This window comes from Rhodovulum sulfidophilum DSM 1374, assembly GCF_001633165.1.
Classification (GTDB): Bacteria; Pseudomonadota; Alphaproteobacteria; order Rhodobacterales; family Rhodobacteraceae; genus Rhodovulum; species Rhodovulum sulfidophilum.
The window spans coordinates 2,226,181-2,452,710 of record NZ_CP015418.1 but is presented as its reverse complement, the minus strand read 5'-3'; the positions used below and the strand labels follow the sequence as shown (position 1 = coordinate 2,452,710).

The following is a 226,530-nucleotide window of genomic DNA, read 5'->3' as shown; positions in this document are numbered from 1 at the left end:
AATCGGTCTCGGGCGGGGTCACCGAGGCGACCCTGCCGCTCAAATCCGGCACCTATCTCGCGCGCCCCTATGATGCGATGGGCACGCCCGGCCCGGTCTCGGGGATCGCGGTCCGCGCCGCCTCGATCATCCCGACCACCACCGTCGCCACCCTGGCCGAGGCCCCGGGCTTTGCCGGAACCGCCACCGGCTGCAGCGCGGCGGGCGGCGTGCTGGCGATGGCGCCGGGCGAGACCCGCGCGCGCTATGCCTTCGCGGGCCGGATCGATCTGGGCGCGGTCCAGCCGGTGCGGCTGATCTCGGATATCGAGCTCCTGATCTCGGAGGCCCGGGACCTGTTCTGGGAGCCCTCCGGCACGGCGATGTGGACGCCGCCCGATGCGCGGCTCTGGCTCGGCTCGACGGATGCCTATGGCGATGTCGATCTGCAGGTCTCGGTTACCGATGACGCCCCCGACGCCGCCCGCTGGGGGCCCTGGCAGAGCTTCGATGCCGCCGACTACTCGGGCCGGGCCTTCCGCTTCCGCGCGGTCCTGGGCGTCGAGAGCCCCGATTACACCATCGGCATCACGGGCCTGACCGTGACCGCCCTCCAGGCCGCATGAGGATGACATGACCCAAGCCACCTATCTGCTCGACACCGGCCATACCAAGGCCCAGGCCTTCGCCATGCTGCAGGGCGTGCTTTCCGCGATCCAGAGCGGCAATGCCGGGGCCACCCCGCCCGCCGAGACGGCGGCCGGCATGCTCTGGGTCGATACCGACGCCCGCGCCCTGAAGATGCGCAATGTCCCGAACAATGGCTGGATCACGCTGGGCTCCTTCGCCTCCGGCAGCTTCGTTCCGGCCGGGGTGAACCAGCTGACCGAGGCCCAGGCGAAGGATGCGTTTTCCGACATCTACGGCGCGGTGACCGGGGCGATCCTGCGCGCCGCGATCCTGGCCCACGCCCCCGACGCTGTGATCCCGGGCTGGCACCCTTTCGACATGGTCCGGCCCGGCGACGGCGCCACCGGCCTGATCTGGAGCTACGACAAGGCAGGCAGCATCCAGAACGTGGAGACGCCCGAGTTCGAGGACGGATACGAATATGCGCTGGTCTTCGAGGCCGTCGCCACCAACAAGACCACCTCCACACTGCAGATCTCGGTGCGGCCCGAGGTCACCGGCACCTGGTCGCCCTTCACGTCCTTCCCCGGGGCGGGCTTCCGCAGGGATGACGTCTGTTCCGGCATGCTGCGGCTGCCCATGCCGCGCCAGCCCCGGCTGGTCCATGGCTGCATCTGGGACGCGCCGCTGAAGGCCGGGATGGAGGATCTTGCCGTCCCGACCGGCGCCCCCGAGGCCTCGGCGCTGAGTGCCGTCCGGGTCCGCTGGGCCGAGGGCGGACGCATCAACGAGGTCTTCCGCACCGGCCGCGTCCGCCTGTTCAGGCGCCGCGAACACCTCACCGGCTGATCTGCCCTCCCATGACGAGGCCCGCCATGACCGTCACCAACACCGCGCGCGCCCATCCGCCGGAGGCCCCATGCAGGAACTGACCACGCAGATCCGGGACTGGTGGGCGGTGATGCTCTCGCTGCTCGGGCTGGCCGTCTGGTCGGTACGGCTCGAGGCCCGGGCGCGGACCAATACCGCCGCGCTCGACCGCGAGACCGCCCGGCTCGCCGAGGAGATCCGCGCCCTCGAGGCCCGCTGGCAGCGGCAGCGCGCCGAAGATCTCGCCGCCCGCCAGCGCGACCGCGAGGAGACCAACGCGCTGCTGCGCGAGCTTCGCGCCGACATCAAGACCGTCCTGCAGCGCGTCCCGCGCTGAGCTATTCCCCCGAAAGGAGCCCCAAATGCACCTCGTGCCCCACTGGCGCGCGCTGATCCGGCGCGCCTGGTCGATCCGTCTCATCCTGATCGCGGGCCTGCTCTCGGGCTGTGAGGCCGGGCTCTCGCTCGCCTCGCCCGATCTGCTGGGCATCCCGCGCGGCCTCTTTGCCGGGCTGTCGGCGCTGGTGACCGCGGCCGCCTTCGCCGCCCGGCTGATCGCCCAGAGGATGGAGTGAACCGATGCGCAGGATCCTGAAACGCGGCGCCGCCGCCACCGCCCTCGCGCTCAGCTTCGTCGGTGGCAATGAGGGCCTGAAGACAGAGGCCTATCTCGACATCGTCGGCATGCCGACCGTCTGCTTCGGCGAGACCCGGGGCGTCGCGCTCGGCGACAGCTACACGCCCGCCGAGTGCCGGGCGATGTTCGCCGGGAGGCTCGCGGAGTTCGAGGCCGGGCTCGACCGGCTGATCGCGGATCCCGTCGAGGACCTGATCCCGGCCCGGAGCTATGTGGGCATTTTGGACTGGGCCTATAATGTCGGGCTCGGCGCGGCTGCGCGCTCGACCCTGATCCGCAAGCTCAATGCGGGCGATCTGCGCGGCGCCTGCGACGAGCTTCCGCGCTGGCGCTTCGCGGGCGGCAAGGGCATTCGCGGCCTCCTGATCCGCCGCAACAAGGCCCGGCAGCTCTGTCATGAGGGGCTCGACGGCGTTCCGGCCGACGTGCCGTTTCGCTGGGACGGCGCATGAGGGCGCTCCTCGCGGCGCTGCTGCTGGCCGGATGCGGCGGGCTGCCCGTGCCGCTCGGGCCAAACGTCGCCGCCAACGTCCAGGCCGGGGCCGAAAACGTCCAGGGCCAGAAGGTCGAAAACGCGCCTTCCATCCTTCGGCCCCGCGCCCGCGAGATCCGCCAGGAGCAATCCGAGAACCGCCTCCGCGCCGACCGCGTCGAGACCGTCATCGTCAATGTCATTCCGCCCTGGATCGTGCTGGTCGCCCTGATCGGATGGATCGCCCCCTCGCCCGGCGAGATCGGGCGGCGGATCGGCGAAGCGGTCAGGGGAAGGCGATCATGAGAAATACAACCATAAGGCGAGTTATCTATAATACAGACAACCTTTGGTTAGGGTATCCGCTATAACAACGGAACTGGCCAGGCAAGGGCCCACTAAACTTATCAAAGAACTGAAACTAAATTAGACCCTCGCAGGCCCAACGCCCGCGGGGGTCGCCCCGTTCTCGCGTGCCCGCTTGGGGGTGCCACCCTTTCCTTCTCTCACGCAACTGAATTCCCCCCGCTTACGGGCGGGGGCAAGGCGGTGTTGTAGCACCGCCTCACCACGCAGCCTGCGTCAACAGATGCTGCGCCGACACCCGAGAGGGAATCTGTCGCCCGGCTCTCGCGAGAGCGGGCGGACCTAGAACAGGTTCCTGACATGAACGAAATGCGAAAAACCGTCCCCGCAACCCCCGTCGCCCCGTGGATGGGCGGCAAGAAGGCCCTCAACCGGCGGATCATCGAGCGGATCGAGGCGATCCCGCACCGCACCTATGTCGAGCCCTTCCTCGGCATGGGCGGGGTCTTCCTGCGCCGAAGCTGGCGCCCGCGTCTGGAGGTGGCGAACGACCTGAACGGCGAGATCACCAATCTCTTCCGCGTGTTGCAGCGCCATTATCCCCAGCTGATGGAGGTGATGCGCTTCCAGATCACCTCGCGCCGCGAGTTCGAGCGGCTCCGCGCCTGCGATCCGGCCACGCTGACCGATCTGGAACGTGCCGCGCGCTTCCTCTATCTGCAGCGGCTGGCCTTCGGCGGGCAGCTCCGCGGGGTTTTCGGCATATCGCCGAACAGTGGGCCTCTGTTCAGCCTGGCCAAGATCGGCCCGCTGCTCGACGCCGCTCATACCCGGCTCGACGGCGTGGTCTTCGAGAACCTGCCCTGGCAGGACGTGCTGGCCCGCTATGATGGCCCGCAGGCGCTGTTCTATCTCGATCCGCCCTATTGGGGTGGCGAGGACGATTACGGCAAGGGGCTCTTCGACCGCGACCAGTTCGCCGAGCTGGCCGAGCGCCTGGGCCGGATCAAGGGCGCCTTCCTGCTGTCGATCAACGACCGGCCCGAAATCCGCGATCTGTTCGGCGCCTTCCTGATCGAGGAGGTGCGGCTGACTTACTCGGTCTCGAAGGGCGGCGCGACCCCCGCGCGGGAGTTGATCATCGCCAATCGCGAGGTCAGGGTGGGGCTCGTATGAGTTCCCCCGGCCCGGTCGGCGTTTAACCGGATCTTGGGGGCGCCCGCGATCCGGTCAACCTGCTGCCCGTCAGCGCGTCGGCGGACCGCTCGAAAGGCGCGCGCGGGGCGCTCGACTGGTTGCCGCCGGATCCGGGGCTCCGTTGCCAGTATGTCCTGCGGTTCCGGCGGATCGCCGCGAGCTACGGCCTGGTGCAGTCCGCAGCCGAGGAGCGGGAACTGGTTGCGCTGACCGGGCGGCTGTGTGGGGCATAAGGGCGGTTTTCGGAAGTTCGCTGCAGCGGGCCGGAACGGCAGCAATGCGCAGCAAGCAGACCAACAGCATGGACTGCCAGCGTCGGTAGCGGCCCATCACACGAAGTAGAAGCTACCTGCCGCTCACTTTCGCAAGCGAGAAGAATCCGCTGCAGTGTCATGTTTCTATGGCATTGATACGAGAATGACCCTCTTGGTTGGCCCAACAGCAAAGCTCGCAGATGAACGCCGGAGACACGAGTTCGCAGAGAACCGCGCCCCACAAGCGGGCTCTGGCGAAAAAAATCCATCTCTGTATGGTGATAGATCACAAGCCGAGCAGGAGGCCCGAGTGTATATTCGATCTGTGAGCCTGAGAAACATCAAAGGGTTTCGGTCTTTAAAATTTGACTTCTCCAGAGGTTCTGATGCCAGTCTAGCTGGCTGGACCGTTCTAACGGGTGACAACGGTTCCGGAAAAAGTGCGCTTCTAAAATCAATTGCCCTTGCACTTTCCGGAGCAGAAGCAGCAAGGTCGCTTCAATTCAGCTATTCAGGCTGGCGAACTCACGGCATCGGTGAAAAAGATATTTCGGAAATTTCTTTGGAGATAGTGCGATCCGAGGCGTCCGACTTTCTGGGAGCGGGCGGACCTCCTGGACGCGGACAATTCCCAGCGACAATTAGGTTTACCGGCACAGGAAGAGAAACTGTACTCGAGTACCATGACTTTCGGGGGAAGCAAAAGCACTTACTGCCCCATCGGACGATTTGGGCACCCTCTGCGCGTGGTTGGTTCTGCTGTGGATACGGCCCATTTAGACGGGTATTTGGCGCATCTCCGGAGGCAATGCGGCAAATGGTTGCCCCGGTAACGGAGAGATTTGTCACGATGTTTCAGGAGGCGGCGTCTCTTGCAGAAGTCGATCAATGGCTAAAAGCACTAAAACATAAGGAACTCGAGAAAAGAACTGAAGAAGCTGCTGTGCTGGAGTTGGTTAGGAGGATATTGAATGATGGATTTCTCCCCAACGGCATGACCATTGATCACGTCGACTCTGAAGGTCTTTGGTTGCGCGATAAGAGCGGCGCAGTCCTATCTTGGGACGAAATGAGTGATGGCTATCGCGCTGCGCTAGCTTTAGTCGCAGACATCCTTCGTCACCTTCTAAATACTTACGGCGCCGCCAGATTTGAATTTGAGGACGAAAATTCGCCATTGCGCATTATGCTGCCTGGCGTAGTGCTTATTGATGAGATTGACGCCCACCTACACCCTGAATGGCAGCGGAAGATTGGGTTTTGGCTCAAAGAGCGGTTCCCGCTCATACAGTTCATTGTCACAAGCCACAGTCCTTTGGTGTGCCAAGCGGCCGACGAAGGTGGGCTGTTTGTACTTCCGGCGCCGGGCGGAGATGGAGAACCCAGAAAACTGACCGTTGAAGAGTATCGAAAAATTATTGCATCCCGCCCTGACACTATCTTGCTTACGCCTGCTTTTGGGCTGAAGAACACTCGATCTGACGTTGCGGTCGACAGTAGATCTAGACTCGCCGCTATTAGATCCAAGAAACGAGCGGGCGCCAAGCTGAGCGATAAAGAACAACTAGAGATCGCCCAGTTGGAATTGTTTGACGTGGCGAATGAGGATCCATAATTGAAACGCTACCACAGGGAGAGCATTGAAGGCCGGGAAAGCGCATACCTAAAAAAAAGAGCAGATGATCTAGGGAGAAAGTTCGCAGCACCAGGCGATAAATCGAATTTGATCGACAAGCATTGGGCTAGCTCTCGGAAAACAAAAACTGTCGGACAAATATTTGAGAAGCTTACAGCTATAACAGGCTAGTTTGAGCGCTGTATGTATTGCATGGATTCGCACGGTTGCGATATCGAACACTTCATCCCGAAGTCAGACTACTACGGCGTGACATATCTTTGGGATAATATGCTGCTGTGCTGTACAGAATGCGGTCGCCTGAAGGGTAGCGATTTACCGGTTGACGAAAGTGGCATCTTGCTAGTCAATCCTATGGAGGAGGATCCTTGGATCTTTCTTGATTTTGATCCTGATCTTGGAATAATCACAGCCGCTTACAGCGTCGCATTGGGTGGCTTCGATCCGAAAGGTGTGGAGACAGTCAAAACTATTAGGCTGGACAAAAGAGAGGCGCTTCAGTCAATCTATAAAAGGGCATATCGGCGCCTTACTAGAGCTATTAGGAACCTACTTGACGCAGAAATCGAAGCTGAGCATGCCGCCACTTTGTTGGAGGGCGAAGATGATTGTGGCCTCGCAGGCTGGTGTTTTTCGGACGCAGCGCAAAACATTTCGCCGATGTCGGATCTTAAGGCTGTCAGACAAGATATATGGGACGCGTGTGTCGCCAAGTTTCACTAGTTAGGCAACATGCTAAGTGATGTTTCTCAGTCGCGCTGATCTTCCTCTTCGGGTTGGGAGCAGACATGGCCCTCGCCAGGTTCGAATATTTGCTCTGGGCCGTTCACGTCGGCCGACGCAAGGGGCGGACTGCAGCCATTCGCTACGGTTGCCACCAAGGTCGGCTAAGCGGGCGAAGCCGACCTTGGATAAAACGCTACCAATGACCGTTGTCAGCCCAACGCGGCCATGTAATATTTCAGGTGACGCAAGATACGAGGTTTATACACCTTCCCAATCGCAATGGCCTTTCGTCTTTCGCCAAGGTAGCTCTATTGGCAGGGACATGACCAACACCACAAAAACCAGGATGCGGCACCTTTGATCACGGACTCTGGCCTCGAGCAAAGCCGCGAACTGGCGGAAAACATGGATCACTGGCTCGATTTTATTGATCGCGGCCTTAACGATCAGGAGGTTCCTCTTTCTCAGCGGCCACTCCAAGCTCTCATGATGCTGTTTCGGGAGGGCGCGATTGAGGTTAATGCGGGTGATGAGCGTATTGATGATCCCAAAAACCTTGGTAAGAGCGTCGAGAAGCTCTGGTTCCGCGTGCTGTTTGATGCCGTAGAGTATTGGTACGTTGAGCGTTACGGAGCGCCCGCGATGAAATCCGGAGGGAATGCCTCGCTCAAAGGCGCTCAGATGATCCGCGAGGTGCCTTTTGCCATCTCCGTCCCTGCGAACAGGAACGTCTTGGAAGAGGAAGGCGAACTTGCCTGGATGTATTTCGAAGATGGTCTCGGCGAAGGTGAAGACGCGACGGCCTGGATTGTCGATGGCCCCGATCTTTCGAAGCTGGAAAGCGAGGCAAGAGAAACGGTTGATGCCGAGGCAAAGCGCACTGCCGAAATCCTTCGTGCCATTGAATTCCGGCGCGTTACCTTCCCTTCAGACGGCGATCATGAAGTTCACAAGCTAATTCAATCGACGCTGACATATCTCTCCCAAGCCGCGCACCGGATGGTGTCAGGTCAAAGACCGGAGATTGGTCCCGCTTGGTTCGACTTGCAGGTGGCGAACGAAGCAGCATTAAAGGCGGTCATTCGTAATGACACTGGTAAGCAGCCGCATATTCACCCACTCGATGATTTACTCCGGCGTGCCCAGCAACACGGGGTGCTCTTTGAAAGCTCCCGGATTTCGGGCTGGCCACGGTTCTCCGACATTAGCTGCTGGCGGTATGGACAGGGCAGCCCGCCGGGTGTCGCAAGGCTCTACTCTGCCTATCAGATGTCTCTTGAACTTGTAAGCGCGTGTATGTCCCAGATCAAGCCGGGGATGGGAAGCGGGTTTGGCGTCCTAATCAGGTATACGCCGTGGGGAACAAAGAACGCTCTTGGCGAATATAGAGAATAAAAGATAAAATGAGACAGCGAACGCATTCCACTCTTGTGTAAATCAAATGCTTTCGAAGCCCAAGCTGGCGTAATTAAATAAACAAATTATTTATTTTGAGCGAGGTATGAATTTGTTGCGAGTTTCGTCTTAATTGCGCGTCACTTAACGACTGTGCAAAGATGAGCATCGCGCTCATAGGTACCATTCATGACGAAAGCAGCATCGGTCAAGCCGGTCTCTTTTCTGCCTTTCGCTGCGCGTCGGTCGAAAGTCCGCTCAGGGCCGTTCTTAGCTTTTCTGGGGCCGTGGCCACTTCGGCAACGTGCTGAGCTCGAGAAGGCCGATAGTGCTACCCATTAGGGTGAAAGTGAAGGCAACCCTTCCCAATTAGGGATAGTCTAGTCGAATAGGAGATTGTTCTATGAATATAGAAAAGCAAGAGATTGTCGTCGGTTCTAAAGTCCGGGTGCGCCCTGGAGGAGCGATGGAACTAGCCCGATACCAAGCACGCCACTTGATCGGCACTGTTGTCGCCGCTCGAGACATCCCTGGCTATGGATATGGCATTAAGATCCAATGGCCAGACGAGGAACCCCCGTGGTCTTTCGAGAATGCCGCCCAATACGAGCTTGCATGATTGTGCCCGTGTGCAGTAGTCCCTCCCCCAACGAAAACACTGAGGCCGGAAAGGGCCGTAAGCGTTGGCTGGATCTCCTCGGCGGCCATCTCTGAGCGCCGCGCTGCCGCAAGGCGGCTTCGAGCCCATCCTTGACGAATGCTGCGTCGTGGACCAACGTCTGCTTGGCTAATAGAGGCATAACGTCTGGCGCAACGCTTTTTGATTGTCAGCTGAGATGGTTAATACCGAGCTGCGTTTCATCAGCCGCATAAGGAAAAACTAGGTGTTGGTATTTCTCACCCATGCGATTGAACAACTTGACCTTGCTGCTGAGCATATTTCAAAGGGTGATCCGAACAACGCACGATTTGGGCTCATGTTGACAGACAATGTTCTGGAGCTTGTGTTACATCAAATGGCAAAGGACGAACAGCGTGAGCGAACTAACTTCTGGAACCGCGAGAAGACCTACGCCGACGAGTCGGACTTGAGAGCCGCACTTGGCAGGCATTTTGATGCCAAAGTCTCATTTTTCAGATCACACAACAAACTGAGTGCCGAAGAAGCAGAAAGTATCACAATCTGCCATAGCTATCGTAACGAGGTCTACCATATCGGCTTGCACCATCAGGACATCCTGCCTGCTCTTGCACGTTTCTACTTCTATTTGGTTTCCGGTGCTCTTGGCCGCTATAAAGCCAATACGATGAGCTATAGCCCTTCTATGGTGTTGCCAGAGCGAGCCCAGAAATACCTAGGATCAAAACCAATAGGTTTTCATGTATTTGACGAGTACCAAAGTGGTTGCCTGACGCTCCAAGAAGGCATCTCATTCGAAGCATGCAATCTGGTTTCGTCACTGGCGGATCATATGACCGAAATCATAGAACAGCAGGACATTGGTGTTGGGATGATCGCCACGGCTGGACCGAGACAGATGACACGTGATGAAGCTATCGTTGAGAGCCAAGCTTGGCGGTTGGCGTTCAAGGAAGAAGGTAAGAAGTTTGCGACGGGAAAATGGTCCGGTGGCAGCGTGCTTGATTTTGTCAACTGGATTGGCGAGAACTACCCCTTCGAAAACAGGCGTGATCCTATTCCATCATGGCAAAAGCGCGAGCAATCTTTGCGCTTGGAAAAGAACCCGCACAAGGCGCTCAAGAAATACAAAGACTTCATGACGCAAACTGAAAATATCCGGGATGTCATCGAAGAAAGCCACTTGCAGGTCGAGATGTACATTGATGAACAGATCGACAGAATGCGCGGCAAGTAATTCGGAGCAGCGACAGCCCAAAACCCGTTTAACATCAGCGGCCAGCTTTGGCGGCAAAAAAATAAAGAGCTGACATCAAGATCGAATTGTCTAAGGTCAGCTTCGTCCCGCTCTCCGGACCTTGGCGACTACAGGGCAGACTGCAACCGCGATGAACGGCCGCTTCCGTGATCCGTTGACGGATCGGGCTTGAGGCGTCGAACGGCGGCTATCGGCAGCAAGCGGGCGCCGAGGCGCTCCGGCGCCCGCTTGCGCCGCCGCAGGTCCGCTCCGAGCCCTTTGCGGACCATAGACCTGCCGTCATAAGGATGGTGCAAATCTCGAAAGGTGTGCCATGAAATACCGAATTTCACTTCTCGTTATGGCGGTGGTGTGTGGCGGCTCCGAGGGTTCCGCAACTGAAATGGCATGGCTCGAGGTGGACACGCTTGAAAGCCGCCTGGCAGGGTCAGACCATACTGAGGTTCCGGTCAGCGAGCTGCTTCCCGAAGGCCGTATTCTCTGCGCCGTGGGGTCGTATGCCTCCGATCTTCCCGAGGGTTACGACACCGCTAAGGAGGATCTCGAGAATGCGGGTCTCCTGCCTGTAGCAGAGGGTAATGGCCTCCTGTTCTCCGTCGATGAAGAGCGCCATCTTCATTCCGCCTATGCTCTGTCCGTCTGGCCAGACCCAGTAATACTTGATGTCGCCGAACCGCTATGCATTCCAGCGGCATTAGCTCAAATTGACCTTCGCAAGGATACAAGGTCTCTGATCATCAAGCTGGAACGCCGCGAGTGACCGGCAGAAAAGTCCCGCTCTCCGGACCTTGGCAGCTCCAGGGCATGCCGCAGCGGGGATGAACGGCCGCTTCTGTGATCCGCGGGCGGCGCGCCCTTGGGGCATCGAACGTCTGCTATCGGCAGCGAGCGGCCGAGCGGGCGGCCCGAGGGGCTCCAGCTCCATGCTGCGCCGCCGCAGGTCCGCTCCGAGTCCATCCGTACACATGCTGCACAGCGAACTTACGGCCGCTTTGTGTGCTGCTGAGTGGTCAGATCTTCATCGAGGAGCCGATTGGCTTTTGCCGCAGCACGCCTGCAGCAATTTCCAGGCCACGTTTCAGCCGTTCTTCATTGGCTTCGTGGCTGACGCAGAGGCGGATGGCTTCGGGCGCATCACTTGCGTTCATGGCGAAGCTGCGACCTTCACTGACGTGAACGCCAAGACGAGCGCATTCAGAACTGAACACGTCGGCGCGCCACCCTTCGGGCAGGGGCAACCAAACGTGGAAGCCATCGGACAGGTTTGGGACTGCTTCGATTCCCAAGATGCTTTGAACAAGGTTCTGGCGGTGCTTCGCGATGCGCTGTTGCTGCGCGGTCAGCTCACCTGCGGTACCATCCTCGATCAATCGACGTGCAACTTCGAGAGTCAGGGGCGGCGTCATCCAGACGCTTAGATTGACCGACTGATGTAGGGCGGATGCCAGCTTCGTGGGAGCCTTCAAAAAACCCACACGCAATCCGGGTGCAACTGCTTTTGACAGGCTTGCCACGTAGATGGTCGTCTCTGGTGCAATCTGTGCCAACGGCGCAGGTTTGTTGGATTTCAGCGGTCCGAACACGTCATCCTCAATCAGGATAACGCCGTTTTGCGCGGCGATTTCTGCAATGCGCGCTCGTCTTTCTTTGGACAAAGTGACCGTCGTCGGGGCCTGCAGGGTCGGTGTCAGGTAGAAGGCCTTGGGGTTTGCCTCTCGGCACCACGCCTCAAACGCCTCCGGAACAACGCCGTCATCGTCCATTGCAACAGCTCCGGTTTGCAGGTCGAGACGCGCCGCCATTGTAAGGATCGGCGTGTAGGTCAGTGCTTCGGCCAGCAACAGATCACCTGGCTGCAAGAGCGCCATGAGCACACTCATGATACCATGCTGCCCTCCAACCACCGGGACGATGCACTCAAGTTCTGAGGAAACGCCGCAATGCGCGAGCCATGTCTGACCGGCTGCAAGGTGATGCACGAGGTCGGCGTCTGTCTGGTAGTCCAGAAGCGACGGAAGGCTGGTTTCGTTTGCGATTTCTGACAGAACGCGGCGAACGTGCTGTTCTGACAATCCCGGCATCGGCAAATTGCGAGACAAATCAATTGGGCCGCTTTCTCGCCTACGCAGGGTTTCCGGTTCTGCCTGCCCTGAAGCGGCATCAGTCGAGCGCACGAAGGTTCCCCGCCCGACCTCACCCTTCAATAGCGCCCGCTTCACCGCCTCGGCATAGGCGCGACTGGTTGTGTTCGGAGAAACATCAAGCTGATAGGCCAACTCACGATGGGGCGGCAGACGTGTCCCTGCGGGCAAGCAACCCGTTGCAATATCCTCTGCCATTGCCTCGACAATCCGTAGGTACTTGGGGCCATCGCGGTTTGACAGATCGGGAATCCAAATTGCCATCAGATCAATCTTTTTATTGCACTGACATATATGTGAGTGCAATTTCTTGGAGCGTCAACTCAATTTTGGACTTCTGATATGGCTCTTTTTGCTCCGTCGGTCGGGAAGGGCATCGCCCTGTCTCTCGTCAGCCTCACTTTGCTTGGCGTCATGCCGATCATTTCAAACTTGCGGCCTTCGGATATTGGAGCACTTAGCTTTGCCGCATAGCGGCGGCACATCGCGCCGGTGACCGAAGACACGGGCAGATCGCGCCAGAATTCATCCAGCGCCTCGATGGCGTAGCCGATACGTTCGGGCGCGGCGACGAAGGCCGCGTGCTCTTCGGCGTAGATGGAGACCCGCGCGGCCCATGCCCATGAGCGCTGGCGCCGGGAAACCGGCAAGGCGTGAGCGCCATGAGGCCGCGCTGTACTTGCCGAGACACAATAATGTCGGCGCATTCGTCTGGGTCCGCGTGAGGCAAAAGCAAAACCGAATGCCCATTCTTCACTGCGAACCTATTTTTCTGGACGGTTTCGATTTCAACCTCAGCAATCAGAAAACCTGAAGAGAGAGCCGCGACAAGCGGCTCTGCGCTTTGATTGATGTGCTCAAAGAACAAATTTGAGTTTTCGCGAACATACTTGGCGTAACCATGCTCGCTTATGTACTGACCAATGTGACCTGGTCCTGACATGAACTTCTCATCCAAGTCGATGAACTCGCGGCCAAGAAGCTCGGCCAAGTTGCGGCCGGATGACGTTTTTCCAATTCCACCCGGTCCGATGAGAAATATATTCCGATCCATGCGAACAGCTTACTTGCCGCTACTGCGATTGCATCGCCGCGAGCTACGGGCTTGTGCAGTCCGCCGCCGAGGACCGCGAACTGGTGGCGCTGACCGGGCGGCTGTGTGGGGCATAAGGGCGGAGACCGGACGTTCGGCCCCTTCCGAGGCATCGACCGAGCTTCTCCAAAGCGGACCTCCACCGCCCCTCGAGGCCGAGTCGGCCGGATCTCGGAAGTCTGGTCGGAAACCGGAAGTTCGCTGCGAACCGCATGAATGACCGCAAAGCGCAGGAAGCGAACGATTACTGCGCTTTGCGGTCTGTGCAGCTCAGAACCGGGCGGAAAGGCGCAGGGTCAATGCATGTTCTCGGACATTATCCCCGATCTGCCCCTTATAGCCGACGATCAGCTGCGTCATATCGCTCAACGACAGCGAGGCCCCGGCCTCCAGAAGCGCGACATCGCGGATGACCGGTGCCCCTTCGACCGTGAACGCCGCCCCGCCGTCAAAGCTTGCGGTGGACAAGGGCGTCACATCGCCATAAGCATGACGCCAGCCAAGCGCACCGGTGAGTTCGAGCGGCAATGTGCCGATCTCGATCTGGGCCGATCCGCGCGTGCCCAGGGTGGTGAAGAGCGTCGACATGTCCTGCGACTGGCCAGCCAGCGCCGCAGCGCCGCCATCCTCCGTGAAACTGTCCGTGTTGAGCCCGACCCAGGCCAGGCCCGCGAAAGGTTCGATCTCGGCCAGTCCAAGATCGACGCTCCAGCCCGCCTCGCCGAAGACCTGCGCCGTTCCAGCATGGTAATTCGCCGTCTGTGCGCCGGTGAGCGCGCCCACGGCGACGGTCCGGTCGCTGTCGACATCGCTCAGGCTGTAGGAGGCCCCGCCGCGCAGCGACAGCAGACCGGACCCGGCGGCAAAGGAGCGCGAACCATAGGCGCCGATGTGGAAACTGTCGGCCGTGGCGCTGGAGGCGCGCTCGGACACATGAAGCTCGGTGCGGCCATAGCCCGCGAACACCCCAAGATGGGTCGCTTCGTACACTGTCATATCCGCGCCAACCAGGAAGCCGCCGGTGTTTTCGCGCAGGGCTGCGGCATTGTCATTGCCATCCTTGCGATTCCAGGCCCCGAAGCCTTCTACCCAAATCTCCGGTGCATCTGCGGCCCGTACCATATCCGCGCCGGTTGCGGCTCTGGACGTATATCCCTCGCCCTCCGGAGCACCGTTCGCGCCGATCGACCGCAGACGCTGGCCAAGCGTGGTGCGCAACAGATCAGTATTCTCCACGAGGCTGGATTGCAGGCTGGCATGCAGCTCGCCGGAGAGGCTGTCAAAGGCCGCGCCAAGCACCGCCGTATCGTCCGGCAGGAAAGCCGCCGCGTCGAACACCGCATTGCCATGCCCGGCCGCTTCACTGACGGCAGAGACGGCACGCTGGTTGGTCGTGCCCACCTTGTCGGAGAAGCTGATGTCGTTGCGCAAAAGCTTCAGATCGACCGTGTAATTGCCCCGATCATAGACCAACGAAGGATCAAGATAGGCATAGTCGGAGGTGACGCTGTCGAAGGCCCCGGTCAAACCGGTGCCGCCTTCCAGGATCCGATAGGTTGCGGAGGGATCATAGGTTCCGTCGAAGCCGATATGTTGCACGGCGCCGCCGTTGATGACGATGTCCCCGGAGGCAATGGTCTTGTCACTGGAGGTTCCCGTCGGATCGGTCTCGATCTCATAGACAGACCCGGCATCGAAGATCACATCGCCGGTGACATTGAGCGTGCCAATGGAATTGCCCGGGCTGAGAATGCCACCTGACTGCACGGTGATTTCCCCGAACGTACCGGAGCCGCCAAGCCGCGAGCCGCTGGCCACGGTCATCTCACCCGACGAGTTGAAGTTGCCATTGACAATGAGCGTCGACGCACCGGCGAGATCGACACTGCCAAAGGAAAGATCCGTGCCCGTCAGCGTCAGGGTCCCCGATGACACTGTGAGCGCATCCGCCTGCACGCTGCCGGAGAGTGTCCAGGCGTTGCCCGCCATGGTGAGCGAGCCGAAGCCTTTGAGGTCTTCATCCTCGGTGCCCGTGCCCTTGAGCGTCAGCGTATCGCCGCTGTCGGCCTGGACCTGACCAATAAGGTTCGAGCCGGTATCCAGCGTCAGGTCGTAACTGATGCCGCTGGTTTTCTCGAGCGCGTAAGTGCCGGTTCCCTTGATCGTGCCGGAGTTGGTGATGCTCGCATGGCCCGTCGGAGCAAAACTGGAGTTCATGAAATATAGCCCACGGTTCCCCGTGATGGTGCCGGAGTTTGTGATTTCGCCATTCGTCATGCCGGAGAAAGTCGCCCCATCAGTGGCGCCCTGCAGCGTCCCCGTATTGGTCAGGTTGGCATCCATCAGATTGTAAAACAGCGCGCCATAATGGCCTTTGCCGGTGATCGTGCCGTCGTTGGTCAGGGTGCCCTTGGTGCTCGACAGCTCGTCCCCATTACCAATCCACGCGCCGATGTCGGCCGACATGGTCCCGGTCGCAGAGTTGGCAACGGTTCCGGACTTATAGAATGCAGCTGCGGCAGTCCCGTTATACGTGGTGTTGGTCGATGTGAGCGACCCATCGTTTTCCAGATACCCGACACCGGACACGGCGGTAATCACGTTGTATTCAGAGGTCATCTTCGCCCCGGCGCGGTTGTAGATGGTCGTGCCCCCTTCAAGATGGAGAGCCGCCCGGCCATCCCGACCAGAAATATCGCCCGAGTTGTCGATGGTGCTGCTCGTTCCCCCGGTTGCCATCTGTACCGTGCCTTCGATCGTGGCTCCGGCATTGTTGGTCAGCGACAGAGTGTCATTGGCGATCATGATGCTGAACTTGTCGCTCGTAATGCGCCCGGAGTTTTCAACGGTCATTCCTGACCAACCGTTGTAAATCGCCGCGCCACCATTAAGCGACTCGAGGATACCGGTTGATCCGACTTTGACCGTGTCATCCGTATGCGAGGCGATGCCGCTCGCTGTCCCGTCTGCGCGGAGCGTGCCGTCAATCTGGAACTCCCAGGCGTTGCTGGTGCTCGTATTGATAGCGTTTTGGGTGTTGCTGGTCACGGAAAGGGAACCGCCCTGCTCCAGATGCAGGATGCCGCCACCGGAATGGCGGGTGTCCATATCGATCGGCGCGGTTTCTGTGCCGCTGATCACGACGTCATAGGCCGATTGCGCCAGAGCCGCGCCGCCCCATCCGAAGGTGGCGAGCACTCCGGTCAGGGCCGTGCCTGCGATGATTTGTCTGCGCGCCAAACACCGCCCCGCCAGATCACTCAAACCTATCGTCGCGTCAGCCATCAACGTTCTCTCTCTTGTCTTCACTCGTGAAAATGCCTTGCTAGAGGCTCTGGGCAGTCAATTTGACGCACTAGAGACAGATTGTTGCCAATCGGACAAGGGGGGGGGATATCGTTGTCTTCTGACATGCGCAGATTTGACAATTTATGCGGTTCAGGCCGCTATGGGCCGAGGTGTATCGTCGGTGCGAGGCGTAACGGCCTGATCGCAGCGTCCAATCCCTACGCTTAGCCGTCGAACGCAGGCGCACACGATGCACCCGCAGCGAACGGCGGGTAAGGTCCCGCTCTCCGAACCTTTGCGGCTCCAGGGCACGCTGCAACAGCAGTGAACGACCGCTTTCGTGACTCACAGGCAGCAGAGGCCGGGGCGCTCAACGTCGGCTCTCGGCAGATTGTGTTGAAAACTCCGGCCGAGGCCGAGAGGCCGTCTGAGTTTGGAACGTTATTCTCCAAAGCGGAAGAAAAGGTCTGCTTTCCAAGCGAGGTCGCAAAAAGGCGGAACTATGTTCTATAGGTTGGCGCTCTGCGGCCCCGCAACCGAGTTTTTCAACAGTATCGGCAGCAAGCGGACGATCGGCGTTGCTCGCGTGCTACTCTACACCTGCGCCTCGCTTACCGGTATCACCGAGGCCCGCCTCCAGCATTTCTCGGAGGGTGACTTGAACGAGGTCTATGGGCTGTTTGTGGTGGGCCTCGATGTTCGCAAGGCATTCGACCGTTTCCGTAAGGCGGATCCGATGTTCGCCGCCGCCGAGGATGACTGGGCTGCCGCCGTTGCGAATATGACCGGTCAGTCACCGAACTGGGGCCATGCGAGATGGGCATCGCTTCAGATGGCCGAGAAGTTCATGAAGGGCCTGATCACGCTGGTTGGAGATGCCCCCGTCCCAAGGGTTCACGACCTAATGAAGTTGCATGACGCGCTCACCGTCTCCGCGCCCGGCCTGAACCTCAAGCATCTACTTGCTGACATCCAGTGCGGCGCTGGTGTCCGCTACAACGCCCCGAAGACACCATCCACGCGACAGCAGGCCTATGCGCACACATCCCGCCCCTTCAAACGCCGGGGACGCCGCCTGATGCTGTACGCCCTCCCCATCGTCGGTCGCTTATCGCGCCGCTTCTGTTCCGATCACTCATTTTCCGTTCCGGAGGGCGTTGTTGCATAATCGAAGAAATCAGAGGCTGCAGTGGCTTGTAAGAAGGACTTCTTGCTTGCCAAGTAGCGCAATATCTTACCTCGAAAACCGTTCAGCTACGCAAGATCCTTCGATTATGCAACAAAGCCAGAGAGCTCCAACGTTGATCTTTCGTTCGTTTATTTCGATTGTTTCAACAAGACTAATCGGTTTTTATATTCATTCACCACTGCCTAATGACCCCTCAGACGGATTTGCGAGGACCTTCAGGTGGCACATTTCGACACTCTGCGTGGCATGACCCAAGTCGCCTCCCGGCAATGGGTGAATTCGGGACCTGGCAGCGTCCTGCCGGGCCTTCTGCTGGCGACCCTGATAGCGGCGCTGGCGTTCGGGCTGCGCCACATTCCCGGTATTGGCGTGCTCAGCCCTCTCATCCTTGCCATCCTGATCGGCATGGCGTTTCACAACCTGATCGGCACGCCCGCCATTGCCAGACCCGGCACGTCCTTCAGCGTCAAGCGGGTCCTGCGCGCAGGGATCATCCTGTTGGGACTGCAACTGACCGCGCAGCAGGTCATCGCTGTGGGCGGCGTCGGCGTCGCGCTCATCGTTGCCACGCTGCTGGCCACCTTTGCCTTCACCACCTGGCTTGGACGTATGCTTCGGGTGGAGGCGCGCCTGACGCAGCTGATCGCGGCGGGCAGTTCGATCTGCGGCGCCTCGGCCGTGATCGCCACCAATACCGTGACCCGCGCCCGGGACGAGGACGTCGCCTATGCGGTGGCCTGTGTCACGATCTTCGGTTCGCTGTCGATGGTTCTGATGCCGCTGGTCGGCGGCCTGCTGGACATGGGGCCGCATACCTTCGGCCTCTGGACCGGGGCCTCGATCCATGAGATCGCGCAGGTCGTCGCCGCCGCCTATGCCCGCGGGCAGGAGGCCGGAGAGTTCGGCACGATCGCCAAGCTGACCCGCGTGATGATGCTGGCGCCGATGGTGCTGGGCCTCGGCGTTCTCGCATCGCGTAGGCTGCGCCGCGACGGTGGCGAGGCCGATCGTGCCGTTCCGCCCGTGCCGTGGTTCGTATTGGGCTTCGTTGCCATGGTCGGTCTGGCCAGCACCGGATGGGTGCCCGACGCGACGGTCCACGTCACCACCGACATCACGCAATTCCTGCTGGCCACCGCCTTGGCCGCGATGGGGCTGGAGACCGATATGCGAAAGCTGGCGGCGGAAGGATTGCGTCCCGCGCTGCTGGGAGCCGGCGCATGGGTCTTCATCTCGCTTTTCAGTCTCGCCTTGATCCTGTTCCTCGCATGACACTCGACCAACTTCGCATTTTCATCGCCGTCGCCGAGCGTGAGCATGTCACGCAGGCGGCGGCATTTCTCAATCTGACCCAAAGCGCGACCAGCGCCGCGATCGCCGCGCTCGAGGAGCGCCACGCCGTGCAGCTGTTCGATCGGGTCGGGCGGCGCATCGTGCTGACCGACGCCGGAAGGCTGTTTCTGGACGAGGCCCGCGCCGTGCTGGCCCGCGCCGAGCAGGCGACGCGGCTGCTCGGCGATCTCGCCGGGATGAAACGCGGCAGGCTGCGCCTCGCCGCCAGCCAGACGATCGCGAATTACTGGCTGCCGCCGCGCATGCAGAGGTTCCGCCGCGAGCACCCCGGCATCGTGCTGGAACTCGCCGTCGGCAACACCAGCGACGTGGCACAGATGGTCCATGCCGCCACCGTCGATCTGGGCATTGTCGAGGGCGAGATTGACGATACGGCGCTCGCCATCCAAAGCCTGTCCGGAGACCGGCTGGCTTTGGTGGTGGCCCCCGGGCATGACTGGGCGGACCGGCCTCCCTCGGGCCCCGATGATCTGAAAGCCGGCCCATGGGTGATGCGCGAGGCGGGATCGGGCACCCGCGCGGTCTGCGAAACCGCGCTCGCGCGCCGCGGTCTGCACATCGAGGATGTCGAGGTGGCCTTCGAGCTGCCGTCGAACGAGGCCGTGCGCGTCGCGGTCGAATCCGGCGCGGGCGCTGCGATCCTGTCGACCCTGGTGGTCGCGCCGGCGATCGACGCAGGCCGGCTCGTCCCGGTGGCGTTCGACCTTCCCCCACGCCGGTTCCACATGCTGCGCCACAAGGAACGGCACCTGTCATTGGCCGAGCAGAGGTTTCTGGAGCTGGCCTGAGGCGGCGCGGGGCAACTTACGATCCTAGCCACGCAATCCGAAAGACGACCTTGGCATCGATCTTCCCGGCGGCAGAAAAGTCCCGCTCACACCGCTTTCCCTGATGGGATCCGCAGATCAGGTTCCTATCTGCTTTGCGGGCAATTGCGCCCGGGTCATTCGGCGGAGCGTCCTGATCGTTGCGGCTGAAGGGGACACCATCACATCGTCGGTCTTGCTATCTCGCTGTTTCGGTATGTCTCAGGCTGTGTGAGGGCGGTAGGGTTCGTTCCTGCTCAGCACCGCCCACATGATCCGTGCCGTCTTGTTCGCCATGGCGACGGTAGCGAGCCGGGCCGGTTTTCTCTGCAACAGCTTCGTCAGCCAGGGATCGGCACGCTCGGGATGATTGGTGACCTGCCGCACACGCGATGTCATGCCGACAACGATAAGCTGGCGCAGGTACCGATCGCCCATCTTGGTGATCTTCTCCCAAGGGCTGCCGGGCTCGATGAATGCGGTCTTCGCTCCCACGGCATTGATCCGGTCCCGAACGGCCCTGGCGATGACCTCCGGCCCATTATCCGAGCGAACATGACCGGGCACAGCCCTCAGGACGAACAGTTCGGTCAGGACGTCGATCACGGCAGTCGAGTTCAGCTTGCGGTCGATCCGGATGGCCAGGCCCTCCCGGGTGAACGCGTCGATGACATTGAGCATGCGGAACCTCCTCCCATCCTGCGTCCGGCTCTCGACGACGTCATGGGACCAAACGTGGTTCGGCCGCTCCGGCCGCAGGCGGATGCACGATCCGTCATTCAGCCGGAGCCGGCCCTTTTCGGGGTGTTTCCGTGGCACCTTCAGCCCCTCCCGTCGCCAGATCCGCTCCACCCGCTTCACGGTCACGGCCCGGCCTGCATCCCGAAGAAGAGCCGCAATCCGGCGGGAGCCGTAGCGCCCATACTGGCTGGCGAGCGCGATAATGTCCGGGCTCAGCGCGTCTTTGTCGGTGCGGCCCCGCGGCACCTTCCGCCGTGTCGAGCGATGCTGCCCAAGCACACGACAGGCGACGCGCTCCGGGACGGAGAACGTCTGCCGGACGTGATCGATACAGGCTCGGCGGCGGCCGGGTCCTGGTCGTTTACCGAGGCCGCCTCTCGCAGGATCAGATTCTCGAGCGTCAGCTCCGATACAGCCTTCCGCAGCCGCTCGTTCTCCTTCTCGAGGTCCTTCAAACGCTTCACCGGGTAAGTCTTCAGGCCGCACTTGCCATTGTCCTTGGACCGATGGCGGAAAATGGCTCGTTCCTTGCACCACCGGTAACAGGTGAACTGCGTCACCCCGATCAAACCGCCTCCGCTACCGATCGGCCCCGCGATACCAGCACGTCGACCTGCCGAAGCTTCGCGACGATCTCCTCCGGCTTATGCCTCTTCTGTCCCATTCCGTCGTCCTCCATCTGGCTCGAAGGCCTAATTCAGGGAGGACCACTCTTCAGGGGCAGGCCAGGTCATCGGCACAGCGTCGAGTAGTCCGGCACGGGCCAGTCAAAACCGGCCATCTTGATGATGGCTCGCGACCAGACCGACGGCTTGGCGAAGCGGCAGCCCGATCCCACCGCCTCGCGCTTGAACGCGCCAAGGAAATGACGCGGCGTCTTGCTCTCCATGCAACACTCATCTCTTGGCTCGAAAGCCTATCAGGGTTGCCCACTCAAGCGAAGCAAGATCAACTGTCGACGGCCCCCTTCTCGCAGACGCCACCCCCGCAACGGGCGGACAGGTGCGTTTCGACAGCATGACCCGAACCGGCAAAGGAAAAGGCGGCGCCTCCGGAGAGACACCGCCTTTCAATTCCAGCAGGATGGCCGTCGCTCAGACCGCTTCCTGAATGAACTTCACCGCGTCGCCGAAGGTCTGGATGGTCTCGGCGGCATCGTCGGGGATCTCGATCCCGAATTCCTCTTCGAAGGCCATGACCAGCTCGACGGTATCAAGGCTATCCGCGCCCAGATCGTCAATGAACGAGGCGTTCTCGGTCACCTTGTCTTCCTCGACGCCCAGATGCTCGACGACGATTTTTTTCACGCGATCCGCGATGTCGCTCATTTCCATTCCTCACAGTTGCTCAGGCAGCGAGCCCGTCTTCATGCTGTTGGCCAGGAGAGGCCACTTTCCCCGCATCGGCGCGGGATATGCAAAGCGCGGGGTTCCCCCCGGGCAAAAACTGCGCCGCCTATAACACATCGTTTAAACGACGCAAACGCTTTCGCGTCGCAGGCGGCGGCGGGGTCAGACCATCGCCATCCCGCCATTGACATGGACCGTCGCCCCGGTGACATAGCCCGCCTCGGGACTGGCCAGATAGACCACGGCGGCGGCAATCTCTTCGGGGGTGCCCATGCGTCCCATCGGCACGGCGCCGAGGATACCGCCCTTCTGGTCGTCGGTCAGCTTGTCGGTCATCGCGGTGGCGATGAAGCCGGGCGCCACGCAGTTCACCGTGACCCCGCGCGAGGCCAGCTCATGGGCCAGCGACTTCGACAGGCCCACGAGGCCGGCCTTGGCCGCGCAGTAATTCGCCTGGCCCGGATTGCCGGTAGTGCCGACGACCGAGGTAATGTTGACGATCCGGCCCCAGCGCGCCTTCATCATGCCGCGCATCGCGCCGCGGCAAAGCCGCATCGCCGCCGTCAGGTTGACGTCCAGAACCGATTGCCAGTCCTCGTCCTTGAGCCGCATGAACAGCATGTCGCGGGTGATCCCGGCATTGTTCACCAGGATGTCGAGCCCGCCCATGGCCTCGGTCGCGGCCTTCGGCAGCGCCTCGACCGCCTCCGGGTCCGACAGGTTGCAGGGCAGCACATGGGCGCGCTCGCCCAGCTCTGCCGCCAGCTCGGCCAGCGGCGCCTCGCGGGTGCCAGACAGGCCGACGGTCGCGCCCTGCGCATGCAGCCCGCGCGCGATGGCGCCGCCGATGCCGCCCGAGGCGCCGGTCACCAGCGCGGTCTTTCCGCTCAGATCGAACATATGCTCATTCCTCCGTTCATGCCGCCGCATTCATGCCGTCGACGGCCGCGGTCACCTCGTCGGGCGTGCCGACCTGCCGGGTCGCGACCTCGCGCGCGATGCGCTTGACCATGCCCGACAGCGCCTTGCCCGCGCCGATCTCCCAGATCTCGGAGACGCCCTGCCCCGCCATCCAGGCGACCGACTCGCGCCAGCGGACGGCGCCGGTCACCTGATCGACCAACAGCGTCCGGATCGTCGCCGGGTCGGTCTCGCCACAGGCCCGCACATTGGCCACGACCGGCACCAGCGGCACCTCGATCTCGACCTCTTCCAGTGCCGCGGCCATCGCCCGGGCGGCCGGCGCCATCAGCGCGCAATGGAAGGGGGCCGAGACCGGCAGCATCACCGCGCGCCGGGCGCCCCGCGTCTTGGCCAGCTCGACCGCGCGTTCGACAGCCGCCGCATGGCCCGAAATCACCACCTGCGCCGGGTCGTTGTCATTGGCGGCCTGCACCACCTGACCCGCCGCCGCCTCGGCCGCGACCTCGCGCACCGCCGCCAGATCGAGCCCCAGAAGCGCCGCCATCGCGCCCTCGCCGACCGGCACCGCCGCCTGCATCGCCTCGCCGCGCAGCCGCAACAGCCGCGCGGTATCGGCCAGGCTGATCGCGCCCGCGGCGCAGAGCGCGGAATATTCGCCCAGCGAATGGCCGGCCACGAAAGACGCGGCCGTCACCGATACGCCCTCGGCCCCCAGCGCCGCCATCGCCGCCATCGAGGTCGCCATCAGCGCCGGTTGCGCATTGCGGGTCAGCGTCAGCTCGGCCTGGTCGCCCTGCCAGATCAGCTCCGACAGGCTTTCGCCAAGCGCGTCGTCGACCTCTTCGAAAACCGCGCGGGCTTGCGGATAGGCCTCGGCCAGCGCCTTGCCCATGCCGATGGTCTGGGCCCCCTGGCCCGGAAATACGAATGCACGCATCGAGTGCCCCTTGCCCTGTCTCGTCTGGCCGTCGATCTAACGGCTTGGCCCCCACTTCACAAGCGCACCGGATCAAAGCGCCGCCCGCGCGCCGATCGGCCGCGCCGATCACCCCTTCCGGGCAAGGAAGTCGGGCGCCGAGCAGTCCTCGGCCTCGCTGGCCTCGATATTGGCCACGTTGCGCCGGATGCGGTCGGCATGGCGGCGGGCCTCGACCGACTGGTTCGAGCCGCGCGCGATCTTGGCGGCCAGCTCCTGTTCCGAGCGGGTGTAATAGTGGTTCAGCTGCAGGTGATCGGCCGAATAGAAGGCCGGATCGGCGCGGCCCTTGTGGTCGGTCCGCTCGCCCCGGTCGTTCCAGGTCACGGCCTGCCCGTCGACCCAGACGCTGTGGACCTTGAGCGCGGTGACCCGGGTCGCGTCGACCAGGGTCTTGAAATTGGTCACCCCGCGCGCGCCGCTCAGCGGGTCGGCGGCGCGGCGGGTGTAATTGGCGACGATCCCGCCCGCGGGCGGCGCGTCATGGCCGTTGCGGCCGAAATTGTGCCAGGGCAGCGTGACCGAAGGGATATCGCCGAGATGGGCCAGCGCCGCCTCGAGGCTCTCGGCCTGTTTCGGCACCAGGAATTCATCGGCATCGATGCAGGCCATCCAGCGATGGGCGCCGCCGAAATTCCGAAGGGCATGGGCATAGGCCAGCACCTGGTTGTGGATCTCGCGCCCCGAGCGGCCGTCGAAAAGCTTCTGATCCCAGGGCAGCAGCGTCAGCCTGTCGCCGAGCGCCGCCGCCAGTTCGGCCGCGGTGCCGTCGGTCGAGCCATTGTCATAGGCATAGACATGGGCGGCCCCGGCGGCCCGGTGGAACCGCGCCCATTCGCCGATATGGCGCGCCTCGTTCTTCACGATCAGAACGATGGCAAGCCCGCTTCGGCCCGGACGGGGCGCGGGGGGCACGAAGGACAGCTTGGTGATCGGCCGGTTAAAAAGCCCGCGCATGGTCGCTCCGTCTGGCTGGACGGCGCGACACTAGCGCCCGGGCGGCCGGGATGCCAGCCGCCCGCCTTCTCTTCGGCTCAGTCTGCGACCTTGCCCGCCTCGATCGAGATCTGAACCTCGACCTCGTCGCTGACGGCGGGCACGTATTCGCCCATGTCGAACTCGGACCGGCTCAGCGTGGTCGTGGCGTAAAAGCCCAGCCAGTCGCGCTTTTCCATCGGATGCTCGCCATGCTGGGTCAGCCGCGCGTCCAGAACCACCGGTTTGGTGATGCCGTTCAGGGTCAGCTCGCCGGTGATCTTGGCGGTTTCCTCGCCGGTCAGCTCGATATCGGTCGAGGTGAAGGTCACCAGATCGTTCTCGGCCGCGTCGAAGAAGGCGTCGGACATGAAATGCTGGAACCGGTCTTCCCAGCCGGTGAACAGCGCCTCGGTCGGGATCGAGACCGACACCCGCGAGGCCGCCGGATCCTCGGCATCGAAGGAGACCGTGCCTTCCCAGCCCGAGAACAGGTTCCAGGTGGTCGAGAAGCCGAGATGCTCGTAGGAGAAAAGCACCTGGCTATGGCTGGGATCGAGGCTGTAATCGACCGGCTCGGCAAGGGCGGGCAACGCGGTTGCGGCCATGAGGGCGGCGGTGGCAGCGGCTGGGATCAGGTTCATCGGATACTCCGTTATATCTTGGTCTGCGATGGGTCGGACAACGCAAGAGGTCGGCCGCGCCGGACCTGTGCGCAATTGCGAAGGGGATCACAGGTCCTGTTCGGCACCGAACAGAGCCTCGGCGGAGACCCGCCCGCCCCGTCCCGGTGCGCGCGCCTTGCATCGCATCGCAATCCCTGTATAAGGCGCTGATCCTTCCGACCGAATGGTATCCGGTGCGGCCTCTCGTGGGCGGGCGGAAGGTGTCGCAAGACCTCGCCCTTTGAAGCGCACCCGCAACAGAACTGGAGTATGCATGCCGCTTTACGAGCATGTCTTCATCGCGCGCCAGGACCTGTCCAACGCGCAGGCCGAGGGCCTTGTCGAACACTTCTCCACCGTCCTCGCGGATAATGGCGGCAAGGTCGTCGACAGCGAGTACTGGGGCGTCAAGACGATGTCCTACAAGATCAACAAGAACCGCAAGGGCCATTACGCCTACCTGCGCACCGACGCGCCCGCGCCGGCCGTTCAGGAAATGGAACGCCTGATGCGGCTGCACGAGGACGTGATGCGCGTTCTGACCATCAAGGTCGATGCGCATGAAGAAGGCCCTTCGGTGCAGATGCAAAAGCGCGAAGAACGCGACCACCGTCGCGATCGCCGTTGACCCATCGCCTGAGCAAAGGAGCCTAACACATGGCCGCAAAACCGTTTTTCCGCCGCCGCAAGGTCTGCCCCTTCTCCGGCGACAATTCGCCGAAGATCGACTACAAGGACACCCGTCTGCTGCAGCGCTATATCTCCGAGCGCGGCAAGATCGTGCCCTCGCGGATCACCGCCGTCTCGTCCAAGAAGCAGCGTGAACTGGCCCGTGCGATCAAGCGCGCCCGCTTCCTCGCCCTGCTGCCCTACGCCGTGAAGTAAGGAGCGACCCCATGCAAGTGATCCTTCTGGAACGCGTGGCCAAGCTCGGCCAGATGGGCGAAGTCGTCAATGTCAAGGACGGCTACGCCCGCAACTTCCTGTTGCCGCAGAGCAAGGCGCTGCGCGCCAACGAGGCCAACATCGCCCGCTTCGAGGCCGACAAGGCCCAGCTCGAGGCGCGCAACCTCGAAACCAAGAAAGAAGCCGAAGCGCTCGCCGAGAAACTCGACGGCCAGCAATTCGTCGTGATTCGTTCCGCCTCGGATGGCGGCGCGCTCTATGGCTCGGTCTCGCCCCGCGACATCGGCGATGCCGCGACCGAAGCCGGCTTCTCGGTCGACCGCAAGCAGGTCGTCCTCGCCGGTCCGATCAAGGAGCTGGGCCTGCACACCGTGCATGTGCTGCTGCACCCCGAGGTCGACGTGACCGTGTCGGTCAATGTTGCCCGCTCGACCGAAGAGGCCGAACTTCAGGCCTCGGGCAAGTCGATCCAGGATCTCGCCGCCGAGGAAGAAGCCGCGGCCGAATTCGAGATCCAGGAACTGTTCGACGATATCGGATCGGCAGCCTCCGACGACGAGGACGACGAGCAGGCCTGATCGCCCGTTCGACGCCATTCGGCACAGATATCGCGCCGTCCCCATCCCCGGGGGCGGCGCTTTCCGTTTCGGGGGCTGTCCGGCCCTGATGGCACCCCTGACGCATCGGCGGACAGGTCGATCTCCTTTTCCGAAGCCTCCTCCCTCCGAAAGCGCCACCAGGAACATTCGAAACCGGGGCCGCGTGATCCTCCTTTGGTCGACCGCGACGAACCCGGCCAACAGAGCAACGATACCCTGCCCTCCCGGGGCCTGACCATCATCGGCTTATCCCGCCACCTGCGGGCCGTTCCACGGCCTGTTTCCGATACCCCTCCTGTCCAGCCTGCCCGATCCCGACACCACCGGCGCGAATGGCACCTTCAGAGGATTATGTTGGAAAACTGCTGTTGCGACGGGGTGATCGCCCGAGGACGAAACGTTGTTCTGCACACGGCATGAAAGGGCCTGTTAGAAAGGCGGGATCGCGCTGAAACAGAACCGCCCACAAAGACACGTCGCAGACTATCAAGCGCGTTTTCAACAGGATCAGAGCAGTCCGGTTGCCCTCAAAGAGGTCGATGCGGTCGCTTTTCTGAATCGACAGGCCGAAGAGAGCCCAACACGGGGCGCTACAGCAATAGTGGCCTTCGACGCCTTCCAGCAGGCCATGCCCCCTCACGCAAAAGGCCGCCCCTCGGGGCGGCCTTTCATCAGGGGACCTCTATCCGGCAGCGGCGCCGGACGGTGGTCGCCTTATTCTTCCTCGAGCTTCTCGACCGCCGCCTGCAGCTCGTCCTTGCTGACCGGCTTCTCGGTCACCTCGGCCAGCTCGAAGACGTAATCGACGACCTTGTCCTCGAACAGCGGCGCGCGGATCTGCTGCTGCAGCGCCTGGTTCTGGCGGACATATTCGAAGAACTGACGTTCCTGACCGGGGAACTGGCGCGCCTGGGCCATCACCGCCTGGGTCATCTCGTTATCCGAGACCGTCACCTCGGCCTTGCGGCCGATCTCGGCCAGCAGCAGGCCCAGCCGCACGCGGCGTTCGGCCAGTTTCAGATGCTCTTCGCTCGGCTCGATCTCGCCATGGTCATGGCCGTGATCGTCGGGATGCTCTTCATGGTACAGCTGGTGGGCGATCTGCCCGGCCTCGGCGTCGAGCAGGCTCGGGGGCACCTCGAAACTCACCGCGGTATCGAGCTCGTCCAGAAGGGCGCGCTTCATCACCGCGCGGGCAGCACCGCCGAATTCGGTCTTCAGACGCTCGGCGACCTGGGTTTTCAGCCCGTCGAGATCCTCGGCACCGAACTGCTTGGCCAGCTCGTCGTCGATTTCGGCGGGTTTGGGCGCCTTCACGGCCTTCACCTTGACGTCGAAAGTGGCTTCCTGGCCCTTGAGGTTCTCGGCGCCGTAATTCTCGGGGAAGGTGACGGTGACGGTGATGTCATCCTCGGCCTTGGCACCGACCAGCTGCGCCTCGAAACCGGGAATGAAGCTCTCCGAGCCCAGCACAAGCGGGTAATCCTCGGCCGAGCCGCCCTCGAAGGGTTCGTCGCCCAGCTTGCCGACGAAATCGATGATGACCTGATCGCCGTCCTTGGCCTTCGAGCCCTTGCGGCGGTCGGCATAGGTCTGGGCGGTGCCGGCCAGTTTCTCCAGCGCCTCGGTGATCTCGGCCTCGGCCGGTTCCACCACCAGCTTCTCGAGCTTGATCGCCTTGAGATCGGTCTCGGGGATCTCGGGCAGCGCCTCGTAGCTCATCTCGACGATGACGTCCTCGCCGGGCTTCCAGTCCTCGTTGGTCATCTTGACCTCGGGCTGCATCGCCGGGCGGTCGCCGGTTTCCTCGAAATGGCTGCTCATGGCGCCGTCGATGGTTTCCTGCATTGCCTCGCCCATCAGGCGCTCGCCGAACTGCTTTTTCAGCAGCGGCATCGGCACCTTGCCCTTGCGGAAGCCCTTCATCTCGATCTGGGGCTGGGCCTCGGCGAGCTTCTCGTTGACCTTCGCCTCCAGTTCGGCGGCGGTCACGGTGATCGTGTAGCCCCGCTTCAGGCCGTCTTTCAGGGTCTCGGTGACCTGCATCTGCGTATCGTCCTTCTCATCCATTTCAGCTGGAACCGGCGGGGCATGCCCCTCGGGCCTTGCGGCGCCAGCCCCCAAAATTCGACGCCGGTCGTTCGGAAACAACCACTTGCTTGCTCCGCGTCCACGAGCCTCGGCACGGCAGGCTTCGCCCCCCGGAAACGCTTCCGGCGCCTTCTACGCGAGCATCTCCCGTGGGGCAAGGGGCTCGACGGCGCGAAGCGGCCTTGCGCAGGCGTGCGCGCAAGGCCGGTCCGGCCGGTCTCAGAGCCCGTAGAGATCGGGAAAGCTGACCTTGCCGGTCCAGGAGGGATACAGAAAGCTGCCCTCGTCGGTCGTGATCGGGACGCAGCGCGACAGAAGCCAGTTCCGCGCCGCCGGGCCATCGGCGCAATCGTCGATCTCGCCCAGCGACCGGCCGAGCGAGACGAAGCCCGCAACGATGGCCGAGGCCGCCGAACTGCCGCCGAAACGGCAGAAATAGGATCCGAACTCGCGCAGGCCCTCGGCCGGTTCGTCGCTGGCATAGGGGCTGTAGGAATAGCCATGGCGCCCCGGCACGTCGGTCGTGACGATCTCGAAATGCGAGAACTTGCGGTTGTCGTTACGGGGCGGGCACAGCCGGTCGGCAAAGCGGGCCTGCTGCTCGTCGAGCCGGACCGAGACCCGGTCGAAGGTCTCGACATCGTTGCCGGGCGCCAGCACGGTCGCGCCCGCGGCCTGCGAATAGCCCGCGACCATGCCCTTGGCATTGGCCGCGCCGACCGCGATCACGCCATTATGCTCGCTGGCCAGATTGGCCGGATAGATGCCGCCGCTTTCCTGCGAATTGCCCGCCGCACAGACCACCGGCCGGCGCATCGAGACCGCCACGATCAGCCGCGCCAGCTCGTCCCACAGCGCGCGCTCGCGCGGCGGGATCTCGACCTGGGTCGCAAGCGTGCCCAGATCCTCGCCCTCGAGATCGACACCGCCCAGCTCGGGCACGAGCCGCCCCGGATCGGGGATCGAGCGCGGCAGCAACACCACATCGGCCCCGATGATCTCGGCATAAAGGAAGGCCAGGATCAGCATCTCGGGATCGGTGTCGAAACTGGTCGAGATCGGCACCAACTCGCAGAACGGATCGACGCCGGCATAGGGCAGCGGCACCGACAGCGCCTGCGCGCCCGCGCCGCGATACTCGGCCGCGATCTCGACCAGCGCCGGACGCGCCCCCACGAGCCCCGCGATGGCGGTGCCATGGTTCGAGAAATCGGGCGAGGTGGCGGGCGCGACGCCGTTCACATGGGCCACCGCCCCGGGCGACAGCCGGTCGACCAGTTCGCCAAGCAGCGCCCGCGTCTCGGGCAGATCGTCGGCCACGGAGGTTGCGAGATTGGGCGGATCGAGCCGCAGCCGGTGATCGCCCGGATGGCAGGGAAAGGCGCCCAGCCGATTCGAGAAGAAATCGATCGCAAGATCCCGGTCGATGGCCGTGGCAAGGCAGGGATGATCGACCGCGACCGAGGTATCGATCACGGCAACGCGGCTTTTGCGGCCCTTGCAGGGCCTCGGCCCGTCGCGCAGAAGCCCCAGCACGCCGATGCTTTCCAGATGCCAGAGCGCGGCATAGTCGTCATAGATCTCGCGGCCCTGCGGCCGGCCGGTCTCGTCTCCGAACATGTCAGATCCACTCCTTCTGGGCGGCAAGCATCTGGTCCCGGCAGACGATTTCCAGGACCGGCAGGATCATGCGGGCAAGGTCATGCCCCGCCCGGGTGTCGCTGGGATAGTGCAGCCCCGCCCATTCGCGGTTCTCGGCCACCCGGCGCGCGGCGACGAAGACCTCGGAACTGGCCGGGTGCTCGGGCACGATCCGCGACAGCACGAAGGCGACCGAGAAGGACTGGAAGGAATGGTTCGAGGGATAGGAGGCATGGGCCGGGATCGGCAGGAACGGCCGCAGCCGGGGCTCGACCGTATTGGGGCGCAGGACGTCGAAGCGCTCCTTGTAGCGCAGCCCGATCTCGTCGCACAGAAGCAGCACCAGCAGCACCAGCCCGATGGTGGCCGAATAGCCCGAGCGGCCCTCGATGCCATAGGGACGCAGATAGGCCGACAGCTCCAGCCGGCTTTCGCGCAGGATCTCCTCGCGCCGCATGGCCTGATCGACACGGGCAAGGCGAACCTGCTTTTTCAACAGCTCGATCGCCTCGGCGCGCAGCTGGTCGAGTGCGGGCGGCAGCGCCACCGGCAGATCAATCCATTGCGCCTCCATCCCGTAAAGCGCCGCCCGTTCGCGCCAGGGCTCGAGCGTCAGCCGCGCGCCGTCGGTATCGGCGCCGCTTTCGCGGTTCTCGCGGGTGGTGCGGTTGCGGTTCCTGTTCCGATTACGATTGCGGTTCCGGTTGCGATTTCGGTTCAGGCTCGAGCGGTTCATCGCCAGCAATGTCGAAAGCGCCCCGCCGGAGGCGGCCTCGGCGCCGTCGAAACCGGGAAAGCCGGCATCGCCGAGGCTGCCGCCCGTGCCTTTCAGGACAAGACCCGCCGTCGTCACGACGAATTCGGCCTTCTTCAATATATCCAGAGACTTGGTCACGTTCTCCCCCCTCAGAAACCGGCCCGTTCGATCCCCTCCAGCACATGCGCGCTGGCCTCGCGGCATGGCAGTCTGAACCGCATTTCGCGTGTTTCACGGTCGCCGAAGCCCGGATCGAGCCGGAGCAGCTCGGCGCCCAGCGCCTGGGCGGCGGCGCGCTCTCCCAGATGGCCCAAGGCGGCCAGCGTGTAGCGCATCGCCGCGTTGAAGCGGGGCTGCTTGAGCAGCGCGCGGCGGCCGAGCGCCACGGCGCGGGCATGATCGCCCGACAGCGTCGCCACCATGCAGGCGGTGGTCTCGTAGGTATAGCTGATCGGGCTGTATTTCCCCAGATTGACGGCCCGGTCCGAGGCGGCGCGCGCCCGGTCGAGATCGCCGCAGTAAAGCTCGTGCAGCGCCAGATGGTCCCAGACGAAGGCCTGCATCGGGTTCAGCCGCACGGCGCGGCCGAAGATGTCGGCGGCGATGTCGTGGCGGTCCAGCACGAAGCCCATCACATGGCCGATGCAGGCCAGGGCGATCGAGTTGAACGGGTTGGCCTGCAACAGATCCATCGCCAGCGCCTCGGTCCGCTCGCGCCTAGCCCTGTCCCAGCCGCCGATATTCTCGCCCAGCGCGAAAGAGCTGGCATAGGCACCAAGGCTCGGGAAAAGACTGTTCTCGGTGCGCTCGTTCAGCCTGTCGAGCGCATCTGTCGTGGCCTGCATCCGCCCGGGGTCGAGATCGAACATGCCCGCCAGAACGCCATAGCCGATCAGCGCGCTGTAATCGTTGCGGATCCCGCTCGGGCCGTCGCGGGTGCCGCCGATGATCTTGGCCAGATGGTCGACATTCTGCGCCACGAACTGGTTGGTCAGCGCGAATTCGTCCTCGTAGAAATCCTTCTGCCGGGTCTGCATCGACTGGCTGAGCACCAGCGTGTTGGTGCCGTTCTCATAGACCAGAAAGCTGACAGAGGCGGTATCGCCGACCACCAGCGTCCGGGTGCGGATCAGGAAATCGGGCTCGCCCGGGCGCGGCTCGGCCTCTCCCGCCTCCCGCAGATCGACGATCTGCACCGGGTGATAGTCCAGAAGCGCGCGGGCCACGGCTTCGATGATGTAATCGCCGATGAAGGCGCCGCTTCTGAGCCCGCCATGCACGATGCCGGGCAGCAGCCCGATCTCGATCACCCGCGGCATCCGGCGCGGCGCGGGCGCCTCGGGCGGCGCCGGCGCGTCTGCAGCCTTCGGGGGAGCCGCCGTCAGGGTCTCGCGCAGCCGCTCCCAGGCCGACCGCTCCATGGTCAGCCAATCCTCGAATTCCTCGTCGGAAATGTCGAACCCTTCCAGCAGGTCGGCATCGGGATCGACCCCGGCCGGCAGCGCTCCGCCGCCCTCGCGGATCGCCCGCAGATCGACCCAGAGCCGGTCGAGATCGAGGCCCAGAGCGTTGCGCTCGGTGGTCAGGATCCCGGCATCGATGCCCTTGAGCGCGCCCTTGAGCTCATAGACCGACTGCCGCAGGCTGCCCGAAGCCCGGCCCTCGTCGCTTTCGCTCCAGAGCTTGTCGCGCAGCCAGATCCGGGTGCGCGTGCCGCGCGGCGACAGCGCCAGAAGCGCCAGCAACGCCTGCGCCTTGCGGCTTTTCGGCGTGAAATCGCGCCCCTCGGCATCGGTCAGGCAAAGCGCGCCCAGCAAATGAAGCCGCGCCGGCCGCTCGCCGCTTTCGGTCTTCGTCATGTCCGCCCCCCCAGACGCTATCGACATGATGTGCGGGCCCTGCCCCCGGGGCCCGCTCTCCGACTCGAATTAATACCGATTTAACGCTAACCCGGCCCCGTCAGGCTACCGTTAATTTCACCGCCGGCCCGACAGGGGTCCAGGCCGCGACGGGCGGACCTGCGGCAAAGCGTACCCGGCGCGCGCTTCTCAGCCCCGCACCGACCCGTTATAGCCGTCCGAGGACCAAGGAGACCGCCAGCCATGCCCGAGCTTTCCCCCGAACGCGGCGAGCCCGTGATCCGCACCATCGCCATGCCCGCCGACACCAACCCGGCGGGCGACATCTTCGGCGGCTGGCTGATGTCGCAGATGGACCTTGCCGCGGGCAGCGTCGCCGCGCGCGTCTCGCGCGGGCGGGCGGCCACCATCGCGGTCGAGGGGATGCAGTTTCTCAAACCGGTGAAGGTCGGCGACGAGGTCACGCTTTACGCCCATCTGGTCAAGCGCGGGCGCAGCTCGATGACCATCGAGGTCCGCGCCTGGCACCGACCCCGCTGTCAGGAATGGAGCGAGCAGGTGACCCGGGCCACCTTCACCTTCGTCGCGATCGACGGGAACGGCCGCTCGCGCCCCCTGCCCGATCCGGTCCAGGCCGGCTGAGCGTGAGGCAGCGGGCCTGGTTCAGAACGCCTTGAAGGTCAGCGTCGTCAGCGAGCGGTCGATGCCCGGAATGTCGAGCAGGTTGTCATTGATGAACTTGCCGACATCCTGATCCTCCGGGATGTAAAGCTTCATCAACAGGTCGAAATCGCCGCTGGTCGAATAAAGCTCGGAATGAAGCTCGCGCAGCACGATTTCCTCGGCCACCTCATAGGTCTTGCCCGGGCGGCAGCGCAGTTGCACAAAGACGCAGGCGGTCATGGGCGGCTCCTTCTCGGCTGATCACGGGCAAACCTATCAGAGCATCCGCCGCCTTCAAGCCGCAATCGGCCCTCCGCGCCCCGAGGCCGGGCCTGCCGGGCTCTTGGCCCCGCGCCCGGGCGCGCCTATAAGCGGCAGGAACCAACAGGCGGAGGCCCCATGCGGACGGCGAAAATCACGCGAAAGACGGCCGAGACCGAGATTTCGGTCGAGCTCGGGCTCGACGGCTCCGGCCGCTACGATATGGCCACCGGGGTCGGCTTCTTCGATCACATGCTCGACCAGCTCGCGCGCCACTCGCTGATCGACATGACCGTGCGCTGTCAGGGCGACACCCATATCGACGACCATCACAGCGTCGAGGATACCGGCATCGCGATCGGCCAGGCGCTGGCCCAGGCGCTGGGCGACAAGCGCGGCATCCGCCGCTACGGGTCCTGCCTGCTGCCGATGGACGATGCGCTGCTGCGCGCGGCCCTCGATCTGTCGGGGCGGCCCTATCTGGTCTGGAATGTCGATTTCCCGACAGAAAAGATCGGCGGCTTCGACACCGAACTGGTGCGCGAATTCTTCCAGGCGCTCGCCACCCATGGCGGGATCACGCTGCATGTCGACGCCCTGCACGGGCTCAACAGCCACCATATCGCCGAGGCCGCCTTCAAGGCCGTGGCCCGCGCCCTGCGCGAAGCGGTCGAGACCGACCCGCGCAAGGCCGATGCCATCCCCTCCACCAAGGGAGCGCTCTAGACCGATGCTGACCGCCATCGTCGATTACGAGTCGGGCAACCTGCATTCCGCCCAGAAGGCCTTCGAACGGGTCGCCCGCGAAACCGGGGCGGGCGAGGTGGCGATCACCTCGGACCCCGACACCATCCGCCGCGCCGACCGCGTGGTGCTGCCCGGCGACGGCGCCTATCCGGCCTGCCACCGCGCGCTGTTCGACCATCGCGGCGTGTTCGAGGCGATCGAAGAGGCGGTGATCTCGGGCGGACGGCCGTTTCTGGGCATCTGCATCGGCATGCAGATGATGGCCAGCCGCGGGCTAGAATATGAAGTGACCCCCGGTTTCGACTGGATCGGCGGCGAGGTGGTGCGGATCGCCCCCGGGGACCCGCATCTGAAGGTGCCGCATATGGGCTGGAACGATCTGGTGATCGAGACGCCGCATCCGGTTCTCGACGGCATCGCGACCGGCGATCACGCCTATTTCGTGCATTCCTACCATTTCCGCGTCGCCGATCCCGCGCACCGGCTCGCGCATTGCGACTATGGCGAGCCGGTCACCGCCATCGTCGGGCGCGGCACCACCATCGGCACCCAGTTCCACCCCGAGAAAAGCCAGGCGACCGGACTCCGGCTGATCGCCAATTTCCTCGCCTGGGCGCCCTGAGCCTCAGCCCTCGGGAAACACCCGCCGGGCCAGCAGCACCCGCGACAGCGCGGTCACGAAACACAGCGCGCCGAAGCCCCAGGCCAGCGGCGCGAACAGGCCGGGCCAGAGGCAGATCGCGGCGAAAAACGCAATGGTCTCGGTCCCTTCCAGAAGCCCGCCGGTGAAATAGAGCGACTTCGTGCCCCGCGCGCGGGTCTCCATCTTGCGCCGCTCGGCCAAGATGGCGAAGCCGAGGAAGGTCGCGCCATTGACATAAAAACTCGTCAGCAGAAACGCCCCGGCCGCCCCGTTCGCCACCGGATCCATCAGCACGAACCCCAGCGGCACCGCGCCATAGACGAGAAAATCGGCCACGATATCGAGATAGCCCCCGAAATCTGTCTTGCGCCCGGCCCGCGCCACCGCCCCGTCAAGCCCGTCGGCCAGCCGCCCCGCCAGCAGCGGCACCAGCGCAAGCCCGGGCGCGCCGAGCGCAACCATCGCCGCCGCCAGAAGCCCGGCCCCCAGCCCCGCCAGCGTGACCGCATCCGCCGTCACCCCGCACGCCGCAAGCCGGATCCCCAGCCAGTCGAGCGGTGGGTCGATCAGCCGTCGCATGACCCCGTCCAGCATGCCCTGCCCTCCTCTGCCGCTCCCAGACTGCCCGTGCCGGAGCACCGGCCGCAAGGCCTCACCGGCCCGGTTTTCTCGGGCCTCGTGTTCTCGGGGCGCCGGCTCGGACGCAATACGGTCATCACCACCGCTTCAAGAACCTCTGACAGGCTTTTCCCACTATATCTGCCGCCGTCTCATCTTCCCCCGTATCACCGGCAAAGGCAGCCCGCATCAGCCGCGCGCCATGCGCATTACATCCGAGGCATCCGGACCGGTGGCGCAACCCGAACCCTATACGCAGCATCGTCATCTGGTCTGACACGTCTCATCCGGGGCCAAAGTCCGCGGCCAGATTTCGACAATTCACTATTGCGCCCCCTCGGCGAGCCAACTAAGAGGACGGCGTGGCGGGTATGGTGTAGTGGTAGCGCGCCGGCTTCCCAAGCCTGAAGTGCGGGTTCGATTCCCGCTACCCGCTCCACATAACCCTATTGGCTGTTCCCTCACTCACTGTGCGCTGTTTCGGCCCGACTGCCGTCGGCACGTTTCTTGATTGCATGATCTGATGGTGTGCACGGCCACGCGGATGTCGGCGTCCCGGTTCGAACCGGTTGTCCCGGCAGGTTTTCCATCAGATCGCCATCTTGCCCCTTGCCGCTCTGCGGGATGGCCTAGGCGTCGGTAATATACGGCAGACAACACGGATGGCGGTTACCCTCTTCGCGATGCGTCTCATGCGTTCCTTGCCGCGCCCCCGACGCAAGGTCGGGCCGAGAGGTCACGCGATCTCCGGTCCGGGCATATCCGCAAGGGGCACCATGAGCCCTCGATATGGCATATTGCGATGCCGGAAGCGGGATTCATCCGCCCCCATCGATTGACGCAGAATGGTCGCAGGCAATTATCGTCGGCCGCAGGTGGAATCACTGGATCAGCACGATCCGGACGCCGGCGCGGAAGCGGTTCATCACCGCTCTGCGCGACCATTTGCCGGGACCGTAGGCCTAGAAATCCTGCCATCCAGCGTCGTTGACGACGGCGCGTTTCGGCAGCTCGAACTCGGCGGCGGGGGGCGGCGCAGCCGCCGGGATGGCGGTCTCCGTGCGGGAGTGGGGAGAAACGGCCGCGGCAGGTCCCTTCAGGCGGAACCGGGCGACGAGGGTCTGCAGATTGCCCGCCTCCTGCTTCATTGTAACCGCGGCGGCATTCGCCTCTTCGACCATGGCCGCATTCTGCTGGGTCACCTTGTCGAGCTCATTCACCCCCACATTGATCTCGCCGAGGCCGACCGACTGCTCCTGCGCGCCGGTCGCGATATCGGCGATCAGCGCCGCGATGTTGCCCACCCGTTCGACGATGTCGGTCAGCGCCGCCCCCCCGCGGTTGACCAGGGAGACGCCGGTCTCGACCTGATCGGAACTGGCCGAGATCAGGGTCTTGATCTCCTTGGCGGCTTCGGAGGAGCGCTGGGCCAGCGCCCGCACCTCGGATGCCACGACCGCGAAACCGCGTCCGGCCTCGCCGGCACGCGCTGCCTCGACGCCCGCATTCAGCGCCAGCAGGTTGGTCTGGAAGGCAATGTCGTCGATCACGCCGATGATCTGGTTGATCCCATCCGAGGATTTCTTGATTTCGGCCATCGCCCCGATGGCATCCCTGACCACCAGGCCGGACTGTTCGGCATTGCCGCGCGCCTCGCGCACGACATCCTCCACCTTCGCAGCGCCCTCGGCGGCCGAGCGCACACTGGACGTCATCTCGTCGAGGGCTGCCGCGGTCTGTTCCAGTGTCGCGGCCTGGTTCTCGGTGCGGCGCGAGAGGTCGTCCGAGGCGCCGGAGATTTCCTCGGCGCGGGTGGTGATCTCGGTCGCGTTCTCGACGATCTCGCCCATCAGCGCATTCAGCGTCTCGACCGTCGCGTTGAAATCCTGACGGAGCTGTTCGTAGTCGTCGGCGAATTTCATGTCGATGGTGCTGGTCAGGTCGCCCTCGGACAAGGACCGCAGCCCCGAGGCCAGATCCGCGACCACCCGCTCCTGTTCATGCCGATCCTCCTCGCGCGCCGCAGCCTGGCGTTCGGACTCGGCCAGCTTGTCACGGAAGGCGGCAAGATTGCGGCCCAGATCGCCGATCTCGTCGCGGCGACGCGCCTCCGGAATGGCGGTCTCATAGCGTGCATCGGCGACGTCGTTCATGGACAACACGAAGCTCGCCAGCGGCCGTGTGACGCTGCGCACCAGAACGAAGGATATGGCGACGAGGATCAGCATGCCAACGATCTGCGTGATCGCCGATGCGTGCCGCATACTGGCCATTTCTCCCTGGATGTCAGAGACATAGGCGCCGGTTCCGACAAACCAGCCCCAGGGCTTGAATTCCTGAACGTAGCCTAGCTTCATCTCGGGCTCGGTCTCGCCGGGTTTCTTGAACCAGTATTCGACCGGTCCCGATCCGTCCCGCAGGGCAACCTTGCGCATTTCCTGAAAGAGCTTCAGCCCGTTGACGTCGGCATAGCCGGACTTGTCCGTCCCGACCCAGTCGGGCAGCATCGGATGCGCGGTGATGACCAGATCGTTTGTCAGCGCGAAGACATAGCCGGAAGCGCCGAAACGAAGCGTCTCCAGCAGCTCGCGCCCCCGCGCCTCGGCCGTGGCCTTGTCTATCTCTCCCGCCGCGACCCTGGCTTGCAGCCCGGACAAAAGCGAGATCGCCGCATCCGTCATGCCGTGAAGCTCGGTCTTGCGCATATCATAGGCGTTTTCGACAGCACGCGACAGAAGCAGAAACGAGATAAGAGCCGACAGCGCAAGCGCCACAATGACAATGGAGTAGATCCGAGACGGAATCCGATACAGGAAAGCGGGCATTTTTAACTATCTCCAATTGATCATGGAGATGCTTATTACCGCAAAAAGTTTAGAAAACGTCTTCCTTCGCAAATCTAGGTAAATGCTGCCGAATTACATTTCCGGCCGAGCTTCAACCTCGCCGAAGCGGCCTCATCCTGATGTCGCCACAACCGCGCGGCCCGGTCAGAGCGGATCTGGAAGGCAACCAGCACCCGCTGGCCGGTTTGCCGGATGAAGATGCCGAGGCGTGGCTGTGCAAGGTGTGCCGGTGGACGACGCGAAGATCCGGGCGGCCATGATCGAAGGCGCCCGGGAAACCCCCGATCCCACCGCGCCGGTCTATGCGCTGATGCTCGACCTGCAGGTCACCCTCTGGCGCCAACTTGGCACAAAAGCCGTTCCAGCGGATTTCAACGTTTCCGCAACAAGCTTCGAGGCCTGGCGCGCAGACCTCGTGACGCGCATCATGCGGGGTTATGGGGATCCGGTTCAGGAGGTGCTCACGCGGCTCGCCGTCGTTCAGAGGTTCGACCGGACTGCGTTTCAGGCTGTCACACCGGAGTTCAACATTCCGCTCGCCGACAGTGCCTTCGACAGTCTTGCCGGTCTGTCCCTCATGTCCGCAGAGGAGGACGGCTGGCTGACGCCGCACCGCGCCATTGCCGACGCCATCGTCGAGGCGGCGCACCCTGCGCTGTTGGAAGCCTCCCGCACCTTCCTGCTGTAGCATTTCACGGACCGGGCCAAGCCCGAACGTGTCCTGGATGTCGAGGAGACCACTCTGGCCTGCCTCGCCGAAGCCGCGCGCTTGAGGCGGGCCGAATCTCAACAGCGGATTCTATGCGGCAAAGTATCAGATACCGGCAATGCGCAAACGCGGCGGCGGCTCGATTGTCTTCACTTCCTCCTTCGTCGGCCACACGATCGGACTGCCTGGCATGCCCGCCTATGCCGCGGCAAAGGCGGGCCTGATCGGCATGACCCAGGTTTTGGCGGCGGAACATGGGCCCGAGAACATCCGCGTCAACGCGCTCCTGCCTGGAGGCACCATGACACCGATGGCTGGAGAGGATGCCGCTGTTCATGAGGTCGTGCGGGATTTCCACGCGCTGAAGCGCATGGCTGACCCATCCGAGATCGCGCAGGCGGCTCTCTTCCTCCTTTCCGATCATGCGTCATTCGTGACCGGAACCGCAATGATCGCCGATGGCGGAAACTCGATCAATAAACTCTAAGGCACACGAAGCGGACACTGGCCAATTAAGCGCCAGCGTCCGCTTCTCCCGTATTCCGTTGAAAAACGCGACTTGTCCGAAGGTCTGACCGTTGATTCAATATCGCTGTAACCGTCAGAGGTGAGCGGCGATGATGGGGTCCCGGCAGGAAGCGCAAGGCGCTCTGTTCTACGAGTTCTCGATCGAAGCGCATGTGCCGCCAGACCATCTGCTCCGATCTGTGGATCGGTTCGTCGATCTGACTGGCATCCGCCAGCACCTGGCCCCGTTCTACAGCTCCACGGGGCGGCCGTCGGTTGATCCGGAACTGATGATCCGCATGCTTCTGGTCGGTTACAGTTCGGCATGGTGCCGCCATTGGTCCGAGGCCCATGCCGGACGGCATCCGGTCCGAACGCCGGCTCTGCGAGGAGGTCCATCTCAACCTCGCCTACCGCTGGTTCTGCCGCCTCGATCTGACCGTGCCCGTGCCGGATCATTCGACCTTCTCCAAGAACCGTCATGGCCGCTTCCGCGACAGCGACATGTTGCGCCATCTCTTCGAGACCGTTGTGGCCCGGTGCATCGCGGAGGGCCTGGCCAGAGGCCAGCGCCTCGCCGCGGATGCCAGTATCATCCAGGCCGACGCGAACCGGCAGAACTCGACGCCGAAGTCAGACTGGCAGCCGGGCAGCATCGACCCTGAAGAGGCGCCCCGGGCTGTCAGGGAATACCTGGAAACGCTCGATGACGCCGCCTTCGGTGCAGCGAGCCCGGTCGAGCCGAAGTTCACCTCCCATTCCGATCCGGCTTCGCAATGGACCGGGGCTCGGGGAGGTCCGGCCTACTTTGCCTATTCCACCAACTACCTGATCGACACCGACAACGGCGTGATCCTCGATGTGGAGGCCACCCGGTCGATCCGCCAGGCCGAGGTTGGATCGGTACGGACCATGATCGACCGGGTGAACGATACCTTCGACATCGCACCGGAACGGCTGATCGCAGATACCGCCTATGGCACCGGCGTCATGCTGGACTGGCTGGATCGGCAGCGCGGCATCGCACCCCATATCCCGGTGATCGACAAGTCAGGCCGTAGAGACGGGACATTCGAGCGCGCCGACTTCGCCTATGACGTCGAGAGGGATGTTTACACCTGCCCGGGCGGCAAGGAGTTGAAGCAGAGTCGGCGGTCCTTCACGAAACCCCGGGAAAAGAAACCCGATGAGGATGGCATGCTCCGCTACCGGGCCGGCAAGGCCGATTGTGATGCCTGCGACATGAAGGCGCGCTGCTGCCCCAAAGAACCCTCGCGCAAAATCCTCCGGTCGATCTTCGAGCCCTCCCGGGATCGAGCGCGTGCGATCACCCAGACCACCGACTACGCGATCTCCTGCAAGCTCCGGAAAAAGGTGGAGATGCTCTTCGCGCATTTGAAGCGCATCCTGGGTCTCAGCCGTCTCCGATTGCGGGGCCCGAGCGGCGCACGTGATGAATTCCACCTCGCAGCCACCGCACAGAACCTCCGGAAGCTCGCAAAGCTCCTTCCGATCCCACCGGTCGCCTGTTGAGGAAGGATAGGCGCAGGCGCCGCAAATCCTGAGCGAGGAGAAATGCGATCGCCGAGCCGAGTTTTTCAACGGAATACCCGCTCTCCGGACCTTGGCGGCTTCAGGGCGTGCCGCAGCGGCGATGAACGGCGGCTATCGGCAGGAAACGTCCATGGTCGGTTCGGACAACGGGCAATGTGGACCACGCCGCTTCTCGCGCGGTCCACAATCTCGATTTTACATTCAAATTCAGATGATTACTTTGGGGATGGTGGGCCGAGAGGGAATCGAACCCCCGCTGTCGATGGGTGTAAACCATCCGCTCTACCCCTGAGCTATCGGCCCCCCGGATCCGGCCACGCAATCTGCGGGCGATCTCCGGACAGGCATATCCGACGCAAAAACGCCCATGGCGCGCCGTTCGCCTGCCGCGCCGCGCGGTCTAGCCGGTGATGCGCGTTGCCGCAAGCCCCAACGGCTGCACAGCCGCCCTCCGACGGGGTCTGGTACGGGCGGCCCGCACCATCTACCATTGATTTTATTGTATTTTTTCCATAAAGCCTTGGCTGGCATACCATCTAGCATACCATCTAGCATACCAGCCAATATCATGCCTTCTCTCCATTCGCCTCGAGCCACACCTCCATCTCCTCCCGGTGGATCAGACGGGTGTTCCCCATCTTGATCGTTCGGACGGCGGGGCCAGCCCTTTCCAGCCACCGCCGGACAGTATTCGCGCTGACCCCGAAAAGAGCCTTGGCGTCCCTGGGGCGGAAGTAAATCGGTTGTGGGGTGTCACCCATCGTCCTGGCCCTCCACACGCTCGATGTGAACGATCCGGCCGGTCCTGTCCGTGAACCAGCGAATGCGTGGCCCGCCGCGGACTGTTGCCTCGCTTACCAGCGGATCAGTGTCGGTTAACGCCCGGATAATTCGCCCGCCACACTCCCATCCAATGCGGGCGAGGGCTTGCGGACCGCCGGGCTGGCCGGATCGCCATGGGTCGGCGCGGGCCAGACGATGGGCCGGCCGTCCCGCCTTTTGCGCCCGAGTGGCCGCAGCTTCCAGCGCGCGCTGGTCAAGCGCCTGATCCTCCAATGCTATGACGGCATCGAGCAGCTGGTCCGCAAGATCCATGTCGCCATCTTCCAGAGCTCTGGCAGCTTCCTGCTTTTTCGCCGCGATCTCCGGATCATCGCCGGGCCGGGCATCCAACTCCTCTTTCAGAGCAGCGTAACGCTGTGCGATTTCAACAAGTTTTTCGCCATAGCGCTCCGGCACGACATCGATTTCCCCTGCGGCCTGAAACGCCGCGGCAACCTGCCGCTCGTTCAGCGAGAGCTTTTCCCTGAGCAGCGCCAAGAGTTCCTTCTGCTCTTGTGTGCGTTCCTTCAGCCCCTGGGTGGCTGCATCAAATTCCTCTTTCAGCTCTTGAAAAAGCTCGGGCGGAATGCCGCAGATGATTTCCACATCACTGCTGGAGATACTTCCCCCGGTGGCCAGGGAGCAGCCAGAGGCGGTCACGTCACGGCCAAAGGCCCGGACGGGGTCAGCTGGTATTGCGAAGCAGAGTAGAGCCCCAAGCAGGAGTGATGCGCCGCGATCAATCATCGGGGGCCTCGCCAGGCTGGGCTGTGCCGTTTGAATTGTTAATCGTTATCGTGCTTCCGGAGATATCCCCTCCGGTCGCAAGGCTTCCGTTGTCGGTCTGGATATTGTTTCCCGCAAAGGCACCGGCCAGCAACAGACATCCAAGGCCTCCGAGGCAGATCGCCCAAACGCCATCACGGCCAATGCCTTTTCTAACCGTCACGTTGTTGCCGAAATGAACATTCCCGCCCGCAGCTAAACCGCTGTTGCCGGCCAGCACTTCCCGACCCTCTCCATCTGGAGGCCGTTTTGTCTTTCCTTCGCCGCTGGACTTTTCTGACCAGAAATACTTGACCACGGTCCACAAGCCGCCGGCCCCGACCACCAGCCCGCCGCCAAGCCAGGTCAGAGTCCGCTGTGTTTCATCCTGGCTGAGCTGATCCAATAGTGTCTCAAACATAGGAGCCTCAATTTCATCAACTCAATCACAGTCAGAATGAACCCAAAAAAGTTTCAAAATCAAGCTGACCCGAGGGCAGATGGTTCCGGCGGGAGAATAAGGATTTTGGCTAAAGGTAGAACTTCTGTGTATAGCTGTCTCAGGTTCTGACCGCAGCATTGTGATACTGCGCCAGGATGGTTCATGACCGCTTTCGGGCTGCCTGCGGACCTACATGGAACCTGACGCTAACGATCGCTATCGGCCGGGACCGGTCATCCGCTGGACCTAGCGTGAAGGTAGGCTCTGGGTCGAAGTAACCGGAAGAAGTCGCAGCAAACTCGCTACAGATACTTTTTCGATTGGGCGCTAGCTTTGTTCCAACGATTCACCAGACCGTCCCAAAACTTGCTTGTTTCATCGCGGCCTGCCCAACGTCGCTCGTATGTTTCGCGAGCAGATCTAATTGCAGATGCTAGAGCCATTGGGTTGGCTTCTGCTGCCTCAAGCGCTCCACGTGTCTGCGGGCCGATCTTTCCGTCTACGGGCACATTTAAGGCAATTTGCAAAGTTCGGACCGCGCCTGTGGGACCACGATTCCACGCTACGTCCCTAAGAAGAAACTTAATTGAATTGGAATTCGCAACCCTTGCCGGAAAGTCGGTCTTGCCTGCAATGTACTTTACGGCTTCTCGCTCTGCCTGATCGGGATATCCAGCTTCAATTATCCTACGCAACCTTACAGCCTCCGCGCGGTGATATCTTTCATTTATCCCCGCGACTTCAAACCGTCCACCTCCGTCACCTCTGGGTAATTTGTATGCGATCACTTTTCCGTCCGGACCTCGGCGTGCTTCATAGTCAACAATGAACTGCACCATCTCCAATCTAAGGGATTTAGGATCTAAAACTTCCAGAGTTTGGCTCTGCTCAGTTGAACAGGCAACAAGCGGTACGGACAGCGCAAGTATCAGTAGTCGACGACGTGAATAATTCATTTTTTCTCCACAATTCTCGATAGCTTATAGAAACTTCAAGGGCGTAACTTGTAGCTTGACGGTGCACTGCCTCAAAGTCGAGCCCACTCTATTTCAATGTTCCAAACTAATCCTCGGAATGGCACCGATCTTGCACTTGCGGCGAATTACGGCTTCGACAAGCGGCATTGCAGCATACTTGTAGCGGGGCGAAGGTCCGGTTAGGGCCGGAAGCGACGAGTACGGTGGCGGCGGACTGCGGACCTTCTCTGCGCGTGCGAACCGAGCTCAGCGAGATCACGGAAGCGGGCATCCCGCCAGGAGCGCGCTCCTCGGTGCCGCGCGACCTATACAGGCGGGCGGGTAGTTGCCGTTCGCTCAGTACGCAGTGGGCTGGAAAGCTGCGAGAAAAGCAGTCCTCGACCGGCAACTGTAAGGGAGCTTTTGTTCGTGCAGTCGCTACTGGTCGTTTATGAGGTGCTGAGAGCATCGATCTGTTCCTCCTTCGCAGAAAAACTTGCAAGGCTGGGATTGCCCAACAGATCAATTTCTCGACAGGAATCCGGATGAATATCAATAGTTATTAATAACTTACAGGCCCAATGCCTAAGCTTGCCTTCATAAGAGGAGAGCATGGTGCTCGCAAAGTAGAATACGATATTAACAAGCAAAATAATAGAGAAGGCGAGGAGCGCGCGAAGCAAAAAGGCATGAGCCATTTTTATGGAGGTGATTTTTCTATTTATGCCATCCTGATTTTGCACCGTACATAAAAGCGTTTTTTTTGTGATCTCGATGGTGGGCTCATTTTCCGACCAAGATCCTAGAATGTCACTAACCCCGATGCGGTGCGACACGGAGACTTCCAAGACACGGAAGGCCCAAACGCCTGCGTAAGAAACATACAACACTGACAAGGCCAGCGCACACATGTTAAAATACATTGGTGCGCTTCCGACTTTACTTTCCCAAACAGTTGCCGCCAAAGTGACAAGTAATGGTACGAGTGTTGAAACAACTACTAAGTACGTAGAAGCTTTCTGATCTGATCCATTGCGCCGCTTCTCTTCAGCGTCAGATATGCGCAGCGCTTCCTCAAGCGCCTTATCACATTCTCTCTCAGGAGAGAAATTTCGGATGGAATCTTTCTGCTGCTCAAGCCTTGCCCTGCTACTCTCAATCTCACAGGGACGAGGTGACTCGAGAAAAGGCCAGAAAAAGTGGATTACCTTATAACGCCACTTCACGAGGAGATTTCCACTAATGTGTCAACAATCGCCTGAGATATTTGGCTTCCAGTGCGACGTTCAATCCAAGCCCACTGTCCGTTCGGGTTGATTTCTAAGAACCAATACAGCCCGTCAGTGTCACAGACGAGGTCAATCGCGCCATACTGGAGCCCGAGGCAACGCGTAAGAGCAAGGCACTTCTGAGAAATTTCCTCTGGCAGTGAGACTACCTCATGCTGAAGATCCAGTCGTCCACCGCGCCTCCAATCAACTTGAGTCTCAAGTTGAGTCTGGGAATAAATTGCGACCGCAAACACACGAGCACCTACGATAGTTACGCGCACATCAAAGAATTTTTCTATCTCGGCCTGATAAATTACAGGTGAAATCTCAACCGCAGCCCGATCTTGATCCTCCAAGGGCGCAACTCTATGAGTAAATATAACAGACCCGGTTGGGCCGTGATCGATAAGTGAATGACGTAAAGGCTTTCCTACAACTGGAGTGTTGTTTTGAAAAATGCGAACTGCGTCGAATGTATTTCCAATCAGCGTTTGAGGAACTTTTAAGCCGATATCGGTCGCTACACTAAGTTGTCTTGGTTTATCTTCCGCCCGAAGGATGGAGAATGGAGAGTTGAGCCACTTTCCTTCCATAGAGTTCCACAATGATCTGAGCACCGCAGTCCACTCGCTTTTAAGATATTCTTGAGCCCCACGATCCTCAATACCACCGGGTATTTCTGGCGTACCGGGTCTTCGAAAGTAACCCGCGCGCACGTCGGATAGGTTTAGAGATGACTTTTCAAATTTCAGTCTCCATCCAGATTGCGGCTCAAATTGAATATCTGCTAATGGAAGATCTTCCGTATTTAACCTAAAGTATTCTATACCCCTGCGCTTCAACTCTAGGACAATGAAGTCCGACGTGATATCCCTCTTGTTTGTAGCTAGTAATATCATCGCTTGAACTCAAAATTACACCACTGCTGCTTGCAAGTGGTGGTTGCGCATGATTTGATGAGGCAGAACTACTCATCTAATAAAGGGGACTAAATTTCCAGAATGCTCTCATCATCTCTCTACTTGGACATCCGTTTTTGTCATCAACTCTATAAGGCTTGGTGGTACGCTTGCGCTGGCATCACAGAATGTGTCTATATCTGCCTTGTCTTCTTCTACATTGTGAGATGTTTTGGTCTCTAGCTCTAAAATTGTGCCTGTGCTAATGCACTGATCATCGGACTCCGCTTGAGTTTCCGTTTTTGTTTGGAGTTCCAGACATTGCGTAGCAGAGCGAGATGCAAAAGCTTCCTCATCGTCGCTTTCCGCGGTGATTCTTGTTACGGTACGGATTTCAAGCAACGCCTCATCTGCGGCTTGTACTATAGGCTGACGCGTCCCTCCGAGCTCGACCACCCAAACGCAGCTCTCTGGATCGTATCTGCCAGAGATCTCTGGAGCGTAAGACCGCGGAACGGCGCCGCGAAAAAGTAACGGGCGTACCGATAATTGACATGATGTACGAATAGACATCTATTTTTTCCTTCTTAAACTCGCGCCCTCAAGCGCCCCTTCAAGGCCCAGGCTTTCTGTACCTATAGCTAGCGGATGAGCGCTTGGGTGCAAAGGGTCTAATCGGACAGGTCGGGTTGGTACTAGAATTCCGCTTGCCAGTGGGGAGATTTCCAGCTCAGTAGGCAGCTTAGGGCTGATACTGTTGAAGACTCCTACTATCACTCAACAGCGGTCCGAAGTTGGAAATTTGTTCCTTTCGATGTCGAACTGGGGGCGGTTCAGGCCTCCACAGCCACAAGGCAGAACCTTGTTCATGCGAACACCGACGCGCCGACGCGTCAGCGAGTCTTCACCAGTGGTCTGGGAGATGTCATCCGCCGCGCATCGCACCATAGTCTGCTAAGGGCCGATTGCTCACTTTTCTTTTCTCTCACCGTTCTTTTTCGCATCAAATTTTTCCCAGACGTGCTTGCGGCCTTTTTGGCGCGCATCGGCAAGCCAAAGCTTCTTGCGGATACCGGCGACCTCAAGATCTCTGTACTTGCCACCTGAGAACTTTGGCCAGTCGATAGCGAGGCCTTGCTTAACCAGTTCCTCGGATAGGTCACGACCATCGGGTAGGAAGCACTTTGCAACTGTGCGGCCATATTCGTCTTCATCAGTGATTTCGGCGCGTATATTATGGCCCTTACACAGACGCACCATGGCCCACTTGGCCTTTTTGCCGTAGGGGTGATTTAGTTCCGGCGCGTCTATCCCGTAAAGGCGCACTTGTGTCTTTTGGATCGTAATTGTGTCACCGTCCGTGACGTAAGCTGGCCCTTCCAGCACGCGCGGCAGCGTGACTGAGTGAGCGGTCTCAGCATCAAACGTCGCGCCCCTTGCTGGTGGCGCACCAGACTGCGGCGTTTCAGGTTGCGCGGAAGAAACGGTGCTGCTGCGGCCTGCCTTATAGGCAAGCGCTTCTCTAACAGGTTTCCTGTTTGGTCTGGCCTTAGGCCGATAGGTCGGCTTAAAAAGCGCTCTTAAAAGAAATTTCAACATGGCTGAACTGTACGAGGCGATGTTCCCCACGGCAAACGGATTGCAAGGGAAGCAAATGATAACATCATAGATCCGCCAAGAGTGAATTTGTTAGGTACTTCTGGGCTTGCTGCCCGTCCTGCAGTGGATAGGTCAGCTGTAGCGCAAGTCGGGAATGACGGGCCCCGTCGCAGCATCAGAGGTGATTGACGAACGGCAGAAACTGGTCGTCTGCGTCTTTGGTTGAGGCATGTTCCATGGTCCAAGCGGAAGTCCGCTTCGGCGATTCGTCAACTCGCAATGGCAAGGGGCGGCGAACGGCCGCTATCGGCAGCAAGCGCCCGAGCGGGTTGCCCCAGAGCCCATATCTGGCCGCTCCGCTGCGTGAGAGCCAAGGTTGCAGTTCCAAGTAAGCCCCATTGTTGATGGGAGCGATCCCGCTCATCTATCAGCCGAAGAACCTGAGCTGACCACATTCTCCGCTGACCCGGTGACGTACCTGGCCCATGCCTCCATCACCGGGCGGCGCCGCTCCAACAGATCCGAGCGGGCATAGGTCCGCTCGATCCGCCCGCCGACAGTGTGTCCGAGGATCGTTTCGGCCACGTCGAATGAGCAAGCATCGGTGTCTTGCACCCACATGCGGAACGACGACCGGAAGCCGTGTGGCCGACCATCCTCCTTGAGCACGCGCAGGGCCTTCTCTATCGCCGCACTGGTGATCGGCGCACTGCGGCCGCCGGTGAAAAGGATATCCCCAAACGCCTCTTTCTGCCGCTGCACGATCGCAAGGGCCGGATCGGTCAGCGGCACGCGAAATTCGCGAACGTGCTTCAGCGTCCCTTTCATCCGCTCCGGAGGGACGGTCCAGACGTCGCCGTCCACCTCAGCCGCCCTCGCGCCAGCGCATCCCATGTACCTGACCAGCGTCAGCATCATGAAGCGCAGGCACTCGTGTCCCACGGTCCCGGCGTTGAGCCTTGCATAGAGCGCGGGCATGTCCTGCCATGGGGTAGCGGGGATGTGCTTCGGCGTGTGGATGACTGCCCCGAGCATCCGCTGCGCCGCCTCGGCCGAGAACGGGTCACAGCCGAATCCCATCAGCCGCCCCTCATGCAGCACGATCCTGGTGCGTTGCAACGCCTTCTCGGCGGTCGGGAATTTCGTCCGCCAGATCGGGGCCAGGGCCCCCTTGATGTCCTGAGGGGTGATTTCGGAGACGCGCATCTTGCCGATGTGCGGCAGAACATGCCGCTCAAGAGGGGAAAACCACCGGCCGCGCTCGCCGCCGCCGCGCAGGGTGGCCTTCCGCGCCTCAAAGACGAGCTGCGCCATCTCTGCAAATGTGGGATCTGTCTTGTCGCGTTGGGCCTTGGTGGCGGCGCGCTCTTCCTTCCGCTCGGTGATCGGGTCTCGCCCAGCTCGCAGCACGGCCGCCCAGCGGTCTCGTTCCCGGCGCGCGTCGGCCAGGCCGACCTCCGGCCATGAGCCGAGCCCCATGTTGCGCCGCGTCCCAAGAAACGAATAGCGGAAGTTCCATTTCCCCGAGTCCTGCCTCGTCTTGATGAGGGACAGACCGCCTGCGTCCCCGTAGCGCCCCGCGGGCGCCGCCTTGATTTCCCTGACCGTCAGCATACCACCTAGCATACCATCTTGCAGCGTGTTCCCCCGGCATCCTGTGGATCTCGCTGGAGTAGTCCCGCCCCTAAACCATTGCAGTTATGCCTTATTCATATGGCCACCTGCAACGCTCTGAAACACTAGTTTGGTACGGGCGGCCGGACTCGAACCGGCACGGCCTTTCGGCCCAGGCATTTTAAGTGCCATGTGTCTACCGTTCCACCACGCCCGCCCCCGACCCGGCCAAGGGCATCTCCGGCCAATACAACCACCGGAGGGTCCGACCTCTCCTAACGTTCCCAGTGACATGCGACAATGTCAAAGACGACGACCGGAGCGGGCGTATCGCCGCTGCCCCAAGCGCGGGCAAGCCCCCTTCCGGGATGTCACGGCTCGGGGACGGTCGCGAAGGCGACCTCCTTCACGGCCTCCATCGCGACGAAGGTCGAGCTGTTGGCTACATGCGGCAGGGCCGAGATCCGTTCTCCCATCACCTCGCGATAGGCGGCCATGTCGGCGGTGCGCACTTTCAGCAGATAGTCGAAACCGCCCGCGATCATGTGGCATTCCTCGATCTCCGGGATCGCCCGGACCGCGGCATTGAAGGCGCGAAGCGCCGCCTCGCGGGTATCCGACAACCGCAGCTCGACAAAGGCGACATGGGCAAGCCCCAGACGGATCGGGCTCAGCATCGCGCGATAGCCGGTCACGATGCCCTCGGCCTCGAGCCGGCGCAGGCGGGCCTGGGTGGGTGTCTTGGACAGACCGATCCGGCGGCCAAGCTCGGCCACCGGAATCCGCCCCTCGGCGGCGATTATCCGTAGAATCGCGCGATCATAACGGTCAGGCAGGAAAGTCGCGTCAGGCATGAAAACCCTCATATGTTCAGGCGGATCACCTTCATAAATCCGAAAATGCAGGCGAACGGACTGCCGATTTGACGCTATGATGGCCGGAAAACAGGGAGACTTCCATGCAGGACGACACCGTGCCGCTGCGCGACCGGATCGAAGCGGCCACCTATGCCCCCCAGACGCAGGTTCTCGAAGGGCTGCTGGAGGCGACCGGGCTCGATGACGCGGATCGCAGGCGGATCGAGGCGGCGGCGGTCCGGCTCGTTCAGGCGATCAGGGCCGGCGAGCGGCCGGGGCTGATGGAGGTGTTCCTGGCCGAATACGGGCTGTCGACCAATGAGGGCATCGCGCTGATGTGCCTGGCCGAAGCCTTGCTTCGGGTGCCCGATATCGAGACCATGGACGCGCTGATCGAGGACAAGATCGCGCCCTCGGACTGGGGGCGCCATCTCGGGCGCTCGGCCTCGCCGATGGTCAATGCCTCGACCTGGGCGCTGCTGGTGAGCGGGCGGGTGCTGGAACGTCGCGATCCCGGGCTGATCGCGACGCTCAAGGGCGCGGTCAAGCGGCTGGGCGAACCGGTGATCCGGAGCGCGGTGGCGCGCGCGATGCGCGAGATGGGGCGGCAATTCGTGCTGGGCGAGAGCATCGAGGCGGCACTGGAGCGCGCCAGGGATCTCGAGGCCCTGGGCTATACCCATTCCTACGACATGCTGGGCGAGGCCGCGCGCTGCGAGGCCGATGCAGAGCGTTATTATCAGGCCTATTCCCACGCCATTGCCAAGATCGGGCTGGCGGCGACCCGGAACGACGTGCGGAGCAATCCGGGTATCTCGATCAAGCTCTCGGCGCTGCATCCGCGCTATGAGGTGGCCCAGCGCGATCGGGTGATGGCCGAGCTTGCCCCGCGTCTGCTCGAGCTTGCGCTCAAGGCGCGCAGCATGGGCATGGGGCTCAATATCGACGCCGAGGAGGCCGACCGGCTGGTGCTGTCGCTCGACGTGATCGCGGCGGTTCTGGCCGACCCTCGGCTGGCGGGCTGGGACGGGTTCGGCGTGGTGGTGCAGGCCTACAGCCCCCGGGCCGGGTTGGTGATCGACGCGCTCTACGCGCTGGCCGAGAGGCATGACCGGCGGCTGATGGTCCGGCTGGTCAAGGGCGCCTATTGGGACAGCGAGATCAAGCGCGCCCAGGAGGCCGGGGTAGAGGGCTTTCCGGTCTTCACCCGCAAGGCCGCGACCGATGTCAGCTATATCGCCAATGCCCGCAAGCTGCTGCGCATGACCGACCGGATCTACCCGCAATTCGCCACCCATAACGCCCATACCGTCGCCGCGATCCTCGACATGGCGCCCGACGACATGGACAGCTTCGAGTTCCAGCGCCTGCATGGCATGGGCGAGGCGCTGCACCGGATCGTGATGGAAAAGGGGCTCGGCACCCGCTGCCGGATCTATGCCCCGGTCGGCGCGCATCGCGAATTGCTGGCCTATCTGGTGCGGCGGCTGCTGGAAAACGGCGCGAATTCCTCCTTCGTCAACCGGATCGTCGACGAGACCGTGCCGCCCGAGGCGGTGGCCACCGACCCGCTTTCCGAGCTCGAGGCGCAGCTCGACGCCGAGGCGCCGGCCGGCCTCCGGCCCGGCCCGGCCCTGTTCGAGCCCGACCGGCGCAATTCGCGCGGCTGGGATCTGGCCCATGGGCCGCATCTGGCGCAGATCGAGACGGCCCGGGCCCCCAGTCGCCGCGCGCATTTCAACGCCGCGCCCCGCCTTGCCGGGCCGGTCCGGGCCGAGACCCCCGCCCCGCGCCACAGCCCGTCCGACCCGACCGATCTGGTCGGCTGGGTGCAGGAGGCCTCGACCCGCGATGTCGTCACCGCGCTGGCCCATGCCCGGCCCTGGAACATCCCCGAACGCCGCTGCGCCGAGGTGCTGCGCCAGGCCGCCGACCTTTACGAGGCCCATGCCGGCGAGATCTTTGCGCTGCTCGCACGCGAGGCCGGCAAGACGCTGCCTGACGCGGTGGGCGAGCTGCGCGAGGCGGTGGACTTCCTGCGCTATTACGCCGCCCGGATCGACGGCCTCGCCGCCCCCGCGCGGGGGCTCTTCGTCTGCATCTCGCCCTGGAACTTCCCGCTGGCGATCTTCACCGGCCAGATCGCGGCGGCGCTGGCTGCGGGCAATGCGGTGATCGCCAAGCCCGCCGAACAGACCCCGCTGATCGCGCATCTCGCCACCGGATTGCTGCACGAGGCGGGCGTCCCGCCGGAATGCCTGCAATTGCTGCCCGGCGATGGCCGGATCGGTGCCCAGCTGACATCGGACCGCCGCGTCACCGGCGTCGCCTTCACGGGCTCGACCGAGACCGCGCGGCTGATCCAGCGCGCGATGGCCACGCATATGGCCCCCGGCACGCCGCTGATCGCCGAGACCGGCGGGCTGAACGCGATGATCGTCGACAGCACCGCCCTGCCCGAACAGGCGGTTCGCGACGTCATCGCCTCGGCCTTCCAGTCGGCCGGGCAACGCTGTTCGGCATTGCGCTGCCTCTATGTGCAGGAAGACATCGCCCCGGGCTTTCTGGCGATGCTGCAGGGCGCGATGGCCGAGCTGCGCCCCGGCGCGCCATGGGAGCTGTCTTCCGATCTGGGGCCGCTGATCGATGCCGAGGCCCATGCCGCCATCGCCGGCCATGTCGCCACCGCCCGCGCCGAGGGACGGGTGATCTGGGAGGGCAGCGCCCCGCGCGAGGGCCATTTCCAGGCGCCGGTCGCGATCCGGGTGCCGGGCATCGAGGCGATCGAACGCGAGGTCTTCGGCCCGGTGCTCCATGTGGCAACCTTCGCGGGTGGCGAGCTCGACCGCGTGGTCGAGGCGATCAACGCCTCCGGCTACGGCCTGACCTTCGGGCTCCACAGCCGGATCGACGACCGGGTCGAGCGCATCGCCGGGCGGCTGGCCGTCGGCAATGTCTATGTCAACCGCAACCAGATCGGCGCGGTGGTCGGCAGCCAGCCCTTCGGTGGCGAGGGTCTGTCGGGCACCGGCCCCAAGGCCGGGGGCCCGCATTACCTGCCCCGCTTCACCGAACGTCCGGCACCCGAGGCGCATGTCTCGACCGACCCTGTCGGCGGCGCCCCGGCCGCGCCCGAGGCTGTCGCGGCGGCGGTGCGCGCGGCGCAGCCCGCGCGCGGCCCCGAGACGCTCGATCTGCCCGGCCCGACCGGCGAAGCGAACCGGCTGACGACGCTTGCACGCCCGCCGCTGCTTTGCCTCGGGCCGGGACCGGGCGCGTCGGCCGCGCAGGCCGAGGCGGTGCGCGCGCAGGGCGGCGCGGCGGTCACGGTCGAAGGTCTGCTGGAGCCCGCGGCGCTGAAAGATATCGAGGGGATCTCGGGCGCGCTCTGGTGGGGCGATGCCGAAACCGGCCGCGCCTATGCGCTGGCGCTGGCCGAGCGCGACGGGCCGATCCTGCCGCTGATCGCGGGGATGCCCGATCCGGCACATGTCAGGCTCGAGCGGCATCTCTGCATCGACACGACCGCGGCCGGCGGCAATGCGGCGCTGCTGGCGGAGGCCGGTTCCGCTTGACGCCCCCCGCGCAGCGGCTAGCTTCCCGCCATGTTTCCGCTGCGCGACCACAATCCGTCCTCCCGTTTTCCCTTCGTCACCCTCGCGCTGATCGCGGCAAATGTGGCGGTGTTTCTGTTTTGCCTGCCGCTTTTCTCGAACCCGAAGGCGCTCCATGCCCTGTTCATGGAATGGGGCATGGTGCCCGCGCTCATCACCCAAAGCGGCGACTGGTCGGGGATGCTGACCTCGATGTTCCTGCATGGCGGGGTCCTGCATCTTGCGGGAAACATGCTTTTCCTCTGGATCTTCGGCGACAACATGGAAGACCGGTTCGGACATCTGGGCTTCCTGCTGTTCTATCTGGCGGGGGGCGTCGCGGCGGCCCTGCTGCAATATGCGGTGGAGCCAAGCTCGCCGATCCCGGTCGTGGGCGCGTCGGGCGCCATTGCGGCGGTGATGGGCGGGTATCTTCTGCTGTTCCCAAAGGCGCGGGTCGATCTTCTGATCATCCTGATCGTGATCTTCCGGGTGATCCCGGTCCCGGCCTGGCTGATGCTGGGGCTCTGGTTCGGCCTGCAACTCTATTCCGGTGCCTCCGCCCCAGCGGATGAGGGCGGGGTCGCCTACTGGGCGCATTCCGGCGGCTTCATCGCCGGGCTGGCGCTGACACTGCCGCTCTGGCTGAAGCTTGGCGGCCCGGCCTTCTGGAACCGCACCGCCGGCAGCCCGCCGCATCCGGTCGGCGTCTACCGCGCGACATCCGTGCCGCGGGTGCGGCGGCGGCGCTGAGCCGAAAAAGACGACGGAACGGGATTGCAGCGGGCAGCCGATGCGGCCCCCGGAAAAGCGACATTGACGGGATTGTCACGTCTTGCCCTACGCGGGCACCGTCCGGCAGGGTGCCGCGACAGGTCCGGGATCAGTCGTCTCGGCCGAAGTCGTCCAGTTCGACGACACCGGCCGCGTCGAGCGCAGCGCGCACGCTGTCGCCCATACCGACCGCGCCAGACTGGATCGAGGCGAATATCGCAATGCAGGTGCCGATGATCGCGGCCGTCAACACGATCCAGTCGACGGTAACCGCCCCGGAAGTGTCACGAAGAAAAAGCCGCAACCGAAGCGGCGCCCGGTCACCGGCCCCTCTTGCATCCTCGGTCATCGGCCGCTCCTTCCCGCCCCGCTCAGTCCTGCAGGCGCAGGATCGTTCGGAAAGCGGGCGCAAGAAAGGCGTTCCGCCGACGATCAGGTGTTGGCGGCCAGGTGGTGACGCTCAGATGTGAGGCTCAGCTGTTTCTGACGGCCTTGGCGAAATGATCGTAGATGGCCTCATTCGCGACCAGCACCTCGCCATGCTCGAGCGGATCGCGGCCCTCATGGATCGGGCCGACAAGGCCGCCCGCCTCACGCACCAGCAGCAGACCGGCCGCCACGTCCCAAGCATTCAGCTCGCGTTCCCAGTAGCCGTCATAGCGGCCCGCCGCGACATAGGCCAGGTCGAGGGCAGCCGAGCCCCAGCGCCGCACGCCCGCACAATGCGGCATCAGCCGGGCCAGATCCTGCAGCGTCGCGGGCAAGGTCCGCTTGGCGGCGAAGGGCACGCCAGTGGCGAAAATCGCCTCGATCATGCGCGCGCGCGACGACACCCGCAGGCGGCGTTCGTTCATCCAGGCGCCGGCCCCCTTCTCGGCGAAGAAAAGCTCGTCCTTGGCGGCGTCGAAGACCACGCCCGAGACGATTTCGCCCTTGTGTTCAAGCGCGATCGACACCGCCCAATGCGGCAGGCCGTGCAGGAAGTTGGTGGTGCCGTCCAGCGGATCGACGATCCAGCGCCGGGTCGGGTCGTCGCCATCCTCGCCGCCGGTCTCCTCGCCGAGCCAGCCATAGGTCGGCCGCGCGCCGCGCAGTTCCTGGCGCAGGATCTCCTCGGCGGCCGTGTCGGCGCGGCTGACGAAATCGCCCGCCCCCTTCATCGAGACCTGAAGGTTCTCGACCTCGCGGAAGTCCTTGACCAGGCTGCGGCCGGCCTTGCGGGCGGCCTTGATCATGATGTTGAGGTTTGCACTGCCTTGCATTGGGGCCTCCTTCGGTCTTGTCGCGGGCCATACACGGGGGCGCGCCCGGTGCCAAGGGAAATGCCACGCAAGTGGCGGCGCCCGGCCCGGCTATCCGGCGGTCCCGCGCTGAAGCTTGACCGGCTCGCTCCGCGCCAGCCGCACGAAATGCGCCATGAAGGGCTTGGCCGTATCCTCGGACCTGGTGGCCGCGTACATCCGTCTGGTCAATCCGCCCTCGGTCAGCGGCAGCACCGCAAAATCGGCATTGCTCCGGGCCTCGCGCACCACCCAGTCGGGCAGCACCGTGACCCCGCGCCCCGAGGCGACCAGCATCAGGATCACCGCGGTCAGCTCGACCTGGCGCTGCGCCAGCGGCTCGACCCGCGCCGGCCCCAGCAGCCCGGTGAAGACATCGAGCCGCGACCGCTCGACCGGATAGGTGATCAGGGTCTCGCCGCGGAAATCCTCGGCCCGGATGAAGGCGCGCCCGGCCAGCGGATGCGAGGCGGCGCAGAGAAAGACCGGCTCGTAATCGAAAAGCGGCGCAAAGCCGATACCGTCGATCGTCTCGGGATCGGAGGAGATCACCAGATCGACCTCCTCGCGGGCGAGCGCGGGCAGCGCCTCGAAGGACAGCCCCGGGCGGATATCGACATCGATCTCAGGCCAAGCCTTGCGGAAGGAGTCGAGCACCGGCAGCAGCCAGTCATAGCAGGCATGGCATTCGAGCGCGATATGCAGCCGCCCTGCCCGGCCCGAGGTCATGCCCTCGAATTCGGCCTGCAGCGCGGCGATCTCGGGCAGCACGCGCTCGGCCGTGCGCAACAGCTTGAGCCCCGCCGAGGACAGCCGCAAGGGCTTGGTGCGACGGACGAAAAGCTCCATCCCCACCTGTTCCTCGAGCCCCTTCACCTGATGGCTGAGCGCCGATTGGGTGATGTTGAGCCGGTCGGCGGCCCGGGCCAGACCGCCCGCGTCGTGAATGGCCTTGATGGTCCTGAGATGGCGCAGTTCCAGATGCATCCTGTTCCCCGCCTCATATTGATCTTGAAAACTATGAGTTTGTTTCACAGTCCCAGCCATGCGACAAGATTGAAAACCTTCGAACCCCTTGGGAGTGTCCGCCATGACCGCCCCGCGCGTGTCCTTCGAGTTCTTTCCGCCCCAGACGCTGGAGGCGAGCTTCCGGCTGTGGGAAGCCGCGCAGGCGCTCGCGGCGCTGAAACCGGCCTTCGTCTCGGTGACCTATGGTGCGGGCGGGACCACGCGCAAGCTGACCCATGAGGCGGTCCAGACCATCCACAACCATTACGGGCTGAATGTCGCCGCCCATCTGACCTGCGTCGACGCGACCCGGGCCGAGACGCTGGAGATCGCCGAGGCCTATTCGGCGGCAGGCGTGAACGAGATCGTGGCGCTGCGGGGCGACCCGCCCAAGGGCCAGGGCGCGTTCCGGCCGCATCCAGACGGCTTTGCCAATTCCTGCGAGCTGATCGAGGCGCTGGCCGCGACCGGCAGGTTCCGGCTCCGGGTCGGCGCCTATCCCGACCCGCATCCCGAGGCGGGCGCGCCCGATGCCGATGTGCGCTGGCTGAAACGCAAGTTCGAGGCGGGCGCGGACACGGCCATCACCCAGTTCTTCTTCGAGGCCGAGACCTTCTTCCGTTTCCGCGATGCCTGCGAGAAGCAGGGGATCGACGGCGCGAAGATCATCCCCGGCATCCTGCCGATCGAGAAATGGGCCGGTGTTCGTCGTTTCGCCCAGCGCTGCGGCGCGCATGTGCCGGCCCATGTCGACGAGGCTTTCGAAACCGCGATCCGCGACGGCCGGGAAGAGTTGCTGGGCAAGGCGATGGCGACCGAGCTCTGCACCGAGCTGATGGAAGGCGGCGTGCGGGATTTCCATTTCTACACCCTGAACAAGCCGCATCTGACCCGCGATATCTGCCATGCGCTGGGAGTGCTGCCCGACGCGCATCTGGAAAAGGTCGCCTGAGCGGCGCGCCCCCGGGCGTCCGGCAGGATGCCCGGTTCGAATTTTCGTCGAAAATTCGTGCCCCTGCGGTGCGTTCCGGCCTCAGACCGCGGCCCGCAACAGCCGCCAGACCCGTTCCGGCGTGAACGGCATGTCGGCGCGGCGCACGCCCGCGCTCCAGAGCGCATCCAGCACCGCATTGCCGACCGCCGCCATCGCGCCCACCGTTCCCGCCTCGCCGCAACCCTTCATGCCCAGCGGATTGGCGGTCGAAGGGACCGGTTCGGTCCCGAATTGCACGAAAGGCAGATCGGACGCGCGCGGCATCGCGTAATCCATGAAGCTCGCGGTCAGAAGCTGGCCATAATCGTCATGGACGACCCGCTCGCACAGCGCCTGGCCAAGCCCCTGCGCCACACCGCCATGCACCTGCCCCTCGGCCAGACGCGGATTGATCAGCGTGCCGAAATCGTCCGCGACCGTATAGCGCAACACCCGCGTCTCGCCGGTCTCGGGGTCGATCTCGACCTCGGCGACATGGGCGCCATTCGGATAGGACCGGCCCGGCAGGGTATAATCGGCACGGTGGCGCAAGAGATCCGTCCGCCCCGCGCGACGCGCCATCGCCGCCGCCTCGATAAGCCCCGGCGTCAGGTTCGATCCGGGCGCGCGGAAGCGGCCCTCGTCGAAGCCCAGATCTGACATCTCCACGCCCATCTCGGCGGCAAGAAAGGGCGTGAAGGCCGCGACCATGACCTCGATCGCGGCCAGGGTCGCACTGGCCTGGGTGGTGACCGAGCGCGACCCGCCGGTGCCACCGCCCCGGGCGATCAGGTCGCTGTCGCCCTGGATCACGCGGATCGCCTCGACCGGAAGCCCCGCCTGCTCGGCCAGGAAGCGGGCATAGACCGTCTCGTGCCCCTGCCCGTTCGACTGGGTGCCGACGTAAAGCGCGACGGTTCCATCCTCGGGAAACGCGATCTCGGCGCCCTCGGTCGGATCGCCCAGGATCGATTCGATGTAATAGCAAAGCCCAAGCCCGCGCAGCCGCCCTCGGGCGGCACTCCCGGCCTTGCGCGCGGCAAAGCCCGCCCGGTCGGCCATGGTCTCGACCCGCGCCAGCACCCGGGCGAAATCGCCGACATCATAGCTCTCGCCGGTCGGCGTGCGGTAGGGGAAGGCCGAAGGCGCGATGAAATTCCGCCGCCGCAATTCCCAGGGGTCGAGCCCAAGCTCGCGGGCCGCGAGATCCATGGTACGTTCGAGCGCATAGATCGCCTCGGGCCGCCCGGCGCCGCGATAGGCATCGACCTGGGTGGTGTTGGTATAGACGCCCTTCACCGCGAGGAAGGCCACCGGAATGTCATAGGCGCCGGTCAGCACCTTCGCGAACAGCTCGGATTGGATCGGCTGGGCATATTCGGAATTGTAGGCCCCCAGATTGGAGAGGGTCTCGACCCGATAGCCGGTGATCCGGTGCCCGGCATCGAAGGCGATCTCGACCATCGAGACAAGATCGCGCCCGGCATTGTCGCTCAGCATCGCCTCGGTGCGGTCGGACATCCAGCGCACCGGCCGACCCAGCGCCCGCGCGGCATGGGCGATGACGTAATATTCGGGATAGCTCATCGCCTTCATCCCGAAACCGCCGCCCACATCCGGGTTGGTCACCCGCACCGCCGTCTCGGGCAGATCCAGCATCGCCGCCAGCTTGGCCTTCTGGTCCCAGACCCCCTGCCCGTTCACGCAGAGATGAAGCCGCCCGTCCGCCCATTCCGCCCAGGCCCCGCGCGGCTCCATCGAATTGACGATCACCCGGTTGTCGGCCACCTCCAGCCGCACCGTCCGCGCGGCCGTCCGGAACGCCTCATGCACCGCCGCCTCGTCGCCCGTCGCCCAGTCATAGGCAAGGTTAAGCGGTGCCTCGGGATGGATCTGCGGCCCGCCCACGGTCAGCGCCAGATGCGGGTCGAGGTCATGCAGGTCGAACACGATCCGCTCGGCGGCATCCTTCGCCGCCAGTAACGTCTCGGCGATCACCACCGCCATCGCCTCGCCGACAAAACGCACCCGACCCTCGGCCAGCAGCGGCCGAGCGGGCGCGGCGCCCGCGCTGCCGTCGCGATTGGTGACGACCGTCGCCCCCATCGCCGCCCCGATCCCGGCCGCCCGCAGATCCCCGGCCGACAGCACCGCCACCACCCCGGGCGCCGCCCGCGCGTCCTCGAGGTCCATCGCCCGGATCTCGGCATGGGCGACGGGGCTGCGCAGAAACACCGCATGCAGCGCCGCGGCTGGGGCGATATCGTCGACATAGCGCCCCGTTCCGATCAGAAACCGCCAATCCTCGAACCGCGGTCCGGTCTGGCTCTTGCCGAATGTCCTCTCCATCTGGGGCCCTCCTCTCCCTGAAGGCGAGCGTAGCGGCACGGCCCGTCCTGTCCAGAGGGGTTGGCCTTGGCCGCGCCTTTCGCTAATCACGCCCCAGCCCGTTTCGATGCAAGGGATCCTCCGATGCCGATGGAAAAGACTTTCGACGCTGCCGCCGCAGAACAGCGTCTCTACGAGGCCTGGGAAAAGGCCGGCTGCTTTACCGCCGGGGCCAATGCCTCGCGCCCCGAAACCTTCTGCATCATGATCCCGCCGCCGAACGTGACCGGCAGTCTGCATATGGGTCATGCCTTCAACAACACGCTGCAGGACATCCTGGTGCGCTGGCACCGGATGCGCGGCTTCGACACGCTCTGGCAGCCGGGTCAGGACCATGCGGGCATCGCGACCCAGATGGTCGTGGAACGGGAACTGGCCAAGGAAGGCAATCCCGGCCGCCGCGAGATGGGACGCGAGGCATTCCTCGAGAAGGTCTGGGACTGGAAGGGCCAGTCGGGCGGCACCATCATCACCCAGCTCAAACGCCTGGGCGCCTCCTGCGACTGGTCCCGGAACGCCTTCACCATGTCCGGCGCCCCCGGTGCGCCTGCGGGCGAGGACGGCAACTTCCACGATGCCGTCATCAAGGTCTTCGTCGAGATGTACAACAAGGGCCTCATCTATCGCGGCAAGCGGCTGGTGAACTGGGACCCGCATTTCGAGACCGCGATTTCCGATCTCGAGGTCGAGCAGGTCGAGCTTGACGGCAACATGTGGCGCCTGCGCTATCCGCTGGAAGACGGCGCGACCTATGAACACCCGGTCGAGTTCGACGAGGAAGGCACCCCCACCGCCTTCGAGACCCGCGATTACCTGGTCGTGGCGACCACCCGCCCCGAGACCATGCTGGGCGATACCGGCGTTGCCGTCCATCCCGAGGACGACCGCTACCGGCACCTGATCGGCAAGACCGTGCGGCTGCCGCTTTGCGGCCGGTCGATCCCGATCGTCGCCGATGACTATGCCGATCCGACCAAGGGCACCGGGGCCGTCAAGATCACGCCCGCGCATGATTTCAACGACTGGGGCGTCGGCCAGCGCACGGGGCTGCGCGCCATCAACATCATGTCGACCCGCGCCGCGATGTTCCTGAAGGACAATGCCGATTTCGCCGAAGGCTGCGACGACGCCCGGGTTGCCGACTGCATTGCGCGGTTCGACGGGCTCGATCGCTACGAGGCGCGCAAGGCCATCGTCGCGGATGCCGAGGCCCGGGGCTGGCTCGACGGGATCGACAGCGACCGCCACATGGTGCCGCATGGCGACCGCTCGAAAACCGCCATCGAGCCCTATCTGACCGACCAGTGGTTCGTCGACACGCAGAAGATCGTGGGCCCCGCGCTCGACACCGTCCGCAAGGGCATGGCGGCACAGGAAGCGGGCCAATTCGACGAGACGGCCGGCTATACCCGCATCCTGCCCGAACGCGACGCCAAGACGTATTTCCACTGGCTGGAGAATATCGAGCCCTGGTGCATCAGCCGCCAGCTCTGGTGGGGGCATCAGATCCCGGTCTGGTACGGGCTCGACCTCGACGCGTCCCATTTCACCGATGATGAGGGCGACAACGCGCTCGACGATGTGGAACTCTACCGCCTGCTCGGGGAGGGCTTCGTCCAGCGGGGCGCGCGCCATCACTGTGCCGCCGATTTCGAGGCGGTCAAGGCGCAGTTCCAGGACGTCCTCGCCGGTCTGCCGGCACCGCTGCATGCGATGCGGGTGGTCGAGGTCGCCGGCCGCGCCGCCGCCGAAGAGGCGCTGGCCGAAAGCCTCGCTGAGTACAATCTCAGCCAGGACCCGACCGGGCTGATCTATCCGATCTGGCGCGACCCCGACGTGCTCGACACCTGGTTCTCCTCGGGGCTCTGGCCCATCGGCACGCTGGGCTGGCCCGAGGAAACCCCTGAACTGGCGAAATACTTCCCGACCGATGTGCTGATCACCGGCTTCGACATCATCTTCTTCTGGGTCGCCCGGATGATGATGATGCAGTTGGCCGTGGTCGATCAGGTGCCGTTCCACACCGTCTATGTCCATGCCCTCGTCCGCGACGAGAAGGGCAAGAAGATGTCGAAATCCCTGGGCAACGTGCTCGACCCGCTGGAGCTGATCGACGAATACGGCGCCGATGCGGTGCGCTTCACCCTGACCGCCATGGCCGCCATGGGGCGCGACCTCAAGCTCTCGACCAGCCGGATCGCGGGCTACCGCAATTTCGGCACCAAGCTCTGGAACGCCACCCGCTTTGCCGAGATGAACGGCGTCTTCGAGGGCTACACGCCGACCGGCGAGATCCCGGCGCCCACCGAAACCGTGAACACCTGGATCGTGGGCGAGACCGCCCGGGTGCGCGAAGCAGTCGACGAGGCGCTGAGCCATTACCGCTTCAACGACGCGGCCAATGCGCTTTACGCCTTCGTCTGGGGCAAGGTCTGCGACTGGTATGTCGAGTTCTCCAAGCCTCTGCTGATGGACGGCACCGAGGCCCAGAAGGCCGAGACCCGCGCCACCATGGCCTGGGTGATCGACCAGTGCCTGATCCTGCTGCACCCGATCATGCCCTATATCACCGAGGAGCTCTGGGGCACGACCGCAGAACGGGCGAAGATGCTGGTCCATGCCGATTGGCCCGCCTATGGCGCCGATCTGATCGACCTGCAGGCCGACCGCGAAATGAACTGGGTGATCGCGCTGATCGAGGAAATCCGCTCGGCCCGGGCCCAGATGAACGTGCCCGCGGGCGCCAAGATCCCGATGCTCTATACCGAGCTCGACGCGGCCGGACAGGACGCCTGGGCGCGCAACGAGGCGCTGATCCGGCGCATGGCCCGGATCGACAGCCTGAGCGCCGCCGAGACCCTGCCCAAAGGCTGCGTCACCATCGCGGTCGAGGGCGGCAGTTTCGCGCTGCCGCTGGCGGGCATCATCGACGTCGCGGCCGAACGGGCGCGGCTGGAAAAGACGCTGTCGAAGCTTGAAAAGGACCTCAAGGGGCTCGAAGGCCGCCTGAAGAACCCGAAATTCGTCGAAAGCGCCCCCGAGGACGTGGTCGAGGAAACCAGGGATCTGGTCGAGGCCAAGACCGGCGAGGCCGCCAAGCTGCGCGGCGCGCTCGAAAGGCTGGCCGAGCTCGGCTGAGCCGGGAAGCCGTTTCTGTCGGAACGCCCGGGAGGCCATGCCGCAGCCCGGGCGTCTTGACACCCTGTTCCGGCGGGTTCACTAGACCAGCCGACATAACCCGCAACCGGGCGTTCCGTGGGCGCCAAACCGACGAGGAGGCCGATCATGGGCCAGATCACTCTCACCTTCCCCGATGGCAATCAGCGCGATTTCGAGGCCGGGATCACCCCTGCCGAAATCGCGGCCGGCATCTCCAACTCGCTGGCCAAGAAGGCGATTTCGGCCCAGGTCAACGGCCGCCATTTCGACCTGCAATGGCCGATCACGGAAGATGCCTCGATCGCCATCAACACCATGAAGGACGATGCCCCGGCGCTGGAACTGATCCGGCATGACCTCGCGCATATCATGGCGCGCGCGGTGCAGGCGCTCTGGCCCGATGTGAAGGTCACCATCGGCCCGGTCATCGAGAATGGCTGGTATTACGATTTCGACCGCGAAGAGCCCTTCACCCCCGAGGATCTGGGCCGGATCGAAGCGAAGATGAAAGAGATCATCAATGCCCGCGACCCGGTCCGCACCGAGATCTGGGACCGCGCCCGTGCCGTGAAGCATTACGAGGACAATGACGAGCCCTACAAGGTCGAGCTTGTCGGCATGATCCCCGAGGATCAGCAGATCCGGATGTACTGGCATGGCGACTGGCAGGATCTCTGCCGCGGTCCGCATCTGCAGCATACCGGCCAGGTCCCCGCCGACGCCTTCAAGCTGATGAAGGTCGCGGGCGCCTATTGGCGCGGCGATTCCGACCGGCCGATGCTGCAGCGGATCTATGGCGTGGGCTTCCGCAGTCGGCAGGATCTGAAGGATTACCTGACCTTCCTCGAAGAGGCCGAGAAGCGCGACCACCGCAAACTGGGCCGCGAGATGGACCTGTTCCACCTGCAGGAAGAGGCTCCGGGCCAGATCTTCTGGCATCCGAACGGCTGGAAGATCTACACCACGCTGCAGGATTACATGCGTCGCCAGCAGGAGCGCGACGGCTATGTCGAGGTCAACACCCCGCAGGTCGTCGACCGCAAGCTGTGGGAAAAATCGGGCCACTGGGACAATTACCAGGAAAACATGTTCATCGTCGAAGTCGACGAGGAGCATGCCCGCCAGAAGGCCGTGAACGCGCTCAAGCCGATGAACTGCCCCTGCCATGTGCAGATATTCAATCAGGGGCTCAAATCCTATCGCGACCTGCCCCTGCGGATGGCCGAATTCGGGTCCTGCAACCGCTACGAGCCCTCGGGCGCACTGCATGGCATCATGCGGGTGCGCGGCTTTACCCAGGATGACGCGCATATCTTCTGCTCCGAGGACCAGATCGAGGCCGAGGCCAAGAAGTTCATCGACTTCCTGGCGAAGATCTATGCCGATCTCGGCTTCGAGGACTGGACAGTCAAGCTCTCGACCCGTCCCGAAAAGCGCATCGGCAGCGAGGAAAGCTGGGACCGCACCGAAGAGGCGCTTGGCTCTGCCTGTCGCGCGGCGGGCTATGATTACGCGGTCAATGAGGGCGAAGGCGCCTTCTACGGGCCCAAGCTCGAATTCGTGCTGCGTGATGCCATCGGCCGTGACTGGCAATGCGGCACGCTGCAGGTCGACCCGAATCTGCCCGAGCGGCTGGACGCCACCTATATCGGCGCCGATGGCGAGAAGCACCGCCCAATCATGCTGCACCGCGCCGTGGTGGGCTCGTTCGAACGCTTCATCGGCATATTGATCGAGAACTACGCGGGCAAGCTGCCGTTCTGGATCGCACCGCGGCAGGTGGTCGTGGCCTCGATCGTGTCGGATGCCGACGATTACGTGGCCGAGATCGTCGCGACGCTGAAAGCCGCGGGTGTCCGGGCCGAGGCCGATATCCGCAACGAGAAGATCAACTACAAGGTGCGCGAACATTCGCTGGCCAAGGTGCCGGTGATCCTCGCCATCGGTCAGCGCGAGGTCGAGGAGCGCACGGTCTCTGTCCGTCGTCTGGGCGAAAACCGCACCGAGACCGCGGCCCTCGACGCCATCGTCGCCACGCTGACGGCCGAGGCCAAGGCCCCCGATCTGGCCTGAGCCGACGACCATACGAAAACGCAAAGGCGCCGGTGGATCCGGCGCCTTTGGTGTGTTTGACGGCCAGCGCGGCTCAACCGGCCAGCGCGGCCTCGGTCTTCGCGTTCCAGCCGAGATGAAGCTGCCCCCCGGCCTCGATGACGGGGCGTTTCATCAGCGTCGGATGGGCCTCGAGCAGATCCAGCGGATCGCCCGCCCGGGCCGCCTCGTCGAGCCCGCGCCAGGTGGTCGAGCGCCGATTCACCAGATCCGGCCCCAGCGCCGCGAGGAATCGGGCCAGCTCCTCCCGGCTCAGCGGATCGTCGCGCATATCGTGGAAATCGACAGCCTTGCCCATGCGCTCCAGCGCCGACTTGGCCTTTCGACAGGAATCGCATGTTTTTAAACCGTAAATAATCATTCCAAACCTCGATTGTTTCCGGGCACAACCTAGCCGAGTTTATGGTGCAATCTACAGGGGTCTTGATTTTTTCACGAATCTTACTGCATTGTTTCAATGTGACGGCAGACGACCTGGACGACCGCTCCTCCTTCAGGGGCAGCCGGAAGACTGGAAGACCTGGCTGTGACCTGCTGCGCCGCAATTCCGCGGGCGCAGAACCGACCGAGGAGAGACAGACGATGCCCACCGGCACCGTGAAATGGTTCAACACCACCAAGGGCTACGGCTTTATCGCACCCGACGATGGCGGCAAGGACGTGTTCGTGCACATTTCCGCCGTCGAGCGCGCCGGCATGACCGGTCTGAGCGATAACCAGAAGGTCGCCTATGAAATGATCGAGGGTCGCGACGGTCGCAAGTCGGCCGGAGACCTCCGGGCGATCTGATCGATAAGGCGGGCGGTGGCGGCGTGTCGGCCGCCACTGCCCCCCCCGGATCTGTTCCCCGAACGCCGCGCGTCAGACGAAGATCCGCGCGACGAAGACGCCGATACAGGCCGAGATACCGGTCAGAAGCGTCCCCCAGCAGGTATCGAGGGTCACCTGCAGCGGCGACCAGCGCTTGAGCGTCGCGAAATTGGTGAATTCATAGGTGCCATAGGCCATCGCGCCGACCACCATGCCCTCGATCAGCGCCTGTCCCGGATTGCCGCGCACCAGCGCGGGCCATGAGACCAGCCAGACCAGTCCCAGCACATAGGCCATGTAGAACACCGCAGCCGCCCCCATCCGCGGCCGGTCGCGCATCCAGTCGCCGAGATAGCGCGCGAAGAGCGGCTGCATGACATGGCGCAGCATCAACGCATCGAGCGCCAGAAACACCAGCACCGTGACCAAATATAGAATGACGGCAATGATCACGGACATGGCCCCTCCTTCGCGGCTTTGCGTCAGTTGTCGGGCCAACGTCCGGGGACAGGCGCCGGTTCCCTGCGCAACGACCAGACCGCGAACGGGACGTCACGTCCTTCCTCGACCACCCCATGCACAGCAACAATTCTCCAATGCGAATGATTGGCGGCCAGTCTTGGATCTCGAGTGGCTCTGCTGCACAAATTCTGTGAGGGATTCATCTTTTGAATCCAGTGCGGTAGCTGGGATGCATGAGCAGACCCACATCCCCGACCTACAGGACCAGGAACTGGCCAGCCTACAGTAAGCCGGTGAGGGCGCCATTGGTCCGAGCCCGCCGGCGCACGCGCTCAAGCGCCGGGGCTCGCTGACGATCTGGTTCGCCCCCGAGATGAGCTGGGATGCCGCTCCGACAGGCAGGCGTGGCCGCCAGCAGACCTACAGCGATGCTGCCATTCAGACGTGCCTTTCGATGAAGGTGCTATTCGGCATGGCGCTCAGGCAGACGACCGGCTTCGTCGAGAGCCTGCTGCAGCTGGTTGGCCTCGACTGGACGGCGCCTGACTTCAGCACCCTGTCCCGCCGCCAGAAGACCCTGACTGTGAACATACCGTATCGCGGGTTCAATTCGGGCCGTGGAGATCACAGGGAGCCACATCGTTACCCGACCTGCTCAAACAGATCCCGGCGCACGAGCAGATCGGCAGCGTCACCGCCGACGGTGCCTGCGACACCCGCAAATGCCACTGTATCGACCCAGCTGAATCTGCTTAGGTTAAGCCGCTAATGTGAATGCCTCGGCAGGCGTGCGCATGGCAAGGGCCTGATGAGGGCGGCGGTTGTGGCAGTCGATCACCAACGCCAAGGAATCCCAGCCGTCCTTGCCCGTCCAGATACGGGCGAGATCCGTCGACCAGCGCTCGTTCGGCGCAGCCGCAACCGACGGCACGGCCTGGATGCGAGGCCGCATGCCCACGGCACGCTTGCGCACCTGCCAGCCCTTGATCTGGAAGATCCGCTGCACGGTGTTCTTGTTGAACCCCAGGAGCCAAGCCACGGTCCGATAGCCAAAGGACGGCTCTTCCTCGATCAGCTTCTTGATCGGCTCGGAAAAGCGGGCCTCGACCTTAGGCGCAGCCTTCACCGGCTTGTAGTAGACCGTCCGCCTCGGGATGCCGAACCAGGCACACAGCTTGGCGACGGACACAACGACGCCCTCGGCAATGAGGCCCTGCTGGGTGCGACGGATCAATTCCCGTCCTGCGCATCCAGCAGGGCCTGCAGCTTTTTTCGCGCCCGCAGCTCCAGCATCGCCTCTCCATAGGCTTCCTGCAGGTCCCGGAGCTGCTTCTCGTATTGCTCGCGGATGTCGAGCGGGTTGGCGCGCAGCGAGTTCTCCATGCCGCGCTTGGCATCCTCGACCCAGCCCTCGATCTCGGAGGGCGTCAGGTCGAAGGACCGGCTTGCCTCCGACGCGGTCGTCTTGCCTTGGATGATCTCGATGACGAGCGCCGTTTTACGCTTCGCCGTCAACCGCTTGATGCTGTCGTCCATCGTCTTACTCATGGCTACGTTCTCCCTTGTAGCATGAGCAGGTTTTCAGTGGGTCGATACAGAAACGCAAGACGCCCGTCCGGTACGACAAGCGCAGATACAAACGTCGCAACCGGATCGAGATCATGTTCGGCAGGCTCAAGGACTGGAGGAGGGTTGCAACCCGTTATGACCGCTGCCCACAAACCTTCTTCTCAGCAATCGCACTCGCTGCGACCGTAATCTTCTGGCTTTGAGAGAGAACGAGTCCTGAACCTAGAAACATCGCAGATCACTGCCGCATCCCCCTTTGTCTTCTTCTACCTCTTAGATTTGACGAAGAGGAAGGAAATGAAAAACGCGCTGGAGCGTTTTTCTGAAACCCTGCCAGAGGGCGCGACACTTCACATGGTTTCGCGAGAGGCCGACACCCTCTAGTTTGCCCACTTAACCTTCTCATCCCGCGAATAACAGGAAGAGAAGGTTAAGTGGAAAAATCATATTTCAGCGCTCGCCCGCCGGGGCCAAAACCGCCTCGAATTCGCGCCATTCGCCCTTCGACATGCCCGAGGTTTCCTGCGTCACGGCCTCGCCCTTCAGCATGCGGCGGATACAATCCATCGCCGGGCCGGAGAGATTGACGCCGCCGATGCGGTAATCCTCGAAGGCCTTGTAGGCCAAAGGCACCCAGTCGGCCACGATTTCGCAGATGGTCTGGGCATAGACCCGGATCTCGTATTGCGCATGGCTGTCGGCCCGCAGACGCAGGAAATGGAACAGGTTATGCAGATCGCATTTCCAATACCACTGGGTGTAGATATTCGCGGGCAGGTTCATCCGCGCCAGTTCGCGCGCCAGCCCTTTCTGCCCGTCCTGCCCCAGCATCGCCTCGTAATTGTCATAGCAGCGTCCGGCGTCGGTTTTCAGGATGTCCAGCACCCGCGCCGCTTCCTCGCCTTCCAGAACCTCGCCGCGGCCCTGGTTGTTGACGGTCGACTGCGCCGCCAGCGCGTCGGGGGCGGGAATGTAGAATTCGCGGTCGAGGATCGAATAGCGCGCCGAATATTCGTTCACATTGGCGGTACGGTGACGGATCCATTGCCGGGCGACGAAAACCGGCAGCTTGACGTGGAACTTGACCTCGCACATTTCGAAAGGCGTCGAATGCCAGTGCCGCATCAGATAGCGGATCAGCCCCTCGTCATTCGAGACCGCCTTGGTGCCGCGCCCGTAGCTGACCCGTGCCGCCTGACAGATCGCGGCATCGTCGCCCATGTAATCGACCACCCGCACGAAACCATGGTCAAGCACCGGATGAACGCTGTAAAGGCGGGCCTCCATGCCAGGGGCCACCACCCGGCGGGTCGGCGCGGTCTCGGCGCGCTGGGCCTCGATCTCGGCTAGCTGGTCCTCAGTCACGGGCATCGGGCGTCCTTTCCGGCAAAGATGTGAGTCGAGCCAGACTATATATACGCCGAAGGCCGAGAAAAACCGCGACATCCTGTGGGACGCGCAGCAATGCCCGGCGATGTTTTGCTGCAACGCCCCGGCTCTGCGAGCATCGTTCCGAAGACACACCGGCGCTTTGACAAAGCCGCCGCCGGACGGCTTCGAGCAGGACGGAGCCGCGCAGAACTCCGCCCCATCGCCCCTTTGCCGCCTGCGACGACGGCCGCCGTTCGGAAGGGCGCGGATCGGGCTCGGCCTGCTGTGCCCCCTCGCCGCGATGCGGATCCGTTCTAGATGGCAGCGCAGAAGACGGAGGCATGCATGAAAATTCGTTACCTGCACACCATGGTCCGGGTGAAGGACCTCGAGGCGTCGATGGCGTTCTACCGCCTGCTCGGACTGACCGAGACCCGCCGGGTCGAGAACGACAAGGGCCGCTTCACCCTGGTCTTTCTCGCGCCCCCCGGACAGGAAGACTGCCCCATCGAGCTGACCTATAACTGGGACGGCGACGAGGGCCTGCCCTCGGACAGCCGTCATTTCGGCCATCTCGCCTATGGGGTCGAGAATATCTACGACATCTGCGCCCGCCTGCAGGAGGCCGGCGTGACCATCAACCGTCCGCCGCGCGACGGGCATATGGCCTTTGTGCGCAGCCCCGACAATATCTCGGTCGAGCTGTTGCAGATCGGCGAGGCATTGGCCCCCGCCGAGCCCTGGGCCAGCATGCCCAATACGGGGCATTGGTAAGGCTCGCCGGCCTTCTGGCGCTTGCGCCCTTCAAGGCAGAGGCCGGTTGTCGGCTGGCCCTGCTTCTCGCTCTCGACATTTCGTCCTCGGTCGATCCGGGCGAGGATGCCCTGCAGCGGGCCGGCCTAGCCGCGGCGCTGGCCGCGCCCGAGGTTCAGGCCGAGTTTCTGTCCGTGCCCGACCTGCCGGTGGCGCTGGCCGTCTACGAATGGAGCGGTCGCTATCAGCAGCGCGTGGTCCTGCCCTGGCAGATTCTGGACAGCCCCGAGGCGATCCTCGGCGCGGCCGAGGCGATTGCCGGATCGCGCCGGTCCTATGCCGCCTTCCCCACCGCGATGGGCTTCGGGCTTGGCTTCGGGGCGCGACTGTTCGATAGCGCGCCCGATTGCGCGGCGCGGACGCTCGACATCTCGGGCGACGGCATCAACAATGACGGCTTCGGCCCCGAGCTTGCCTATCGCAACTTCCCCTTCCAGGGCATCACGGTGAACGGTCTGGCAATCGGCGGCGGCAGCCCCAGCGACATCGAAGTCTTCGCCTTCTACCGCGATAGGGTGATCCGAGGCCCCGGCGCCTTCGTCGAAATCGCCCGCGACTTTGCCGATTTCGAACGCGCGATCCGGCGCAAGCTGATGCGCGAAGTCGCCGCGCGGGTCTATGGCGGGACCGTCTCCGTTCCCCCGGGCGGCGGCTGATCCGATGCGGGCGGGGTCACGCTCGCTCTGGCACAGCTCCTACCCGCCCCGGCCGGGACCATCGACTGCCGCCAGGCGCTGGCCATCGGACTGGATGTCTCCGGCTCGGTCGGCCTGGGAATCCCGGCTGCGGCGCGACGGGCTGGCCCCGGCGCTGCTGCAGCCCGAGGTGCAGGCGGCCTTCCCGCACATCCCCTCGGCACCGGTCGCACTGGCGATCTTCGAATGGAGCGGCATGCTCGACCAGAGACTGATCCTCTCCTGAACGCTGATCAACAGCCCGGCGGCACTGACCGGAGCGGCCGACAGGCTGCACCGGACCGGTCGGCATCCGGCGGCGCGGAGCACCGCCATCGGTGCGGCGCTCGGCTGGGGCAAAAGACTGCTGGCCGAAGGTGGCGCCTGCTGGCAGGCGACGCTCGATCTGACCGGCGACGGCACCTCGAATGACAGGCCGCAGCCGCGGGAGGGCGTGGTCCGCGAGGTCACGGTCAATGCGCTGGCCATTGGTATCGGCGCCTCGGTTCAGGTCGATCATGCCGAGACCGATCTCGACGAACTGGTCGTTCATTTCCGAGCCAAGCTGGCCCGCGGCCCCGGCGCCTTCGTCGAGACCGCCAGCGGCTTTTCCAACGTCGCAGAGACGATTGAGCGCAAGCTTCCCGCGAGTTGCAGGCCATTGCCGTCGGGCAGGTCCCGCCCAGGCCCGGCACGCCCCTCGCCGCAAATCTCAGTAGATGTAGCGGATCTGATCCGACCAGTAGCGCTCCATCCGCTTGAGCGCGGCGGTGATGTCGCGAAGACCGTTATCGTCGACGACATTGCGCGCCACCAGCCCCTCGGCATGGCGCGCGAAGAGGCCGCCGACGATCTCTCGGATCTCGCGGCCCTTGGGGGTCAGGCGCACCCGCACGGCGCGGCGGTCGATCTCGCAGCGCTGATGGTGCATGTAGCCCTTCTCGACCAGCTTCTTGAGATTGTAGGACACGTTCGAGCCCTGATAGTAGCCGCGCGATTTCAGCTCGCCCGCGGTCACCTCGTTCTCGCCGATATTGAACAGCAGAAGCGCCTGGACCGAGTTCAGTTCCAGCACGCCGAGGCGCTCGAACTCGTCCTTGATGACGTCGAGCAGCAGCCGGTGCAGCCGCTCGACCAGAGACAGCGCCTCGAGATAGTCGGTCATGACTTCCCGATGGTCGCCCTCCGGGATTGGGGAATGGATGCTCATTTATGTCTCCGCCGTTCGCAGTGCCCGGACAGGAATATGAAATGAGTCGCGAATATTCGGTTAAAACGTGGAAAAGGCAGGATTACTCTAGCTCGGCGCCGGTCGCGCGGCGAGTTCGGCGACCAGTGGCGCAAAGGCGTCGGGCGCCGCGTCCTGCCCCGTAACCCATTGATAGAGAGCATGATCGTCCTGCGCCAACAGGGCGTCGAACAACTCCAGCTCGGCCTGGTCCATGGCGGCCAGACGGTCATCGGCATAGCCGCCGAGGATCAGGTCCATCTCCTTCGTGCCGCGCCGCCAGGCCCGGATATGCATCCGCTTGCGGCGGGACTCGGTCGACTCGGTCATCTCAGCCATGTTCCTTCAGTGCTCCCCTGAGCCGTTTTTCCAGCACGCCAAGCCGGTTGCCAAGCCGCACCATGTCGGCCCGGACCGCGCGGATCTCGCCCAGAATCGTGCGCACCTCGCCCGGAATGGCCGCCTCGTCGCCCGGCCCCTCAAGCCCGTCGCCATGCCCGTTCAGAAGCCACATGATCGACACGTTGAGAACGCCGGCCAGCGTCTGCAGCTTGTTCGAGCGCGGCTCGCTCACATCGTCTTCCCAGTCCTTCACGGTCTCGAGCCTGACGCCCAGCCGCTTGGCCAGCTCGGTCTGGGTCATGCTCAGCGCCTCGCGTGCCGCGACGACCCGGTCGCCGAAGGTGGCGGCATCCTCGGAATACCACTCGGCAGTGTCGGTTTCGGAAGTGCCCATCGGTGCAAGCTCCTTTCGGCAAAGCCGCTTGAACGGTGTCTTAAGGCACCCTATGAGAAAGTGACCCCAACTTCAAACCGGAGACGACCATGTCCTTCCTGTCTGCGACACTCGCGCGTGTAAAACCCTCGCCGACCATCGCGGTGAGCACCAAGGCGCGGGAACTCAAGGCCGCTGGCAAGGACGTGATCGGTCTCGGCGCGGGCGAGCCCGATTTCGACACGCCCCAGAACATCAAGGACGCGGCCAAGGCCGCCATCGACCGGGGCGAGACCAAATACACCGCCGTCGATGGCCTGCCCGAGCTGAAAAAGGCGATCTGCGCCAAGTTCAAGGCCGACAACAATCTCGACTACGAACCGGCCCAGGTCAGCGTCGGCGCGGGCGGCAAGCAGATCCTCTACAACGCCCTGATGGCGACGCTCAATCCGGGCGACGAGGTGATCATCCCGGCGCCCTACTGGGTCAGCTATCCCGACATGGTGCTGCTGGCGGGCGGCGAGCCGGTCATCGTCGAAGGCAAGATGGAGACCGGCTTCCGGATCACGCCCGAGGCGCTGGAAGCGGCGATCACGCCGAAGACCAAATGGTTCATCTTCAACTCGCCCTCGAACCCGACCGGCGCGGGCTATACGCGCGATCAGCTGAAGGCGCTGACCGAGGTGCTGATGCGGCACCCGCATGTGCATGTCATGTCCGACGACATGTATGAAAAGCTGACCTATGGCGATTTCGAATTCTGCACGCCCGCCGAGGTCGAACCCGGGCTTTACGACCGCACCCTGACCTGCAACGGCGTCTCGAAGGCCTATGCGATGACCGGCTGGCGGATCGGCTATGCCGCGGGCCCCGCCGACCTGATCAAGGCGATGGGCAAGATCCAGTCGCAATCGACCTCGAACCCCTCCTCGATCTCGCAATGGGCCGCACTCGAGGCGCTGACCGGCCCGCAGGATTTCATCGCCGGGAACAACGCGGTGTTCCAGCGCCGCCGCGACATGGTGGTCGAGATGCTGAACGCGGCCGAGGGCATCGACTGCCCGGTGCCCGAGGGGGCCTTCTACGTCTACCCCTCGATCGCGGGCTGCATCGGCAAGACCTCGCCCGGCGGCGTCGTGATCGAGAATGACGAGGTCTTCGCGACCGCACTTCTGGAGGAAAAGGGCGTGGCCGTGGTCTTCGGCGCGGCCTTCGGGCTCTCGCCCAACTTCCGCGTCAGCTACGCCACCTCGGATGAGGCGCTGAAAGAGGCCTGCACCCGGATCCAGGACTTCTGCGCCAGCCTGAACTGAACTCCCGGCGCCCGCGCCGCCCCAAGGGGCCCGCGCGGGCGCTGTCGGTCTACGGGGCGGCGGGCACCCAGTCCCGCGACCAGAACCGCGTCATCATCAGTACGCCCGCCAGCGCCAGCCCAAGGGCAAGGCCCAGCCAGATGCCGATGCCGCCCCAGCCCAGCCCGAAACCGAGCCCGTAGCTGACCGGCATTCCCACCAGCCAGTAGCTGATCCCCGCCATGACCATCGGCACCCGCGTATCCTGGACCCCGCGCAAGAGGCCCAGCGCCATCACCTGCGCCGCATCGACCAGCTGGAACAGCGCCGCCGCCGCCAGAAGCCCGGTGCCGACCGCCAGCACCGCCGCCCGGTCGGGCGAGCCGGGGTCGATGAAGGCGCCCACCAGCGCCTCCGGCCAGCCCAGGAAGGCCACCAGAGAAACCGCCACCGCGACGCCCGACACCCCGAAGGCCGCCACCGCGCCGCGATAAAGCCCGGTCCGGTCGCGCCGCCCAAGCGCCGCGCCCGCCCGGATCGTCGCCGCGTTCGACAGCCCCAGATGCACCATGAAAATCGCCGAGGTGATCTGCAGCGCGATGCCATGCGCGGCCAGCGCGACCTCGCCGATCCAGCCCATCATCACCGAGGAGGCGACGAAAAGCCCGACCTCGGCGAGGCTTGTCAGCCCGATCGGCCAGCCCAGCCGGAACACCCGCCAGAACGCCTCCCAATCCGGGCGCCAGATCCGACGAAACAGCTCGTGCTCGGGCGTGGCCCACAGCGCGTAAAGCACGACCGCCGCCATCGAGACCAGGTTCACGATCAGCGAGGACAGTGCCGCGCCCTGCAGGCCCATCTCGGGCAGGCCGAACTTGCCGAAGATCAGCAGGTAGTTGCCGAAGGCGTTGACCGCGACCCCGCCAAGCGTGATCCACAGCACCACCCGGGCGCGCTCCAGCGCCGAAAGATAGCTTTTCAGCACCATCACCACCAGCGCCGGCAACAGGCCCGGCCCGGCGATGGCCAGATAGTCCTGCGCCATGGCCGACAGATCGGCGGTCTGGCCCAGCGCCAGGAAAACCCGTTCCGACAGGAAGAAGGCCGGCAGGCACAGCAGCCCGAATCCGAGGCAGATCCACAGCGCCATCCGGGTCACGCGCCGGACCTGGGTTTCGTCGCCCGCCGCCGCCGCGGTCGCGATCATCGGCATCACCGCCCAGGCAAAGCCCGAGATCACCACGAACAGCACGAAGAACAGCGAGGTTGCCAGCACCTCGGCCGCCAGCGCCCCGACATCGTACCAGCCCAGCATGACCGCATCGGTCAGCGAAATGCCGAATTGCGCCAGATGGCTGCCGACAAGCGGCAGCCCGAGGGCGAGTGTCGCGCGCAGATGCGCGGGCAATGAAAGGGACTGTGCGGACGTCATGCCCGGGGCATAGCCCCGCCCCGGGGCGGCGGCAAGAGCCCCGCCTTGCAGGGACGCCTCACGCCTCCGGACGCGGCTTTCGGGCCACCATCTCGACCAGCGCCGAACGGCCGGAATGGCCCTGCCCGTCGGCCAGCTCGGTGTCGTAATCGCGCAGCATCAGGATCTCGAACCCGGCGAAGCGCTCGCGCAGGAGCGGTTCGGTATACATCTTCTCCGGATCGCCCGGCCCGCCGGTCCCATACTCCACCTGCCGCGGCGCATAGCCCTGCAACAGCACCAGCCCGCCCGGCCTGAGCGTCTGCCGCATCCCCGCGAATATCCGGTCCTGACAGGCCCGGTCGCCGAACTGGATGAAGATGCCCAGAACCGCGTCGAAGGCATCGGGCGCCCAGTCCCAGCGCTCGATATCGGCCTCGCAAAGCGCAACGCTCACCCCGCGCGCCTCGGCCAACCGCCATGCCTTGGCCAGCGCATTCGGCGCGGCCTCGACCGCGGTCACCACGTGCCCCTGCCCCGCCAGCCAGACCGCGTTCCGCCCCTCGCCCTCGGCGATAGACAGCACCTGCGCGCCGGGCTGCAGGCGGGCGGCCTCGCGCCGCAAAAAGGCCGAGGGCTCGGTCCCGAACAGATAGTCGTCTCCGGCGTAACGCTCGTTCCACATCGGCAGATCCTCCTGCCCGCCGATATGGCCTCCGAAACGGCCGACGCAAGCCGGGCGGGCGCGATCAGTCCTCGCGGCCGCGGCGCAGATCGGGATGCAGGGAGGTCCCGAGCATGTGTTCGGCCTTGTGGATCACATGCTCGGCCCGGCCGACGATCAGCGGGTCCGGCGCATGGGCAATCCTGGGCGTCTTGCCGGGATAGTCGAGCCCATGCAGGAAATGCAGCATACAATTCAGCCGGGCGCGTTTCTTGTCATTCGACTTGATGATCGTCCAGGGCGCGTCTGCGGTGTCGGTATAGAAGAACATCGCCTCCTTGGCCTCGGTATAATCCTCCCACTTGTCGAGGCTGGCCTTGTCGATGGGCGACAGTTTCCAGCGTTTCAGCGGGTCGGTCTCGCGCGCCTCGAAGCGCCGGCGCTGTTCCTCCCGGGTGACCGAGAACCAGTATTTGAACAGCCGCACGCCCGAGCGCACCAGCATGCGTTCAAGCTCGGGCGTCTGGCGCATGAATTCGAGATACTCGTTCGGGGTGCAGAACCCCATCACCCGCTCGACCCCCGCCCGGTTGTACCAGGAGCGGTCGTAGAACACCATTTCGCCCGCGGTCGGAAGCTCGCGCACATAGCGCTGAAAGAACCACTGGCCCTTCTCTTCCTCGGTGGGCTTGTTCAGCGCCACCACCCGGGCGCTGCGCGGGTTGAGATGCTCCATGAACCGCTTGATCGTGCCGCCCTTGCCGGCGGCATCGCGGCCCTCGAACAGGATCACGAATTTCTGCCCGGTCTCCTGCGCCCAGATCTGCACCTTCAAAAGCTCGGCCTGCAGCCTGGCCTTCTGCGCCTCGTAGCTGCGGCGCGACATCTTCGAACGGTAGGGATATTCGCCGGTTTCGAAAGCATGCGCGATATTGGCAGGAGAGGCGACCGGCGGCGCGGCCTCCGGCGCGGATCTGAGCGGCGCCGAAACCGCGGCAGGCTCGGCGACGGTCGGCAGGGCGGCCTGAGCCGTCTCGTTCACCTCCGTTCCGGGCGGTGTCGCTGCGGATTTTTCCGACGGCGGGATAGGTTGGCCCATGGAATACTCCTTCCCTGGGCGCGACTCCGCCCCAAGGGGTGGAACAAGTCTAACCCGATACCTCCCTACTCTGCCTTGAGGTATTTCAGGAAACGGTTACGAAAACCTCATTGCGCATGGGAAATGATGTGCGACAGCCCGGATGCCCGGTTTCCGGTCGGTTCGGGGCGCGCGCGAGCGAGCGAGGGACCGCCGGGCCGCATCCGGATCGGCTCTGGAAAGGGTGACGGGACAAAGGCAGGCTGCCCTTTCCCCCGCCCCCCAAACCTGCGATGATGCTGCCGCACATCCACAAGATAGAGCTAAGAATGCCTGACGATCTGCTCTCCGGCGCCAGCCGGGATACCTATGATGCCTCCTCGATCGAGGTGCTGGAGGGGCTGGAGCCCGTCCGCAAGCGCCCCGGCATGTATATCGGCGGCACCGACGAGCGGGCATTGCACCATCTGGTGGCCGAGGTGCTCGACAACGCCATGGACGAGGCGGTCGCGGGCCATGCCACCCGGATCGAGGTCGAGCTGCATGTCGATCATTCGGTGACGATCCGCGACAACGGTCGCGGCATCCCGATCGATCCGCATCCGAAATTTCCCGACAAGTCCGCGCTCGAGGTGATCCTCTGCACGCTGCATGCGGGCGGCAAGTTCTCGGGCAAGGCCTACGAGACCTCGGGCGGGCTGCACGGCGTCGGCGTCTCGGTGGTGAACGCGCTGTCGGACCGGCTCCGGGTCGAGGTGGCGCGCAACCGCGAGCTCTTCGCTCAGGACTTCTCGCGCGGGGTGCCGCTGGGCCCGGTCGAGAAGCTCGGTGCCGCCCCCAACCGCCGCGGCACCGCCGTCATCTTCCATGCCGACGAACAGATCTTCGGCCAGCACCGTTTCCGCCCGGCACGGCTTCTGAAGATGGTCCGCTCGAAGGCCTACCTGTTCTCGGGCGTCGAGATCCGCTGGAAGACCGCGATCGCCGATGGCGACACCCCGATGGAGGCGGTGTTCCACTTCCCCGGCGGGCTTGCCGATTACCTGAGCGAGACCCTCGAAGGCGCCTCGACCTATGCCGAGCGCCCGTTCTCGGGCAAGGTCGGCTTCCAGGAGAAATTCGGCCAGCCCGGCTCGGTCGAATGGGCGGTCAACTGGACGCCCTCGCGCGACGGCTTCATCCAGTCCTATTGCAACACCATCCCCACGCCCGAGGGCGGCACCCATGAGACCGGGTTCTGGTCGGCGATCCTGAAGGGGCTGCGAGCCTATGGCGAGCTGGCCAACAACCGCAAGGCCGCCCAGATCACCCGCGACGACCTGATGACCGGCGGCTGCGCCATCGTCTCGACCTTCATCCGCGAGCCCGAATTCGTCGGCCAGACCAAGGATCGCCTCGCCACCACCGAGGCCCAGCGCATGGTCGAGGGCGCGGTGCGCGACCATTTCGACAACTGGCTGGCCTCGGACACCAAGGCCGCGGGGGCGATCCTCGATTTCCTGGTGCTGCGCTCCGAGGAACGGCTGCGCCGCCGGGCCGAGAAGGAGACCCAGCGCAAATCGGCCACCAAGCGGCTGCGGCTGCCCGGCAAGCTGGTCGATTGTTCGGCCACCAATCGCGACGGCACGGAACTGTTCATCGTCGAGGGCGACTCGGCGGGCGGCTCGGCCAAGATGGCGCGCAACCGCAAGACCCAGGCTCTGTTGCCGCTGCGCGGCAAGATCCTGAACGTGCTGGGCGCGGCTTCGTCCAAGCTCGGCTCGAATGCCGAGATCAACGACCTGACCCAGGCGCTTGGCACCGGGCTCGGCACGCGCTTCAAGATCGACGATCTGCGCTATGACAAGATCATCATCATGACCGATGCCGATGTCGACGGCGCCCATATCGCCTCGCTGCTGATGACCTTCTTCTTCACCCAGATGCGGCCGCTGATCGATCAGGGGCATCTTTATCTTGCCTGCCCGCCGCTGTTCCGCCTGACGCAGGGCGCGAAACGGCTCTATGCGCTGGACGAGGCCGAAAAGGAGATGTGGCTGGAGAAGGGCCTCGGCGGCAGGGGCAAGATCGATGTCAGCCGCTTCAAGGGCCTCGGCGAGATGGATGCCAAGGACCTGAAGGAAACCACCATGGACCCGGCCTCGCGCAAGCTGATCCGGGTCTCGATCGACGAGGACCATCCCGGCGAGACCGCCGATCTGGTCGAGCGGCTGATGGGCAAGAAACCCGAGCTGCGCTTCCAGTACATCCAGGAGAATGCCCGCTTCGTCCAGGAGGTCGACATCTAGGCCCCGCCCTGTCGAAATGGCGGGACATGGACATGACGGAGCGCGCCCTTCGCCCGGCGCCGACCAGAGGCCGGGCGCTCAGGCTTCCAGCTCGGCATCCCAGTAGAGGAAATCGAGCCAGCTGGCATGCAGGTAGTTCGGCGGGAACTTGCGGCCGACATCGCGCAGATCGGTCGCCGCCGGACGCCGGGGCGCGCGGCGCAGCGACATGCCCGCCTGACGCAGGCTTTTCGAGCCCTTGCGCAGGTTGCAGCGCGAGCAGGCCGCGACCACATTCTCCCAGCTGGTGATGCCGCCCCGGGCCCGCGGCACCACATGGTCGAAGGTCAGATCGCCCTTGCAGCCGCAATACTGGCAGGTGAATTCGTCCCTCAGAAAAAGATTGAAGCGCGTGAAAGCCACGCGCTTCTGCGGTTTGACATAGTCTTTGAGGACGACGACGGAGGGTATTCGGATCGTCCTGGTCGGACTTCGGACCACCTGGTCATATTCGGCCACGATGTCGACCCGGTGGAGGAAGGCCGCCTTGATCGCCTCCTGCCAGGGCCAGAGCGACAATGGATAATAGCAAAGCGGCCGGTAATCGGCGTTCAGAACCAGCGCCGGATGATGCTTGAGGGAGCCCGGCTCCCGTACGAATGAAGTCCTGAAATCGCCGTCCATCGTGATCGTCAGCCTCTGCCCCGTCCGCCTGCCCGGCCCCGGGACGGGACGCACCCGCCCCTTACCTTGCGTTCGACTATATATGGCGTTCGCCACCTGACAAGCCCCGCAGATGCGGTGGCCCCATGGCGGCTGACTACAGCGGCTTCGTAACGTCGTTGTGACGATCAGTTGAGCCCGCGGCGCGGTTCCTGCCTAAAAAACAGGCGCGATCTTGCGCCACCGGGCCGGACGGGGCGCCCGGCATCGGGCCGGGCTGCCGGAACGATGGGCAGGCCGGGACAGGCCCGGCCAGCCCGGAACCGATTACCAGCTTGTCAGCACGGCACCGTCATATTTCTCGTCGATGAAGGCCTTGACCTCGGGACTGTGATAGGCCTCGACCAGCGCCTCGACCCAGGGCTGGTCCTGATCGCCATCGCGCACCACGATGATGTTCACATAGGGGCTGTCGGCGGCTTCCATCTCGATGGCATCGTCCTTCGGGCTGAGCCCGGCGGCGATGGCGTAATTGGTATTGATCACCGCGATCTCGGCATCGGCCAGCGCGCGCGGCAGCTGTGCCGCGTCAAGTTCGAGGAATTTCAGACCCTTGGGGTTGTCCTCGATGTCGAGCGGGCTCGGCACCAGACCGGTGCCCTCGGCCAGCTTCACGAGCCCGAGCTCCTGCAGCAGCAACAGCGCCCGCCCGCCATTGGTCGGGTCGTTCGGGATCGCGACCCGGGCCTTTTCGGGAAGCTCCGCCAGATCCTCGATCTTGTCGGAATAGACGCCCATCGGGGTGGTGATGGTGGTCGCGACCTCGACCAGATCGAAGCCGCGATCCTTGATCTGGTTTTCCAGATAGGGGCGGTGCTGGAAGCTGTTGGCGTCGAGATCGCCATCGGCCAGCGCCTGGTTCGGCACCACATAGTCGGAGAATTCAACCAGATCGATGGTCAGGCCGTCGGCAGCGGCGACCTTGGCGACCTGCTCCATGATCTCGGCATGTTCGCCGGGCGAGACGCCGACACGGATATCATCGGCCAGCGCGGCGCCGGCCGACAGCGCGAGAACGGAAACGAGAGGAATCAGACGCAGCATCGGAAGGGTCCTTTCTTGTCTGCGGGAGCTCTTCGGAAAGTCAGTGGCCGCGATTGCGCGGCGCGCGGCGGTCGACCCGCGCGGCGATCCATTCGCCGAAGGATTGCACGAGCTGGACCATCACGATCAGGATCACGACGACGGCCAGCATCACGTCGGGCATGAAGCGCTGATAGCCATAGCGGATCCCCAGATCGCCAAGCCCCTCGCCGCCGACCGCGCCCACCATGGCGGAATAGCCGATCAGGCTGACAACGGCGAGCGTGAGGCCCAGCACGATGCCCGGCAGCGCCTCGCGCAGCAACACCTTGCGGATGATCTGCAACGGCGTCGCGCCCATCGCGCGCGCGGCCTCGATCAGCCCGGCATCGACCTCGCGGATGGCGTTCTCGACCAGCCGGGCGATGAAGGGCGTGGCGGCGATGGTCAGGGGCACGATGGCGGCATCGGTGCCGATCGAGGTGCCGACCAGCGCCCGGGTGAAGGGGATGATCGCAACCACGAGAATGATGAAGGGCACCGAGCGCGCGGCATTGACCACAAGCCCCAGCACCTTGTTGACCAGCGGTGCCGACAACAGCTCGCCGCGCTGGGAGGTGGCGAGAAACAGCCCCAGCGGCAGCCCGAACAGCGTGCCCAGCAAGGCCGCGGCCGAGACCATGTAAAGCGTCTGCAGCGTGGCCTCGATCAGAAGCGCGATCAGGTTAGCGGACATAGCCCAGCACCTCCGTCGACAGGCCGTGGCGGTTGAGATAGTCGCGTGCCTCGGCCCCGCGCGCGGCATCGACCGAGATCAGCAGGTTGCCGAAGGGATGCGGGCCGATCTCCTCGATGGCACCCGCGAGGATATTGACCGATATCCCGCGCTCGGCCGTCATCCGCGCCAGCATCGGATCGGTCGCATGGGCCCCCGCGAAGGTCACCCGCAGAACCTCTTCGGCAGCGCCGCCCGGCCGGGTCTCGACCAGACGGCCCGAGACGAAGCGCGGCAGCGTGATGCCGGTCACCCCCGACAGGAAGGAGCGCGTCGTCGGATGCCGCGGCGCGACGAAGACGTCATAAGTGGGCCCGGCCTCGACGATCCGGCCCTGATCGATCACCGCCACATGGCTGGCAATGTCGCGCACCACGGCCATTTCGTGGGTGATCAGCAGGATGGTCAGGCCCAGATCGCGGTTGATGTCGCGCAGCAGCGCCAGCACCGTCTGCGTGGTCTCGGGATCGAGCGCCGAGGTCGCCTCGTCCGACAGCAGCACCTTGGGCCGTGTGGCCAGCGCCCGGGCGATGCCCACACGCTGTTTCTGCCCGCCCGAAAGCTCGGCCGGATAGCGGTCGGCCTGGGCCTCGAGCCCGACCCGGGCGATCAGATCCCCGACCCGGCTCCGGATCTCGGCGGCGGGAACGCCCGCGATTTCCAGCGGCATCGCGATATTGCCATGGACCGTGCGCGAGGCCAGCAGGTTGAAATGCTGGAAGATCATGCCGACATCGCGGCGGATCGCCCGAAGCGCGGCGCCCTGCGCCCGACCGACATCCTTGCCGCCCACGCTGACCGTGCCCTCGCTTGGCCGCTCGAGCCCGTTGACCATGCGCAGCAGTGTCGACTTGCCCGCGCCCGACCGGCCGATGATGCCGCAGATCTCGCCCGGGGTCACCGTCAGCGACACGTCCTGCAACGCCGTCACCCGGCCCTTCGCCCCGCCGGCAAAGAACTTGCCGACATTCTCAAAACTGATCGTCGCCCCGGTCATGGCGTTCCGTTTCACTGTCTTTTCACCGGCCGTCGGGTGCCCCAAAGCCGGGCCGGGTGCAACCCCGCAGAGCCCGGAGCGGGCAATTAAAAACCCGGTCCCGTCCCGCGCGGACCGGCCGAGCGATCGTTCCGCCTCCGCCTGCCCCGCCCCCGGCGCGTTCCGAGCGCCCCCGCCGGGCCCGTCTTGCGTTCCGTCAGACAGCCCCGCACGACCTGCCCGCGGCCTGCAGGAAGCCGGTTGAAAAGGCCGCCGCGATCGTGTCCTTTGGCGCCGACCGAAAAGGAGACCTGACGTGACCATCCCGATGACGCGCCGCACCGCACTTGCTGGGGCCCTCGCCCTCGCCGCCCTGCCCGCTGCGGCCGAGGACGCCTGGCCCACCGCTCCGCTTCATGTCTATGTCGGCTTCCCGGCCGGGTCCTCGCCCGACACGCTGACCCGGATCATCACCGAGCCGCTGGCCGAGCGCCTCGGCCAGCCGGTCGTCGTCGAGAACAAGCCCGGCGCGGGCGGCGTGATCGGGGTGCAGCAGATGCTGGCCAATGCCGGCGACGGGCACAGCTTCGCCACCACCATCAACGGACCTTTGACCACCGCCGCTCGGTTGATGACATCGACCGGCTACGATGCCGCGACCGATATCGAGCCGGTCACGCTGATCGCGACCTCGCCGCTGGTGCTGGCGGTCTCGGCCCGCTCGGACTTCACCGATCTCGAAAGCTTCGTCGCCGCCGCCGGGGCCGAGCCCGAAGCGCTCAGCTACGGCTCGGTCGGCCAGGGCTCGGGCGCGCATCTGACCGCCGAGCTTTTCGCCGATGCCGCGGGCGTCAGCCTGCTGCACATCCCCTTCACCAGCTATGCCGAAGTGACCACCTCGATTGTCGGCGGCGAGATCGATGCGGGCTTCATGGCGCCCTCGGCCGCGCTGCCGCAGGTCGAGGCGGGCCGGATGCGCCTTCTGGGCATCACCTCGGCCGAGCCCTTCGCGCAGGCCCCCGATGTGCCGGTCCTGGCCGGACGGGCCGGGCTGCCCGAGGAGTTCCGCGCCGAGCTCTGGAACGCCTTCATCGCACCGGCCGGAACCGCCCCGGCGGTGATCGAGCGGCTGAATACCGAGATCGGCGAGATCCTGGCCGAGCCCGAGGTACAAGAGAAGCTTCTGGCCATCGGCTGGCAGGCCGCGCCGGGAACGCCCGCGGATCTGGCCGACCGGATCTCGGCCGATACCGCGATGTGGGGCGCGGTGATCGACCGGGTCGAAGCCAAGCCCTGAGGCGGACCCGATGCAGAAGGACTGGCCCGACATCCTCGGCGGCCTCGTGCTGGCCACGCTTGGCGCGGCGGCGGCGGGCTGGGCCCTTGCGCATTACGATATCGGCAGCCTGCGCCGGATGGGGCCGGGCTTCTTCCCGGTGGTGCTCGGCGCGCTCCTGGCCGGGCTCGGGCTGGCCATCGCCCTGCCCGCGCTTGGTCGCGAGGCAGGTTCCCGGCCCGGGATCGAGCCGCGCGCGGCAGTTGCGGTTCTGGCCGCGATCCTCGTCTTCGGCTTCGGACTGTTCCGGCTTGGCCTTGTCGGCGCGACCGCGGCGGCGGTGCTGATCGCCGCGTTGCCCGCCCCGCATGACGGCCGGATCTGGCGGCTTGTCCTCGCCCTCGCGATCTCGGCCCTGACCGTGCTGGTCTTCGGCCTCGGGCTGCGGATGAACGTCCCGCTCTGGCCGCGCCTCTCATGACCACCTGGGAGGGCCTTCTGCACGGTATCGGCTTTGCGCTCCAGCCCGGGGTGCTGGTCTATTGCGTCCTCGGCGTGGTGCTGGGCACCTTTGTCGGCGTGCTGCCCGGCATCGGCGCGATGGCGGCGATCTCGCTGCTGCTGCCGATCACCTATTACATCACCCCCGAAGCCGCGCTGATCATGCTGGCGGGCGTCTATTACGGCGCGCAATATGGCGGCTCGGTCGCCTCGATCCTGATGCGCCTGCCCGGCACGCCGCAATCGGCGGTGACCTCGCTCGACGGCTATCCGCTGGCGCGCGAGGGCCGCGCGGGCGTGGCGCTGTTCACCGCCATGGCCTCGTCCTTCGCGGGCTCGCTGATCGGCATCGCGGTGCTGGTGACGCTGGCGGGCTGGCTCTCACGCGCCGCGACCGCCTTCGGCGCGGCCGATTACGCCGCGATGATGATCCTCGGGCTGGTCGCCGCCTCGACCATCGGCTCGTCGAGCCCGGTCAAGGGCTTTGCCATGGTCGTGCTGGGCCTCCTGCTGGGCTGTGTCGGCACCGATGTCAATTCCGGGGTCCAGCGCTTCACCTTCGGCCGGACCGAGCTGCTGGACGGCATCAATCTGGTGGCGCTGGCGATGGGGCTGTTCGGCGTGGCCGAGCTGATCGCCAATGTCCGCGACCCCGACCGGCAGGGCGTGACCGCAAGGATCGGGCTGCGCGGGCTGATGCCCCGGCGCGACGACCTGAGGCGCCTGCCCGGGCCGATCCTGCGCGGCGGCGCGCTTGGCAGCTTCTTCGGCGCGCTGCCGGGCACCGGTTCGACGCTGTCCTCCTTTCTGGCCTATGCGCTGGAACGGCGGGTCTCGCGCCGCCCCGAGCGGTTCGGCAAGGGCGCGGTCGAGGGGATCTCGGCGCCCGAGGCGGCCAATAATGCGGCCTCGATCTCGGCCTTCGTGCCGACGCTGACGCTTGGCATTCCGGGCGATCCGATCATGGCGCTGATGCTGGGCGCGCTGGTCATTCACGGGATCCAGCCGGGCCCCCTGATGCTGGAGGCGCGGCCCGAGATGTTCTGGGGGCTGGTAGCGAGCTTCGGCATCGGCAACCTGCTGCTCCTGATCCTGAACCTGCCGCTGATCGGGATCTGGGTCTCGATGCTGCGCATCCCGTTCCGCTGGCTTTACCCGGCGATCCTCGTCTTTCTCTGCCTCGGGGTCTATTCGGTCCGTGGCCTGACCTTCGACATCGCCGCGGTCGCGGCCATCGGGCTGGCGGGCTATCTGCTGGCACTGGCGCGGTTCAGCCCGGCGCTCCTGCTGCTGGGCTTCGTGCTCGGCCCGCTGATCGAGACCAATCTGCGCCGCGCCATGCTGATCGCGCGGGGCGATCCGATGGTGTTTCTCGAACGCCCGATCGCGGCCGGGTTCATGCTGGCGACGGTCGGGCTGCTGGCGCTGGCGCTGTGGCAGGCCTGGCGGCGGCGGGCGGCGGCCAGGACCGGCTGACGCTCAGCTTTCGTCCTCGAACATCTCGCCCTGGGCCTCGGCCGCGTCCTCGCTGCCGGGCATCGGCCGATTGTCGAGCAGACCCGCGGCGCGCAGCTCGCGCAGGCCCGGCAGGTCGCGGGCGCTTTCCAGCCCGAAATGATCGAGAAACGCCTCGGTCACGACATAGGTGACGGGCCGGCCGGGTGTCATCCGGCGGCGGCCGAAGCGGATCCATTCCAGATCCAGCAGCTGATCGACGGTGCCGCGGCTGACCGAGACGCCCCGGATCTCCTCGATCTCGGCCCGCGTCACCGGCTGGTGATAGGCGATGATTGCCAGCGTCTCGATCGCGGCCCGCGAGAGCTTGCGCATCTCGACGGTTTCCTTCTGCATCAGGAAGCCCAGATCCGGGGCGGTGCGGAAGGCCCAGGCCTCGCCCACCCGCACCAGATGCACCCCCCGCCCCTCATAGCGGCGGACGAGCGCCTCGAGCGCGCGCGCGGCATCGCAGCCATGCGGCATCCGCGCATTCATCTCGGCCACACGCACCGGCTCGGCCGAGGCAAAGAGGATGGCCTCGACCATGCGCTCCTGCTCGGCCGCGGGCGGCGCCTCGAACAGGCTGCCCTCGGCATCATCCCCGGTTTCGGGCGGGCGGCTCATCAATGCGGTTTCCGGCGGATCTGGATCGGGGCGAAGGTCTCGGCCTGGCGCAGTTCCAGCTGGCCCTGCTTGACCAGTTCGAGCGAGGCCGCGAAATGCGCGGCAGTGGCCGAGCGGCGGCGGGCGGGATCGGCCTGCCAGCCCTCGGGCAGCCAGCTCGACAGGTCGATCCAGTCTCCGGCATAGCCGATCAGCCCGCGCATCCGCTCCAGCGCCTCTTCCATCGTGTAGACCGCCTCGCGATCCAGCGCATAGGGCCGGAAATCGTCCTTGGTGCGGATACGGGCATAGGCCTGCATCAGATCGAGCAGCGTGGCCGTATATTGCACCCGCCGCACCCGCTCCACTCCCTCGGGCAGGCCGCGCACGAAGAAGTCGCGGCCCTTCTGGTCGCGCCCCATCAGCCGCGCCGCCACGCCCCGCATCGCCTCGAGCCGTTCCAGCTGGAAGGCCAGATGCGCGGCCAGATCCTCGGCCGAGGGGCCGTCCTCGGTCGGGTCGGGCGGCAGCAGCAGCCGCGATTTCAGGAAGGCCAGCCAGGCCGCCATCACCAGATAATCGGCGGCCAGCTCGATCCGGAGGCTCTTGGCAGTCTCGACGAAAGCCAGATATTGCTCGGCCAGATGCAGGACAGAGATCTTGCGCAGATCGACCTTCTGGGTCCGGGCCAGCGTCAGCAGCATGTCGAGCGGGCCCTCGAAACCGTCGACATCGACGATCAGCGCCTCGGCCGCCTGCCGCGCGGCGACATCCTCGGCCTCGGCGTCACCCGGATCGGCGCCCCGCTCAGCCATGGGCGATCTTGCCCAGCATCCCGTCAAGCGCGGTCGCGGCCGCCGCGGCATCGAAGGGCTCGGGCGGGCGGCGGCAGGCCAGCGCCCTGGCGGCACGCTCTGCGGCAGCCCCTTTCAGCGTGCCGCAGGCCCCGGCCACCTCGGCCATCTCGTCCATGTCGCCATTGCAATGCAGCACCGCATCGCAGCCCGCCGCGATCGCGGCGCGGGCGCGGTCGCCGATGCTGCCGCTCAGCGCCTGCATCGAGACATCGTCCGACATCAGGAAACCGGTGAACCTGATATCCTCGCGGATCGCCGCGATGGCCAAAGGCGACACGGTGGCGGGCCGGTCGGGATCGAGGGCGTCATAGACGACATGGGCCGTCATCGCCATCGGCTGGTCGCAAAGCGCCCGGAACACCGCGAAATCGGAGGCCTCCAGCTCGGGCGCGCCGGTTGTCACCCTGGGCAGATGCAGATGGCTGTCGGCGCTGGCGCGACCATGCCCCGGGATATGCTTGACCACCGGCAGAACGCCGCCCGCAAGCAGCCCCTCGGCGGTCGCCCGGGCGCAGGCGATCACCGCCGAAGGGTCGGTGCCGTAACAGCGGTTCTTCAGGATCTCATGGGTCTCGGGGCGGGCGATATCGGCCACCGGCGCACAATCGACATCGATGCCGAGTTCGGACAGCTCGGAGGCGATCAGCCGGGCGCGCAGATACATCGAGCGCGCGGCCATCTCGGGCCCCGCCGCCGCGATCTGATCTAGCGCAGGCGCCCAGGCCCGCCAATGCGGCGGACGCAGCCGCTGCACCCGGCCGCCCTCCTGATCGATCAGGATCGGCGCCTTGCGGCCGACGGCCTGCCGCAGATCTCCGGTGAGGCGGCGCACCTGCCCGGGATCGGCGATGTTGCGGGCAAAGAGGATAAAGCCGAAGGGCCGGGTCTCGGCGAAGAAGGCCCGTTCGGCCGGTGTCAGGACCAGGCCGGAACAACCGGCGATGAAGGCCCCGACCCCGTGGCTCACCGCGCCACCACCGGGATGCAATCCGCGCCCTCGGCCGAGACCGCCGCGCAGAACCGGCGTGCCGCTGCCAGATCGGCAAAGCCCGAGGCGCGCAGCCGGAAGAAGGTCCTGCCGCCACGGTCGACGGTCTGGATCACGCGGGTCTTGTCAGAGAAGAAACCGGCAAAGCTGCGCTGACCGGACAGGCTGTCCCAGACCCCGCGGGCCTCGTCGCCGCTGTCGAAGGCGCCAAGCTGCACCAGCGCGGTGCCGGGCAGGACGCTGTCGGCCGCGATCTCGGCGGGCGCGGGCGCATCCATCGCGGCCCGGGCCGAGGCAATGGCGGCGCGGGTCGCCAGATCTTCCTGCGGCCGGGCCGCCGGGCGCGGCGACTGACGCAGCGCGCCGGCCGGCAGGGTCAGCGCCTCCTCTTCCGTCGGCTCAGCCTCTGGCGCGACCGGCTCGGCTGCGGGCTCGGCGCGGTCGAACAGCGCCCCGCCCGCGGCGTCGGTTGCCGGCGTATCGGCAAGATTGAGCGCGGCCAGAACCGGTTGCGAAGGATCTGCGGCCGCGCCGGCGGCAGGCTGCGGAGCGATCACCGGCCGGTCGTCGCCGGCAAGGTCGACCGGCGCGGGCGCAAGCCGCAGCATGTCGGGCGGCGGCGCTGCCTCGCCCTCGGCGGCGACGCGGTTGACCGAAAGCCCCTGATGTTCAGCCTGGCGCCCGCCGGGATCGTCGGGCGCGATCCGCATCGGCCCTTCGAGCGCACGGATCACCGGCACGCCGCTGACATCCCGGACCACGATCTGATAGCCCCAGACGAAAAGCCCGGCCACCAGGGTCAGAGACACCAGGCCACCGGCCCAGTTCACCATCGTCTTGAGGGAAGGCGCAGCGTCATGCCCGCCCGCCCCGCGCATCGCGTCGAAATCGATTTCTGCCATTGCCGCCTCGTTTCCAGGCGCGCTTGACCGCCCGGTATGGTTCTTGCCTGTGCCGCTCCGGCCTGATTGCGCCTTGTTTTTCAGCGCATTTCATCGACAGGAGTGACGCCGAGAATACCAAGGCCGGCGGAAATGACAACGGCCACGGACCGGGCCAGCGCGATTTTGGCCTGACTTGTGGCCGCGTCGCCCTCCTGCAGGAAGCGCAATTCGGGCAGTTCGTTGCCCCGGTTCCAGAGCGCATGCAGCTCCGAGGCCAGTTCGTAAAGATAGAATGCGACCCGGTGCGGCTCGTTGCTGCGGGCCGCGATCTCGATCAGGCGCGGCCATTCGGCCAGCTTCTTGGCCACCGCGATCTCGGCCTCGTGCTCGAGCTTCGTGAGGTCAGCCGCGGCCAGCGTCGCGTCATCGACGGCAATGCCCGCTCCGGCGGCCTTGCGCAGCACCGAGGAGATCCGGGCATGGGCATATTGCACATAGAAGACCGGGTTGTCCTTCGACTGCTCCAGAACCTTGTCGAAATCGAAATCCAGAGGCGCGTCATTCTTGCGGGTCAGCATCACGAAACGGGTCACGTCGCGGCCCACCTGCTCGACCACGTCGCGCAGCGTGACATAGGTGCCCGCGCGTTTCGACATCTTGAACGGTTCGCCGTTCTTCCAGAGCTTGACCAGCTGGATCAGCTTGATGTCGAGCGGCACCCGGCCCTCGGACAGCGCCGCGACGGCGGCCTTCATCCGCTTGACATAGCCACCGTGATCGGCGCCGAGGATGTCGATCAGCTGATTGAAGCCGCGCCCCACCTTGTCATAGTGATAGGCGATATCGGGGGCGAAATAGGTCCAGGACCCGTCCGACTTCATCACCGGGCGGTCGACATCGTCGCCATGCGCGGTCGAGCGGAACAGGGTCTGCTCGCGCGGCTCCCAGTCATCCGGGGTCTTGCCCTTGGGCGGTTCCAGCACGCCCTCGTAGATCAGCCCCATGCCCTTCAGCCGGTCGAGCGCGGCCTCGATCTTGCCGGTGCCGTAAAGCGCCTTTTCCGACGAGAACACATCCATGGTCACGCCCAGCGCGGCCAGATCCTCGCGGATCATCTCCATCATCATGTCGGTCGCAAAGAGGCGGACATCGGCCAGCCAGTGCTCCTCGCCCTTGTCGAGCAGGCTCGCGCCGTATTTTTCCTTCAGCGCCGCGCCGACCGGGATCAGGTAATCGCCCGGATAAAGCCCCTCTCGGATCTCGGGCTCCAGCCCGTTGGCCTCGCGGTAACGCTCATAGGCCGAGCGCGCCAGCACGTCGACCTGGGCGCCGCCATCGTTGATGTAATATTCCCGGGTCACGTCCCAGCCGGCAAAGTCGAGAAGGCTGGCCAGCGCGTCGCCCACCACGGCGCCGCGGACATGGCCCACATGCATCGGCCCGGTCGGGTTGGCCGAGACGAATTCGATATTGACCTTCTGACCGGCGCCGAGGGACGAGCGGCCGAAACCGGCGCCCTGCCCCAGCACCTTCGCCACCAGCCCCTGCCAGACGGCGGGCGCCAGCCGCAGGTTCAGGAAACCGGGCCCCGCCACTTCGGCACTGGCGATGCGCGGATCGGCGGCCAGCCGCCCGGCCAGCGTCTCGGCGATATCGCGCGGTTTCTGTCCGGCGGGCCTGGCCAGCACCATCGCGGCATTGGTGGCCATGTCGCCATGGGCGGCATCGCGCGGCGGCTCGACCGCGACATTCGAGAAGTCGAGGCCCGCGGGCAGCGCGCCCTCGGCCGCCATCGCGTCGAGACAGTCGATCACCAGCGCGCGCAGATCGTTGAAGAGGTTCATGGTCGGTCCCTTTCGGCTGGCGTGCGGTTTATCACGGCGGGGCCCGGGGTCAACGGGCGCGCGCGGCCCCCTGCGTTCAGACCCGCCGCGCGGGCGGGGCCGCACCGGTCAGCCGGGCATGTTCCTCCATCGCGAAACGGTCGGTCATGCCCGCGATGTAATCGGCCACGATCCTGGCCAGCGCGGTCTCGTCCGTGGCCGCCGCGACATCCTCGCGCCATTTCCGGGGCAGGTACTCGGGATGGGTCAGATAAAGCGGGAAAAGCTCGCGCACGATATCGGTCACCTCGGCGCGCATCTCGACCACCGAGGGCGCGCGGTACATGCGGTGAAACAGGAACGACCGGATCTCGCGCAGCCCCTCGTAAAGCACGGGCGAGAAGCCGATCACCGGGCGGCCCAGCGCCCGGATCTCGGCCGCACTTGCCGGTTCCGCCTCGGCCAGGGTGGCGCGGGCGCCGTCGATGACGTCGCTGACCATCACCCCGAAAAAACGCCGGAGCGCCTCGTGGCGGCGACGCTTGGCGTCGATCCCGGGCGCGGCGGCATCGACCTCGGCAAAGCAGGCGCCCAGCAGCGGCAGCCCGGTCAGTTCGGCCTCGGTGAAAAGCCCGGCCCGCAGCCCGTCATGCAGGTCGTGATTGTTATAGGCGACATCGTCGGCAATGGCCGCGACCTGGGCCTCGGCCCCGGCATGGGTGTGCAGCTCCAGATCGTGGCGGGCGTCGTATTCTGCCAGCGCATAGGGCAGCGGGCGCGGCACCGGCCCGTTATGCTTGGCAATGCCCTCCAGCGTCTCCCAGGTCAGGTTCAGCCCGTCGAAACCGGCGTAATGCCGCTCCAGCCGGGTCACGATCCGGATCGCCTGGGCATTGTGATCGAAGCCGCCGAAAGGCGCCATCAGCTCGGCCAGCGCATCCTCGCCGGTATGGCCGAAAGGCGTGTGGCCAAGATCATGCGCCAGCGCCACCGCCTCGGCCAGCTCGACATTCAGCCCCAGCGCATTGGCCATGGTCCGCGCCACCTGCCCGACCTCGATGGTATGGGTCAGCCGGGTGCGGAAGCTGTCGCCCTCATGGACGACGAAGACCTGGGTCTTGTGCATCAGCCGCCGGAAGGCAGAACAATGGATGATCCGGTCGCGGTCGCGCTGGAAACAGGACCGGAAGGCGCTTTCCTCCTCGGGGTGAAGCCGCCCGCGGCTTTCGGAAGGTTTGCATGCATAAGGCGCCAGCATTGCCGCTCCGTTGCTTGTTCCCGTGACTTCTGCCCATATATTCAAGGGGGACCGGAATTGACATGAGGGATTTCGCTTAAGATGGACCTGACGCTTCCGCCCAGAGTCACCGAGCGCGCCTATGCGCGCCTGTCCGAAATCGGCGCCGCGAAACAGGGCAAGGCGCTCCGGATCGCCGTCGAGGGGGGCGGCTGCTCGGGCTTTCAATACGCGATCACGCTGGACGACCCCGCCGAGGACGATCTCGTGCTGGAGGGCGCGGGCGAGAAGGTCGTGGTCGATTCGGTCTCGCTGCCCTTCCTGCAAAACGCGACCATCGACTTCAGCAAGGAACTGATCGGCGCGAAGTTCGTTATAGAGAACCCGAACGCCACCAGCTCCTGCGGCTGCGGCACCTCGTTCTCGATCTGATCTCCGGCCCCTCCGGAGGCTCCGAAAGGTGGATATGGACGGCATAACCCAGCTCGTGCCGCGCGACCGGTTCCTGCCGCTCCGCCCACGCGAAACCCATGCGGGCGAGCCTCGCCGCGCCGGCATCGAGATCGAATTCGGCGAGCTGACAGAGGCCGAGGCGGCAGATGTCGTGGCCCGGACGCTGGGCGGCACGCCGCGCGAGATCGCCGCCCATGATTTCGAGGTCGAAACGCCCGATCTCGGCCGGGTCCTGATCTGCCTCGACACCTCCTTCCGCGACAAGGCCGGCAGCGCCCTGACCGATCTGGGACTGCAGCTCGGCCGTGCCGTGGTGCCGGTCGAGGTGGTGACCCCGCCGCTCCATCCCGATCAGCTGCCCGAGGCCGAGCGTCTGCGCGGGGCGCTGCGCGCCGCCGGGGCGCGCGGCAGCCGCGAAGGCGTCTTTCTCGGCTTCGGGCTGCATCTCAACCCCGAGATCCCCGGTCAGGACGCCGCCGATCTGGTGCCCATCGTCCGTGCCTTCGCGCTGATCGAGGACTGGCTCAGGAAGGCCGATCCGATCGACCCGTCGCGGCGGCTTCTGCCCTTCGTCGATCCCTATCCGCGCAGCCTGATCGACCGGCTGGCCTCGGCCGGGCCGGACTGGACGCTGGAGGCCTTTGCCGACGCCTATCTCGACGAGACCCCGACCCGCAATCGCGGGCTCGACATGCTGCCCTGTCTTGCGCATCTGGCCAAGGACCGGGTGGCGCAGGCGCTCGGGCCCGGTGCCGCCTCGATCGGCGCCCGGCCGACCTTCCATTACCGCCTGCCCGATTGCCGCATCGACGAACCGGGCTGGCGGCTCGCCTATGAATGGAACCGCTGGGTCATGGTCGAGAGGCTGGCCGCCGATACCGCCGCATTGAAGGGACTGGCCGCGGACTGGCTCGACTACCGCGCCGCGCTGACCACCACCCGGTCGGACTGGTACGCGCATCTCGACCGGGTTCTCTGCAAACTGGAGCTCTGGGACGGCTCATGTGGCAAAGACGGCAAGACCGCCCCCTGATCGCGGTGACGACCTCGGCACGTTCGGGCTGGCGGGTGTTTCCGCTGGTGGCGTTCAGCCTCTGGCTTGCGGGCGGGCGGGGCGTGCGCTGGGGCACTGGGCGGAGCGCCGATATCGACGGGGTCGACGGGCTGATCATCGGCGGCGGCGACGACATCTCGCCCGATCTCTACGGCATGCAGCTGGTGACCTCGGCCCGGCTCGATCCCGAGCGCGACGCGCTGGAACGCCGGCTTGTCGAGGCCGCCATCGCCCGCGGCAAGCCGGTGCTGGGGATCTGTCGCGGCGCGCAGATGCTGAACGTGGCGCTCGGCGGCACGCTCGATCAGGACGCCTATGGCACCTATACCGCCTCGCAACGGGTCTGGACCATCCTGCCGCGCAAGGCGGTGACGGTCTGCCCGGGCACCCGGCTGGCCGAGATCGCGGGCCCCGACGCGATGCGGGTCAACGCGCTGCATTCCCAGGCCGTGGCCCGGCTCGGCGACGATCTGGTTGTGGCCGCCCATGACCGGGGCGGGATGGTGCAGGCGGTCGAGCGCCGCCGCGATCCCTTTGCGCTGGGGGTGCAATGGCATCCCGAACATCTGTTCTATGCCCGGCGCCAGCGCGCGATCTTCGCCGCACTCGTCGCCGCGGCGGCCGCCGGGCGCCGCTCGCACGGACAGCTGAGCGCCGTCGACACCATGCTGGAAAAGACGACTCTGTAAGATATGTTCTGAAAGATGCAACGCAACCCCCGATTGGGGCACAGGTCCTCTGTGAAAAAGGTCATGGACTTGGCGACGGAAAACCGCGACCTCCACGTTATGGAAATACGCGCGAACCTGAGCAAAAACCTGCACACCCAGGACGGAGACCTGTAATGCGTAAAATTCTTCTGACCGCCGCTCTCGCCGCGCTGCCGCTGGCGGCATCGGCTGCCGACGTGAAGGATGACGTCGTCGAGGCCCGCCAAGGCTATTATTCCCTGCTTGGCGCCAACATGGGCACCCTCGTGTCGATGGTCAAAGGCGAGACCGAGTATGACGGGGCCAAGGCGCAAACCGCGGCCGACAACATGCTGATCCTCACCAAATACAATATCGGCCATCTCTACATGCCCGGCACCTCTTCCGAGGACATGCCCGGCAAGACCGCTGCCCTGCCCAAGATCTGGACCGACATGGGCGGCGTGCAGGAAAAAGGCATGGCCTTCGTGAAGGCGGTCGAAAACCTGCAGGAAGTCGCCGGTCTCGACAAGGGCGAGCTGGCCAAGGGCATCCAGCAGGTCGGCGGTTCGTGCAAGGGCTGCCACGACAGCTACCGCGCCAAGCACTGAGCAAAAGCGAGGATGGACCGATGAAGGATTCGAGCATCGAGGAGACCGGCGACACCCGCCCGGGTGCCGAGACGCTGCAGACCGTCCAGATCTGGGACCCGCTCCTGCGCCTGTTCAAATGGTCGCTGACGATTTCGGTCGCGGCGGCCTGGGGGCTGGGCATGTTCGGACCCGATATCATGACCCTGCATTTCTGGTTCGGCTACGCGGTGCTCGGCCTTCTGGCCTTCCGGCTGGTCTGGGGCCTCTGGGGGCCCGAGCATGCCCGGTTCAAGAGCTTCGCCTATGGCCCGGTCGCGATCCTGAAATACGTCTTCGGGATGTTCCGCCGGAAGCCGTCCTACTGGCCCGGGCATAACCCGCTCGGCGGGCTTTTCGTCTTCGTGCTGCTGGCGGTTCTGCTGTTGCAGGCGGTGTCGGGCCTGTTCGTCGACCCCGACGATTACATCAATGTCGGGCCGCTGGCGAAATATGTGGGCTCCGAGACCACCCGCGCGGCGCTCAGCTTCCATGTCCAGCTTGGCTGGGTGGTGCTGGGGCTGGTCGGGCTGCATGTCGCGGCCATCCTCTTCTACAGCAAGTGGAAGGGCGAGAACCTGGTCACGCCGATGATCACCGGCCGGAAAAAGGTCCGCAAGAAGCCCTGAACGACAGCGGGCGCGCCCTCGGGCCGCGCCCGCCTTCCGGCACAAGCCGCAGAGACGACGTCGGCTCGGGCAGAAGGCCGGCACACCGAACACCCCCACAGCACAGAAGGCTCGGCCGGCGAAGGGGACCAACACCCGAGGCGGCAGCACTGGCATGGACGTGCAGGACGCGGTTCCGGACGGCGCGCGCGATGCGATGGCCCCTTTTGCCCGGCTTCCCGGCGGCGTAGAGGGCGTGCATGGAGTATGATGCGATCATTCTGGGCGCCGGGGCCGCCGGGCTCATGGCCGCGGCGACGGCCGGACAGGCCGGGGCAAGGGTGCTTGTTCTCGACCATGCCGACAAGGCCGGCAAGAAGATCCTGATTTCCGGCGGCGGCCGCTGCAACTTCACCAATACCGGGGCCGAGGCGGCCTGTTTCCTGTCAGGGAACCCGCATTTCCCGAAATCCGCCCTCGCCCGCTACACCCAGTGGGATTTCCTCGCGCTGGTCGAACGCCATGGCATCGCCTGGCATGAAAAGACGCTGGGACAGCTTTTCTGCGACGGCTCCGCCCGGCAGATCCTGGCCATGCTGCTTGACGAATGCGCCCGCGGCGAGGTCGATATCCGGCTTGCGACACAGATCGGCGAGATCGGCCATGGCGACGGGCGCTTCCGGGTGGCCGGGGCGAGTGCTGCGAACCTCGTCATCGCGACCGGCGGCCCCTCGATCCCGAAGATGGGCGCAACCGGGCTTGCCTACCGGATCGCCGAGCGCTTCGGCCTTGCGGTCGTGCCGCCGCGACCGGCGCTGGTTCCGCTGACGCTGGGGCCTCGGGACGCGGCCTTCCGGGCCATTGCGGGCCTGTCCTGCCCGGTCACCGCAAGGGTCGGCCCCGCCTCCTTCAAAGAGGCCGCGCTGTTCACCCATCGCGGGCTGTCGGGCCCCGCGATCCTGCAGGTCTCGTCCTACTGGAGCCCCGGCACGCCGGTCGAGCTGACGCTGCTCGACAACGCCCCCGAGCTGCTGCGCGAGGCGCGGCGGCAGATGCCGCGTGCCCGGCTGCGCGCCGCCCTGAGCGAACATCTTCCGAACCGCCTGGCCGAGCTTCTGGCCACGCAGATCGGGCTCGAGAAGCAGCTTGCCAACTGCTCGGATGCCGATCTCGAGCGCGCGGCGGACCCGCTTGCCCGCCTCTCGCTTCATCCCACCGGCACCGAGGGCTATGCCAAGGCGGAGGTCACGGCGGGCGGGGTCTCGACGGCGGCGCTGTCCTCGCGCACGATGGCGGCGAAAGCCCTGCCCGGCCTGCATGTCATCGGCGAGGCGGTCGACGTCACCGGCTGGCTTGGCGGCTACAATTTCCAATGGGCGTGGTCCTCGGGCTGGGCGGCGGGCATGGCAATCGCCGAGCGGCGCGCGGGCTGACCGCCTCGGGCCGGGTCACCGCCGACCGACGGTCAGAACAGCGCACACGCCCCGCAAGACCGAGCCTTCAAACCCGCCGGGGCTGAGCGCGCGGCGCCCGCGCATCCTCTCCGCCCCACCCTTCGCCTCCGGACAGCCGTCGCGACGCGAGAAGCGCGCCGCAGCCGATCAGGACGATGCCCAGAAGGTCGACAAGATCGGGCCGCTCGCTAAGCAGCAAGACGCTCCAGACCAGGGCGAAGACGAGATATCCGTTATCGAACAGACCGATGACCGGCACCGGTGCACGCTGATAGGCAAAGGCGACCAGCGCGGTTATGACGGCAAGCGCCACCCCCAGCCCGATCAGAAGGGCCCAGCCGCGCATGCCCAGCCCGGGCCAGACCGACATCAGAAACCCCGCCTCGTCCCCGGCCCCCAGCCACAGAAGCACCGCCAGATGCGCCGATCCGGCCAGGACGAGAACGAGATTGAGGTTCAACGCCATCGAGATCGGCGGCACATCCCGGCAGCGGCCCTGGGTGATGACCGCGGCAAGGGCATAGAGAAATCCCGCCAGCAAGGGCAAGGCGATCACCGGCGACAGCGCGTCGAAACCGGGCCGCAGGATCGTCAGGACGCCCGCGAATCCCAGCAGGATCGCCCATCCTCCGCGCGCGCCGATACGCGTCCCGAGCAGGAGGAAGGACAGCACCGCCATCCATATCGGCGCGGTATAGTAAGAGGCCGCGGCAATCGAGAAGGACAGGCCGGGCAATCCCGCATAATAGCAGCCCCACATCAGGGCGAGGCAAAGGCTGCGCGCCCAGACCCAGCGCGTGACGCCGCTGGCCGCCCCACCCGCCTGCGCGAACAGCCAGAGCGCACCCGCGAGGCACAGGACCGCCGTCCCGGACCGGACCATCAGCACCTGCCCCAGCGACAGCTCGCCATTCTGCAGCTTCACCAGCGCATCGGACAATGAAAGCATGAGGACCGCAGCAGAGATCGCCCCGATCCCGGGAAACAGCCCCGGCGCTTGCCTTGAAGGCGCTTGCCTTGAAGATGACCGCAAACATATCATTGGCGCATGAAATCATCGCGCCAATCCTCAGAAAAATGAGAAATCATCCGGAATACATGATTTATACGCATGCAAACCGATGACCTCCCGCTGCACCGGCTGAGACCGTTCGAGGCCGCCGCCCGGCTCGAAAGCTTCACCCGTGCCGCCGAGGAACTGGGGCTGACCCAAACCGCCGTCAGCCGCCAGATCGGACAGCTCGAGGCGGAGCTGGGCCTGCGCCTGTTCGAACGCCGGAACCGCGCGGTATTCCTGACCGAAGAGGGCCGGCGGCTGGCACAGGTCGTGGGCGATGCGCTTGCCGCGATCCGCGCCGAGATCGCGGCCATACGCGGCAGCCGCGACCCCGATGCCATCGTGCTCCGCTGCCAGCTTTGCGAGGCCTTCTACTGGCTGATGCCGCGCCTGTCGCGCTTTCACGCGCGTCATCCGGAAATCCAGCTTCAGCTTGTCAGCGCGCTGGCCCCGCTGACCGAGGCGACCTCCCCCTTCGATGTCGCGCTGCAGACCACCGGCCGCGCCTCGGGCTCGGCCCGGCTGCTTTTCACCGCCGCAGACGCGATCTTTCCGGTCTGCGCGCCCTCCCTGCTCGGCGATCTGCGGACCCCGCTTGCCCCCGAGGCCCTCCTCGAGCGGCCCCTGCTGTCCCATCGCGTGACGCCACAGGACTGGTTCGACTGGCCGGACTGGTTCGCGGCGGCCGGGCTGGCAGGCAGGCCAAAACCGCGGATCGTCTGTTTCGACAGCTATCCGCTGGTTCTTCAGGCCGCGGTCGCCGGACAGGGCATCGCGCTTGGCTGGAACAGGACGGTCAGCGGGCTGATCGACGACGGCAAGCTGACACCGGCCTGTGGCTTCACGGTCGAGAGGCCGAACGAGATTTCCGTCTTTCGCGGGACCAGGCGGTCGAATTACGCCGCCGTGGACCGCCTGATCGCATGGCTGCGAAGCGAATTGAACTGAGGCCCGAAAACGGCCCGGAGACCGGCTCATCGGCCGCCGGGCTTCCGGCAGGACAGGTCGATGCGACCGCAACACCGGCAGACCACACATTAAAGTAAAACTTTAATAATGACTTCTATAATATTGTCATTTAATAACTTTATTTAGAATTAACTCCAGAAAGACCATCGACGAACCGGACCTGTTGCAGGGGCAGAGACCGCGCGCCCTGCGGCTTGCGGAACTGACGCCTGAAGAGACGGCCGGTGACATGGCGCGGGCCGCAACAGACGCGTTGAACTCGCCGCTTATCCTGATAGGCTCGGCCTCACCTAGGGGTGCCCCGGCATGGGGCTGAGAGTCTGCAGGCACGGCCGTCACGATGGCCCGGCGCAGCGCAGTGACCCTTCGAACCTGATCCGGATCATGCCGGCGAAGGGACAGGACCGAGACGCTTTCTTGCCCTTGCCGGCCGCAGCATATGAGGCGGCCTTGCCCTCCCACAGCATCCCCGAACGTCCCATCCCCGCGGCCATCGCGGTGGTCATCCGCGCGAGACAGGTCCTTCTGGTCCGCCGCGCCAACCCACCCGATGCCGGGCTCTGGGGCTTTCCCGGCGGCAAGATCGACCGCGGCGAGACATTGACCGAGGCCGCCCTGAGAGAGCTGACCGAAGAGACCGGCATTTCCGCCGAACCGCTCCGCGTCTTCACCGCGGTGGATGCCTTCGATCACGAGGCCTCGGGCGCGCTGCGCCGCCATTTCATCCTGATCGCCATATTGTGCCGCTGGACGGCCGGCACCCCCGTCGCCGGCGACGATGCGCTCGAGGCGCGCTGGGTCGACCTCGACACGCTTGCCGATACCGGGCTTGCCCTCAGCCTCGATGTGGCCGAGGTCGCGGCGCAGGCCGCCATGCTGATGCAGGAGATGCAATCATGATCGCCAATATCCTCACAATCGCCGGCACCGACCCTTCCGGCGGCGCCGGCATCCAGGCAGATATCAAGACTTTCTCGGCACTTGGCGCCTATTCCTGTTCTGCCATCACCGCCGTCGTCGCGCAGAACACCCAGGGCGTCAGATCCTTCGTCGCCCTCGAACCCGGCTTCGTGGCCGAGCAGATCGACGCCGTGCTCGACGATGTCCGGATCGACGCGGTCAAGATCGGCATGATTGCGAATGCCGCGATCGCAGAGGCCGTCGCGGACCGGCTGCGTCACCACGCGGTCAAGAACATCGTGCTCGACCCGGTCATGGTCGCCAAGAGCGGTCACGCGCTGCTGGCGCCCGAGGCGGTCGCGGCGGTGCGCGAACGGCTCCTGCCGCTGGCCAGGATCATGACCCCGAACCTGCCCGAGGCGGCGGTGCTGCTCGGGCGCGGCGACGACTGGACGGCCGAGGCGATGCAGGCCGCCCTGCCCGAGCTGCTGGCCCTGGGGCCGGAATGGGTCCTGCTGAAGGGCGGCCATCTCGCGGACAGTGCCGAGAGCACCGACCTGCTGGCAGGCCCCGGCGGCGTCACCCCCTTCGCGGCCCCGCGCCTTGTCACGAAGAACGACCATGGCACCGGCTGCACGCTGTCCTCGGCGATTGCCGCGCTCTTGCCCGGGCGTGACATGGTCGAGGCCGTGGGCGCGGCCAAGACATATCTTCACGACGCGCTGACGGCGAGCGAGGCGCTCGATGTCGGCCATGGTCACGGGCCGGTGCATCACTTCCACGCGCTCTGGTCCGATCACCCCAGCATGTGAGACAGGCTCAAGGCGTTGTGCTGGTTCAGGACAAACCCCGGCGGCAAGGCCCGGCGTTTCGGCCATGACCGTGCGGATCCGCCCCGGACCGGCCGCGCCCGCAGGGCCGGTGGAGCGCGCGGCCATTATGGACGTCGGCGCCCGCGATCTGCGCCTCTTCGGGCGGCCGGAACGCGGCCGCCTCTGAATACGAAGGGCTGGGCGGCAGGCGGCCCGCCCTGCCCCGGTCACGCGCGAAACCGCTCTGCGCCGGGAAGGGATATCTCGGCCTTCATGAAGGTGACGGCAGCCCCCGCGACCATCACCCGGGTCCCGGTCAGTTCGCAGTCCAGCCATCCGCCACGTGCCGAGGCCTGATAGGCCGTCAGCCGGGACCGCCCCAGCCGCGCCGCCCAATAGGGCGTGAGGGTGGCGTGAATGGACCCGGTGACCGGATCTTCGGGAATACCGGCACCGGGCACGAAATAGCGCGACACGAAATCGGCACGGCCTCCCGGCCCTTCGCGCCCCGTGATCACCAGACCGACCGGCCCGAGCCGGGCAATCGCAGCCAGATCGGGAACGAAATCGCGGACCCTGTCCGCCCCATCGAGCTCGACGAAAACATTCTCGAAATTCCGGAACGCCGCGATCACCCCGCCCGGGAACTGTGCCGCGACCTCTGCGGGCAAGGCGTCCAGCGGCTCCGGATCGAGCCGGGGCAGATCGAGCCGATAACCGGATGGCCCTTGGGTCACATGCAAAACGCCGACCCGGGTATGAAAGCTCAGCGGCGCCGCCTGCCCCTCATGGGCGATCAGCACATGCGCGGTCGCCAGCGTGGCATGGCCGCAGAAATCGACCTCCTGCGTCGGCGTAAACCATCTCAGCTCCCAGCCGCCTTCGGCGCGGGCTACCGCAAAGGCGGTCTCGGCCAGATTGTTCTCGCGCGCAATCGCCTGCATCAGCGCCTCGTCCAGCCAGTCCGGCAAGAGCAGCACCGCCGCCGGATTTCCGGACAGGACCTCCTCGGCGAAAGCGTCGACCTGGTACATGATCATCCGGAGACCTCCGCAGCCAGTCGCCTCAGGATACCGGGCCTCACGAATGCCGGCGACGCGTTCCGCCCCGCTGGCCCGCGCGCCCCGCGCTCGAACGGCCCTTGGACCGGGCCGAGGCCTCGACCGCCTCTTCGACCGCCGATTGCCGTGCCAGCGGGTCGTCGGCGATGGCCAGATCGACCGCCTCCAGCCGCTTGATCTCGTCGCGCAGCCGGGCGGCTTCCTCGAATTCGAGGTTCTCGGCGGCCTTGCGCATGCTGGTCCTGAGCCCGTCGAGATGCGCCTCGAGATTGCCGCCATGCATCGGCTTCTCGACCGTCGCGGTGACGCGGGACATGTCGGTATCGCCCTGATAGAGCCCGGCCAGGATGTCATCGACATTCTTCTTCACCGTCTCGGGCGTGATGCCATGCGCCTCGTTATAGGCGATCTGTTTCTCGCGCCGCCGCTCGGTCTCGCGCAGAGCCCGCTCCATCGATCCGGTGATGCGGTCGGCATACATGATGACCCGGCCCTCGGCATTCCGCGCCGCCCGGCCGATGGTCTGGATCAGCGAGGTTTCCGAGCGCAGGAAGCCTTCCTTGTCGGCATCGAGGATCGCGACCAGCCCGCATTCGGGAATATCCAGCCCCTCGCGCAGAAGGTTGATGCCGACCAGCACATCGAAGGCCCCCAGCCGCAGGTCGCGCAGGATCTCGATGCGTTCGATGGTGTCGATGTCGGAATGCATGTAGCGCACCCGGATGCCCTGTTCGTGCAGGTATTCGGTCAGATCCTCGGCCATGCGCTTGGTCAGCGTGGTGCAGAGCGTGCGGAACCCGTTGGCGGCCATCTTGCGGACCTCGTCGAGCAGGTCGTCGACCTGCATCTCGACGGGCCGGATCTCGACCTGCGGATCCAGAAGCCCGGTCGGCCGGATCACCTGTTCGGTGAAGACGCCGCCGGTCTGTTCCATCTCCCAGGCGCTGGGCGTGGCCGAGACGAAGACCGATTGCGGTCGCATCGCGTCCCATTCCTCGAACTTGAGCGGGCGGTTGTCCATGCAGGAGGGCAGCCGAAAACCGTGCTCGGCCAGCGTGAACTTGCGCCGGTAGTCGCCCCGGTACATGCCGCCGATCTGCGGCACCGAAACATGCGATTCATCGGCGAAGACGATGGCATTGTCGGGGATGAACTCGAACAGCGTCGGCGGCGGCTCGCCCGGCGCACGGCCCGTCAGATAGCGCGAATAGTTCTCGATGCCGTTGCAGAACCCCGAGGCCTCCAGCATCTCCAGATCGAACTGCGTGCGCTGTTCCAGCCGCTGGGCCTCGAGCAGCTTGCCCTCGTCGGTCAACTGGGCCAGCCGTTGCTTCAGCTCTTTCCTGATCCCGGTGATCGCCTGCCGGATCGTCGGCTTGGGGGTAACGTAGTGGGAATTGGCGTAGACACGGACCTTGTCGAAACCGTCGGTCTTCTTGCCGGTCAACGGGTCGAATTCGGTGATGCTTTCCAGCTCATCGCCGAAAAACGACAGTTTCCAGGCGCGATCCTCAAGGTGGGCGGGCCAGATCTCGAGGCTGTCGCCGCGCACCCGGAACGACCCGCGATCGAAGGCGGCATCGTTGCGGCGGTATTGCTGTTGCACCAGATCGGCCATGATCTGGCGCTGGTCATAGGTCTTGCCCGCCTCCAGATCGAGCGTCATGGCCATGTAGAGCTCGGGCGACCCGAGACCGTAGATGCAGGAGACCGAGGCCACGATGATGACGTCGTCGCGTTCCAGCAGCGCCCGGGTGGCCGAGTGGCGCATCCGGTCGATCTGCTCGTTGATCTGGCTTTCCTTCTCGATATAGGTATCCGAGCGCGGCACATAGGCCTCGGGCTGGTAGTAGTCGTAATAGCTGACGAAATACTCGACGGCATTCTCGGGGAAGAAGCCCTTGAACTCGCCGTAAAGCTGGGCCGCCAGCGTCTTGTTGGGGGCGAGGATGATCGCCGGGCGCTGGGTTTCCTCGATCACCTTGGCCATGGTGAAGGTCTTGCCGGTGCCGGTTGCGCCCAACAGCACCTGGTCGCGGTCTCCCTGCCGGACCCCGGCGGCCAGTTCGGCGATGGCCGTGGGCTGGTCGCCCGCGGGGGCGAAATCCGAATGCATGACGAAGCGCTTGCCGCCTTCCAGCTTCTCGCGCGGAGGAATGGCGATGGCGGCGCCACCAGGCGCATGAGGCTCGGTCGATTGGGGCATGAGGGCGATTCCCGGGAGTGTGCTTGCCCCAGACTTGTCCCGCCGCGCAGCACGTTCAAGGGGGGGCGCGGCGGTATCCTGTGGTATGCGGCCCTTGCGCGCGACCGCGCGAGCCCCCATAACATCACAAACGCCAGAACCCGGAAGGGAGACAAGCCATGCGCGCCCGTATCTATCAGCCCGCCAGGACCGCGATGCAGTCGGGACAGGCCAAGACCCATCACTGGGTGCTGGATTTCGGCCCGCAAAGCCCGCGCGAGCTCGATCCGCTGATGGGCTGGACCAGTTCGGACGACACCCAGTCTCAGGTGCGTCTGCGTTTCGAGACCCGCGAGGCCGCCGAGGAGTACGCCCGCCGCCACGGGATCGAGACCGTTGTCCTGCGCCCGAAGAAACGCGCCCCGAACGTGCGTCCGATGGGCTATGCCGAGAACTTCTCGGTCACCCGCCGCGGTGCCTGGACGCACTGATCTTTGTAAATCAGGGCAAAGTTATCTCGGAATCGGGGCAAGGATCCCGCGAAGACAATCTTTGATCAACAAATAGGGCGCCCGCTGGGCGCCTTCTCCATATGTTGATGTCCCACCCTCTCGTGTAGATCGGGATCAAATTGCGGATGATGAGACCACATGGGGCAGCCAAGGTCTGTTTCGAAGGGCTGGGATGCCTCCCACCTTCACTCGGCTTTTTAGTCATTCCTCCAGGCAGCAGGTCCAGTGAGGCGCTCGGACCGGCCATAAGATCTCGGATGGGTCCGCTTAGACGGCGCGCAACCTGCGCTTGTTGACGCCACTGGACTGAGAGGGCGATCGCTTTGGTGAAGCTTGTCAGCGCGACGCCTGAGCTGCTCGATTTTCTGGTAGCTCAGGGGATCACGAGAATCCGGGAAGAACCCGGATTCGGTTGCGCGGCGCTGCATGGCTTCGCTCAGGTTCTCCTCATGAAGAACACGCAGGCTGGGATTGGATGCCGTGGCGTTCTCCATGATCTCAATGGCTTCTTCGAGCGATTGATCCTTGAAGATCGTCATGCTCAAACGGGTCTTCGCGACCTCCTTGAGCCGCCAAGGGGAGCTGGAAGGATCTCGGCCGCAAGACGCTTCACGCCTTGGGCTATCCGATTACGAACAAGGCGCGCAAAACCCAGTTTGAGATCTGGGATCTGGTCATCAAGCAGGCCAAGCTCCAGGGCGTCATCGGCATCTATTATGATGAAGCCCAGCATATCATGCGTGGCAAGTCGGATGCCGAGGTTCTGAGCGTCCTGGATGCGTTCAAGACCCTGATGAAGTCACACGACTGGCCCCTCATGTTGATCCTTTCGGGTGTTCCGGAACTGGGAGACTATGTGGAACGCGAGCCACAACTCGATCGGCTAATGACCAGGATCGAGTTCCAGGAAATCGATTTGAGCAGTGCGCCCGGGCATCCGGCACAGGACTACGAAACCCTCAACGAAATCGTCGGGAGCTACGCCATCAGCGCGGGGCTCGATGTCGACGCCAGCCTGCCGACGGGAGATTTCCTGCACCGCCTTGCGACTGCCGGCGCATTCCGGTGGGGCCTGGTCATCGACATGGTCGTCGATGCCGTAGCGCTTGCCGTTGCCAGGAGGGAAGGGGTGGTTGAGTGGTCGGATTTCGTGGCGGCCTGGTGTGAGAAAACCGGAATGAACCAGCTGGCAACGCCGTTCACCCATGACAGCTACGAGAGGATGTTCCGGAGGGACAAGCCGTTCCGGGCTGCCATCGGCACCTGACCCTCCAGGACAATTCAGTCTTCGAGAAACCCGCGCTTCGGCGCGGGTTTTTTCATGCCTGGATGCTGGCGTCCGGATGCCGGCATGAGCTAACCCTCTGAAGTTGCGCAGGTTTTTGATTTCTGCGCAGGCTTATACTTTCAACCTGGAAATCGCGCCTGGCAAGTTATTGAAAATGTTTATGGATTCTTTGTGCCGAATCGGAAGTGATTGATTTTGCGCATTCATCTGCTTTCTCTGACTGAGACAGAGAAAGCAGATGAATGCGCAAACGGAAGCATAAGTCTGCGCAAGGGGTGTCAAGGGCGAAACGTATCGCCTGGTGCCTCCGGGCTTCCGGCACGATGGGGCAGGCGCATCAGCATGGATCGCGCTGGCAGGCAGTCATGTCGATTTCCGCGAAGATCGGCTGTGCGCCCCAGACCCTGAATGCGTGGGGCAAGAAGGCCGAGGTCGACAGCGGCAACCGGACAGGCCGGCATGAGTGGCTGGACCGACATCTCTCCGAAACCATCGAAGAGGTGCGGCAGATTGCAACCGAGTGGCTCTGGCTCTACAACAGTGAGCGCCTGTACATAGGCAACGGCGGCATGACGCCCATCCAGAAACTGAACATGGCCGCATGAATTCTACGACCAAGCCCCCGCCAAAATAGGGGGATTACCCCTTCGATCAGGACAAAGGCCGTGCAACATCATGTAAGGCTCTGGAAGCCAGGAGGGACAGAGGCGGTATGTTCAAGATTTCCACAGCGCTGAAACAACGCTATCCAGCGGCCAAGGCGTTCAGGTTTGGAGACAGCGCCGCCTCATCCGAAGCCCTTCTTTCGCTGGTACGCTCGGGGAAGAAAACGGCGACCTGCAGCGCCTTGCGGGATATTCAGAACGGTGAGCCGATGCCAACGATCGGGCGGCGGGACATTGCGCTGAACTGGGACGGAACGCCTGCCCTGGCCATCGAAACCGTCGAGCTGGTTCAGTGCCGCTTCGACGAGGTGACCGAAGCGATGGCCCTGGCAGAAGGCGAGGACGACAGCCTTGACGCCTGGCGGAAAGGTCATGGCAGTTATTTCAAGCGCAATGGAGGGTTCTCCCCCGATATGCAGATCATTTGGGAGCGGTTCATCCTGATCGAAGATCTCGGCCGGGAGGACGACGTCCTTGACCACAGCAGCAGCCTGACAGACCCGGCAGCGTGAAGGCTCATCCCTTCGGGCCATGCGCCGCCATGGCAACCGCGCGACAGCGCAGCCGACCGGGATCCGGACCTCCCCGGCGGACGAAGCCTTGCGTCGGTCCCGCCCCCGAAGACGGGCCGCGAAGATGCGCCGCAGCAGCATGGCCCGATCAGTTCGGTCACATCGGTGCGATGCGGCCGGATCGCAGGATCGATGCGACAGGTCCTGATACGACAGGCCTTCCCGCAAGCCTCGGCCGCAAGGCGCAGGCGTCGTTTCGTCAGTTCGGGACGGCATGCGACCTCCCGGCCCCGGAATCGGTCCCGGGCGGCCAACCTTCGTCCCTGCGCTCCGGCGTGATCGCGCCCCGGCATCGCCGGTGTCCCGATACGGGACCAATAGCGGGGCTGATACAGTGCCGGACGTCACATCGCGCCGGGACCGGCAATGGCTATGGCGGGAAGAGCCGCGACGGGCTGGCGCAACCGAACGGCCGGGGGCGAACCCACCCCTCTCGATCCGCCCTCTGATCGGCCCCCTTTTCGGGGTGGAGGCCCAAAAATCCGCTTCAGTGCGAGGCAGAGCCGGACAGCACGGTCTGTAAATGGCTTGGGCTTTCCGACTTTGGCGGTCTTTCCGGCAGGCCGGCCGTCTCGGGCTCGAACCGGATCGGGAGCCCCCGGGGCGGTTCAGCGCCGCAGTCTCGTCGGGAACCAACTCGTGCCTGCGCTGGCGAAACGAAGGGCCCCCGGCATGGGCTGCTGACAAAGACACCGGAACCGAGAGGGACAACAAACCCTCTGAAGCACGCCGGGAGAGTGCCTGTCACCACCGCGCAAGGCACAGCACAAGCGAGCGCCCACGGCCCGCTGGGGTTCCCGGCTCAGAACCGGTCCAGCACCCGGAGATGATCGTGGGTATGGGCCCGTTCGCCATGCAGGTGGAACTCGACCTCGGTCCGGACCGGGATCAGCGTGGTCCGGCCATGCCGCACGCCGCGTTGCAGAAAGAGGCTGTTGGCATAGGCCTGGACCGAGCCCACCGTCCCCCGCATCACCGCCACCTCGACCGCGGCATGATGATCGAGCGGCACCGACAGCGCCGCGATGGCCGCGTCATGGTGCTGCTGGCGGCTCTCGGGCACCAGCCGCCCCAGATCGCGCTGCGCGGGGTCGAGCGCATAGGTCACGACCCCCACGCATTCGGCCTCTTCCGGGGCGTCCTTGGCCAGACCGCGCCGGATCAGATCGCGCAACGCCTCCGAGCGGTTCGACGCGCCCGAGCGCTCCATGACGGCGTCGAGCGCCTGCAAAAGCTCGTCCTCGATGGTGATCGTGATACGCTGCATTGGCTCCTCCCTGCTGGCGGCCCGACTTTGACGCCCCCGCGCGCCGCGGGCAAGGGCGGGCCCCGGCCCTGACAGCCTTGTCCCGTCAGGGGCAAGGCTTCAGAGCCGTCGCAACCGAGCGGACGCCCCCTGCCCTTCCGCCTGCGAACCGCCCTGCCCGCTCAGGCGCGCCGCCGGAGCCCCGGCAGCCCTGCCGCATCGCGCATCGCGCCGGACCCCGGTTTTGCGGCGGACCGACGCCGGAGCCCGCTCAGAGGCTGTCGCCGAAATCGGCCCTGAACTTCGCCACCAGCTTCTGCTGCCAGTCCGAGACCGGCGCCAGACGGCCGTAGAAGAAGCGCAGGATCTCGGGTTCCTCGACGAAGGTGAGCCCGCCCACCAGCCTGCGGTTCTGCCAGAGCCAGTCGATCCGGTCGATGGCGTATTTGACCTGCGACAGGGTGAAGACCCGGCGCGGCATCGCCAGCCGTACCAGCTCCATATTGGCCAGCGGCTCGGTGCCGTCGGGGGCACGCTGCTCGGACATGGTGCCCCGCTCCATCCCGCGCACGCCCGAGGCGATGTAAAGCGCCGAAGCCAGCGCGCCCGCCGAATATTGCGGCTGCGGCACGTGATCGAGAAAGCGCATCGCGTCGATATGACAGCCAAGCCCGCCCGCCGGCGTGATCACCGGAATGCCGCGGCGGTCAAGCTCGTCAACCATGTAGGCGATGAATTGCGGCCCCTGCGAGATCATGTCCTCGTCCATGGTCTCGTCGAGCCCGACGGTCAGCGCCTCGATCTCGCGCACCGACATGCCGCCATAGGTCAGGAAGCCCTCGTAAAGCGGCACCAGCCCCCGCATCCGGTTGTAAAGCGCCTCGTCCCGGACGCAGATCGCGCCGCCCCGGGCACAGCCGAGCTTGCGGGCCGAGAAATAGATCACGTCGCAGAGATCGGCGATCTTGCGGGTGATCTCGCGGATCGACAGATCGCGGCAGGCGGCCTCGCGGGTCTTGAGGAAGTAGAGGTTGTCGGCCATCAGGCTTGCATCATAGACCAGCGTCAGCCCGTGCCGGTCGCAGGCCGCGCGCACCTCCTGCAGGTTCGCCAGCGAGACCGGCTGGCCGCCGATCAGGTTGGTGCCCGCCTCGACCCGGACGAAGGCGATGCGCTCGGCGCCATGTTCGGCCACCAGCCGTTCCAGCGCCGCGACATCCATGTCGCCCTTGAACGGCTCGTCCGAGGTGACCTCGAGCCCACGGGCATGGATGATCTCCTCGACGCTGCCGCCGTTCAGCACGATATGCGCCTTGGTGGTGGTGAAGTGGTAGTTCATCGGCACGATCGAGCCCGGCGTCACCATCACCTGCGACACGATGTTCTCGCAGGCCCGGCCCTGGTGGGCCGGCAGGATGAACTCCATCCCGAAAATCTCGCGCAGCCGGGTTTCCAGCCGGGTATAGGTCGCCGATCCGGCATAGCTGTCATCGGCCACCATCATCGCCGCGACCTGCCGGTCGCTCATGGCATTGACGCCGCTATCGGTCAGCATGTCCATGAACACGTCCCTGTTCTGCAAGAGGAACGTGTTGTTGCCCGCCGCGGTGATCGCCGCGAGGCGCGCCTCGATATCGGGCAGGGTCAGCTTCTGGACGACGCGGACCTTGTGCATCTCGAGCGGGACGGTCTCGCCACTGAAGAAACGGACGCCTGGCATGGGGGATCTCCTTCTCGGGCCGGTCTCGCGGCCTCGTTCTTGTCGCAAGAAAGTTTCGCCCAGGGATCCGTTGCTGGCACTGCGTCAAACCGGCACGCAGCCCGGGAACCACAAATGAAAAGGCCCGTCCGCGACGGGCAGGTCGCAAACGGGCCGGATCGGGATGAGGATCGGCGCCGCCCGGGCCGAAGGCTCAGGCGACGGGCCGGAGGCTCAGGCGAAGAGGTCGTGGCAGAGTTCCAGCGCCTCGATCAGCCGGTCGACCTCGTCGGTGGTGTTGTACATCGCGAAGGAGGCACGGCAGGTCGCGCTCAGCCCCAGATGCTCCATCAGCGGCCCCGCGCAATGATGCCCGGCGCGGACCGCGACGCCCTTCTTGTCGAGCACGGTCGAGATGTCATGCGGATGCGCCGGCCCTTCCAGCGTGAAGGAGAAGATCGCGCCGCGATGGTCGGCCTTGCCCTGCACCTGCAGCCAGTTGAGCCCGGCAAGCCGGTCCATGGCATAGGCGGTGATCGCCTTCTCATGGGCCGCGATATTATCCATGCCGACGCCCATCATGTAGTCGAGCGCCACGCCCAGACCGATCTGCTGGACGATACCGGGGGTGCCCGCCTCGAACTTCATCGGCGCATCGGCATAGGTGATGCCGTCCCTGCGGACCTCGCGGATCATGTCGCCGCCGCCCATGAAGGGACGCATCTCGGCCAGCCGCTCCTTGCGGATATGGATCGCGCCCGACCCCGAGGGCCCATACAGCTTGTGCCCGGTGATGGCGTAGAAATCGGCCCCCAGCGCATCGACATTGACGGGCTGGTGCACCGCGCCCTGCGAGCCGTCGACCAGCACCGGCACGCCCTTGTCATGCGCGCCCTTCACGATGGCCGCGACATCGACCACGGTGCCCAGAACGTTCGACATCTGGGTGACGGCGACCAGCTTCGTCCTGGGTCCGATGGCATCGATCACCGCCTGCGGATCGAGATTGCCGCCGGCATCGACATCGACCCATTTCAGCACCGCGCCCTGGCGCTCGCGCAGGAAATGCCAGGGCACGATATTGGCATGATGCTCCATCACCGACAGCACGATCTCGTCGCCGGGCTGAAGCCGCGGCGCGGCCCAGGAATAGGACACGAGGTTGATGCCCTCGGTCGTGCCCGAGGTGAAGACGATCTCGTCCGGATCGGCGGCGCCCAGGAAGCGCGCGATGGTGCCGCGCACGGCCTCGTATTTCTCGGTCGCGATGGTCGAGAGCGTGTGCAGCCCTCGATGGACGTTGGCATATTCCATCGCATAGGCCTGCGTCACCGCGTCGATCACGACTTGCGGCTTCTGGGCCGAGGCGCCGTTGTCGAGATAGACCAGCGGCTTGCCGTTGACCTGACGCGACAGGATGGGAAAGTCGGCGCGGATCGCGTTCACGTCATACATCGGGCATGGCTCCGGTGAGTGTAATGCCGAGGATCGACAGGATAAGGCTCATTCCGAACACGATCCCGATCATCGAGAAAAGGATCATGCCGAAGGTCTTCATGACCGAGGGAAATCCGTGAAGAACGGCAACGAAATGGCTGAGAAGCCAGAAGAAAAGGCCGATGCCGAAAATACCCAGAAGGCCCGCGGCGGGCGGCAGCACGACCAGCAGGACCAGTTGCACCACCTGCAGGCACACCATGACGAATTGCAGCCAGACCGTCAGCGCCAGCGCGCCGTCCAGATCGCCGGTGCCGCCGAAGACCCGGCCGATCACGGCAATGGCATGCACGGTGACAATCAGCAGCAGCCCCTGAACCGCCGCCGCAGCCAGCGGGTAATGCATGAAGGCCGGCATCATCGGATCGACCGGCGCCGGGCTGATCAGCTCGCCCAGCTCGGTCAGCAGCACGCTGAGGATCACCACCAGACCCAGAGCCTCCCACAGCACGGCGCGCGGCGGGGCCAGCGACAACACCCGCCCGGCGCTGCCGCGCGGGTCGGTGACGGTGTCGCGAACCAGCGACAGCAGAGAAGGTCTGAAATGTGTCATGATCGGGCTATCCTGCGTCTCGTCGGCCACGGGCCTACGCCTCGGCCTCGACCAGAGACAAGAGCCAAATCGCCAGAAAGGCAACCGCAAGAACGGTCGAGACCAGCATCAGCGCCGCACCGCCGCCGATGAAGCCCGCAACCAGACCGTGCAAGAGCCATAGCGGCGAGACGCACAAGAGCGTCCAGAACAGCGCCAGCCGCGCGCTGAACCAGCTTCCCTTGCCGCCGAGGGCCCGGGCGATCAGATGGCTCAGCGCCGCCAGCCCGTAGAAGAACAGCGGCGCCAGCGCCATCCAGCCGAACAGCGCGGCGCCAAGCAGGGCTTCGAGCGGGATCTCGGGCGACATATAGGCCTCGCGGGCCAGCCGCGGCCATTGGCCGACGAAGATGATGAGGCAGGCGATCATCAGATAGACCAGCGCGCGATCCTCGCGTTGTCCCATCCGCAACTGCCGCCGCAACGCGGCGCGCGGTCCGCGCCACGTCGCGACCATTTCGGTGGTGACCGCCATGCTACCTCCGGTGCCGCTCGAGCCAGGCAGCGAGACTGGCCGAAACCTCGTCGCGCACCGCCTCGGATTCGATCTCCTCGATGGCCTCGGCCAGGAAGGACAGGACCATCATGTCCTGCGCCTCGGCCTTCGGCACCCCGCGCGAGCGCAGGTAGAACAGCGCATCCTCGTCGATCGCGCCGGAGGTCGAGCCATGCGAACAGGCCACGTCATCGGCATAGATCTCGAGCTCGGGCTTGGCGAGGAAATTCGCCTCTTCGTCCAGCAGCAGCGATTGCGAGATCTGGTAGCCGTCGGTTTTCTGCGCCCCCTCCTTCACCAGGATCTTGCCCTGGAAGACGCCGGTCGCGCCCTTGCGCAGCACCTTCTTGAACACCTGACGGCTTTCGCAATTCACCGCGTCATGGGTGATGAAGACGGTATCGTCATGGTGAAACGCGCCATCGCCCATGCAGGCGCCCGCGACATGGGCCACGCCCTCGTCGCCGACAAGCTCGATCACCACCTCGTTGCGGGTCAGCGCGCCGTTCATGGTCAGGGTGAAGGACTTGAAGATGCTTTCCTCGCCCAGCCGCGCGAAGATATGGGTCGCGGCGCGGCGGTCATGGTCGCGGCCCTGGCTGCGCACATGATGGAAGGCGCCGCCATCGGCCACGTCGACCTCCATCACCTTGTTGAACCGCGCTGCCGCCGGACCGGTTTCCAGCACCGTCAGATCGGCACCCGACTCGACCCGGATCACGTGATGCAGGATCGCATCCGAGGTCTCGTCGCAATGGCGGTAGACCAGGTTCACCGGCTTCCCGACCCGGCCGGTCGCACGGATCAGCACGCCATCGGTGGCAAAGGCGGTGTTCAGCGCCGCCAGCGGGCGCGGCACCGGGGTCTGGCCGCGGGCCTCGAGCGTGCCGTAAAGATCGGCCGCCCAGGACAGGTCCTGCCCCTCGGCCTCGGCCAGGCGGGAGATCTCGAGCCCGGCCTGCGCCGGATCGTCCGAGGCCTCGGGGTCGAACACCCCGTCGACGAAGACGATGCGGACGCGGTCGAGCTCCTCGAAGGTCGCGTTCTCGGCGGGCGGGCGCACGCCCGCGGGAACCGGCGCGGCCGAGTTCAGCTCGTCGGGGCGGGTGAAGCGCCAGTATTCGTCGCGGCGCCCCGGCAGGCCCATCTGCTGCACCCGGGCAAGCGCCGCCTCGCGCAGGGGCCGGGTCCAGCCGGCCTGGACCGGCATCGCCAGCGCGGCCAGCCGCGCCTCGGTCGCGGTCAGTTTCGCCTGCGGCAGTCCCATCACGCGACCTCCGCCAGGATGTCGGCATAGCCGTTATGCTCGACCTCGAGCGCCAGATCGGCACCCCCCGACTTGATGATCCGGCCATTGGCCATGATGTGCACCACATCCGGCACGATATGGTCGAGCAGCCGCTGATAGTGGGTGATCACCAGAAAGCCCCGGTCGGGCGCGCGCAGCGCGTTCACACCATCCGAGACCAGCTTCATCGCATCGACATCGAGCCCCGAGTCGGTCTCGTCGAGGATGCACATCTTCGGCTCCAGCATCGCCATCTGCAGGATCTCGTTGCGCTTCTTCTCGCCGCCCGAAAAGCCCATGTTGACCGGGCGTTTCAGCATCTCGGCGTCGATCTTCAGCTCCTTGGCCTTGGCACGGACCTCCTTGAGGAAGGTGGCGGCGTCCATCTCCTCCTGGCCGCGGGCCTTGCGCTGGGCGTTCACGGCGGTCCTGAGGAAGGTCATGTTGCCCACGCCCGGGATCTCGACCGGGTACTGGAACGCAAGGAACAGCCCGGCGGCGGCGCGCTCTTCGGCTTCCATCGCCAGCAGATCGACCCCGTTCAGCGTCGCCGCGCCCTCGGTCACCTCATAGCCGCCCTTGCCCGACAGCACATAGGACAGCGTCGACTTGCCCGAACCGTTCGGCCCCATGATCGCATGCACCTCGCCCGCCCCGACGGACAGATTCACGCCCTTCAGGATCTCCTTGTCCTCTTCCTCGAGAGAGGCCCGCAGATTCTTGATTTCCAGCATGTCGATATCCCTTAGCTCAGTGTGACGGCCGTGCCCGAGGCCGACACCATCAGCATGTTGTTGATGACTTCATAATCCAGATCGACGCCGACCACGGCATTGCCGCCTGCGGCCCGCGCCCTCTGCTGCAATTCCGCAAGCGCGGTCTCGCGCGCCTCGCCCAGCGAGGCCTCGTAGGCGCCCGATCGGCCGCCGATGATGTCTGTGATGCCCGCGAAGATGTCGCGGAACACATTGGCGCCCAGGATCGCCTCGCCGACGACGACGCCGTGATAGGAGAGGATGCTGTGCCCCTCGACCGAGGGCGTGGTGGTGACGATCATGTCCGGTCCTCCTTGTCGCGCCGGTCCTTGTCGCAACGGTCCTGATCGCGAAGGCCCCTGTCGCCAAGGACCTGGTCGCCAGGGCCCCGGTCGCGAAGATCCGCGTCGCGGCGATCCTGAGTGAAAACGCGCATCCAGGCGATCATGCACAGCCCCCAGAGCAGGAACAGCACGAGCCCGAACAGCCCCTCGGCCAGCGCCGCCTGCGCCTTCGACAGCGGCACCAGCGTCCCGAGCCAGTCGATGGTCTCCTCGTCCTGCAGCGAGGCGTAGAAGATCAGCCCCTGGGCGATGATGAGAAGCCGCATCCGCGTGGTCAGGACCAGCCGCCCGCCATGTCCCGGGATCGAGGGCAGAGACAGCCGCCGCAGCCGCGCCCCCGGGCCGCGCGCAAGCTCGGGCGGATGGCGTCCTGCCCCGCGCCCCGCGCCCGGGGCCGCCATCGTCTTCGGCATGCTCACCCGACCGATCCTTCCAGGCTGATCGCCACCAGCTGCTGCGCCTCCATCGCGAATTCCATCGGCAGCGCCTGCAGCACTTCCTTGCAGAACCCGTTGATCACCAGGGCGACGGCCTCTTCCTCGTCCATCCCCCGCGAGCGGCAGTAGAACAGCTGGTCGTCATCCACCTTCGAGGTGGTGGCCTCGTGCTCGACCCGCGAGGAATTGTTGCGGACCTCGATATAGGGTACCGTATGCGCCCCGCACTTGTCGCCGATCAGCAGACTGTCGCACTGGGTATAATTGCGGCTGTTCTTGGCCTTCGGATGCATGCTGACGAGGCCGCGATAGGTGTTCTGGGCATGGCCAGCCGAGATCCCCTTCGAGACGATCCGCGAACGCGTGTTCTTGCCCAGATGCACCATCTTGGTGCCGGTATCGGCCTGCTGCCAGTTATTGGTGATGGCGATCGAGTAGAACTCGCCCTGGCTGTCATCGCCGCGCAGGATGCAGGAGGGGTATTTCCAGGTCACGGCCGAGCCGGTCTCGACCTGGGTCCACATCACTTTCGACCGCGGCCCCCGGCAATCGGCGCGCTTGGTCACGAAGTTGTAGATCCCGCCCTTGCCGTCCTCGTCGCCGGGGAACCAGTTCTGCACGGTCGAGTATTTCACCTCGGCATCGTCGAGGATGACGATCTCGACCACCGCCGCATGCAGCTGGGCGATGTCGCGCTGGGGCGCGGTGCAGCCTTCCAGATAGGAGACATAGGCCTCCTTGTCGGCGATGATCAGCGTGCGTTCGAACTGGCCGGTATTCTCGGCATTGATCCGGAAATAGGTCGACAGCTCCATCGGGCAGCGCACGCCCGGCGGCACGTAGACAAAGGAGCCGTCCGAGAACACCGCCGAATTGAGCGTGGCGTAGAAGTTGTCGGATTGCGGCACGACCGAGCCCAGATACTTCTTAACCAGCTCGGGGTGGTTGCGGATCGCCTCCGAGATCGAGCAGAAGATCACCCCCGCCGATTCCAGTTCCTTCTGGAAGGTGGTGCCGACCGAGACCGAGTCGAACACCGCGTCGACCGCGACCTTGCGGCCCTCGGCGGGCGCGGCCTCGGCGCCCTCGACACCCGCGAGGATCATCTGTTCCTTCAGCGGAATGCCCAGCTTCTGGTAGGTCTCAAGCAGCTTGGGATCGACCTCGTCGAGCGATTTCGGCTTTTCCGCCATGCTCTTGGGCCGGGCATAGTAATACTGTTTCTGGAAGTCGATCTCGGGATAGTCGACCATCGCCCAGTCGGGCTCTTCCATCTTCTGCCAGCGGCGGAAGGCCTCGAGCCGCCACTCGGTCATCCATTCCGGTTCTTCGTTCTTGGCCGAGATCAGGCGCACGATCTCTTCGCTCAGCCCCATCGGGGCATAGTCCATCTCGATCTCGGTATCCCAGCCGTACTTGTACTTGCCGGCCATCGACTGGACGGCCTCGACCGTTTCCCGGTCGACACCTTCCTTGACGTTCTTCATGTCGGCCTTGTCCAAAGCAGCCATCCTGGTCTTCCGCCTCTCTGTCTTGGCCCGCTCCTCCGAGCGGCCCGTCCGGTTCCCCGGGCCCGGCACGGTCAGCCGGTGCGGGCCCTGAATTTCGTCTCTGCCGCAAGCCAGCTTTCGGCAAAGCGTCTTACATCCTCTTCCGTCGTGCCCGGCCCCATCGAGACCCGGATCGCCGACGACGCCACCTCGTCGCCCAGCCCCATCACCGTCAGCACGCGGCTGGGACGGAGCTTGCCCGAGGAACAGGCCGATCCCGCCGAAACCGCGAAGCCGGCCAGATCCATCTGCATCACCTGCGTCTCGCCCTTCCAGCCGGGCGTGGCGAGACACAGGGTGTTGGGCAATCTCGGAACGTCTTTCCCGACAAAAATAGTCTTATTTGCGCGCTCCGCAATAAGATTTTCTAGAATACTTCTAAGCTGGGCGATTTCCGCCCATTTTCCAGCCTCAAGATCCGCGGCAGCCGCCTCGGCGGCGGCACCGAAGCCGGCGATGCCGATCACGTTCTCGGTACCCGCGCGACGGCCAAGTTCCTGACCTCCCCCGCGAATCTGCGCCTCTATGTCGCAACCCCGGCGCATGACGAGTGCCCCGATCCCCTTCGGTCCGCCGATTTTATGGGCAGAGACCAAACCCATCTGGCAGCCCAGCCAGTTGAAGGCGACCGGCAGTTTTCCGAATCCCTGGGTCATGTCGCAGACCGCGAGCCCCTCGGGGATCTCCTGAATCACCCCGGTCTCGGAATTGGCAAGCTGCAGCGCGCTCTGGGCCGGCACACGCGGCACGACCCGCCCGTCGCCATCGGGCCTCAGGCAGGGGTCGAGCCAGGCCGCGACCGCGTCATGCTCGATCTCCGAGCCCTGCAGCCAGCGCCCCGAACAGGCCAGCGCCGCGGCCTCGCTCGCGCCCGAGGTGAACACGATCTCGGCGCCTTCCGCGCCAAGCGCGGCCGCGATCTGGGCGCGGGCCTTTTCCACCAGCGCCCGCGCCGCCCGGCCCTCGGCATGGACCGAGGACGGATTGCCCACCGCATCCATCGCCGCGATCATCGCGGCCCGCGCCTCCGGGCGCAGCGGCGCGGTGGCGTTCCAGTCGAGATATACCCGCCCGGGCATGGTCTTTCCCCTTATTCTGGCCGCGCCGCCGGGCGGTCAGAGGCCGCGGAAACGGGCGGATCTGCGCCTGTCTGCGGCGCTTATTCGTCGTCGACGACGTGGAACAGCGCCGGAACCGCCGGACAGGGCGCGAGATCGTTCTTGATCACGTCCGACAGCCGGGTCTGGTGCAGGAACACGTAGACATGGGCGCTGAGCCCTTCCCACAGCCGGTTGGTCAGCGACTGCGCACGGGTGCCCGAGGTGCCGCCCGAAACGCCCGCCCCGGTATGCATGGCGCTGACGGTCTCGTCGACCGCGCCCAGCACATCCGCGACCCGGATCTCCGAGGCGGGACGGGCCAGCTTGTAGCCGCCGCCGGGCCCGCGCACCGATTCCACCAGCCCGGCCCGGCGCAGCTTGACGAAGAGCTGTTCGAGATAGGGCAGCGAGATATGCTGTCGCTTCGAGATCTCCGACAGCGAGACCAGACAGTCCTCGGGCTGCAGCGACAGATCCGCGAGGGCGACCATGGCATAGCGGCCCTTGGTGCTGAGTTTCATTGACGCTCCCCCGGCAAACAGTTGACGCAGCCCCGGAGGACGATTACCTCCGGATGCACCCCGACCCGCATATGCCGGGTTCATCCTGTCCTATGTAGCCCGTCCGATTTCGTCAAGAAATCGAAGCTACCGCGAATGAGAAGACACGCATGCCCGAGGTCATCTTTCCCGGACCCGAAGGTCGTCTGGAAGGCCGCTACCATCCCCAAAAAGACCGCGACGCCCCGATTGCCATCGTGCTTCATCCCCATCCGCAATTCGGGGGCACGATGAACAACAAGGTCGTCTACAACCTGCATTACGCCTTCCACAACATGGGCTTCACCGTGCTCCGGTTCAATTTCCGGGGCGTCGGCCGCAGCCAGGGCGAATATGACCAGGGTGTGGGCGAACTGTCCGACGCGGCCTCTGCGCTCGATTACCTGCAATCGATGAACCAGAATGCCAAGCATTGCTGGGTCGCGGGCTTTTCCTTCGGGGCCTGGATCGGCATGCAGCTTCTGATGCGGCGGCCCGAGATCACCGGCTTCGTGTCGGTCAGCCCGCCCGCCAACATGTACGATTTCTCCTTCCTGGCGCCCTGCCCCTCCTCGGGGCTGATCATCAATGGCAGCGCCGACCGCGTGGCGCCGCCGGCCGATACCAAGACCCTGGTCGACAAGCTGCACGAGCAGAAGGGCATCACCGTCACCCATGAGGAAATCGAGGGTGCGGATCACTTCTTCCAGGATCCGCACATGGATCCGATGATCGAAAACGTCACGACCTATGTCCGCCGTCGCCTGACCGAGGTGACGCGCTGAGGAGATGCCGATGTCGGCCATCGAAGATCTCGCAGACCAGCTTGCCCGCGACGCGCTCGACGCCGCGGCCAGGCTGGGCGATGACCGGCTGATCGACGATATCTCGAAGGCAATCGGCGCCTCCTCGCCGGTCTCGCAGGAAGCCTTCGTCAGCGCGGTGCGGATCCGTCAGGCGCTGGCCCGAGGCCGCGCCGTGATGGACAGCCGGTTGACACAGGCCGCCAGCCAGAAGGCCGGACCCGAAAAGAGCGGCAGCTGACGACAGCGACAGGCGGCCCCGCCCCTCCCCCACATTGCCTTCCATGCCGCGACCGCGCGCGGATGGCGCCCGACCGCCCTCGCGCGGCCCGCGCAACCGACCGGGAGCAAGACGTGCCCGCGGGAATATGACGCAGGGTCAATTCCTGACGGCCGTTTTCGTATACAACTGCATACTATCTTCCCCCATCACCCGCTTTGCGCTATCACCCGAACCGAAAGCGCGAATCCAGCACCATAAAAGAGGCGCCCATGACGAAGATCAAAGTCGACAACCCGGTCGTCGAGCTCGACGGCGACGAGATGACCCGGATCATCTGGGACTTCATCAAGAAGAAGCTGATCCTGCCCTATCTCGACCTCGACCTGCTCTATTACGATCTCGGCATCGAAGAGCGCGACCGGACCGACGACCAGATCACCGTCGATGCCGCCGAGAAGATCAAGGAAGTGGGCGTCGGCGTGAAATGCGCCACGATCACCCCCGACGAGGCGCGGGTCGAGGAATTCGGCCTCAAGCAGATGTGGAAATCGCCCAACGGCACGATCCGCAACATCCTTGGCGGTGTCGTCTTCCGCGCGCCGATCATCTGCCAGAACGTGCCGCGGCTTGTGCCGGGCTGGACCAAGCCCATCGTGATCGGCCGTCACGCCTTCGGCGACCAGTACCGCGCGACCGACTTCCGCTTCCCCGGCAAGGGCCAGCTGACGATGAAATTCGTCGGCGAGGACGGCCAGGAAATCGAGAAGGTCGTCTATGACGCCCCCGCCGCCGGCGTGGCCATGGGCATGTACAACCTCGACGAGTCGATCCGCGACTTCGCCCGGGCCTCGATGAATTACGGCCTCAGCCTCGGCTGGCCGGTCTATCTCTCGACCAAGAACACCATCCTCAAGGCCTATGACGGCCGGTTCAAGGACCTGTTCCAGGAGGTCTACGAGCAGGAATTCGAGGACCGGTTCAAGAAGGCCGGCATCACCTACGAACACCGCCTGATCGACGACATGGTCGCCTGCTGCATGAAGTGGAATGGCGGCTTCGTCTGGGCCTGCAAGAACTACGATGGCGACGTGCAGTCCGATACCGTGGCCCAGGGCTTCGGCTCGCTCGGGCTGATGACCTCGCAGCTGATGACCCCCGACGGCAAGATCGTCGAGGCCGAGGCGGCGCATGGCACCGTCACCCGCCATTACCGCCAGCACCAGAAGGGCGAGCAGACCTCGACCAACTCGGTCGCCTCGATCTACGCTTGGACCGGCGGGCTCAAGCACCGCGCCAAGCTCGACGGCAACGCCCAGCTCGCGCATTTCGCCGAGACCCTGGAACGGACCGTGGTCGAGACCGTGGAATCGGGCTTCATGACCAAGGACCTCGCGCTGCTGGTCGGCCCGAACCAGAAATGGCTGACCACCATGGGCTTCCTCGAAAAGATCGACGAGAACCTGAACAAGGCACTCGCGGGCTGATCTGCCCATCTGCGCCTCAGACAGGGGGCCGACCGCAGGGTCGGCCCTTTTTCCTTGCGCGGGACGCTGGACAAGACCCGCGCCGCACGCCATTCCCTGTGTCATGCCCACAGACATGCCGCCCCTGCCCGCCCCGCGCCACACGCTTCCGGATGACATCCAGAGCCTCGTGGTCGGCACACTGCTGGTCGCGCTCTCGGTCAGCCTGCTGAAATCGGCGGGGCTGGTCACCGGGCAGATCGCGGGACTGTCGCTGGTCGGCGCCTATGCCACCGGGATCGGCTTCGGGCCGGTCTTCTTCCTGCTGAACCTGCCCTTCTACTGGCTGGGCTACCGCCGCATGGGCAAGGCCTTCGTCCTGAAGACCTTCGCCGCGGTGGCGCTGCTGTCGGTCTTTTCCGAGCTTCTGCCCCATGTCCTGCAGATCGGTCCGGTGCATCCGCTGGCCGCCTCGCTGCTGGCGGGCGTGACCGCGGGCGCGGGGCTGCTGGCGCTGTTCCGACATGGCGCCAGCCTCGGCGGTGTCGGCATCATGGCGCTCTGGCTGCAGGAAAGCCGCGGCATCCGCGCGGGCTGGGTCCAGCTTGGCTTCGATGCGGTGGTGTTCGCGCTGGCCTTCGCGGTGATCCCGCCCTTGACCGTGCTCTGGTCGATGGCAGGCGCCGCGGCGCTCAATGTCATCATCGCCACCAACCACCGGCGCGACCGCTATATCGCGCGCTAGCTCCGGAGCCTCCCATGCCCAAGCATTACCTCTATCTTCTGCTCGCCGTCGTCACCGAGACCATGGCCACCAGTTCGCTGCAGGCCAGCCAGCAATTCACCCGGTTCTGGCCCTCGGTCCTGGTGGTGCTGGGCTATGCATTATCCTTCTATTTCATGGCGCAGACGCTGAAGGTGATGCCGGTCGGCATCGTCTATGCGATCTGGTCGGGGCTTGGCATCGTGCTGATCTCGGGGATCGGCTGGGTGGTCTTCGGCCAGCGCATCGACCTGCCCGGCGCGCTGGGGCTCGGGATGATCATCGCGGGCATTATCGTCATTCACCTGTTTTCGAAAACCGCGGCGCATTAGCTATTCGCGCTGGATTTTCGGTCCGAAAGCTTCTATCGGGCAGGTCAACCCCTTAATGAGGAAGATCATGGACCTTCGCAACATCGCGATCATCGCGCATGTGGACCACGGCAAGACAACGCTGGTGGACCAGCTTCTGAAGCAATCCGGCGCCTTCCGAGAGAACCAGTCCGTGGCCGAGCGCGCCATGGATTCGAACGATCTCGAGCGCGAGCGCGGGATCACCATCCTCGCGAAATGCACCTCGGTCGAATGGGACGGCCATCGGCTCAATATCGTCGACACCCCCGGCCACGCCGATTTCGGCGGCGAGGTGGAACGCATTCTCAGCATGGTCGACGGTGTCGTTCTGCTGGTCGATGCCGCCGAAGGCCCGATGCCCCAGACCAAGTTCGTCACCGCCAAGGCGCTGGCGCTGGGGCTGCGCCCCATCGTCGTCCTGAACAAGGTCGACAAGCCCGAGGCCGAGCCCGACCGCGCTCTGAACGAGGTGTTCGACCTCTTCGCCAGCCTCGGCGCCAATGACGAACAGCTCGACTTTCCGCATATGTATGCCTCGGGCCGCGCGGGCTGGGCCGACATGGAGCTCGACGGGCCGCGCAAGGACCTGCATGCGCTGTTCGACCTGGTTCTCGAACATGTCCCGGCGCCGAAACAGCTGGCAAAGGCCGACGGCCCCTTCAGCATGCTGGCGACCACGCTGTCGGCCGATCCCTTCATCGGCCGCATCCTGACCGGACGGGTCGAAAGCGGGGCGGTCAAGCCCGGCGATACCGTCAAGGCGCTGTCGCGCACCGGCGAGTTGCTGGAAAGCTTCCGGGTGTCGAAGGTGCTGGCCTTCCGCGGCCTGTCGCAGCAACCGATCGATAGCGCCGAAGCCGGCGACATCGTCACGCTCGCGGGCATGTCGAAGGCGACCGTGGCCGATACGCTTTGCGCGCCGCAGGTGACCGAGGCGCTGCCCGCCCAGCCCATCGACCCGCCGACCATCAGCGTCAGCTTCGGCATCAATGACAGCCCGCTTGCCGGCCGCGAGGGTAAGAAGGTGCAGTCGCGCGTGATCCGCGAGCGGCTGATGCGCGAGGCCGAACTGAATGTCGCGATCCAGGTGACCGACACTCCCGGCGGCGAGGCCTTCGAGGTCGCGGGCCGGGGCGAGCTGCAGATGGGCGTGTTGATCGAGAACATGCGCCGCGAGGGCTTCGAGCTGTCGATCTCGCGCCCGCAGGTCCTGATGCGCGAGGAGAACGGCCAGAAGCTGGAGCCGATCGAGGAAGTCACCGTCGATGTCGATGACGAATTCTCGGGCGTGGTGATCGAGAAGCTGACCGGCACCCGGCGCGGCGATCTGGTCGAGATGCGCCCCGGCGGCACCGGCAAGACCCGGATCATCGCCCATGTGCCCTCGCGCGGGCTGATCGGCTATCAGGGCGAGTTCCTGACCGATACCCGCGGCACGGGCGTCCTGAACCGGGTGTTCCACGACTGGGCGCCCTACAAGGGGGCGATCCCGGGTCGGCGCGCGGGCGTGCTGATCTCGATGGAGGATGGCGTGTCGGTCGCCTATGCGCTGTTCAACCTGGAAGACCGCGGCAAGCTGTTCATCGGCGCGCAGGAACAGGTCTATCAGGGCATGATCATCGGCGAGCATTCGCGCGACAACGATCTGGAAGTGAACCCGCTGAAGGGCAAGAAGCTGACCAACGTCCGCGCCTCGGGCACGGATGAGGCGGTGCGGCTGACGACGCCGGTCAGGATGAGCCTCGAGGAGGCCATCGCCTATATCGACGACGATGAGCTGGTCGAGGTGACGCCGAACTCGATCCGGCTGCGCAAGCGCTATCTCGACCCGCATGAGCGCAAGCGCCAGGCCCGCTCGGCGGGCTGAGCGGGAGGAATACAGCGGACGCCCTTCGGGCGAAGGCTTCAGAGGCGGCCCCATTCGGGGCCGCTTTCTTTTCGGGTATTTCTGCCAAGAAGAAACGGAAAAGGCCGCGCCCGTTTTCCGGATGCGGCCTATCTTTCGGGTTCCCGGGCGGAGAGCTACTCGCTGATCTCGACCACCATCAGCTCGCGTTCCGAGGCGCCGCGCGCGTGATCCAACGCCGCCTGATATTCCGGGCTTTCGTAGCAGGCGACCGCCGCGTCGACCGAGGGGAAGCGGGCAACCACGTTGCGCGGCCGCTCACGCCCCTCGAGCTGAACGAAGCGGCCGCCGCGGGCGATGAACGCGCCGCCATGCTTGGCGATTGCGGGCCCCGCCAGCTCGGCATATCTGCCATAGGCCTCGGCATCGGTCACGGTGACATGGGCGATCCAGAGCGCGGGCATCGGCTCAGGCCTCCAGCACGGCTTCGGCGGCGCGAATCGCGGCCTCGGCATTGGCCGCGTCCTTGGCCCCGCCCTGCGCCATGTCGGGGCGGCCGCCGCCGCCCTTGCCGCCAAGCTCGACCACCGCCGCCCGGACCAGATCGACCGCCGAGACCTTTTCCGTCAGGTCCGGGGTGACCCCGGCCGCGACCGAGGCCTTGCCATCGGCCTCGGCGATCAGCAGGATCGCACCCGTGCCGAGCCGCGCCTTGTGTTCGTCGATGATCGGCGGCAGGTCCTTGCCGGAAATCCCGTGCAGCACCTGGGTCAGGAAAGGCACGCCCCCGATCTCGCGGGCCTCGGGCGCGGCGCCCGCGGGGCCCGCCAAAGCCAGCTCGCGGCGGAGCTGGGCCACCTCATGTTCCAGCGCCCGGCGATCTTCGACCAGCGTGCGGATGCGGGCCACGACCTCCGAGGCCGGGGCCTTGACCGCTTCGGCCACCTCGGCAAGGCGACGCTCCTGCGCGATCAGATGATCGAGCGCGGCCTGCCCGGTCAGCGCCTCGATGCGGCGGATGCCAGCCGAGGAGGCGCTGTCGCCCAGGACGACACAAAGCCCGATATCGCCGGTGCGGGCGACATGGGTGCCGCCGCAAAGCTCGATCGACCAGGTCTGGCCGTCATGGCCCTTGCCGGTGGCGGCACGGCCCATCGAGACGACCCTGACCTCGTCGCCGTATTTCTCGCCGAACAGCGCCTGGGCGCCGATGGCGCGGGCGTCGTCGGGCGTCATGATCCGGGTCTCGACCGCCGAGTTCTGCCGGATGAAGCCGTTGACCTGGCTTTCGACCGCCTCGAGTTCGTCGGCGGCCATCGCCTTGGCATGGCTGAAATCGAAGCGCAGCCGGTCGGGCGCGTTCAACGAGCCCTTCTGGGCGACGTGATCGCCAAGCGTCTGGCGCAGGGCCTCGTGCAGCAGGTGGGTGGCCGAGTGATTGGCCCGGATCGCCGAACGGCGGGCGTGATCGACCCGAAGCTCGACCGCATCGCCGACCGCAAGCGCGGCCTTCGCGGGCGTCACCTTATGGGCAAACAGCCCGCCCGGCATCTTCTGGGTGTCGAGGATCTCTCCCCGGCCCTCGGGCTTGAGATAGGTGCCGGTATCGCCGACCTGACCGCCCGATTCCCCGTAGAAGGGGGTCTGGTTGACGATCATCCAGCCGGTCGTTCCGGGGGCAATCTCGGTGACCTCGGCGCCCTCGGCCACAAGCGCCATCACCTGGCCCTCGGCGGTCTCGGTGTCGTAGCCGAGGAATTCGGTCGCGGCGACGCGCTCGGCGATCTCGAACCAGATCGTCGATTCCTTGGTTTCGCCCGATCCCGACCAGCTGGCGCGGGCCTTGGCGCGCTGTTCGGCCATCGCGGCATCGAAGCCCGCCACATCGACCTGACGCCCCTTCTCGCGCAGCGCGTCCTGGGTCAGGTCGAGCGGGAAGCCATAGGTGTCGTAAAGCTTGAACGCCGCCGCGCCGGGCAGATCGCCATCCTCGGGCAGACGGGCCAGTTCCTCGTCGAGAAGGCGCAGCCCGCGGTCGAGCGTCTGGATGAAGCGGGTTTCCTCGAGCTTCAGCGTCTCTTCGATCAGGGCCTGGGCGCGGTGCAGTTCCGGATAGGCCGCGCCCATCTGGGTCACGAGCGCCGGCACCAGCCGGTACATGACCGGGTCCTGGCTGCCCAGAAGGTGGGCGTGGCGCATGGCCCGGCGCATGATCCGGCGCAGCACGTAGCCGCGACCGTCATTCGAGGGCATCACCCCGTCGGCGATCAGGAAGGAGGTCGAGCGCAGGTGGTCGGCGATCACCCGGTGATGGACGTTGCCCGGCCCGTCGGGCTCGGTCGAGGTGGCATGCGCCGAGGCCTCGATCAGGTCGCGCATCAGGTCGGTGTCGTAATTGTCATGCTTGCCCTGCAGCAGCGCGCCGATCCGTTCCAGCCCCATGCCGGTATCGATCGACTGCGCCGCCAGCTCGCGCCGGGTGCCGTCCTCGAACTGCTCGTATTGCATGAAGACGAGGTTCCAGATCTCGATGAAGCGGTCGCCATCCTCGTCGGCCGATCCGGGCGGGCCGCCCCAGATGTGATCGCCGTGATCGTAGAAGATCTCGGTGCAGGGGCCGCAGGGGCCGGTATCGCCCATCTGCCAGAAATTGTCGCTGGTCGGGATCCGGATGATCCGGTCGTCGGAGAGCCCCGCGACCTTCTTCCAGATCGCCGCCGCGTCGTCATCGGTATGATAGACCGTCACCAGAAGCCGGTCCTTCGGGATCCCGAATTCGCGGGTCAGCAATTCCCAGGCGAAGGGGATGGCCTCGGACTTGAAATAGTCGCCGAAGCTGAAATTCCCCAGCATCTCGAAGAAGGTATGGTGGCGCGCGGTATAGCCGACATTATCGAGGTCGTTATGCTTGCCGCCGGCGCGCACGCATTTCTGCGCGGTGGTGGCGCGGGTATAGTCCCGTTTCTCGACCCCGGTGAAGAGGTTCTTGAACTGCACCATGCCCGAATTGGCGAACATGAGCGTGGGATCGTTGCGGGGAACGAGCGGCGAGCTGTCGACCACCTCGTGGCCGTTCCGTTCGAAATAGCTCAGGAATGTCGAGCGGATTTCGTTCAGGCTGGGCATCGGTCTGAGACCTTTCGGGGGAGTTTTTCCGGTTTGTCGTCCGATGTATCGCCGCGGGCGGGGCCTGTCCATGGGTCAGACACAAGCCATGCCCCGAATGCGCAACACCCGCCACGAGGGGCGGGTGTTCACGGCGTCGGCAGGACAGGACCGTCAGTCCTCGATCATCTCGTCATTCTCGTCGCCGCTTATGTGGAAATCGAGCCCGTGCGCGGCACGGATCTTGTCCTCGATCTGCAGCGCGACGGCACTGTTCTCGCGCAGGAAATTCTTGGCATTCTCGCGCCCCTGCCCGATCCGCTCGTCGCCATAGGAATACCACGAGCCCGACTTGTCGACCACGCCCGCCTTGACGCCCAGATCGAGGATCTCGCCCATCTTCGAGATGCCTTCGCCATACATGATGTCGAATTCGACCTGCTTGAAGGGCGGGGCCACCTTGTTCTTGACGACCTTGACCTTGGTGGCGTTGCCCACCACCTCGTCGCGGTCCTTGATCGACCCGATCCGGCGGATATCCAGCCGGACAGAGCTGTAGAATTTCAGCGCATTGCCACCGGTGGTGGTCTCGGGGCTGCCGAACATCACGCCGATCTTCATCCGGATCTGGTTGATGAAGATCACCATGCATTTCGAGCGGCTGATCGAACCCGTCAGCTTGCGCATCGCCTGGCTCATCAGCCGGGCATGCACGCCGACATTGGAATCGCCCATGTCGCCTTCGAGTTCCGATTTGGGTGTCAGCGCGGCAACCGAATCGACCACCACCATGCTGACCGCGCCCGAGCGCACCAGCGTGTCGACGATTTCCAGGGCCTGTTCGCCGGTGTCGGGCTGGCTGATCAGAAGCTCGTCGAGATTCACGCCAAGCTTTCTGGCATAGACCGGATCGAGCGCATGTTCTGCATCGACGAAGGCGCAGACGCCGCCCTTCTTCTGCTCCTCGGCCACGCAATGCAGCGTCAGCGTCGTCTTGCCCGAGCTCTCGGGGCCGTAGATCTCGATGATCCGGCCCTTGGGCAGACCGCCGATCCCCAGCGCGATGTCGAGCCCGAGCGAGCCGGTCGAGGTCGACTCGATCTCCTGCACCGGGTTGTCGGCACCCAGCCGCATGATCGAGCCCTTGCCGAACTGCCGTTCGATCTGGGCCAGCGCCGAGTCGAGCGCCTTCTGTTTGTCCGAAGCTTTCTTGTCTGCCATGTCCAGGAGGTTCGCCGTCGCCATGTTTGGTTCCTTATTCCACACCCGGAAGCGGGCGGCAATCGCTGCTATCGTTCGTGGATTGTTCTCAACCATATGAGACCAAAAAGAGAACATTTCAAGTCAAATTGTTCCCGTTCTCAGGATTGGCCGAAACGGTTAAGGAAGTGTTCACGACGGGCAAGATCGTGCTGGATGACGGCCGGGCGACAACGGATATCGCTTGAAGGTGGCATCGCATATATTTGATTATTAAATACAATTCCAGATTCCATTCACACCCGGCGGCGCCGCAATCGGATCAATGAAGGCGGGCGGTGCCGCGCCCGCTCACGGCACCTGCTCTGGCAGCTTGCCCTTGTCGCGCTGCCCCTCCGTATCGCCCGGCTCGGCGGCGGCGCGCAGCTGGCGCTGGACCGTGGCGGTCAGATCGGCCAGCGAGAACGGCTTGGGCAGATAGACCGAATTCGGGATCCGCGCCTTGATCTCGCCGAAGCTGTCCTCGGCATAGCCCGAGACGAAGATCACCCGGGTCCCGGGACGGGCGGCCAGCGCCTTGCTGACCCAACCCGGGCCGTCGAGCCCCGGCATCACCACATCGGTCACGAAGACATCGACCTTGAGCTCGGGATCGGCCAGCGTTTCCAGCGCCTCCTCGCCGCTTTCGGCCTCGAGGACGGTATGGCCGCGCATGCGCATCGCGCGGGCCGCGAAGGAGCGGACCGGCGCCTCGTCCTCGACCAGCAGGACCACCGCCGAGCCCGGCATGTCCTCGACCGCACCGCTCTCCTGCAGGGGCGCGACCGGGCCGACCTTGCCGCTATGGGTCGGCAGGTAGACCGAGAAGCAGCTGCCCTGCCCGACCGTGCTGTCGACGAAGACGAAGCCGCCGGTCTGCTTGACGATGCCATAGACGGTCGAGAGGCCGAGCCCGGTCCCCTCGCCGGGGCGCTTGCTGGTATAGAAGGGCTCGAAGATCTTGCTCAGACGGTCGGGCGGAATGCCCTGGCCCTCGTCGCGCACCCGGATCATCGCATAGGGGCCGGGCGGCACCACGGCGCGGTCGCGCTGCAATTCGGTGCTCAGCTGCACCGCCTCGGTCTCGATCCGGATCTCGCCGCCCTCGGGCATCGCATCGCGGGCATTGACCACCAGGTTCATCACCACCTGTTCGAGCTGGCGCTTGTCGGCGCGGATCGGCGGCAACGCCTCGGCATGGCGCATCCTCAGCTGCACCTTCTCGCCCACCAGCCGGTCGAGCAGATGGGCCAGCTCGCCCATCGTGTCGCGCAGGTCGAGCACCTCGGGGCTCAGCGTCTGCTTGCGCGAGAAGGCCAGAAGCTGGCCCACCAGGCTTGCCGCGCGGTTGGCATTCTGGTGGATCTGCACCAGATCGCCGTAATCGGGATCGCCCGCATCATGGCGCAGCATCAGCAGGTCGCAATGGCCCGAAATCGCGGTCAGCAGGTTGTTGAAGTCATGCGCCACCCCGCCCGCAAGCTGGCCGATCGCCTGCATCTTCTGGCTTTGCGTGAACTGCGCCTCCAGCGTCTTCATCTCGGTCACGTCATGCAGCACCGCGACCAGCGCGCCCTCGGCCATCCGCGCCAGCGCCACCTGCACGAAGACCTCGCGGTCGTCGCGCGCGACCCGCAGCACCTCGGCCGTGTTCGGCGCGCGGCCCTGCGCGGCATCGGCCAGCCAGTCGCTGACCGGACGGCCGAGCCCCTCGAGCCGGTCGCAGAGGTTCAGCGCCTCGCCCGGCTCGCCGCCCAGAAGCCGGACCGCCCGGGCGTTGGACAGCCGCACCGTGCCGTCGGTATCGAGTTGCAGAAGCGCCACCGGCAGCGCATCGAGAAACCCCTCGGGCGCCTCGGCGACGCGGGAGGCGGGCCCTTGCGGCAGGATATAGAATTCGCGCCCGCCATCGGCCATGCGCAGCTGCAGCAGGCGGCGCCGGCTCGGACCTTCGGGGGTCTCGACCACCACCTCTTCGGTCTCGTCCGAGGCCCCGGCCAGAAGCGCCGCGACCGCCTCATGGCTCTGCCCCACCAGCGCGCGGGCGGCGGCGTTGATCACCGAAAGCCGTCCGGCCGGGTCGAGCCGCACCATCGGCAGCGCGATCTCGGGGCCGTCGGTCGCGCTGGAATCGAAGCGCCACAGAAACAGTCCCGAACCCGCCCGCTCGACCCCGACCTGCAGCGGCCCCGATGCCAGCGAGCGACGGGCCGAGGCGGGCAGCCCCCTTGCTGCGGCCGCGATCAGATCGCCGACCGCGCGCCGGGGATCGGCAAACAGCGCCTGCAGGGCGTCGGCCACCGGCTGGCCGCGCATCGCCGCGACCCGGCGCTGCGCCTCGGGGCTGGCGATCAGCACCCGCCCTTCTGCATCGGTGACCAGCGTGGCGCCGGGCGTGCAGGCACAAAGCCGTCTGAGCCTGTCGGAGGGAATATCGGAGACCGGCCGCCCCAGGATCCGCAACAGCGCGGCCAGACAGCCCAGGGTGACGCCCGCGGTCAGCAGCGGCGCGAAAAGCCAGGGCCAGGGCGAGGTCCAGGCCGCGATCGCAAGCAGGATGCCAAGGGCCAGCGCGACCCAGGCACGATCGGCAAAAGCGGCGGCCGAACGGCGGACAGACAGCAATACGGGCATGAAATGCGGCAAGAGAGCCTCCCGGCAGGACGGTTTCGCCCACTCTTCTCCACAGGTATTAACCTCGGGTTAATACGGCCGCGCGGACCAGAGGATGGCCGATCTTCGCCGCCGCTCAGCCCGGGCGCCGCATCACCGCGGCATAGAACCCGTCGCCGCCGTCGAGCGGCGTCAGCCGTCGTTCGGAACTGAGCACCCAGCCCGGGAAGGCGGCGAGAAACCGGCCGATCCGTGCACCGTTCTCGGCGGCAAGCAGCGAACAGGTCGCATAGGCAAGATGCCCGCCCGGCGCCACCAATCCGGCCGCGCGACCGAGAATTTCTTCCTGCAGCGCGGTCAACCGGGCGAGATCGGCAGGGCTGGTGCGCCATTTGGCCTCCGGGCTCCGGCGCCAGGCACCGCTGCCCGAACAGGGCACATCGCACAGCACCAGATCGAAGGGGGCGGCCTCCCCCAGCGCGGTACCGTCGAGACAGTGCACCGCGACCCCTGCCCGTTCGGCCCGCGCGGGCAGATCGCGCATCCGCTGCGGCGCCGCGTCATGGGCGAAATGCCGGGCGCCCCCGCGCGCGGCCATCGCCAGCGTCTTGCCGCCGCCGCCCGCGCAATAGTCGAGCACCCGCGCGCCCTCGGCCAGCGGCATCATGTCGGCCACCGCCTGCGAGGCAGCATCCTGCAATTCGACCAGCCCCTCGGCAAAGGCACGCGACAGATGCACCCGGCGCGCGCCCGCCACCACCTCCAGCGCTGTGGGCGAGAGCGCATGCGGGCGGGTCTCGACCCCCTCCCCGGCCAGCCGCGCCGCCACCGAAGCGGGGTCGCCCAGACGCGTATTGACCCGCAGGAACACCGGGGCGCGCTGCCGGAGCCGCTCCATCACCGGACGGAAATCGGCCCCCAGGCTCTCGCGCAGCAGCCGCTCCAGCGCCTCGGGGCAATCGCAGGCGACCGGCTCGGGCAGATCGGCAAGCGCCGGCCCCGGGGCGCGTTCCTCCGGCCCCAAAGGCGCCGGGGCATGGCCCAGGCCGGTGAAGACGGTGTCGGGATCGGTGCCCGCGGCGCGCAGCATCCCCAGCATAAGCCCGCGCCCGGTCGCGGCCCCGCCCAGCGCGGCGAAGGAGCGCAGGCAGCGGATCGCATCGAAGACATGATCGCGGATCGCGGCGCGGTCCTTCGATCCGGCAAAGCGGTTCTGCCGCGCCCAGGTGGTCAGCAGCTTTTCGGCCGGCGCGCCCGCGCGCCAGGCATCGAGCAGCTCGGCCGCCGCCGCGATCCGCGCCGCGGGCGTCATCTCGCCCCCCGCACGGTCCGGATAAACCTGCGCCCGCCATCACTGGCCCCTGCCTCGCGCCCCGTCATCCCTGGCTCCTTCGCGCCTTTTTTCGCCTGGCTCCACGCCCTCCGGGGCCGTCGCCTGCCCGCCTTCTGGCAGCCGCATTCGGCGCTGGCAAGCCGCGGCCGCCGCCAGAGGACTTTCCATCCGCGCAAGGACGTGGTTTGCTGGCAGCCGTGACAGGGGCGTCCGGACCGATCCGGGCTGAGAAGCACCCTTAGAACCTGAACCAGATCATGCTGGCGGAGGAAGTCGCGTGCCGTGTCCCGACGGGACCGATGCGTCTGCCCGCCCCCCAAGGAGGACCGCGATGCATCCCCCCGCAGACCACCCGATTCGAACGCCCGCAGAGCATCTGGCCGCGATGCGCGAACGCGCGCCCCTGGTGCAGTGCATCACCAATTTCGTCGCCATGAACGTGGCCGCGAATGTGCTGCTGGCGGCGGGCGCCTCGCCGGCGATGGTGCATGCGGCCGAGGAAACCGGCGAGTTCACACCGCTGGCACAGGCGCTTTCGATCAATATCGGCACGCCCTCGCCCGGCTGGGCGACGGGGATGCGGGCCGCGGCCGCTGCGGCGCGGGCGGCGGGGCTGCCCTGGGTGCTCGACCCCGTCGCGGTCGGCGCCACCAGCTACCGGCAGGCGCTTTGCGGCGATCTCATGGCCTTCGAACCGACGGTGATCCGGGGCAATGCCTCGGAAATCCTGGCCCTGGCCGGGGTCGAGGCGCGCGGCCGGGGCGCCGACAGCGCCGATACCGTCGAGGCCGCCGAAGCCGCGGCACGGGCGCTGGCAGAGCGGAGCTGGGCCGTGGTCGCGGTCACCGGGCCGGTCGATTACGTGACCGATGGCGCACGGGCCTGGCGTATCGCCAACGGCCATCCGCTGATGCCGAAGGTCACCGCGCTGGGCTGTTCGCTGACGGCACTGGTCGCGGCCTTCCTGGCCGGCGGCGGCGACCGCGCCGAGGCGACCGTCGCGGCGCTGGCCTGTTTCGGGCTGGCGGGCGAACAGGCGGCCGAGGGCGCGGCCGGGCCGGGCAGCTTTGCGGTGGCGCTGATCGATGCGCTTCATGCGATGACGCCCGAGACGCTCGAGCGCGGCGCCCGGGTAAGCGCGGCATGATCCGCGGCAGGCTTCCGGTCTATTTCGTGACCCCCGACGGCGCCTCGCCCGAGCTGGTTCTGGCCGCGGTCCGGGGCGGCGCGACCATGGTGCAGCTGCGCGACAAGAAGGCCGGGGACGATGCGCTGATCGAGCTGGTCCGCGCGCTGAAACCCGAGCTGGCCCGGCGCGGCGTTCCGCTGATCGTGAACGACCGGCTCGAGGTGGTGCTGGCCTCGGGGGCGGACGGGCTTCATGTCGGCCAGTCCGACGGCTCTCCGCTGGCGCTGCGCCGGGCACTGGGGCCGGGGCGGCTTCTGGGCCTGTCGGTCGAAGCCATGGCGCATCTCGGCGCGATACCTGCCGGTGTCGTCGATTATCTCGGCGTCGGGCCGGTGCGGGCGACCGCCACCAAACCCGATCACGCAGCACCGCTCGGCCTTGGCGGGCTGGCGCGGATCGCGGCGGCGAGCGCGCTGCCCTGCGTCGCCATCGGCGGCGTCGGCGCGGGCGATGCACACGCGCTCAAGGCGGCCGGAGCCGCGGGCATGGCCGTCGTCTCGGCGATCTCGGCCGCCTCCGATCCCGAGGCCGCCGCCCGCGCGCTGGCAGGGGCCTGGAGGAACGCCTGAGACCGGCCGGAGCGCGATGCCGGTGCCCCCTCGTGGGATGGCGTCGCGCTCCGGCACGGGGACGATTACGGCAAAGGCAACAGCCCGAGGATGGCCGGCATCCGATGAACGCAACCGGTCCAGGCCGGGTCACGGGACGGCGGATCAAGAAAGTCCTCAGGCACGGAAAACCTGCCCGAGGCGGCACCGACCCGATCCGCAGCGGACGGTCGCAGCGCTGCCCGCTCAGTCGAAACGGCGGCGCAGTCCGGAGGCCCCGGCCGGCCAGTCGCCCGCCGCCACCCGGGCGCCATCGGCGAAGGCAGCATAGCTTTGGCCCGCCTGATAGCGCAGCCCCCCCAGCTCGGGCAGCAGATCCTCCGTCCGGTCGGCCGAGAGAAAACCGATCAGCCGCCCGCGGGCATCGCGCTCGACCCAGGCGCGGGCGCGGCCCGCATCCATGCTCCAGGGGGCGGGCGCGGAGAGATGCGCGCGGCGCCAGGCCGCCACCTCGGCACCGGAGCCGAGCACGACCAGCACCGGCGCAGCCTCGGCCGCCGCCGCATCGACCAGCCGCGGCGCGCCATGCAGCAGCCGCGGGCCAAGCGCCGCCGCCGCCGCCCCGGCGCCCTCGCCCAGCGCCAGCAGCGCGGGGTCGGGACCGGCGAAGAGATCGCCCAGCATCGGCGGCACCTCGCCCGGGGCCAGCTCCCGCGCCAACTCGAAATCGGGATCGACCGCGACCGCGCGCGGTCTTGCGGCCAGCGCCAGCGTGACCTCGGCGCGGGCACCGTCGAGCGCCACGATATGGCGCTCGGCCCCCGCCTCAGTCTCGACCGTCACCGGCACGCGCAGCCGATAGAAAGGCGCGGACTGGCCGACCACCAGATGCAGCTTGCGCCCCTCGGGTTCGGCCGCCTCGATCCGCAGCGCGGGCAGCCCGCTCCGGGTCAGCCACTGATCGAAGAACCAGCGCAGATCGCGCCCGCTGGCGGCCTCGAAACCGGCGCGCAGATGATGCCAGGCCGCCACCCGGTCGTAGCGTTCCCGATAGAAGCGGCGCAGCCCCGCCTGCCAGTCTTCTTCCCCGAGCTCGGCCCTGAGCATGTGAAACAGGAAGGCCGCCTTGCCATAGCCGACCGCCTGGCGCGCGCCATGCGCGGCGGCGCGGAACTCGGTCAGCGGGCGGTCCTCGGCGGCGGGCAGCGCCGCGAGATCGCGCAGCCAGCCCAGCCGCATCTCGCGCGCCTCGGCCGCGCCCGCCTCCTCGGCCAGGGCGTAATCGGCCATGTAGGTGGTCAGCCCCTCGCTCCAGTTGCCGCGCCGGTAATCGACCCCGACCGCATTGCCCCACCAGGAATGCAGCACCTCATGCGCAAGCGACCGGCCCCGCATGTAGCCATGGCCGAGGATCGCCTGGCTGACATAGGTCATCCCCGGCAGCCCGAGCCCCACCGGGATCGGCGCCGAAACCACCGAGAAGCCGTCATAGGGATAGGGGCCGATCGCGTCGGAATAGCGGTCGATATAGCCAGCGGCCGCCGCGATATAGGCCGGCGAGAAGGCCGCGTCGCGGGGCTCGAAATAGGTGCGCAGTCGAAGCCCGCGATGCATCGCCTCGTTCACCGCATAGCGCCCCGCGAAGACCCCGAGATCGCCGGCCCGCCCGGTGAAGACGAAATCGGCCCGGCGGCCGTCGGGATGCACCCGCTCGTCGGACAGCCTGCCGGTCGCGGCCGGGCGCCAGCCCGGGGGCACCTCGAGGCTCAGCTCGAAACGCGCGCGGGGCGCCGCATCGACCGGCAGCCAGCCCGAGCCCAGAAGATAGCTGGCGGTCTCTCCGCGCCCCGCCGCCTCGATCCCGGGCGACAGCTCGGGCAGGGTCCCGCTCAGCCGGACCGTCACCGAACGCCCCATATGCCGCGCCGCCCGGATCACCCCCGAGGCGGGCAGCGGGCTCGGCTCGCCGCCGATCAGAAGCGTCTCGACGCTCAGCCAGTCCTGCCTGGGCAAGGCCACATCGCCCTGCGGCGCGGGCAGGCGCGCATCGAGCGTCAGCGCGCCGCTGGCCGGATCGAGGTTCAGCCGCACCGCCTCCTCGCCCAGCATCTCGCCATGCGGCCCGGCCAGAGCGGCCGTCTCCGGCACCCCGCCCAGCGCGGCGAGAACCGGGATGGCGGCCAGAACAAGACGGCGAAGACGCATCGGACAACCTCCGGACAGGAACATGCCGGAAAAGGTTAGGCCCGGTTCGGCCGCAGAGCCAGCGGATTGCGCGCCCGTCGCGGGCCGGACCGCCATTCGTCCCGCCACGCGGAAACCGGGCAGGTTTCCACGCCAGAGGGTCGTATCGGGAAATTCGCCCACCACCGGCGTCACAACCGGAGATACGACCCTTTTCAACCAGGGTTATCGCCTTCTGCGGAGAATTTTGTTCTACTGCTGCAAAATTCTCAGGGAGTGCCCGATGCAGTTCTTCCCCATCTTCCTGCGCAGCGAGGGCGCGCGGATCGTGGTTTCCGGCGGCGGCGAGACCGCGCTGGCCAAGCTGCGCCTGCTGCTCAAGACCCGCGCCCGGATCGCGGTCCATGCCGCAGAGGCCGACCCGAAGATCCTCGACTGGCAGGCCGAGGGGCGTCTCAGCTGGGTCGCGCGGCCCGTCGAGGCGGCCGATCTCGACGGCGCGCGGCTGGTCTATGCCGCGACCGACGATGCCACCGAGGATGCGCGCGTCGCAGGTCTCGCCCGCGCCGCCGGCGTGCTGTTCAACATCGTCGACAATCGCGAGGACAGCGCCTTCATCACCCCCGCCATGGTCGACCGCGACCCGGTGGTGGTGGCGATCGGCACCGAGGGCGCGGCGCCGGTTCTGGCCCGCAAGATCAAGGCCGGTCTCGAGGCCTGGCTTCCCGCCGGTCTGGGCGCCCGCGTGCGCGCGGCCAATGCCTTCCGCCCCGAGGCCGAGGCCCTGCCCCAGGGGCGCGCCCGCCGCGGCTTCTGGGCGGCGGTGTTCGACGGCGCACTCGACGGCCGGGCGCCGGAACCGCTCGACCGGCTGCTCGAGGCCCACAAGGCCGCCCGCCCGGCCGTGGGCGAGGTGCTGTTCGTCGGCGCGGGCCCCGGCGATCCGGACGATCTGACCATGCGCGCCCGCCGCGCGCTCGACCGCGCCGATGTGGTGATCCACGACCGGCTGGTGCCGGCACCGATCCTGGAGCTTGCCCGCCGCGAGGCCGAGATCGTCGAGGCCGGCAAGACCGGCTTCGGCCCCTCGACGCCGCAGGAAGAGATCAACCGCCTGATCGTCGGGCGCGCCGCCGAGGGTCTTGTCGTGGTGCGGCTGAAGGCGGGCGATCCCTCGGTCTTCGGGCGGCTCGACGAAGAGATCGAGGCCTGCGAGGCCGCGGGCATCGCCTGGTCGGTGGTGCCGGGACTGACCGCCGCCTCGGCCGCCGCGGCAAGCCTTGGCCAGAGCCTGACCCGGCGCGGCCGCAATTCGGACTTGCGGGTGCTGACCGGGCATGACGTGAATGGCCTTGCCGATCACGACTGGGCCACGCTCGCCCGGCCGGGCGCGGTCGCCGCGATCTACATGGGCAAGCGCGCCGCGCGCTTCCTCCAGGGGCGGCTGATGATGCATGGCGCCGAGGCCGCGACCCCGGTCAGCGTGGTCGAGAATGCCGGCCGCCCCGAGGAACGCATCCTGGCCGCGACGCTGGGCACGCTGGCGACCGAGATCGCCTCGGCCGGGCTGACCGGCCCCGCCGTCATCCTGCTGGGTCTGGCCCCTCGCGCGGCCGCCCGGTCGCTTCCCCTGCTGCAGGAGGCCGCCCGATGAAGCGCCGTTTCAACCCCAGCGTCGTCACCGCCAACGACCTGTTCGAGGGCCATCCGGTCTGGCGCACCGCCCAAGGCCGCTGGTCGGCCACGATCCGCGAGGCCGAGGTGCTGGACGACCCGGCCACAGCCCAGGCCCGGCTGGCCGAGGCCGAGGCGGAATCCGGCCGCGTCGTCGGCCCCTATCTCGCCGAGGTCGCGACCGCCCCCCAGGGCCCCGCGCCGCTGCATTTCCGCGAGGTCTTCCGCGTCCGTGGCCCGGCCCACGCGTCGGACCGCCCCGACCAACGCCCCGACCAACGCCCCGGAGAGTGACGATGTACGCCTATTCCGATTTCGACGAGAGTTTCGTGCGCGACCGCGTGCGCCAGTTCCGCGACCAGGTCGCGCGCCGGATCGACGGCCGCCTGACCGAGGACGAGTTCAAGCCGCTCCGGCTGATGAACGGGCTTTATCTGCAGCTTCACGCCTACATGCTGCGCGTGGCCATTCCCTATGGCACGCTCGATGCGCGCCAGATGCGCCAGCTTGCGGCGATCTCGGAACGCTGGGATCGCGGCTACGGCCATTTCACCACCCGCCAGAACATCCAGTTCAACTGGCCGAAACTCCGCGACGTGCCCGACATGCTGGACGCGCTGGCCGATGTCGGCATGCATGCGATCCAGACCTCGGGCAATTGCGTGCGCAACGTGACCTCGGACCATTTCGCGGGCGCCGCCGCCGACGAGATCGCCGATCCGCGCCCCTATGCCGAGCTGTTGCGGCAATGGTCGAGCGATCACCCCGAGTTCCAGTACCTGCCGCGCAAGTTCAAGATCGCGATCACCGGCGCCACCGCCGACCGCGCCGTGACCCGGGCCCATGACATCGGGCTGCGCGTCGTCGCGCGGGACGGAGCCCAGGGCTTTCAGGTCAGCGTCGGCGGCGGTCTCGGCCGCACCCCGATGATCGGCCGGGTGATCCGCGACTTCCTGCCCGAGGCGGATCTGGTGCCCTATATCGAGGCGGTGCTGGGGGTCTACAACCAGCTCGGCCGTCGCGACAACAAGTACAAGGCCCGGATCAAGATCGCGGTCCACGAGATGGGGCTCGACACCATCCGCGATCTGGTCGAGGCGCGCTTTGCCGAGACCCGGACCGAGTTCCCCGGCGCAGAGGCCGCCCTGGCCGACATCCGCGCGGCCTTCCGCGCGCCCGGGTTCCGCGCGGGCGGCACCGCGATCCCGCCTGGCAGCCCCGCATTCCGGGCCTGGGCCGACACCAACCTTGCCGCCCACCGGCGCGAGGATCATGCCATCGTCACCGTCTCGCTGAAGACGCCCGGTCAGCAGCCGGGCGATGCCAGCGCCGATCAGATGCGGGTCATCGCCGATCTGGCCGAGACCTATGGCTATGACGAGATCCGGATCAGCCACCGCCAGAACGTGATCCTGCCGCATGTCCGCAAGGACGACCTGCCCGCGGTCTTCGAGGCGCTGGCGGCGGCGGGGCTGGCGGCGGCTAATGCCGGGCTGATCTCGGACATCATCGCCTGCCCGGGCATGGATTACTGCGCGCTGGCCACGGCCCGCTCGATCCCGGTCGCGCAGGAGGTCGCGGTCCTGTTCGAGACCCTCGATCTGGCCCATGAGGTCGGCCCGCTGAGGCTGAACGTCTCGGGCTGCATCAATGCCTGCGGCCATCACCATGTCGCCGATATCGGCATTCTCGGGCTCGAACGTGCGGGCGTCGAGACCTATCAGATCACGCTGGGCGGCGATCCGACGGACCGGATCGCCATCGGCGAGCGCACCGGCCCGGGCTTTGCCGCGGGCGAGATCGTGGGCGCGGTGGAACGTATCGTGATGGCCTATCTGGAGCGGCGCGACGGCCCGGCGGAAGGGTTCGCCGACGCCTACCGGCGGCTGGGGCTCGCGCCCTTCCAGAAGGCGCTTTACAGTGAGGGGAGCAAGGAAGATGCGGCCTGAAACCGGGTTCGAACGGGTGGAACCGCAGCTTGCGGCACTGAACCGCCGTCTGGACGGCGCGACGCCGCAAGAGGTGCTGGCCGAGATGGCCGAAAGACATGCCGGGCGGCTGGCGCTGGTCTCGTCCTTCGGGGCGGAATCGGTCGTGCTTCTGCACATGGTGGCCGAGCTCGACCCCGGCCTGCCGGTGCTGTTTCTCGAGACCGAGATGCTGTTTCCCGAGACGCTGGCCTATCAGCGCGAGGTCGCGGCCGGGCTGGGGCTGACCGGGATACGCAGCTTGCGGCCCGACGCGGAGGCGCTCGAGCTGCACGATCCGGCGGGCGATCTGCATCGCAGCGACCCCGATCTCTGCTGCCATCTGCGCAAGACCGAGCCGCTGGAACGCGCGCTGGCGGGCTTCGGCGCCTGGGTCACCGGACGCAAGCGCCACCAGACGCGCGAGCGCCAGGCGATGCATGTCTGCGAGACCGACGAGGCCGGGCGGGTCAAGATCAACCCGCTGCATGGCTGGGGGCGCGACGAGGTCGCGGCCTATATCGAGCGCCACGACCTGCCCCGGCATCCGCTGGTCTCGCGCGGGTATCCGTCGATCGGCTGCGCGCCCTGCACCAGCCGCGTCGCCCCGGGCGAGGACCCGCGCGCGGGCCGCTGGCGCGGACAGGACAAGCAGGAATGCGGCATTCACCTGGTCAATGGCCGCTTCGTGCGGATGGGTGCGGAGGGCGTGGCATGAGCACGGCAATTCTCGTCACCGATGCGGGCTTTGCGCCTGCAGGTCCCGCAGAGGACTGGCTGAGCCCTGCCGATCTCGACGGCCCTGCCCGGCCCGATCCGGTCCGGGTCGCGCTGGCCCCGGAGACCGATCCGGACCTGCTCGGGCCCCATCTCGCGCGGATCGCGGCGATCCGGGTGGTCTTTCCGGCGGTTGCGGACGGGCGCGGTTTCACCCTCGCGCGCAGGCTGCGGCGGATGGGCTTTGCCGGGCGGCTCCGCGCCGCCGGGCAGCTCATCCCCGAGCAATATCCGATGGCGCGGGCCTGCGGCTTCGACGAGGTCGAGATCGACGCCGACCGCGCCCTGCGCCAGCCCGAGGCCGACTGGCGCAGGGCCGCGGGGCGGCAGGGCTATCTTGCGCGGCTCCGGAGCGCCGTGGCGTAACCCGCCCGAAGCAGGCGGTGCATCAGGGCCGGGACTGGCGCAGCACCGCCGAGAGCGGGGCAAGAACCGCATCGGCCGGCCCCGACAGCAGCGCCCATGCGTAAATCGCGGTCACGGTCTCGGGATGGCTGTGACCGACAATCACCGCGTGACCGTTCTGTCGCGCCTCGAGCACCGCGCGGTTGAGCATCCGCTGGATGGTCTCGGCATCCTGCCCCGCGTCATCCAGCGTCTGGAAGATACCGGCCTCGCGCAGCCCGGCCTGTTCCGCCGCGCGCAGGGCGTCGGTCAGGCCCTTGTCGGCGGTCAAAAGCCCATGGCCGCTGGCCTCCAGCAGGCCCAGCACAGTCCCGCTCAGGTCGCGATCGCCCTCAAACCCGCGCTCTTCGGGAGTGACGAGGGCGATGCCGCCATCGATCCGGTCGAACGCCTCGCCGAGACGGGCGGCGGCGGCCTCGGGCGCCAGATCCGCAAGCCCGCTGCCCAGCACCGCCACCTCATAGCCCGCCTCGCGATAGGCCGCCATCGCGGCCTCGGCATCGGGCGCGGCGGGGTCCAGAACGAAGGTCACCGGGAAGGGAAAGGTCAGAAGCGTCTGACGGTCGAGCCCTTCCGCGCCGATATCGATCAGCACCAGCGACAACAGAGGCGCCCCGGGCGGGGCCCTGAAGGGCACGGCATTGAGCGCCAGCGCCCCGGGCATCGCTGGCGTCGCGGGTCTGGCCGCCTCCGGCGCGGCGTCCACCGGCGCCGCCTGCTCGCCGATCATGGGCAACGGGGCATCCGGCCTGAGCGGACCGGCCGCGCGTCCCGGCATGGTCGGATCGGCGGGCCCCGGCGGCGGCAGGACCTCAGGCAGGACAGCGGGGGCCTCGGATCCGGCCTCCGGCGCGGTTTCGGCCTCGGGCACGACTTCAGGCTCGGCCTCGGGACCCGTCTCGGGGTCGGCGGCAATCTCGGGGACTGTCTCGGAGTCGAGGGCAGTCTCGGGTGCTGTCTCGGGGCTCGCGTCAAGAACAGTCTCTCGATCAGTCTCGGGCGCCGGACCGGCGGCGGCCTCCGGCGTCTCTGTCCCCGAAGAAGACTCGGGGGACGTTGCGGCAGAAATATCGGGGGACGTACCGGCAGGCATCGCAGGTGACGCGTCGGGAGACGTCGCCGGGGCAGCCTCCCGTGGGCTTTCGGGGGCGGCCGGCTCGGGCACGGGCGCGGCAGCGGCCTCCGGGGCGGCCGGGCCGTGCATGGCGCGGGCCGCGGGCGGCGGGTCCTCGGCGGCGGGGGAGGCCGCCCCGCCCAGATCGAGCGCCGCATCCGAGCCCATCGGCGGGGCCATCGTCTCGGGCATCGCCGAAACCGGCGCGGGCGCGGCGGCGGGCGCGGTGTCGGGCAAGGGCGCCTCGGTCACGTCGACCGGCGCGGGCGCCCCCATCGTCGGGGCCTCGCGCGGGATCTCTTCGGCTTCGGGCGGCCGGGCCTCGGTCGCGGGCCGGGACCGGTTGAATTCCGAGCCGGGCGGCAGCTCGATATCGGTGGCGGGCCCGGCTTCGGGCGCGGCCGAGATCTCGGGACGCGCGGCCGGAGCCGCGACCGGCGCCGGGACGCTGTCGGGCTCGGGAGCCGCAGGCCCGGCGCGCTCGGGCACCGCAGAGAAACGCGGCGCCGGCGCCTCGCCCCGCGCCTCGTCCAACGGCTTCCCGGGCGGCACCACGACCGCCAGAGCGGCCAGCGCCAGACCGCTTGTTGCGGCCCCCCAGAGAACGCCGCCGAAAAACCCCCTGCCCATGCCTCTTACCTCCGACTTCCCGGCGGCCTGCCCGGGCCGCCCTGTCCGATACGGGACCCTTTGCCCCGCCGCCGCCCCTTGACCGGGGCGCGTCGCTCCGGGCATGTATAGCCCGACCCGCGACCCGGTTCATCCCCTTTCGCGAAAGCGCTGACCATGCTGCTCTTGATCGACAATTACGACAGTTTCACCTATAATCTGGTCCATTATCTGGGCGAGCTCGGCGCCGAGACCAGGGTCCTGCGCAACGATACGCTCAATGTGCAGGAGGCGATGGCGTTGCGGCCCTCGGCGATCCTGCTGTCGCCCGGCCCCTGCGACCCGGCCCAGGCCGGGATCTGCCTGCCGCTCGCCCGCGCCGCGGCCGAGACCGGCACACCGCTGATGGGCGTCTGCCTCGGGCATCAGACCATCGGCGAGGCTTTCGGCGGCAAGGTCGTGCGCGCGCCCGAGATCGTGCATGGCAAGATGGGCCGCATCGAACATGACGGCTCGGGCGTGTTTTCCGGGCTGCCCTCGCCCTTCGAGGCGACGCGCTATCATTCGCTGATCGTCGAGCGCTCCAGCCTGCCCGACTGCCTGATCGCCAATGCCTGGCTGGAAGACGGAACGATCATGGGGCTGCGCCATCGCGACCTGCCGATCCACGGGGTGCAGTTCCATCCCGAAAGCATCGCCTCGGAGCATGGCCATGCCCTGCTCAGGACGTTCCTCGACACCGTGAAGGAGCCCGCATGAGCGACAGCCTGAAACCTCTGATCGGCCTTGCCGCCGACCGGCCGCTGACCCGGGACGAGGCCGAGACCGCCTTCGAGGCGCTGTTCGAGGGCGAGGCGACGCCCAGCCAGATCGGCGGCCTGCTGATGGCGCTGCGCACCCGCGGCGAAACCGTCGACGAATATGCCGCCGCGGCCAAGGTCATGCGCTCGAAATGCCGCAAGGTGCGCGCGCCTGCGGACGCAATCGACATCGTCGGCACCGGCGGCGACGGCAAGGGCACGCTGAACATCTCGACCGCGACCGCCTTCGTGGTGGCGGGCGCTGGCGTGACGGTGGCCAAGCACGGCAACCGCAACCTGTCGTCGAAATCCGGCGCGGCGGATGCCATGACCCATCTGGGCATCAACGTGATGGTCGGCGCCGATGTGGTCGAGAAGGCGCTGAAGGAGGTCGGCATCGGCTTCATGATGGCGCCCATGCACCATCCGGCCATGGCCCATGTCGGCCCGACCCGGGCCGAGCTGGGCACCCGCACCATCTTCAACATCCTCGGCCCGCTGACCAACCCCGCCGGGGTCACGCGCCAGCTGACCGGCACCTTCTCGCAGGCGCTGCTCCGGCCGATGGCCGAGACGCTGGACCGGCTCGGCACCGAGGTCGCCTGGCTGGTGCATGGCGGCGACGGCACCGACGAGCTGTCGATCGCCGGGATCAGCCATGTCGCGATGCTGGAACAGGGCACCATCACCGAGCGCGAGCTTCATCCCGAAGAGGCGGGCCTGCCGGTCCATCCCTTCGAGGCCATCATCGGCGGCACCCCCGAGCACAATGCCCGCGCCTTCGCGGCGCTGCTCGACGGCGAGCCCTCGGCCTATCGCGATGCGGTGCTGCTGAACGCGGCCGCCGCGCTGGTGGTGGCGGGGCGCGTCACCACGCTGACCGAAGGCGTCGAGCAGGCCCGCGCCAGCATCGACAGCGGCGCGGCCCGGGCCAAGGTCGAGGGCCTCGCCCAGATCAGTTCGGAGAAAGCGGCATGACCGGGACAATTCTGGACCGCATCAAGGCCTACAAGCTGGAAGAGGTCGCCGCCGACAAGGCCGCGCGGCCGCTCTCCGAGATCGAGGCCGAGGCCCGCGCAGCCCCCGCGGTGCGCGGCTTTGCCCAGGCGCTGCACCGCGCCGCGCTGACGGGGTACGGGCTGATCGCCGAGATCAAGAAGGCCAGCCCGTCGAAGGGGCTGATCCGCCCCGATTTCGACCCGCCCGCGCTGGCCCATGCCTATGAGGCGGGCGGCGCGGCCTGCCTGTCGGTGCTGACCGACACCCCCTCCTTCCAGGGCGACAAGGCCTATCTCCCCCAGGCCCGCGCCGCCGTGAAGCTGCCGGTGCTGCGCAAGGATTTTCTTTACGACACCTATCAGGTGGCCGAGGCCCGGGCGCTGGGCGCCGACTGCATCCTGATCATCATGGCCAGCGTCTCGGACGCCCAGGCCGCCGAACTCGAGGAGGCGGCGACCTCCTGGGGAATGGATGCGCTGATCGAGGTGCATGATGCCGCCGAGCTCGACCGCGCCGCCAAGCTGAAATCGCCGCTGATCGGCATCAACAATCGCAACCTCAAGACCTTCGAGACCAGCCTCGAGACCACGAAACAGCTGGCCAAGCGGGTGCCCGAGGGCAGCCAGATCGTCAGCGAATCCGGGCTCCACAGCCCGGCCGATCTGGCGCAGATGGCGATGTACGGGGTCCGCAGCTTCCTGATCGGCGAAAGCCTGATGCGCCAGGACGATGTCACCGCCGCCACCCGCACGCTGCTGAGCAATCCGTCGATGGGCGCGCATTGATGGCCGAGCTGACCCATTTCGACGCCGAGGGCCGGGCCCATATGGTCGATGTTTCCGAGAAGCCCGAGACCGCGCGGCTGGCGGTGGCGACCGGCTGGGTGCGGATGCAGCCCGAGACGCTGGCGCTGGTCGTCGCGGGCACCGCCAGGAAGGGCGACGTGATCGGCGTCGCGCGGCTTGCGGGCATCATGGGGGCCAAGAAGACCTCGGACCTGATCCCGCTCTGCCATCCACTGCCGATCACCCGGGTCGCGGTCGATCTGACCCCCGATGACAGCCTGCCGGGCCTGCGGATCGAGGCCACGGTCAGGACCGGCGGCCGCACCGGGGTCGAGATGGAGGCGCTGACCGCCGTCACCACGGCCGCGCTGACCGTCTATGACATGCTGAAGGCCGCCGAGAAGGGCATGGAGATCGGCGGCATCCGGCTGAAGCTGAAAGAGGGCGGCAAGTCCGGCCGCTACGAGGCCGGCGAATGATCCCGGTCGACGAGGCGCTTGGCCATGTCTTCGACCTGATCGCGCCGCTGCCCGTCGATGAGGTGCCGCTGGCCGAGGCCGCGGGCCGGGTGCTGGCCCGTCCGGTCGCCGCGCGCCGCAGCCAGCCGCCCTTCGCCGCCTCGGCGATGGACGGCTACGCGATCCGCGAGGATGACGCCCGCCCGGGCGCGACGCTGCGCGTCGAGGGCGAGGCCGCCGCGGGGTCTGGCTGGACCGGCACCGTGGCCCCGGGCCAGGCGGTCCGGATCTTCACCGGCGCGCCGCTGCCCGAGGGCGCCGACCGCGTCGTCATCCAGGAGGATGTCACCCGCGAGGGCGACCGGATCGTCCTGGGCACGGGCTTCGATCACGGCACCAATATCCGCGCGGCGGGCGGCGATTTCCGCGAGGGCGAGCCCCTGTCCGCGCCGCGCCGTCTGGGCCCGGCCGATCTGGCACTGGCCGCGGCGATGAACCTGCCCGCCCTGCCCGTCCATCGCCGCCCCGAGATCGCGCTGATCGCGACCGGCGACGAGCTGGTGATGCCGGGCGACACCCCCGGCCCCGACCAGATCGTGGCCGCGAACGGCTTCGGGCTGAAGGCGCTGATCGAGGCCGAGGGCGGCATCGCGCGGCTGCTGCCCATCGCCCGCGACAGCGAAGCGTCACTGCGCAGCGTCTTTGCCCTGGCCGAGGGCGCCGACCTGGTCGTGACCATCGGCGGCGCCTCGGTCGGCGATCACGACATCGTCGGCAAGGTGGCGGCCGATCTCGGGATGGCGCCGGCCTTCTACAAGGTCGCGATGCGGCCCGGAAAGCCGGTGATGGCGGGCCGTCTGGGCGCCGCCGCGATGATCGGGCTGCCCGGCAACCCGGTCTCGGCCATGGTCTGCGGCCATATCTTCCTGCGGCCCGCGCTGCGCGCCTTCCAGGGCCTGCCGAAGGCACCGCTGCCCACCGCGCGCGCGCCGCTTGCCGCCGCCGTCGAGGCCAACGGCCCGCGCACCCATTACCTCAGGGCGCGACTGACGCCCGACGGTCTTCTGCCCTTCGAAAGCCAGGACAGCGCGCTCTTGACCGTGCTGGCCGAGGCAGATGCGCTTCTGATCCGTCCGGCGGGCGACGGGCCGCACCCCGCAGGAACCTTGGCAGAGTATTTGACGTTGCGTTAACTAAAGCTTGACACAAAACGTGAACATGTCTAGAACAGGAGAGAACGCGATCCTGTGGGGGGATGAACATGTTGACACGAAAGCAACTGGATCTTCTTGAATTCATTCATAAAAGGATGCAGCGCGACGGCGTTCCCCCGTCCTTCGACGAGATGAAGGAGGCGCTGGACCTGCGCTCGAAATCGGGCATCCACCGGCTGATCACGGCGCTGGAGGAACGCGGTTTCATCCGCCGTCTGGCCCACCGCGCCCGCGCCATCGAGATCGTCAAGCTGCCCGAGGCGCTGGAGGCCAAGGGCTTCCGCCCGGTGGTGATCGAGGGCGACCGCTCGGAGACGCCTCCCCCGTCGGGCGCGATGGATGTGACGCCCGTCCATGCGCTGGAACTGCCGGTGATGGGCCGGATCGCGGCCGGCACGCCGATCGAGGCAATCTCGGAGGTCTCGCATACCGTGGCCGTGCCCGGCGCGATGCTGTCGGGCCGGGGGCGGCATTACGCGCTCGAGGTCAAGGGCGACTCGATGATCGAGGCCGGGATCAACGATGGCGACGTGGTGGTCATCCGCGAACAGAACACGGCCGAGAATGGCGAGATCGTGGTGGCGCTGGTCGAGGGCTTCGAGGCCACGCTGAAACGCTTTCGCCGCAAGGGCGAGATGATCGCGCTCGAGGCCGCGAACCCGGCCTATGAGACCCGCATCCTGCGCTCGGATCAGGTCAAGGTGCAGGGCCGTCTGGTCGGGCTGATCCGCAGCTACTGAGCCCAGAGCCGCGCGCCCGCAAGCGTGCGGGCGGTCACAAGGCGCGGGCCATCGGCGCCGGGGAAAAGCGCCAGCGCCCCGGTCCGGGCCAGCGCGGCGCGCTCGAAGATCCGGCAGCCCGCCGGCGGATCGTCCACATATTGCGGCACCACCACCCAGCCGCGCGCGCAGGCGGGCGCGATCCGCTCGGCCCAGCCGCGCCCGGTGATCAGCGTCACCCGCTGCCCCGCCACCATCGCCTCCTGTTCGCCACGCGCGCCGGTCAGCCCGGGCCGCGCAAAGGCCGTGGCCTGATCGGCGCGGTCGCCATCGTTTTCCAGCCAGCTGAGCGCGACGAAGCCCTCGCCCGACGGTTTCGACAGGGCCCGCCCCTCGGGGCCCATCGCGCCCATCAGCCCCCCGCTTTCGGCGATCAGCAGCGCCGGACGCTGGGCCGCCGACCACAGCGCGAAAGCCGCAAGGATCGGCAGCAGACCCAGCACCCGGGCGCGGCCGGTCCAGAGCATGACCCAAAGCGCCCCCAGCGCGATCAGTGGCAGCACGGCAGGCCCCGGCGCGGGCACCGGCCAGACCGCGCCGTCAAGCCCCGCGACCCGCTCGGCCACCCAGAGGATCCAGGCGATGCCCCAGCGCATCGGCTCGAGCCCCAGCACCGCCAGCCCGAAAGGTGCGAGACAGGCGGCGGCAACCGCGGCGGGCATCACCAGAAGCCCCATCAGCGGCACCGAGGCCAGATTGGCGAGCAGCCCGAATTGCGAGACCTGGTTGAAATGCGCGGCACCGAAAGGCGCGGTCGCGGCGCCGGCCACCGCCGAGGAGATCACCACCGCCAGCACGCCCTGCGCCCAGCGGGGCGGGCGCCAGCCGCCTTCGGGCCGGTCGCGCAGCGCGGCGAAGACCGCGATCAGCGCCGTTGTCGCGGCGAAGGACATCTGGAACCCCGCCCGGGTCAGGCTTTCGGGGGTCAGGACCAGCACGATCAGTGCCGCCAGCGCCACCGCGCGCAGGGTCAGCGCCCGGCGGTCGGCCATCACCGCGCCGAGGACGGCCGCGACCATGATGAAGGCGCGCTCGGTCGCGACATTGCCGCCCGACAGCGCCAGATAGACCGCCCCAACCGCCAGCGCCCCCGCCGCCGCGATCTTCTTGACCGGCAGGCGCAGCGCCAGCCGCGGCCAGAGCGCCAGCGCGAAGCGGAGCGCGGCGAAGATCACCCCGGTCAGAAGCCCCATATGCAGCCCCGAGATCGCCAGCAGATGCGCAAGGTTCGAATCGCGCAGCGCCTGGATCATATCGCGCGACATGGCCGAGCGGTCGCCGGTCAGGATCGCCGCCGCAAAGGCGCCCTGATCGCCGGGGATGCGGGCCCGGAGCGCCTCCGACAGCGCCGTCCGCATCCGGTGCACCAGCAGCGTCGCGCCGCCCTCGGGCGGGCTCAGCGTCACCGCCGGGCTGTTGGCATAGCCCACCGCCCCGATCTGCTTGAACCAGGCATGGCGGCGGAAATCGAAGCCGCCGGGCTCGGCCGGTGCGCTTGGCGGCGACAGATGCGCCATCATCGCGATCCGGGCGCCGGGCGGCGGCGCGGTCACGCCGCCCGCGCCATGCAGCGCCACGCGCAGCCGTCGCGGCGTCTCGCCTGGCGGAACGCGCTCGATCCAGACCCGGTCGAGCGTGATCCGCGGCGCATCCGAGCTCGACCGGTCAAGCACCAGCACCCGCCCCTCGAGCGCGCCATAGACCCGGTGATCGAGTTTCGGCGCCGCGACCATATGGGCGCGCGCGCCCGCAAGCGCCGCCCCTCCGGCCACCAGCGCCAGCGCGATCAGGACCGGCGCCCAAAGCTCGGGCAATCGGCGCGCGGCAAGGGCCAGCAGGGCCGCCGCCCCGGCAAAGGCCCAGAGCGCCCAGAGCGGCGGTTCGGTGGCCCGGGTGAAATAGAGGCCGATGCCCAGCGACAGGAAGACCGGCGTCCAGGGGAAGAGATGGCCGCGCCGGACCTCGACCGCTGTCAGCAGCGCCGACATCGCCCGGGCCGGCATCCGCACCAGCCGCGCCGGACGCCCAGGCGTGACCGGCCCCGTCAGCAGCAGCCCCACCGCTTGTCCTCTCCGCAGCGATCTCCTAGACAGGCGGAAACGCTATCTCCACCATGGTGAATAAAAGGTTAAGGCTCATGACCGACATGTCGGACGGCCCTGTCATCACCCGTTTCGCGCCCTCGCCGACCGGGTTCCTGCATATCGGCGGCGCGCGGACCGCGCTGTTCAACTGGCTTTATGCGCGCGGCCGGGGCGGTCGCTTCCTGCTGCGGATCGAGGATACCGACCGTGCCCGCTCGACCCCCGAGGCGACGGCCGCGATCCTGAAGGGGCTGACCTGGCTCGGTCTCGACTGGGACGGCGAGGCGGTCAGCCAGTTCGAACGCGCCCCCCGTCATGCCGAAGTCGCGCGGGAGATGCTGGCAAACGGCACCGCCTATAAATGCTTCGCGACCCAGGACGAGATCGAGGCCTTTCGCGAGGCCGCCCGGGCCGAGGGCCGCTCGACGCTCTATCAAAGCCCCTGGCGCGAGGCCGATCCCGCGACCCATCCCGATGCGCCCTATGTGATCCGGCTGAAGGCGCCCCGCGAGGGCGCGACGGTGATCGGGGACAAGGTGCAGGGCGATGTGAAGATCGGCAACGACCAGCTTGACGACATGGTGCTGCTGCGCTCGGACGGCACGCCCACCTACATGCTGGCTGTGGTGGTCGACGATCACGACATGGGCGTGACCCATGTGATCCGGGGCGACGACCACCTGAACAACGCCGCCCGGCAGATGCAGATCTACCACGCCATGGGCTGGCCGGTGCCGGTCTGGGCCCATATCCCGCTGATCCACGGCCCCGACGGCAAGAAGCTGTCGAAGCGCCATGGCGCGCTCGGGGTCGAGGAATATCAGGCGATGGGCTACCCGGCCGCCGCCATGCGCAACTATCTGGCCCGGCTCGGCTGGTCGCATGGCGATGACGAGTTCTTCACTGACGATCAGGCCAAGGCCTGGTTCGCGCTGGAGGGAATCGGGCGGTCTCCGGCCCGGCTCGACTTCAAGAAACTCGAGAACCTCTCGGGCCGGCACCTGGCGGCGGCGGAAGATGCTGCACTCATGCAGGAAGTGACCGATTACCTGGCAGCGACGACACAGCCGCCGCTTTCGCCCGCGCAGAAAGACGGTTTTGCCCGCGCCCTGCCCTGCCTCAAGCAAAGCGCGAAGACAATTCCGCAACTCCTTGAGAAGGCTCACTTCGTTCTGGGAGAACGGCCGTTCGAACCGGATCAGAAAGCGGCAAAATCTCTCGATGATGTATCCCGTGGTATACTGGCAGAATTGACGCCGCAGCTGCAAAGTGCTAGCTGGACGCGTGACGCACTCGAGGCGGCCGTGACCGGTGTCGCCGAGGCCCATGGCCTCGGTCTCGGCAAGTTGGCCCAGCCGCTTCGCGCCGCGCTTGCCGGGCGAACGGTTACGCCCAGCATCTTCGACATGATGCTTGTCATCGGCCGGGAGGAAACGCTCGCCCGGCTGGCTGACACCCAGGGCTGAGGCGTCGCCGCCGAAAGCCCTCTGCACGCCACCGACCGGCGCCGCGAACAGGGAGCGCGGCCCGGTCTCTCAAGAAGAGGGACTTTCATGGATGACAGCAAGAAATCTGCAACACTGACCCTGGGTGAAACCTCGTACGAACTGCCCGTGCTGAGCCCGAGCGCAGGCCCCGACGTGGTCGACATCCGCAAGCTCTACGGCCAGATGGGGATCTTCACCCACGATCCGGGCTTCACCTCGACCTCCTCCTGCGAAAGCAAGATCACCTTCATCGACGGCGACAAGGGCGAGCTTCTGCATCGCGGCTACCCGATCGACCAGCTTGCCGAGAAATCCCACTTCCTCGAAGTCTGCTACCTGCTGCTTTACGGCGAATTGCCGACCGCGACCCAGCTGGAGGATTTCGAGAACCGCGTCACCCGCCACACCATGGTGCATGAACAGATGCACCGCTTCTTCACCGGCTTCCGCCGCGACGCCCACCCGATGGCGGTCATGGTGGCCGTGGTCGGCGCCATGTCGGCCTTCTACCACGACTCGACCGACATCTCGGACCCCTGGCAGCGCGAGGTCGCCTCGATCCGCCTGATCGCCAAGGTCCCGACCATCGCCGCGATGGCCTACAAGTATTCGATCGGCCAGCCCTTCGTCTATCCGCGCAACGATCTGGACTATGCCTCGAACTTCCTGCGCATGTGCTTTGCCGTGCCCTGCGAGGAATACGAGGTCGACCCGATCCTGACCCGTGCCATGGACCGCATCCTGACGCTGCATGCGGATCACGAACAGAACGCCTCGACCTCGACCGTGCGTCTGGCCTCCTCCTCGGGCGCGAACCCCTTTGCCTGCATCGCGGCCGGTATCGCCTGTCTCTGGGGCCCGGCCCATGGCGGCGCCAACCAGGCCTGCCTGGAGATGCTGCGCGAGATCGGCACCGTCGACCGGATCCCGGAATTCATCGCCCGTGCCAAGGACAAGAACGATCCGTTCCGCCTGATGGGCTTCGGCCACCGGGTCTACAAGAATTTCGACCCGCGCGCGAAGGTCATGAAGCAATCCGCCGACGAGGTGCTGGAGCTTCTGGGCATCGAGAACAACGAGACCCTGAAGGTCGCGATGGAGCTCGAGAAGATCGCGCTCGAAGACGAGTATTTCGTCTCGAAGAAGCTCTACCCGAATGTCGATTTCTACTCGGGCATCATCCTCGACGCGATGGGCTTCCCGACCTCGATGTTCACGCCGATCTTCGCGGTCAGCCGCACCGTCGGCTGGATTTCGCAGTGGAAGGAAATGATCGGCGATCCGGCGATGAAGATCGGCCGTCCGCGCCAGCTTTACACCGGCGCCACCCGCCGCGACTACGTGGATGTCGAAGACCGGGGCTGATCGCGCCCCCGCAAGCCACCGACCGAAAGAACGGGTCCGCAGGCAGATGCCCTGCGGACCCGTTTCAGTTCAGGGCGACGGCCGCCCGCGCAGGTCCGGTCACTTGGTCAGGATACCCGCACCTGCCCCAACCGCCGCGCTGGTACCGATATCGTTGCCGGTCGCGGCCCCGACGCCCGCGCCGATGCCGGCGCCTGTCAGCGCGCGTTCGCCATAGCTGTCGCCGCAACCGGCCAGAAGGGCCGCGCCCAGAAGGGAAACCGCAGTGATCGTGTGAAGACGGGTCATGGCTGATCCTTTCCGTTGGGTCATTCCCCACCCAAACGCATGGCCCGCCACCGCTGTTCCCCGAAGCACTCCCGATCGGCAGAAACCGGCCGGGTGCGGGGCTCAGCGCCCCTCGAATTTCGCCATGCGCTTTTCGAGGAAGGCCAGCACGCCCTCCTTGAAATCGCGGGAGGCGCCGCAGCGTCCCTGCAGCTCGGCCTCGAGCGACAGCTGGCTCGCGAAATCGTTCGAGACCGAGCGCCGCAGCGCGGTCTTGAGATTGGCATAGGCCACGGTCGGCCCGGCGGCGAGCTGGCCCGCACGGGCGCGCCAATGCGCCTCGAAGCCCTCCTCGGGGACCGCCTCCCAGATCATGCCCCACTCGACCGCCTGCCGCGCCGGGACCGGCTCGGCGAAAAGCGCGGCCCCCATGGCGCGCGCAAAGCCCACCTGCCGCGGCAGCCAGTAGGTGCCGCCGGCATCCGGGATCAGCCCGATCCGGGTGAAGGCCTGCACGAAGACCGCCGCCTCGGAGGCGATGACCACATCGGCGGCCAGCGCCAGATTGGCCCCGGCCCCGGCCGCGGCGCCGTTCACCGCCGCGATCACCGGCACCGGACAATCGATGATGGCGCTCAGCATCGGTTCGTATTCGTCGCGCAGCGTGCGCTCGATGTCGATCTCGGCGATATTGGCGCCGTCGCCCAGATCCTGCCCCGAACAGAAGGCCCGGCCCGCCCCGGTCAGCACCACCACCCGCGCCGCCTGCCCCGCCGCCCGCATCGCATGGGTGATCTCGGCCCGCATCCGCGCGCTGAGCGCGTTCATAACCTCGGGCCGGCTCAGGGTCACCACCGCCACCCCGTCCGCGCAATCATATCCGATGGTCGTGTAATCCGTCACGGCGGCGTCCTCCGATGTCCCGTTCTCCGGCCAGACTAGCGGCCACGCGTCCGGGGAAAAGGGAGACGCGAGGTCAGGCCCTATTTGCCGAGGATCTCTTTCAGCCGGGCCTCTTCCTCGGCGTTCAGCGCCTCCGAGCCCGTGTCGCGCCCGCCCCTGCGCGAACGGATGTAGAAGGCGGCAACGCCGAGCCCCAGCAGCAGCATGGCGGGGCCCGCGATGTAGAGAACGAGGTTCGAGCCGGTCGCCGTCGGCTTCAGCAGGACATATTCGCCGTAACGCGCGACCAGATAGTCGACGACCTCGGTATTGCTGTCGCCCGCCTCGATCCGCTCGCGCACCAGCAGCCGGAGATCGCGGGCCAGATCGGCATTCGAATCGTCGATGCTCTCGTTGCGGCAGACCAGACAGCGGATCTCCTTCGAGATCTCGCGGGCGCGGGCCTCCTCGGCGGGGTCCGCCAGAACCTCGTTGGGCTCGACCGCGCGCAGCGGCCCGCTCAGAACCGGGGTCAGGCTCAGGGCCAGCAAAAGGGCGATCAGTGCGCGTCTGGGCATCGGCATCCTCATTCTGCGGGCTGCGGCAGGGTCGGGCCGCGCTCCTTGCGCGCGCCGGCCGCGACGCGGACACGGCGGTCCGAGAGGCTGAGAAGCCCGCCCAGAGCCATCACGATGGCGCCCATCCAGATCCAGTTGGCGAAGGGCTTGATATAGGTGCGCACCGCCCAGCCGCCATTGTCCTGCGGATCGCCGATGGCGAGATAGAGATCGCGCAGCAAGCCGCTGTCGATCGCGGCTTCCGTGGTGGGCATGCCCGCGACCGGATAGACCCGCTTTTCGGGATGCATCTCGGTGATCTGACGGTCGCCGCGCCAGACGCTGACGGTGGCCATGGTCGAAATGTAGTTCGGGCCTTCCAGCTTCTGCACCCGGTCGAGCTGGAAGCCATAGCTGCCAAGCTCGTAGCGCTCGCCGATCTGGGCCACGCGGATGTCCTCCTGGTTCCAGGCCAGCATCGCCGAGATCCCGATCATGGTGATCCCGAGCCCGGCATGGGCAACCGCCTTGCCCCAATCCGCGCGCGGCAGCCGCGCAAGCCGGGCGGCCCGGGCCGCAAGCCCCTTGCCGCGTCCGGCGCGCAGCCCGAGATCGACAAGCGCGCCCGCGATCAGCCAGACGCCAAGCGCCACGCCCACCGGACCGAGCGCGCTGCGACCGGTCTGCATCGCCCAGATCAGGGCGCCGAGCGCAACCGCCAGCAAGGCCGCGGGCAGCACGGTTTTCGCCGCACGGCCGAGCCGCGCGCGCTTCCATGGCAGGATCGAGCCCAGCGGCAGCAGCAATGCCAGCGCCACCATGAAGGGCGTGAAGGCCATGTCGAAGAAGGGCGCGCCGACCGAAAGCTTGCGGCCGAAGGCCATCTCGGCCACCAGCGGCCAGATCGTGCCGACGAAGACGACCAGCGCCGCGACCGCCAGCAGGATGTTGTTGAAGACCAGCGCCGATTCCCGGCTGACCGCGCCGAAGACGCCCTTGGCCTCCATCGCGCTTGCCCGCGCGGCGAACAGCGTCAGCGCGCCGCCCATGAAGACCAGCAGGATCATCAGCAGGAAGACGCCGCGCTCGGGGTCGTTGGCGAAGGCATGCACGCTGGTGATGATCCCCGAGCGGGTGATGAAGGCCCCGACCAGCGAGAAACCGAAGGCGACGATGGACAGGAGGATCGTCCAGCTCTTCAGCGCCTCGCGCTTCTCGACCACGATGGCCGAATGCAGCAAGGCGGCGGCGATCAGCCAGGGCATGAAGGAGGCGTTCTCGACCGGATCCCAGAACCAGAAACCGCCCCAGCCCAGTTCGTAATAGGCCCACCACGACCCCAGCGCGATGCCGACGGTCAGGCAGATCCAGGCCGCCAGCGTCCAGGGCCTGACCCAGCGTCCCCAGGCGGCATCGACCCGGCCCTCGATCAGGGCGGCGACCGCGAAGGAGAAGCAGATCGAAAGCCCGACATAGCCGAGATAGAGGAAGGGCGGATGGAAGGCGAGCCCGGGATCCTGCAGCAGCGGGTTCAGGTCCTGCCCGTCGAAGGGCGCCTCGGCAAGGCGTTCGAACGGGTTCGAGGTGAACAGGATGAAGGCATAGAAGGCCGCGCCGATGGCCGCCTGCACCGCCAGAACCCGCGCCTTCAGTCCGGGCGGCAGGCCGCCGCCGAACCAGGCCGCGAGCGCGCCGTAAAGCGACACGATCAGCACCCAGAGCAGCATCGAGCCCTCGTGATTGCCCCAGACGCCGGAGACCTTGTAGAGCATCGGCTTGAGCGTATGCGAATTCTCGACCACGACCCGAAGCGAGAAATCCGAGACCACGAACGCGTAGGTCAGGACCCCGAAGCTGAAGGCGGTCAGCAGGAATTGCGCCATGGCGGCCGGTTCGGCCATCGCCATCCAGCCGCTCCAGCCCTTGTGGGCGCCGATCAACGGAACGATCGCCTGCACCAGAGCAATGGCGAAGGCGAGGGCGAGGGCAAAGTGGCCGAGCTCGATAACCATGCCGCCCTCATACCGGGCCGCCGCGACTGCGCCAATGGGTTTTGCGTCGCGCCCCCCGGGCGCTTACGCAATCGTGAGCCCTTTCGGGGCGCGGCGCGCGCCTGCACCCGTGCGATCCGGGCCATCCGCCGGACCGAGCGGGGTACCGCAAATCCCGCCGCCCCCGGCATGGGGCGCGCGTTCGGGCGCCCAGAAAGGCAAGCTCAAAGCCCCGCCCGCCAGTCGTCCAGCGCCGGGTTCGGGCCCTGCGACCGCGGCACCGTGCCGCTGTCCTGCGGGCCGTCAGGCACGGCCTGGGCCGTATCGGACAGCGCCCGCAACTGCTGCAGATTGCGCGCGACCACCGGCGCCATCGCCATCGTTCCGGCGATCGAGCGTTGAAAATCCTGACCCTTGGCCTGATAGCGCGCGCCGAAATAGAAGCTGATGATCGCCCCCATCAGCCACCAGAGCGGCTCGGGCACCAGCGCCATGCCCTGCATCCGCGCCGCGAACCAGACCGGATCGACCATCGCCGAGATCGCCAGCCCCACCGTCCCCAGCGCCATCAGCGGGCGCGGCAGGCGGTTGGCGCCGTCGATCAGCCGGTCGAACAATGTGGCGCGCGGTTGCGCGAATTCATGGGCGAATTCCTCCAGCACGGCGCGCCGCAACTCGAGATCGCGCATGTCGGCCGCCTCGGCATTGACCCGGAACACCTCGGCCGCCTCGCGGATCGCCGTCGGACCGCCGGAAAACAGCATGCCCAATGCCCCGTTCATCACCCCCATCGCGCGACCCTTTCCCGATGCTCCGCCTCGCTCAGCCGGTAGCGCGGAGAGATGAATTCCTCGGCCCGGAGGATCCAGCCGCCCTTTCCGCCGTCGCGGCGGCAGGCATATTTCCGACTGACCGGGCGGCGGTCGGCCAGCGCGTAATAGTAGTTGCGCCGGGCGATGCCATAGGCATCGGCGATATGCCCCGGAGCCGCCTCGGCCGCGGCGCGCGCGGCGCGCACCGTCTCAGGGCCGACCGCACCGTCGACCGCGCAGGGCTGGTCCATCTCGTTCAGCAAGCGCTGCAGAATGCGCACCGCATTGGCGCCCGCATTCACATACATGTCGAAGACCGAGGCATGCAGCGCCTCGGGCAGCGCATCAAGCCTGGGGCGCCGGAAATAATGCTCGACATAGATCGCGACCGCCCCACCGGGATCGAGCCCCCGGACATCGTCGCTGTCGATCTGCCCGTCCCCGGTCAGGTCGAGCCCGAGCCGCCGCATCGTGCCGATGGTGACGCCATGCTTGGTCGGCCCGCCCGGATCGTCGGGATCGTCGACGAAACCACCTTCGCGCAGGACGATCTCCCGCGCCAGCTCTTCCACTGTCTTCATGACTGAAACTCCCCCGCTTCGCGTCGGAACCGGGAAAGTCTGGGTCAGGAAGGTTAGGACCGGGCTTAGCTGCCGTTCGCGCCCTCAACCTCCGGGTCACGATATACGCCCTGCTCCTTCAGCGCGTCGACCACTTCCTTCGGCATGTAGCTTTCGTCATGCTTGGCAAGGATCTCGCGGGCCTCGAACACGCCGTCGACCAGCCGGCCTGTGCCGACCATGCCCTGGTTCTCCTTGAACAGGTCGGGCAGCACGCCGGTATAGGTGACGGGCACGCTGGCGCCGCCATCGGTGACACTGAAGCGGATGGTCTCGCCCTGCCCGCGCTTGAGCGTTCCCGCCTCGACCAGCCCGCCGATGCGGAAGGTCTCGGTAGGCGGCGGCGGCGCCTCGGCCACCTGACTCGGCGAGCGGAAGAAGTTGATGCCGTCGCGCATCGCATAGCCGATCAGCCCGGTCGACAGGCCCAGCGCCACGAAGGCCAGAACGATGATCTGTATCCGCCGTCTCTTCTTCAGTCCGCGCATCTTGCGTTCTCCCTCAGGGGAAGCAGGGGGCCAGCATCAGGCCGGTTTCCTCGGCGATCCCAAGCATCAGGTTGGCGTTCTGCAGCGCCTGCCCCGACGAGCCCTTGGTCAGGTTGTCGATCGCCACGATCACCATGGCCCGGCCCTGCCGCCGGTCCGCCACCACGCCGACATGCGCAAAGTTCGAGCCCCGGACATGCCGGGTCGAAGGATGCTCGCCGAAGGGCAGGACCTCGATGAAGGTTTCATCGGCATAGGCCTTTGCCAAGGTGGCATGAATGTCGCGGGCCTCGCCCCTGACATAGACGGTGGCCAGAATGCCCCGGTTGGCGGGGATCAGATGCGGGGTGAACTGCACCTCGACCGGCCGTCCGGCGATCTTCGAGAATTCCTGATCGAATTCACCCAGATGCCTGTGAATCCCGCCCGCGGAATAGGCGTGGAAGCCTTCCGACAGCTCGGCATGAAGCAGGTTTTCCTTCAGCGCCCGCCCCGCGCCCGAGACCCCGGCCTTGAGGTCGATCACAATCTCGTCAAGGTCGATCAGCCCGGCCTCGATCAGCGGCCGGAGCGCATATTGTCCGGCGGCGGCATTGCAGCCGGTGCATGCCACCAGCCGGGCGCGGCGAATCTCATCGCGGTAGAATTCGGTGAGGCCATAGACGGCTTCCTGCTGCAGCTCGACGGCGGCATGGGGCTTGCCATACCATTTTTCATAGGCGGCCGGATCGCGCAGCCGGAAATCGGCCGACAGATCGACGATCTTCAGGTCGCGCGGCAGTTTATCGATCACCGCCTGGCTGGTGGCATGCGGCAGCGCGCAGAAGACCAGATCGACGGAGGCGAAGTCGATTTCATCGATTTTCACCAGATCGGGCAGGTCAAGATGGCGCAGATGCGGGAACACCGAGGCCATCGCCATGCCGGCCTTTCGCTCGCCCGACAGCGCGGTGATGCGAAGGTCCGGATGGGTCGCGATCAGCCGGATGAGTTCTGCCCCGGTATAGCCCGAGGCGCCGAGAATGGCGACGGATGTAGTCATGGCTTCTGCCCCTGCCGGAAAACGGACCCGCACGAGGCGGGCCCGGCTTTCTTACCTGTCGTGCGGGGCCGAACGCAAGAGAAGGACCGAGCCCTGCTCAGGCTGCCTTCCGACCCCGCTTGCGCAGCAGCAGCGCCGCGCCAAGGGCCGAAACCAGCAGGAGCCCGCCCGCGGGCAGCGGCACAGGTGCGATATCGGGCGTGCCGGCGCTGCCATCCTCGTAGGACACGGACCCTTTCCCGTTCCCGTAGGTCGGACGAATCCAGACATAGACGGTCTTGAGCGTCTTGCCGAAATCGAGCTTCAGATCGGTGCTGGTCTTGTTCGAATCGCTGTAAGGATCGTATTTCAGGTCCCAGCCGCCGCCGTCATAGCCACAGTTGAGGCAGCTTCCCCAGGGGCCGTCCGAGTCCTTCCGGCCGTCCTCGCGGGTGGACCATTTGATTGTGCCGCCCCAATTCGTGTAGCTCGCGGCAGCGTCATCAAGCGAGAAAGACAGGGCAAGATCGCTGACATCGTTCAAATTCAGCCGGATATCCTTGCTGCCATCCAGCACGATCGTCGCGGCGGAGACAGCGCCGCCAAAGGCGAAAGTTGCCGCAAGGGCAGCCGCGGCAAATACTCGTTTCATTCCATACCCCAAGATTTAATACAGGCTCGCCTTAACATAATCCCACGAATTTCCAACCTTTATTCAATGCGGATCACGGAAACACGATGTTTCGCCGCACCCTGAGCACCGCAGGAAACGCCGCGCCGGACCACCGCATCGAATGCAGGCAGGCTCAGGCAGCGCGAAACTCGATGCGCCGGCGCAGGAACTGGGTGGCCTTGTCCGACACGAAGCCCGGATCTCCGGTGGTCAGGAACATCGCCTCGCCGCCCGGCCCCTGCATCTCGGGATGTCGGCCCAGATAGTCGGCAAGGCTCTCGGCCACCAGATTGGCCTGGGAATAGACCTTGACCCCCGCGCCCAGCGCCTCCTGGAAGACGTCCTGCAGCAGCGGGTAATGGGTACAGCCGAGGATCGCCGCCTCGGGATGCGGCATCCGCCGCTTCAGCGCCTCGACATGGGAGCGCACCAGCGCCTCGGCCAGCATCTCGTCGCCCGCCTCGATGGCATCGACGAGCCCGCCGCAGGGCTGGGCCTCGACATCGACGCCAATGGCGCGAAAGGCCAGTTCGCGCTGGAAGGCGCGGCTGGACACGGTCGCGGGCGTCGCGAACAGGGCCACATGCTTGACCGCGACCTCGCGCGGGGGCGAGTTGTCGCCCCATTGCCGTTCGGTCAGCGCCTCGATCAGCGGCACGAACACGCCCAGCACGCGCTTGTCCTTCGGCACCCAGCTTTCCTGCATCCGCCGGAGCGCGGCAGCCGAGGCGGTATTGCAGGCGAGAATCGCCAGATCGCAGCCCGCATCGAACAGGCGCGAGACCGCATCGGTGGTCAGCCGGTAGACATCCTCGGCATCGCGGATGCCATAGGGCGCATGGGCGTTGTCGCCGAAATAGACGAAGGGCACCTCGGGCAGCCTGCGGGCCACCGCGTCCAGCACCGTCAGACCGCCAAGTCCGGAATCGAAGACACCAACCGCCATGCTCTCACGCCCTGCATTTCTGATCGAATTCACAGCCGCAATCGAATGGCTTCAATGGCTGCGGGGACAACTCATAGGTCGAGTTGCCAAGAAAATCCATCGCCGCTTTGACCTCTACCCAAGGGCTTTCGGACGCAGCGGACCGAACGGGCCGGGCCTCCCTCGGCACCAGCACCAGCAGCAGGGACCCCCGCAGATGGCGCGCAGGCAGAGCGACCCGCGCCCCTCGAAGCAGACAGGCAGCATGGTCCAGCCCGGCTCTGCCACCATCCTCGCGGCAAACCGGCCCCGGACCCCGGCGCCACCGCACCGCTACTCGGCCGCCCTGTCGAGCGCTGCCCCGCCCGCCCGGATCTCGGCCAGAAGCGCCGCGCGCCTATCATCGGCCGCCCGTTCGGCCTCTACCCTGACCGGCCCGAAGCCGCGCACCGACAGCGGCAGTTCGGCCAGCGCCGTCGCCGCCGTCAGCGTCGAGGGCGAGAGCCGCGCCAGAATCTCCTCCATGTCGGCCTCGTAGCGCCGGATCGCCGCGCGTTCGCGCTGCCGTTCCTCCTGCCAGCCGAACGGATCGAAGGGCGTGCCGCGCAGCCGCCGCAGCGCTGCAAGCAGCCGAAAGCCCCGCTCCATCCACGGCCCGAAGGCGCGTTTTCTCGGACGGCCATCGGCCCCGCGCCCCTTGAGGAAGGGTGGCGCGAGGTGCCAGGTGATCTCGAGATCGCCCTCGAATTCGGCGCGCGCCTTCGCGGCGGTGTCCAGATGCAGCCGCGCGACCTCGTATTCGTCCTTGTAGGCCAGAAGCTTGTGATAGCCCTTCGCGACCGCGGCGCGCAGGAACGGGTCCTCGAAGCGCTCGACCAGACGGCGATAGCGCCGGGCCAGCCGTCCCGACTGATAGGCCCGCAGATGCGCCTCGCGGAACGCGATCCGCTCGCGGAGCGAGCGGGGCTTCTCGACCGTCTCGGAGGCCAGCACCCGGGCCGCGGCGCCCGGCTCGGCCGCCGCCCAGCGCCCGATCTCGAAAGCGCGCCGGTTGCCCGCGACCCCCGCCCCGTTCAGTTCGATCGCCCGGTCGATGGCCTCATGCGAGAGCGGGATCAGCCCCTGCTGCCAGGCCGCCCCGGTGACGATCATGTTGGCATAGATCGTGTCGCCCATCAGCCGCCGCGCAAGCTCGGTCGCATCGAAAAGCTGCAGCCGGTCCTTCAGCCGCGCCTTCAGCGCCAGTTCCAGCCGGTCCGAGGGCACCCGGAATTCCGGATCGCGGGTGAAGGCGCCGGTCACGATATCATGGCTGTTGACCACCGCCCCGGTACGGCCCTGGGTCATCAGCCCGACGGTCCTGGCCCCCGCCGTCACCACAAGATCACCCCCGATCACCGCATCGGCCTCGCCGACCGCGACCCGGATCGCCGAGATGTCCTCCGGCCGCGCGGCGATCCGGCAATGGATATGCACCGCGCCCCCCTTCTGGGCCAGCCCGGCCATCTCCATCATCCCCGCGCCCTTGCCGTCGACATGGGCGGCCATGGCCAGGATCGCGCCGATGGTCACGGCGCCGGTGCCGCCGACCCCGGCGATGACCAGGTTCCAGGTCCCCTCAATCTCGGGCAGCGCGGGCGCGGGCAGCGCGCCGATCTCGACCTCGGCCGAAGCCTCTTTGCGCGGCCGCGCCCCCTTCAGCGTAACGAAAGAGGGGCAGAAGCCGTTGAGGCAGGAGAAATCCTTGTTGCAGGCCGACTGGTCGATGGCGCGCTTGCGGCCCAGCTCGGTCTCGACCGGCACGATGGCGACGCAATTCGACTGCACCCCGCAATCGCCGCAGCCCTCGCAGATATCGGTATTGATGAAGACCCGCCTGTCGGGATCGGGGAAGGCGCCCTTCTTGCGGCGGCGGCGCTTCTCGGCGGCACAGGTCTGGATATAGACCAGCGCGGTCACGCCCCCGATCCCGGACAGCCGCGTCTGCACCGCCATCAGATCCGCGCGGGGATGGCAGGCGACAGCGGCCGGAAAGCCCCCGGGATCGAGGTCTTCCTTCTCGTCATAGACGACCTCGACCCGCGCCACCCCGGCCGCCAGCAATTCGTCGACGATCTGGCGCGCGGTCAGACCGCCATCATTGCCTTGCCCGCCGGTCATGGCGACCGCATCGTTATAGAGGATCTTGTAGGTGATGTTGACGCCGGCCGCGATGGCGGCATGGATCGCCAGCCGTCCCGAATGGTTGTAGGTGCCGTCGCCCAGGTTCTGGAACACATGGCCCCGGGTCGAGAACGGCGCCTCGCCGATCCAGTTCGCGCCCTCGGCCCCCATATGGGTAAAGCCGCTGGTGTCGCGATCCATCCAGAGCGCCATGATATGGCAGCCGATCCCGGCATAGGCGCGCCCGCCCTCGGGCACCCGGGTCGAGCTGTTATGCGGACAGCCCGCGCAGAAATACGGCAACCGCGCCGCCATGTCCTCGGCATTGTCGGCGCGCCGCGCCTCGCGGATGCGCTCGAGCGCGGCCGAGAGCCGGTCGCTGCCGCGCCCCTCCTCGATCAGGATCCGGCCAAGCGTCTCGGCGATCATCACCGGATCGAGCGCATAGCGGGTCGGGAAAAGCTCTTCGCCGCGGTCGTTCTTCCAGCCGTAGATCCGGCGGCCGCGGCGGTCATGGAAGATCGCCTCCTTGGCCTGCACCTCGATCAGCTTGCGCTTTTCCTCGACCACCACGATCAGCTCGAGCCCTTCCGAGAATTCGGCAAAGCTCTTCATGTCCAGCGGCCAGACCTGCCCGACCTTGTAGGTGGCGATCCCCAGCCGTTCGGCCTCGGCCTCGCCGATCCCCAGAAGCTCCAGCGCGTGGACCAGATCGAGCCAGGTCTTGCCCGCCGCCACCAGCCCGATCTTCGCCCCCGGCCCGCCCCAGACCCGCCGGTCGATCCGATTGGCATGGGCGAAGGCCTCGGCCGCAAAGCGCTTGTGGTCGATCATGCGCGCCTCCTGCGGCACCCAGTGATCGTTCAGCCGGATGTTCAGCCCGCCCGGCGGCAGCGGATAATCGGGAGCCGTGACCTCCATCCGCCCGGGGCGGCCATCGACGACCGAGGTCACCTCGACCGTGTCCTTCATCACCTTCAGCCCGACCAGCACCCCGGCAAAGCGCGACAGCGCATAGCCGTAGATCCCGTAATCTAGGATCTCCTGCACACCCGCGGGCGACAGCACCGGCACATAGGCATCGACCATCGCCCAGTCGGACTGGTGGCAGGTGGTCGAGGATTCGCCGGTATGATCGTCGCCCATCGCCAGCAGCACCCCGCCCCGGGCCGAGGTTCCGGCCAGGTTGGCATGACGGATCGCATCGCCCGAACGGTCGACCCCCGGCCCCTTGCCGTACCAGAGCCCGAACACCCCGTCGCGGGCGCCCTCGCCCCTCAGCTCGGCCTGCTGCGTCCCCCAAAGCGCGGTGAGCGCCAGATCCTCGTTCAGCCCCGGCTGAAACAGGACCCCCGCCGCCTCCAGCTCGGCCCGCGCCCGCATCATCTGCTGATCGACCGCGCCCAGCGGCGAGCCCCGATAGCCGGTGACATACCCGCCCGTGTTCAGCCCCAGCACCCGGTCGCGCGCGGCCTGCATCAGCATCAATCGCACCAGCGCCTGCGTTCCGTTCAGCAAGATAGAGGGCTTCGACAGGTCGTAACGGTCCTGCAGGCGGATATCGGCTCTGGTCATGGCGCCCCTCCCCTGGCGTCTGTTTGCACCAGCTTAGGTCAAGCCATGTGACCTACAAAATGAAATCGGCGCCACTTCCCGTTTGCAAACCCGGATCGGCGCCCTGTAGGTAATGGCCGAAAACGGAATACCGGCCTTGCGGGAATTGCATGATGGATTGGGACAAGCTCAGGATATTTTATGCGGTTGCCGACGCCGGCAGCCTGACCCATGCCGGCGAAAGCCTGCATCTGTCCCAGTCGGCGGTCTCGCGCCAGATCCGGGCGCTCGAGGAGAGCCTCGGCTCGACCCTCTTCCACCGCCATGCCCGCGGCCTGATCCTGACCGAACAGGGCGAATTGCTGTTCGATGCGACCTCGGCCATGGCGCGGCGCCTCGACACCGCGGTCGCGCGCATCCGCGACAGCGTCGAGGAGGTCTTCGGCGAGCTTCGGGTGACCACGACCACCGGCTTCGGCTCGCTCTGGCTCGCCAAGCGGCTGCCGATCCTCTATCAGCGCTATCCCGAACTCAAGATCGACCTGATGCTTGAAGAGCAGGTGCTCGATCTGCCGATGCGCGAGGCCGATGTCGCGATCCGGATGAAGGAGCCGAGCCAGGCCGACCTGATCCGGCTGCGGCTGATGAACATCAAGATGCGGCTTTATGCGACCCGGTCATATCTCGAGGCGCGCGGCACCCCTGCAACGCCCGAGGATCTTTCCGACCACCGGCTGATCTGCCAGAACACCTCCTCGGCCCAGGTCGCGGCCGGTGCCCGCCTCGTGCGCGAGCTGATGACCTACAACATCCCCTCGACGCTGACGGTGAACAACTATTTCGGTGTGCTGCAGGCGGTTCTGAACGGGCTCGGCATCGGCGTGCTGCCCGATTACGTGACCGAGGACCATCCGCATCTGGTGCGTGTGCTCGACACAATCGAATCGCACGACGTGCCGGTTTTCCTAGCCTATCCCGAGGAATTGCGCGCCTCGCGCCGGATCGCGGCCTTCCGCGAATTCATCACCGAGCAGATCATGGAGAAGCGGCAGCGCGACAAGGACACGCCGCAGATGTGAGATATGTACCACATGCATGGCGCATATGCTGCCTTGCGGCAAGTTTGGGCTTGAAACGATGCGGCGCGGTCCATACTTCCTTGGGCGAAGACGGAAGCATCGCTTCTGTCTTTACCTCCCTGTTGGACTTGGGCCGAGCTTAGCGCTCGGCCTTTTTTTTGCCTTTCCCGCATTTGCCGCATTTTCGTGCAAGCTGACGCTACGTCCGCATCCGATATCGCCGCAAACCGGATGGCGGCACCGGCCGATCCCCCCGGTTTCATCGTCTCATGGCCGAATCGGCGCCGCCTCACCCCGCCAAGATCGCCCTTCCCCCATCCGCCCTCTTCCCCCCAACGCTCTCCTGTCGTAGGACGGCGACAAACTGCCCGAGGGGAACCACACCGCCATGGACGAGCCGCAGATCACCGAGGACCTCATCGCCGCGCACGGGATCAAGCCGGACGAATACGACCGTATCCTGCAGCTTCTGGGCCGGGAGCCGAGCTTTACCGAACTCGGCATCTTCTCGGCGATGTGGAACGAGCACTGCTCCTACAAGTCGTCCAAGAAATGGCTGCGCACCCTGCCCACCGAAGGGCCCCAGGTGATCTGCGGTCCCGGCGAGAATGCGGGCGTGGTCGATATCGGCGACGGCCAGGCCGTGGTGTTCAAGATGGAGAGCCACAACCACCCCTCCTATATCGAGCCCTATCAGGGCGCGGCCACCGGCATGGGCGGCATCCTGCGCGACGTCTTCACCATGGGCGCGCGGCCGGTCGCGGCGATGAACGCGCTCAGCTTCGGCCAGCTCGCCCATCCCCGGACCCGGCAGGTCGTGCATGGCGTGATCGAGGGCGTGGGCGGCTACGGCAACTGCTTCGGCGTGCCGACCGTGGGCGGCGAGGTCCGCTTCCATCCCGCCTATGACGGCAACTGCCTCGTGAATGCCTTCGCCGCCGGTCTGGCCGATGCCGACAAGATCTTCTACTCGGCCGCCTCGGGCGTCGGCATGCCGGTGGTCTATCTCGGCGCCAAGACCGGCCGCGACGGCGTCGGCGGCGCCACCATGGCCTCCGCCGAGTTCGACGAGGGCATCGAGGAGAAGCGTCCCACCGTCCAGGTCGGCGACCCCTTCACCGAAAAGCGCCTGATGGAAGCCTGTCTGGAACTGATGGCCACGGGCGCGGTGATCTCGATCCAGGACATGGGAGCCGCGGGCCTGACCTGTTCGGCGGTCGAGATGGGCGACAAGGGCGATCTGGGCGTCCGGCTCGATCTGGACCTGGTGCCCTGCCGCGAAGAGCGCATGACCGCCTACGAGATGATGCTGTCGGAATCCCAGGAGCGCATGCTGATGGTGCTGCGCCCCGAGAAGGAGGCCGAGGCCAAGGCGATCTTCGACAAATGGGATCTCGACTTCGCCATCGTCGGCGAAACCATTGCCGAGGACCGTTTCCTCATCCTCCATGGCGGCGAGGTGCGGGCCGACCTGCCGCTGAAGGCGCTGTCGGGCAATGCCCCCGAATATGACCGCCCCTGGGTCGCGACGCCCGCAGCAGAGCCCATGGACGACGTGCCCGGCATCGACCCGATCGACGCTCTCAAGGCGCTGATCTCGTCGGTGAACTACTGTTCCCGGCAATGGGTCTATGAACAATATGACAGCCAGGTCATGGCCGACACCGTGGTCCGCCCGGGCCTCGGCGCCGGCGTGATCCGCGTCCACGGTACCGAAAAGGCGCTGGCCTTCACCTCGGACGTGACGCCGCGCTATGTGCGCGCCAACCCCGTCGAGGGCGGCAAGCAGGCGGTGGCCGAGGCCTATCGCAACCTCTGTGCCGTGGGCGCCCGGCCGCTGGCCACCACCGACAACATGAATTTCGGCAATCCCGAAAAGCCCGAGATCATGGGTCAGTTCGTCGGCGCGATCGAGGGGATCGGCGCGGCCTGCATCGCGCTCGACATGCCGATCGTCTCGGGCAATGTCTCGCTTTACAACGAAACCGATGGCGAACCGATCCTGCCCACGCCGACCATCGGCGCGGTCGGGCTTCTGGACCGGCTCGACGATCTGATCGCGGGCGTCCCGGCCGAGGGCCATCTGGCCCTGCTGATCGGCGAGAGCGCGGGGCATCTCGGACAATCGGCCCTGCTTTACGAGGTCTTCAACCGCGAAGACGGCGACGCGCCGGCGGTCGATCTGGAGGCCGAGCGCCGGAACGGCGAATTCCTCCGCGCCAACCGCGCGCTGATTTCCGCCGCGACCGACCTTGCCGATGGCGGGCTCGCGCTCGCGGCCTTCGAACTGGCCGAGGCGAGCGGGATCGGCGTCAGCCTCGACATGGCCGACACCCCCGCGCTGTTCGGCGAGGATCAGGGCCGCTATCTGATCGCCGCCAGCTTCGACGCGGCCGAGGCATTGATGGTCGCGGCCGGCAAGGCCGGCGTGCCGCTGGCGACCGTGGGCCGCTTCGGCGGCGACCAGATCTCCTTCGGGGGCCAGTCGGCCCCGCTCTCCGACCTGACCGCGCTCTACCGCTCGGCCTTCGCCGAAGCGCTTGGCTGACCCACCCCCGCGCCGGACGGGATGCAGCAGATGCCCGGTGCCGCGGATCGCGGCAGCACACCGACGGTCGCGGCGAAGCCGCGGCTGACGGCTTGCAGCCGGGCGCCCTCGTCTCTACATCTTGTTCGGCAAGCAGAAAGGACGCCCGCCCATGGCGATCACGCCCGAAGAAATCGAAAGCCTGATCCGCGAGAAGTTTCCCTCCGCGAAGATCACCATCACCGACATTGCCGGCGACGGGAACCACTATGCGGCCGAGGTGATCGACGAAAGCTTCCGTGGGATGAACCGCGTTCAGCAGCACCGCGCCGTCAACGCCGCGCTCAAGGCGCAGATGGAGGGCTCCAACGGGGCGCTGCATGCGCTTGCGCTGACCACCAAGGCCCCGGACTGACCGAGGCAGGGCCGAGCGGCGCAACATTGACCGCCGCAGGGCTCCGGACGCCCGCACCAGACGCAACAGGGGCCACCACCCGCCCCCCAAGCACACAGGACAGCAGATCATGACCGACGCCGCCAAGGACCGCATTCAGCAGACGATTTCCGAAAATGACGTGGTGCTTTACATGAAAGGCACCAAGGCCTCGCCGCAATGCGGATTTTCCAGCCGGGTCGCGGGCGTTCTGAACTTCATGGGCGTCGAGTATGCCGATGTGAACGTGCTGGCCGACGAGGAAATCCGCCAGGGCATCAAGGACTTCTCGGACTGGCCGACGATCCCGCAGCTTTACGTCAAGGGCGAATTCGTCGGTGGCTGCGATATCATCACCGAGATGACCCTCTCGGGCGAGCTCGACAAGCTGTTCGACGACAAGGGCGTGTCCTATTCCCGGGACGCCGCCGACAAGATCCGCGCAGCGAACGCCTGAGGCCGTTCCCATGATCAGGGCGCGCCTGTGGTACGGTCCGGCAGGGGACCGTCTGCCGCCCGAGCGTGTGGCGCAATATCTGCGCGGGCCTCTGGCCTGTACGCTCGGCCTGCGCGAATGCAATCTCGACGGCGCCTGGCATTCGGAAATCCAGCTGACCGCGCCGATCAAGGCGCGGCTTTTCCTCGAACGCGGCCCCGAGGTCTCGGGAGAAGCCGCCGACCTGGTCAGCCGGCTTCCGGCCAGCGCCCCGCCCGCGCTGGCGCGGCGGCTCGCCCGCTGTACCGCTAGGCTCGTCGTGTCCGACCCCGCGCCGGACACGCATTTTCCGCCCGGCGTGCCGCTGTCGCGCAGCGTGCTGCTGCCACTTGCCTTCGCGATCGACGCCATCGTCGAAGATACCGAGGCCGGGCGGCTGTCCTTCTACGCGCCGCCCGCCGCGCCGCGCACTCCGCTGACAGCCCGGATCGGGCGCATCCTGTCGGAGATCTCGGGGCTCATGCGCCCGCGCAGACACCCGTCCTGACCGGCCCGAATGCAAAACGCCCGACCTCGAGGCCGGGCGTTTCCAGAAAGCCGCTCTGACTGCCGGGGCGCGATCACGTCCCCGCCAGCTTCTCCTCGACCTGCGAGGCCAGCGCCTCGGCCCGCGCCGCGAGATCGGCCAGGCTCTCTCCGACGGAGGCAGGAATGACCGGCACCTCGACCCGCTCGGGCTCCGGCCGCGGCGCGGTCTCCATCGCCTCGATCCGGGCCGAAGCCTCGGCAAGCTTCGCCTCGAGCCCTTTCAGACGTTCCTCGAGCCCGACCGTCTTGTCGGCCAGCATCAGCCCCGACATCAGCAAAAGCCGGGTCTCGGGCAAGCGGCCGTTCTGCTCGGACAGCACCGAGGCCTCGGCATCGAGTGTGCGGGCCGCCGCCGCCAGATAGGGTTCTTCGCCGGGCTGGCAGGCCACCTCGAAGCTGCGCCCGCCGATGATGATCTCGATATTAGGCATGCGCGACCCCTTCTTCGGCGGCGGGCATCAGTTCGGCGAGGATCGAGTCGATCTCGGCCCGGTCGCTGGCACGAAGCGCGGTCAGCGCCTCCAGCTCGGCCAGCAGGGCGGCATCGATCGCGGACGGATCGCCCAGCCCCTGGGCATTGGCCTCGCGCAGCGCCACGCTGGTCTCGCGCAGCTTGGCATTCACCGCCCGCAGCCGGTCGACATCGGCCTCGGCCGCCTCGGCCCGCGCGGTCAGGTCTGCCGCCCGCTGCTCGAGCCGCGCCACCTGGGTTTCCTGACGCTCCTGGATCGCCTTGACCCGCTCGTTCAGCTGCGCGTTCACGCCGCGCTCGGTCTCGAGGGCCTCGCGCAGCTTGTCGAGTTCCGCCGGGTCCGTCCCGTCCTCGGCCCCGCCGCCCGAACCAAGCGCATCGAGCCCCTGCCCGATGCGTTCGAGCGCCGCGACGATCCGGCGCTCCAGTTCCACGATATCGCTCATCTCCGCCTGCTCTCCGGCCTGTCTTGTCCGGGCCCTGTCGCAGCCGCATTCCGAATCGCGGTGGCGGGCCATTGTCCCAAGTGTATCGCAAGGCGTGGCGGAATGCGCCCCCCCGGAGGCCCCGGTCTCCGGCGGTCTCCGGCCCCCGGAACGGTCGGCTGGGCCTTGCCTGTCGGCGCCTGCGACCGGTCAGTCGAACTTGGCGACCAGCCGGTCCCGCACGCCCGGGGTCACGAAGCTCGACACATCGCCGCCGAGCCTCGCGATCTCCTTGACCAGCTTCGACGCGATCGCCTGGCGCCTGGCATCGGCCATCAGGAACACCGTCTCGACACTGGCATCGAGCGCCCGGTTCATGCCCACCATCTGGAATTCGTATTCGAAATCGGCGACGGCCCGCAGCCCGCGCAGGATCATCGTGGCGCCGACATCGCGGGCACAGTCGATCAGCAGGTTCTCGAAGGGATGAACCACGATCTCGGTCCCGGTCCTGTCGCCCAGCGCCGCACATTCGCTCTCGATCATCTCGACCCGCTCTTCCAGAGGAAACAGCGGCCCCTTGTCACGATTTATCGCGACCCCGATCACCAGCCGGTCGACCAGCGCGCAGGCCCGGGTGATGATGTCGATATGGCCAAGCGTCACCGGGTCGAATGTCCCGGGATAGAGACCGATGCGCATCGGGAAACCTCCTCCACATTCCCGGCGCACGCAACATTATTATAGCCCGTTTTGCAAGCGTACCATGGGCTTGGCCCGCGTTTTTTCCGAATGCCGCGGGCCTAGAAGCCCTTGATCATCCCTTCGAGCGCTTCCTTTTCCATCGACAGTTCCGACAGCCGCGCCTTGACCACATCGCCGATCGAGATGATCGCCACCATCCGCCCGTCCTCCAGCACCGGCATGTGCCGGAACCGGCCTTCGGTCATGCGCGCCAGCACCACATCGGCCCCGTCCTCGAGCGCGCAGAACTGGATGCGGCGGGTCATGATCGTCGAGACCGGGTCCTTGAGGCATTTCGGTCCGCAGCGCCCCAGCTCGCGCACGATGTCGCGTTCCGAGACGATCCCCTCCACCCGCTCGCCGCTGTCGCTGCCGCTGACCACGAGCGAGCCGATACGCCGGGCCGACAGCTCGGCCGCGGCATCGGCCACCGAGGTCTCGGGCGGGATCGTCGCCACCCCCGGCACCAGCTTCTCGCGCAGGATCTGATGAACTTGCATGGTCTCCTCCCCAGGATGACGGCTTTGCCTGACCAAGCGTCACCCGGCCCGCGACATGCTGTCAAGCCAAGCCTTCGAGACGCAGCAATTCTTCGCGAAGACCCTCCAGCAGCAATCCGGCGAAACGCGTCAGCCTTGGGTGCTTGCGGTCATCGCCGTGACGGATCAGGTAGAAGCTGCGCCGGAGCGCCAGCGCGTCCGGCAGCACCCTGACCAGCCCCGGCGCGGCCGGCAGCGCGAAATCATGGACGATCCCCAGCCCCGCCCCGGTCCGCAGCCAGTTGAGCTGTACCGAGACCGAGTTCGAGCCCAGCGCCACCCGCTCGACCCCGGTCGCCGCCAGATAATCGAGCTCGCGGTCGAAGATCATGTCGGGGATGTAGCCGACGATCCGGTGCCCGGCGAGATCGGCCAGATCGCGGATCGGCGGATGCGCCGCCAGATAGTCGCGATGGGCGGCCAGGTGCAGCTGGTAGTCGGCGATCCGCTGCACCGTCAGCCGCCCGGTCTTGGGCGGGCTCACCGCGATCGCCATGTCGGCCTCGCGACGGCTGAGATTGAACACCCGCGCCAGCGCGACGATCTGCACCTCGAGCCCCGGATGACGGTCGCAGATCGCCGCGGCCACCTGCGGCAGCAGATAGTTCGCAACCCCGTCCGGCGCGCCGATCCTGACCGCCCCGGTCAGTTGCCCCTCCTGGCCGCGCAGCTCCTCGACCCCCTCGGTCAGCGCCTGTTCGGCCTCCGAGGCGCGGGCCATCAGCCGCTCTCCCGCCTCGGTCAGCCCGTAGCCCCGCGGCGAGCGCGCGAACAGGGCCACCCCCAGCCCCTCTTCCAGCCGCGCGATCCGCCGACCCAGCGTCGCCGGGTCGAGCCGCAAGGCCTTGCCCGCCCCGGTCAGGCTCTCGGCCCGCGCCACCGCCAGAAACAACCGCATGTCGTCCCAGTTCATCCGTCAGTCCTTGCATTTTCGCAAAACGCTTTTGGGAAGCTGAGGCTTTTCGCCACAATTTTGCAAGACTAAGCTCGCCTCGAAACGCATTCAGGGAGATGAACATGAAAGATCTCACTCATTTCGTGAACGGCCAGCATGTTGCGGGTGGCTCGGGCCGGTTCGCCGATGTCTACAACCCCGCGCTTGGCGAAGTGCAGTCGCGGGTGCCGCTGGCCTCGAAGGCCGAGGTCGACGCCGCCATCGCCGCGGCCGCCGAGGCCCAGCCGAAATGGGCCGCCACCAACCCGCAGCGCCGGGCCCGGGTGCTGATGGAATTCGTGCGGCTCCTGAACCGCGACATGCAGAAGCTGGCCGAGGCGCTGTCGGCGGAACATGGCAAGACCGTTCCCGATGCCAAGGGCGACGTGCAGCGCGGGCTCGAGGTGATCGAGTTCTGCATCGGCGCGCCGCATCTCCTGAAGGGCGAATTCAGCGACAGCGCGGGCCCCGGCATCGACATGTATTCGATGCGCCAGCCGCTGGGCGTGGTCGCGGGCATCACGCCCTTCAACTTCCCCGCCATGATCCCGATGTGGAAGCTGGGCCCGGCGCTGGCCTGCGGCAATGCCTTCATCCTCAAGCCCTCTGAACGCGCCCCGACCGTGCCGCTGATGCTGGCCGCCCTGCTGCAGGAGGCAGGCCTGCCCGACGGCGTGCTGCAGGTCGTCAATGGCGACAAGGAGGCGGTCGACGCGATCCTCGACAATCCCGAGATCCAGGCCATCGGCTTCGTCGGCTCGACCCCGATCGCCCAGTATATCTACGGGCGCGGCTGTTCGAACGGCAAGCGGGTGCAATGCTTCGGCGGTGCCAAGAACCACATGATCGTGATGCCCGATGCCGACATGGATCAGGCGGCCGATGCGCTGGTGGGCGCGGGCTACGGCGCGGCCGGCGAACGCTGCATGGCGATCTCGGTCGCGGTGCCGGTGGGCGAGGAAACCGCCGACCGGCTGATCGAGAAGCTGCTGCCGCGGATCGAGAAGCTGAAGGTCGGCCCCTACACTGCCGGGGCGGATGTCGATTACGGCCCGGTCGTCACCGCCGAGGCCAAGGCCCGGGTGCTGGGGCTGATCGACAAGGGCGTGGCCGAGGGCGCCGAGCTGGTGCTCGACGGCCGCAACTTCTCGCTTCAGGGCTACGAGAAGGGCTTCTTCGTCGGCCCGACGCTGTTCGACCGGGTCACCACCGACATGGAGATCTACCGGACCGAAATCTTCGGCCCCGTGCTCTCGACCGTCCGGGCGAAGACCTATGAAGAGGCGCTGGGCTATGCCATGGACCACGAATATGGCAACGGCACCGCGATCTTCACCCGCGACGGCGACACCGCACGCGACTTTGCCAGCCGGATCAATATCGGCATGGTCGGCATCAACGTCCCGATCCCGGTGCCGCTGGCCTATCACACCTTCGGCGGCTGGAAGAAATCGGGCTTCGGCGATCTGAACCAGCACGGCCCCGATGCCTTCCGCTTCTATACCCGCACCAAAACCGTGACCTCGCGCTGGCCGTCGGGGATGAAGGAAGGCGGCGAGTTCCATTTCAAGCAGATGGACTGATCCGCGCGCCTCTTCGGAGAGGCGGCCCCCGCGCCGCCTCTTCCCCAAAGCTCCCGGGCCGCCTACATGTCAGCCATGACAGAGCAGACCGAACCCTCCGCCGACCGCCTCTGGGGCCTGCCCGACCCGGCGCTCCAGCCCGATTTCTATGCCGGCGTGCCCTCCAAGCGCCTGGCCGCCTGGGTCGTCGATGTGGTGCTGATCCTGATGATCTCGCTGCTGGCGCTGCCCTTCACCGCCTTCACCGCGCTGTTCTTCCTGCCGCTCTTCTTCACGCTCGTGGGATTCGCCTACCGCACCGTCACACTGGCCCGCGGCTCGGCCACATGGGGCATGCGGATCATGGCGATAGAGATCCGCACCGCGCGGGGCGACGAGCTCGACCTCAGCACGGCCGCGCTGCATACCCTGGCCTATTCGGCCTGTATCACCTTCGTGTTGCCGCAGGTGGCCTCGGTGATCCTGATGCTGACCGGCGCACGTGCCCAGGGATTGCCCGATTTCATCCTTGGAACCGCCGCCATTAACCGACCTGCAAATCCCTAACAACATTCCCTTGGCGCCTCGCGGGACGAGTGTTAGCGTATCTGTAACCAAGATACGACAGCCCCGAGATGCGCCACACCCTACCGCTTGCCCCACAATTCTATGTGACGGCTCCACAGCCATGCCCCTATCTGCCCCGGCGGATGGAGCGCAAACTCTTCACTGCCCTGCAGGGCGACACTGCCGAGACGCTGAACGATTCCCTCTCCAAGCAGGGCTTCCGCCGCTCGCAGAACGTGCTGTATCGCCCCGCCTGCGCCGATTGCACCGCCTGCCTCTCGGCCCGGATCCGGGTGGCCGATTTCCAGCCGACCCGCAGCCAGCGCAAGGCGCAGAACCGCAATGCCGATCTCAAGCGGCAGGCCAGTTCGCCCTGGGCCACCGAAGAACAATACACGCTGTTCCGCCGATATCTCGACAGCCGCCACGCCGATGGCGGCATGGCCGACATGGACATCTTCGAATTCGCGGCGATGATCGAAGAGACTCCGGTGCGCTCGCGGGTGGTCGAGTACACCGCCGAGCCCGCCGAAGGCGCACGCCACCGGCCGCTGGCCGCGGTCTGCCTGACCGACATCCTCGATGACGGGCTGTCGATGGTCTATTCCTTCTACGAGCCCGAACGGACCAAACGCTCGGTCGGAACGCATGTCATTCTCGATCATGTCGAGATCGCGCGCGAGGCCGGGCTGCCTTACGTCTATCTCGGCTACTGGGTGCCGGGCAGCCCGAAGATGGGCTACAAATCCAACTTCTCGGCGCTCGAGATCTACAAGAACGACTGTTGGCAGGATATCGGCTCGCCCACCGCGCATGACGGCGAAACCCACCCGCTTTCGGTCGCGCCGATTTCCGAACAGGTCGCCCGGATCAACCTGCCCGACAGCCGCCCCACCCACGACTGAGCCGCATTCCGTCACCGGAGCGGGGCCGCCGCCTGCGGTCCGGCCACTGAGAATAGCAAGCCCGCGCCATCGGCGCGGGCTTTTCTTCGGATCGGTCCCGGGGCGATCAATGCCCGGCGATCAGCCGTTCGGCAGCAGGTTCGGCACGATGGTCACGATCCCGGGCATGAACCACAATATCGCCAGTCCGATCACCTGGATCACCACGAAGGGCGCGACGCCGCGGTAGATATGCCAGGTATTGACCTCCTTCGGTGCCACCCCCCGCAGATAGAACAGCGCAAAGCCGAAGGGGGGCGTCAGGAACGAGGTCTGCAGGTTCACCGCGATCATGATCGTCACCCATTTCGGATCGAAGGTGCCGCCATAGATCACCGGCCCCACGATCGGGATCACGATGTAGATGATCTCGAGGAAATCCAGCACGAAGCCGAGGATGAAGAGCACCAGCATCACCAGCAGGAACACCTTCATCTCGTTGTCGAAGCTGCGCAGGAATTGCTGGATGTAATGCTCGCCCCCGAAGGAGATCACCACGAGGTTCAGCAGCTGCGAGCCGATCAGGATGGTGAAGACCATCGAGGTCACCTTGGCGGTCTCGCGCACCACCGGCCCCAGCACGCCCGAGCGCAGCAGCACCCAGCAGGCGTAAAGGATGCCGAACATCGCGAAATGATAGGTGCCCTGCGCCACGAGGAAGGCGATCCAGTCTTCGACAGGAACGCTCTCGCGGCCCAGCCTCAGGTCGAAATTGGTGCCGACCAGAAGCATGATGATGATGGCATAGGCGGCCCAGAGGATCAGCTTGCCGGTACGGTGCTCCTCCTGCAGCTTGCGATAGGCCGCCAGCATCAGCGCGCCGCCCGCGCCCAGCGCCGCGGCAGGCGTCGGGTTGGTGATGCCGCCGAGGATCGAGCCCAGCACCGCCACGATCAGCACCAGCGGCGGGAACACCACCCGCAGCAGGTCGGACCGCGACAGGCAGGCCACCGCATAGCGACAGCCGTAAAGCGTCAGCGCGACAGGCACAGCCAACAGCAGCAATGTCGTGCCGGGCGAGGCCAGCGGCCCGATGAACAGCGCATCGACCAGAAGGCCCAGCACGATCCCCGCGCCCCCGATCAGAAGCGGCGCGGGCCGGGCCGAGGGCACGACGCCCCGCGCCGTGACCAGTGCCAGCCCGAGCAGCGTGAAGCCCAGCAGGATACCGCCCGAGATCGGCGGCGCCGCGGCGACCTTGGCGGCGCGCGCCTCGGCCAGGGCCTCGTCGCTCAGCTCCTGCGTCCCGATCCGGCCGCCCCCCGCCTGGATCTCCTTCTGCTGGGCGACGGCGCTGTCCCATTTCGACTGGCCGTGCAGCTCGATCATCGAGGCCTTGCACTGGTCGGAGACATTGGTCCTGAGGCTCGCGGATTCGGCAGTGCTGGTATAGCGCGACACGCCCACATCCTGGCTGCCCGCGATCCCCGTCGCCTCCAGCAGCAGTGCCAGCCCGATAACCCCGGCGGGGGCGGCCAGAAACCAGGTCAGCGCCGAGCCCTTGCGCCGGCCCCGCGCCCCGGCATCGATCACCGGCGGCGCCTTGTCGGGGTTCAGAAGCGCATAGCCGAAGGCATAGGCGGCATAAAGCAGGGCCAGCAGCACGCCGGGCAGGATCGCGGCCTGGAACAGCGTGCCGACCGAGACCACGGCGGCCTGCCCCAGATAGGTCAGCGCATCGGGACAGCCCGCAAGCTGGGCCCGGGTTTCCTGCGCGGTGGCGTAGATATCGCCCGCCAGCGTGCCCAGAAGCACGATGATGATCGAGGGCGGGATGATCTGCCCCAGCGTGCCGCTGGCCGCGATGACGCCGGTCGCCAGTTCGGGCGAATACTTGTTGCGCAGCATGGTCGGCAGCGACAGCAGCCCCATCGTCACAACGGTCGCGCCGACGATGCCGGTCGAGGCGGCGAGGAAGGCGCCGACCACCACCACCGAGACCGCCAGCCCGCCCGGCATCGGCCCGAACACCCGCGCCATGGTGGTCAGCAGGTCGTTGGCGATCTTCGAGCGCTCGAGCGTGATCCCCATCAGCACGAACATCAACACCGCCAGCAGCGTCTCGATCGACTGCCCGGCAAAGACCCGTTCATTCATCCGGTTGACGATGAAGCTGATATTGCGGTCCATCGCCGTCTCCCAGCCCTGCGGGAACAGCGCCGTGGTGACGGTGGGCAGGTCGGGATAGCGGAAATGCGAAATCGCGTCGGGGTGGATGCCCTGGGCCAGCAGCGCGTCATAGGCGGCGCTGCCGGTATCGATGGCCTGGGCCACCAGAATGCCCGCGCTGTCCAGCGCCGCGATGATCCCGAAAGAAATGACCGCCGCGCCACCGATGGCGAAGGCCACCGGAAAGCCCGACAGGATGCCCCCGAAGAGGCAGAGAATGACGATGATCAGGCCGATCTCGACGCCATCAAGTCCGAATAGCATATGCCTGTCCTGCCCCTTTAATGCGTGCCTTCATAGGCTTCTTCGCCGGCGCCGAGGCTGTCCCGGTCGAGGTATTTTCCGGCGCTCTCCTCGCCTTCGACGCATTCGAGGAAGGATCGGTAGAAGAACGCGATGGCCTGCAGGAACACGAGGCCGGTGAAGGCCACGAGAAGCACCTTGAACAGGAAGTAGCCGTTGAAACCGTTGGGCGAGAACCCGATGGTCTCGACATTCCAGCGCACCGCGCGCGCCTTCATCAGAAGCCGCTCGAGCGTATCCGAGGCCGAGGGCTTGGGCGTGATCAGATGCCGCCACATGAAGAACCAGGAATACATCCAGATCAGCACCGCGACCGGCATCATGAAGAAAAGCGCGCCCAGCATGTCGATGACGCGCTTGGCGCGGAAGCTCACCTCGGAATAGACCAGATCGACCCGCACATGGCCCGACTGCACGAAGGTATAGGTCGCGCAAAGCGCCACGATGGCGGCGTTGTAAAGCTTGAGCTCTTCCGACCACCAGGACAGGTCCTTGGTGAAGACATAGCCGAACGGCCCGACACCGATTTCCGAGACCCGGAAGATCCGCTGCAGGAACACGATCATGATCTGCTGCAGCACCATCAGAAGCCCGAACCAGGCGGCCGCGCGGCCGATCCCGTTGGCCATCCCCTCCAGCAGCCTGACCGTGCCCCACATCACCCGCCGCCGCCAGAGCCCGATCGCGGTCAGCACCAGGAAGGCGGTGAAGATCACGAAGAAGAACTCGACCGAGCCGCCGTAATAGACGAAGCGCATGATCGCCTGCTTGTCGGACCAGTCCAGCCACAGCCCCGGATGGGACAGCGCATAGCCGAAATTGTAAAAGGCCAGCAGGATGTTCCTGCAGACCCACAGAATGCCGTCGAGCATCCGGGTCTCCCCTTTTGCCCCGCCCGTCGCGGCGGGATCGGTGAAGCGTGGACGCCCCGGCCCGTGATCGGGGCCGGGGCGCGCGCGCGTCAGGTGGTCTGGCCGCGACCGGGCTCAGCCCAGGACGCGGTTCCGCTGGCGGGTGAAAACACCCTCCGAAATCTCGATCCAGGCGGCGGAATCGCGCATCGAGGCGATATAGCTGTCATAGATCTTCTTGTAGAGATCGTCGTCCATGTACTGGGCGAAGACCTCCTGCGCGGCGGCGCCGAAGGCGTCCCACACATCGTCGCCGAACTCGCGCACCTGCACGCCGCCGGCCTGCAGCCGCCGGAGCGCCGAGGCGTTGTTCTTCATGAAGAGCGCATGCGCCCATTGGTTGGCCGAGGCGGTGACCTGCTCGACCGTGGCCTGCTGCGCCGGCGTCAGGCTTTCGAAGACGTCGAGATTCATCGCCAGCGACAGGCCCGGGCCCGGCTCGTGGAAGCCCGCCGTGTAGTAGATCTTGGTGATCTCCTGGAAGCCTGCCTTCTCGTCGGCCCAGGGACCGATCCATTCGGTGCCGTCGATCGCCCCCGAGGACAGCGCCTGATAGACCTCCGAGCCGGGCAGGTTCTGCACCGAGGCGCCAAGCTTGCCAAGGATCTCGCCGCCCTGCCCCGGCATCCGGAACTTGAGGCCGTTGAAATCCTCGGGGCTCCTGATCTCCTTGCGGAACCAGCCGCCCGATTGCGGCCCGGTATTGCCCGCAAGGAAGCTTTTCAGCCCGAAGATCTGGCCCAGCTCGTTATGCAGCTCGTGACCACCCGAATGGTAATACCAGTTGTGCAGCTCCTGCGCGGTCATGCCGAAGGGCAGCGAGGCGAAGAACTGATAGCCGGGATGCTGGCCGACGAAATAATAGTCGACCCCGTGATACATGTCGGCCTGGCCCGAGGTCACCGCGTCGAACACCTCGAAGGCGCCGACAAGCTCGCCTGCCGCCTTCAGGTCGACGGTGAGCTGGCCATCGGTGACGGCGGTGATCTGGTCGGCGCAATATTGCGCGGCATCATGCACGCCCGCGAGCCCGCGCCCCCAGGTGGTGACCAGCGTCAGCGTGCGCTTGCCCTGGGCATAGGCCGGAGCCGCAAGCGCCCCCGCCGCCGCGGCCGACCCGCCCAGCGCAGAGCTTCGAAGAAAGGAACGGCGATCCATGAAAAGTCTCCTCCCTGTTTCCCGCCCGCCATCTCGATGGGCGGATCGTATCAAACGCCTACAATCTAGCGGGAGGGTCAGGTCAGATAAATAGCCGTATGGGCGAGTGCGAAGTTTTCTTGCTCGAATGGCCCGGGATCCATCGCAAAGTTGTGCGGGCACCCCGTGCAACCTGCCGAAGACCATCCGGAAACGGCCGCGTTTCGGCGGCCCCCGGCCCGAAGGGACCGGCGGCCGCCCTGCCCGGCTCAGCCGATCACGCGGTCGCGCTGGGCCCGATAGGTGCCCTCGGAGGCCTGGATCCAGCTCGACGAGGTCCGCATCGAGGCCATGTAGCTGTCCAGCATGCGATCGTAGATGTCGCCGTCGCGGCTTTCTTCCAGGGCTTCCTGCGAGGCCTTGCCGAAGGCATCCCAGACCGGATCGGGGAAGGACATGACCCGCACGCCTTCCGAGGCCAGTCGCGCCAGGGCCGCGCTGTTCTGCGACAGGAACATAGACAGCGTCCACTGGGTGCACTCGGCCGCGGTGCTTTCCATGACCTGCTGCTGGAACGGCGTCAGGCTGTCGAAGAGATCGCGGTTCAGCGCCAGGGTGAGGCCCGCCCCCGGCTCGTGGAAGCCCGCCGTGTAGTAGATCTTGGTGATCTCGTAGAAGCCCGCCTTCTCGTCGGCCCAGGGACCGACCCATTCGGTGCCGTCCAGCGCGCCGGTCGACAGCGCCTGGTAGACTTCGCCGCCGGGAATGTTCTGGATCGAGGCGCCAAGCTTGCCCAGCGCGACCCCGCCCAGGCCCGGCATCCGGAACTTGAGCCCCTGGAAGTCCTCGGGCGCGTTGATCTCCTTGCGGAACCAGCCGCCCGACTGGGCGCCGGTATTGCCGACGAGGAACATCTTCATGCCGAAGATCTCGCCCATCTCGTCATGGAAGGCCGCGCCATCGCCGTGATAATACCAGTTGATCAGCTCCTGCGGGGTCATCCCGAAGGGCACGGTCGAGAAGAAGGCGAAGGCCGGGTGCTGGTTGACGAAATAGTAGTCCGACGAATGATACATGTCGGCCTGACCCGAGCTGACCGCGTCGAACACCTCGAAGGCGCCCACAAGCTCGCCCGCCGCCTTGACCTCGACCTTGATCTGCCCGTCGCTCAGCGCCTCGATGTGGTTCTTGCAGAACATCGCGGAATCATGGACCCCGGCCATGCCGTTCGGCCAGGAGGTCACCATGGTCAGAACCCGCCGTCCCTGGGCCAGGGCGGGGGCGGCCAGCGTCGCGCTGGCGGCGGCGGCCGATCCGCCGAGGGCGGAGGTCTTCAGGAATGAGCGGCGATCCATGGTCAGCAGTCCTTTTCTTGGAACCGCGGCCCCTCTCCGGCCGTCGCTCGGACCGGCCGGGACCTGCGGCATGGCAAAACGCGCGCGACCCTAGCCCCAGCCGGACGCCCCCGCCAGCCGGCCCGCGCTGCTGATTTCGCATGGCAGACATGCGCCATGCGCAAGCGTGTTTTCAGACTCATGCGCAAACCCCACAGAACCACGCAACAAACGGAAAATATTTCCGGCCTCGGCGACGGATTATTCGCGTTTTTTGCAGTTGACCCCCTCCGGACAGCCACCTAATGTGCCCGCGCACGCAACGCCAAGACGGAGCCCCGCGGCAATGATGCTCGTACTCGTAGTGACGGAAGACAGGCGCATGGGCCGGTAACGGCGGACCCAGGGTCCTTCCCATGCGCCCCCGCAACAACGGGGGCTTTTTTTATGCGCGGAAGCAGGCGGACAGCACGGAGAACGAAAAGATGACACAGGCCATGACCGGCGCGAAAATGGTGGTTCAGGCGCTCAAGGACCAGGGAGTCGATGTAATCTTCGGCTATCCTGGCGGGGCCGTGCTTCCGATCTATGACGAGCTGTTCCAGCAGAACGACATCCGCCACATCCTGGTGCGGCACGAACAGGGCGCGGTCCACGCGGCCGAGGGCTATGCCCGCTCGACCGGCAAGCCGGGCGTCGTGCTCGTCACCTCGGGCCCCGGCGCGACCAATGCCGTCACCGGCATCACCGACGCGCTGATGGACTCGATCCCGCTGGTCGTTCTGACGGGCCAGGTTCCGACCTTCCTGGTCGGCAACGATGCCTTCCAGGAGGCAGATACAGTCGGCATCACCCGCCCCTGCACCAAGCATAACTGGCTGGTGAAGGACCCCGACCATCTGGCCCAGACCATCCATCAGGGCTTTCACGTCGCGACCTCGGGCCGCCCCGGCCCGGTGCTGATCGACATCCCCAAGGACGTCCAGTTCGCCGAGGGCACCTATGTCGGCCCGGTCAAGGCCGGCCACGGCCATTACAATCCGAAGGTCAAGGGCGACCGCGAGATGATCACCCGCCTCGTCGAGGCGATGGAGACCGCCGAGCGGCCGATCTTCTATACCGGCGGCGGGGTGGTCAATTCGGGCGAGGCCGCGACCCAGCTGCTGCGCGAGCTGGTCGAGGCCACGGGCTTTCCGATCACCTCGACCCTGATGGGTCTGGGCGCCTATCCGGCCTCGGGCGACAAGTGGCTCGGCATGCTGGGCATGCACGGTCTCTACGAGGCCAATCTCGCCATGCATGACTGCGACCTGATGATCTGCATCGGCGCCCGGTTCGACGACCGCATCACCGGCCGGGTGGCCGATTTCAGCCCGGGCTCGCTCAAGGCCCATATCGACATCGATCCCTCCTCGATCAACAAGACGATCCATGTCGACCTGCCGATCATCGGCGACGTGGCGCATGTGCTGGAGGATCTGCTGCGGATCTGGAAGTCGCGCGGCCGCAAGGTCAACAAGGAGGCGCTGAAGCCCTGGTGGGCGCAGATCGACGAATGGAAGAAGGTCGACTGCCTGCGCTATGGCACCTCCGACACGATCATCAAGCCGCAATACGCGCTGCAGCGGCTCGAGGCGCTGACGAAGGCCCGCAAGGACCGCTTCATCTGCACCGAAGTGGGCCAGCACCAGATGTGGGCCGCGCAGTTCCTCGGCTTCGAGGCGCCGAAGCACTGGATGACCTCGGGCGGGCTCGGCACCATGGGCTACGGCCTGCCGGCCTCGGTGGGCGTGCAGGTCGCGCATCCCGAGGCGCTGGTCGTCAACGTCGCCGGCGAAGGCTCGTGGCTGATGAACATGCAGGAGATGGGCACCGCGGTGCAGTACCACCTGCCGGTCAAGCAGTTCATCCTCAACAACGAGCGGCTGGGCATGGTCCGGCAGTGGCAGACGCTGCTGCATGGCGGGCGCCATTCGCACAGCTGGTCCGAGGCGCTGCCCGATTTCGTCAAGCTCGCCGAGGCCTTCGGCGCCAAGGGGCTGCGCTGTTCGGACCCGGCCGATCTGGACGACGCCATCGCCGAGATGCTGGCCTATGACGGGCCGGTGATCTTCGACTGCCTGGTCGAGAAGCACGAGGACTGCTTCCCGATGATCCCCTCGGGGCGCGCGCATAACGACATGCTGCTGGCGGCCGATGCCGAGGCCTTCAAGGAGGGCGCGGCGCTGGTGTAGGGATGCGGTCATGCGCAAGGATCTCCTGTTCGCAGTCCCCCTGCCACCTGCTGGCAGGAGGGCCGCGACAGCGCCGGACCCGGATGGCCCATGCGGCTACGGCGGTCCGGGCGGCAGGAACCCCGGCGGGAGGCACCTCTCGGCGCTGGCCGGGGACCGGTCCCGGGACGTGCTGGGCCTTCTGCCGGACCGTTCCGTCCTCGTCCGAAGCATCCGGGCACAGTACCCGAGAACACGATCCGGGGCAGTACCGATGTCCATTTGGGCCCGGACGGGGCCGGGCGCCGGTCTTGACCGCCCGCGCGCCGGAATGAAAACGACCCGGGGGGCGACGGCGCCCTCCGGACATGCAAGGCGGAATTGGGAACAAGAAGTACGGACATGGCACAACTGAACATTCAGCAAGGCACCTCGAAACACTCCGCCTATGAGCTGCGCGACCCCAATGCCGAAGTCAGCGAGCGTCACACCCTGGCGGTGAGCGTCGACAACGAGGCGGGCGTTCTTGCCCGCGTCATCGGGCTGTTCTCGGGCCGCGGCTACAATATAGACAGCCTCACCGTCGCCGAGGTCGACCATGCCGGGCACACGAGCCGGATCACCATCGTCACCACCGGCACCCCGGCGGTGATCGAGCAGATCAAGGCCCAGCTCGGCCGGATCGTCCCGGTGCACGAGGTCCATGACCTGACCGTCGAGGGCCCTTCGGTCGAACGCGAACTGGCGCTGTTCAAGGTCGCCAGCACCGGCGAGAAGCGGGTCGAGGCGCTGCGGCTTGCCGATATCTTCCGCGCCAACGTGGTCGACTCGACGCTCGAAAGCTTCGTCTTCGAGATCACCGGAACGCCGCAGAAGATCGACGCCTTCGGCGAGCTGATGCGTCCGCTCGGCCTGACCGAGATGGCCCGCACCGGCGTCGCGGCACTTGCCCGCGGCACCTGACATCCGGCCCGGGTCCCAGCCGCACGCGACGAGCCCCCAGCCCGGCCCCCGAACCCCGACCCCCGGTCGGACCGTCCTGACGGAAGAAGGCCTCCGGCGGGGGTGAGCCGGAGGCCTTCAGCGCCGGGGGATAGTCCGGCAGAGGGTCTTGCGGCGGCCTCCGGCCGGAACTGCCCGGACGGACCCCGCAACGGCCCGCGCTATGCGCAACGCGAGTCGCCCTCCGACGCTAGCACCTGATATCGCGCCGTGAATATCCTCTTTGCCCCGCCCCCGAAACCGGCGGCACCCTGCCGATCTTCCCTCCCGCGAGGCCACCTTTCCAGACTCGCTCGCAACGGATAGACTGCGCCGCAAGATCGTGACGACGTATTCGGGACCGGGCACGGTCCCCTGGGGAGGAGATATGGTCGCGCGCGGACATTTTGTCCGGAAGGCGGACTGGGCCCGCTTTCTGGAAACCGGTCTGGTGCCGGGGGATCTCGATCCCGATCTCGCGGCCTCCTGGCTGCGCTCGCGGGATTGCGGGGTGCTTCCCGACAGGATTTCGGCACCGCAGGTCGCCAACGAGATCCTGTCGCGCACGCGCAAGGAGACCGCCGAGCTGCGGCGGCTGGCACGGAACGCGCTTTTGCGGGCGCGGGCGATGCTGAAGGATACCGGCGTGATGATGATCCTGGCCTCGCCCGACTGCGTCATCACCGAAACCGAGGGCGATCGGGGCGTGATCGATACCGGGCGCGAGAACCGGCTTCAGATCGGCGGCGACTGGCAGGAAACCAGCATCGGCACCAATGCCATCGGCACCGCCGCGGCCTCGGGACGCCCGGCGCTGGTCCATGGCATCCAGCATTTCTGCGAAGAGATCCAGCGCTGGAGCTGTGCCGCGGTGCCGATCCTCGACCCGGTCGACGGGACGGTGCGCGGCATCGTCGACATCTCGGGGCAGACCGACATGTTCCAGCCCCAGAGCATGGCGCTTGCGATGGCGGTCGGAGACGAGATCACCCAGGCCCTGGCGCGCCTGATCGGCGAAGAGCGCGAGGCGCTCTACCAGCAATTCATGGACCGCCGCGCGCGCTGGCAGAATACCCATATGATCCTGATCGACCGGCGCGGCGCGGTTCTGCACGACACCCGCGCGGTCTGGTCCAACCAGGCGATCCGGGGCGGCGCCATCGGCGCGCGCGGCGAGGAAGACTGGGCTGGCGAGATGTCCGACCGGTTCTCGGGCATGGATAGCGAGATCCTGCGTCGCGACGGCCTGCCGATCGGGATGGTGCTGACCGCCTATCGCGGCCACCGTCGCCCGGTAGAGACCCCCAGCGGCGACCCTTTCGACGCCTTTCTGGGCACCGACCCCGCAATTCTGAAGCTGCTCGAACATGCGCGCTGCGTGACCGCCTCGAATGTCCCGGTGCTGATCAGCGGCGAGACCGGCACCGGCAAGGAATTGCTGGCCCGGGCGATCCATGACGCCTCGTCCCGGCGCCACGGCCATTATGTGCCGGTCAATTGCGGCGCGCTGCGCGCCGACAGCGCCGCGGGCGTGCTGTTCGAGCCCCCGGATCGACCCGTGGACCAGACCGGCCCACGGGGCGGCGGCGCCGTGGCCGAGGCCCATGGCGGCACGCTCTGCCTCGACGAGATCGGCGAGATGCCCGAGGACGTTCAGCCCTTCCTGCTCCGGGTTCTGGAAGACGGGCTGACCCGGGCGGCCGGGGGCGCGGCCTCGGATCGTTCCGATTTCCGCGTGATCGCACTGACCCATCGCGACCTGCCCCGCGATGTCGCCGAAAACAGGTTTCGGCGCGACCTGTTCCACCGCATCTCGACGATCCAGTTCCGGCTGCCACCGCTGCGCGACCGGGCCGAGGACATTCCGCTGCTGGCCCAGCATTTCCTGGCCGAAGCCGCCGCCGAAGCCGGACGCCAGGCCCCGGCGCTGACCCGGGCCGCGCGAGAGGCGCTGATGGCCTATCCCTGGCCGGGCAATGCGCGCGAGCTGAGGAACGACATGCAGGCCCTGGTGCTGTTCTGCGGCCGCGGCGTGATCGATACCGGGGACCTGCCCGACAAGATCCGCGATCCGGCGGCACCGCCCACGCCGACCGAGCCCGACGAGCGCACCCGCATCCTCGAGGCGATGGCGGCAAGCGACGGCAACATGTCGGCAACCGCCCGGCGGCTCGGCATCGCGCGCTCGACGCTTTACACCAAGATCGCCGCCTACGGCCTCGCCCGCCCCGGGAACTGAGCCCCCAAGGGCTGAACGCCAAGGACTGGGCCCCCAAGGACTGGCAGCCGAGAACCGGGCGCCGGAAAGCGGCGAATCGTCCGCGCCCCCGTCCCCGCAGCCCCTGTCCGCAACCTGTCCGACACCTGTCCGGACAGCCGGACAGATCCTGTCCGGCAGCCCGCTCCCGCGCCCCGGACACCCCCCGCCCCGATACCCTGCCACGCGCCTGCCTGCCACGCCCCGAGGCCGTGCCGGCTGTCCGGACGCCGCCCCGACGCCCGGACAGGACCGGCGCCCGGCCCGGCCCGCTACTCTGGCGGCACGGCGCCTCGCGACGGCGCTGAAACGGGAGGAAACACGCATGACACAGACCGGACGCAACGCGCGGTCGGTGCAGGTGCTCGGCATCGACGCCGGGGGCACCATGACCGACACCTTCTTCGTCGATGCCGAGGGCGACTTCGTCGTGGGCAAGGCGCAGACCACGCCCGCGAACGAGGCCCAGGGCCTGCTGGAATCCAGCCGCGAGGGGCTCGAACACTGGGGCCTCACGCTCGAGGACGCGCTGCGCAACATCCAGACCGGGGTCTATTCCGGCACCGCGATGCTGAACCGGGTGGTGCAGCGCAAGGGGCTTCGGGTCGGGCTGATCGTCAATGCCGGGATGGAAGATTTCCACCGCATGGGCCGCGCGATCCAGGCCTATCTGGGCTTCGCCTATGAGGACCGCATCCACATCAACACGCATTACTACGACGATCCGCTGGTGCCGCGCGACCTGACCCGGGGCGTGGCCGAGCGGATCGACATGATGGGCACGGTGGTGATCCCGCTGAACGAGGAAACGGCCCGGACCGCCGCGCGCGAGCTGATCGCCGAGGATGTCGAGGGGATCGTTATCTCGCTTCTGCATTCCTACAAGAACCCGACCCATGAACGCCGGGTCCGCGACATCGTCGAGGAGGAGATCAGGGCCAGCGGCAAGACGATCCCGGTCTTCGCCTCGACCGACTACTACCCGGTCCGAAAGGAGACCCACCGCACCAATACCACCGTGCTCGAGGCCTATGCCGCCGAGCCCTCGCGCCAGACGCTGCACGGCATCTCGGGCGCCTTCAAGGATCACGGCTCGCGCTTCGATTTCCGGGTGATGGCGACCCATGGCGGCACCATTTCCTGGAAGGCCAAGGAACTGGCGCGCACCATCGTCTCGGGCCCGATCGGCGGGGTGATCGGCGCCAAGTATCTGGGCGAGAAGCTGGGCTACAGGAACATCGCCTGCTCCGATATCGGCGGCACCTCCTTCGACGTGGCGCTGATCACGCAAGGCGAGCTGACCATCCGCAACGACCCCGACATGGCACGGCTGGTGCTGTCGCTGCCGCTGGTGGCGATGGACTCGGTCGGCGCGGGCGCGGGCAGCTTCGTGCGGCTCGACCCCTATACCAAGGCGATCAAGCTCGGCCCCGACAGCGCGGGCTACCGGGTGGGCGTGTGCTGGGCCGAAAGCGGCATCGACACGGTCTCGGTCTCGGACTGCCATGTCGTGCTGGGCTATCTGAACCCCGACAACTTCCTCGGCGGCCAGGTCAAGCTCGACCGGCAGCGCGCCTGGGACGCGGTCAAGGTGCAGCTTGCCGACCCGCTGGGGCTGTCGGTCGAGGATGCCGCGGCCGGGGTGATCGAGCTGCTGGATGCCGAGCTTCGCGACTACATGCGTGCGATGATCTCGGGCAAGGGCTACAGCCCGGGCAGCTTCACCTGCTTCAGCTATGGCGGCGCGGGGCCGGTCCACACCTATGGCTATACCGAGGGGCTGGGCTTCGAGGACGTGATCGTGCCGGCCTGGGCGGCGGGCTTCTCGGCCTTCGGCTGTGCGGCGGCCGATTTCGAATACCGCTATGACAAGTCGCTCGACATCAATATCGACACCGACGCCCATGAGGCCGACAAGGCCGCCCAGGCCGAGATGCTGCAGGCCGCCTGGGACGAGCTGACCGAGCGGGTTCTGGAGGAATTCGAGCGCAACGGCTATGCCGCCGACAAGGTCGCACTGCAACCCGGCTTCCGGATGCAGTATCGCGGCCAGCTCAACGATCTGGAAATCGAAAGCCCGATCGGCTCGGCCGGCAATGCCGATGACTGGGACCGGCTGGTCGACACCTTCAACGACACCTATGGCCGGGTCTATGCCGCCTCGGCCCGCTCGCCCGAGCTGGGCTATTCGGTGACCGGCGCGATCATGCGCGGCACCGTCCCGATCCCGAAACCGAAGATCCCCGAGGAAGAGCTGCAGGACGCCGCCCCGCCGCGCGAGGCGCGGATCGGCACGCGGCAGTTCTACCGCAAGGGCCGCTGGGTCGAGGCCCGGCTCTACCAGATGGAAGCGCTTCTGCCCGGCAACCAGATCGTCGGCCCCGCGATCATCGAATCCGACGCCACGACCTTCGTCGTGCCGGACGGGTTCGAGACCTGGCTCGACGAACACCGGCTGTTCCATCTCAAGGAACTGTGACGCGCGAAAGGGAGGAAACCACATGAACATCCAGAGCGATATCAAGGGCATCGTCCGCGGCGGCGAGACCCTCAAGCAGCACCGCGACAAGATCATGGAGGCCACGAAAAGCAGCGGCCACTATGCCGGGCTGCGCCATATGGAGCTTCGGGACGATCACCCGATCAAGTACAACAAGCTGTTCTCGCGGCTCAGGGCCGGCGTCGTCGATGCCCGCGAGACCGCCAAGAAGATCGCGGCCTCGCCCATCGTCGAGCAGGAGGGCGAGCTGTGCTTCAGCCTCTATAACGCGGCCGGCGACTGCATCCTGACCTCGACCGGCATCATCATCCATGTCGGCACCATGGGGGCCGCGATCAAATACATGATCGAGAACGGATGGGAGTCCAATCCCGGCATCAGGGACCGGGACATCTTCTGCAACAATGACAGCCTGATCGGCAACGTCCATCCCTGCGACATCCACACCATCGTGCCGATCTTCCACGAGGGCGAGCTGATCGGCTGGGTCGGCGGCGTGACCCATGTGATCGATACCGGCGCCGTCGGCCCGGGCTCGATGACCACGGGCCAGGTCCAGCGCTTCGGCGACGGCTATTCGGTGACCTGCCGCAAGATCGGCGAGAACGACACGCTGTTCCGCGACTGGCTGCATGAAAGCCAGCGCGCGGTGCGCACCACGCGCTACTGGATGCTCGACGAACGCACCCGGGTCGCGGGCTGCCACATGATCCGCAAGCTGGTCGAGGAGGTGATCGCCGACGAGGGCATCGAATCCTATTGGCAATTCGCCTACGAGGCGATCGAGCATGGCCGGCTGGGCCTGCAGAACCGGATCAAGGCGATGACCATTCCGGGCACCTACCGCCAGGTGGGCTTCGTCGACGTGCCCTACAGCCACGAGGATGTGCGGGTGCCGTCCGACTTCGCCAAGGTCGACACGATCATGCACACGCCCTCCGAGATGACGATCCGCAAGGACGGGACCTGGCGGCTCGATTTCGAGGGCTCCAGCCGATGGGGCTGGCATACCTACAACGCCCATTCGGTCAGCTTCACCTCGGGCATCTGGGTGATGATGACCCAGAGCCTGATCCCGAGCGAGATGATCAATGACGGCGCTGCCTACGGGACCGAGTTCCGGCTGCCCAAGGGCACCTGGATGAACCCCGACGACCGGCGCGTGGCCTTCGCCTATAGCTGGCACTTCCTGGTCTCGTCCTGGACGGCGCTCTGGCGGGGCCTCTCGCGCAGCTATTTCGGGCGCGGCTATCTCGAAGAGGTCAATGCGGGCAATGCCAATACCTCGAACTGGCTCCAGGGCGGCGGCTTCAACCAGTATGACGAGATCCATGCCGTGAACTCGTTCGAATGCGCGGCCAACGGGATAGGCGCCTCGGCGGTGCGCGACGGCATCAGCCATGCGGCGGCGATCTGGAACCCCGAAGGCGACATGGGCGACATGGAGATCTGGGAACTGGCCGAGCCGCTGGTCTATCTCGGCCGCCAGATCAAGGCCTCGTCGGGCGGCGCGGGCAAGTATCGCGGCGGCTGCGGCTTCGAGAGCCTGCGCATGGTCTGGAACGCGAAGGACTGGACCATGTTCTTCATGGGCAACGGCCATATCAGCTCGGACTGGGGGCTGATGGGCGGCTATCCGGCGGCCTCGGGCTACCGCTTCGCCGCGCATGACACCGGGCTGAAGGAGAAGATCGCCAGGGGCGAGCCGATCCCCTGGGGCGGCGATACCGACCCCGAGAACCCGGTCTGGGACGGCATGCTGGAAGGCGCCCGGATAAAGCGCGACAAGCAGGCCATCACCACCGAGGAGATGTTCGACGACTACGATCTCTACCTCAACTACATGCGCGGCGGCCCGGGCTTCGGCGACCCGCTCGACCGCAAGCCCGAGGCGGTGGCAGCCGATGTCAATGGCGGCTACCTGCTCGCCCGGCTTGCCGGTGACGTCTATGGCGTCGTGCTGAGCGAGGATGCGCGCGGCCAGGCGGTGGCCGATCTGGCCGCGACCGAGGCCCGCCGCGCCGAGATCCGGCAGGAGCGGCTGGCCCAGTCGGTGCCCACCGGCGAGTGGATGAAAGCCGAACGCGAGAAGATCCTCGCCAAGGAGGCGGGCACCCAGGTCCAACAGATGTTTGCCGCCTCGTTCAAGCTCGGCCCGAAATTCGAACGCGATTTCCGGGCGTTCTGGGATCTTCCCGAAAGCTGGCAGCTGAAGGAGGCCGATCTGCCGATCCCCTCCTACGGCAAGGACTATTCGATGGACCTGTCGGAACTGCCCGATGTGACCATCGTCCAGCTGGTCGAGGAATGACCCAACCCGGGCGCCGGGCGATCCCGGCGCCCGTCTCAGAAAGGGAGGAACAGACATGGCCTATACCGAAGCCAAGATCCGCGATCTCGTGGACGGCACCATCGACCAGGACACGCTGCACCAGATGCTGTCCATGCCCAAGGACCGCGAGCGGTTCGAGATCTACCTGAAGATCCTGCAGGACCAGGTGCCCTGGGACGACCAGATCATCCTGCCGCTGGGGCCGAAGCTCTTCATCGTCCAGCGCGCCGAAGACAGGAAATGGGTGATCCGCAGCTGGGCCGGACATGATTTCTGCGACTGGACCGAGAACTGGAAACTGCATGCCAGGGTCCGGGTCCGCGACACGCCCGAGGCGATGGAAAAGATCTATCCCAAACTGATGGCGCCCTCGACCGAGTGGCAGGTGATCCGCGAGTATTTCTGCCCGCTCTCGGGCGATCTGCTGGATGTCGAGGCGCCGACGCCCTGGTATCCGGTGATCCACGATTTCGAACCCGATATCGACAGCTTCTATCGCGACTGGCTCGGCCTCGAGGTGCCCGAACGCGCCTGACCCGGCGCCCCGACCGGCCGTGCCGCGGCCCCCTTTTCGAAGGGGGCCGCATGACATCCGCGCCGAAGCTTGCCGAAAAGGCGAAGGGAGGTCGCGGAAAGATTGTGCAAATCGCTTGACCCATCGCCCGTCCCGCCCTTTCATGGTGACGATCCGTCAAGGGGAGGCCCGGGCCCGTGTCGATGCTTCTGAGCGATCTGCGCACCACCTTCGGCTATCTTGTCCAGGCCGGGCTCTGCCGATTGGTCGGGCCCTTGCGCCCCAAGGCACCGCCGCGGCCAGATTACAGCGCCGTCTATACCTCGCCCGACTTCACCGTCGAGCGGTTCGGGAAATGCCAGGCCGGCAGCTATATCGAGGTCTACCGCCCCGGGACGCCCTGGCTCGGGCAGAACGGACGCCCCAAGGCCGTGATCTTCCTGCATGGTTTCGTGCTCGGCGCCGCGCAGATCTACCGCGCCCATCTCGAACATCTCGTCCGTCAGGGCTACACGGTGTTCTTTCCGAATTTCCAGACCGGCTTCTGCAGCTTTCCCCCCCGCGGGCTGATGACGGTGGCCGAGTTGCTCGACGAGGTCTTCGGCGACGGGCTGCGTCCCTCCCAGGAGACATGGATGAAGAACGCGCTGGCCAGCGTTTCGGATGCCTATGCCCGGGTCGGCTTCGGCCCCGATGTCGCGGTCGATACCTATGTCTATGGCCATTCGCTGGGCGGGCTCTTCGCGCTGAGCTGGCCCTGGTATGTCACCGAAGACGGGCTGCCCGCCAATCTCATGCCGCTGCAGGTCGTGACCGCCGACCCGGTCCCCAGCAGTTCGGCCGCTTCTGCCCCGGGCCAGATCGGGCAGGCGCTCGACAGCCTTCAGGACGATGTGAACCTCGGCGTCACCGGCAAGGCGCTGACCATGCCGGTTGCGATCCTGCATGGCGATGCCGACTGGATCGTGCCGAAATCCGAATGGGACACCCCCTTCGGCGCCATCGCCACCGATCGCAAGCGGATGTACCTGTCGCAGACCGACACCCATGGCTGCCCCGGCCATTTCGCCAATCACGAGCAGGCGACCGACGATACCAGCTTCTTCCGGCCGCTGCTTTCGCTCTTGCTGCTTGATGGCGTCGGCGCCGAGGACACTCTCGACTGGCGCTATCTCTGGTCCGCGCTCGACCGGGTGATCCGCGAGGGCGCCCGGGCCGATCAGCTGGACTTCGACATGGGGCAATGGTCCGACGGCCGCCCGGTCCGCCCGGTCGAGGTCTATCTTTCGGGCAGCTGAGCACGACAGGCCCCGCGCGGCAGAGAGACGGTTCCGTCGACCATGCCCGGCAAGAACCACTCGCAAGGCGCCTGCGGCGCGATGTTCCGCAAATAAGAGGCGCCCGACGTTACCGGCAGCACGCGGGCGTCCTGCCCCTGCCCCCGGCCCGCCCGCGCAGTGTCCCGAAGGAGGGGATTTCCCGAGACCCGGCCCGCGCTACTCCGGCAGATGCCGCGAGAAGACCAGAGCCATCGAGTCGCTCAGCGTGATCGGGCCGCCATGATAATCCGGGCCGATCGAGGGCGTGCGCAACGCGACCTCCCAGCCGCCGCCCCCGATCCCCGGCACCGGCAGGCTCAGCGGGTCGATCTCGGCCGTGGGCTTTCCTTCCATATGCATGACCGCATAGATCTGCTCGCCATCCGGACCGTGCCGGAGCGCCGTGAACAGCGTCCGCCCCGCAATCGGGCGCAGATAGTCGAAACTGTCGCGGCCCGCGTAATTCGCGGCAAGCCAGGGACGCTTGCGGCGAAACCCGCGCAAGGCCAGGCAGAACGCGGCCTGATCGGCATCGAGCGCCGGAAGCGAGGTCGAGACGTTGCAATATTCGTGCATGTCATCCATCCAGGCCCGCGCCATGTGCTTGAGCGCGGCCACGGTATAGACCTCGGGGCCGGCCAGCGGCGGCTCGGCCTTGTTCAGAAGCCGCGCGATCTCGTCCAGATCGTATTCGGTCACCTCGACCAGCGCGGGCAGGAATTCGAAGAAGCGCACGAGGTCGCTGCGGGTCTCGAACCCCATCTCCTTCAGGCGACGGAAATTGGCGGGGACCGAATAGCTGTATTCGTCGACCTGCCATTTCAGGCTGATCGCCTCTTCGGCCACGACCTTGACGCCGTAACGGTCGTCCTGGTTGCGGATGAACCCCCAGGAGGCCCGCGCCATGGCATTGAGGAAATCCATCGGCACGCCCGGCAGCGCGACATAGGTCAGCACATGGTTCGCCGGGTTGTCATAGGCCTTGTCGAGGATCTCCATCCGGGTCCGGCCAAGCCTTGTATTGACGTTCAGCTTGGGGCTGACTTGGGTGCCGCGGCGCAGCGTGTCATGGTTCGAGGTGCCGGATATCCAGTGGGCGCCAAGCTCGACGATCTCGCGGATGCGCCAGAATTTCGACAGCCAGAAGGTATAGAGGAAGGGCGTGTTATGGGCGAAGGTCAAGGGCCCCCACTGGAACACGTCCTCGTCGGTCTGTGCCTCGATCACCGCGCGGTAATCCGACGACAGCTCCCAGTCCTCCTCGGGCCAGGGCCGGCCATCCTCGAAGATGAACCAGGGCCGGTAGCGCGTGCCCGCCGCCTCCTGCACCAGATCGGACATGGATTGCAGATAATCGTCGTCATGGCGCAGCGTCTGGGTACTGGCATCCCACCACTTGAAGTCCTGAGCGCCATCGACCCGAACCCCGTCGGCGCCGAAATTGACCTTGCGCCGCTGCATCTCCAGCAGGATCGCCCGGACCGCCGGGTTCTGATAGTCGAGGTTCTGACCATACATGTTCGGCCCGGCGAAGAAATGGCTGTTGAGCGCCCCGAGCCCCTGATTGTCGGCATGGCCGAAGACCACGTCGAGGATCAGTTTCTTCGGCATGCCCGGGAAATTGTGCAGCTGGGCCGCGAAATCGACCAGCTCGTCGGGCCGCCCGGTCTCGAGCAGGACCGGATTGACCGTGGCCATGCCGGAAATGACGATGTCATAGCCCCAGTTGGTGGTGTCGGGCCGCAACAGCGAGACCGTCACGCCCTCTTCGTCGCCATCGACCTCCTGCCAGAAATCGGGGCCCGCCTCATGCACCGTCGTCGGCTCGACCGGCAGCAGTTGCACCGCGTCATAGCCCAGAAACAGCTTGTCCGCGGGTTCCAGCGGCAGCTCGCGCGCGACGCGCTCGGCCAGGCGGTGGTAATGACGGGTGAGGCTGGCCAGCGTGCCCCCCGCCGTCGCGGTCGGCACATGGACCTGAAGGATGTTCGAGGGCGGGCCGAACTTGTGCGGCGCCTCGCCCCGGAAAGCCTGGAAATAGGCCGTATCTTCCCGTGCCGCCAGCATCGCCTCGACATCGTACAGCTCGGCCGGGGCCATCACGCCGAAGGGCAGCGACATCGCCAGCGGATCGAGAATGCGGTGCCAGCCGCCCTCGGGATCGCGCCAGGCCAGCGCATAGAAATCGCCAAGGGTCTCGCGGCTGCCCGCCCGCATGCCGGTGACGGCGGTGAAGCAATGCGCCTCTTCGACGATCACCGGCACCCAGGCCCGCTCGAAGCGGATCTCCTGATGCGCGCGGGTCAGGTCCATCGGTTCGAGCGGCGCCAGGACCTCGAGGAAGACATCGCCCGAGGGCACCCGCGCATCGAGGATCTCGGGCGTCCAGAAGCCGAACACGGCCCGCCCCTCCTCGACCCGGCCGCCCAGCCTGCGCGCGATCCGGCCCTGCGCCTCGAAGGCGGTCTCGGCGGTGGTCAGCGCCTCGCGCGCGGCCTCGGCCTCGGCCCGCGCCGCCGCCTCGTCGAATTCGATCCGGTCCCTCAGGGGCATCTGGCTCTCCTTTTCCGCCGCGTCGACCGCCCGGTCGATCCCGGGCTCGCCATCGTCGCGCATCAGCCGTCCTCCTGCACCAGGATCACCGTCGAAAGCGGCGGCAGGCAGATCTCTGCCGAGGCCGCCTGACCGTGGCTCGGCCGGGGCTCGGCCATGACCGCGCCCATGTTGCCCCGCCCCTGCCCGCCATAGATCGCGGCATCGGTATTGAGTGCCTCGCGCCAGCGTCCGGGCGCGGGCAGGCCCAGCCGACAGGCCGGCTGTTCGACCGGCGAGAAGTTGCTGATCGCGACCGCATTCGGATCCTCCGGCCCGCCGCGCCTCAGCCAAGCATAGACCGAGTGCCCGGCATCGTCGGCCTCGATCCACTGGAACCCCTCGGGGCTGCAATCCTGCGCATGGAGCGCAGGCGTGCCGCGGTAAAGCGTGTTCAGGTCGCGCACCAGCCGCTGCATCCCGGCATGGTCGGGCCGTTCCAGCGCCGCCCAGTCGAGACTGCCGGCATAGGCCCATTCGGCCTCCTGGGCGAAGTCCTGCCCCATGAACAGAAGCTTCTTGCCCGGCTGGGCCCACATGAACCCGTAGAAGGCGCGCAGATTGGCGAATTGCTCCACGCGGTCGCCGGGCATCTTGGTCAGCATCGAGCCCTTGCCGTAGACCACCTCGTCATGGCTGATCGGCAGGATGAAATTCTCGGAAAACGCATAGGTCAGCCCGAAGGTCATCCGGTTGTGGTGATGCGGCCGGTTGACCGGCGCCTCGGCCATGTAGCCCAGCGTGTCATGCATCCAGCCCATGTTCCACTTGTAGCCGAAGCCCAGCCCCCCCTGATCGACCGGCCGGGTCACGCCGGGATAGGCGGTGCTTTCCTCGGCCGCGGTCAGGGTGCCGGGATGGGCGCCATAGCTCAGCGTGTTCATGTTTTGCAGCAGCGCGATGGCCTCGTAATTCTCGCGCCCGCCATCCTTGTTCGGCACCCATTCGCCGGCTTTGCGCGAATAGTCGCGATAGAGCATCGAGGCCACGGCATCGGCCCTCAGCCCGTCGACATGGTATTCCTCCATCCAGTAGAGCGCGTTGGCAGTCAGGTAATTGGCCACCTCGGTGCGGCCGAAATTGTAGATCAGCGTATTCCAGTCCTGATGGAAGCCCTCGCGCGGATCGGCATATTCGTAAAGCGCGGTGCCGTCGAACTTGCCCAGCCCATGCGCGTCGGTCGGGAAATGCGCGCCGACCCAGTCGAGGATGACGCCAAGCCCCTTCCGATGCGCGGCATCGACCAGATCGCGGAATTCATGCGGCGGCCCGTGGCGCACGGTCGGCGCGTAAAGCCCGACCGGCTGATAGCCCCAGGACCCGTCGAACGGGTATTCGCTGACCGGCATCAGCTCGATATGGGTGAACCCCATCGCGGCGGCATAATCGACCAGTTCCTCGGCGGCCTCGACATAGGAGATCGCGCGGCCATCGGCGCGGCGCTTCCAGGAGGCCAGATGCACCTCGTAGATCGAGATCGGCGCGGTGCGGGCATTGCACCCCGCGCGGTCGCGCATCCAGTCGCCATCGGACCAGCCATAGCCGCGCAGATCGTGCACGACCGAGGCATTGGCGGGCGGATGTTCGGACCCGAAGCCCAGAGGATCGGCCTTGAGCGGTTGCAGCGCCCCGTCGGGCCCCAGAATTTCGTATTTGTAGCTGGCATTCTCGCCGATGCCGGGCAGGAAGATCTCCCACACGCCGGTCGTGCCGCGGCGCCGCATCACATGGCGCCGCCCGTCCCATTGATTGAACGGGCCCACCACCGAGACCCGGCGCGCATTGGGCGCCCAGACCGCGAAATGGGTGCCCGCGACGCCCTCATGCGTCATCGCATGGGCGCCGAGCGCCTCCCATAGCCGCCGATGCGCGCCCTTCGCGATCAGATGCTCGTCCATCTCGCCCAGAACCGGGCCGAAGCGATAGGGATCGTCGGCCTCCCAGACGGTGCCCCCGGCCGAGGCGCGCAGCCGGTAGGCGCCCTCGCCGGGAACCGGGCCCGTGAACAGCCCGGGACAGTCGGGCACCGGCGCAAGGGCATGAGCACCAGCATCGGCCTCATGGCCCAGCAGCGCCTCGAGCGTTTCGGCCCCGGGCATCAGCGCGGTGACATGACGGAACTCGCCCTGCCCGTGAGGCCCCAGAACCGCGAAGGGATCGTCGAAGGTGCCAAGGGCGATCTGTTGCAGGACGTCCTTCGGAACGCCCTGCCCCGGTCGGGATGTGATATCGGAATGCATGCCCTAGACCCTAGGAACCGGAACCCATAGTTCAACTCCGGCGGTGAAATCAGGTCTTCCCCGCCGCAGTCCCCGACCGATATCACGCCGACTGCCCGAATTCCGGGCAGTCCTTGCGTCAACGCCCAGCGCCACGACATACACCGCGGCAGACGCCACGGCATCGGCCCCGCCCGGCCCTTCCCGCCGCTCGCCTGTGGCGCGTGGAAAAACCTTCGGCTATACCCGGCAAAAGGGCCGGGCCGCGGCCCGGCAACAGGTCGTGCCGGTCTTTCGGCGCGCCCCAGAAGCGGAAGGGTGCCATGGCAATTTCCCGATCCCTTGCGGAGGAGCTGGACAAGCGGCGCGCGGCCGCGCTCGAGGGCGGCGGGCCAGCCAAGGCCGCGGACCGCCATGCCAAGGGCCGGATGACCGCGCGCGAACGGATCGAGGCGCTCTATGCGGCCGGGACCTTCCAGGAAACCGGGCTGCACGCCCAGCATGCGACCCGCCATTTCGGGATGGAGAAGAAGTCGATCCCGGCCGATGGCGTGATCACCGGCACGGGCTTTGTCGACGGCCGCCCGGTCGCGGCCTTCAGCCAGGATTTCGGCGTCGTGGGCGGCACGCTGGGCGAGATGCATTCGCGCAAGATCTGCCTCGTGCTCGACCATGCGCTGAAGGCGGGCGTCCCGGTCGTGGGCTTCAACGATTCCGGCGGCGCGCGGATCCAGGAGGGCGTCGGCGCGCTCTCGGCCTATGGCCAGGTCTTCTACCGCAACGTGCAGCTGTCGGGCGTGGTGCCGCAGATCTCGGTCATTGCCGGGCCCTGCGCGGGCGGCGCGGCCTACAGCCCCGCCCTGACCGATTTCGTGATCATGACCCGCGAGCACGCGCAGATGTTCATCTGCGGCCCCGAGGTGATCCGCGCCGTCACCGGCCAGAGCACGACGATGGACGAGATCGGCTCGGCCGAGGCCCATGGCTCGGTCTCGGGCAATATCCATTTCATCGCCGAGGACGACGCCGATGCGGTCGCCATCGTCCACCGGCTATTGTCCTTCCTGCCCTCGAACAACATGATGGACCCGCCGCACCGGATCGAGCCCGATCTGGCGATCGAGGACGACCCCGCGCTTGACGCGCTGCTGCCCGAAGATCCGAAATCGGCCTATGACGTGCGCCAGGTGATCGCACGGCTGGCCGACGAGGGCGATTTCCTCGAGGTGATGGAAGGCTTCGCCGCCAATCTGGTGGTGGGCTTCGGTCGTGTCGGCGGCGTGGTGACGGGCTTTGTCGCCAACCAGCCGATGGTCAAGGCCGGTGCGCTCGACATCGACGCCTCGGACAAGGGCGCGCGCTTCGTGCGGCTTTGCAACGTCTTCAACATCCCGCTGGTGACGCTGGTCGATGTTCCGGGCTTTCTGCCGGGCGTGGCCGAGGAGCGGCGCGGCATCATCCGGCATGGTGCCAAGATGCTGTTTGCCTATGCCTCGGCGACGGTGCCGAAGATCACCGTCATCATGCGCAAGGCCTATGGCGGCGCCTATCTGGCGATGTGCAGCCAGGACATGGGCGCCGACCGGGTGATCGCCTGGCCCAGCGCCGAGATCGCGGTGATGGGGGCCGAAGGCGCGGTCAACATCCTCTACCGCAAGGATCTGGCTGAGGCCGAGGACCGCGCCGCCCGCGCGCAGGAGCTGGCCGAGGAATACCGCGCCGAATTCGCCTCGCCCTATCTCTCGGCCGGGCGGCTCTTCGTGTCGGATATCGTGCAGCCCTGCCAGACCCGCAGCGCCATCGCGCTGACCCTGCGCGGGCTGTTGTCGAAACGCGAGACCCGGCCGCCCAAGAAACACGGCAACATCCCGCTTTAGGTCCGATCATGCTGGAAAACCTTGCCCTGATCGGAACCGGCTTCGCGGTGGTGATCCTGGTTCTGGCCTCACTCTGGGGCGCCTGCGCGCTGATGGGATGGGGCTTCACCCGGGCGGCGCGGAAAACGACCGCAGCCCCCCCCGAAGCGCCCGTCGCGCCGGGCGTGCCGCCGCATCATCTGGCGGCCATCGCGGCGGCGGTGGCCGAAACCTTGGGGCCCGGCCATCGCATCAAGCGCGTCGCCGCCCCCGCCCATCTGGTCGACGGCTGGCCGCTGGAAGGCCGGATCGAGACCTTCGCCGCGCATCGCGTCCGCACCGGATGGGGGCCGACCCGGCCCCGGCCGGGGGCCCGGACACCCGAGATCACGAAAGGACCGAAGCCATGAAGCGCCTGCGGATCACCGTCGACGGCACCCCCTATGACGTGACGGTGGAAGAGATCGAGACCGGCCCGGCGCCGGCCCCTGCCGCGCCCCGCACCGCATCGGCCGCGTCGCGCCCCGCGCCTGCGGCGCCCTCGGTCGCGGCGGCGGCCCCGGTTCCCGCCGCCCCGGCCGCGCCCGGCGCGGTGCTGAGCCCGCTGGCGGGCACCACCGTCAGCGTCGCGGTCGCGGTCGGGCAAAGCGTCGCCGCGGGCGAGCCCCTGATGGTGCTGGAGGCGATGAAGATGAATACCGACATCCGCGCGCCGCAGGCCGGGACCGTCACCGCGATCAACGTGGCCCCCGGCGCGACCGTGACCGAGGGGCAGGTCCTGCTGATCCTGTCCTGAGGAGATCCGCCAGATGCAGCCCGATCCGCTGAGCGCCCGGCTCGACAGCCTCGTCGGCATGACCGCCCTGCCCGACGTCACCTGGCAGATGGCGGTGATGTGGCTGATCGTGGCGGGGCTGTTCTACCTCGCCATCTACCGCAAGTTCGAACCGCTGCTGCTGGTGCCCATCGCCTTCGGCGCGCTGCTGGCCAACCTGCCGACCGAGGGTCTGGTGAACCCGCCCGGCGACGGCGTTGCGGGAGGGCTGTTCCATTACATCTCGCTCGGCGTCGATCTCGAGCTGTTCCCGCCCCTGATCTTCCTGGGCGTCGGCGCGCTGACCGATTTCGGGCCCCTGATCGCCAATCCGCGCACCCTGCTTCTGGGCGGCGCCGCGCAATTCGGGGTCTTCGCCACCTTCCTCGGGGCGACGCTTCTGGGCTTTTCCCCGCAGGAGGCGGGCGCCATCGGCATCATCGGCGGCGCCGACGGGCCGACCTCGATCTTTCTGGCCAACAAGATGGCGCCGCATCTCTTGGCCCCGATCGCGGTCGCGGCCTACAGCTACATGGCGCTGGTACCGCTTATCCAGCCGCCGATCATGCGCGCGCTGACCACCGAGGCCGAGCGCAGGATCCGGATGCAGTCGCTGCGCCCGGTCTCGCGGCTGGAAAAGCTGATCTTCGCGGGGCTGGTGACGGTGATCGTGATCCTGCTGGTGCCCGCCGCCTCGGCGCTGATCGGCATGCTGATGCTGGGCAATGTGCTCCGCGAGAGCCTCGTGACCGACCGGCTGGCCAAGGCCGCGCAGAACGAGGTGATCAACGTGGTGACGATCCTCTTGGGCACCTCGGTCGGGATCACCATGACCGGCGAGCGCTTCCTCAATGCCGACACGCTGAAGATCCTTGGGCTCGGCGTCGTCGCCTTCGGCATCGCCACCGCGGCGGGCGTGCTGATGGCCAGGGCGATGAACCTGGTCAGCCGCAGCAAGATCAATCCGCTGATCGGCTCGGCCGGGGTCTCGGCGGTGCCGATGGCGGCGCGGGTCAGCCAGATCGAGGGCCAGCGCGCCGATCCGGGCAATTACCTCCTGATGCACGCCATGGGACCGAATGTCGCGGGCGTGATCGGCACGGCGGTGGTCGCAGGCTATTTCATCGCCCAATACGCTGGCTGAGATCCGGACCTCTTGTCGCAGGCGCGCGGGCCGAACCGGCCGCGCGGCCCCTTTCGGCTCATTGCCCCAAGGAAAACGCCCCACACCTTGCCGCGGCGTCGCCGTGCCGCCGGTCAACTCGACGTTGACCCGCCGGCCGCAAGTCGCTTTGGTTAGGAAGCCTTCGACAACGAACAGATCACCGGCATGACCGATGGGACAGGGTGCCGGGATCCCATGAAAGGTGCAAAATGACCCTACATACGTTTCTCACCACTTCCGCGCTGGCGCTGAGCATGGCCTCGGCCGCCGCGGCGCAACAGACGCTGGTCTATTGCTCGGAGGGCTCGCCCGAAGGGTTCGACCCGGCGCTCTATACCTCGGGCACGACCTTCGACGCCGCCGGACAGGCGGTCTATGCCCGCCTCGTCGAGTTCAAGACCGGCACCACCGAAGTGGTTCCCGGGCTCGCCGAAAGCTACGACATCTCCGAGGACGGCAAGACCTATACCTTCCATCTGCGGCCCGGCACCAAGTTCCAGACCACGGATTTCTTCACGCCCACGCGCGATCTGAACGCCGATGACGTGATCTTCAGCTTCATGCGGCAGCTCGACCCCGAGAACCCGTTCCACAACGCCTCGGGCGGCACCTTCGAATATTTCAACGCGATGTCGATGCCCGAGCTGATCGAAAACATCGAGAAGGTCGACGACCTGACCGTCGCCTTCCACCTGACCCGGCCCGAGGCCCCCTTCATCGCCAACATGGCGATGGATTTCGCCTCGATCATGTCCAAGGAATATGCCGACCAGCTGCTGGAGGCGGGCCGGCCCGACATGCTGAACCAGCAGCCGCTGGGCGCCGGTCCCTTCGCCTTCGTCGCCTATCAGAAGGACGCGGTGATCCGCTATCGCAAGCATGAGGGCTTCTACCGCGAGGGCCTGCCGAAGCTCGACAACCTGATCTTCGCGATCACCCCCGACGCCTCGGTCCGCTACCAGAAGCTGAAGGCGGGCGAATGCCATGTCATGCCCTTCCCGAACCCGGCCGATATCGAGGAGATGAAGTCCGAGGACGGCATCGTCGTGGAGGAGCAGGAAGGCCTGAACGTGGGCTACATGGCCTACAACACCCAGCAGCCGCCCTTCGACAATCCGAAGGTCCGCAAGGCGCTGAACATGGCGATGGACAAGCAGGCCATCATCGATGTCGTGTTCCAGGGCGCGGGCGAGATCGCCAAGAACCCGATCCCGCCGACCATGTGGAGCTATAACGACGCGGTCGAGGACGACCCCTACGACCCCGAGGCCGCCAAGGCGATGCTGGAGGCGGAAGGCGTCACCGATCTGTCGATGAAGCTCTGGGCGATGCCGGTGCAGCGGCCCTACAACCCCAACGCCCGGCGCATGGCCGAAATGATGCAGGCCGATTTCGAGAAGGTCGGGGTCAATGCCGAGATCGTCTCCTACGAATGGGGCGAGTATCTCGACCGCTCGAAGGAAGTGGACCGCGACGGCGCGGTGCTGCTGGGCTGGACCGGCGACAATGGCGACCCGGACAACTTCCTGGCCACCCTGCTCAGCTGTGACGGCGTCGGCGGCGCGAACCGCTCGCAATGGTGCTATGAGCCCTTCGAGGAGCTGATCCAGAAGGCCAAGACCCTGCCGACCCAGGCCGAACGCGCCAAGCTGTACGAAGAGGCGCAGGTCATCTTCAAGGAGCAGGCGCCCTGGGCCACGATCGCGCATTCGAAGGTGTTCATGCCGATGCGCGAAGAGGTGAAAGGCTACAAGGTGCACCCGCTCGGATTGCATATCTTCACCGAGGTCAGCCTCGACAAGTGATCACAAAATGGGCGGCGGGGCTTTACAAGCCCCGCCGTTAGGGGCATTTGGCGCGGCCATGACACCAGCACGCCCCCAGTCCACGGACACGGCCGCAAGAAAATGTTCAGATTTTTCCTCACGAGACTGCTGACCTTCGTCCCGACCTTCGTCGGCGTGACACTGATCTCGTTCGCCTTCATCCGGGTGCTGCCCGGCGACCCGATCATCGTCATGGCAGGCGAGCGCGGCATGTCCGAAGCACGCTATCAGGAACTGCGCGAGCAGTTCGGCTTCGACCAGCCCGTGCTCGTGCAATTCTGGGACTACCTGACCGGTATCCTGCATGGCGATCTGGGCATGAGCTACGTCACCAAGAAACCCGTCTGGGACGAGTTCTTCGCGCTCTTCCCCGCAACCGTCGAGCTGTCGCTCTGCGCCATCGTGCTCGCCATCTGTCTCGGCCTTCCGGCCGGCGTGATCGCCGCGGTGAACCGGGGCAAGTTCTTCGACCGGGCGCTGATGTCGACCGCGCTTGTCGGCTATTCGATGCCGATCTTCTGGTGGGCGCTGCTTTTGATCATCGTGTTCTCGGGCACTCTGGGCTGGACCCCGGTCTCGGGCCGGATCGACCTGCTTTACTACTTCCCCGATGCGACCGGCTTCATGCTGATCGATTCGCTCATGTCCGGCCAGAAGGGCGCCTTCGCCTCGGCGATCTCCCACCTGATCCTGCCCTCGATCGTGCTGGCCACCATCCCCCTCGCCGTGATCGCCCGGCAGACCCGTTCGGCAATGCTCGAGGTGCTGGGCGAGGATTATATCCGCACCGCCCGCGCCAAGGGCCTGTCGCCGATGCGCGTCAGCGGGCTGCATGCGCTGCGCAACGCGCTGATCCCGGTCGTCACCGTGATCGGGCTGTCGGTCGGCGTGCTGCTTGCCGGCGCGATCCTGACCGAGACGATCTTTTCCTGGCCCGGCATCGGCAAGTGGATGGTCGACAGCATCTATCGCCGCGACTACCCCGTGGTGCAGGGCGGCTTGCTGCTCATCGCCGGCATGGTGATGATCGTGAACCTGATCGTCGACCTGCTTTACGGCGTCATCAATCCCAAGATCAGGAAACGCTGAGATGGCCGACGCGACCGCAGAAGCGCCCCGCCCCGCCGCCCCGCAACGCCCCGGCCGCCTGCAGGAATTCTGGCGCTATTTCCGCGAGAACCGCGGCGCGGTGATCGGACTTTACGTGTTCGCCTTCTTCGTGTTGCTGGCGCTTGGCGCCGACATCATCGCGCCGCACGATCCGACCCAGCAGTTCCGCGACTACACGCTGCTGCCGCCCTTCTGGACCGCCGAGGGCAGCTGGAGCTTTCCGCTCGGCACCGATCCGCTGGGTCGCGACATCCTCTCGCGGCTTCTGCACGGGGCGCGCTATTCCTTCTTCGTCGGCCTCGTCGTCGTGGTGCTGGCCGCCTCTACCGGCATCCTGATCGGGCTGATCGCGGGCTTTGCCCCGAAATGGCTCGACACCGTCATCATGCGGCTGATGGACATCATCCTGTCCTTCCCGTCGCTTCTGCTGGCGCTGGTGCTGGTGGCGATCCTCGGCCCCACGCTTCTGAACGCGATGATCGCCATCGCCGTGGTGCTGCAGCCCCATTACGTCCGCCTCACCCGCGCCGCGGTGATGAGCGAGCGGACCCGCGACTATGTCACCTCGGCCAAGGTCGCGGGCGCGGGGCTGGGACGGCTGATGTTCATCACCGTGCTGCCCAATTGCCTGGCGCCGATCATCGTGCAGATGGCGCTGAGCTTCTCGAACGCGATCCTCGACGTGGCGGCCCTGGGCTTCCTGGGCATGGGCGCGCAGCCGCCGACACCGGAATGGGGCACGATGCTGGCCGAGGCCCGCGAATTCATCCTGCGCGCCTGGTGGGTCGTGACCTTCCCCGGCCTCGCGATCCTGATCACGGTGCTGTCGATCAACCTGATGGGCGACGGGCTGCGCGACGCGCTCGATCCCAAGCTGAAGCGGAGCTGATCCGATGGCGCTCCTTTCCATCCGCAACCTTTCCGTGGAATTCTCGACCGCGGGCGGTCAGTTCCGCGCCGTCGACGGCGTCGATGTCACCGTCGACAAGGGCGAGATCCTGGCCATCGTCGGCGAAAGCGGGTCCGGCAAGTCGGTCTCGATGATGGCGCTGATGGGGCTTCTGCCCTGGACCGCCCGGATCACCGCCGACGAGATGAGCTTCGACGGCACCGACCTGCGCAGCCTCACCCCGCGTCAGCGCCGCCGGGTGATCGGGCGCGACATCTCGATGATCTTCCAGGAGCCGATGACCTCGCTGAACCCCTGCTTCACCGCCGGGTTCCAGATCAAGGAGACGCTGCGCCAGCATCTCGGGCTGACCTCGAAGCAGCGCCATGCCCGCGCCATCGAGCTGATGGAGATGGTCGGCATCCCCGATCCCGAACGGCGGCTGAACGCCTTCCCGCACCAGCTTTCGGGCGGCATGAGCCAGCGGGTGATGATCGCCATGGCGCTGGCCTGCGAGCCGCGCCTGCTGATCGCGGACGAGCCCACCACCGCGCTTGACGTGACGATCCAGGCCCAGATCCTCGATCTGCTGCGCGGGCTGCAGGGCCGGACCGGCCTGGCGCTGATCCTGATCACCCATGACATGGGCGTGGTCGCCGAGACCGCCGAGCGGGTGCAGGTGCAATATGCCGGCCAGAAGGTCGAGGAACAGCCGGTGCGCGCGCTGTTCGAGACCCCGCATCACCCCTATACCGCCGCACTGCTGGCCGCGCTGCCCGAACGCGCGACCGAACGGCGGCTGCCGACGATCCCCGGCGTCGTGCCCGGCCAGTTCGACCGGCCCGAGGGCTGTCTCTTCGCGCCGCGCTGCCGCTTTGCCGACGACCGCTGCCACCGCGCCGCGGCGCCGGTTCAGCCGCCGGGGCTCGGGCTTGCCCGCTGCCATTATCCGCTCGCGACCGAAGCCGAGGAGACCGCCCGATGACCGCCCCCGTCGTTGCCGCCGATCACCTCGCCCGCCATTACGAAGTCGGCGGCGGGCTGTTCTCGAAACCCGGCCTGGTGCGCGCGCTGTCCGAGGCGAGCTTCTCGATCGAGGCCGGCAAGACGCTGGCGGTCGTGGGCGAGTCGGGCTGCGGCAAGTCCACCCTCGCGCGGCTGATCACGCTGATCGAGGAACCCAGCGCCGGCGCGCTCACCCTAGACGGGCTTCCGGCCACGCCCGAGAACTGGCGCCGCCTGCGCTCGACCGTGCAGATCGTGTTCCAGGACCCCTACGGCTCGCTCAACCTGCGCCACCGGATCGGCACGATCCTCGAAGAACCGCTGAAGATCAACCGCCCCGACATGACCGCCAAGGACCGGGCCGATAAGGCGCGCGAGATGATGCGGCTGGTCGGGCTTCGCCCCGAGCATTACGACCGCTTCCCGCACATGTTCTCGGGCGGGCAGCGGCAGCGGATCGCGGTCGCCCGCGCGCTGATGCTGGAACCCAAGCTGCTGGTGCTGGACGAACCGGTCTCGGCGCTCGATCTGTCGATCCAGAGCCAGGTGCTGAACCTGCTGCTCGATCTGCAGGAGCGCATGGATCTGGCCTATCTCTTCATCTCGCACGACCTGTCGGTGGTGCGCCATGTCGCCGACGATGTCATGGTGATGTATCTCGGCCGCCCGGTCGAGTTCGGCACCAAGGAAGATGTCTTCGCCAATCCGCGCCACCCCTATACCAAGGCGCTGTTGTCGGCGACGCCCTCGACCGAGCCCGACCCGGCGCGGCAGCGGATCAAGCTGCAGGGCGAGCTGCCCTCGCCGCTGGCGATCCCCGATGGCTGCCCCTTCGCGCCGCGCTGCTGGAAGGCCGAGGCACGCTGCCGCGCCAGCCGCCCCGAGCTTGAGGGCGCGCCCCATGCGGCCGCCTGCTTCTTCCCCGAGGGCGCCTGAGCCAGCCCCCGCAGCAGCTCGCCTGTCACCGGCGTTCCCGGCCCTGCCCGCATGTCGGGCCGGGGCGCCTGCGGCCTGTCCTTCCGGGCAACTTGGAACCGCTCTGATCCTGTGCTAACCCTTTGATCAGCCATAAGGTTGGGAACCGGAGGCATAAGGCCCTCCGGCCGAAAAGGGAGAACGAGGTGACGAAAAAAGTCTTCGTCGTCGGAACTTTCGACACCAAGGGTCGTGAGCTCGCGCATGTCGCCGGGCTGGTGGCCGATCAGGGGCTCGGCGTGGTCAGGGTCGACCTCTCGACCTCATCAGACCATCGCAGCATAGCCGACGTGCCCCCGGCCGAGGTCGCGGCCTGCCACCCCGAGGGCGCAGGTGCGGTCATGACCGGTGACCGCGGCTCGGCCGTGGCCGGGATGGCTGCGGCCTTCGAGGCCTTCGTCGCGACCCGCGACGATATCGGCGCGATGATCTCGCTTGGCGGATCGGGGGGAACCGCGCTGGTGGCACCCGGCATGCAGGCGCTGCCGGTGGGCGTGCCCAAGCTGATCGTCTCGACGCTGGCTTCGGGCAATGTGGCGCCCTATGTCGGCCCGGCCGACATCACCATGATGCCCTCGGTGACCGACGTGGCCGGGCTGAACCGGATCTCGCGGGTGATCCTCGGCAATGCCGCCCACGCCATCGCGGGCATGGCCAAGGCCGCCCGCGAGGCGGCGGACGACGACCGCCCCGCCGTCGGGCTGACCATGTTCGGCGTCACCACGCCCTGCGTCACCCATCTGACCGAGCGGCTCGAGGCCGAGGTCGACCCCATCGTCTTTCATGCCACCGGAACCGGCGGGCAGGCGATGGAGAAGCTGGTCGATTCAGGCATGATCTCGTCGGTCATCGATACCACGACGACCGAGATCTGCGACCTGCTCTTCGGTGGCATCCTGGCTGCGACCGAGGACAGGCTGGGCGCCATTGCCCGCAGCGGCATTCCCTATGTGGGGTCCTGCGGCGCGCTCGACATGGTCAATTTCGGCGCGCGCGCGACCGTGCCCGAGCGCTATGCCCACCGGCTTTTCTATCAGCACAATCCCCAGGTCACGCTGATGCGCACCACGCCCGACGAATGCCGTCAGATGGGCGAATGGATCGGGGCCCGGCTGAACGCCTGCACCGGCCCGGTGCGCTTCCTGCTGCCCGGGGGCGGCCTGTCGATGCTGGACGCGCCGGGCATGCCCTTCGAGCTGATCGAGGCGCGCAACGCGCTGTTCGAGGCGCTCGAGGCCACGGTCGAGCAGACTGAAACCCGCCGTCTTGTCCGGCTGCCCCACAACATCAATGACGCGGCCTTCTCGGACGCGCTTTATACCCACTGGAAGGAGATCGCCTGATGGCCCGGTTCGAACGCAAGGATCTGCTGGAGAAATTTCGCGGCATGATCGCCGAGGGCCGCCCGATCATCGGCGGCGGCGCGGGCACCGGCCTGTCGGCCAAATGCGAGGAAGCCGGCGGCATCGACCTGATCGTGATCTACAATTCCGGCCGGTACCGGATGGCGGGCCGGGGCTCGCTGGCCGGGCTGCTGGCCTATGGCAATGCCAACGAGATCGTGGTCGAGATGGCCCGCGAGGTGCTGCCGGTCGTGAAGAAGACCCCGGTCCTGGCCGGCGTGAACGGCACCGACCCGTTCTGCGACTTCGACAGCTTCCTTGACGAGCTCAAGCGGATCGGCTTTGCCGGCATCCAGAACTTCCCGACGGTCGGGCTGATCGACGGCACCTTCCGCCAGAACCTCGAGGAAACCGGCATGGGCTACGGGCTCGAGGTCGATCTGGTGGCGCTCGCGCGCGCCAAGGACATGCTGACGACGCCCTATGTCTTCGACACCGATCAGGCAAAGGCGATGGCCGAGGCGGGCGCCGATATCGTGGTGGCGCATATGGGGCTGACCACGGGCGGCGCCATCGGGGCCGATACCGCGATCTCGCTGGAAGACAGCGCGGTCAAGGTCCAGTCCATCGCCGAGGCCGCGCTGAGCGTGCGCAAGGACATCATCGTGCTGTGCCATGGCGGGCCGATCTCGATGCCCGACGACGCAACCTATGTGCTGTCGAACGCGCCCGACTGTCACGGCTTCTACGGCGCCTCCAGCATGGAGAGGCTGCCGACCGAAACCGCGCTGATCGACCAGACGCGGCGGTTCAAGACCATCACCCGGGGCTGAGAGAGAGGATATCATGGCCAGGGCCTATGCAAGCGCGGTGATCCCCGCGCCGATCGAGAAGGTCTGGGAGGTCGTGCGCGATTTCAACGGGCTGCCCAACTGGCACCCGATGATCGAGCGCAGCGAGATCGAGGACGGGCGCAGCGCCGATGCCGTCGGCGCCGTGCGCTCCTTCCATCTGGCGGCCGGCGGCGGGCATGTGCGCGAAAAGCTGTTGTCGCTTGACGACACGGCCTTCACGCTCAGCTACAGCTTCGTCAAGCCGGCCTTCCCGGTCGAGAACTACATCGCCCGGATCGCGCTCCGGCCGGTGTCGGAAAGCGGCGAGACCTTCGCCGAATGGGAAGCGGTCTTCGACGAGGCGCCGGAAGACCGGGGCAAGTACGGCCCGGTGATTTCCCAGGGCGTCTTCGCCGAGGGCTGGGCCGCGCTGAAGCGCCACTTCGCCTGACCATCTTTCCGGACGGCGGCCAGTCCGCCGTCCGGCCCCCCTGTTCCCGGCCCCCTGTTCCCGACCTCCAGACAAGGCGCTCCGAGGCAGCATCAGAAGACGCGAGAGGCATAGCCCGCGTCCCGGCGCCCCACACCGTTTTGCAGCTGCCGGACCTGCACCGCCAGCGCTCACGGCACTTGTCCAGACACCGCAGGCCCCCGCGACCGGGGTCCTGACAGGCAGCTGACAAAGGAACCGGACCGGTTCCTCTCGCCGGGACCGTCGAGGCAGGGCGCGAAGATCCGACATCGGCTTGACGAAAGGGTATGAATAGTCGCAGGAGCCTTGAGCGAACCGGCGCGGCCCGACGTTTTCGGCCACCGGCCAAAGGCCGCGCTCGCTGCCCGACCGCCCCGCGCGCCGGGTCGACACGGCCTTGCCCGCGATCCTCCACACCGGCCCCCAAAACCGCCCAAGGCCTGCCGCCTTTCCATCGGGATTTTGACCGGCCTTGTCGCCGATCTTGTAGCTGGCCGTGTCACACACGCGATACATGCAGCCTTTAGCCGGCCCCCCAGGGAACTCCCCCCTCTCGTTTTCGACCCATGAGGTATCCATGCGAACTCTGCTCTCCGCGCTTGCCGCCACCACCCTTCTCACCGGGGCGGCGCAGGCGACCGCGATCTATCCGCTCGACCGGGCGACGATCCTTGTCTCCTCGCCTTTCGACTTCAAGATCGAGCTCGATGCCGTTCATCCCGAAGAGGAAATCGCCGTCACCGTGAATGGCAAACCCTATGCCGAGGCGTTCGGTACCAAGGCCGATTACGTGGCCGAGGAGAAGGGCAAGGATGACGCGGTGCTGGGCTCGGCGCTGATCCTGCGCGATCTGGCCCTGGCCGAGCCGGACAGCTACACCGTAGAGGTCCGCGCGGGCGACGAGACCAGGACCGTGACCTGGGAGGTCTACGCCACGCCCGCGGCGCCGAAGGCCAGGAACATCATCTTCTTCGTCGGCGACGGGCTTTCGGTCGCGCACCGGACCGCGGCCCGGATCATGTCGAAGGGCATGACCGAGGGCAAGGCGGACGGCCGGCTGGCGATGGACGATCTCGACCACATGGCCTTCATCGGCACCTCCTCGACCCATTCCGTCGCGACCGACTCGGCCAACACGATGTCGGCCTACATGACCGGCCACAAGTCGCGGGTGAATGCGCTGGGCGTCTATGCCGACCGCACGCCCCCGACCCAGGACGACCCGAAGGTCGAGACCATCGCCGAGGCGCTCCGGCGCACCACCGGCAAGTCGATCGGTGTCGTCAGCACCGCCGAGATCGAGGACGCAACCCCCGCGGCCGTCGTCGCCCATACCCGCAAGCGCGGCGAGAAGGCCGATATCGTCGGCATGTTCCATGACATCCGGCCCGAGGTGATGCTGGGCGGCGGCTCGGCCTATTTCCTCAAATCCGACATCCCCGGCTCGAAGCGCAAGGACGACAGCGACTATGTCGCGATGTTCCGCGAGGCGGGCTATACGCTGGCGACCAATGCGGCCGAACTCGACGCCGCGCGCGGCAGCGACGCCGAGCGCCTCCTCGGGCTGTTCCATACCGGCAACATGGATACCAAGCTCGACCGCAGCTTCCTGCATCAGGGAACGGTCGGCAAGTTCCCGAACCAGCCCGGCCTCGTCGAGATGACCGAAGCCGCGCTCGACCAGCTGTCGAAGAACGAGGAAGGCTTCTTCCTGATGGTCGAGGGCGCCTCGATCGACAAGATGTCCCATCCGATGGACTGGGACCGCGCCGTCATCGACACCATCGAATTCGACCAGGCCATCGCCTCTGCCCGCGCCTTTGCCGAGACCCATCCCGACACGCTGATCGTGGTGACCGGCGACCATACCCATGGCGTCTCGGTGATCGGCACCATCGATGACGACAAGCCCGGCGACGAGATGCGCGAGAAGGTCGGCACCTATGACGCCGCGGGCTTCCCCAACTATACCGATGCCGATGGCGACGGCTATCCCGACCGGATCGACGTGTCGCGGCGGCTGGCGATCTTCTCGAGCAACTTCCCCGATCATTACGAGACCTGGCGGCCGAAGATGGACGGCCCGTTCGAGCCCTCGGTGCAGAACGAGAAGGGCGAATATGTCGCCAACGAGGCCTACAAGGACATCCCCGGCGCGGTGCTGAGGGTCGGCAACCTGCCGAAATCGGCCGATACCGCGGTCCATGCCGTCGACGACGTGGTGCTGCAGGCGACCGGGCCCGGCGCCGAAGAGTTCAAGGGCTACATGGAGCAGTCGGACGTCTACCGGGTTCTGGTCGATGCCTTCGCGCTGGGCGCGCCCCGGAACTGACCTGACAAGGGGGCCGGGCCTTGGCGGTGCGCCGCCCGGGGCCCGGCCCCATTCCCTTCCCCTGCCCCGGAATACCGCCATGACCGACCCCGCCGCCCCCGACCGGACCCGCAGGCTCTGCCTTGCGCTCGCGCCCGGTCTTCTTCTGCCCGGCCTGTTCCTGACGCCGACCGCCCGCCCCGCCGCAGCCGCCGGGACCCCGCTGATCGGCTTCGACGAGCTTTACAGCGCCTTCAGCCCGCTCGGCCTGACCTTCTCGGACAAGGTGATCGCGCTGACCGGAGAGAAGGTCCGTATCCGGGGCTTCATGGCGCCGCCCCTGAAGGCGGAATCGGATTTCTTCGTGCTGACCGCGATCCCGATGGCGCTGTGTCCGTTCTGTTCTACCGATACCGACTGGCCCGACAATATCGTCGTGGTCTATCTCGACCGCAGCCAGACCTTCGTGCAGCCGAACCGGACCATCGAGGTCACCGGGCGGCTCGACCGCGGCTCCTGGGTCGATCCCGAAACCGGCTTCGTCAGCCAGCTCCGGCTGCGCGACGCGCGCTACAGGACGGTCTGACGCCATGCCGGATCTTCGCCTTTCCTCCGTCTCCGTCGCCTATCCGGGGCTTGCCGCCCCGGTGCTCGACATCCCCGCGCTGGATATTCCCGCAGGCAGCCGCATCGCGGTGACCGGTCCCTCGGGCTCGGGCAAGTCGACGCTGGTCAATGTCCTGGCCGGGCTGGTTCTGCCCCGGGCCGGTCGGGTGGTCTGGGACGGAACCGATATCGCAGCTTTGTCCGAAGGCGCACGCGACCGCTGGCGCGGCGCCAATCTGGGCCTCGTCATGCAGGAGTTCCACCTGTTTCCGGGGCTCTCGGCGCTCGACAACGTGCTTCTGCCCGCGCGGCTGTCGCGGGTCGCCGATCAGGCGATGACGACCCGCGCAGGGATGCTTCTGGCCGAGGTCGGCCTGTCGCGCCCCGATCAGCCGGTCGAGACCATGTCGCGCGGCGAGATGCAGCGCGTGGCGGTGGCGCGGGCGGTTCTGCGCGCGCCCGGCATCATCGTCGCGGACGAACCCACCGCCAGCCTCGACCCCGAAAGCGGCGTGGCCATTGCCGGGCTGCTGCTTGCGCTTGCCGAAAGCTCGGGCGCCACCCTGATCGTGGTCTCGCATGACCGCCGCCTGAGCGCGCGGCTCGACCGGGTGCTGAGCCTGGCCGAGGGCGCGATCCTGTCCGATGACGTCCGCGAAGGAGCCTCGCCGTGATCAAGTTCGTTCTGGCCGATCTGAAACGCTTCCGTCTTGGCTCTGCGGTGATCGTGCTGCTGATCGCGCTGGCGGTTGCGCTCGGGACCACGATCACCCTGCAGGAACGCGCCTTCAGGCTGGGCAGCGCCCGCGCCGCGGAAAAGTTCGACCTGATCGTCGGCGCACCGGGCAGCGCGACGCAACTGGTGCTGTCCTCGGTCTTCCTTCAGCCCGCGGCGCTGCCGCTGATGCCGGGCGACACCCTGATCGCGCTGAGCGAGGACCCGCGCGTTGCCTGGGCCGCGCCGATCGGCTTCGGCGATTTCGTCTCCGGCTATCCGGTGATCGGCACCACCACGACATTGGTCGGCAACACGACGACCGGCTTTGCCGAAGGCCGGGCCTTCGCCGCCGAGGGCGAGGCGGTGATCGGCTCGGCGGTCGATCTGGCCCTGGGCGACAGCCTGGTCCCGACCCATGGCCGAGTGGCCGAGGGCGGCCATGCCCATGCCGGCATCGCCTATCGCGTCACCGGGCGGCTCGAGCCCACCGGCACCCCCTGGGACCGCGCCATTCTGGTGCCGATCCAGGCGGTCTGGCATGTTCACGGGCTGGGCGGGCACGCGTCCCATGATGACCATGACCATGACGGGCATGACGGGCACGGGCACGCTACGGACGGGCATGACCACGACGCCTTGGCCGCGGCCAGCGCCGACCACGACCACGACCACGACCACGACCACGACCACGACCACGATGCCGAAGGACATGAGGCGCACAAGGCCCATGGCGAGGCGTCTTTCGACCCCGACGCGCCGCTCGACGAGAGCTGGGCGGCGGGCGAGCCGCAGGGCCTGCCCGCGATCCTGGTCAAGCCGAACAGCATCGCCGATGCCTACCGGCTGCGGCAGGAGTACCGCGCAACCGACGACACGCTGGCGGTGTTTCCGGCCGAGATCCTGACCGGGCTTTACGCGATGCTGGGCGATGCCAAACGGGTACTGGTCGCGGTCGCCATCGGCGCGCAGGTGCTGGTGGCTGCGGCTCTGCTTCTGGTCACGGTGATGCAGGTCGGCCAGCGGCGGCGCCAAATCGGCGCGCTCAGGGCCTTCGGCGCTCCCAGAGGGGCGGTGTTCGGCATCGTCTGGCTCGAAATGGCGCTGCTGTTCGGCACAGGCATCCTGTGTGGCTTCGGGCTCGGCTATGTCGCCGCGGATGCGCTGTCGCGGAGCTTTGCCCTCGCGCGCGGCTTCCCGCTGCCGGTCGCATTCACGCGCGCCGATCTGTGGTCGCTGGCTCTGCTGGCGCTGGCAGCCGCGCTGCTTTCGGCCCTGCCGGCCTGGCTCGCCTACCGCCAGCCGCCCGTCTCGGCCCTTCGAGATTGAGCCGGGACGGCGTCTTCCCGTTCCCGGCGCGCCCGTTCAGGAGAAGATATTCAGAAGAAGTGGCCGCAGCGATCGGCCTCTTCGACATCCTCGGGCGCGCGTGATCTGGCCGTGCGCGACCTCGCCCCCAAGGCGCCCGGCCCGGCATCCTCGTATTCGGAGGTTCCGTATTCTGAGGTCTCGTATTCGTGGCCCTCTGCTTCGGAACTGTCGTCCGAGCGCAGCGACATATAGCTTACCGCGGCCCCGCCCCACATCATTCCGCCGACCCAGTAGGACAGAAGAATCGCCCCCCAGCCCGTTTCCAGAATCAGAGATACGACGGTCGCAGAAAAAACACCCCCCGTGATCGACGTAAGAACAAACACAATGGGCATCGGGGTTGACCGCTCCTTACCGCTCGTACCCGGGTTGCCCCGGAACACACGCATATCCGTGAGGATCCTAGCAGATTAATTCACAAAAAGACGATTAGTTCCGTGTGCTTTACTAACAATCCCCCTTGATCGGACTGCGACGCGACGCAAATCCGCAACAGTATCCCTTATTTTGGACACAACACCCTTGCCGGCAGCCCCGAGGCGCGCCGCAGCGACGCGGGCCTGCCTTCTCGCGCCAGCAGGCCCCGACATGCAGGCGCACAGATTCGCCAGCAAACCCGGCGATGGCGATGGCCGGACGCGGCCGCAGCCTGTCCGCTTCGACCGAGGCCCCAGCGGCACGGCGACGGTTGTCGCGGCGCCCCCGGATCGGTCCGGAAGTCGCACGGGGGACCGGGTTTGACAGGATTGCCCGGGGCTCTCTAAGCTCGGTTTCGGGGGCACGCGGGAGGGCAGCCCCCGGAAAGCAGGGAGATGTCCGACATGTGCGATATCTGCGTGATGACGGCGGTCAAGGACCGCATGCTGTCGCGGCGCGGCTTCTTCGCCGGGGCGGCAGGGGCCGGTCTGACAGCGGCGGCCGGGCTGACAGCCTCGGCGCCTCCGGCCATGGCACAGGGCCATGCGGCGGTGACCGACATGACCCATGAGCTTTCGGCCGATTTCCCCACCTTCTTCGGCGAACGGCAATTCTTCTGGGACCAGAAATTCAATTTCGCCGAACATGGCTTCAACCTCGCCGAATACCGGGTGAACGAACATACCGGCACCCATATCGACGCGCCGCTGCATTTCTCGGCCGATGGCGCGGCGGTGAACGAGATCGCGGTCGAGACCCTGGTCGCGCCGCTCTGCGTGATCGACATCGCCGCCCGCGCCGCAGAGGATCCGGACACCACCCTCACCCCCGACGACATCCGCGCCTGGATCGCCGCGCATGGCGAGATCCCCGAAAATGCCTGCGTCGCGCTGTTCTCGGGCTGGGCCGACAAGGCCAGCGGCCCGGGCTTTCGCAATGCCGATGCCGAGGGCGTCCAGCATTATCCGGGCTTCCACGCCGAGGCCGCCGAGATGCTGATCGAGGAAACCGCCGCCGCCTCGATCGGGTCCGCCACGCTGTCGCTCGATCCGGGCAACTCGCCCGATTTCGCGGCGCATTACGCCTGGCTGCCCTCGGGGCGCTTCGGCATCGAATGCCTCGCCAATCTCGACCGGATGCCCGCGGCGGGCGCGACGCTGGTGATCGGCGCGCCCAAGCACAGGGGCGGCACCGGCGGCCCCGCGCGGATCTTCGCACTGGTCTGAGCCCTCTTTCCCGCCGTTCCTGGCTCCCTAGCCCGGGGCGGCGCATTCCCCCGACCCAAGGAGACCCGATGGCCACGGTGAAGATCTGGACCGACGCGGAGGCAGAGGCCGACCCGCGCGTCAAGGCGGTGTTCGACGACATCCGCGCCACCCGCAAGACCGATTTCGTGAACAATGTCTGGCGGGCGCTGGCCAGCCAGCCCGCGGTGCTGGAAACGACCTGGGCACAGGTCAAGGCGGTGATGGCGAGCGAAAGCGCGCTCGACCCGCTGACCAAGGAGCTGATCTACATGGCGGTCTCGGTCGCCAATGGCTGTTCCTATTGCGCCCATTCCCATACCGCCTCGGCACGCGCCAAGGGCATGACCGAGGCCCAGTACCAGGATTTCCTCGCCGTGATCGGGCTGGCCTCGCAGACCAATGCGCTGGTCACCGCGCTGCAGGTGCCGGTCGATCCCGAATTCGAGGTCTGAGCCATGGAAAAAGCCATCATCGCCCGCGCGCCGGGCGGCCCCGAGACGCTTGACTGGGTCGACTGGACCCCGCCCGCCCCCGGCCCCGGCGAGGTGCTGGTCCGCCACGGCGCGGTCGGGCTGAATTTCATCGACACCTATTTCCGCTCGGGCCTCTACCCTTGGCCGGGCGAGATCCTGATCCCCGGCAGCGAGGCCGCGGGCCGCATCGAGGCGCTGGGCGAGGGCGTCGAGGGGCTGTCGGTCGGCCAGCGCGTCGCCTATACGACGCAGACCGGCGCCTGCTCTACCGCGCGCGTGCTGCCCGCCGACCGGCTGGTGCCCCTGCCCGACGCCATCCCCGACGAGATCGCGGCCTCGATCATGCTGAAGGGGCTGACCGCGCAATACCTGATGCGCTCGAGCTTTCCGGCGACCGAAGGCCAGACCGTTCTGGTTCATGCCGCGGCCGGAGGCGTCGGGCTTCTGCTGGGGCAATGGCTGGCGGCGAAGGGCGTGCGCGCCATCGGCACCGCGGGCGGGCCCGAAAAGACGGCGCTCGCCCGCGCCCATGGCTATGCCGAGGTGATCGACTACCGCGCGGGCGATTTCGTGAGCCCGGTGATGGCCGCGACCGACGGGCTCGGCGTTGACGCGGTCTATGACAGCGTCGGACAGGACACCTGGCGCGGCTCGCTCGCCTGCCTGAAACCGCGCGGCATGTTCGTAAGCTTCGGACAGTCCTCGGGCCTGCCGGAGGATTTCCGCCTGTCCGACCTCGCCAAGGGCAGCCTTTCGGCAACGCGACCGGTGCTGTTCGACTTCATCGCCGATCCGGCCGAGCTGCGTACCCGCGCGGCCGAGCTGTTCGCGGCGGTGGCCGATGGCACGCTGACGCCCCGGATCGGCCGGAGCTGGCCGCTGGCCGAAACCGCCGAGGCCCATCGCGCACTCGAAGCCCGTGCCACCACCGGAGCCACGGTCCTGCTGCCATAACCCCGCGCCGGGTTCCGGAGATCAGCCCCGGAACCCGGTCGCGACCACGAATTTCTCGGAACTGTCCGACCGGCTGGCCGGTGGCTTGACATTGGCGACCTTGGCGAAGCGCTGCTTCAGCAAGGTCTGAAGCCCGGCCTCGGCCCCGCCTGCCAGCACCTTGGCGACAAAGGTGCCGCCCTCGTCGAGCACGTCGAAGGCCAGCGCCGCCGCCGCCTCGCACAGCCCGATGATCCGCAAATGGTCGGTCTGCTTGTGCCCCGAGGACGCCGCCGCCATGTCGCTCATCACCACATCGGCGCTGCCCCCGAGCCAGCCCTTGACCAGTTCATCGGCATCGTCGGCCAGGAAATCCAGCTGGTGCAGCTCGGCCCCGGCAATGGGCTCGACCTCCTGCAGATCGACCCCCAGCACGGTGCCCCTGGCCTTGCCGGTCTTCTCGCCCAGCGCATTCACGCGCTTGACCGCCACCTGGCACCAGCCGCCCGGCGCACAGCCCAGATCGACGACCCGCGCGCCGGGCACCAGGAACCGGTACTTGTCATCCAGCTCGATGATCTTGAACGCCGCGCGCCCGCGATAGCCCTCGGCCCGCGCCCGCTTGACATAGGGGTCGTTCAGCTGCCGCTCCAGCCAGCGCGTCGAGGACAGCCGCCGCCCGCGCGCCGTCTTGACCTTGACCTTGAGGTCGCGCTGCCCGCGCCCGCTCGAACCCTTCTTCTCCGTCATCCCGGCCTTCGTTCTTCTTCTTGGCAAAAATACCCAGGCGCGACATCTGCCCCAGCCGGGCCGCCGCGGCAAGGGCGCATCAGAACGGCCCCTCCTCCAGAACCCCGTCCGCGCTCATCTGCGCATAAAGCAGGCCCTCGCGCAGACCGCGATCGGCCACCGACATCCGGTCGGTCGGCCAGACCCGCATCAGCGCCTGCAGGATCGCCGCCCCCGACATGATCAGCGCATGCCGGTCGCGCCCGATCCGGGGATCGGCCCGCCGCCCCTCGGGGCCAAGCTCGAGATACTTGCGGATCACCTCGTCGATCTGGCCCGAGGTCATCCGAAGCCCGTCGACCTTGGTCCGGTCATAGCGCCGGAGCCCCAGATGGGTCGCGGCCACCGTCGTCACCGTGCCCGAGGTGCCGATGATCTGGAACCCGTCCTTGGTCTGCTCGGCCGAATAGGGCGAGAACTCGGCCAGGTTCTCCTCGAAGAACCAGCTCATCAGCGCGAAGCGGGCGTGATCGTCCTCGACATCGTCGAACTGCTCCTTCAGCGTCGCGACCCCCAGCGGCACCGAGATCCAGTCGACCACGCGGGCCGCCGGAAACGGCCCGGTCTCGCTGTGAAAGCCCGCATGCAGCCGCATGATCGCGCGGGGCCGCTCTGGCCGCGGCACCATCGAGAGATCGATCCAGACAAGCTCGGTCGAGCCGCCGCCGATATCGACGACCAGCAACTGCTCGGTCTTGGTCGAGACCAGCGGCGCGCAGGAAACCACCGCCAGCCGGGCCTCTTCCTCGGGCTGGATGATTTCGAGCCGCAGCCCGGTCTCGCGACGCACCATCTTGATGAATTCGCGCGCATTCTCTGCACGGCGACAGGCCTCGGTCGCGATCAGCCGCATCCGTTCGACGGCATGGGTCTCAAGCTTGCCCTTGCAGACCCTGAGCGCCTGGACCGTGCGCGCCATCGACGCCCGGCTCAGCCGGCCGGAGCCTTCGAGACCGGTTCCGAGCTGGACCGATTTCGAAAAGCTGTCCACGACATGAAACTGACTGCCCTTGGGTTGGGCAATCAGCATACGACAACTGTTCGTTCCGAGATCCAGAGCGGCATAAAGCGTCGCAGGATCTGGCGGAACTGGCGCGGGGGTCTCTACCGCCTTGGGAAACGCGCCCGCACCATTCGGACGCCTGGGCGCCATGGGATCGCCCTCCAATCGAGTTACCGGCAAGGTAGCGGGCCGAAGACCTTCGTGCAATGCCGCAGATCGCCCGCCCCTTCCCCAGGGGCGTCCCGTCTCCGCGCCGATGCCAGCCCTGATGGCCGTACCGAGGCGGCGCGGTCAGGACCGGCGGCGGCGTGCGAACGCGCCGAACCCGGCCACCGCCAGCAGCAGGAAGGCCGCGCTGGGCATCAGCGGCACCGGCAGCGGAGCATTCGGCTCGACGGGCCACCGATTTCCGGGATCCTCGCCGCCATCTCCATCGCCGTCACCCTGACGCCTCTTGCTGCCACCGCTGACGGCGCTGGGCGGCGCCCAGGGCAGCGCGCCGTCACAGCCGCCGCACGCGGCACCGCGGCCCCCGGCACTGGCAGGCCAGAACGGAGCCCCGCCATCCGGACCGCGATCATCGTCAAGCACGGCAAGGAGCTCGGGCCGCCTCCAGGCGCGCGCACCATCATCAGAGGCGATCGCGGCAGGGAACATGAGGGCGCAGGCCGGGGTCACCCCGGCCGCGGCATGACGGCAGACGCTGACACCGAGCGAGATCGCGACATCGGCCGTCGTCTCGTCATCGGCGGATGAGCGGCTCTGAAATACCGGGTTCGGAACCAGTCTCAGGGTCCCCGGCGGCATCGTCTTCGCCTCGGCCGGCCCCCAGGCCATGGCGGCGGTCAGCCCGGCCATCATCGTCATCGCTCGTCCCAGATGCGCGTTCATCGCCTTGTCCTCGTACCAACTGGTCCCCGTGCCGGACCTGTGCCTGACCTGTGTTGCGGTCTCGAAATGAGCGTGCCACGATTCCGCCCGGACGACTCGCAATCTGCGCCATGAAACGATTTTCCCATCGGCTTGAAAAAGCCCTATTCTGATGAAAAATTCAAGAAATTATAAAATATTAACCCAGTTTTGCACTTGATGTAGCGGCAAGTTTGCCTGCCTAGGCAGCTTTGTTTCCGCAACGTCCCCAGTCTGCGGTTCGTTGTCGAATCCGGATCGTTTTCAGCAAGAATCGGGTTCGGCTAGTATCGAGGTCGCGAGTATTATCGGGCGCGGCCAATATATCTTGCGCGGCCAGCGTCGGGCGCTCGGGTCGCCGTGAGAAGGCAAGGACGCCGACAAGGCGCAACCTCTCCGTCGGCCGCGATATTGCCCTTCCCGGTATCGGCGAGGCACAGGTCCCGACCGAAGCCGAGGTCGCAACGCGCATTCATCCTGTCGAAATCCGTCCCCGCCACGGAAGCGCGGCGGATTACACCTTGGGAAGGAAGAAAGGGAATCGGATGCCCGAACTCGTCATCGTCTACTGGCGCGACATACCGGCGCAGGTCATCGTGGGACGGGGCCGCCGCGCCGCGAAACGGGTGCTGCCGGTGCGCTTCGAGAAGGCCATCGACCGCTGTGCGATGCGGGTGGGCGCGAAGGACAGCGACGCCTATCTCGCCGAATGGCGCCGCTCGGAGCCTGTCGAGCGCGAGGGCGATCCGACGATGCTGGCCACCGCCGAAGCAGAGCGGATCGAGGCCGAATATGACGCGGCAAGACTTGGGAAGCTGATCGCCGCTTCCGGCTGGCAACAGTCGTGAACGGTCTGCGGGAGAACGCGATGGCACTGCTGAATTTCAGAAAATGCGACAGGGCGACCGGACGGACGGCAGGCCAGACGTCAGGTAAGACGGCGGACCAGACGGGGCCGATGGCCGACTTCGTCCGGGGCTATTCGATCGAGGTGATGCCGAAGACGGCCGCCAAGGTCGCCGATTTCCGCGCGCTGCTGCCGGCCGGGACCCGCGTCTATATCGCCCATCTCGACGGCACCCCGATCGAGGAGATGGTGGCGACCGCCCGGCGGCTGACCGAGGAAGGCTTCGTGCCGATGCCCCATTTCGCGGCCCGTTCGATTACCGACCGCGCCATGCTTGCCGACTGGATCGCGCGCTATGCGGGCGAGGCCGGGGTCCGCGAGGGACTGATCCTCGCGGGCGGCATCCCGACGCCGAAGGGAGAGTTCCACTCCTCGATGCAGTTGCTCGAGACCGGGCTCTTCGACCGCGCGGGGTTCGTCCGGCTGCATGTTGCCGGCCATCCCGAGGGCAGCCGCGACATCGACCCCGACGGATCCGAACGCAACATGATGGAGGCGCTCGGCTGGAAACAGGCCTTCGCCGCGCGGACCGATGCCGAGATGGCCGTCGTCACGCAATTCGCCTTCGAGGCCGCCCCGGTGATCGCCTGGGCCGACCGGGTCCGGGACCGGGGCATCGATCTGCCCATCCATATCGGCGTGGCGGGCCCGGCCAAGCTGCAGACCCTGGTCAAATATGCCATCGCCTGCGGCGTCGGGCCCTCGCTCGCCGTGCTGCAGCGCCGGGCGCGGGATGTCAGCAAGCTGGTGCTGCCCTTCACGCCCGACGGGTTTCTCAACGACCTGGCGGAGGCCGCCCGGCGCCGCGCCGATTTCCCGATTGCCGGGGCCCATTTCTTCCCGCTCGGGGGGATCGCGACCAACACCCGGTGGCTGGCCGCACACGGCCTCGCCCCCGCCCAGGACAGCTGAGGAGCGCCATGACCCGTACCGTTCTCGAGTCGAAGACCCGGACCGTCACCATCGGCTTCGACGAGCCGTTCTGCGTGATCGGCGAACGCATCAACCCGACCGGCCGCAAGAAGCTGGCGGCCGAACTGGAGGCCGGCGATTTCTCGACCGTCGAGAAGGACGCGCTGGAGCAGGTGGCCTGCGGGGCCATGGTGCTCGATGTGAATGCGGGCGTCGTCTACAATTCGAACCCCGACCCGAACCAGACCGAACCGCCGCTGATGCGCCAGGTGATCGAGCTGGTGCAGGGGCTGGTCGATGTACCGCTCTGTATCGACTCGTCGGTTCCCGCGGCGCTCGAAGCGGGTCTGGCCGCGGCCCAGGGTCGGCCGCTGCTGAATTCGGTGACCGGCGAGGAGGAACGGCTCGAACGGGTGCTGCCCCTGGTGCGCAAATACAACGTGCCGGTGGTGGCGATCTCGAATGACGATACCGGGATTTCCGAAGACCCCGATGTGCGCTTTGCGGTGGCGAAGAAGATCGTCGAGCGCGCCGCCGATTTCGGCATCCCGGCCTGCGATATCGTGGTCGATCCGCTGGTGATGCCGGTCGGGGCCATGGCCAGCGCCGGACGGCAGGTCTTTGCCCTGGTGCGGCGGCTTCGCGACGAGCTGGGGGTGAATACCACCTGCGGCGCCTCGAACATTTCCTTCGGACTGCCCCAGCGCCATGGCGTGAACGCCGCCTTCCTGCCGATGGCGATCTCGGCCGGAATGACCTCGGCGATCATGAACCCTGTCCGCCCGGTCGAGATGGAGGCGATCCGGGCGGCCAACCTGCTGATGAACCACGACGCCAATGGCGCGGACTGGATCCGCTTCTCGCGGGTGCTCGACGGGATCGCGGCAGGGGCGAGCTTTGCCGAGGCCTCGACTGCGGTTACGGCGGCGGGCAGCGGCCGACGGCGGCGGCGCGGTTGATCGGGCGGCCTGTAGTAAGATGTTCTTAACCATGAAACCGGCAAAATCGCGGGCATGGAGTTCGTATCTCGCCCCACGCCGTCCGACAGCTGGCTTGCCTTGGTCTTCTCGGCCCAGGCGGTGGCGAAGGGCGGCGTGGTCCGCCG

Annotated in this window: 206 protein-coding genes, 3 tRNA genes, 10 pseudogenes and 2 riboswitches (2 of these 221 cut by a window edge); of the genes and pseudogenes, 113 read left to right on the top strand and 106 right to left on the bottom strand. The window is 66.2% G+C overall.

Annotated features, from left to right (window positions below; all coding sequences use genetic code 11):
* The 12 genes from A6W98_RS11580 to A6W98_RS21100 all read left to right on the top strand — a co-directional run.
* Positions 1–605, top strand: the final stretch of a protein-coding gene (locus tag A6W98_RS11580) for a phage tail protein (RefSeq protein ID WP_155734789.1). 2,059 nt of this gene lie to the left of the window's left edge; 605 of the gene's 2,664 nt are visible here — the last part of the coding sequence; its start codon lies off the left edge, out of view; its stop codon occupies positions 603–605.
* 7 nt (positions 606–612) lie between these two features.
* Positions 613–1,458, top strand: coding sequence for a hypothetical protein (locus tag A6W98_RS11575; protein ID WP_042464304.1), 846 nt, complete (start codon positions 613–615; stop codon positions 1,456–1,458).
* 70 nt (positions 1,459–1,528) lie between these two features.
* Positions 1,529–1,816 carry a hypothetical protein gene (locus tag A6W98_RS11570; protein WP_042461673.1) on the top strand — a complete coding sequence of 96 codons (288 nt, stop codon included), beginning with the start codon at positions 1,529–1,531 and terminating at the stop codon, positions 1,814–1,816.
* Positions 1,817–1,841: 25 nt separating this feature from the next.
* Positions 1,842–2,054 (top strand): DUF7940 domain-containing protein, encoded by a 213-nt coding sequence (locus A6W98_RS11565; RefSeq protein WP_042464306.1) that lies wholly within the window; start codon positions 1,842–1,844, stop codon positions 2,052–2,054.
* A gap of 4 nt (positions 2,055–2,058) precedes the next feature.
* Positions 2,059–2,568, top strand: a complete 510-nt coding sequence (locus A6W98_RS11560; protein ID WP_042464308.1) for a lysozyme — start codon at positions 2,059–2,061, stop codon at positions 2,566–2,568.
* Positions 2,565–2,894 carry a bacteriophage spanin2 family protein gene (locus tag A6W98_RS11555; protein WP_042464309.1) on the top strand — a complete coding sequence of 110 codons (330 nt, stop codon included), beginning with the start codon at positions 2,565–2,567 and terminating at the stop codon, positions 2,892–2,894. The genes A6W98_RS11560 and A6W98_RS11555 overlap by 4 nt, the downstream gene beginning before the upstream one ends.
* 369 nt (positions 2,895–3,263) lie before the next feature.
* On the top strand, positions 3,264–4,070 hold the full coding sequence (locus A6W98_RS11550) for a DNA adenine methylase (protein ID WP_063490981.1): 807 nt from the start codon (positions 3,264–3,266) through the stop codon (positions 4,068–4,070).
* A 438-nt stretch (positions 4,071–4,508) separates the two neighbouring features.
* Positions 4,509–5,960 (top strand): AAA family ATPase, encoded by a 1,452-nt coding sequence (locus A6W98_RS20380; protein ID WP_196760178.1) that lies wholly within the window; start codon positions 4,509–4,511, stop codon positions 5,958–5,960.
* A 213-nt stretch (positions 5,961–6,173) separates the two neighbouring features.
* Complete coding sequence (locus tag A6W98_RS21110) at positions 6,174–6,704, top strand: HNH endonuclease family protein (RefSeq protein ID WP_155734788.1); 531 nt, start codon at positions 6,174–6,176, stop codon at positions 6,702–6,704.
* Between the two features lie 360 nt (positions 6,705–7,064).
* Entirely contained in the window at positions 7,065–8,102 is a 1,038-nt protein-coding gene (locus A6W98_RS11545) for a hypothetical protein (protein ID WP_042461639.1), read from the top strand.
* Positions 8,103–8,989: 887 nt separating this feature from the next.
* A complete protein-coding gene (locus tag A6W98_RS21105) occupies positions 8,990–9,979 on the top strand; it encodes a hypothetical protein (protein WP_155734787.1) in 990 nt (329 codons plus the stop codon).
* A 334-nt stretch (positions 9,980–10,313) separates the two neighbouring features.
* A complete protein-coding gene (locus A6W98_RS21100; RefSeq protein WP_155734786.1) occupies positions 10,314–10,760 on the top strand; it encodes a hypothetical protein in 447 nt (148 codons plus the stop codon).
* Between the two features lie 250 nt (positions 10,761–11,010).
* Here the strand turns inward: A6W98_RS21100 and A6W98_RS11530 are convergent, their stop codons facing one another.
* From A6W98_RS11530 to A6W98_RS20370, 4 genes and pseudogenes are all read right to left on the bottom strand, one after another.
* Entirely contained in the window at positions 11,011–12,405 is a 1,395-nt protein-coding gene (locus A6W98_RS11530; RefSeq protein WP_042461633.1) for an aminotransferase-like domain-containing protein, read from the bottom strand.
* 59 nt (positions 12,406–12,464) lie between these two features.
* On the bottom strand, positions 12,465–12,791 hold the full coding sequence (locus A6W98_RS21975) for a hypothetical protein (RefSeq protein ID WP_231098268.1): 327 nt from the start codon (positions 12,789–12,791) through the stop codon (positions 12,465–12,467).
* A 59-nt stretch (positions 12,792–12,850) separates the two neighbouring features.
* Positions 12,851–13,195: pseudogene (locus tag A6W98_RS22365) on the bottom strand (shikimate kinase); the annotation flags it as partial.
* Between the two features lie 309 nt (positions 13,196–13,504).
* Positions 13,505–16,519: an autotransporter outer membrane beta-barrel domain-containing protein gene (locus A6W98_RS20370; RefSeq protein ID WP_081251908.1), complete on the bottom strand. Its 3,015-nt coding sequence runs from the start codon at positions 16,517–16,519 to the stop codon at positions 13,505–13,507.
* Positions 16,520–17,024: 505 nt separating this feature from the next.
* Here A6W98_RS20370 and A6W98_RS21970 point away from each other — a divergent pair.
* The 3 genes from A6W98_RS21970 to A6W98_RS11510 all read left to right on the top strand — a co-directional run bounded on the left by A6W98_RS21970 (position 17,025) and on the right by A6W98_RS11510 (position 19,852).
* Positions 17,025–17,690, top strand: coding sequence for a hypothetical protein (locus A6W98_RS21970; protein ID WP_231098267.1), 666 nt, complete (start codon positions 17,025–17,027; stop codon positions 17,688–17,690).
* 240 nt (positions 17,691–17,930) lie between these two features.
* Positions 17,931–18,983, top strand: a complete 1,053-nt coding sequence (locus tag A6W98_RS11515; protein ID WP_345769720.1) for a YeiH family protein — start codon at positions 17,931–17,933, stop codon at positions 18,981–18,983.
* The gene (locus A6W98_RS11510) at positions 18,980–19,852 is read left to right on the top strand and encodes a LysR family transcriptional regulator (protein WP_042461629.1); all 873 of its coding nucleotides are present in this window, start codon (positions 18,980–18,982) and stop codon (positions 19,850–19,852) included. Before A6W98_RS11515 ends, A6W98_RS11510 begins: the two co-directional genes overlap by 4 nt.
* A gap of 240 nt (positions 19,853–20,092) precedes the next feature.
* Here A6W98_RS11510 and A6W98_RS22360 read toward each other — a convergent pair.
* From A6W98_RS22360 to A6W98_RS11475, 8 genes and pseudogenes are all read right to left on the bottom strand, one after another.
* Positions 20,093–20,320, bottom strand: a pseudogene (locus A6W98_RS22360) (IS110 family transposase); the annotation flags it as partial.
* Positions 20,321–21,275 (bottom strand): annotated as a pseudogene (locus A6W98_RS11505) (IS3 family transposase); the annotation flags it as partial.
* Positions 21,276–21,344: 69 nt separating this feature from the next.
* Positions 21,345–21,438, bottom strand: a pseudogene (locus tag A6W98_RS21095) (transposase); the annotation flags it as partial.
* Between the two features lie 267 nt (positions 21,439–21,705).
* A complete protein-coding gene (locus A6W98_RS11495; protein WP_042461627.1) occupies positions 21,706–21,939 on the bottom strand; it encodes an acyl carrier protein in 234 nt (77 codons plus the stop codon).
* Positions 21,940–22,122: 183 nt separating this feature from the next.
* On the bottom strand, positions 22,123–22,860 hold the full coding sequence (gene fabG / locus A6W98_RS11490; protein ID WP_042461625.1) for a 3-oxoacyl-[acyl-carrier-protein] reductase: 738 nt from the start codon (positions 22,858–22,860) through the stop codon (positions 22,123–22,125).
* 16 nt (positions 22,861–22,876) lie between these two features.
* Positions 22,877–23,821: an ACP S-malonyltransferase gene (gene fabD / locus A6W98_RS11485; protein WP_042461623.1), complete on the bottom strand. Its 945-nt coding sequence runs from the start codon at positions 23,819–23,821 to the stop codon at positions 22,877–22,879.
* 108 nt (positions 23,822–23,929) lie between these two features.
* Positions 23,930–24,817 (bottom strand): glycosyltransferase family 92 protein, encoded by an 888-nt coding sequence (locus A6W98_RS11480; protein WP_042461621.1) that lies wholly within the window; start codon positions 24,815–24,817, stop codon positions 23,930–23,932.
* Positions 24,818–24,894: 77 nt separating this feature from the next.
* On the bottom strand, positions 24,895–25,479 hold the full coding sequence (locus tag A6W98_RS11475) for a YceI family protein (RefSeq protein WP_042461619.1): 585 nt from the start codon (positions 25,477–25,479) through the stop codon (positions 24,895–24,897).
* Between the two features lie 295 nt (positions 25,480–25,774).
* Here A6W98_RS11475 and rpsF point away from each other — a divergent pair, with 295 nt between their 5' ends.
* From rpsF to rplI, 3 genes are read left to right on the top strand one after another with little or no spacing between them, the layout of a single operon-like run.
* Positions 25,775–26,128 carry a 30S ribosomal protein S6 gene (gene rpsF / locus A6W98_RS11470; protein ID WP_042461617.1) on the top strand — a complete coding sequence of 118 codons (354 nt, stop codon included), beginning with the start codon at positions 25,775–25,777 and terminating at the stop codon, positions 26,126–26,128.
* A gap of 29 nt (positions 26,129–26,157) precedes the next feature.
* Positions 26,158–26,385, top strand: coding sequence for a 30S ribosomal protein S18 (gene rpsR / locus A6W98_RS11465; RefSeq protein WP_042461615.1), 228 nt, complete (start codon positions 26,158–26,160; stop codon positions 26,383–26,385).
* Positions 26,386–26,396: 11 nt separating this feature from the next.
* A complete protein-coding gene (gene rplI / locus A6W98_RS11460; protein ID WP_042461613.1) occupies positions 26,397–26,984 on the top strand; it encodes a 50S ribosomal protein L9 in 588 nt (195 codons plus the stop codon).
* 735 nt (positions 26,985–27,719) lie between these two features.
* On the opposite strand, the gene tig is transcribed toward rplI, so the two are convergent.
* The 4 genes from tig to A6W98_RS11440 form a co-directional block, all read right to left on the bottom strand.
* Positions 27,720–29,051: a trigger factor gene (gene tig, locus A6W98_RS11455; protein ID WP_042464981.1), complete on the bottom strand. Its 1,332-nt coding sequence runs from the start codon at positions 29,049–29,051 to the stop codon at positions 27,720–27,722.
* Between the two features lie 264 nt (positions 29,052–29,315).
* Positions 29,316–30,716, bottom strand: coding sequence for a S8/S53 family peptidase (locus A6W98_RS11450; RefSeq protein WP_042461611.1), 1,401 nt, complete (start codon positions 30,714–30,716; stop codon positions 29,316–29,318).
* 1 nt (position 30,717) lies between these two features.
* Complete coding sequence (locus tag A6W98_RS11445; RefSeq protein WP_231098266.1) at positions 30,718–31,632, bottom strand: phosphatase PAP2 family protein; 915 nt, start codon at positions 31,630–31,632, stop codon at positions 30,718–30,720.
* 11 nt (positions 31,633–31,643) lie between these two features.
* Complete coding sequence (locus A6W98_RS11440; protein WP_052678012.1) at positions 31,644–33,353, bottom strand: AfsR/SARP family transcriptional regulator; 1,710 nt, start codon at positions 33,351–33,353, stop codon at positions 31,644–31,646.
* A gap of 243 nt (positions 33,354–33,596) precedes the next feature.
* On the opposite strand from A6W98_RS11440, the gene A6W98_RS11435 reads away from it, so the two are divergent.
* Positions 33,597–33,995, top strand: a complete 399-nt coding sequence (locus A6W98_RS11435; protein WP_042461609.1) for an acyl-CoA thioesterase — start codon at positions 33,597–33,599, stop codon at positions 33,993–33,995.
* A gap of 21 nt (positions 33,996–34,016) precedes the next feature.
* Here A6W98_RS11435 and A6W98_RS11430 read toward each other — a convergent pair whose 3' ends face one another.
* Positions 34,017–34,256: an Lrp/AsnC ligand binding domain-containing protein gene (locus tag A6W98_RS11430; protein WP_042461607.1), complete on the bottom strand. Its 240-nt coding sequence runs from the start codon at positions 34,254–34,256 to the stop codon at positions 34,017–34,019.
* A gap of 159 nt (positions 34,257–34,415) precedes the next feature.
* Between A6W98_RS11430 and hisB the strand changes: the two genes are divergently transcribed.
* Both hisB and hisH read left to right on the top strand, forming a co-directional pair.
* On the top strand, positions 34,416–35,003 hold the full coding sequence (gene hisB, locus A6W98_RS11425) for an imidazoleglycerol-phosphate dehydratase HisB (RefSeq protein WP_042461604.1): 588 nt from the start codon (positions 34,416–34,418) through the stop codon (positions 35,001–35,003).
* A gap of 4 nt (positions 35,004–35,007) precedes the next feature.
* Positions 35,008–35,646, top strand: a complete 639-nt coding sequence (hisH, locus tag A6W98_RS11420) for an imidazole glycerol phosphate synthase subunit HisH (RefSeq protein ID WP_042461601.1) — start codon at positions 35,008–35,010, stop codon at positions 35,644–35,646.
* 3 nt (positions 35,647–35,649) lie between these two features.
* Here the strand turns inward: hisH and A6W98_RS11415 are convergent, their stop codons facing one another.
* Positions 35,650–36,261: a CDP-alcohol phosphatidyltransferase family protein gene (locus tag A6W98_RS11415; RefSeq protein WP_042461599.1), complete on the bottom strand. Its 612-nt coding sequence runs from the start codon at positions 36,259–36,261 to the stop codon at positions 35,650–35,652.
* A 389-nt stretch (positions 36,262–36,650) separates the two neighbouring features.
* On the opposite strand from A6W98_RS11415, the gene A6W98_RS11410 reads away from it, so the two are divergent.
* Positions 36,651–36,724: transfer RNA gene (locus A6W98_RS11410), tRNA-Gly, on the top strand.
* A gap of 523 nt (positions 36,725–37,247) precedes the next feature.
* On the opposite strand, the gene A6W98_RS11405 is transcribed toward A6W98_RS11410, so the two are convergent.
* On the bottom strand, positions 37,248–39,110 hold the full coding sequence (locus A6W98_RS11405; protein ID WP_042461597.1) for a methyl-accepting chemotaxis protein: 1,863 nt from the start codon (positions 39,108–39,110) through the stop codon (positions 37,248–37,250).
* Between the two features lie 250 nt (positions 39,111–39,360).
* Between A6W98_RS11405 and A6W98_RS11400 the strand changes: the two genes are divergently transcribed.
* The 3 genes and pseudogenes from A6W98_RS11400 (at position 39,361) to A6W98_RS11390 (ending at position 41,880) form a co-directional block, all read left to right on the top strand.
* A complete protein-coding gene (locus A6W98_RS11400) occupies positions 39,361–39,819 on the top strand; it encodes a hypothetical protein (protein ID WP_042461595.1) in 459 nt (152 codons plus the stop codon).
* A gap of 94 nt (positions 39,820–39,913) precedes the next feature.
* A pseudogene (locus A6W98_RS11395) lies at positions 39,914–40,327 on the top strand (SDR family oxidoreductase); the annotation flags it as partial.
* Between the two features lie 130 nt (positions 40,328–40,457).
* Positions 40,458–41,880 (top strand): annotated as a pseudogene (locus A6W98_RS11390) (IS1182 family transposase).
* A 248-nt stretch (positions 41,881–42,128) separates the two neighbouring features.
* Here A6W98_RS11390 and A6W98_RS11385 read toward each other — a convergent pair.
* The 12 genes from A6W98_RS11385 to A6W98_RS11350 form a co-directional block, all read right to left on the bottom strand.
* Positions 42,129–42,204, bottom strand: a tRNA-Val gene (locus A6W98_RS11385).
* A gap of 263 nt (positions 42,205–42,467) precedes the next feature.
* The gene (locus tag A6W98_RS22355; protein WP_042461593.1) at positions 42,468–42,662 is read right to left on the bottom strand and encodes a helix-turn-helix domain-containing protein; all 195 of its coding nucleotides are present in this window, start codon (positions 42,660–42,662) and stop codon (positions 42,468–42,470) included.
* Positions 42,655–43,470 carry a hypothetical protein gene (locus A6W98_RS21495; RefSeq protein ID WP_168161797.1) on the bottom strand — a complete coding sequence of 272 codons (816 nt, stop codon included), beginning with the start codon at positions 43,468–43,470 and terminating at the stop codon, positions 42,655–42,657. Before A6W98_RS21495 ends, A6W98_RS22355 begins: the two co-directional genes overlap by 8 nt.
* Positions 43,463–43,909 carry a hypothetical protein gene (locus A6W98_RS21085; RefSeq protein ID WP_155734783.1) on the bottom strand — a complete coding sequence of 149 codons (447 nt, stop codon included), beginning with the start codon at positions 43,907–43,909 and terminating at the stop codon, positions 43,463–43,465. Before A6W98_RS21085 ends, A6W98_RS21495 begins: the two co-directional genes overlap by 8 nt.
* Positions 43,910–44,232: 323 nt before the next feature.
* Positions 44,233–44,886 (bottom strand): putative peptidoglycan-binding domain-containing protein, encoded by a 654-nt coding sequence (locus A6W98_RS20365; protein WP_081251906.1) that lies wholly within the window; start codon positions 44,884–44,886, stop codon positions 44,233–44,235.
* Positions 44,887–45,335: 449 nt separating this feature from the next.
* On the bottom strand, positions 45,336–46,112 hold the full coding sequence (locus tag A6W98_RS21080; protein WP_155734782.1) for a hypothetical protein: 777 nt from the start codon (positions 46,110–46,112) through the stop codon (positions 45,336–45,338).
* The gene (locus tag A6W98_RS11370) at positions 46,109–47,056 is read right to left on the bottom strand and encodes an MvdC/MvdD family ATP grasp protein (RefSeq protein WP_042461588.1); all 948 of its coding nucleotides are present in this window, start codon (positions 47,054–47,056) and stop codon (positions 46,109–46,111) included. The genes A6W98_RS21080 and A6W98_RS11370 overlap by 4 nt, the downstream gene beginning before the upstream one ends.
* 111 nt (positions 47,057–47,167) lie before the next feature.
* On the bottom strand, positions 47,168–47,629 hold the full coding sequence (locus A6W98_RS21075; RefSeq protein WP_155734781.1) for a hypothetical protein: 462 nt from the start codon (positions 47,627–47,629) through the stop codon (positions 47,168–47,170).
* Between the two features lie 396 nt (positions 47,630–48,025).
* The gene (locus tag A6W98_RS21965) at positions 48,026–48,655 is read right to left on the bottom strand and encodes a thermonuclease family protein (protein WP_231098264.1); all 630 of its coding nucleotides are present in this window, start codon (positions 48,653–48,655) and stop codon (positions 48,026–48,028) included.
* A gap of 420 nt (positions 48,656–49,075) precedes the next feature.
* Positions 49,076–50,269 (bottom strand): tyrosine-type recombinase/integrase, encoded by a 1,194-nt coding sequence (locus A6W98_RS11360; RefSeq protein WP_052678145.1) that lies wholly within the window; start codon positions 50,267–50,269, stop codon positions 49,076–49,078.
* Between the two features lie 131 nt (positions 50,270–50,400).
* A tRNA-Leu gene (locus tag A6W98_RS11355) sits at positions 50,401–50,486 on the bottom strand.
* 154 nt (positions 50,487–50,640) lie between these two features.
* Positions 50,641–51,123 (bottom strand): Lrp/AsnC family transcriptional regulator, encoded by a 483-nt coding sequence (locus tag A6W98_RS11350; RefSeq protein ID WP_042464963.1) that lies wholly within the window; start codon positions 51,121–51,123, stop codon positions 50,641–50,643.
* A 104-nt stretch (positions 51,124–51,227) separates the two neighbouring features.
* Here A6W98_RS11350 and putA point away from each other — a divergent pair, with 104 nt between their 5' ends.
* Both putA and A6W98_RS11340 read left to right on the top strand, forming a co-directional pair.
* Positions 51,228–54,701: a bifunctional proline dehydrogenase/L-glutamate gamma-semialdehyde dehydrogenase PutA gene (putA, locus tag A6W98_RS11345; RefSeq protein ID WP_042461584.1), complete on the top strand. Its 3,474-nt coding sequence runs from the start codon at positions 51,228–51,230 to the stop codon at positions 54,699–54,701.
* 30 nt (positions 54,702–54,731) lie between these two features.
* Entirely contained in the window at positions 54,732–55,472 is a 741-nt protein-coding gene (locus tag A6W98_RS11340) for a rhomboid family intramembrane serine protease (RefSeq protein ID WP_042461582.1), read from the top strand.
* A gap of 130 nt (positions 55,473–55,602) precedes the next feature.
* Here the strand turns inward: A6W98_RS11340 and A6W98_RS11335 are convergent, their stop codons facing one another.
* The 3 genes from A6W98_RS11335 to A6W98_RS11325 all read right to left on the bottom strand — a co-directional run bounded on the left by A6W98_RS11335 (position 55,603) and on the right by A6W98_RS11325 (position 57,760).
* Positions 55,603–55,842, bottom strand: coding sequence for a Flp family type IVb pilin (locus A6W98_RS11335; protein ID WP_042461581.1), 240 nt, complete (start codon positions 55,840–55,842; stop codon positions 55,603–55,605).
* Positions 55,843–55,966: 124 nt separating this feature from the next.
* A complete protein-coding gene (locus A6W98_RS11330; RefSeq protein ID WP_042461580.1) occupies positions 55,967–56,755 on the bottom strand; it encodes an inositol monophosphatase family protein in 789 nt (262 codons plus the stop codon).
* 90 nt (positions 56,756–56,845) lie between these two features.
* Entirely contained in the window at positions 56,846–57,760 is a 915-nt protein-coding gene (locus A6W98_RS11325; protein WP_042461577.1) for a LysR family transcriptional regulator, read from the bottom strand.
* Between the two features lie 103 nt (positions 57,761–57,863).
* Between A6W98_RS11325 and metF the strand changes: the two genes are divergently transcribed.
* Positions 57,864–58,733 (top strand): methylenetetrahydrofolate reductase [NAD(P)H], encoded by an 870-nt coding sequence (metF, locus tag A6W98_RS11320; protein ID WP_042461574.1) that lies wholly within the window; start codon positions 57,864–57,866, stop codon positions 58,731–58,733.
* A gap of 81 nt (positions 58,734–58,814) precedes the next feature.
* Here the strand turns inward: metF and A6W98_RS11315 are convergent, their stop codons facing one another.
* Complete coding sequence (locus tag A6W98_RS11315; protein ID WP_081251904.1) at positions 58,815–61,103, bottom strand: xanthine dehydrogenase family protein molybdopterin-binding subunit; 2,289 nt, start codon at positions 61,101–61,103, stop codon at positions 58,815–58,817.
* 123 nt (positions 61,104–61,226) lie between these two features.
* On the opposite strand from A6W98_RS11315, the gene A6W98_RS11310 reads away from it, so the two are divergent.
* Together A6W98_RS11310 and thrS are read left to right on the top strand one after the other, a co-directional pair.
* Positions 61,227–64,280 (top strand): valine--tRNA ligase, encoded by a 3,054-nt coding sequence (locus A6W98_RS11310; protein WP_042461570.1) that lies wholly within the window; start codon positions 61,227–61,229, stop codon positions 64,278–64,280.
* Between the two features lie 147 nt (positions 64,281–64,427).
* Positions 64,428–66,374 (top strand): threonine--tRNA ligase, encoded by a 1,947-nt coding sequence (gene thrS / locus A6W98_RS11305; protein ID WP_042461568.1) that lies wholly within the window; start codon positions 64,428–64,430, stop codon positions 66,372–66,374.
* A 73-nt stretch (positions 66,375–66,447) separates the two neighbouring features.
* Here thrS and A6W98_RS11300 read toward each other — a convergent pair whose 3' ends face one another.
* Entirely contained in the window at positions 66,448–66,774 is a 327-nt protein-coding gene (locus tag A6W98_RS11300) for an arsenate reductase family protein (protein ID WP_042461566.1), read from the bottom strand.
* A 221-nt stretch (positions 66,775–66,995) separates the two neighbouring features.
* Here A6W98_RS11300 and A6W98_RS11295 point away from each other — a divergent pair, with 221 nt between their 5' ends.
* The gene (locus A6W98_RS11295; RefSeq protein WP_042461564.1) at positions 66,996–67,202 is read left to right on the top strand and encodes a cold-shock protein; all 207 of its coding nucleotides are present in this window, start codon (positions 66,996–66,998) and stop codon (positions 67,200–67,202) included.
* 72 nt (positions 67,203–67,274) lie between these two features.
* On the opposite strand, the gene A6W98_RS11290 is transcribed toward A6W98_RS11295, so the two are convergent.
* Positions 67,275–67,673, bottom strand: a complete 399-nt coding sequence (locus tag A6W98_RS11290) for a DUF2177 family protein (RefSeq protein ID WP_155734891.1) — start codon at positions 67,671–67,673, stop codon at positions 67,275–67,277.
* A gap of 245 nt (positions 67,674–67,918) precedes the next feature.
* On the opposite strand from A6W98_RS11290, the pseudogene A6W98_RS20360 reads away from it, so the two are divergent.
* A pseudogene (locus A6W98_RS20360) lies at positions 67,919–68,414 on the top strand (transposase); the annotation flags it as partial.
* Between the two features lie 28 nt (positions 68,415–68,442).
* Here A6W98_RS20360 and A6W98_RS22350 read toward each other — a convergent pair.
* Together A6W98_RS22350 and A6W98_RS11280 are read right to left on the bottom strand one after the other, a co-directional pair.
* On the bottom strand, positions 68,443–68,919 hold the full coding sequence (locus A6W98_RS22350) for a hypothetical protein (RefSeq protein ID WP_211138696.1): 477 nt from the start codon (positions 68,917–68,919) through the stop codon (positions 68,443–68,445).
* The gene (locus A6W98_RS11280) at positions 68,916–69,233 is read right to left on the bottom strand and encodes a DUF1153 domain-containing protein (protein WP_042456997.1); all 318 of its coding nucleotides are present in this window, start codon (positions 69,231–69,233) and stop codon (positions 68,916–68,918) included. The genes A6W98_RS22350 and A6W98_RS11280 overlap by 4 nt, the downstream gene beginning before the upstream one ends.
* Before the next feature lie 47 nt (positions 69,234–69,280).
* On the opposite strand from A6W98_RS11280, the pseudogene A6W98_RS20355 reads away from it, so the two are divergent.
* Positions 69,281–69,457, top strand: a pseudogene (locus tag A6W98_RS20355) (transposase); the annotation flags it as partial.
* A 247-nt stretch (positions 69,458–69,704) separates the two neighbouring features.
* Here the strand turns inward: A6W98_RS20355 and thyX are convergent.
* Positions 69,705–70,625 carry an FAD-dependent thymidylate synthase gene (thyX, locus tag A6W98_RS11275; protein ID WP_042461560.1) on the bottom strand — a complete coding sequence of 307 codons (921 nt, stop codon included), beginning with the start codon at positions 70,623–70,625 and terminating at the stop codon, positions 69,705–69,707.
* Positions 70,626–70,970: 345 nt separating this feature from the next.
* Between thyX and A6W98_RS11270 the strand changes: the two genes are divergently transcribed.
* The 3 genes and pseudogenes from A6W98_RS11270 to A6W98_RS21960 form a co-directional block, all read left to right on the top strand.
* Complete coding sequence (locus A6W98_RS11270; RefSeq protein ID WP_042461557.1) at positions 70,971–71,399, top strand: VOC family protein; 429 nt, start codon at positions 70,971–70,973, stop codon at positions 71,397–71,399.
* On the top strand, positions 71,393–72,094 hold the full coding sequence (locus A6W98_RS11265) for a DUF1194 domain-containing protein (protein WP_042461555.1): 702 nt from the start codon (positions 71,393–71,395) through the stop codon (positions 72,092–72,094). Before A6W98_RS11270 ends, A6W98_RS11265 begins: the two co-directional genes overlap by 7 nt.
* Positions 72,057–72,743: pseudogene (locus tag A6W98_RS21960) on the top strand (DUF1194 domain-containing protein); the annotation flags it as partial. The gene A6W98_RS11265 and the pseudogene A6W98_RS21960, both read left to right, overlap by 38 nt.
* A gap of 81 nt (positions 72,744–72,824) precedes the next feature.
* Here A6W98_RS21960 and A6W98_RS11260 read toward each other — a convergent pair.
* The 3 genes from A6W98_RS11260 to A6W98_RS11250 form a co-directional block, all read right to left on the bottom strand.
* On the bottom strand, positions 72,825–73,322 hold the full coding sequence (locus tag A6W98_RS11260) for a MarR family winged helix-turn-helix transcriptional regulator (protein ID WP_042461553.1): 498 nt from the start codon (positions 73,320–73,322) through the stop codon (positions 72,825–72,827).
* Positions 73,323–73,409: 87 nt separating this feature from the next.
* The gene (locus A6W98_RS11255) at positions 73,410–73,670 is read right to left on the bottom strand and encodes an FAD assembly factor SdhE (RefSeq protein ID WP_042461551.1); all 261 of its coding nucleotides are present in this window, start codon (positions 73,668–73,670) and stop codon (positions 73,410–73,412) included.
* A gap of 1 nt (position 73,671) precedes the next feature.
* Positions 73,672–74,076, bottom strand: coding sequence for a helix-turn-helix domain-containing protein (locus A6W98_RS11250; RefSeq protein WP_042461549.1), 405 nt, complete (start codon positions 74,074–74,076; stop codon positions 73,672–73,674).
* 89 nt (positions 74,077–74,165) lie between these two features.
* Here A6W98_RS11250 and A6W98_RS11245 point away from each other — a divergent pair, with 89 nt between their 5' ends.
* Positions 74,166–75,368, top strand: a complete 1,203-nt coding sequence (locus A6W98_RS11245; RefSeq protein ID WP_042461547.1) for a pyridoxal phosphate-dependent aminotransferase — start codon at positions 74,166–74,168, stop codon at positions 75,366–75,368.
* Between the two features lie 49 nt (positions 75,369–75,417).
* On the opposite strand, the gene A6W98_RS11240 is transcribed toward A6W98_RS11245, so the two are convergent.
* From A6W98_RS11240 to ppk2, 3 genes are all read right to left on the bottom strand, one after another.
* Positions 75,418–76,779: an MATE family efflux transporter gene (locus A6W98_RS11240; RefSeq protein WP_042461545.1), complete on the bottom strand. Its 1,362-nt coding sequence runs from the start codon at positions 76,777–76,779 to the stop codon at positions 75,418–75,420.
* 58 nt (positions 76,780–76,837) lie between these two features.
* Positions 76,838–77,443: an SAM-dependent methyltransferase gene (locus A6W98_RS11235; protein ID WP_042461543.1), complete on the bottom strand. Its 606-nt coding sequence runs from the start codon at positions 77,441–77,443 to the stop codon at positions 76,838–76,840.
* Between the two features lie 64 nt (positions 77,444–77,507).
* Positions 77,508–78,521: a polyphosphate kinase 2 gene (gene ppk2 / locus A6W98_RS11230; protein ID WP_081251900.1), complete on the bottom strand. Its 1,014-nt coding sequence runs from the start codon at positions 78,519–78,521 to the stop codon at positions 77,508–77,510.
* A 308-nt stretch (positions 78,522–78,829) separates the two neighbouring features.
* Between ppk2 and parE the strand changes: the two genes are divergently transcribed.
* On the top strand, positions 78,830–80,788 hold the full coding sequence (gene parE / locus A6W98_RS11225; protein ID WP_042461539.1) for a DNA topoisomerase IV subunit B: 1,959 nt from the start codon (positions 78,830–78,832) through the stop codon (positions 80,786–80,788).
* 78 nt (positions 80,789–80,866) lie between these two features.
* Here parE and A6W98_RS11220 read toward each other — a convergent pair whose 3' ends face one another.
* From A6W98_RS11220 to A6W98_RS11205, 4 genes are all read right to left on the bottom strand, one after another.
* Complete coding sequence (locus tag A6W98_RS11220; RefSeq protein WP_042461536.1) at positions 80,867–81,451, bottom strand: HNH endonuclease; 585 nt, start codon at positions 81,449–81,451, stop codon at positions 80,867–80,869.
* A gap of 306 nt (positions 81,452–81,757) precedes the next feature.
* Complete coding sequence (locus A6W98_RS11215; protein WP_042461533.1) at positions 81,758–82,534, bottom strand: MetQ/NlpA family ABC transporter substrate-binding protein; 777 nt, start codon at positions 82,532–82,534, stop codon at positions 81,758–81,760.
* Positions 82,535–82,574: 40 nt separating this feature from the next.
* Complete coding sequence (locus tag A6W98_RS11210; RefSeq protein WP_042461530.1) at positions 82,575–83,249, bottom strand: methionine ABC transporter permease; 675 nt, start codon at positions 83,247–83,249, stop codon at positions 82,575–82,577.
* Positions 83,239–84,285: a methionine ABC transporter ATP-binding protein gene (locus tag A6W98_RS11205; protein WP_042461527.1), complete on the bottom strand. Its 1,047-nt coding sequence runs from the start codon at positions 84,283–84,285 to the stop codon at positions 83,239–83,241. Before A6W98_RS11205 ends, A6W98_RS11210 begins: the two co-directional genes overlap by 11 nt.
* Positions 84,286–84,580: 295 nt before the next feature.
* Here A6W98_RS11205 and A6W98_RS11200 point away from each other — a divergent pair, with 295 nt between their 5' ends.
* Genes A6W98_RS11200 through A6W98_RS11190 form a run of 3 tightly spaced genes read left to right on the top strand, consistent with a single transcriptional unit; the run spans position 84,581 to position 87,517 of the window.
* Positions 84,581–85,561, top strand: coding sequence for a Bug family tripartite tricarboxylate transporter substrate binding protein (locus tag A6W98_RS11200; protein ID WP_052678011.1), 981 nt, complete (start codon positions 84,581–84,583; stop codon positions 85,559–85,561).
* Positions 85,562–85,571: 10 nt separating this feature from the next.
* Positions 85,572–86,021, top strand: coding sequence for a tripartite tricarboxylate transporter TctB family protein (locus A6W98_RS11195; protein WP_042461524.1), 450 nt, complete (start codon positions 85,572–85,574; stop codon positions 86,019–86,021).
* Complete coding sequence (locus A6W98_RS11190; protein WP_042461523.1) at positions 86,018–87,517, top strand: tripartite tricarboxylate transporter permease; 1,500 nt, start codon at positions 86,018–86,020, stop codon at positions 87,515–87,517. Before A6W98_RS11195 ends, A6W98_RS11190 begins: the two co-directional genes overlap by 4 nt.
* A gap of 3 nt (positions 87,518–87,520) precedes the next feature.
* Here the strand turns inward: A6W98_RS11190 and scpB are convergent, their stop codons facing one another.
* The 6 genes from scpB to A6W98_RS11160 form a co-directional block, all read right to left on the bottom strand.
* The gene (gene scpB / locus A6W98_RS11185; RefSeq protein WP_042461520.1) at positions 87,521–88,162 is read right to left on the bottom strand and encodes an SMC-Scp complex subunit ScpB; all 642 of its coding nucleotides are present in this window, start codon (positions 88,160–88,162) and stop codon (positions 87,521–87,523) included.
* On the bottom strand, positions 88,162–88,956 hold the full coding sequence (locus A6W98_RS11180; RefSeq protein WP_042461517.1) for a segregation and condensation protein A: 795 nt from the start codon (positions 88,954–88,956) through the stop codon (positions 88,162–88,164). Before A6W98_RS11180 ends, scpB begins: the two co-directional genes overlap by 1 nt.
* A complete protein-coding gene (gene nagZ, locus A6W98_RS11175) occupies positions 88,949–89,965 on the bottom strand; it encodes a beta-N-acetylhexosaminidase (protein WP_042461515.1) in 1,017 nt (338 codons plus the stop codon). The genes A6W98_RS11180 and nagZ overlap by 8 nt, the downstream gene beginning before the upstream one ends.
* Positions 89,962–90,888 (bottom strand): SPOR domain-containing protein, encoded by a 927-nt coding sequence (locus A6W98_RS11170; RefSeq protein ID WP_042461512.1) that lies wholly within the window; start codon positions 90,886–90,888, stop codon positions 89,962–89,964. Before A6W98_RS11170 ends, nagZ begins: the two co-directional genes overlap by 4 nt.
* Before the next feature lie 80 nt (positions 90,889–90,968).
* Positions 90,969–92,714: an arginine--tRNA ligase gene (argS, locus tag A6W98_RS11165; RefSeq protein WP_042461510.1), complete on the bottom strand. Its 1,746-nt coding sequence runs from the start codon at positions 92,712–92,714 to the stop codon at positions 90,969–90,971.
* 76 nt (positions 92,715–92,790) lie between these two features.
* On the bottom strand, positions 92,791–93,951 hold the full coding sequence (locus A6W98_RS11160; protein WP_042461508.1) for a deoxyguanosinetriphosphate triphosphohydrolase: 1,161 nt from the start codon (positions 93,949–93,951) through the stop codon (positions 92,791–92,793).
* An 87-nt stretch (positions 93,952–94,038) separates the two neighbouring features.
* Between A6W98_RS11160 and A6W98_RS11155 the strand changes: the two genes are divergently transcribed.
* From A6W98_RS11155 to A6W98_RS11130, 6 genes are all read left to right on the top strand, one after another.
* Positions 94,039–94,362: a HesB/IscA family protein gene (locus A6W98_RS11155; protein ID WP_042464959.1), complete on the top strand. Its 324-nt coding sequence runs from the start codon at positions 94,039–94,041 to the stop codon at positions 94,360–94,362.
* Positions 94,363–94,396: 34 nt separating this feature from the next.
* Positions 94,397–95,416 (top strand): amidoligase family protein, encoded by a 1,020-nt coding sequence (locus A6W98_RS11150; protein WP_081251898.1) that lies wholly within the window; start codon positions 94,397–94,399, stop codon positions 95,414–95,416.
* The gene (locus A6W98_RS11145) at positions 95,386–96,126 is read left to right on the top strand and encodes a gamma-glutamyl-gamma-aminobutyrate hydrolase family protein (RefSeq protein ID WP_042461506.1); all 741 of its coding nucleotides are present in this window, start codon (positions 95,386–95,388) and stop codon (positions 96,124–96,126) included. Before A6W98_RS11150 ends, A6W98_RS11145 begins: the two co-directional genes overlap by 31 nt.
* 155 nt (positions 96,127–96,281) lie before the next feature.
* Positions 96,282–96,737 carry a c-type cytochrome gene (locus A6W98_RS11140; protein ID WP_042461503.1) on the top strand — a complete coding sequence of 152 codons (456 nt, stop codon included), beginning with the start codon at positions 96,282–96,284 and terminating at the stop codon, positions 96,735–96,737.
* A 20-nt stretch (positions 96,738–96,757) separates the two neighbouring features.
* Positions 96,758–97,384, top strand: a complete 627-nt coding sequence (locus A6W98_RS11135; protein ID WP_081251896.1) for a cytochrome b/b6 domain-containing protein — start codon at positions 96,758–96,760, stop codon at positions 97,382–97,384.
* Between the two features lie 239 nt (positions 97,385–97,623).
* Entirely contained in the window at positions 97,624–98,796 is a 1,173-nt protein-coding gene (locus A6W98_RS11130) for a BaiN/RdsA family NAD(P)/FAD-dependent oxidoreductase (RefSeq protein ID WP_042461496.1), read from the top strand.
* Between the two features lie 67 nt (positions 98,797–98,863).
* On the opposite strand, the gene A6W98_RS11125 is transcribed toward A6W98_RS11130, so the two are convergent.
* Positions 98,864–99,859 (bottom strand): DMT family transporter, encoded by a 996-nt coding sequence (locus A6W98_RS11125; protein ID WP_045291874.1) that lies wholly within the window; start codon positions 99,857–99,859, stop codon positions 98,864–98,866.
* Positions 99,860–99,928: 69 nt separating this feature from the next.
* Between A6W98_RS11125 and A6W98_RS11120 the strand changes: the two genes are divergently transcribed.
* The 3 genes from A6W98_RS11120 to thiD all read left to right on the top strand — a co-directional run bounded on the left by A6W98_RS11120 (position 99,929) and on the right by thiD (position 102,555).
* Entirely contained in the window at positions 99,929–100,822 is an 894-nt protein-coding gene (locus A6W98_RS11120; RefSeq protein WP_042461494.1) for a LysR family transcriptional regulator, read from the top strand.
* A gap of 303 nt (positions 100,823–101,125) precedes the next feature.
* Positions 101,126–101,260: riboswitch (TPP riboswitch) on the top strand.
* 33 nt (positions 101,261–101,293) lie between these two features.
* Positions 101,294–101,743: an NUDIX hydrolase gene (locus A6W98_RS11115; RefSeq protein WP_042464952.1), complete on the top strand. Its 450-nt coding sequence runs from the start codon at positions 101,294–101,296 to the stop codon at positions 101,741–101,743.
* Complete coding sequence (gene thiD, locus A6W98_RS11110; RefSeq protein ID WP_042461491.1) at positions 101,740–102,555, top strand: bifunctional hydroxymethylpyrimidine kinase/phosphomethylpyrimidine kinase; 816 nt, start codon at positions 101,740–101,742, stop codon at positions 102,553–102,555. Before A6W98_RS11115 ends, thiD begins: the two co-directional genes overlap by 4 nt.
* A 227-nt stretch (positions 102,556–102,782) precedes the next feature.
* On the opposite strand, the gene A6W98_RS11105 is transcribed toward thiD, so the two are convergent.
* Positions 102,783–103,595, bottom strand: coding sequence for a PhzF family phenazine biosynthesis protein (locus A6W98_RS11105; RefSeq protein ID WP_042461488.1), 813 nt, complete (start codon positions 103,593–103,595; stop codon positions 102,783–102,785).
* Positions 103,596–103,635: 40 nt separating this feature from the next.
* Entirely contained in the window at positions 103,636–105,822 is a 2,187-nt protein-coding gene (gene uvrB, locus A6W98_RS11100) for an excinuclease ABC subunit UvrB (RefSeq protein WP_042461485.1), read from the bottom strand.
* Positions 105,823–105,980: 158 nt separating this feature from the next.
* On the opposite strand from uvrB, the gene A6W98_RS11095 reads away from it, so the two are divergent.
* The gene (locus A6W98_RS11095; protein ID WP_042461483.1) at positions 105,981–106,292 is read left to right on the top strand and encodes an ETC complex I subunit; all 312 of its coding nucleotides are present in this window, start codon (positions 105,981–105,983) and stop codon (positions 106,290–106,292) included.
* A 218-nt stretch (positions 106,293–106,510) separates the two neighbouring features.
* Here A6W98_RS11095 and A6W98_RS21070 read toward each other — a convergent pair whose 3' ends face one another.
* Entirely contained in the window at positions 106,511–106,852 is a 342-nt protein-coding gene (locus A6W98_RS21070; RefSeq protein WP_155734779.1) for a hypothetical protein, read from the bottom strand.
* A 77-nt stretch (positions 106,853–106,929) separates the two neighbouring features.
* Here A6W98_RS21070 and A6W98_RS11090 point away from each other — a divergent pair, with 77 nt between their 5' ends.
* The 3 genes and pseudogenes from A6W98_RS11090 (at position 106,930) to A6W98_RS11080 (ending at position 108,778) form a co-directional block, all read left to right on the top strand.
* On the top strand, positions 106,930–107,580 hold the full coding sequence (locus A6W98_RS11090) for a hypothetical protein (RefSeq protein ID WP_231098262.1): 651 nt from the start codon (positions 106,930–106,932) through the stop codon (positions 107,578–107,580).
* A gap of 452 nt (positions 107,581–108,032) precedes the next feature.
* Positions 108,033–108,206: pseudogene (locus tag A6W98_RS21955) on the top strand (integrase core domain-containing protein); the annotation flags it as partial.
* 107 nt (positions 108,207–108,313) lie between these two features.
* Positions 108,314–108,778, top strand: a complete 465-nt coding sequence (locus tag A6W98_RS11080; protein WP_042461479.1) for an ASCH domain-containing protein — start codon at positions 108,314–108,316, stop codon at positions 108,776–108,778.
* An 862-nt stretch (positions 108,779–109,640) separates the two neighbouring features.
* Here the strand turns inward: A6W98_RS11080 and nikR are convergent.
* The 12 genes from nikR to iscR all read right to left on the bottom strand — a co-directional run bounded on the left by nikR (position 109,641) and on the right by iscR (position 120,363).
* Complete coding sequence (gene nikR / locus A6W98_RS11075; protein ID WP_042461477.1) at positions 109,641–110,105, bottom strand: nickel-responsive transcriptional regulator NikR; 465 nt, start codon at positions 110,103–110,105, stop codon at positions 109,641–109,643.
* Between the two features lie 250 nt (positions 110,106–110,355).
* Complete coding sequence (locus A6W98_RS11070) at positions 110,356–111,804, bottom strand: tryptophanase (RefSeq protein ID WP_042461475.1); 1,449 nt, start codon at positions 111,802–111,804, stop codon at positions 110,356–110,358.
* A gap of 213 nt (positions 111,805–112,017) precedes the next feature.
* Positions 112,018–113,238: a cysteine desulfurase gene (locus A6W98_RS11065; protein WP_042461471.1), complete on the bottom strand. Its 1,221-nt coding sequence runs from the start codon at positions 113,236–113,238 to the stop codon at positions 112,018–112,020.
* Positions 113,231–113,833, bottom strand: a complete 603-nt coding sequence (locus A6W98_RS11060) for a YIP1 family protein (RefSeq protein WP_042461469.1) — start codon at positions 113,831–113,833, stop codon at positions 113,231–113,233. The genes A6W98_RS11065 and A6W98_RS11060 overlap by 8 nt, the downstream gene beginning before the upstream one ends.
* 34 nt (positions 113,834–113,867) lie before the next feature.
* Positions 113,868–114,347: a hypothetical protein gene (locus A6W98_RS11055; protein WP_042461466.1), complete on the bottom strand. Its 480-nt coding sequence runs from the start codon at positions 114,345–114,347 to the stop codon at positions 113,868–113,870.
* A 1-nt stretch (position 114,348) separates the two neighbouring features.
* On the bottom strand, positions 114,349–115,635 hold the full coding sequence (gene sufD, locus A6W98_RS11050) for a Fe-S cluster assembly protein SufD (RefSeq protein ID WP_042461463.1): 1,287 nt from the start codon (positions 115,633–115,635) through the stop codon (positions 114,349–114,351).
* Positions 115,635–116,390, bottom strand: a complete 756-nt coding sequence (sufC, locus tag A6W98_RS11045; RefSeq protein WP_042461460.1) for a Fe-S cluster assembly ATPase SufC — start codon at positions 116,388–116,390, stop codon at positions 115,635–115,637. The genes sufD and sufC overlap by 1 nt, the downstream gene beginning before the upstream one ends.
* An 11-nt stretch (positions 116,391–116,401) precedes the next feature.
* Positions 116,402–116,713, bottom strand: a complete 312-nt coding sequence (locus A6W98_RS11040; RefSeq protein ID WP_042461457.1) for a heavy metal-binding domain-containing protein — start codon at positions 116,711–116,713, stop codon at positions 116,402–116,404.
* Entirely contained in the window at positions 116,710–117,174 is a 465-nt protein-coding gene (locus tag A6W98_RS11035; RefSeq protein WP_155734778.1) for a hypothetical protein, read from the bottom strand. The genes A6W98_RS11040 and A6W98_RS11035 overlap by 4 nt, the downstream gene beginning before the upstream one ends.
* Complete coding sequence (gene sufB / locus A6W98_RS11030) at positions 117,171–118,703, bottom strand: Fe-S cluster assembly protein SufB (RefSeq protein ID WP_042461452.1); 1,533 nt, start codon at positions 118,701–118,703, stop codon at positions 117,171–117,173. Before sufB ends, A6W98_RS11035 begins: the two co-directional genes overlap by 4 nt.
* A 71-nt stretch (positions 118,704–118,774) precedes the next feature.
* Positions 118,775–119,821: a cysteine desulfurase family protein gene (locus tag A6W98_RS11025; RefSeq protein WP_042461450.1), complete on the bottom strand. Its 1,047-nt coding sequence runs from the start codon at positions 119,819–119,821 to the stop codon at positions 118,775–118,777.
* An 80-nt stretch (positions 119,822–119,901) separates the two neighbouring features.
* Positions 119,902–120,363, bottom strand: coding sequence for a Fe-S cluster assembly transcriptional regulator IscR (iscR, locus tag A6W98_RS11020; protein ID WP_042461446.1), 462 nt, complete (start codon positions 120,361–120,363; stop codon positions 119,902–119,904).
* Positions 120,364–120,512: 149 nt separating this feature from the next.
* On the opposite strand from iscR, the gene A6W98_RS11015 reads away from it, so the two are divergent.
* From A6W98_RS11015 to typA, 6 genes are all read left to right on the top strand, one after another.
* Positions 120,513–121,166, top strand: a complete 654-nt coding sequence (locus tag A6W98_RS11015) for an alpha/beta hydrolase (RefSeq protein ID WP_042461443.1) — start codon at positions 120,513–120,515, stop codon at positions 121,164–121,166.
* A gap of 10 nt (positions 121,167–121,176) precedes the next feature.
* Positions 121,177–121,425 carry a hypothetical protein gene (locus A6W98_RS11010; RefSeq protein WP_042461440.1) on the top strand — a complete coding sequence of 83 codons (249 nt, stop codon included), beginning with the start codon at positions 121,177–121,179 and terminating at the stop codon, positions 121,423–121,425.
* Positions 121,426–121,676: 251 nt separating this feature from the next.
* Complete coding sequence (locus A6W98_RS11005; RefSeq protein ID WP_042461437.1) at positions 121,677–122,891, top strand: NADP-dependent isocitrate dehydrogenase; 1,215 nt, start codon at positions 121,677–121,679, stop codon at positions 122,889–122,891.
* A 115-nt stretch (positions 122,892–123,006) separates the two neighbouring features.
* Positions 123,007–123,615: a YitT family protein gene (locus tag A6W98_RS11000; protein ID WP_081252048.1), complete on the top strand. Its 609-nt coding sequence runs from the start codon at positions 123,007–123,009 to the stop codon at positions 123,613–123,615.
* Positions 123,616–123,629: 14 nt separating this feature from the next.
* Entirely contained in the window at positions 123,630–123,965 is a 336-nt protein-coding gene (locus A6W98_RS10995; RefSeq protein ID WP_042461433.1) for a DMT family transporter, read from the top strand.
* Between the two features lie 67 nt (positions 123,966–124,032).
* The gene (gene typA / locus A6W98_RS10990) at positions 124,033–125,853 is read left to right on the top strand and encodes a translational GTPase TypA (RefSeq protein ID WP_042461430.1); all 1,821 of its coding nucleotides are present in this window, start codon (positions 124,033–124,035) and stop codon (positions 125,851–125,853) included.
* 155 nt (positions 125,854–126,008) lie between these two features.
* On the opposite strand, the gene A6W98_RS10985 is transcribed toward typA, so the two are convergent.
* From A6W98_RS10985 to A6W98_RS10965, 5 genes are all read right to left on the bottom strand, one after another.
* Positions 126,009–126,296: a DUF1330 domain-containing protein gene (locus tag A6W98_RS10985; protein ID WP_042461427.1), complete on the bottom strand. Its 288-nt coding sequence runs from the start codon at positions 126,294–126,296 to the stop codon at positions 126,009–126,011.
* Between the two features lie 4 nt (positions 126,297–126,300).
* Positions 126,301–128,958 (bottom strand): alanine--tRNA ligase, encoded by a 2,658-nt coding sequence (alaS, locus tag A6W98_RS10980; RefSeq protein ID WP_042461424.1) that lies wholly within the window; start codon positions 128,956–128,958, stop codon positions 126,301–126,303.
* 153 nt (positions 128,959–129,111) lie between these two features.
* Positions 129,112–130,182 (bottom strand): recombinase RecA, encoded by a 1,071-nt coding sequence (gene recA / locus A6W98_RS10975; protein ID WP_042461422.1) that lies wholly within the window; start codon positions 130,180–130,182, stop codon positions 129,112–129,114.
* Positions 130,183–130,488: 306 nt separating this feature from the next.
* A complete protein-coding gene (locus A6W98_RS10970) occupies positions 130,489–132,822 on the bottom strand; it encodes an ATP-binding protein (protein ID WP_063490911.1) in 2,334 nt (777 codons plus the stop codon).
* Positions 132,823–132,925: 103 nt separating this feature from the next.
* Complete coding sequence (locus tag A6W98_RS10965) at positions 132,926–134,101, bottom strand: RsmB/NOP family class I SAM-dependent RNA methyltransferase (protein WP_042461417.1); 1,176 nt, start codon at positions 134,099–134,101, stop codon at positions 132,926–132,928.
* Positions 134,102–134,314: 213 nt separating this feature from the next.
* Positions 134,315–134,411, top strand: a riboswitch (TPP riboswitch).
* Positions 134,412–134,453: 42 nt separating this feature from the next.
* Here A6W98_RS10965 and thiM point away from each other — a divergent pair.
* Both thiM and thiE read left to right on the top strand, forming a co-directional pair.
* The gene (thiM, locus tag A6W98_RS10960) at positions 134,454–135,269 is read left to right on the top strand and encodes a hydroxyethylthiazole kinase (protein ID WP_042461414.1); all 816 of its coding nucleotides are present in this window, start codon (positions 134,454–134,456) and stop codon (positions 135,267–135,269) included.
* The gene (gene thiE, locus A6W98_RS10955; protein ID WP_042461409.1) at positions 135,266–135,880 is read left to right on the top strand and encodes a thiamine phosphate synthase; all 615 of its coding nucleotides are present in this window, start codon (positions 135,266–135,268) and stop codon (positions 135,878–135,880) included. Before thiM ends, thiE begins: the two co-directional genes overlap by 4 nt.
* Positions 135,881–136,105: 225 nt before the next feature.
* Here the strand turns inward: thiE and A6W98_RS10950 are convergent, their stop codons facing one another.
* Positions 136,106–138,064 carry a M1 family metallopeptidase gene (locus A6W98_RS10950; RefSeq protein WP_052678010.1) on the bottom strand — a complete coding sequence of 653 codons (1,959 nt, stop codon included), beginning with the start codon at positions 138,062–138,064 and terminating at the stop codon, positions 136,106–136,108.
* A 262-nt stretch (positions 138,065–138,326) separates the two neighbouring features.
* On the opposite strand from A6W98_RS10950, the gene cysG reads away from it, so the two are divergent.
* From cysG to A6W98_RS10925, 5 genes are read left to right on the top strand one after another with little or no spacing between them, the layout of a single operon-like run.
* On the top strand, positions 138,327–139,697 hold the full coding sequence (cysG, locus tag A6W98_RS10945) for a siroheme synthase CysG (protein ID WP_042461407.1): 1,371 nt from the start codon (positions 138,327–138,329) through the stop codon (positions 139,695–139,697).
* Positions 139,694–140,011, top strand: coding sequence for a DUF2849 domain-containing protein (locus tag A6W98_RS10940; protein WP_042461405.1), 318 nt, complete (start codon positions 139,694–139,696; stop codon positions 140,009–140,011). The genes cysG and A6W98_RS10940 overlap by 4 nt, the downstream gene beginning before the upstream one ends.
* 2 nt (positions 140,012–140,013) lie before the next feature.
* Complete coding sequence (locus A6W98_RS10935) at positions 140,014–141,666, top strand: nitrite/sulfite reductase (RefSeq protein ID WP_042461403.1); 1,653 nt, start codon at positions 140,014–140,016, stop codon at positions 141,664–141,666.
* A complete protein-coding gene (locus A6W98_RS10930; RefSeq protein ID WP_042461401.1) occupies positions 141,656–142,402 on the top strand; it encodes a phosphoadenylyl-sulfate reductase in 747 nt (248 codons plus the stop codon). Before A6W98_RS10935 ends, A6W98_RS10930 begins: the two co-directional genes overlap by 11 nt.
* Positions 142,399–142,827 carry a DUF934 domain-containing protein gene (locus tag A6W98_RS10925; RefSeq protein ID WP_042461398.1) on the top strand — a complete coding sequence of 143 codons (429 nt, stop codon included), beginning with the start codon at positions 142,399–142,401 and terminating at the stop codon, positions 142,825–142,827. The genes A6W98_RS10930 and A6W98_RS10925 overlap by 4 nt, the downstream gene beginning before the upstream one ends.
* Positions 142,828–142,849: 22 nt before the next feature.
* On the opposite strand, the gene A6W98_RS10920 is transcribed toward A6W98_RS10925, so the two are convergent.
* Positions 142,850–144,610: a divergent polysaccharide deacetylase family protein gene (locus tag A6W98_RS10920; RefSeq protein ID WP_042461395.1), complete on the bottom strand. Its 1,761-nt coding sequence runs from the start codon at positions 144,608–144,610 to the stop codon at positions 142,850–142,852.
* A gap of 156 nt (positions 144,611–144,766) precedes the next feature.
* Between A6W98_RS10920 and A6W98_RS10915 the strand changes: the two genes are divergently transcribed.
* The 6 genes from A6W98_RS10915 to lexA all read left to right on the top strand — a co-directional run bounded on the left by A6W98_RS10915 (position 144,767) and on the right by lexA (position 149,585).
* Complete coding sequence (locus A6W98_RS10915) at positions 144,767–145,348, top strand: anthranilate synthase component II (protein WP_042461392.1); 582 nt, start codon at positions 144,767–144,769, stop codon at positions 145,346–145,348.
* The gene (trpD, locus tag A6W98_RS10910; RefSeq protein WP_042461390.1) at positions 145,345–146,367 is read left to right on the top strand and encodes an anthranilate phosphoribosyltransferase; all 1,023 of its coding nucleotides are present in this window, start codon (positions 145,345–145,347) and stop codon (positions 146,365–146,367) included. Before A6W98_RS10915 ends, trpD begins: the two co-directional genes overlap by 4 nt.
* Positions 146,364–147,173 carry an indole-3-glycerol phosphate synthase TrpC gene (trpC, locus tag A6W98_RS10905; protein ID WP_042461387.1) on the top strand — a complete coding sequence of 270 codons (810 nt, stop codon included), beginning with the start codon at positions 146,364–146,366 and terminating at the stop codon, positions 147,171–147,173. The genes trpD and trpC overlap by 4 nt, the downstream gene beginning before the upstream one ends.
* Entirely contained in the window at positions 147,173–147,652 is a 480-nt protein-coding gene (moaC, locus tag A6W98_RS10900) for a cyclic pyranopterin monophosphate synthase MoaC (RefSeq protein WP_042461384.1), read from the top strand. The genes trpC and moaC overlap by 1 nt, the downstream gene beginning before the upstream one ends.
* The gene (locus tag A6W98_RS10895; protein ID WP_042461382.1) at positions 147,649–148,824 is read left to right on the top strand and encodes a molybdopterin molybdotransferase MoeA; all 1,176 of its coding nucleotides are present in this window, start codon (positions 147,649–147,651) and stop codon (positions 148,822–148,824) included. Before moaC ends, A6W98_RS10895 begins: the two co-directional genes overlap by 4 nt.
* 68 nt (positions 148,825–148,892) lie before the next feature.
* Positions 148,893–149,585, top strand: a complete 693-nt coding sequence (gene lexA, locus A6W98_RS10890; protein ID WP_042464943.1) for a transcriptional repressor LexA — start codon at positions 148,893–148,895, stop codon at positions 149,583–149,585.
* On the opposite strand, the gene A6W98_RS10885 is transcribed toward lexA, so the two are convergent.
* The gene (locus A6W98_RS10885; RefSeq protein ID WP_231098261.1) at positions 149,579–151,684 is read right to left on the bottom strand and encodes a ComEC/Rec2 family competence protein; all 2,106 of its coding nucleotides are present in this window, start codon (positions 151,682–151,684) and stop codon (positions 149,579–149,581) included. The two genes, lexA and A6W98_RS10885, sit on opposite strands and share 7 nt — an antisense overlap.
* Positions 151,685–151,770: 86 nt before the next feature.
* Here A6W98_RS10885 and gltX point away from each other — a divergent pair, with 86 nt between their 5' ends.
* Positions 151,771–153,174, top strand: coding sequence for a glutamate--tRNA ligase (gene gltX, locus A6W98_RS10880; protein ID WP_406678838.1), 1,404 nt, complete (start codon positions 151,771–151,773; stop codon positions 153,172–153,174).
* A gap of 87 nt (positions 153,175–153,261) precedes the next feature.
* Entirely contained in the window at positions 153,262–154,560 is a 1,299-nt protein-coding gene (gene gltA / locus A6W98_RS10875) for a citrate synthase (protein ID WP_042461376.1), read from the top strand.
* Between the two features lie 99 nt (positions 154,561–154,659).
* Here the strand turns inward: gltA and A6W98_RS10870 are convergent, their stop codons facing one another.
* From A6W98_RS10870 to A6W98_RS10820, 11 genes are all read right to left on the bottom strand, one after another.
* A complete protein-coding gene (locus tag A6W98_RS10870) occupies positions 154,660–154,848 on the bottom strand; it encodes a hypothetical protein (protein WP_052678009.1) in 189 nt (62 codons plus the stop codon).
* Positions 154,849–154,950: 102 nt separating this feature from the next.
* On the bottom strand, positions 154,951–155,730 hold the full coding sequence (locus A6W98_RS10865; RefSeq protein WP_042461372.1) for an enoyl-CoA hydratase-related protein: 780 nt from the start codon (positions 155,728–155,730) through the stop codon (positions 154,951–154,953).
* Between the two features lie 80 nt (positions 155,731–155,810).
* Positions 155,811–156,287, bottom strand: a complete 477-nt coding sequence (locus A6W98_RS10860; RefSeq protein ID WP_042464940.1) for a cytochrome c-type biogenesis protein — start codon at positions 156,285–156,287, stop codon at positions 155,811–155,813.
* A gap of 8 nt (positions 156,288–156,295) precedes the next feature.
* Positions 156,296–158,278: a heme lyase CcmF/NrfE family subunit gene (locus A6W98_RS10855; protein ID WP_042461369.1), complete on the bottom strand. Its 1,983-nt coding sequence runs from the start codon at positions 158,276–158,278 to the stop codon at positions 156,296–156,298.
* A 203-nt stretch (positions 158,279–158,481) separates the two neighbouring features.
* A complete protein-coding gene (locus A6W98_RS10850; protein ID WP_155734777.1) occupies positions 158,482–159,048 on the bottom strand; it encodes a holin family protein in 567 nt (188 codons plus the stop codon).
* Complete coding sequence (locus tag A6W98_RS10845) at positions 159,039–159,650, bottom strand: holin-associated N-acetylmuramidase (protein WP_042461366.1); 612 nt, start codon at positions 159,648–159,650, stop codon at positions 159,039–159,041. The genes A6W98_RS10850 and A6W98_RS10845 overlap by 10 nt, the downstream gene beginning before the upstream one ends.
* 65 nt (positions 159,651–159,715) lie before the next feature.
* Positions 159,716–160,177: a cytochrome c maturation protein CcmE gene (ccmE, locus tag A6W98_RS10840; RefSeq protein ID WP_042461363.1), complete on the bottom strand. Its 462-nt coding sequence runs from the start codon at positions 160,175–160,177 to the stop codon at positions 159,716–159,718.
* Positions 160,178–160,190: 13 nt separating this feature from the next.
* The gene (gene argC, locus A6W98_RS10835) at positions 160,191–161,219 is read right to left on the bottom strand and encodes an N-acetyl-gamma-glutamyl-phosphate reductase (RefSeq protein WP_042461360.1); all 1,029 of its coding nucleotides are present in this window, start codon (positions 161,217–161,219) and stop codon (positions 160,191–160,193) included.
* Positions 161,220–161,316: 97 nt separating this feature from the next.
* Positions 161,317–161,862, bottom strand: a complete 546-nt coding sequence (locus A6W98_RS10830) for a VPLPA-CTERM sorting domain-containing protein (protein WP_155734776.1) — start codon at positions 161,860–161,862, stop codon at positions 161,317–161,319.
* Positions 161,863–162,004: 142 nt separating this feature from the next.
* Positions 162,005–162,817 carry a glutamate racemase gene (locus tag A6W98_RS10825; RefSeq protein WP_042461354.1) on the bottom strand — a complete coding sequence of 271 codons (813 nt, stop codon included), beginning with the start codon at positions 162,815–162,817 and terminating at the stop codon, positions 162,005–162,007.
* A gap of 312 nt (positions 162,818–163,129) precedes the next feature.
* On the bottom strand, positions 163,130–166,534 hold the full coding sequence (locus tag A6W98_RS10820) for an indolepyruvate ferredoxin oxidoreductase family protein (RefSeq protein WP_042461351.1): 3,405 nt from the start codon (positions 166,532–166,534) through the stop codon (positions 163,130–163,132).
* A 152-nt stretch (positions 166,535–166,686) separates the two neighbouring features.
* Between A6W98_RS10820 and A6W98_RS10815 the strand changes: the two genes are divergently transcribed.
* The 5 genes from A6W98_RS10815 to A6W98_RS10795 all read left to right on the top strand — a co-directional run bounded on the left by A6W98_RS10815 (position 166,687) and on the right by A6W98_RS10795 (position 171,535).
* Positions 166,687–167,592, top strand: a complete 906-nt coding sequence (locus A6W98_RS10815) for a LysR family transcriptional regulator (protein ID WP_042464936.1) — start codon at positions 166,687–166,689, stop codon at positions 167,590–167,592.
* 388 nt (positions 167,593–167,980) lie between these two features.
* Positions 167,981–170,140, top strand: a complete 2,160-nt coding sequence (gene purL / locus A6W98_RS10810; RefSeq protein ID WP_042461350.1) for a phosphoribosylformylglycinamidine synthase subunit PurL — start codon at positions 167,981–167,983, stop codon at positions 170,138–170,140.
* A 151-nt stretch (positions 170,141–170,291) separates the two neighbouring features.
* Positions 170,292–170,534: a BolA/IbaG family iron-sulfur metabolism protein gene (locus tag A6W98_RS10805; RefSeq protein ID WP_042461347.1), complete on the top strand. Its 243-nt coding sequence runs from the start codon at positions 170,292–170,294 to the stop codon at positions 170,532–170,534.
* 109 nt (positions 170,535–170,643) lie between these two features.
* A complete protein-coding gene (gene grxD / locus A6W98_RS10800) occupies positions 170,644–171,009 on the top strand; it encodes a Grx4 family monothiol glutaredoxin (protein WP_042461344.1) in 366 nt (121 codons plus the stop codon).
* Positions 171,010–171,019: 10 nt separating this feature from the next.
* On the top strand, positions 171,020–171,535 hold the full coding sequence (locus tag A6W98_RS10795; RefSeq protein ID WP_042461341.1) for a hypothetical protein: 516 nt from the start codon (positions 171,020–171,022) through the stop codon (positions 171,533–171,535).
* A gap of 73 nt (positions 171,536–171,608) precedes the next feature.
* Here A6W98_RS10795 and A6W98_RS10790 read toward each other — a convergent pair whose 3' ends face one another.
* The 5 genes from A6W98_RS10790 to A6W98_RS10770 all read right to left on the bottom strand — a co-directional run bounded on the left by A6W98_RS10790 (position 171,609) and on the right by A6W98_RS10770 (position 174,669).
* Positions 171,609–172,007 (bottom strand): cell division protein ZapA, encoded by a 399-nt coding sequence (locus A6W98_RS10790; protein ID WP_042461338.1) that lies wholly within the window; start codon positions 172,005–172,007, stop codon positions 171,609–171,611.
* Entirely contained in the window at positions 172,000–172,494 is a 495-nt protein-coding gene (locus tag A6W98_RS10785; RefSeq protein WP_042461335.1) for a hypothetical protein, read from the bottom strand. Before A6W98_RS10785 ends, A6W98_RS10790 begins: the two co-directional genes overlap by 8 nt.
* Positions 172,495–172,683: 189 nt before the next feature.
* Positions 172,684–173,175, bottom strand: coding sequence for a pantetheine-phosphate adenylyltransferase (coaD, locus tag A6W98_RS10780; RefSeq protein ID WP_042461332.1), 492 nt, complete (start codon positions 173,173–173,175; stop codon positions 172,684–172,686).
* Between the two features lie 101 nt (positions 173,176–173,276).
* A complete protein-coding gene (locus A6W98_RS10775) occupies positions 173,277–173,717 on the bottom strand; it encodes a CBS domain-containing protein (protein ID WP_042461329.1) in 441 nt (146 codons plus the stop codon).
* 61 nt (positions 173,718–173,778) lie between these two features.
* Positions 173,779–174,669 carry a LysR family transcriptional regulator gene (locus A6W98_RS10770; RefSeq protein WP_042461326.1) on the bottom strand — a complete coding sequence of 297 codons (891 nt, stop codon included), beginning with the start codon at positions 174,667–174,669 and terminating at the stop codon, positions 173,779–173,781.
* A gap of 104 nt (positions 174,670–174,773) precedes the next feature.
* Between A6W98_RS10770 and A6W98_RS10765 the strand changes: the two genes are divergently transcribed.
* The 3 genes from A6W98_RS10765 to A6W98_RS10755 all read left to right on the top strand — a co-directional run bounded on the left by A6W98_RS10765 (position 174,774) and on the right by A6W98_RS10755 (position 177,724).
* Positions 174,774–176,273, top strand: a complete 1,500-nt coding sequence (locus tag A6W98_RS10765) for a CoA-acylating methylmalonate-semialdehyde dehydrogenase (RefSeq protein ID WP_042464934.1) — start codon at positions 174,774–174,776, stop codon at positions 176,271–176,273.
* 66 nt (positions 176,274–176,339) lie between these two features.
* Entirely contained in the window at positions 176,340–176,819 is a 480-nt protein-coding gene (locus A6W98_RS10760) for an RDD family protein (protein ID WP_247904405.1), read from the top strand.
* A gap of 68 nt (positions 176,820–176,887) precedes the next feature.
* Positions 176,888–177,724: an arginyltransferase gene (locus tag A6W98_RS10755; RefSeq protein WP_042461321.1), complete on the top strand. Its 837-nt coding sequence runs from the start codon at positions 176,888–176,890 to the stop codon at positions 177,722–177,724.
* A gap of 120 nt (positions 177,725–177,844) precedes the next feature.
* Here the strand turns inward: A6W98_RS10755 and A6W98_RS10750 are convergent, their stop codons facing one another.
* From A6W98_RS10750 to A6W98_RS10735, 4 genes are all read right to left on the bottom strand, one after another.
* The gene (locus A6W98_RS10750) at positions 177,845–180,196 is read right to left on the bottom strand and encodes a TRAP transporter large permease (RefSeq protein ID WP_042461318.1); all 2,352 of its coding nucleotides are present in this window, start codon (positions 180,194–180,196) and stop codon (positions 177,845–177,847) included.
* Positions 180,197–180,213: 17 nt separating this feature from the next.
* Complete coding sequence (locus A6W98_RS10745; protein WP_042461316.1) at positions 180,214–181,107, bottom strand: TRAP transporter small permease subunit; 894 nt, start codon at positions 181,105–181,107, stop codon at positions 180,214–180,216.
* Positions 181,108–181,221: 114 nt separating this feature from the next.
* Entirely contained in the window at positions 181,222–182,304 is a 1,083-nt protein-coding gene (locus A6W98_RS10740) for a TRAP transporter substrate-binding protein (RefSeq protein WP_042461313.1), read from the bottom strand.
* Positions 182,305–182,552: 248 nt separating this feature from the next.
* A complete protein-coding gene (locus A6W98_RS10735) occupies positions 182,553–183,638 on the bottom strand; it encodes a TRAP transporter substrate-binding protein (RefSeq protein WP_042461310.1) in 1,086 nt (361 codons plus the stop codon).
* A gap of 464 nt (positions 183,639–184,102) precedes the next feature.
* Between A6W98_RS10735 and A6W98_RS10730 the strand changes: the two genes are divergently transcribed.
* The 7 genes from A6W98_RS10730 to A6W98_RS21665 all read left to right on the top strand — a co-directional run bounded on the left by A6W98_RS10730 (position 184,103) and on the right by A6W98_RS21665 (position 195,712).
* On the top strand, positions 184,103–185,851 hold the full coding sequence (locus tag A6W98_RS10730) for an acetolactate synthase 3 large subunit (protein ID WP_042464932.1): 1,749 nt from the start codon (positions 184,103–184,105) through the stop codon (positions 185,849–185,851).
* A 381-nt stretch (positions 185,852–186,232) separates the two neighbouring features.
* The gene (ilvN, locus tag A6W98_RS10725) at positions 186,233–186,793 is read left to right on the top strand and encodes an acetolactate synthase small subunit (protein ID WP_042461307.1); all 561 of its coding nucleotides are present in this window, start codon (positions 186,233–186,235) and stop codon (positions 186,791–186,793) included.
* A gap of 406 nt (positions 186,794–187,199) precedes the next feature.
* Positions 187,200–189,050 (top strand): sigma-54-dependent Fis family transcriptional regulator, encoded by a 1,851-nt coding sequence (locus A6W98_RS10720; protein WP_042461304.1) that lies wholly within the window; start codon positions 187,200–187,202, stop codon positions 189,048–189,050.
* 343 nt (positions 189,051–189,393) lie between these two features.
* Positions 189,394–191,547 (top strand): hydantoinase/oxoprolinase family protein, encoded by a 2,154-nt coding sequence (locus tag A6W98_RS10715; RefSeq protein ID WP_042461300.1) that lies wholly within the window; start codon positions 189,394–189,396, stop codon positions 191,545–191,547.
* Positions 191,548–191,569: 22 nt separating this feature from the next.
* The gene (locus tag A6W98_RS10710) at positions 191,570–193,879 is read left to right on the top strand and encodes a hydantoinase B/oxoprolinase family protein (protein ID WP_042461297.1); all 2,310 of its coding nucleotides are present in this window, start codon (positions 191,570–191,572) and stop codon (positions 193,877–193,879) included.
* 55 nt (positions 193,880–193,934) lie between these two features.
* Complete coding sequence (locus A6W98_RS10705) at positions 193,935–194,435, top strand: acetone carboxylase subunit gamma (protein ID WP_042461294.1); 501 nt, start codon at positions 193,935–193,937, stop codon at positions 194,433–194,435.
* A gap of 176 nt (positions 194,436–194,611) precedes the next feature.
* Positions 194,612–195,712, top strand: a complete 1,101-nt coding sequence (locus A6W98_RS21665; protein WP_196760174.1) for an alpha/beta hydrolase — start codon at positions 194,612–194,614, stop codon at positions 195,710–195,712.
* A gap of 198 nt (positions 195,713–195,910) precedes the next feature.
* Here A6W98_RS21665 and gghA read toward each other — a convergent pair whose 3' ends face one another.
* On the bottom strand, positions 195,911–198,349 hold the full coding sequence (gene gghA / locus A6W98_RS10695) for a glucosylglycerol hydrolase (protein WP_231098260.1): 2,439 nt from the start codon (positions 198,347–198,349) through the stop codon (positions 195,911–195,913).
* Positions 198,349–200,565, bottom strand: a complete 2,217-nt coding sequence (glgB, locus tag A6W98_RS10690; RefSeq protein WP_042461291.1) for a 1,4-alpha-glucan branching protein GlgB — start codon at positions 200,563–200,565, stop codon at positions 198,349–198,351. The genes gghA and glgB overlap by 1 nt, the downstream gene beginning before the upstream one ends.
* Positions 200,566–200,867: 302 nt before the next feature.
* On the opposite strand from glgB, the gene A6W98_RS10685 reads away from it, so the two are divergent.
* The 16 genes from A6W98_RS10685 (at position 200,868) to A6W98_RS21950 (ending at position 217,793) form a co-directional block, all read left to right on the top strand.
* Positions 200,868–202,421, top strand: a complete 1,554-nt coding sequence (locus A6W98_RS10685) for an acyl-CoA carboxylase subunit beta (protein WP_042461288.1) — start codon at positions 200,868–200,870, stop codon at positions 202,419–202,421.
* 8 nt (positions 202,422–202,429) lie between these two features.
* Positions 202,430–202,810: an OadG family transporter subunit gene (locus tag A6W98_RS10680; protein ID WP_042461285.1), complete on the top strand. Its 381-nt coding sequence runs from the start codon at positions 202,430–202,432 to the stop codon at positions 202,808–202,810.
* Positions 202,807–203,196 carry a biotin/lipoyl-containing protein gene (locus tag A6W98_RS10675; RefSeq protein ID WP_042461283.1) on the top strand — a complete coding sequence of 130 codons (390 nt, stop codon included), beginning with the start codon at positions 202,807–202,809 and terminating at the stop codon, positions 203,194–203,196. The genes A6W98_RS10680 and A6W98_RS10675 overlap by 4 nt, the downstream gene beginning before the upstream one ends.
* 13 nt (positions 203,197–203,209) lie before the next feature.
* Entirely contained in the window at positions 203,210–204,358 is a 1,149-nt protein-coding gene (locus A6W98_RS10670) for a sodium ion-translocating decarboxylase subunit beta (protein WP_201151467.1), read from the top strand.
* Positions 204,359–204,588: 230 nt separating this feature from the next.
* Positions 204,589–206,184: an ABC transporter substrate-binding protein gene (locus tag A6W98_RS10665; RefSeq protein ID WP_042461281.1), complete on the top strand. Its 1,596-nt coding sequence runs from the start codon at positions 204,589–204,591 to the stop codon at positions 206,182–206,184.
* A 102-nt stretch (positions 206,185–206,286) separates the two neighbouring features.
* The gene (locus A6W98_RS10660) at positions 206,287–207,294 is read left to right on the top strand and encodes an ABC transporter permease subunit (protein ID WP_042461278.1); all 1,008 of its coding nucleotides are present in this window, start codon (positions 206,287–206,289) and stop codon (positions 207,292–207,294) included.
* A gap of 1 nt (position 207,295) precedes the next feature.
* Positions 207,296–208,204 carry an ABC transporter permease subunit gene (locus A6W98_RS10655; protein ID WP_042461275.1) on the top strand — a complete coding sequence of 303 codons (909 nt, stop codon included), beginning with the start codon at positions 207,296–207,298 and terminating at the stop codon, positions 208,202–208,204.
* 4 nt (positions 208,205–208,208) lie between these two features.
* Entirely contained in the window at positions 208,209–209,189 is a 981-nt protein-coding gene (locus A6W98_RS10650; protein ID WP_042461272.1) for an ABC transporter ATP-binding protein, read from the top strand.
* Complete coding sequence (locus A6W98_RS10645; RefSeq protein WP_042461269.1) at positions 209,186–210,145, top strand: ABC transporter ATP-binding protein; 960 nt, start codon at positions 209,186–209,188, stop codon at positions 210,143–210,145. The genes A6W98_RS10650 and A6W98_RS10645 overlap by 4 nt, the downstream gene beginning before the upstream one ends.
* A gap of 185 nt (positions 210,146–210,330) precedes the next feature.
* The gene (locus A6W98_RS10640; RefSeq protein ID WP_042461266.1) at positions 210,331–211,527 is read left to right on the top strand and encodes a Tm-1-like ATP-binding domain-containing protein; all 1,197 of its coding nucleotides are present in this window, start codon (positions 210,331–210,333) and stop codon (positions 211,525–211,527) included.
* Positions 211,527–212,360 carry a phosphoenolpyruvate hydrolase family protein gene (locus tag A6W98_RS10635; RefSeq protein WP_042461264.1) on the top strand — a complete coding sequence of 278 codons (834 nt, stop codon included), beginning with the start codon at positions 211,527–211,529 and terminating at the stop codon, positions 212,358–212,360. Before A6W98_RS10640 ends, A6W98_RS10635 begins: the two co-directional genes overlap by 1 nt.
* A 13-nt stretch (positions 212,361–212,373) precedes the next feature.
* Positions 212,374–212,811: an SRPBCC family protein gene (locus tag A6W98_RS10630; RefSeq protein ID WP_042461261.1), complete on the top strand. Its 438-nt coding sequence runs from the start codon at positions 212,374–212,376 to the stop codon at positions 212,809–212,811.
* 598 nt (positions 212,812–213,409) lie between these two features.
* Positions 213,410–215,164, top strand: a complete 1,755-nt coding sequence (locus A6W98_RS10625) for an alkaline phosphatase (protein ID WP_042461257.1) — start codon at positions 213,410–213,412, stop codon at positions 215,162–215,164.
* A 79-nt stretch (positions 215,165–215,243) separates the two neighbouring features.
* On the top strand, positions 215,244–215,729 hold the full coding sequence (locus tag A6W98_RS10620; RefSeq protein ID WP_052678008.1) for a hypothetical protein: 486 nt from the start codon (positions 215,244–215,246) through the stop codon (positions 215,727–215,729).
* Between the two features lie 4 nt (positions 215,730–215,733).
* The gene (locus A6W98_RS10615) at positions 215,734–216,423 is read left to right on the top strand and encodes an ABC transporter ATP-binding protein (RefSeq protein ID WP_042461254.1); all 690 of its coding nucleotides are present in this window, start codon (positions 215,734–215,736) and stop codon (positions 216,421–216,423) included.
* On the top strand, positions 216,420–217,793 hold the full coding sequence (locus tag A6W98_RS21950) for an FtsX-like permease family protein (RefSeq protein ID WP_042461251.1): 1,374 nt from the start codon (positions 216,420–216,422) through the stop codon (positions 217,791–217,793). The genes A6W98_RS10615 and A6W98_RS21950 overlap by 4 nt, the downstream gene beginning before the upstream one ends.
* Before the next feature lie 50 nt (positions 217,794–217,843).
* Here the strand turns inward: A6W98_RS21950 and A6W98_RS10605 are convergent, their stop codons facing one another.
* On the bottom strand, positions 217,844–218,170 hold the full coding sequence (locus A6W98_RS10605) for a hypothetical protein (RefSeq protein ID WP_042461249.1): 327 nt from the start codon (positions 218,168–218,170) through the stop codon (positions 217,844–217,846).
* Positions 218,171–218,656: 486 nt separating this feature from the next.
* Here A6W98_RS10605 and A6W98_RS10600 point away from each other — a divergent pair, with 486 nt between their 5' ends.
* From A6W98_RS10600 to A6W98_RS10590, 3 genes are all read left to right on the top strand, one after another.
* Positions 218,657–219,478 (top strand): cyclase family protein, encoded by an 822-nt coding sequence (locus tag A6W98_RS10600; protein ID WP_042464922.1) that lies wholly within the window; start codon positions 218,657–218,659, stop codon positions 219,476–219,478.
* A 68-nt stretch (positions 219,479–219,546) separates the two neighbouring features.
* The gene (locus tag A6W98_RS10595) at positions 219,547–219,951 is read left to right on the top strand and encodes a carboxymuconolactone decarboxylase family protein (protein WP_042461247.1); all 405 of its coding nucleotides are present in this window, start codon (positions 219,547–219,549) and stop codon (positions 219,949–219,951) included.
* A gap of 3 nt (positions 219,952–219,954) precedes the next feature.
* Positions 219,955–220,926 (top strand): quinone oxidoreductase family protein, encoded by a 972-nt coding sequence (locus tag A6W98_RS10590; protein ID WP_042461245.1) that lies wholly within the window; start codon positions 219,955–219,957, stop codon positions 220,924–220,926.
* 21 nt (positions 220,927–220,947) lie between these two features.
* Here A6W98_RS10590 and A6W98_RS10585 read toward each other — a convergent pair whose 3' ends face one another.
* From A6W98_RS10585 to A6W98_RS10575, 3 genes are all read right to left on the bottom strand, one after another.
* Entirely contained in the window at positions 220,948–221,655 is a 708-nt protein-coding gene (locus tag A6W98_RS10585) for an RlmE family RNA methyltransferase (protein WP_042461243.1), read from the bottom strand.
* A gap of 79 nt (positions 221,656–221,734) precedes the next feature.
* On the bottom strand, positions 221,735–222,847 hold the full coding sequence (locus tag A6W98_RS10580) for a Ppx/GppA phosphatase family protein (protein WP_042461240.1): 1,113 nt from the start codon (positions 222,845–222,847) through the stop codon (positions 221,735–221,737).
* Positions 222,848–222,988: 141 nt separating this feature from the next.
* Positions 222,989–223,588, bottom strand: a complete 600-nt coding sequence (locus tag A6W98_RS10575; protein ID WP_052678007.1) for a hypothetical protein — start codon at positions 223,586–223,588, stop codon at positions 222,989–222,991.
* A 563-nt stretch (positions 223,589–224,151) separates the two neighbouring features.
* On the opposite strand from A6W98_RS10575, the gene A6W98_RS10570 reads away from it, so the two are divergent.
* The 4 genes in view from A6W98_RS10570 to A6W98_RS10555 are tightly spaced (at most 54 nt apart) and all read left to right on the top strand, a layout consistent with a single transcriptional unit that may run on beyond the window.
* Positions 224,152–224,454 carry a virulence factor gene (locus tag A6W98_RS10570; RefSeq protein WP_042461237.1) on the top strand — a complete coding sequence of 101 codons (303 nt, stop codon included), beginning with the start codon at positions 224,152–224,154 and terminating at the stop codon, positions 224,452–224,454.
* 20 nt (positions 224,455–224,474) lie between these two features.
* Positions 224,475–225,425, top strand: a complete 951-nt coding sequence (locus A6W98_RS10565; RefSeq protein WP_072071678.1) for a methylenetetrahydrofolate reductase — start codon at positions 224,475–224,477, stop codon at positions 225,423–225,425.
* A gap of 8 nt (positions 225,426–225,433) precedes the next feature.
* The gene (locus A6W98_RS10560) at positions 225,434–226,384 is read left to right on the top strand and encodes a methyltetrahydrofolate cobalamin methyltransferase (protein WP_042461232.1); all 951 of its coding nucleotides are present in this window, start codon (positions 225,434–225,436) and stop codon (positions 226,382–226,384) included.
* Between the two features lie 54 nt (positions 226,385–226,438).
* On the top strand, positions 226,439–226,530 hold the 5' portion of the coding sequence (locus tag A6W98_RS10555; RefSeq protein ID WP_042461230.1) for a hypothetical protein. It continues 139 nt past the right edge of the window; only the first 92 of its 231 coding nucleotides appear in the window; it begins with the start codon at positions 226,439–226,441; the stop codon falls past the right edge of the window.

What these genes read in the sequence shown, in the direction of transcription:
- A6W98_RS11575 (WP_042464304.1), top strand. Translation starts at nt 613, where the DNA reads ATGACCCAAGCCACCTATCTGCTCGACACCGGCCATACCAAGGCCCAG.
- A6W98_RS11570 (WP_042461673.1), top strand. Translation starts at nt 1,529, where the DNA reads ATGCAGGAACTGACCACGCAGATCCGGGACTGGTGGGCGGTGATGCTC.
- A6W98_RS11565 (WP_042464306.1), top strand. Translation starts at nt 1,842, where the DNA reads ATGCACCTCGTGCCCCACTGGCGCGCGCTGATCCGGCGCGCCTGGTCG.
- A6W98_RS11560 (WP_042464308.1), top strand. Translation starts at nt 2,059, where the DNA reads ATGCGCAGGATCCTGAAACGCGGCGCCGCCGCCACCGCCCTCGCGCTC.
- A6W98_RS11555 (WP_042464309.1), top strand. Translation starts at nt 2,565, where the DNA reads ATGAGGGCGCTCCTCGCGGCGCTGCTGCTGGCCGGATGCGGCGGGCTG.
- A6W98_RS11550 (WP_063490981.1), top strand. Translation starts at nt 3,264, where the DNA reads ATGCGAAAAACCGTCCCCGCAACCCCCGTCGCCCCGTGGATGGGCGGC.
- A6W98_RS20380 (WP_196760178.1), top strand. Translation starts at nt 4,509, where the DNA reads ATGACCCTCTTGGTTGGCCCAACAGCAAAGCTCGCAGATGAACGCCGG.
- A6W98_RS21110 (WP_155734788.1), top strand. Translation starts at nt 6,174, where the DNA reads ATGGATTCGCACGGTTGCGATATCGAACACTTCATCCCGAAGTCAGAC.
- A6W98_RS21100 (WP_155734786.1), top strand. Translation starts at nt 10,314, where the DNA reads ATGAAATACCGAATTTCACTTCTCGTTATGGCGGTGGTGTGTGGCGGC.
- A6W98_RS11530 (WP_042461633.1), bottom strand. Translation starts at nt 12,405, where the DNA reads ATGGCAATTTGGATTCCCGATCTGTCAAACCGCGATGGCCCCAAGTAC.
- A6W98_RS20370 (WP_081251908.1), bottom strand. Translation starts at nt 16,519, where the DNA reads ATGGCTGACGCGACGATAGGTTTGAGTGATCTGGCGGGGCGGTGTTTG.
- A6W98_RS21970 (WP_231098267.1), top strand. Translation starts at nt 17,025, where the DNA reads ATGTTCTATAGGTTGGCGCTCTGCGGCCCCGCAACCGAGTTTTTCAAC.
- A6W98_RS11510 (WP_042461629.1), top strand. Translation starts at nt 18,980, where the DNA reads ATGACACTCGACCAACTTCGCATTTTCATCGCCGTCGCCGAGCGTGAG.
- A6W98_RS11495 (WP_042461627.1), bottom strand. Translation starts at nt 21,939, where the DNA reads ATGAGCGACATCGCGGATCGCGTGAAAAAAATCGTCGTCGAGCATCTG.
- fabG (WP_042461625.1), bottom strand. Translation starts at nt 22,860, where the DNA reads ATGTTCGATCTGAGCGGAAAGACCGCGCTGGTGACCGGCGCCTCGGGC.
- fabD (WP_042461623.1), bottom strand. Translation starts at nt 23,821, where the DNA reads ATGCGTGCATTCGTATTTCCGGGCCAGGGGGCCCAGACCATCGGCATG.
- A6W98_RS11480 (WP_042461621.1), bottom strand. Translation starts at nt 24,817, where the DNA reads ATGCGCGGGCTTTTTAACCGGCCGATCACCAAGCTGTCCTTCGTGCCC.
- A6W98_RS11475 (WP_042461619.1), bottom strand. Translation starts at nt 25,479, where the DNA reads ATGAACCTGATCCCAGCCGCTGCCACCGCCGCCCTCATGGCCGCAACC.
- rpsF (WP_042461617.1), top strand. Translation starts at nt 25,775, where the DNA reads ATGCCGCTTTACGAGCATGTCTTCATCGCGCGCCAGGACCTGTCCAAC.
- rpsR (WP_042461615.1), top strand. Translation starts at nt 26,158, where the DNA reads ATGGCCGCAAAACCGTTTTTCCGCCGCCGCAAGGTCTGCCCCTTCTCC.
- rplI (WP_042461613.1), top strand. Translation starts at nt 26,397, where the DNA reads ATGCAAGTGATCCTTCTGGAACGCGTGGCCAAGCTCGGCCAGATGGGC.
- tig (WP_042464981.1), bottom strand. Translation starts at nt 29,051, where the DNA reads ATGCAGGTCACCGAGACCCTGAAAGACGGCCTGAAGCGGGGCTACACG.
- A6W98_RS11450 (WP_042461611.1), bottom strand. Translation starts at nt 30,716, where the DNA reads ATGTTCGGAGACGAGACCGGCCGGCCGCAGGGCCGCGAGATCTATGAC.
- A6W98_RS11440 (WP_052678012.1), bottom strand. Translation starts at nt 33,353, where the DNA reads ATGACGAAGACCGAAAGCGGCGAGCGGCCGGCGCGGCTTCATTTGCTG.
- A6W98_RS11435 (WP_042461609.1), top strand. Translation starts at nt 33,597, where the DNA reads ATGCCCGAGCTTTCCCCCGAACGCGGCGAGCCCGTGATCCGCACCATC.
- A6W98_RS11430 (WP_042461607.1), bottom strand. Translation starts at nt 34,256, where the DNA reads ATGACCGCCTGCGTCTTTGTGCAACTGCGCTGCCGCCCGGGCAAGACC.
- hisB (WP_042461604.1), top strand. Translation starts at nt 34,416, where the DNA reads ATGCGGACGGCGAAAATCACGCGAAAGACGGCCGAGACCGAGATTTCG.
- hisH (WP_042461601.1), top strand. Translation starts at nt 35,008, where the DNA reads ATGCTGACCGCCATCGTCGATTACGAGTCGGGCAACCTGCATTCCGCC.
- A6W98_RS11415 (WP_042461599.1), bottom strand. Translation starts at nt 36,261, where the DNA reads ATGCTGGACGGGGTCATGCGACGGCTGATCGACCCACCGCTCGACTGG.
- A6W98_RS11405 (WP_042461597.1), bottom strand. Translation starts at nt 39,110, where the DNA reads ATGCCCGCTTTCCTGTATCGGATTCCGTCTCGGATCTACTCCATTGTC.
- A6W98_RS22355 (WP_042461593.1), bottom strand. Translation starts at nt 42,662, where the DNA reads ATGGGTGACACCCCACAACCGATTTACTTCCGCCCCAGGGACGCCAAG.
- A6W98_RS21495 (WP_168161797.1), bottom strand. Translation starts at nt 43,470, where the DNA reads ATGATTGATCGCGGCGCATCACTCCTGCTTGGGGCTCTACTCTGCTTC.
- A6W98_RS21085 (WP_155734783.1), bottom strand. Translation starts at nt 43,909, where the DNA reads ATGTTTGAGACACTATTGGATCAGCTCAGCCAGGATGAAACACAGCGG.
- A6W98_RS20365 (WP_081251906.1), bottom strand. Translation starts at nt 44,886, where the DNA reads ATGAATTATTCACGTCGTCGACTACTGATACTTGCGCTGTCCGTACCG.
- A6W98_RS11370 (WP_042461588.1), bottom strand. Translation starts at nt 47,056, where the DNA reads ATGATATTACTAGCTACAAACAAGAGGGATATCACGTCGGACTTCATT.
- A6W98_RS21075 (WP_155734781.1), bottom strand. Translation starts at nt 47,629, where the DNA reads ATGTCTATTCGTACATCATGTCAATTATCGGTACGCCCGTTACTTTTT.
- A6W98_RS21965 (WP_231098264.1), bottom strand. Translation starts at nt 48,655, where the DNA reads ATGTTGAAATTTCTTTTAAGAGCGCTTTTTAAGCCGACCTATCGGCCT.
- A6W98_RS11360 (WP_052678145.1), bottom strand. Translation starts at nt 50,269, where the DNA reads ATGCTGACGGTCAGGGAAATCAAGGCGGCGCCCGCGGGGCGCTACGGG.
- A6W98_RS11350 (WP_042464963.1), bottom strand. Translation starts at nt 51,123, where the DNA reads ATGCCTGACGCGACTTTCCTGCCTGACCGTTATGATCGCGCGATTCTA.
- putA (WP_042461584.1), top strand. Translation starts at nt 51,228, where the DNA reads ATGCAGGACGACACCGTGCCGCTGCGCGACCGGATCGAAGCGGCCACC.
- A6W98_RS11340 (WP_042461582.1), top strand. Translation starts at nt 54,732, where the DNA reads ATGTTTCCGCTGCGCGACCACAATCCGTCCTCCCGTTTTCCCTTCGTC.
- A6W98_RS11335 (WP_042461581.1), bottom strand. Translation starts at nt 55,842, where the DNA reads ATGACCGAGGATGCAAGAGGGGCCGGTGACCGGGCGCCGCTTCGGTTG.
- A6W98_RS11330 (WP_042461580.1), bottom strand. Translation starts at nt 56,755, where the DNA reads ATGCAAGGCAGTGCAAACCTCAACATCATGATCAAGGCCGCCCGCAAG.
- A6W98_RS11325 (WP_042461577.1), bottom strand. Translation starts at nt 57,760, where the DNA reads ATGCATCTGGAACTGCGCCATCTCAGGACCATCAAGGCCATTCACGAC.
- metF (WP_042461574.1), top strand. Translation starts at nt 57,864, where the DNA reads ATGACCGCCCCGCGCGTGTCCTTCGAGTTCTTTCCGCCCCAGACGCTG.
- A6W98_RS11315 (WP_081251904.1), bottom strand. Translation starts at nt 61,103, where the DNA reads ATGGAGAGGACATTCGGCAAGAGCCAGACCGGACCGCGGTTCGAGGAT.
- A6W98_RS11310 (WP_042461570.1), top strand. Translation starts at nt 61,227, where the DNA reads ATGCCGATGGAAAAGACTTTCGACGCTGCCGCCGCAGAACAGCGTCTC.
- thrS (WP_042461568.1), top strand. Translation starts at nt 64,428, where the DNA reads ATGGGCCAGATCACTCTCACCTTCCCCGATGGCAATCAGCGCGATTTC.
- A6W98_RS11300 (WP_042461566.1), bottom strand. Translation starts at nt 66,774, where the DNA reads ATGATTATTTACGGTTTAAAAACATGCGATTCCTGTCGAAAGGCCAAG.
- A6W98_RS11295 (WP_042461564.1), top strand. Translation starts at nt 66,996, where the DNA reads ATGCCCACCGGCACCGTGAAATGGTTCAACACCACCAAGGGCTACGGC.
- A6W98_RS11280 (WP_042456997.1), bottom strand. Translation starts at nt 69,233, where the DNA reads ATGAGTAAGACGATGGACGACAGCATCAAGCGGTTGACGGCGAAGCGT.
- thyX (WP_042461560.1), bottom strand. Translation starts at nt 70,625, where the DNA reads ATGCCCGTGACTGAGGACCAGCTAGCCGAGATCGAGGCCCAGCGCGCC.
- A6W98_RS11270 (WP_042461557.1), top strand. Translation starts at nt 70,971, where the DNA reads ATGAAAATTCGTTACCTGCACACCATGGTCCGGGTGAAGGACCTCGAG.
- A6W98_RS11260 (WP_042461553.1), bottom strand. Translation starts at nt 73,322, where the DNA reads ATGAGCATCCATTCCCCAATCCCGGAGGGCGACCATCGGGAAGTCATG.
- A6W98_RS11255 (WP_042461551.1), bottom strand. Translation starts at nt 73,670, where the DNA reads ATGACCGAGTCGACCGAGTCCCGCCGCAAGCGGATGCATATCCGGGCC.
- A6W98_RS11250 (WP_042461549.1), bottom strand. Translation starts at nt 74,076, where the DNA reads ATGGGCACTTCCGAAACCGACACTGCCGAGTGGTATTCCGAGGATGCC.
- A6W98_RS11245 (WP_042461547.1), top strand. Translation starts at nt 74,166, where the DNA reads ATGTCCTTCCTGTCTGCGACACTCGCGCGTGTAAAACCCTCGCCGACC.
- A6W98_RS11240 (WP_042461545.1), bottom strand. Translation starts at nt 76,779, where the DNA reads ATGACGTCCGCACAGTCCCTTTCATTGCCCGCGCATCTGCGCGCGACA.
- A6W98_RS11235 (WP_042461543.1), bottom strand. Translation starts at nt 77,443, where the DNA reads ATGTGGAACGAGCGTTACGCCGGAGACGACTATCTGTTCGGGACCGAG.
- ppk2 (WP_081251900.1), bottom strand. Translation starts at nt 78,521, where the DNA reads ATGGGCCAACCTATCCCGCCGTCGGAAAAATCCGCAGCGACACCGCCC.
- parE (WP_042461539.1), top strand. Translation starts at nt 78,830, where the DNA reads ATGCCTGACGATCTGCTCTCCGGCGCCAGCCGGGATACCTATGATGCC.
- A6W98_RS11220 (WP_042461536.1), bottom strand. Translation starts at nt 81,451, where the DNA reads ATGGACGGCGATTTCAGGACTTCATTCGTACGGGAGCCGGGCTCCCTC.
- A6W98_RS11215 (WP_042461533.1), bottom strand. Translation starts at nt 82,534, where the DNA reads ATGCTGCGTCTGATTCCTCTCGTTTCCGTTCTCGCGCTGTCGGCCGGC.
- A6W98_RS11210 (WP_042461530.1), bottom strand. Translation starts at nt 83,249, where the DNA reads ATGTCCGCTAACCTGATCGCGCTTCTGATCGAGGCCACGCTGCAGACG.
- A6W98_RS11205 (WP_042461527.1), bottom strand. Translation starts at nt 84,285, where the DNA reads ATGACCGGGGCGACGATCAGTTTTGAGAATGTCGGCAAGTTCTTTGCC.
- A6W98_RS11195 (WP_042461524.1), top strand. Translation starts at nt 85,572, where the DNA reads ATGCAGAAGGACTGGCCCGACATCCTCGGCGGCCTCGTGCTGGCCACG.
- A6W98_RS11190 (WP_042461523.1), top strand. Translation starts at nt 86,018, where the DNA reads ATGACCACCTGGGAGGGCCTTCTGCACGGTATCGGCTTTGCGCTCCAG.
- scpB (WP_042461520.1), bottom strand. Translation starts at nt 88,162, where the DNA reads ATGAGCCGCCCGCCCGAAACCGGGGATGATGCCGAGGGCAGCCTGTTC.
- A6W98_RS11180 (WP_042461517.1), bottom strand. Translation starts at nt 88,956, where the DNA reads ATGGCTGAGCGGGGCGCCGATCCGGGTGACGCCGAGGCCGAGGATGTC.
- A6W98_RS11170 (WP_042461512.1), bottom strand. Translation starts at nt 90,888, where the DNA reads ATGGCAGAAATCGATTTCGACGCGATGCGCGGGGCGGGCGGGCATGAC.
- argS (WP_042461510.1), bottom strand. Translation starts at nt 92,714, where the DNA reads ATGAACCTCTTCAACGATCTGCGCGCGCTGGTGATCGACTGTCTCGAC.
- A6W98_RS11160 (WP_042461508.1), bottom strand. Translation starts at nt 93,951, where the DNA reads ATGCTGGCGCCTTATGCATGCAAACCTTCCGAAAGCCGCGGGCGGCTT.
- A6W98_RS11150 (WP_081251898.1), top strand. Translation starts at nt 94,397, where the DNA reads ATGGACGGCATAACCCAGCTCGTGCCGCGCGACCGGTTCCTGCCGCTC.
- A6W98_RS11145 (WP_042461506.1), top strand. Translation starts at nt 95,386, where the DNA reads ATGTGGCAAAGACGGCAAGACCGCCCCCTGATCGCGGTGACGACCTCG.
- A6W98_RS11140 (WP_042461503.1), top strand. Translation starts at nt 96,282, where the DNA reads ATGCGTAAAATTCTTCTGACCGCCGCTCTCGCCGCGCTGCCGCTGGCG.
- A6W98_RS11135 (WP_081251896.1), top strand. Translation starts at nt 96,758, where the DNA reads ATGAAGGATTCGAGCATCGAGGAGACCGGCGACACCCGCCCGGGTGCC.
- A6W98_RS11130 (WP_042461496.1), top strand. Translation starts at nt 97,624, where the DNA reads ATGGAGTATGATGCGATCATTCTGGGCGCCGGGGCCGCCGGGCTCATG.
- A6W98_RS11125 (WP_045291874.1), bottom strand. Translation starts at nt 99,859, where the DNA reads ATGATATGTTTGCGGTCATCTTCAAGGCAAGCGCCTTCAAGGCAAGCG.
- A6W98_RS11120 (WP_042461494.1), top strand. Translation starts at nt 99,929, where the DNA reads ATGCAAACCGATGACCTCCCGCTGCACCGGCTGAGACCGTTCGAGGCC.
- thiD (WP_042461491.1), top strand. Translation starts at nt 101,740, where the DNA reads ATGATCGCCAATATCCTCACAATCGCCGGCACCGACCCTTCCGGCGGC.
- A6W98_RS11105 (WP_042461488.1), bottom strand. Translation starts at nt 103,595, where the DNA reads ATGATCATGTACCAGGTCGACGCTTTCGCCGAGGAGGTCCTGTCCGGA.
- uvrB (WP_042461485.1), bottom strand. Translation starts at nt 105,822, where the DNA reads ATGCCCCAATCGACCGAGCCTCATGCGCCTGGTGGCGCCGCCATCGCC.
- A6W98_RS11095 (WP_042461483.1), top strand. Translation starts at nt 105,981, where the DNA reads ATGCGCGCCCGTATCTATCAGCCCGCCAGGACCGCGATGCAGTCGGGA.
- A6W98_RS21070 (WP_155734779.1), bottom strand. Translation starts at nt 106,852, where the DNA reads ATGACGATCTTCAAGGATCAATCGCTCGAAGAAGCCATTGAGATCATG.
- A6W98_RS11080 (WP_042461479.1), top strand. Translation starts at nt 108,314, where the DNA reads ATGTTCAAGATTTCCACAGCGCTGAAACAACGCTATCCAGCGGCCAAG.
- nikR (WP_042461477.1), bottom strand. Translation starts at nt 110,105, where the DNA reads ATGCAGCGTATCACGATCACCATCGAGGACGAGCTTTTGCAGGCGCTC.
- A6W98_RS11070 (WP_042461475.1), bottom strand. Translation starts at nt 111,804, where the DNA reads ATGCCAGGCGTCCGTTTCTTCAGTGGCGAGACCGTCCCGCTCGAGATG.
- A6W98_RS11065 (WP_042461471.1), bottom strand. Translation starts at nt 113,238, where the DNA reads ATGTATGACGTGAACGCGATCCGCGCCGACTTTCCCATCCTGTCGCGT.
- A6W98_RS11060 (WP_042461469.1), bottom strand. Translation starts at nt 113,833, where the DNA reads ATGACACATTTCAGACCTTCTCTGCTGTCGCTGGTTCGCGACACCGTC.
- A6W98_RS11055 (WP_042461466.1), bottom strand. Translation starts at nt 114,347, where the DNA reads ATGGCGGTCACCACCGAAATGGTCGCGACGTGGCGCGGACCGCGCGCC.
- sufD (WP_042461463.1), bottom strand. Translation starts at nt 115,635, where the DNA reads ATGGGACTGCCGCAGGCGAAACTGACCGCGACCGAGGCGCGGCTGGCC.
- sufC (WP_042461460.1), bottom strand. Translation starts at nt 116,390, where the DNA reads ATGCTGGAAATCAAGAATCTGCGGGCCTCTCTCGAGGAAGAGGACAAG.
- A6W98_RS11040 (WP_042461457.1), bottom strand. Translation starts at nt 116,713, where the DNA reads ATGATCGTCACCACCACGCCCTCGGTCGAGGGGCACAGCATCCTCTCC.
- sufB (WP_042461452.1), bottom strand. Translation starts at nt 118,703, where the DNA reads ATGGCTGCTTTGGACAAGGCCGACATGAAGAACGTCAAGGAAGGTGTC.
- A6W98_RS11025 (WP_042461450.1), bottom strand. Translation starts at nt 119,821, where the DNA reads ATGCCCGGGCGGGTATATCTCGACTGGAACGCCACCGCGCCGCTGCGC.
- iscR (WP_042461446.1), bottom strand. Translation starts at nt 120,363, where the DNA reads ATGAAACTCAGCACCAAGGGCCGCTATGCCATGGTCGCCCTCGCGGAT.
- A6W98_RS11015 (WP_042461443.1), top strand. Translation starts at nt 120,513, where the DNA reads ATGCCCGAGGTCATCTTTCCCGGACCCGAAGGTCGTCTGGAAGGCCGC.
- A6W98_RS11010 (WP_042461440.1), top strand. Translation starts at nt 121,177, where the DNA reads ATGTCGGCCATCGAAGATCTCGCAGACCAGCTTGCCCGCGACGCGCTC.
- A6W98_RS11005 (WP_042461437.1), top strand. Translation starts at nt 121,677, where the DNA reads ATGACGAAGATCAAAGTCGACAACCCGGTCGTCGAGCTCGACGGCGAC.
- A6W98_RS11000 (WP_081252048.1), top strand. Translation starts at nt 123,007, where the DNA reads ATGCCGCCCCTGCCCGCCCCGCGCCACACGCTTCCGGATGACATCCAG.
- A6W98_RS10995 (WP_042461433.1), top strand. Translation starts at nt 123,630, where the DNA reads ATGCCCAAGCATTACCTCTATCTTCTGCTCGCCGTCGTCACCGAGACC.
- typA (WP_042461430.1), top strand. Translation starts at nt 124,033, where the DNA reads ATGGACCTTCGCAACATCGCGATCATCGCGCATGTGGACCACGGCAAG.
- A6W98_RS10985 (WP_042461427.1), bottom strand. Translation starts at nt 126,296, where the DNA reads ATGCCCGCGCTCTGGATCGCCCATGTCACCGTGACCGATGCCGAGGCC.
- alaS (WP_042461424.1), bottom strand. Translation starts at nt 128,958, where the DNA reads ATGCCCAGCCTGAACGAAATCCGCTCGACATTCCTGAGCTATTTCGAA.
- recA (WP_042461422.1), bottom strand. Translation starts at nt 130,182, where the DNA reads ATGGCGACGGCGAACCTCCTGGACATGGCAGACAAGAAAGCTTCGGAC.
- A6W98_RS10965 (WP_042461417.1), bottom strand. Translation starts at nt 134,101, where the DNA reads ATGACGCCCGCGGCGCGGATCGCGGCGGCGGCCGAGCTGCTCGATGCC.
- thiM (WP_042461414.1), top strand. Translation starts at nt 134,454, where the DNA reads ATGCATCCCCCCGCAGACCACCCGATTCGAACGCCCGCAGAGCATCTG.
- thiE (WP_042461409.1), top strand. Translation starts at nt 135,266, where the DNA reads ATGATCCGCGGCAGGCTTCCGGTCTATTTCGTGACCCCCGACGGCGCC.
- A6W98_RS10950 (WP_052678010.1), bottom strand. Translation starts at nt 138,064, where the DNA reads ATGCGTCTTCGCCGTCTTGTTCTGGCCGCCATCCCGGTTCTCGCCGCG.
- cysG (WP_042461407.1), top strand. Translation starts at nt 138,327, where the DNA reads ATGCAGTTCTTCCCCATCTTCCTGCGCAGCGAGGGCGCGCGGATCGTG.
- A6W98_RS10940 (WP_042461405.1), top strand. Translation starts at nt 139,694, where the DNA reads ATGAAGCGCCGTTTCAACCCCAGCGTCGTCACCGCCAACGACCTGTTC.
- A6W98_RS10935 (WP_042461403.1), top strand. Translation starts at nt 140,014, where the DNA reads ATGTACGCCTATTCCGATTTCGACGAGAGTTTCGTGCGCGACCGCGTG.
- A6W98_RS10930 (WP_042461401.1), top strand. Translation starts at nt 141,656, where the DNA reads ATGCGGCCTGAAACCGGGTTCGAACGGGTGGAACCGCAGCTTGCGGCA.
- A6W98_RS10925 (WP_042461398.1), top strand. Translation starts at nt 142,399, where the DNA reads ATGAGCACGGCAATTCTCGTCACCGATGCGGGCTTTGCGCCTGCAGGT.
- A6W98_RS10920 (WP_042461395.1), bottom strand. Translation starts at nt 144,610, where the DNA reads ATGGGCAGGGGGTTTTTCGGCGGCGTTCTCTGGGGGGCCGCAACAAGC.
- A6W98_RS10915 (WP_042461392.1), top strand. Translation starts at nt 144,767, where the DNA reads ATGCTGCTCTTGATCGACAATTACGACAGTTTCACCTATAATCTGGTC.
- trpD (WP_042461390.1), top strand. Translation starts at nt 145,345, where the DNA reads ATGAGCGACAGCCTGAAACCTCTGATCGGCCTTGCCGCCGACCGGCCG.
- trpC (WP_042461387.1), top strand. Translation starts at nt 146,364, where the DNA reads ATGACCGGGACAATTCTGGACCGCATCAAGGCCTACAAGCTGGAAGAG.
- moaC (WP_042461384.1), top strand. Translation starts at nt 147,173, where the DNA reads ATGGCCGAGCTGACCCATTTCGACGCCGAGGGCCGGGCCCATATGGTC.
- A6W98_RS10895 (WP_042461382.1), top strand. Translation starts at nt 147,649, where the DNA reads ATGATCCCGGTCGACGAGGCGCTTGGCCATGTCTTCGACCTGATCGCG.
- lexA (WP_042464943.1), top strand. Translation starts at nt 148,893, where the DNA reads ATGTTGACACGAAAGCAACTGGATCTTCTTGAATTCATTCATAAAAGG.
- gltX (WP_406678838.1), top strand. Translation starts at nt 151,771, where the DNA reads ATGTCGGACGGCCCTGTCATCACCCGTTTCGCGCCCTCGCCGACCGGG.
- gltA (WP_042461376.1), top strand. Translation starts at nt 153,262, where the DNA reads ATGGATGACAGCAAGAAATCTGCAACACTGACCCTGGGTGAAACCTCG.
- A6W98_RS10870 (WP_052678009.1), bottom strand. Translation starts at nt 154,848, where the DNA reads ATGACCCGTCTTCACACGATCACTGCGGTTTCCCTTCTGGGCGCGGCC.
- A6W98_RS10860 (WP_042464940.1), bottom strand. Translation starts at nt 156,287, where the DNA reads ATGCCCAGACGCGCACTGATCGCCCTTTTGCTGGCCCTGAGCCTGACC.
- A6W98_RS10855 (WP_042461369.1), bottom strand. Translation starts at nt 158,278, where the DNA reads ATGGTTATCGAGCTCGGCCACTTTGCCCTCGCCCTCGCCTTCGCCATT.
- A6W98_RS10850 (WP_155734777.1), bottom strand. Translation starts at nt 159,048, where the DNA reads ATGGGGGTGATGAACGGGGCATTGGGCATGCTGTTTTCCGGCGGTCCG.
- A6W98_RS10845 (WP_042461366.1), bottom strand. Translation starts at nt 159,650, where the DNA reads ATGAAGACAGTGGAAGAGCTGGCGCGGGAGATCGTCCTGCGCGAAGGT.
- ccmE (WP_042461363.1), bottom strand. Translation starts at nt 160,177, where the DNA reads ATGCGCGGACTGAAGAAGAGACGGCGGATACAGATCATCGTTCTGGCC.
- argC (WP_042461360.1), bottom strand. Translation starts at nt 161,219, where the DNA reads ATGACTACATCCGTCGCCATTCTCGGCGCCTCGGGCTATACCGGGGCA.
- A6W98_RS10825 (WP_042461354.1), bottom strand. Translation starts at nt 162,817, where the DNA reads ATGGCGGTTGGTGTCTTCGATTCCGGACTTGGCGGTCTGACGGTGCTG.
- A6W98_RS10820 (WP_042461351.1), bottom strand. Translation starts at nt 166,534, where the DNA reads ATGACCAGAGCCGATATCCGCCTGCAGGACCGTTACGACCTGTCGAAG.
- A6W98_RS10815 (WP_042464936.1), top strand. Translation starts at nt 166,687, where the DNA reads ATGGATTGGGACAAGCTCAGGATATTTTATGCGGTTGCCGACGCCGGC.
- purL (WP_042461350.1), top strand. Translation starts at nt 167,981, where the DNA reads ATGGACGAGCCGCAGATCACCGAGGACCTCATCGCCGCGCACGGGATC.
- A6W98_RS10805 (WP_042461347.1), top strand. Translation starts at nt 170,292, where the DNA reads ATGGCGATCACGCCCGAAGAAATCGAAAGCCTGATCCGCGAGAAGTTT.
- grxD (WP_042461344.1), top strand. Translation starts at nt 170,644, where the DNA reads ATGACCGACGCCGCCAAGGACCGCATTCAGCAGACGATTTCCGAAAAT.
- A6W98_RS10795 (WP_042461341.1), top strand. Translation starts at nt 171,020, where the DNA reads ATGATCAGGGCGCGCCTGTGGTACGGTCCGGCAGGGGACCGTCTGCCG.
- A6W98_RS10790 (WP_042461338.1), bottom strand. Translation starts at nt 172,007, where the DNA reads ATGCCTAATATCGAGATCATCATCGGCGGGCGCAGCTTCGAGGTGGCC.
- A6W98_RS10785 (WP_042461335.1), bottom strand. Translation starts at nt 172,494, where the DNA reads ATGAGCGATATCGTGGAACTGGAGCGCCGGATCGTCGCGGCGCTCGAA.
- coaD (WP_042461332.1), bottom strand. Translation starts at nt 173,175, where the DNA reads ATGCGCATCGGTCTCTATCCCGGGACATTCGACCCGGTGACGCTTGGC.
- A6W98_RS10775 (WP_042461329.1), bottom strand. Translation starts at nt 173,717, where the DNA reads ATGCAAGTTCATCAGATCCTGCGCGAGAAGCTGGTGCCGGGGGTGGCG.
- A6W98_RS10770 (WP_042461326.1), bottom strand. Translation starts at nt 174,669, where the DNA reads ATGAACTGGGACGACATGCGGTTGTTTCTGGCGGTGGCGCGGGCCGAG.
- A6W98_RS10765 (WP_042464934.1), top strand. Translation starts at nt 174,774, where the DNA reads ATGAAAGATCTCACTCATTTCGTGAACGGCCAGCATGTTGCGGGTGGC.
- A6W98_RS10760 (WP_247904405.1), top strand. Translation starts at nt 176,340, where the DNA reads ATGTCAGCCATGACAGAGCAGACCGAACCCTCCGCCGACCGCCTCTGG.
- A6W98_RS10755 (WP_042461321.1), top strand. Translation starts at nt 176,888, where the DNA reads ATGCGCCACACCCTACCGCTTGCCCCACAATTCTATGTGACGGCTCCA.
- A6W98_RS10750 (WP_042461318.1), bottom strand. Translation starts at nt 180,196, where the DNA reads ATGCTATTCGGACTTGATGGCGTCGAGATCGGCCTGATCATCGTCATT.
- A6W98_RS10745 (WP_042461316.1), bottom strand. Translation starts at nt 181,107, where the DNA reads ATGCTCGACGGCATTCTGTGGGTCTGCAGGAACATCCTGCTGGCCTTT.
- A6W98_RS10740 (WP_042461313.1), bottom strand. Translation starts at nt 182,304, where the DNA reads ATGGATCGCCGTTCCTTTCTTCGAAGCTCTGCGCTGGGCGGGTCGGCC.
- A6W98_RS10735 (WP_042461310.1), bottom strand. Translation starts at nt 183,638, where the DNA reads ATGGATCGCCGCTCATTCCTGAAGACCTCCGCCCTCGGCGGATCGGCC.
- A6W98_RS10730 (WP_042464932.1), top strand. Translation starts at nt 184,103, where the DNA reads ATGACACAGGCCATGACCGGCGCGAAAATGGTGGTTCAGGCGCTCAAG.
- ilvN (WP_042461307.1), top strand. Translation starts at nt 186,233, where the DNA reads ATGGCACAACTGAACATTCAGCAAGGCACCTCGAAACACTCCGCCTAT.
- A6W98_RS10720 (WP_042461304.1), top strand. Translation starts at nt 187,200, where the DNA reads ATGGTCGCGCGCGGACATTTTGTCCGGAAGGCGGACTGGGCCCGCTTT.
- A6W98_RS10715 (WP_042461300.1), top strand. Translation starts at nt 189,394, where the DNA reads ATGACACAGACCGGACGCAACGCGCGGTCGGTGCAGGTGCTCGGCATC.
- A6W98_RS10710 (WP_042461297.1), top strand. Translation starts at nt 191,570, where the DNA reads ATGAACATCCAGAGCGATATCAAGGGCATCGTCCGCGGCGGCGAGACC.
- A6W98_RS10705 (WP_042461294.1), top strand. Translation starts at nt 193,935, where the DNA reads ATGGCCTATACCGAAGCCAAGATCCGCGATCTCGTGGACGGCACCATC.
- gghA (WP_231098260.1), bottom strand. Translation starts at nt 198,349, where the DNA reads ATGCGCGACGATGGCGAGCCCGGGATCGACCGGGCGGTCGACGCGGCG.
- glgB (WP_042461291.1), bottom strand. Translation starts at nt 200,565, where the DNA reads ATGCATTCCGATATCACATCCCGACCGGGGCAGGGCGTTCCGAAGGAC.
- A6W98_RS10685 (WP_042461288.1), top strand. Translation starts at nt 200,868, where the DNA reads ATGGCAATTTCCCGATCCCTTGCGGAGGAGCTGGACAAGCGGCGCGCG.
- A6W98_RS10680 (WP_042461285.1), top strand. Translation starts at nt 202,430, where the DNA reads ATGCTGGAAAACCTTGCCCTGATCGGAACCGGCTTCGCGGTGGTGATC.
- A6W98_RS10675 (WP_042461283.1), top strand. Translation starts at nt 202,807, where the DNA reads ATGAAGCGCCTGCGGATCACCGTCGACGGCACCCCCTATGACGTGACG.
- A6W98_RS10670 (WP_201151467.1), top strand. Translation starts at nt 203,210, where the DNA reads ATGCAGCCCGATCCGCTGAGCGCCCGGCTCGACAGCCTCGTCGGCATG.
- A6W98_RS10665 (WP_042461281.1), top strand. Translation starts at nt 204,589, where the DNA reads ATGACCCTACATACGTTTCTCACCACTTCCGCGCTGGCGCTGAGCATG.
- A6W98_RS10660 (WP_042461278.1), top strand. Translation starts at nt 206,287, where the DNA reads ATGTTCAGATTTTTCCTCACGAGACTGCTGACCTTCGTCCCGACCTTC.
- A6W98_RS10655 (WP_042461275.1), top strand. Translation starts at nt 207,296, where the DNA reads ATGGCCGACGCGACCGCAGAAGCGCCCCGCCCCGCCGCCCCGCAACGC.
- A6W98_RS10650 (WP_042461272.1), top strand. Translation starts at nt 208,209, where the DNA reads ATGGCGCTCCTTTCCATCCGCAACCTTTCCGTGGAATTCTCGACCGCG.
- A6W98_RS10645 (WP_042461269.1), top strand. Translation starts at nt 209,186, where the DNA reads ATGACCGCCCCCGTCGTTGCCGCCGATCACCTCGCCCGCCATTACGAA.
- A6W98_RS10635 (WP_042461264.1), top strand. Translation starts at nt 211,527, where the DNA reads ATGGCCCGGTTCGAACGCAAGGATCTGCTGGAGAAATTTCGCGGCATG.
- A6W98_RS10630 (WP_042461261.1), top strand. Translation starts at nt 212,374, where the DNA reads ATGGCCAGGGCCTATGCAAGCGCGGTGATCCCCGCGCCGATCGAGAAG.
- A6W98_RS10625 (WP_042461257.1), top strand. Translation starts at nt 213,410, where the DNA reads ATGCGAACTCTGCTCTCCGCGCTTGCCGCCACCACCCTTCTCACCGGG.
- A6W98_RS10620 (WP_052678008.1), top strand. Translation starts at nt 215,244, where the DNA reads ATGACCGACCCCGCCGCCCCCGACCGGACCCGCAGGCTCTGCCTTGCG.
- A6W98_RS10615 (WP_042461254.1), top strand. Translation starts at nt 215,734, where the DNA reads ATGCCGGATCTTCGCCTTTCCTCCGTCTCCGTCGCCTATCCGGGGCTT.
- A6W98_RS10605 (WP_042461249.1), bottom strand. Translation starts at nt 218,170, where the DNA reads ATGCCCATTGTGTTTGTTCTTACGTCGATCACGGGGGGTGTTTTTTCT.
- A6W98_RS10600 (WP_042464922.1), top strand. Translation starts at nt 218,657, where the DNA reads ATGTGCGATATCTGCGTGATGACGGCGGTCAAGGACCGCATGCTGTCG.
- A6W98_RS10595 (WP_042461247.1), top strand. Translation starts at nt 219,547, where the DNA reads ATGGCCACGGTGAAGATCTGGACCGACGCGGAGGCAGAGGCCGACCCG.
- A6W98_RS10590 (WP_042461245.1), top strand. Translation starts at nt 219,955, where the DNA reads ATGGAAAAAGCCATCATCGCCCGCGCGCCGGGCGGCCCCGAGACGCTT.
- A6W98_RS10585 (WP_042461243.1), bottom strand. Translation starts at nt 221,655, where the DNA reads ATGACGGAGAAGAAGGGTTCGAGCGGGCGCGGGCAGCGCGACCTCAAG.
- A6W98_RS10580 (WP_042461240.1), bottom strand. Translation starts at nt 222,847, where the DNA reads ATGGCGCCCAGGCGTCCGAATGGTGCGGGCGCGTTTCCCAAGGCGGTA.
- A6W98_RS10575 (WP_052678007.1), bottom strand. Translation starts at nt 223,588, where the DNA reads ATGAACGCGCATCTGGGACGAGCGATGACGATGATGGCCGGGCTGACC.
- A6W98_RS10570 (WP_042461237.1), top strand. Translation starts at nt 224,152, where the DNA reads ATGCCCGAACTCGTCATCGTCTACTGGCGCGACATACCGGCGCAGGTC.
- A6W98_RS10565 (WP_072071678.1), top strand. Translation starts at nt 224,475, where the DNA reads ATGGCACTGCTGAATTTCAGAAAATGCGACAGGGCGACCGGACGGACG.
- A6W98_RS10560 (WP_042461232.1), top strand. Translation starts at nt 225,434, where the DNA reads ATGACCCGTACCGTTCTCGAGTCGAAGACCCGGACCGTCACCATCGGC.